The organism is Streptomyces sp. NPDC055400 (assembly GCF_053644375.1).
The window spans coordinates 340924-519020 of sequence record NZ_JBSHLM010000003.1; the positions used below are offsets into that span (position 1 = coordinate 340924).

Annotated in this window: 153 protein-coding genes, 3 tRNA genes and 1 pseudogene (1 of these 157 running past the window's edge); 76 read left to right on the forward strand and 81 right to left on the reverse strand. The window is 69.8% G+C overall.

Annotation, left to right across the window (positions count from 1 at the left end):
* On the forward strand, positions 1-119 hold the final stretch of the coding sequence (locus ACWIGU_RS09675) for an oligosaccharide flippase family protein (protein WP_454399156.1). Its footprint begins 1351 nt before the window's first position; the window shows 119 of its 1470 coding nt (coding positions 1352-1470); the start codon falls outside the window, past its left edge; it ends in the stop codon at positions 117-119.
* A 94-nt stretch (positions 120-213) separates the two neighbouring features.
* Here ACWIGU_RS09675 and ACWIGU_RS09680 read toward each other — a convergent pair whose 3' ends face one another.
* Positions 214-1689 (reverse strand): sugar transferase, encoded by a 1476-nt coding sequence (locus ACWIGU_RS09680; protein WP_454399158.1) that lies wholly within the window; start codon positions 1687-1689, stop codon positions 214-216.
* A gap of 355 nt (positions 1690-2044) precedes the next feature.
* Here ACWIGU_RS09680 and ACWIGU_RS09685 point away from each other — a divergent pair, with 355 nt between their 5' ends.
* From ACWIGU_RS09685 to ACWIGU_RS09700, 4 genes are read left to right on the forward strand one after another with little or no spacing between them, the layout of a single operon-like run.
* Entirely contained in the window at positions 2045-3202 is a 1158-nt protein-coding gene (locus ACWIGU_RS09685) for a glycosyltransferase (protein ID WP_454399160.1), read from the forward strand.
* Between the two features lie 47 nt (positions 3203-3249).
* Entirely contained in the window at positions 3250-4635 is a 1386-nt protein-coding gene (locus ACWIGU_RS09690; RefSeq protein ID WP_454399162.1) for an O-antigen ligase family protein, read from the forward strand.
* A complete protein-coding gene (locus ACWIGU_RS09695) occupies positions 4632-5705 on the forward strand; it encodes an NAD-dependent epimerase/dehydratase family protein (RefSeq protein WP_454399164.1) in 1074 nt (357 codons plus the stop codon). The genes ACWIGU_RS09690 and ACWIGU_RS09695 overlap by 4 nt, the downstream gene beginning before the upstream one ends.
* Before the next feature lie 29 nt (positions 5706-5734).
* The gene (locus ACWIGU_RS09700) at positions 5735-6496 is read left to right on the forward strand and encodes a WecB/TagA/CpsF family glycosyltransferase (protein ID WP_454399166.1); all 762 of its coding nucleotides are present in this window, start codon (positions 5735-5737) and stop codon (positions 6494-6496) included.
* A gap of 67 nt (positions 6497-6563) precedes the next feature.
* On the opposite strand, the gene pqqE is transcribed toward ACWIGU_RS09700, so the two are convergent.
* From pqqE to pqqA, 5 genes are read right to left on the reverse strand one after another with little or no spacing between them, the layout of a single operon-like run.
* A complete protein-coding gene (pqqE, locus tag ACWIGU_RS09705; protein ID WP_454399168.1) occupies positions 6564-7661 on the reverse strand; it encodes a pyrroloquinoline quinone biosynthesis protein PqqE in 1098 nt (365 codons plus the stop codon).
* The gene (gene pqqD, locus ACWIGU_RS09710; RefSeq protein ID WP_454399170.1) at positions 7658-7945 is read right to left on the reverse strand and encodes a pyrroloquinoline quinone biosynthesis peptide chaperone PqqD; all 288 of its coding nucleotides are present in this window, start codon (positions 7943-7945) and stop codon (positions 7658-7660) included. The genes pqqE and pqqD overlap by 4 nt, the downstream gene beginning before the upstream one ends.
* Positions 7942-8649 (reverse strand): pyrroloquinoline-quinone synthase PqqC, encoded by a 708-nt coding sequence (gene pqqC / locus ACWIGU_RS09715; protein ID WP_454399663.1) that lies wholly within the window; start codon positions 8647-8649, stop codon positions 7942-7944. Before pqqC ends, pqqD begins: the two co-directional genes overlap by 4 nt.
* A gap of 5 nt (positions 8650-8654) precedes the next feature.
* Positions 8655-9566, reverse strand: coding sequence for a pyrroloquinoline quinone biosynthesis protein PqqB (pqqB, locus tag ACWIGU_RS09720; RefSeq protein ID WP_454399172.1), 912 nt, complete (start codon positions 9564-9566; stop codon positions 8655-8657).
* A 13-nt stretch (positions 9567-9579) separates the two neighbouring features.
* Positions 9580-9735 (reverse strand): pyrroloquinoline quinone precursor peptide PqqA, encoded by a 156-nt coding sequence (gene pqqA, locus ACWIGU_RS09725; protein ID WP_454399174.1) that lies wholly within the window; start codon positions 9733-9735, stop codon positions 9580-9582.
* 235 nt (positions 9736-9970) lie between these two features.
* Here pqqA and ACWIGU_RS09730 point away from each other — a divergent pair, with 235 nt between their 5' ends.
* Positions 9971-11095 (forward strand): PQQ-dependent sugar dehydrogenase, encoded by a 1125-nt coding sequence (locus tag ACWIGU_RS09730; RefSeq protein WP_454399176.1) that lies wholly within the window; start codon positions 9971-9973, stop codon positions 11093-11095.
* A 365-nt stretch (positions 11096-11460) separates the two neighbouring features.
* Positions 11461-12402 (forward strand): SCO2400 family protein, encoded by a 942-nt coding sequence (locus ACWIGU_RS09735; RefSeq protein WP_454399178.1) that lies wholly within the window; start codon positions 11461-11463, stop codon positions 12400-12402.
* An 81-nt stretch (positions 12403-12483) separates the two neighbouring features.
* Here ACWIGU_RS09735 and ACWIGU_RS09740 read toward each other — a convergent pair whose 3' ends face one another.
* Positions 12484-13425: a LysR family transcriptional regulator gene (locus ACWIGU_RS09740; protein ID WP_454399180.1), complete on the reverse strand. Its 942-nt coding sequence runs from the start codon at positions 13423-13425 to the stop codon at positions 12484-12486.
* A 153-nt stretch (positions 13426-13578) separates the two neighbouring features.
* Between ACWIGU_RS09740 and ACWIGU_RS09745 the strand changes: the two genes are divergently transcribed.
* The 3 genes from ACWIGU_RS09745 (at position 13579) to ACWIGU_RS09755 (ending at position 18903) form a co-directional block, all read left to right on the forward strand.
* Entirely contained in the window at positions 13579-15051 is a 1473-nt protein-coding gene (locus ACWIGU_RS09745) for an MFS transporter (RefSeq protein ID WP_454399182.1), read from the forward strand.
* A 252-nt stretch (positions 15052-15303) separates the two neighbouring features.
* Positions 15304-16140, forward strand: a complete 837-nt coding sequence (locus ACWIGU_RS09750; protein WP_454399184.1) for an MBL fold metallo-hydrolase — start codon at positions 15304-15306, stop codon at positions 16138-16140.
* A gap of 180 nt (positions 16141-16320) precedes the next feature.
* Positions 16321-18903 (forward strand): polysaccharide lyase family 8 super-sandwich domain-containing protein, encoded by a 2583-nt coding sequence (locus ACWIGU_RS09755; protein ID WP_454399186.1) that lies wholly within the window; start codon positions 16321-16323, stop codon positions 18901-18903.
* 9 nt (positions 18904-18912) lie between these two features.
* Here ACWIGU_RS09755 and ACWIGU_RS09760 read toward each other — a convergent pair whose 3' ends face one another.
* On the reverse strand, positions 18913-19290 hold the full coding sequence (locus tag ACWIGU_RS09760) for a nuclear transport factor 2 family protein (protein WP_454399188.1): 378 nt from the start codon (positions 19288-19290) through the stop codon (positions 18913-18915).
* Positions 19291-19493: 203 nt separating this feature from the next.
* Between ACWIGU_RS09760 and ACWIGU_RS09765 the strand changes: the two genes are divergently transcribed.
* The 3 genes from ACWIGU_RS09765 to ACWIGU_RS09775 all read left to right on the forward strand — a co-directional run bounded on the left by ACWIGU_RS09765 (position 19494) and on the right by ACWIGU_RS09775 (position 22475).
* Positions 19494-21029 (forward strand): AMP-binding protein, encoded by a 1536-nt coding sequence (locus ACWIGU_RS09765; RefSeq protein WP_454399190.1) that lies wholly within the window; start codon positions 19494-19496, stop codon positions 21027-21029.
* Positions 21030-21292: 263 nt separating this feature from the next.
* On the forward strand, positions 21293-22090 hold the full coding sequence (locus ACWIGU_RS09770) for a DUF4389 domain-containing protein (protein ID WP_454399192.1): 798 nt from the start codon (positions 21293-21295) through the stop codon (positions 22088-22090).
* Between the two features lie 88 nt (positions 22091-22178).
* Positions 22179-22475, forward strand: coding sequence for a DUF6401 family natural product biosynthesis protein (locus ACWIGU_RS09775; RefSeq protein ID WP_227296263.1), 297 nt, complete (start codon positions 22179-22181; stop codon positions 22473-22475).
* A 6-nt stretch (positions 22476-22481) separates the two neighbouring features.
* Here ACWIGU_RS09775 and ACWIGU_RS09780 read toward each other — a convergent pair whose 3' ends face one another.
* Complete coding sequence (locus ACWIGU_RS09780) at positions 22482-23261, reverse strand: membrane protein (protein ID WP_454399194.1); 780 nt, start codon at positions 23259-23261, stop codon at positions 22482-22484.
* A gap of 382 nt (positions 23262-23643) precedes the next feature.
* On the opposite strand from ACWIGU_RS09780, the gene ACWIGU_RS09785 reads away from it, so the two are divergent.
* The 8 genes from ACWIGU_RS09785 to ACWIGU_RS09820 all read left to right on the forward strand — a co-directional run bounded on the left by ACWIGU_RS09785 (position 23644) and on the right by ACWIGU_RS09820 (position 32282).
* Positions 23644-24510 (forward strand): ParA family protein, encoded by an 867-nt coding sequence (locus ACWIGU_RS09785; RefSeq protein WP_454399196.1) that lies wholly within the window; start codon positions 23644-23646, stop codon positions 24508-24510.
* Complete coding sequence (locus ACWIGU_RS09790; protein WP_454399198.1) at positions 24510-25328, forward strand: ParB/RepB/Spo0J family partition protein; 819 nt, start codon at positions 24510-24512, stop codon at positions 25326-25328. Before ACWIGU_RS09785 ends, ACWIGU_RS09790 begins: the two co-directional genes overlap by 1 nt.
* 101 nt (positions 25329-25429) lie before the next feature.
* Positions 25430-27139 carry an IclR family transcriptional regulator domain-containing protein gene (locus tag ACWIGU_RS09795; RefSeq protein WP_454399200.1) on the forward strand — a complete coding sequence of 570 codons (1710 nt, stop codon included), beginning with the start codon at positions 25430-25432 and terminating at the stop codon, positions 27137-27139.
* Positions 27140-27255: 116 nt separating this feature from the next.
* Positions 27256-27660 (forward strand): hypothetical protein, encoded by a 405-nt coding sequence (locus tag ACWIGU_RS09800; protein WP_454399202.1) that lies wholly within the window; start codon positions 27256-27258, stop codon positions 27658-27660.
* Positions 27661-27761: 101 nt separating this feature from the next.
* Positions 27762-28673, forward strand: coding sequence for a hypothetical protein (locus tag ACWIGU_RS09805; protein ID WP_454399204.1), 912 nt, complete (start codon positions 27762-27764; stop codon positions 28671-28673).
* On the forward strand, positions 28674-29174 hold the full coding sequence (locus ACWIGU_RS09810) for a DUF7144 family membrane protein (protein ID WP_454399206.1): 501 nt from the start codon (positions 28674-28676) through the stop codon (positions 29172-29174). It abuts the gene before it with no gap.
* A 106-nt stretch (positions 29175-29280) separates the two neighbouring features.
* Positions 29281-30291 carry an endonuclease/exonuclease/phosphatase family protein gene (locus ACWIGU_RS09815; RefSeq protein ID WP_454399208.1) on the forward strand — a complete coding sequence of 337 codons (1011 nt, stop codon included), beginning with the start codon at positions 29281-29283 and terminating at the stop codon, positions 30289-30291.
* 32 nt (positions 30292-30323) lie between these two features.
* Positions 30324-32282 carry an FUSC family protein gene (locus ACWIGU_RS09820; RefSeq protein WP_454399210.1) on the forward strand — a complete coding sequence of 653 codons (1959 nt, stop codon included), beginning with the start codon at positions 30324-30326 and terminating at the stop codon, positions 32280-32282.
* A 104-nt stretch (positions 32283-32386) separates the two neighbouring features.
* Here the strand turns inward: ACWIGU_RS09820 and ACWIGU_RS09825 are convergent.
* The 3 genes and pseudogenes from ACWIGU_RS09825 to ACWIGU_RS09835 form a co-directional block, all read right to left on the reverse strand.
* A pseudogene (locus ACWIGU_RS09825) lies at positions 32387-32542 on the reverse strand (snapalysin family zinc-dependent metalloprotease); the annotation flags it as partial.
* 68 nt (positions 32543-32610) lie between these two features.
* The gene (locus ACWIGU_RS09830; protein ID WP_454399212.1) at positions 32611-33900 is read right to left on the reverse strand and encodes an RNA-guided endonuclease InsQ/TnpB family protein; all 1290 of its coding nucleotides are present in this window, start codon (positions 33898-33900) and stop codon (positions 32611-32613) included.
* A gap of 163 nt (positions 33901-34063) precedes the next feature.
* Entirely contained in the window at positions 34064-36154 is a 2091-nt protein-coding gene (locus ACWIGU_RS09835; protein ID WP_454399214.1) for a PhoX family protein, read from the reverse strand.
* A 227-nt stretch (positions 36155-36381) separates the two neighbouring features.
* Between ACWIGU_RS09835 and ACWIGU_RS09840 the strand changes: the two genes are divergently transcribed.
* From ACWIGU_RS09840 to ACWIGU_RS09855, 4 genes are all read left to right on the forward strand, one after another.
* Positions 36382-38055: a VWA domain-containing protein gene (locus tag ACWIGU_RS09840; RefSeq protein WP_454399216.1), complete on the forward strand. Its 1674-nt coding sequence runs from the start codon at positions 36382-36384 to the stop codon at positions 38053-38055.
* Between the two features lie 126 nt (positions 38056-38181).
* Positions 38182-39195 (forward strand): alcohol dehydrogenase AdhP, encoded by a 1014-nt coding sequence (adhP, locus tag ACWIGU_RS09845; RefSeq protein WP_454399218.1) that lies wholly within the window; start codon positions 38182-38184, stop codon positions 39193-39195.
* A 172-nt stretch (positions 39196-39367) separates the two neighbouring features.
* The gene (metG, locus tag ACWIGU_RS09850; protein WP_454399220.1) at positions 39368-41080 is read left to right on the forward strand and encodes a methionine--tRNA ligase; all 1713 of its coding nucleotides are present in this window, start codon (positions 39368-39370) and stop codon (positions 41078-41080) included.
* A 95-nt stretch (positions 41081-41175) separates the two neighbouring features.
* Positions 41176-41628: a hypothetical protein gene (locus ACWIGU_RS09855; RefSeq protein ID WP_454399222.1), complete on the forward strand. Its 453-nt coding sequence runs from the start codon at positions 41176-41178 to the stop codon at positions 41626-41628.
* Positions 41629-41650: 22 nt separating this feature from the next.
* Here ACWIGU_RS09855 and ACWIGU_RS09860 read toward each other — a convergent pair whose 3' ends face one another.
* Positions 41651-42577 (reverse strand): intradiol ring-cleavage dioxygenase, encoded by a 927-nt coding sequence (locus ACWIGU_RS09860; RefSeq protein ID WP_454399224.1) that lies wholly within the window; start codon positions 42575-42577, stop codon positions 41651-41653.
* A 115-nt stretch (positions 42578-42692) separates the two neighbouring features.
* Positions 42693-44462: an aspartate--tRNA ligase gene (gene aspS / locus ACWIGU_RS09865; RefSeq protein ID WP_454399226.1), complete on the reverse strand. Its 1770-nt coding sequence runs from the start codon at positions 44460-44462 to the stop codon at positions 42693-42695.
* A gap of 132 nt (positions 44463-44594) precedes the next feature.
* On the opposite strand from aspS, the gene ACWIGU_RS09870 reads away from it, so the two are divergent.
* Positions 44595-46796, forward strand: a complete 2202-nt coding sequence (locus ACWIGU_RS09870; RefSeq protein WP_454399228.1) for an ATP-binding SpoIIE family protein phosphatase — start codon at positions 44595-44597, stop codon at positions 46794-46796.
* On the opposite strand, the gene ACWIGU_RS09875 is transcribed toward ACWIGU_RS09870, so the two are convergent.
* From ACWIGU_RS09875 to ACWIGU_RS09885, 3 genes are all read right to left on the reverse strand, one after another.
* Complete coding sequence (locus tag ACWIGU_RS09875; RefSeq protein ID WP_454399230.1) at positions 46727-47833, reverse strand: AI-2E family transporter; 1107 nt, start codon at positions 47831-47833, stop codon at positions 46727-46729. The two genes, ACWIGU_RS09870 and ACWIGU_RS09875, sit on opposite strands and share 70 nt — an antisense overlap.
* A gap of 76 nt (positions 47834-47909) precedes the next feature.
* On the reverse strand, positions 47910-48872 hold the full coding sequence (locus ACWIGU_RS09880; protein WP_454399232.1) for a pirin family protein: 963 nt from the start codon (positions 48870-48872) through the stop codon (positions 47910-47912).
* Positions 48873-49012: 140 nt separating this feature from the next.
* On the reverse strand, positions 49013-49480 hold the full coding sequence (locus ACWIGU_RS09885) for an SseB family protein (protein WP_100596474.1): 468 nt from the start codon (positions 49478-49480) through the stop codon (positions 49013-49015).
* A 174-nt stretch (positions 49481-49654) separates the two neighbouring features.
* On the opposite strand from ACWIGU_RS09885, the gene ACWIGU_RS09890 reads away from it, so the two are divergent.
* From ACWIGU_RS09890 to ACWIGU_RS09900, 3 genes are all read left to right on the forward strand, one after another.
* Positions 49655-51481, forward strand: a complete 1827-nt coding sequence (locus ACWIGU_RS09890; RefSeq protein WP_454399234.1) for an acyl-CoA dehydrogenase — start codon at positions 49655-49657, stop codon at positions 51479-51481.
* A gap of 141 nt (positions 51482-51622) precedes the next feature.
* Positions 51623-52948, forward strand: coding sequence for a M18 family aminopeptidase (locus ACWIGU_RS09895; RefSeq protein ID WP_454399236.1), 1326 nt, complete (start codon positions 51623-51625; stop codon positions 52946-52948).
* 132 nt (positions 52949-53080) lie between these two features.
* Complete coding sequence (locus ACWIGU_RS09900; protein ID WP_454399238.1) at positions 53081-54763, forward strand: hypothetical protein; 1683 nt, start codon at positions 53081-53083, stop codon at positions 54761-54763.
* A 35-nt stretch (positions 54764-54798) separates the two neighbouring features.
* Here ACWIGU_RS09900 and ACWIGU_RS09905 read toward each other — a convergent pair whose 3' ends face one another.
* Entirely contained in the window at positions 54799-56634 is a 1836-nt protein-coding gene (locus ACWIGU_RS09905; RefSeq protein ID WP_454399240.1) for an NHL domain-containing thioredoxin family protein, read from the reverse strand.
* Between the two features lie 3 nt (positions 56635-56637).
* Positions 56638-57051, reverse strand: a complete 414-nt coding sequence (locus tag ACWIGU_RS09910) for a cupin domain-containing protein (RefSeq protein WP_454399242.1) — start codon at positions 57049-57051, stop codon at positions 56638-56640.
* Positions 57052-57102: 51 nt separating this feature from the next.
* Between ACWIGU_RS09910 and ACWIGU_RS09915 the strand changes: the two genes are divergently transcribed.
* The 3 genes from ACWIGU_RS09915 to ACWIGU_RS09925 all read left to right on the forward strand — a co-directional run bounded on the left by ACWIGU_RS09915 (position 57103) and on the right by ACWIGU_RS09925 (position 59641).
* Positions 57103-58161, forward strand: coding sequence for a GlxA family transcriptional regulator (locus ACWIGU_RS09915; RefSeq protein ID WP_454399244.1), 1059 nt, complete (start codon positions 57103-57105; stop codon positions 58159-58161).
* 67 nt (positions 58162-58228) lie between these two features.
* The gene (locus ACWIGU_RS09920; RefSeq protein ID WP_454399246.1) at positions 58229-59104 is read left to right on the forward strand and encodes a YhjD/YihY/BrkB family envelope integrity protein; all 876 of its coding nucleotides are present in this window, start codon (positions 58229-58231) and stop codon (positions 59102-59104) included.
* 42 nt (positions 59105-59146) lie between these two features.
* The gene (locus ACWIGU_RS09925) at positions 59147-59641 is read left to right on the forward strand and encodes an LURP-one-related/scramblase family protein (RefSeq protein WP_454399248.1); all 495 of its coding nucleotides are present in this window, start codon (positions 59147-59149) and stop codon (positions 59639-59641) included.
* 8 nt (positions 59642-59649) lie between these two features.
* On the opposite strand, the gene ACWIGU_RS09930 is transcribed toward ACWIGU_RS09925, so the two are convergent.
* The gene (locus ACWIGU_RS09930; protein WP_454399250.1) at positions 59650-60447 is read right to left on the reverse strand and encodes a carbon-nitrogen family hydrolase; all 798 of its coding nucleotides are present in this window, start codon (positions 60445-60447) and stop codon (positions 59650-59652) included.
* Positions 60448-60625: 178 nt separating this feature from the next.
* Here ACWIGU_RS09930 and ACWIGU_RS09935 point away from each other — a divergent pair, with 178 nt between their 5' ends.
* Positions 60626-61450 (forward strand): maleylpyruvate isomerase family mycothiol-dependent enzyme, encoded by an 825-nt coding sequence (locus ACWIGU_RS09935; RefSeq protein ID WP_454399252.1) that lies wholly within the window; start codon positions 60626-60628, stop codon positions 61448-61450.
* A 176-nt stretch (positions 61451-61626) separates the two neighbouring features.
* Here ACWIGU_RS09935 and ACWIGU_RS09940 read toward each other — a convergent pair whose 3' ends face one another.
* Positions 61627-62931, reverse strand: coding sequence for an MFS transporter (locus ACWIGU_RS09940; RefSeq protein ID WP_454399254.1), 1305 nt, complete (start codon positions 62929-62931; stop codon positions 61627-61629).
* Positions 62928-63596 carry a GntR family transcriptional regulator gene (locus tag ACWIGU_RS09945; protein WP_454399256.1) on the reverse strand — a complete coding sequence of 223 codons (669 nt, stop codon included), beginning with the start codon at positions 63594-63596 and terminating at the stop codon, positions 62928-62930. Before ACWIGU_RS09945 ends, ACWIGU_RS09940 begins: the two co-directional genes overlap by 4 nt.
* A 212-nt stretch (positions 63597-63808) precedes the next feature.
* On the opposite strand from ACWIGU_RS09945, the gene ACWIGU_RS09950 reads away from it, so the two are divergent.
* Positions 63809-64687: a D-alanyl-D-alanine carboxypeptidase family protein gene (locus ACWIGU_RS09950; protein WP_454399665.1), complete on the forward strand. Its 879-nt coding sequence runs from the start codon at positions 63809-63811 to the stop codon at positions 64685-64687.
* Positions 64688-64890: 203 nt separating this feature from the next.
* Here the strand turns inward: ACWIGU_RS09950 and ACWIGU_RS09955 are convergent, their stop codons facing one another.
* Genes ACWIGU_RS09955 through pdhA (ACWIGU_RS09965) form a run of 3 tightly spaced genes read right to left on the reverse strand, consistent with a single transcriptional unit; the run spans position 64891 to position 68484 of the window.
* Entirely contained in the window at positions 64891-66288 is a 1398-nt protein-coding gene (locus tag ACWIGU_RS09955; RefSeq protein WP_454399258.1) for a dihydrolipoamide acetyltransferase family protein, read from the reverse strand.
* 10 nt (positions 66289-66298) lie between these two features.
* Positions 66299-67279: an alpha-ketoacid dehydrogenase subunit beta gene (locus ACWIGU_RS09960; RefSeq protein WP_356277836.1), complete on the reverse strand. Its 981-nt coding sequence runs from the start codon at positions 67277-67279 to the stop codon at positions 66299-66301.
* Between the two features lie 2 nt (positions 67280-67281).
* On the reverse strand, positions 67282-68484 hold the full coding sequence (gene pdhA, locus ACWIGU_RS09965) for a pyruvate dehydrogenase (acetyl-transferring) E1 component subunit alpha (protein ID WP_454399260.1): 1203 nt from the start codon (positions 68482-68484) through the stop codon (positions 67282-67284).
* 389 nt (positions 68485-68873) lie between these two features.
* On the opposite strand from pdhA (ACWIGU_RS09965), the gene ACWIGU_RS09970 reads away from it, so the two are divergent.
* The 3 genes from ACWIGU_RS09970 (at position 68874) to ACWIGU_RS09980 (ending at position 71112) form a co-directional block, all read left to right on the forward strand.
* Positions 68874-69536 carry a response regulator gene (locus tag ACWIGU_RS09970; RefSeq protein WP_454399262.1) on the forward strand — a complete coding sequence of 221 codons (663 nt, stop codon included), beginning with the start codon at positions 68874-68876 and terminating at the stop codon, positions 69534-69536.
* A gap of 77 nt (positions 69537-69613) precedes the next feature.
* Positions 69614-70066 carry a pyridoxamine 5'-phosphate oxidase family protein gene (locus tag ACWIGU_RS09975; RefSeq protein ID WP_454399264.1) on the forward strand — a complete coding sequence of 151 codons (453 nt, stop codon included), beginning with the start codon at positions 69614-69616 and terminating at the stop codon, positions 70064-70066.
* A gap of 35 nt (positions 70067-70101) precedes the next feature.
* Positions 70102-71112, forward strand: coding sequence for a phosphotransferase (locus ACWIGU_RS09980; protein WP_454399266.1), 1011 nt, complete (start codon positions 70102-70104; stop codon positions 71110-71112).
* Positions 71113-71142: 30 nt separating this feature from the next.
* Here the strand turns inward: ACWIGU_RS09980 and ACWIGU_RS09985 are convergent, their stop codons facing one another.
* Positions 71143-72789, reverse strand: coding sequence for a protein kinase domain-containing protein (locus ACWIGU_RS09985; protein WP_454399267.1), 1647 nt, complete (start codon positions 72787-72789; stop codon positions 71143-71145).
* A gap of 312 nt (positions 72790-73101) precedes the next feature.
* Between ACWIGU_RS09985 and ACWIGU_RS09990 the strand changes: the two genes are divergently transcribed.
* Positions 73102-74682, forward strand: coding sequence for a protein kinase domain-containing protein (locus tag ACWIGU_RS09990; protein ID WP_454399269.1), 1581 nt, complete (start codon positions 73102-73104; stop codon positions 74680-74682).
* 144 nt (positions 74683-74826) lie between these two features.
* On the opposite strand, the gene ACWIGU_RS09995 is transcribed toward ACWIGU_RS09990, so the two are convergent.
* From ACWIGU_RS09995 to pdhA (ACWIGU_RS10035), 9 genes are all read right to left on the reverse strand, one after another.
* Positions 74827-75369 (reverse strand): bacterial proteasome activator family protein, encoded by a 543-nt coding sequence (locus tag ACWIGU_RS09995; protein WP_356277855.1) that lies wholly within the window; start codon positions 75367-75369, stop codon positions 74827-74829.
* Between the two features lie 484 nt (positions 75370-75853).
* On the reverse strand, positions 75854-76747 hold the full coding sequence (locus tag ACWIGU_RS10000; RefSeq protein WP_454399271.1) for a hypothetical protein: 894 nt from the start codon (positions 76745-76747) through the stop codon (positions 75854-75856).
* 130 nt (positions 76748-76877) lie between these two features.
* The gene (locus tag ACWIGU_RS10005) at positions 76878-77858 is read right to left on the reverse strand and encodes an NAD(P)H-quinone oxidoreductase (RefSeq protein ID WP_399969055.1); all 981 of its coding nucleotides are present in this window, start codon (positions 77856-77858) and stop codon (positions 76878-76880) included.
* A gap of 105 nt (positions 77859-77963) precedes the next feature.
* Complete coding sequence (locus ACWIGU_RS10010) at positions 77964-79070, reverse strand: potassium channel family protein (RefSeq protein ID WP_454399273.1); 1107 nt, start codon at positions 79068-79070, stop codon at positions 77964-77966.
* The gene (locus ACWIGU_RS10015; RefSeq protein WP_454399275.1) at positions 79058-80581 is read right to left on the reverse strand and encodes a molybdopterin molybdotransferase MoeA; all 1524 of its coding nucleotides are present in this window, start codon (positions 80579-80581) and stop codon (positions 79058-79060) included. Before ACWIGU_RS10015 ends, ACWIGU_RS10010 begins: the two co-directional genes overlap by 13 nt.
* Positions 80581-81582 carry an NTP transferase domain-containing protein gene (locus ACWIGU_RS10020; protein ID WP_454399277.1) on the reverse strand — a complete coding sequence of 334 codons (1002 nt, stop codon included), beginning with the start codon at positions 81580-81582 and terminating at the stop codon, positions 80581-80583. Before ACWIGU_RS10020 ends, ACWIGU_RS10015 begins: the two co-directional genes overlap by 1 nt.
* Positions 81583-81707: 125 nt before the next feature.
* The gene (locus tag ACWIGU_RS10025; RefSeq protein WP_454399279.1) at positions 81708-83030 is read right to left on the reverse strand and encodes a dihydrolipoamide acetyltransferase family protein; all 1323 of its coding nucleotides are present in this window, start codon (positions 83028-83030) and stop codon (positions 81708-81710) included.
* A complete protein-coding gene (locus ACWIGU_RS10030; RefSeq protein ID WP_454399281.1) occupies positions 83030-84034 on the reverse strand; it encodes an alpha-ketoacid dehydrogenase subunit beta in 1005 nt (334 codons plus the stop codon). Before ACWIGU_RS10030 ends, ACWIGU_RS10025 begins: the two co-directional genes overlap by 1 nt.
* On the reverse strand, positions 84031-85167 hold the full coding sequence (gene pdhA, locus ACWIGU_RS10035) for a pyruvate dehydrogenase (acetyl-transferring) E1 component subunit alpha (protein WP_454399283.1): 1137 nt from the start codon (positions 85165-85167) through the stop codon (positions 84031-84033). The genes ACWIGU_RS10030 and pdhA (ACWIGU_RS10035) overlap by 4 nt, the downstream gene beginning before the upstream one ends.
* 173 nt (positions 85168-85340) lie before the next feature.
* Between pdhA (ACWIGU_RS10035) and ACWIGU_RS10040 the strand changes: the two genes are divergently transcribed.
* On the forward strand, positions 85341-85931 hold the full coding sequence (locus tag ACWIGU_RS10040; RefSeq protein ID WP_454399285.1) for an Lrp/AsnC family transcriptional regulator: 591 nt from the start codon (positions 85341-85343) through the stop codon (positions 85929-85931).
* Between the two features lie 19 nt (positions 85932-85950).
* On the opposite strand, the gene ACWIGU_RS10045 is transcribed toward ACWIGU_RS10040, so the two are convergent.
* The gene (locus ACWIGU_RS10045; protein ID WP_100596504.1) at positions 85951-86541 is read right to left on the reverse strand and encodes a TetR/AcrR family transcriptional regulator; all 591 of its coding nucleotides are present in this window, start codon (positions 86539-86541) and stop codon (positions 85951-85953) included.
* Positions 86538-88061, reverse strand: a complete 1524-nt coding sequence (locus ACWIGU_RS10050; RefSeq protein ID WP_454399287.1) for a 3-hydroxyacyl-CoA dehydrogenase — start codon at positions 88059-88061, stop codon at positions 86538-86540. The genes ACWIGU_RS10045 and ACWIGU_RS10050 overlap by 4 nt, the downstream gene beginning before the upstream one ends.
* A 208-nt stretch (positions 88062-88269) precedes the next feature.
* Between ACWIGU_RS10050 and paaN the strand changes: the two genes are divergently transcribed.
* Positions 88270-89976, forward strand: a complete 1707-nt coding sequence (gene paaN / locus ACWIGU_RS10055; RefSeq protein ID WP_454399289.1) for a phenylacetic acid degradation protein PaaN — start codon at positions 88270-88272, stop codon at positions 89974-89976.
* 20 nt (positions 89977-89996) lie between these two features.
* On the opposite strand, the gene ACWIGU_RS10060 is transcribed toward paaN, so the two are convergent.
* The 3 genes from ACWIGU_RS10060 to ACWIGU_RS10070 are packed head-to-tail and all read right to left on the reverse strand — an operon-like array spanning position 89997 to position 92963.
* Positions 89997-90779, reverse strand: a complete 783-nt coding sequence (locus tag ACWIGU_RS10060) for a TrmH family RNA methyltransferase (protein WP_356277891.1) — start codon at positions 90777-90779, stop codon at positions 89997-89999.
* Between the two features lie 31 nt (positions 90780-90810).
* Positions 90811-92010, reverse strand: a complete 1200-nt coding sequence (locus ACWIGU_RS10065) for an HTTM domain-containing protein (RefSeq protein ID WP_454399291.1) — start codon at positions 92008-92010, stop codon at positions 90811-90813.
* Positions 92007-92963 carry a DUF5819 family protein gene (locus ACWIGU_RS10070; protein WP_454399293.1) on the reverse strand — a complete coding sequence of 319 codons (957 nt, stop codon included), beginning with the start codon at positions 92961-92963 and terminating at the stop codon, positions 92007-92009. Before ACWIGU_RS10070 ends, ACWIGU_RS10065 begins: the two co-directional genes overlap by 4 nt.
* 263 nt (positions 92964-93226) lie before the next feature.
* Here ACWIGU_RS10070 and paaA point away from each other — a divergent pair, with 263 nt between their 5' ends.
* The 6 genes from paaA to ACWIGU_RS10100 all read left to right on the forward strand — a co-directional run bounded on the left by paaA (position 93227) and on the right by ACWIGU_RS10100 (position 98330).
* Complete coding sequence (paaA, locus tag ACWIGU_RS10075) at positions 93227-94279, forward strand: 1,2-phenylacetyl-CoA epoxidase subunit PaaA (protein ID WP_454399295.1); 1053 nt, start codon at positions 93227-93229, stop codon at positions 94277-94279.
* Positions 94276-94566 (forward strand): 1,2-phenylacetyl-CoA epoxidase subunit PaaB, encoded by a 291-nt coding sequence (gene paaB / locus ACWIGU_RS10080; RefSeq protein ID WP_227296143.1) that lies wholly within the window; start codon positions 94276-94278, stop codon positions 94564-94566. Before paaA ends, paaB begins: the two co-directional genes overlap by 4 nt.
* Positions 94563-95309 (forward strand): 1,2-phenylacetyl-CoA epoxidase subunit PaaC, encoded by a 747-nt coding sequence (gene paaC / locus ACWIGU_RS10085; RefSeq protein ID WP_454399297.1) that lies wholly within the window; start codon positions 94563-94565, stop codon positions 95307-95309. Before paaB ends, paaC begins: the two co-directional genes overlap by 4 nt.
* On the forward strand, positions 95303-95929 hold the full coding sequence (gene paaD / locus ACWIGU_RS10090; RefSeq protein ID WP_454399299.1) for a 1,2-phenylacetyl-CoA epoxidase subunit PaaD: 627 nt from the start codon (positions 95303-95305) through the stop codon (positions 95927-95929). The genes paaC and paaD overlap by 7 nt, the downstream gene beginning before the upstream one ends.
* The gene (locus tag ACWIGU_RS10095; protein ID WP_454399301.1) at positions 95929-96987 is read left to right on the forward strand and encodes a 2Fe-2S iron-sulfur cluster-binding protein; all 1059 of its coding nucleotides are present in this window, start codon (positions 95929-95931) and stop codon (positions 96985-96987) included. The genes paaD and ACWIGU_RS10095 overlap by 1 nt, the downstream gene beginning before the upstream one ends.
* Before the next feature lie 209 nt (positions 96988-97196).
* Positions 97197-98330 (forward strand): acyl-CoA dehydrogenase family protein, encoded by a 1134-nt coding sequence (locus tag ACWIGU_RS10100; RefSeq protein WP_454399303.1) that lies wholly within the window; start codon positions 97197-97199, stop codon positions 98328-98330.
* A gap of 8 nt (positions 98331-98338) precedes the next feature.
* On the opposite strand, the gene ACWIGU_RS10105 is transcribed toward ACWIGU_RS10100, so the two are convergent.
* From ACWIGU_RS10105 to ACWIGU_RS10120, 4 genes are all read right to left on the reverse strand, one after another.
* Positions 98339-98668, reverse strand: a complete 330-nt coding sequence (locus ACWIGU_RS10105; protein ID WP_356278007.1) for a rhodanese-like domain-containing protein — start codon at positions 98666-98668, stop codon at positions 98339-98341.
* A 292-nt stretch (positions 98669-98960) separates the two neighbouring features.
* Positions 98961-99827 carry a hypothetical protein gene (locus ACWIGU_RS10110; protein ID WP_454399305.1) on the reverse strand — a complete coding sequence of 289 codons (867 nt, stop codon included), beginning with the start codon at positions 99825-99827 and terminating at the stop codon, positions 98961-98963.
* 278 nt (positions 99828-100105) lie between these two features.
* Complete coding sequence (locus ACWIGU_RS10115; protein WP_454399307.1) at positions 100106-101539, reverse strand: DUF2252 domain-containing protein; 1434 nt, start codon at positions 101537-101539, stop codon at positions 100106-100108.
* 167 nt (positions 101540-101706) lie between these two features.
* Positions 101707-102084 carry a winged helix-turn-helix transcriptional regulator gene (locus tag ACWIGU_RS10120; protein WP_356277920.1) on the reverse strand — a complete coding sequence of 126 codons (378 nt, stop codon included), beginning with the start codon at positions 102082-102084 and terminating at the stop codon, positions 101707-101709.
* A 134-nt stretch (positions 102085-102218) separates the two neighbouring features.
* On the opposite strand from ACWIGU_RS10120, the gene ACWIGU_RS10125 reads away from it, so the two are divergent.
* Positions 102219-102878, forward strand: coding sequence for an FMN-dependent NADH-azoreductase (locus ACWIGU_RS10125; RefSeq protein WP_454399309.1), 660 nt, complete (start codon positions 102219-102221; stop codon positions 102876-102878).
* Positions 102879-103491: 613 nt separating this feature from the next.
* On the opposite strand, the gene ACWIGU_RS10130 is transcribed toward ACWIGU_RS10125, so the two are convergent.
* On the reverse strand, positions 103492-103956 hold the full coding sequence (locus ACWIGU_RS10130; protein ID WP_454399668.1) for a hypothetical protein: 465 nt from the start codon (positions 103954-103956) through the stop codon (positions 103492-103494).
* A 1102-nt stretch (positions 103957-105058) separates the two neighbouring features.
* A tRNA-Leu gene (locus ACWIGU_RS10135) sits at positions 105059-105142 on the reverse strand.
* 546 nt (positions 105143-105688) lie between these two features.
* Between ACWIGU_RS10135 and ACWIGU_RS10140 the strand changes: the two genes are divergently transcribed.
* The 6 genes from ACWIGU_RS10140 (at position 105689) to pknB (ending at position 113894) form a co-directional block, all read left to right on the forward strand.
* Positions 105689-106585, forward strand: coding sequence for an FhaA domain-containing protein (locus tag ACWIGU_RS10140; protein ID WP_454399311.1), 897 nt, complete (start codon positions 105689-105691; stop codon positions 106583-106585).
* A gap of 10 nt (positions 106586-106595) precedes the next feature.
* Positions 106596-107126, forward strand: coding sequence for an FHA domain-containing protein FhaB/FipA (locus ACWIGU_RS10145; RefSeq protein WP_356277935.1), 531 nt, complete (start codon positions 106596-106598; stop codon positions 107124-107126).
* Positions 107127-107243: 117 nt separating this feature from the next.
* Positions 107244-108803 carry a Stp1/IreP family PP2C-type Ser/Thr phosphatase gene (locus ACWIGU_RS10150; RefSeq protein WP_454399313.1) on the forward strand — a complete coding sequence of 520 codons (1560 nt, stop codon included), beginning with the start codon at positions 107244-107246 and terminating at the stop codon, positions 108801-108803.
* Positions 108804-108829: 26 nt separating this feature from the next.
* A complete protein-coding gene (locus ACWIGU_RS10155; RefSeq protein ID WP_454399315.1) occupies positions 108830-110269 on the forward strand; it encodes an FtsW/RodA/SpoVE family cell cycle protein in 1440 nt (479 codons plus the stop codon).
* The gene (locus ACWIGU_RS10160) at positions 110266-111729 is read left to right on the forward strand and encodes a peptidoglycan D,D-transpeptidase FtsI family protein (RefSeq protein ID WP_454399317.1); all 1464 of its coding nucleotides are present in this window, start codon (positions 110266-110268) and stop codon (positions 111727-111729) included. Before ACWIGU_RS10155 ends, ACWIGU_RS10160 begins: the two co-directional genes overlap by 4 nt.
* A 170-nt stretch (positions 111730-111899) precedes the next feature.
* On the forward strand, positions 111900-113894 hold the full coding sequence (gene pknB / locus ACWIGU_RS10165) for a Stk1 family PASTA domain-containing Ser/Thr kinase (protein WP_454399319.1): 1995 nt from the start codon (positions 111900-111902) through the stop codon (positions 113892-113894).
* Between the two features lie 113 nt (positions 113895-114007).
* Here pknB and ACWIGU_RS10170 read toward each other — a convergent pair whose 3' ends face one another.
* From ACWIGU_RS10170 to ACWIGU_RS10195, 6 genes are read right to left on the reverse strand one after another with little or no spacing between them, the layout of a single operon-like run.
* The gene (locus ACWIGU_RS10170; protein WP_454399321.1) at positions 114008-114730 is read right to left on the reverse strand and encodes a class E sortase; all 723 of its coding nucleotides are present in this window, start codon (positions 114728-114730) and stop codon (positions 114008-114010) included.
* 54 nt (positions 114731-114784) lie between these two features.
* Complete coding sequence (locus tag ACWIGU_RS10175) at positions 114785-116158, reverse strand: class E sortase (protein ID WP_454399323.1); 1374 nt, start codon at positions 116156-116158, stop codon at positions 114785-114787.
* On the reverse strand, positions 116155-116799 hold the full coding sequence (locus tag ACWIGU_RS10180; protein WP_356277955.1) for an aminodeoxychorismate/anthranilate synthase component II: 645 nt from the start codon (positions 116797-116799) through the stop codon (positions 116155-116157). The genes ACWIGU_RS10175 and ACWIGU_RS10180 overlap by 4 nt, the downstream gene beginning before the upstream one ends.
* Entirely contained in the window at positions 116799-116957 is a 159-nt protein-coding gene (locus ACWIGU_RS10185; RefSeq protein ID WP_454399326.1) for a hypothetical protein, read from the reverse strand. Before ACWIGU_RS10185 ends, ACWIGU_RS10180 begins: the two co-directional genes overlap by 1 nt.
* Before the next feature lie 31 nt (positions 116958-116988).
* Positions 116989-117723, reverse strand: coding sequence for a class E sortase (locus ACWIGU_RS10190; RefSeq protein WP_454399327.1), 735 nt, complete (start codon positions 117721-117723; stop codon positions 116989-116991).
* Positions 117724-117739: 16 nt separating this feature from the next.
* A complete protein-coding gene (locus tag ACWIGU_RS10195) occupies positions 117740-118522 on the reverse strand; it encodes a DUF881 domain-containing protein (RefSeq protein WP_454399329.1) in 783 nt (260 codons plus the stop codon).
* 141 nt (positions 118523-118663) lie between these two features.
* On the opposite strand from ACWIGU_RS10195, the gene crgA reads away from it, so the two are divergent.
* Positions 118664-118921 carry a cell division protein CrgA gene (gene crgA / locus ACWIGU_RS10200; RefSeq protein WP_326774929.1) on the forward strand — a complete coding sequence of 86 codons (258 nt, stop codon included), beginning with the start codon at positions 118664-118666 and terminating at the stop codon, positions 118919-118921.
* Between the two features lie 243 nt (positions 118922-119164).
* Here crgA and ACWIGU_RS10205 read toward each other — a convergent pair whose 3' ends face one another.
* Together ACWIGU_RS10205 and ACWIGU_RS10210 are read right to left on the reverse strand one after the other, a co-directional pair.
* Positions 119165-120058, reverse strand: coding sequence for a rhomboid family intramembrane serine protease (locus ACWIGU_RS10205; protein WP_454399331.1), 894 nt, complete (start codon positions 120056-120058; stop codon positions 119165-119167).
* Between the two features lie 97 nt (positions 120059-120155).
* On the reverse strand, positions 120156-120683 hold the full coding sequence (locus ACWIGU_RS10210) for a peptidylprolyl isomerase (RefSeq protein ID WP_356277965.1): 528 nt from the start codon (positions 120681-120683) through the stop codon (positions 120156-120158).
* Between the two features lie 314 nt (positions 120684-120997).
* Between ACWIGU_RS10210 and ACWIGU_RS10215 the strand changes: the two genes are divergently transcribed.
* Positions 120998-121702 carry a DUF5324 family protein gene (locus tag ACWIGU_RS10215; RefSeq protein WP_454399333.1) on the forward strand — a complete coding sequence of 235 codons (705 nt, stop codon included), beginning with the start codon at positions 120998-121000 and terminating at the stop codon, positions 121700-121702.
* Positions 121703-121785: 83 nt separating this feature from the next.
* Here ACWIGU_RS10215 and ACWIGU_RS10220 read toward each other — a convergent pair.
* A tRNA-Ala gene (locus tag ACWIGU_RS10220) sits at positions 121786-121858 on the reverse strand.
* A gap of 181 nt (positions 121859-122039) precedes the next feature.
* On the opposite strand from ACWIGU_RS10220, the gene ACWIGU_RS10225 reads away from it, so the two are divergent.
* Together ACWIGU_RS10225 and ACWIGU_RS10230 are read left to right on the forward strand one after the other, a co-directional pair.
* Positions 122040-122588, forward strand: a complete 549-nt coding sequence (locus ACWIGU_RS10225; protein ID WP_100597242.1) for a helix-turn-helix domain-containing protein — start codon at positions 122040-122042, stop codon at positions 122586-122588.
* 119 nt (positions 122589-122707) lie between these two features.
* Entirely contained in the window at positions 122708-124519 is a 1812-nt protein-coding gene (locus ACWIGU_RS10230; RefSeq protein ID WP_454399335.1) for a protein kinase domain-containing protein, read from the forward strand.
* 20 nt (positions 124520-124539) lie between these two features.
* Here the strand turns inward: ACWIGU_RS10230 and ACWIGU_RS10235 are convergent, their stop codons facing one another.
* A complete protein-coding gene (locus ACWIGU_RS10235; protein WP_454399337.1) occupies positions 124540-125928 on the reverse strand; it encodes a hypothetical protein in 1389 nt (462 codons plus the stop codon).
* Between the two features lie 267 nt (positions 125929-126195).
* Complete coding sequence (locus ACWIGU_RS10240) at positions 126196-126324, reverse strand: DLW-39 family protein (RefSeq protein ID WP_003999697.1); 129 nt, start codon at positions 126322-126324, stop codon at positions 126196-126198.
* A gap of 315 nt (positions 126325-126639) precedes the next feature.
* Here ACWIGU_RS10240 and ACWIGU_RS10245 point away from each other — a divergent pair, with 315 nt between their 5' ends.
* Positions 126640-126978, forward strand: coding sequence for a DUF6344 domain-containing protein (locus ACWIGU_RS10245; RefSeq protein ID WP_454399338.1), 339 nt, complete (start codon positions 126640-126642; stop codon positions 126976-126978).
* Between the two features lie 853 nt (positions 126979-127831).
* On the opposite strand, the gene ACWIGU_RS10250 is transcribed toward ACWIGU_RS10245, so the two are convergent.
* The 9 genes from ACWIGU_RS10250 to dnaA form a co-directional block, all read right to left on the reverse strand.
* A tRNA-Ile gene (locus tag ACWIGU_RS10250) sits at positions 127832-127905 on the reverse strand.
* A 190-nt stretch (positions 127906-128095) separates the two neighbouring features.
* Positions 128096-128758 carry a DUF3566 domain-containing protein gene (locus ACWIGU_RS10255; RefSeq protein WP_454399339.1) on the reverse strand — a complete coding sequence of 221 codons (663 nt, stop codon included), beginning with the start codon at positions 128756-128758 and terminating at the stop codon, positions 128096-128098.
* An 18-nt stretch (positions 128759-128776) separates the two neighbouring features.
* Positions 128777-131404, reverse strand: coding sequence for a DNA gyrase subunit A (gyrA, locus tag ACWIGU_RS10260; RefSeq protein WP_454399341.1), 2628 nt, complete (start codon positions 131402-131404; stop codon positions 128777-128779).
* 42 nt (positions 131405-131446) lie between these two features.
* A complete protein-coding gene (gene gyrB, locus ACWIGU_RS10265; RefSeq protein ID WP_454399343.1) occupies positions 131447-133549 on the reverse strand; it encodes a DNA topoisomerase (ATP-hydrolyzing) subunit B in 2103 nt (700 codons plus the stop codon).
* A gap of 273 nt (positions 133550-133822) precedes the next feature.
* Entirely contained in the window at positions 133823-134365 is a 543-nt protein-coding gene (locus ACWIGU_RS10270; protein WP_454399344.1) for a DUF721 domain-containing protein, read from the reverse strand.
* Positions 134362-135486, reverse strand: a complete 1125-nt coding sequence (gene recF / locus ACWIGU_RS10275) for a DNA replication/repair protein RecF (RefSeq protein WP_454399346.1) — start codon at positions 135484-135486, stop codon at positions 134362-134364. The genes ACWIGU_RS10270 and recF overlap by 4 nt, the downstream gene beginning before the upstream one ends.
* A 91-nt stretch (positions 135487-135577) precedes the next feature.
* Positions 135578-136453 (reverse strand): phosphogluconate dehydrogenase (NAD(+)-dependent, decarboxylating), encoded by an 876-nt coding sequence (gene gnd, locus ACWIGU_RS10280; RefSeq protein ID WP_454399348.1) that lies wholly within the window; start codon positions 136451-136453, stop codon positions 135578-135580.
* A gap of 177 nt (positions 136454-136630) precedes the next feature.
* Positions 136631-137761 (reverse strand): DNA polymerase III subunit beta, encoded by a 1131-nt coding sequence (dnaN, locus tag ACWIGU_RS10285; protein ID WP_454399350.1) that lies wholly within the window; start codon positions 137759-137761, stop codon positions 136631-136633.
* Between the two features lie 892 nt (positions 137762-138653).
* Positions 138654-140702 carry a chromosomal replication initiator protein DnaA gene (gene dnaA / locus ACWIGU_RS10290; protein ID WP_454399352.1) on the reverse strand — a complete coding sequence of 683 codons (2049 nt, stop codon included), beginning with the start codon at positions 140700-140702 and terminating at the stop codon, positions 138654-138656.
* A gap of 375 nt (positions 140703-141077) precedes the next feature.
* Here dnaA and rpmH point away from each other — a divergent pair, with 375 nt between their 5' ends.
* The 9 genes from rpmH to ACWIGU_RS10335 all read left to right on the forward strand — a co-directional run bounded on the left by rpmH (position 141078) and on the right by ACWIGU_RS10335 (position 148237).
* Positions 141078-141215, forward strand: a complete 138-nt coding sequence (gene rpmH / locus ACWIGU_RS10295) for a 50S ribosomal protein L34 (RefSeq protein ID WP_006381191.1) — start codon at positions 141078-141080, stop codon at positions 141213-141215.
* 18 nt (positions 141216-141233) lie between these two features.
* Entirely contained in the window at positions 141234-141605 is a 372-nt protein-coding gene (gene rnpA, locus ACWIGU_RS10300) for a ribonuclease P protein component (protein ID WP_116512076.1), read from the forward strand.
* Positions 141602-141961 (forward strand): membrane protein insertion efficiency factor YidD, encoded by a 360-nt coding sequence (yidD, locus tag ACWIGU_RS10305; RefSeq protein WP_454399354.1) that lies wholly within the window; start codon positions 141602-141604, stop codon positions 141959-141961. Before rnpA ends, yidD begins: the two co-directional genes overlap by 4 nt.
* Positions 141962-141964: 3 nt before the next feature.
* On the forward strand, positions 141965-143254 hold the full coding sequence (gene yidC, locus ACWIGU_RS10310) for a membrane protein insertase YidC (protein ID WP_454399356.1): 1290 nt from the start codon (positions 141965-141967) through the stop codon (positions 143252-143254).
* 15 nt (positions 143255-143269) lie between these two features.
* Positions 143270-143782, forward strand: a complete 513-nt coding sequence (locus ACWIGU_RS10315) for a Jag family protein (protein ID WP_116512078.1) — start codon at positions 143270-143272, stop codon at positions 143780-143782.
* A 106-nt stretch (positions 143783-143888) separates the two neighbouring features.
* Positions 143889-144605 (forward strand): 16S rRNA (guanine(527)-N(7))-methyltransferase RsmG, encoded by a 717-nt coding sequence (gene rsmG, locus ACWIGU_RS10320; RefSeq protein ID WP_329572180.1) that lies wholly within the window; start codon positions 143889-143891, stop codon positions 144603-144605.
* A 516-nt stretch (positions 144606-145121) separates the two neighbouring features.
* Positions 145122-146198 (forward strand): AAA family ATPase, encoded by a 1077-nt coding sequence (locus ACWIGU_RS10325; protein ID WP_100597223.1) that lies wholly within the window; start codon positions 145122-145124, stop codon positions 146196-146198.
* A complete protein-coding gene (locus ACWIGU_RS10330) occupies positions 146195-147298 on the forward strand; it encodes a ParB/RepB/Spo0J family partition protein (RefSeq protein WP_454399359.1) in 1104 nt (367 codons plus the stop codon). Before ACWIGU_RS10325 ends, ACWIGU_RS10330 begins: the two co-directional genes overlap by 4 nt.
* A gap of 321 nt (positions 147299-147619) precedes the next feature.
* Positions 147620-148237, forward strand: a complete 618-nt coding sequence (locus tag ACWIGU_RS10335) for a GNAT family N-acetyltransferase (protein WP_356289203.1) — start codon at positions 147620-147622, stop codon at positions 148235-148237.
* Between the two features lie 110 nt (positions 148238-148347).
* Here ACWIGU_RS10335 and trxA read toward each other — a convergent pair whose 3' ends face one another.
* The 7 genes from trxA to ACWIGU_RS10370 form a co-directional block, all read right to left on the reverse strand.
* Positions 148348-148680 (reverse strand): thioredoxin, encoded by a 333-nt coding sequence (trxA, locus tag ACWIGU_RS10340; protein WP_100597220.1) that lies wholly within the window; start codon positions 148678-148680, stop codon positions 148348-148350.
* 49 nt (positions 148681-148729) lie between these two features.
* The gene (gene trxB / locus ACWIGU_RS10345; protein WP_375994326.1) at positions 148730-149692 is read right to left on the reverse strand and encodes a thioredoxin-disulfide reductase; all 963 of its coding nucleotides are present in this window, start codon (positions 149690-149692) and stop codon (positions 148730-148732) included.
* A 142-nt stretch (positions 149693-149834) separates the two neighbouring features.
* Positions 149835-150791, reverse strand: coding sequence for a hypothetical protein (locus tag ACWIGU_RS10350; RefSeq protein WP_454399362.1), 957 nt, complete (start codon positions 150789-150791; stop codon positions 149835-149837).
* Positions 150788-151513 carry an RNA polymerase sigma factor SigM gene (gene sigM / locus ACWIGU_RS10355; protein ID WP_454399364.1) on the reverse strand — a complete coding sequence of 242 codons (726 nt, stop codon included), beginning with the start codon at positions 151511-151513 and terminating at the stop codon, positions 150788-150790. Before sigM ends, ACWIGU_RS10350 begins: the two co-directional genes overlap by 4 nt.
* Before the next feature lie 28 nt (positions 151514-151541).
* A complete protein-coding gene (locus ACWIGU_RS10360) occupies positions 151542-153260 on the reverse strand; it encodes a protein kinase family protein (protein ID WP_454399366.1) in 1719 nt (572 codons plus the stop codon).
* Positions 153261-153379: 119 nt separating this feature from the next.
* Positions 153380-155617, reverse strand: a complete 2238-nt coding sequence (gene murJ, locus ACWIGU_RS10365; RefSeq protein ID WP_454399368.1) for a murein biosynthesis integral membrane protein MurJ — start codon at positions 155615-155617, stop codon at positions 153380-153382.
* A gap of 45 nt (positions 155618-155662) precedes the next feature.
* On the reverse strand, positions 155663-157999 hold the full coding sequence (locus ACWIGU_RS10370; protein ID WP_454399370.1) for a DUF6049 family protein: 2337 nt from the start codon (positions 157997-157999) through the stop codon (positions 155663-155665).
* A gap of 193 nt (positions 158000-158192) precedes the next feature.
* Here ACWIGU_RS10370 and ACWIGU_RS10375 point away from each other — a divergent pair, with 193 nt between their 5' ends.
* Positions 158193-159644 (forward strand): CCA tRNA nucleotidyltransferase, encoded by a 1452-nt coding sequence (locus tag ACWIGU_RS10375; protein WP_454399372.1) that lies wholly within the window; start codon positions 158193-158195, stop codon positions 159642-159644.
* Positions 159645-159746: 102 nt separating this feature from the next.
* On the opposite strand, the gene ACWIGU_RS10380 is transcribed toward ACWIGU_RS10375, so the two are convergent.
* The 4 genes from ACWIGU_RS10380 to ACWIGU_RS10395 all read right to left on the reverse strand — a co-directional run bounded on the left by ACWIGU_RS10380 (position 159747) and on the right by ACWIGU_RS10395 (position 163529).
* Entirely contained in the window at positions 159747-160235 is a 489-nt protein-coding gene (locus ACWIGU_RS10380) for an LppU/SCO3897 family protein (RefSeq protein ID WP_356289187.1), read from the reverse strand.
* A gap of 114 nt (positions 160236-160349) precedes the next feature.
* Positions 160350-161606, reverse strand: a complete 1257-nt coding sequence (locus ACWIGU_RS10385; protein WP_454399374.1) for an MFS transporter — start codon at positions 161604-161606, stop codon at positions 160350-160352.
* Between the two features lie 116 nt (positions 161607-161722).
* Positions 161723-162805, reverse strand: a complete 1083-nt coding sequence (locus tag ACWIGU_RS10390) for an inositol-3-phosphate synthase (protein WP_454399376.1) — start codon at positions 162803-162805, stop codon at positions 161723-161725.
* 43 nt (positions 162806-162848) lie between these two features.
* Positions 162849-163529 carry a helix-turn-helix transcriptional regulator gene (locus tag ACWIGU_RS10395; protein WP_454399378.1) on the reverse strand — a complete coding sequence of 227 codons (681 nt, stop codon included), beginning with the start codon at positions 163527-163529 and terminating at the stop codon, positions 162849-162851.
* Between the two features lie 386 nt (positions 163530-163915).
* On the opposite strand from ACWIGU_RS10395, the gene ACWIGU_RS10400 reads away from it, so the two are divergent.
* Entirely contained in the window at positions 163916-166669 is a 2754-nt protein-coding gene (locus tag ACWIGU_RS10400; protein ID WP_454399380.1) for a transglycosylase domain-containing protein, read from the forward strand.
* Between the two features lie 150 nt (positions 166670-166819).
* On the forward strand, positions 166820-168322 hold the full coding sequence (locus ACWIGU_RS10405; protein WP_454399382.1) for a glycosyltransferase family 87 protein: 1503 nt from the start codon (positions 166820-166822) through the stop codon (positions 168320-168322).
* Between the two features lie 84 nt (positions 168323-168406).
* Here the strand turns inward: ACWIGU_RS10405 and ACWIGU_RS10410 are convergent, their stop codons facing one another.
* From ACWIGU_RS10410 to ACWIGU_RS10420, 3 genes are all read right to left on the reverse strand, one after another.
* Positions 168407-169438, reverse strand: coding sequence for an alanine racemase (locus ACWIGU_RS10410; protein ID WP_326774958.1), 1032 nt, complete (start codon positions 169436-169438; stop codon positions 168407-168409).
* 110 nt (positions 169439-169548) lie between these two features.
* Entirely contained in the window at positions 169549-170670 is a 1122-nt protein-coding gene (gene femX, locus ACWIGU_RS10415; protein WP_329572206.1) for a peptidoglycan bridge formation glycyltransferase FemX, read from the reverse strand.
* A 116-nt stretch (positions 170671-170786) separates the two neighbouring features.
* The gene (locus ACWIGU_RS10420) at positions 170787-171101 is read right to left on the reverse strand and encodes a hypothetical protein (protein WP_356289174.1); all 315 of its coding nucleotides are present in this window, start codon (positions 171099-171101) and stop codon (positions 170787-170789) included.
* Between the two features lie 264 nt (positions 171102-171365).
* Here ACWIGU_RS10420 and rpsF point away from each other — a divergent pair, with 264 nt between their 5' ends.
* The 4 genes from rpsF (at position 171366) to rplI (ending at position 173090) form a co-directional block, all read left to right on the forward strand.
* The gene (rpsF, locus tag ACWIGU_RS10425) at positions 171366-171656 is read left to right on the forward strand and encodes a 30S ribosomal protein S6 (RefSeq protein ID WP_052578287.1); all 291 of its coding nucleotides are present in this window, start codon (positions 171366-171368) and stop codon (positions 171654-171656) included.
* A gap of 75 nt (positions 171657-171731) precedes the next feature.
* The gene (locus ACWIGU_RS10430; protein ID WP_454399385.1) at positions 171732-172331 is read left to right on the forward strand and encodes a single-stranded DNA-binding protein; all 600 of its coding nucleotides are present in this window, start codon (positions 171732-171734) and stop codon (positions 172329-172331) included.
* Positions 172332-172389: 58 nt separating this feature from the next.
* On the forward strand, positions 172390-172626 hold the full coding sequence (gene rpsR, locus ACWIGU_RS10435) for a 30S ribosomal protein S18 (protein WP_003949403.1): 237 nt from the start codon (positions 172390-172392) through the stop codon (positions 172624-172626).
* A gap of 17 nt (positions 172627-172643) precedes the next feature.
* On the forward strand, positions 172644-173090 hold the full coding sequence (gene rplI / locus ACWIGU_RS10440; protein WP_454399387.1) for a 50S ribosomal protein L9: 447 nt from the start codon (positions 172644-172646) through the stop codon (positions 173088-173090).
* Positions 173091-173184: 94 nt separating this feature from the next.
* Here the strand turns inward: rplI and ACWIGU_RS10445 are convergent, their stop codons facing one another.
* Positions 173185-174522 carry an MATE family efflux transporter gene (locus tag ACWIGU_RS10445; protein WP_454399389.1) on the reverse strand — a complete coding sequence of 446 codons (1338 nt, stop codon included), beginning with the start codon at positions 174520-174522 and terminating at the stop codon, positions 173185-173187.
* 458 nt (positions 174523-174980) lie between these two features.
* Between ACWIGU_RS10445 and dnaB the strand changes: the two genes are divergently transcribed.
* Positions 174981-176456, forward strand: a complete 1476-nt coding sequence (gene dnaB, locus ACWIGU_RS10450) for a replicative DNA helicase (protein WP_356289166.1) — start codon at positions 174981-174983, stop codon at positions 176454-176456.
* 112 nt (positions 176457-176568) lie between these two features.
* The gene (locus tag ACWIGU_RS10455) at positions 176569-177954 is read left to right on the forward strand and encodes a serine hydrolase domain-containing protein (protein ID WP_454399391.1); all 1386 of its coding nucleotides are present in this window, start codon (positions 176569-176571) and stop codon (positions 177952-177954) included.
* Positions 177955-178097: the final 143 nt, after the last annotated feature.

Sequence of the window (178097 nt, forward strand, 5' to 3'; positions counted from 1 at the left end):
CGGCCAAGCTGGCGGTCGCGGGCGCGCTGGTGCTGTGCTGTGTGCGGTACGGGGGACGACTGCACGGTGTGCGTGTCGCCCGGGAACGCAGCGTGCTGCCCGCCGCACTCCGGCGCTGATCACGGCCGCGTGGTCGCGTTCGACGCGACGCGGGGCCACGCGTGTGCCGGACCGGCCCCCGGCACGCCGGGCAGAGCCCGGCCCGGCGGGCCGTCAGTACGCGCCATTGCCCTCGACCACGGCCCGCAGCGTCCGGCACAGGATGCCGAGGTCGGCGGAGGGGGACCAGTTGTCGACGTAGCGCAGGTCCAGGGCGACGGTCTCGTCCCAGGAGAGGTCGGAGCGTCCGCTGACCTGCCACAGACCGGTGAGTCCCGGCTTGACGCTCAGCCGTCGCAGTTCCACCTCGTTGTACTTCGCCACCTCGTCGGGCAGCGGCGGCCTCGGACCCACCAGGGACATGTGCCCCTGCAGCACGTTGAACAGCTGGGGAAGTTCGTCCAGTGAGTAGCGGCGCAGCACACGGCCCACGCGCGTGATCCGGGGATCATGGCGGATCTTGAACATCAGTCCGTCCTGCTCGTTGGTCCCGGTGAGCTCCGGCCTCATCTGCTCGGCGTTGGCGACCATGGTGCGGAACTTCGCCAGGCTGAAGTGGCGGCCGCCCTGCCCGGCGCGGGTCTGGACGTGCAGGATCGTTCCTGGTGAATCCAGTCGTACGGCGATCGCCACGGCCGCGAACACGGGGGCGAGCAGCATCAGCAGCAACGCGGCGCCGATCCGGTCCGTCACGTTCTTCAGCAGCAGGGCGGCGCCGCGACGGACGGGCGGGATCACATGAAGCATCGTCAGACCGGCCACGGACGAGACGCTGACCCGGCGTTGCGCCACCTCGGTCAGGCCGGGCACGACGACGAGCGGACGGCCGTCCCCGTGAACGGCCCAGGACAGCCGTCGCAGTCGCTCACCGTCCATGCCCGGTCCGGACACGACGAGGACCAGGTCCACCTGCAGCCTCCGGGCCGCCGCCAGCACTGTTGCGGAGTCGTCGGACGGTCGCGGCGGGGTCTGCTTGCCCAGCCGTCCGGTGACCGGGGCCACCGGGTTGGGGTTGTCGTCGCCGATCGGGCACACCCCGACCGCGACGAATTCGTGGTCGGTGCGCCGCGCGAGGTGGTTCAGCAGACCATCGACGGCGACCGCCTCACCGATCACCAGAGCCCGGCTGATGGATCGTCCGGCACGGCGCCGGGCCAGCAGATGACGGAGCATCAGCTCTTGCCAGGCCGCGGTGACAGGGAGGCACCCGACCAGACCGGCCAGCACGAGAGGGAACGGGGAAGCCTCACCGGTCGCCGCTTTCAGCACGGTGAGCAGCCCCACCAGAATCAGCCAGTCCCGCGGCGTGGAGTGGGCGTTGCCGCTTTCTCCCATGTTGCGCCAGGCGTACCGCGAGCGCGAGGCCCGTACCAGGACCCAGGCCGCGGCCACTACCACCGCGTACCACCCCGCATGCGCCTCGCCGGCCAGCCGGAAGGCCGTGTACGTCCCCCCGGCAGCCCCCGCCGCGTCGACGGCCGGCGCTGTCGGCAGATACCAGGTGGGCTTGCTGTGCAGTCTTCGTCTGGTACGAGGCGGCTCACGGTCGGACTGCACCTGCGTACGCCCTGGCAGGGGTACATAAGGCACGTCTCCCTGAACAGTCACGGTCACCCTCTCCAACCGGCTTCAACGGATTTCCCTGGGTCCGTGCACCTGTCCACGGGATGAATCCGACGATGGTCGCGGTCATGACCGGGGCATCGTTCGAGGTGGGGCAGGCGTCGGACGCGATCGAGTGTGTCCGACGGGGGCACGCCGGGCCGGGTGGCGACGCTCGGTCGGGGAGAACGATCACCCGATGAGCAGCATCGGCACGGCGTCCGTGGCGCGTCGCTCCGCCAGGTGGGTGGACTCACCGCAGCGCCCTCCCCAAAGCCTCTGCAGGGATTACCGGTTAGGCGAGTTTGTCCCTCATGCCCGAAATGACAGAAGGCGCCCTGTGATGAAGATCGCCGTGGTCCACAGCTTCTACACCTCCGCAACGCCCAGCGGAGAGAACGCACTCGTACGCGACCAGGTGCGTGCGTTGCGTACGGCGGGCCACGAGGTCGAGCTGTTCGCGGCCCACACCGACGAACTGGCGAGTGATCCGCTCTACCCGCTGCGGGCAGCGGCGCGAGTGGCGTCCGGCCGAGGCCACAACCCGCTCGCCCGGCTTCGCGCGTACGCCCCCGACATGGTGCACGTCCACAACCTGTTCCCCAATTTCGGGCGTTCCTGGGTACGGCACTGGGACGGCCCGCTCGTGGCCACGTTGCACAACTACCGGCCGCTGTGCGCCGCAGCGACGCTCTACCGTGCGGGCGCCGCGTGTACGCGTTGCCCGGACGGCGAGCCCTGGGCAGCCCTGCGGTACGGCTGCTACCGCGAATCCCGGGCCGCGACGTTGCCGCTGGCCTGGGCCGGACGGCACGGTCATGCGCGGGACCCGCTGCTGGCCCGGGCGGACCGGATCGTCGTGAACTCCCGGCTGAGCGAGCGGACGTACCTGCGCGCTGGTGTGCCTGCCGAACGCCTGGTGCTCGTACCCAATTTCGTCGACGCACCGCAGTCCGCCGAGGCGCCGGGGGACGACAACGGCCGCTGGCTGGTCGCCGGGCGTCTCACGGCCGAGAAGGGCGTCCTGGAACTGCTGCGTCAGTGGCCGGCTCACGAACCGCTGGACGTCGTCGGCGACGGCGAACTCCTCGCCGACTGCCGCGCGGCGGCCCCCGCCTCCGTCCGCTTCGTCGGCCACCTCGACCGGTCCGAACTGTGCCGGCGGATGCCTTCTTATCGGGGCCTGGTCTTTCCCAGCCGCTGGTACGAAGTCGCGCCCTGCGTGCATGTCGAGGCTCTGGCGGCCGGGCTTCCGGTCCTGGCGTTCGAAGGCTCGTCGGTGGCCGAGGCGGTTCGTGAACACGGAACCGGCCTGGTCACACAGTGGGACAAGCCTCTCGCCCCGGTCCTGACGGAGGCGGCCACTCGCTTCCCGTCGCTGCGCCCCCGCTGCCGGCAGGTGTATGCCGGCCACTACACGGAGCCGGCCTGGATCACCCGCATCACCGAGGCGTACGAGGCCGCAGGCGTCGCCAACGGCCGCATCACGGCGCCCGCGTAGGAAGGTCCGCCAAGAAGGGCGAGTGACTCGTGGAAACGAGAGTGGACTTGGCGTACCCGAAGACCGTCCCGGCCGGACGTACCGGCACGGGCCGCCGTCCGTCCGAAAGTCAGTTGACCGACCGAAAGCCCACCGCTGACCACAAGACGATCGCCGGAGTCGTGGCGGTCGCCGTTCTGCTCACCGGAGGCCGTTGGGTTTCCCACATGCATGTGGGGCCGTTCTACATCGGCGATCTCCTGCTGTGTGCGGCGTTCCTGCAGGCCGCCTTGTCACGACTGCTTTCCGGGAAACGGCCCGATCGCATCTACGGGCCGGGAATCCTGGTCGGAATACTGCTAGTGGTGACAGCGTTCCGGCTGCTTGACGTGCAAGGTGATGTACAGACGGCCGCTCGTGACGCGGCGCCTTTCGCCTATGCCGCGATCGCCTACTTGTCCGCGGGCGCCTACCAAAGGGCGGACGACCGCGGCAGAGAGCGAACGGTCCGGGTGATCTACGGCGGACTTCTGCTGCACCTCGGGTGGATGGTGGTGGCGACGCTCGCACCGGAATTCGTCGCGACGTTGCCCGAGGTGGGCAGTACACGCGTCTTCGAGATCAGGACCGATTTCGACGTGGCGGTACTCGGTCTGCTGGCGGGCCTGTCGATCCTGCGGATGAGACAGGGACGGTTCTGGCTGCACATGTCGGTGGCGATCGCGGCGCTCGTCACAGGCCTGGCTCAGGTGAACAGAGCCGGACTTCTGTCGTGCGCCGCATGTGTGGCAGTGGCCGTCATGTTCAGAGCGAGCACGAACGGCCGTCTCACCCCCCGCGCGGTGTTCATCGGAGTGATCACGGTCCTTGCCGTCGCAGTGGCGCTTCCGATGTCTCCGGCCGGCCAACGCCTCCTCGCGCTGAACGAACGTGCCACTTCGTCTTCCCAGATCGTGGAGAACGCTCAAGGCACCAAACGCGCACGAGAGATCGCGTGGGAGCGGGTCGTGACATACACCCTGGCCGATACCGCACGGGCATCGGTCGGTGTGGGGTTCGGACCGGACTTTCTCCAGCAGTCCAACGGCGACCTCCCCATCGGCCGGGGAATCGGAGTGCGTTCCCCCCACAACTACTTGATCACCACCTTTGCCCGACTGGGCTTCGTCGGTCTCACCCTTGTCGTCGCTCTGCTGGCCGGTCTTCTGACCATTACCGTCAGAACCGTCCGCAGAGGGCCCCCTGACGAGCTGACGGCGTTGTGTGTGCTGTTGGTGATCTCTCTTCTCATCGTCGCCCTGCTGGGCGTCATCCTGGAAGCTCCTTTCGGCGCCGCCCCCTTCTTCTGGGCGGCCGGAATCCTGCTCGGCGGCGAACGGTCACGACGGGCCCGTCTCCGGCGGAATCCGGAACAGAACACCTTGGTCAGTGCTCCTCAGGAGGCGATTGAATGAGTGTCGCAGTGGTGACCGGCTCGGCCGGTCTGATCGGCTCGGAAGCGGTACGGCACTTCGCACGCTTGGGACTCGATGTCATCGGCATCGACAACGACATGCGTGCGCGGTTCTTCGGAAAAGAGGCGTCCACCGCATGGAACGTGGACCGTCTGTCCTTGGACCTCGGCACGTCCTATGAGCACTACGACGTGGACATTCGCGACCGGGACGGGCTCGCGTCCGTCTTCCGCAAGTTCGGCCGGGACATCGCCGTCGTCATCCACACCGCGGCGCAGCCGTCCCACGACTGGGCGGCACGCGACCCGTTCATGGATTTCGACATCAACGCCGGCGGCACACTCAACGTGCTGCAGAACGTTCGCGAACACTGCATCGACGCCCCGTTGATCCACTGCTCCACCAACAAGGTGTACGGCGACCGCCCCAATTCCCTGCCGCTGGTGGAGCAGGAGACGCGCTGGGAGGTCGCCCCAGGCCACCACTACGCGGACGGCATCAGCGAGGACATGTCCATCGACACCTGCCTGCACTCGGTCTTCGGTGCCTCGAAGGTGGCCGCGGACATCATGGTCCAGGAGTACGGCCGCTATTTCGGACTCAGGACCGCCTGCTTCCGTGGCGGCACCCTCACCGGTCCGGGCCACTCCGCCACTGAACTGCACGGCTTCCTCGCCTACGTGATGCGCTGCGCCATGGAAAGGCGCACCTACAAACTCATCGGGTACAAGGGCAAGCAGGTGCGGGACGCCATCCACAGCCATGACGTGGTCACCGCGTTCGAGGCGTTCTTCCGCAACCCGCGCAGCGGCGAGGTGTACAACCTGGGCGGCGGCCGGCACTCCAACGCTTCCAATCTCGAAGCGATCGCGCTGGCCGAGAAGATCTCGGGAAACCAGATGCTCATCGAGCACGTCGATACGCCCCGGGCCGGCGACCACATCTGGTGGATCAGCTCCAACGCGCGTTTCGAACAGCACTATCCGGAGTGGCGGTTGACGCACGACGTGCCCGTGATCATGAAGGAAACGTACGAGGCCAACGTGGACAGGTGGGTCCCAGCACGGTGAAAAGGAACGTTCTAGGCGTCCTCGTCGACGTGACACGCTACGACGAGGCGGTGGACACCGTGCTCGCCGCGGCCCGGAACAGTCGCCCGTTCGCAGTGACCGCGCTCGCCGTCCACGGTGTGATGACGGGCGTCCTTGACCGGGAGCACGGCGCCCGCCTCAACTCCTTCGACCTGGTGACCCCGGACGGTCAGCCCGTGCGCTGGGCACTGAACCTGCTGCATGGCACAGCCCTCACCGACCCGGTGTGCGGCCCGACCCTGACGCTGCACGTACTGCGCGCGGCGGCCGACGAGGGCATCCCGGTGTATCTGTACGGTTCCACGGACCAGACGCTGGACCGTCTGATGCTGAACCTGCAGAACACGCTTCCGGCCCTGAAGATCGCCGGTCATGAGGCGTCCAAGTTCCGCACGGCCGGCCCTGGTGAGGACGCGGAGATCGCGGCCCGGATCACCGAATCCGGAGCGCGGATCGTCCTGGTCGGGCTCGGGTGCCCACGGCAGGAAGCCTTCGTGCACGCCATGCGCCCGCTCCTTCAGATGCCGCTGCTCGCGGTCGGCGCCGCGTTCGACTTCCACGCGGGGAACCTGCGCAGGCCACCTCTGTGGATGCGCAGGCACGGACTGGAGTGGCTGTGGCGGCTCGGCCTCGAACCACGGCGGCTGTGGCGGCGGTACCTCCTTCTCAACCCGCACTACCTGCTTCTTCTCGCGGCACAGTGGGCCAAGCTGCGACCGGCCACACCGCCGCCACCTGCGACGGACCGGCCGGCCGCGTTCCCCGTGTGATCCGGCCTGCGCCTCTCGACGAGCGCACCGGCACCGGGCTCACGTCGCTCCCCAGGATGCGCCCACCTCACCGCACATCCGCACGCAGCGCACCAGGCTTGCGATACACATAGCCGGACGGCTCGGCGTCGCCCTCGGCCGCCGCGCGGATCAGGGCGTGGTCGGGCGACAGCCGGCACGCCGGGTCCGTTCGGGCCGCGTCGCCGGTGAGGGCATGGGCCTGGCAGCGGCAGCCGCCGTGGTCCTCTTCGCGGCGCGCACAGCTGCGGCACGGTTCCCGCATCCAGTCGGTGCCCCGGTACTGGTTGAAGGCAGGGGACTGCTCCCAGATCCATGCGAGCGTCCGGTCACCGACATTCGGCGCGTCCAGGCCGGGCAGCGTCGCGGCCGCCGGGCAGGGAAGCACGGTGCCGTCGGGAGTCACGGTGAGCGAGACCGCGCCCCAGCCCCCCATGCACGGTTTCGCGATGCCCTCGACATAGTCGGGGACGACCCACACCAGCTCGGTGCGGCCTGCCAGCCGCTCCCGCCATCGCGCCACCGCGTCCGAGGCGCGGGACAACTGGGCACGGCTCGGCATGAGCGCGCCGCGATTGCGCAGGGCCCAGCCGTAGAACTGGGCGTTGGCCAGCTCGATGCGATCCGCTCCCCAGGCCAGGCCCAGTTCCACCACGGCGTCGATGGCGTCGAGGTTGTCCCGGTGCAGAACGACATTGACCCCCAGCGGCAGACCCGCCTCCCGCACCAGTTCCGCAGCCCGCGCCTTGTCCGCGAACGACCGGCGCCCGGCGATCCGGTCGGAGGCCGACGGGTCGGCGTGCTGTACCGACAACTGGACGCTGCGCAGCCCGGACGCCACGAGTCCGTGCAGCCGGGCCGCGTCCAGCCCGGTTCCGCTGGTGACGAGCTGGGTGTGCACGCCACTCGATTCGGCGGCGGAGACGATCTCCTCCAGGTCCGGTCGCAGCAGCGGTTCCCCACCGGACAGATGGGTCTGCACCACTCCCAGCTCCCCGGCCTGCCGCATGACGTCCTGCCACTGCGCTGTGGACAGTTCACGAGAGCGGCGCGTCAGCTCCAAGGGATTCGAGCAGTACGGGCAGTGCAGCGGGCAGGCGTGGGTCAGCTCCGCGAGAAGCGCCCAGGGAGGCGGCACGAGGGTCATCGCAGCCAGCCCTCCGCGCGCAGCCGGTCCAGGAACGCCGGGACGTCAGCGGCCACCGGTGCGTCAGGGAAGCGCGCCGCCAGTTCGCCGACGATCCGGCTGACATCGCGCTCACCGTCGCAGAGACCGAGGACACCGCCGGCGTGCCCTTCCAGGACCACCACCCGTTCCGGCATGACCAGCAGGTCGGCGTCACGTACGCGGTCATGCCGCAGCGCGACCCCCCGGGCGAGCCTGGGGCGCCACCGCCGCTCCACGTCACAGGGCGAGGATGTCGTGGTCACCGTGGATCCTCTGGCCGGGCATGTTCCACGGCATCCAGCAACGACCACAGCACATCGCACTTGAACTCGAGCGCCGCCACCGCCCGCTCCTGCTCGGCCCTGCTGCCGGCCCACCGGAGAACCAGATCCATTGCTTCACCACTGTCCTTTCGGCCCTGCTGGACGCGCGCCCTGAAATAGGCCAGTCCGTCGCGCTCGACCCACGGGTAGTGCTTTTCGAAGGCGTCCACACGCCGCCGCATGAGATCCGGAGCGGACAGTTCGGTGAGCGATGCCGCGACGGCCTCCAGCTTCGGCCGCAGTCGGCAGAAGTTGACGTATCCCTCGACCGCGAGACGCACACCGGGCAGTACCCCCCGTCCGGAAAGGAGGTCGGACCGGTCCAGGCCGGCCGCCTCACCCAGCCGCAGCCACCGCTCGATTCCCCCCTCGTCGCCTTCACGGCCGTCGTGATCCTCGATCCGGCGAAGCCACATGCGCCGCAGGTCCGGCGAACCGAGTTTGGCGGCGATCAAGGCGTCCTTGACCGGGATGTGCTGCTGGTAGTCAAAGCGATTGGTGATCCAGCGCCGTACTTCCGACGGGCTCAGCGTGCCCTCGTGCATCCGCACGTTGAACGGGTGGAGATGGTGGTAGCGCTGCTCGGGGACCGCGCGCAGGCGTTCCTCGAACTCGGCCTGCTGCCAGGGCCGTTCCGTTTCCATGACGGTCACAGCGCGATCTCCATTCCGTCGGCCGCCACCTCGATGCCCAGCCGGGCCAGAGTCTTGTGCTGAGGCGCGGCGGGATCGACAAGAGGGTTCGTGTTGTTGAGATGCGTATACAGACAGCGCGCCGGCAAAGAGGCGACGCGCCGAGCCGTGCCCTGCGGCCCGTCGATCGACAGATGCCCCATGGCGGTCGCCGTCCGGGCCGAGAACCCTGAGCGCCGGGGCTCGTCGTCATCCCAGAAGGTGCCGTCGAGGATCACGCAATCGGCCTCGGCGACGGCCTCCTCAAAGGCGTCGGACCATACGCCGAGCGCAGGGGCGTAGACGGCGGTGCGTCCGGTGGACCGGTCGGTGAGCCGGAGCGCTGTCACCCAGTGGCCGTCATCACCGGGCGCTGCCCCGTCCTCCACGGCATAACGGGGCCGCTTGCCGGAGACAGGGATCGCACTGACGTGAACCGTGGACTGCGTGCCGAGTGGTTCGGCACGGCCGCCCGCGGGCAGCTCACGCCACGTCAGTTCGGTGTACGGGGCGAGCAGTGGCCCCAGGTGCTGCCGGTGCAGTACCGCATGCCGCACCGGCTCCGTGCCGAGCAACTCAAGTCGCCCGGCCTCCCGCAGCCGCGCGATGCCGAGTGTGTGGTCGAGTTCGGCGTCGGTCAGCACGACCCCGGCCACCGGTGTGCGGCGCTGCTCAGGTCCAGGGTGCAACTCGACGCACCCCTCGATCTGTTCGGCGATGTCAGGTGTCGCGTTGACCACGTACCAGCGGCCTTCGGCCGCTCTGACGGCGAGTGAGGCGTGCAGGCGGCGGCGCCGCGGATGTGCGCGCGCCCCGGAGCATTCCGGGCAGGCACAGTTCCATTGCGGTACACCGCCGCCGGCCGCGGTGCCCAAGACCTTGAGCAGCATGTCCGTGGCTCCGCTAGCGGGTGGCCAGGGCGTAGGCGGTGACTTCGAGCGCGGTTTCCACCACCACGTATCCGGGTGTCTGCCAGGCCTCGGCATGGGCGCTGCCGGTCCCTGCGGGGGGAAGAACCTGGGTCGGTTCCGCCATCAGTTCCGCGGGGTCAATCAGCATGATCTGTCCTGCCTTTCCGAGAAGGAATGGAACATTCCTCGCCCACCCTTGGCCACCCCTGACGCCCGCGCAACCGGACCCATCTCATCGGATCAGCGGCGCGTCTCACTTACCTTAAGTTAATAATTGCCTACGCTCCGTCACGACAACGCCAACGCCGAGCCCTCCTGGAGGGTGCAGAATGTTCAGTTTGACGATCCCCCGGAGAACGACCAGCGGACGCCGACTCCGTGCGGTGATCTCTGTCGGGGTCATGGTCGCCGCGCTGCTCGCAGGCTTCACCAGCCCGAGCAGCGGCGCGACCTCACTGCCCAGGAACCAGGAGCGTGCGGAACCCACCGAGGTCCGCACCCTGTCCACGGGCTGGACCGTCCCCTGGGGCCTGGACTGGCTGCCGGACGGCTCGGCGCTGATCGGCGAGCGCGACTCGGCCAAACTGTTCAGGCTCACCCAGGACGGTGAAAAGACATTCATCGGCCCCGTAGCGGAGGCCTCCAAGGAGGGCCTGACCGTCGATATCAACGGCGGCCTGCTGGGCATCGCCGTGTCTCCCCACTGGGAGCGGGACCACTACATCTACGTGATGCACACAGCCGCCGACGGCAACCGGATCGCGCGGATGACGTACGACGGCTCCGCCCTCGGGAACTACACCGTGCTGCTTGGCGGGATCCAGAAGGACGAAATGCACAATGGCGGGCGTCTGAGGTTCGGCCCCGACGGTTACCTCTACGCCACCACCGGGGACGCCCGGAACGGGGCCCTCGCACAGGACAAGCGCTCCCTCAACGGGAAGATCCTTCGGCTGACCACCAAGGGCCGACCGGCCCCCGGCAATCCGTTCGACTCGTACGTCTACTCCTACGGCCACCGCAACCCCCAGGGACTGGCGTGGGATCCGCAGGGCCGCCTGTGGGAGTCAGAGGTCGGCGAGAACACATACGACGAGCTCAACCTGATCGAGCCCGGAAAAAACTACGGCTGGCCTGAATGCGAAGGTTCCTGCACCAAGGAGGGGGTGGCCAACCCCAAGGCGGTCTTGTCCCCTTCGCAGGGCGTACCGAGCGGGATCACCTACGCCAACGGCGACCTGTACATGACGACCATGCGGGGCAAGAGCCTGTATCGCTTCCCCGTCGACGGTGCGGACGTGGGCACCCCGGTCGCGCACTACCAGGGCCAGTACGGTCGGCTGCGCGCCGTTGAGAAGGTCCCGGGCAAAAACGCACTCTGGGTATTGACCACCAACGCCGAAAACAACGGCGGGCAGCCCGCCGGTTCCGACCAGGTGCTCGAGGTGGAGCTGAGCGGCGGGCGACTCCCGCTGGACAATGTCTTCGGAGCCGGCTCCGTCTTCTGACCCACATGTCTCGTCACCCGGCATCGGGCCCGCACCTCGGGGAAGGAACGCGGGCCCGGCCCGAACCGACCGGCGTCAACAGAATCTGAGCGTCGGACAATCAAGGCCCAGGTCAATCGACCGGGGCCTCTTTGTTTCTCGCGGGGCATGTCCGTGCCAGGTGTGTCAGGTCCCACTGCTGTGCGCGGTCCGGGTCCCTTCCGTCACATCGGTCACAGCGGTTACACATCTTCGCAAGAGCATCACACCCTGTGCGCATCGCCTTCGGAAAGCGTCGATAGCGTTACTGGCCGCTCGATCTCGCGTGCGAACGTGACCACATGCCCGGCGTCCCGGCGGCGCAGTCAGCCACAGAAAGATCGAAGATGGACTACTGCTCCTCGTGCCGTCGGACCCTCAACGGAGCGCTGGTGTGCCCGGGTTGCGGCGCGTACGCCCCCGACATAGCCCCGCCCGCGACGACGACGTTCTCGTCGGCCTCGCCGCATCCGGCTTCCTCCGCCTCCTCGTCGTTCTTCGGGGTGTCCCCCTCCGACGACCAGGGTCACAGGAGCGGCTCCGCCGGTCCGGCCGACTCGTTCGACGACTTCGACGCCTTCTCCGCCGCCAAGGCCTTCGACCTGGACGACGCCGGCAGTGAGGCCGCCGCCGCGGCCGACGTCTCCGCGCCCGTGGCCGCCTCGCAGGGTGGTCGCGCCGCCCGGCGGCGGAAGCTGGCGCAGTGGAAGAAGAACAAGCGCCGCGCCGTCGCCGCGACCGCCGTCGCCATCGTCGGTGGCGGGCTCACCATCGCCGCGCTGCCGAACGACGCCTCCCCCGACCGCACCCACGCCTCCGCGGCCCCGGACCCGGTGGCCACCTCGCCGGCCCTGGCCAACACGGACTCCGCGACGGACACGCCGGACGACCGCGCCTCGCGGAGCGGCAGCGACCGCGCGGACAAGGCCACCGGCCCGCGCCACGCCCGCCCGTCGGGCGCGCCCGCGCCGTCCGCGACCGCCGCGCCGACCGGAGCCCCGCGCCACGCCGCCCCGGCCCGTAGCGCCGCGCCGCACACCGCCTCCGCGCCGGCCGCCGCCGCGCACACCGCCGCCCCTGCCCCGCAGACCTCCTCGCCCGCACCGGCCGACCAGTCCGGCAGCGGTACGAGCACGGGTTCCGGCTCGGGTACGGGGTCGGGGTCGGGGTCGGGTACAGGTCCGGGTTCGGGGTCGTCCGGCGGGGACCAGGCGACGACGCCCGCGCCCGCACACTCCACGGCGTCACCCGAGCCCATCTGCGTGCTCGGCCTTCTCTGCGTCGGCTGAGCGTCGCCGCAACGACCGAGGCCCGGCCCGGGGTTCTGACCCCCGGGCCGGGCCTTCGCGCGTACCGGCGTGAACGACTCCTCAGGCGCCGCCCTCGGACTCCCACAGGGTCTCCAGCGCCCTGGTGGGCCCGCCCAGCGAGCGCACATGCTCCAGCGCGGCACCCACGAACGCCCGCAGCCGGCCCGTCTCGTGGTCGGTGGGCCAGATGAACGCGTACTCGATGCGGGGAGCATCACTGAACGGCCGGAACGCCAGGCCGGGGCGTGCGTAGTACCGCACGCCCGCCGCAGCGACCGGCGTCACCCCCTTGCCCGCGAGGACCAGGGACAGCGCGTCCTCCCAGTGCGTGATCGCCTGGCCGTGCGGAATGGGCCGCCCCGACGGCGTCTGCCGCGGGAAATGATGGTCGAGCCAGTGGGCCGGCACCGGCCTCGTCACCGTCAGCAGCGTCGACTCCGCCAGATCCTCCACGCTCAGCGTCTCGCGCCGCGCGAACGGGTGCGCGGACGGCATGAGCAGCACCCGCGGCTGCGACAGCAGCACCGGCCCCGCCGTCAAGTCGGCCTCCGTCACCGGGAGTTCGGTGACCTGGAGGTCGATGTCCCCGGCGCGCAGCGGCCCGTACGGGTCGGATATCTGCACCTGGCGTATCTGCACGTCCACGCCCGGATGACGGCGCGCGAACACCGCGGCGACGCTGTGCAGCAGATGGCCGGTGAACGCCCCCGAGAAGCCGATCCGCAGCGTGCCGGTGATCCCCCGGCCGGCCGCTGTGGCCTTGGCGATCTCCTCCTCGATACGGCGCTGGGCCGGGCCGATGCCGTCCCTCAGCTGCTCCCCGATGGCCGTCATCGTCACGCGCCTGCTGCTGCGCTCGAACAGCTTCGCGCCGATGCGGCGCTCGACCCGGGCGATGGTCTGGCTGACACGGCTCTGCGAGACACCCACGCGTTCGGCGGTCCGGCCGAAGTGCAGTTCCTCCGCCAGCGTCAGAAAGATCTCGATCTCCTGGCGTTCCATGCCCTCCCCGTCCCCCGGCCTCGCGCCCCTCGCCGACCCGCTCACCTCGGACGATGAGCCCGGCGAATCGATCGTTGCACAGATCGTTCTTGTTGCGCAGGTGCCCCGATTCGATGCTGGTCAGGCCCGATCGCTGACGAAAGGTCCCCCCTGATGGCTGTCACCGAGTCCTCTCCGCCGACCGAGACCGACGTCCTCGCCCCGCCACCGCCGGCCGCCGACGCCGGCCCCGCGGACGGCTCGTTCAGCACGCGGGGGCTGCTGGCCCTGATCACGCTGTGCTGCGCGACGTTCATGTGCGGCCTGGACTTCTCCATCGTCACCGTGGCGCTGCCCGACATCGGCGGCAGCCTCGGCTTCTCCTCGCCCGGCACGCTCCAGTGGGTCGCCACCGCGAGCCTGCTGCCCTCCGCGAGCCTGCTGCCGCTGTTCGCCCGCGTCGCCGACCTGGTGGGCCGCAAGAAGCTCTTCACCTGCGGCGTCGCCCTGTTCACCCTGTTCTCGCTGGGCGCGGCCGTCGCGGGCAGCCCCGGCGTCCTGATCGCCACCCGCGCCGGCCAGGGCACGGCCGCCGCGATGATCGCCCCCGCCGCCATCGCCCTGATGACGGGCTACTTCCCCGAGGGCCCGCAGCGCGCCCGCGCCCTGGGCCTCAACGGCGCCGTCATGTCGCTCGGCTTCGTGCTCGGCGCGCTCGGCGGGGGCGTCATCACCAGCGGCTTCAGCTGGCGCTGGACGATGGTCGTGCTGTGCGTCATGGGCGCCGTCGCCCTGGCCGGCGCTCTCGCGCTGCCCGTGATGCGGGAGTCCGCCGCCGCCAGGCGCATGGACATCCCCGGCGCGGTCCTCGCCACGCTCGGCCTGTTCGGTCTCGTCTTCGGCATCTCCAACGGCGGCGACAAGGGCTGGGTCCGTCCCGACTCGCTCGGCTCCGTCGTCGGCGGCCTCGTCCTGCTCGGCGCGTTCCTCGTGGCCGAGCGGCGCCACCCCGAGCCGCTGATCCCGCTCGGCGTCCTGGCCCGCCCCACCGTCAAGTGGTCCGGCCTGTTCGGTGTCGTCACGTTCGGCATGTGCGCCGGCACGACCGTGCTGCTCAGCCTCTACATGCAGGACGTCCTGGGCTTCACCCCGCTCCAGGCCGGTCTGAGCTACCTCGGTGAGGGCGCGGCCGCGATGCTCGGCGGCCTGTACGTCTCGAAGCTGCTCGGCCGGTTCGGCGGCGAGCGGGTCCTCGCGGCCGGTCTGCTGATCCAGGGCGCCGGCACCGTCGCCATGTTCACCCTGCCGCAGAGCGGCAGCATCGCGCCGCTCGTCATCACGTCCTCGGTCATGGGCCTCGGCCACGTCTTCGGCGTCGTCTCCTTCATCACCGTCATGACCACGGGCGTCAGCGAGGAGGGCCAGGGCGTTGTCGGCGGCCTGTCGCAGCTCCCGCAGTACGTCGCCGCGATCGGCGTGGCCGGGCTCAGCGCGATCGCCGCTGCCCGCACGCATGCCCTCTCGGGCGGGGCCGGTTCTGATGCGGGCGCCACGCTCGGGGGGTTGCACGCCGGAATGGTCACCGCGGGTGTCATCGCCCTGGTGGGCGGGGGCCTCGCGACGGCTGTGCTGCGCAGGCGCGCCTAGCCGTTTTGTGGGGCGGGAATGTGGTCGGGGGGAGCGTGTGCGCCGTTTGGGCAGTTCCCCGCGCCCCTGATCAGGGGGCTCCCGTGCCTGGTTCTCTGCGGGCGCGCTGTGGCTTGTCGCGCCCACGCGGCGGAGCCGCACATCGATACAGCCCCGCGGCAATTGTCAGGGCGCTGCCGCCGTCGTGTGTCCGCGGGCCGAGCCCGTGCCCGTAAGCGCCGCCCCTTCTGAACATCACCAAGGAGACCTACCGTGAACGACCGGCGACTGCGGCGGCCTTCGGCCGTGTGTTCTCTGCAGGTGGGTGAGCTGAAGGTCAGTTACGTGCCGGACGGCGCCATGCTGTTCAAGCCGCCCGAGCCGCCTCGGGCGGGGGGCGGTGGCGCCTATCTCAATGACACCGCCCATCTCGTCGCCAACACCGGCGGGCTGCTCGTCCAGTCCGGCGGACGGGCGCTGCTCATCGACGCGGGGTTCGGCCCGCACTCCGTGCCGGAGGACCCCGAGCACCCGTACATCGGCGCGGTGCACGGCGGTTCGCTGCCCGGCAATCTGGCGCGGCTCGGGGCACGGCCCGACGAGATAGAGGTCGTGGCCTTCACCCATCTGCACCGGGACCACATCGGCTGGGCGTGCACGGATCCGCCGGTCTTCACCGCTGCCGCGTTCGCGGTGCCGAAGAGCGAGTGGGAGTACCGGCATCAGGTGCCGGGGCCGGCCGCCGGGGCGCCGGCCGCGCTGGAGCGGCGGCTGCGGCTTGTCGTCCCTGGTGAGGAGATCTTCCCGGGCGTGCGGGCGCTGGCGCTGCCCGGCCACACCCCGGGCCACACCGGCTTCACCATCACCTCGCGGGGCCACCGCCTGCTCGCGTTCGGGGACGCGCTGCATTCACCGCTCCAGGTGCGCCACCCCGAGTGGTTCACGGTGGCGGAGGGCGACCCGGCCCAGTCGGAGCGCCACCGGCGCCGGCTGATCAGCGAACTGCAGCGACCGGGCACCCTCGGCTTCGGCATCCACTTCGCGGACGTCGTCTTCGGCCGGGTCGTCCGGGACGGGGCGGGGGAGGGCGCCGACTGGCTACCCGTCTGACGCCGCGCCCGGACCCGTACGGGACAGGAGCCATACAGGACACGACCCCTACAGGACAGGGGCAGTACAGGACAGGGGCAGTACGCGCTTTCCCTCCGGGTCCGTGAACCTCTTGTCGCCCTCGGCGAGCATCTGCTTGACTCCGCGCGCCAGCACGCCAACTCACCGGCGGAGGAAGCCATGGAGATCACCCGCAGACGCCTGCTGTCCGTCCTGTCAGCCGCCGGTCTCCTGACGGTGGTCCCCACCGGCTGGGCGAGCGCCGCCGACGCGGCCGCGGACAGCGCGCGGCTCCTGGCCAACACCGTGGAGGTCTTCGCCGGGAGCGCCGAGTCCAACGCCCGGCCGGAGACGGCCGCGAAGCGCGCCGCGATCGACAAGGCCGCCCGCGCGAACCTGAAGTCGATGGACGCGGCGGGCCCCGGTGAACTCTTCGCCGGGCTCGTGCTCGGCACCGACGAGGGCAGACTCAACACGGCGTACAAGCAGTTGTACGAGATCGCCCTCGTCACGCGCGCGCCGGGCGCGGCCCCGGACCTGTACGGCAACGAGGCGGTGCAGCGCCGCGTCATCGACGGTCTCGCGTGGCTGCACGAGCGTTACTACGGCGACCAGTCCAAGGGCTATTACGGCAACTGGTTCTACTGGGAGATCGGCCTCTCCCAGTTCATCAGCAAGACCCTCGTCCTCCTCTCCGACGAGGTGAAGGCCTACCGTCCGGGCCTCCTGCGCACCTACGTCGCCTCGATGGACGCGTACCTGCGCAACGGCACCGACGGCGACGTGAACCTCGACTCCCGCTTCCACACGGGCGCCAACCTCGCCGACATCACCACGAACCGCATCCTCCAGGGCGCGCTCCTCATCGGGGACGGCGGCGGCGCCCCCGACGGCGAGGCCCGTATCCGCAAGGCCCTCACCGACCAGCTCACGGTCTTCGCGACGATCGACCCGTACGCACTCGACCACGGGGTCACGGACGGCTACTACGCCGACGGCTCCTTCATCCAGCACGCCTCCGTCGCCTACACCGGGTCGTACGGGAAGGGCCTGCTCACGCGGGTCGTGCAGACCCTCAAGATCCTCGACGGCACGGGCTTCGCGCACGGCGGGGAGCTGGTGCCGACCGTCGTGGGCTGGGTGCGCAACGGTTTCGCGCCGCTCATCTTCGAGGGCTGGATGATGGAGATCGTCAAGGGCCGGGCGGTGTCCCGCCCGGACACCGGGTACACCGACGTCGCGATCGTCGTCGAGGCGGTCGTGGATCTGGCGTCACTCGCCGACGCCACCGCGGGCGCCGACGCCATGGCCCTCAAGAGCTACGTCAAACACATCCGGGCCACCTCGCGCGCCGCCCTCGACCCGTCCTCGTTCGTCTCCCCCGTGAGCATCACGCGCTACGCCGACATCACCGGCGACGCGTCCGTCCCCGCCGAGGACCTCAACCCGGCGTCGCGCACGGTCGCGTTCAACTCCATGGACCGGACCGTGCACCGCAGGCCGGGTTACGCCTTCGCCCTCGCGCGCAGTTCGTCCCGCATCAGCAAGTACGAGTACATGAGCGGCGAGAACCTCATGCCGTGGTTCCAGGGCGACGGCGCGTACTACCTGTACCTGTCCGGCCAGGACCAGACGCAGGCATACGGCGTCGACTACTTCACGGCGGTCTCGCCGTACGCGCTGGCCGGCGTCACCGCGCCGGTCGAGGAGCGCCGCACGGTCCCCGAGCTCTATGGAAAGCCGTACTACGACAACCCGGGCCACCCCCTGAACTTCACGTCGTCGTCCGAGTCGCAGAACACGTACGTCTACTTCCCGTGCGGCACCGGCCCGCACTCGGGCGGCGCGGTGCTCGGCGCCTACGGCGCGGCCGCGATGGTGCAGTCGGACGACGTCCCCTACCGGGACAAGCAGAAGGGCGTCCTGCCCGACGACTTCGTGGTCTACCGCAACGCGACGGCGACGAAGTCGTGGTTCCTGTTCGACGACGAGATCGTGGTCCTCGCGGCCGACGTCGGCGACGCGGCGGGGCGGGCCGTGACGACGACCGTCGACTCCCGCACGGCCGCGCCGGACGACCTGACCGCGGTCACCGGAGCGCTGCGTGACGGCCGCCCGTGGTCCGGCGCGGGCACCGGGGACCTGCACTGGCTGCGCTACGCCAACACGACCCGCGGCACGTCGCTCGGCTATGTCTTCCTCGACACCCCGCGCGTGCGGGTCTCCCTCGACGAGGTCACCCGCAGCCGCCGCGTGGTCCGCACCTCGAACCCGGACACGGCGGTGACCCGCGAGGTCCTCGGCGTGACGGTCGACCATGCGGCGGGGGCCGAACCCGCTTGCCTGGCCTACGCGTTGGTGCCCAACGCGGCGGCGGCCGCCCTGCGCTCGTACACCCGCCACGACGGGCCCCTGACCGTCCACGCGAACACACCGCGCCTCCAGGCCGTCACCCACAAGGGCCTCGGTCTGACCGCCGCCAACACCTTCACGCCCGGCCGGCACGAGACGGCGGGCCTGCGCGTCGAGGGCCCGGCGTCGGTGCTCGTCCGGCGCGGGCGGCGCGACGGCGACCCGACCACCGTCGCGGTCGCGGACCCGACGACCCAGCGCGACACCGTGAGCGTCCTGCTCCACGGGCTCCCCCTGAGCAGGGTCACCGCGGACCCGCAGGTGCGGGTGACCCGCGTCCCCGGCGGCACCCGCCTGGATGTGGACACCCGCCACGCGTACGGGCGGAGCTTCACGGTGACGCTGCGCTAGCGGGAGTCGTCACGCTGCCGGGATCCGGTCCAGGAACCCCTGCACCGTACGGATCCGGCCGTCCTCGGCCAGCGAGATCACGTCGGAACCGGCGACGGGCGCGGAGCCGTCCGCCGCGGACACCAGCTCCCAGGTGAACCGGGCGATGTCGTGGTGCCCGTCGACCGTGCCGGTCTGCCTGAACACGAAGCCGGGGAACTGCTCGCGGGCCGCGGCGATCACGGCGGCGATGCCCTCGTGCCCGGCCACGTCGGCCAGGGGGTCGGTGTAGCTGCCGTCCTCGCTCCACGCGGCGGCGACGGCCTCGGCACGGGCGTCGGCGCCCTCGGCGTTCCATGCCTCGAAGTAGCGGGCGACTGCGGCTTCGGATACGGAGATGACGGACATACGAATCGGCCTCCAGCCAGGTCGGATCGGGGACCGGAGCCCGGGAGGAGTGCGCCGCCCGGGTTCCGGATGCCTTCAGCCTGCCGGGCGGGCGGACCGGGGTCGATTACGCCGGAGGTAATGCCGGGAGCGGCCCGGTTCACCCATGCTGTGGTCGGACAGAAGCACATGTGTTGTTCATCGTCAGTGCTCGGGAGGCCAGGATGTTCGTCCCGTTCGGGGCCCTTGATTTTCTGGAACGTGCCGCCACCGTCTACGGGGACCGGATCGGTGTGGTCGACGAGCCGGTCCAGCCGGCCGAACCCTGGGAGGACCTCACCTACCGCCGGGTGGCCGAGCTGGCGCGGGCCCAGGCCGCAGGGCTCGACGCCCTCGGGGTGCCGCTCGGCGCGCGCGTCGCGGTCGTGTCCCCGAACAGCGCGCGGCTGCTGACGTCGTTCTTCGGGGTGAGCGGCTACGGCCGCGTCCTCGTGCCGGTCAACTTCCGCCTCAGCGCGGAGGAGGTGAGCTACGTGGTCTCGCACTCGGGCGCGGACGTCCTCCTCGTGGACCCCGAACTCACCGACCGCCTCGCCGGCGTCCCCGCCAAGCACCGCTTCACGATCGGGGCGGCCGCCGACTCCGAGCTCTACCGCTTCGGCGCGGACCCCAGCCCCTGGACTCCTGACGAGAACGCCACCGCCACGATCAACTACACGAGCGGCACGACCGCCCGGCCCAAGGGCGTCCAGATCACCCACCGCAACATCTGGGTCAACGCCGTCACCTTCGCCCTGCATGCGGGCGTCACCGACCGGGATGTCTATCTGCACACCCTGCCGATGTTCCACGCCAACGGCTGGGGCATGCCGTTCGCCATGTCCGCGCTGGGCGTGCGCCAGATCGCGCTGCGCAAGGTCGACGGCGCCGAGATCCTGCGCCGCGTCGCCGAGCACGGCGTGAGCGTGATGTGCGCCGCGCCCGCCGTCGTCAACGCCGTCCTGGACGCCGCGCGCTCCTGGAAGGGCGCGATCCCGGGGCGCGACCGGGTCCGCATCATCGTCGCCGGGGCGCCGCCGCCCACGCGCACGGTGGCCCGCGTCGAGTCCGAACTCGGCTGGGAGTTCATCCAGATCTACGGCCTCACGGAGACGTCGCCGCTGCTCACGGTGAATCGCGGGCGCGCCGAGTGGGACGGTCTCGACGCCTCCGAGCGCGCCGGGAAGCTCGTACGGGCCGGTGCGCCCGCGCTCGGCGTGACGCTGCGCACCGACGAGGAGGGCGAGGTGCTCGCCCGGTCGAACGTGATCCTGGAGGGCTACTGGGAGCAGCCCGAGGAGAGCGCGAAGGCCCTCGCGGGCGGCTGGTTCCACACGGGCGACGGCGGTGCGGTCGGCGAGGACGGCTATCTGACGATCAGCGACCGCAAGAAGGACGTGATCATCACGGGTGGCGAGAACGTCTCGTCGATCGAGGTGGAGGACGCCCTCTTCAGCCACTCCGGCGTCGCGGAGGTCGCCGTCATCGGCGTCCCGGACGAGAAGTGGGGCGAGACGATCAAGGCCCTGGTCGTCCGGTCCCCCGACGCGACGGTCACAGAGGACGAACTGATCCGGCACTGCAAGGCCCGCCTGGCCGGCTTCAAGGCCCCCACATCGGTGGAATTCCGCGAAGAACTGGCCCGCACGGCAACCGGCAAACTCCAGAAGTACAAGCTGCGGGCGCCGTATTGGGAGGGCCGGGACCGGGGGGTGAACTGAGCCGCACCCCGGCACCGGACCCGGGCCGGCCCGCCCCGCGCGAATTCCCGTCATCCGCGCACCCGGCGGCGGCCTGTGCGTGCGATCGCAGGGCGCGGGGATGTCCGCGTACCGGCGGCTACCAGGGCATCCCGGCAACGCCGCATGGGGCCCCCTGCTCGAGCGAAGCCGAGAGCTTGGGGGAGTGCGTACCGGCCGCCGCCGTCCACCCGGGCGGACGACCCGGGGTGCCCGTACCCCTTCCCCTCGGCAGAGTTACCGGCATGGAACCCCACTACGGCACGGTCCCGCTGGTTCCGGGAGCCGAGGCCCTGCCCGAGTTGGACATCCCGCAGCCGGGGCGGCAGAACCGGCTCTTCGTACTGGTGCGGCTCCTGCTGCTCCTGCCGCATCTCGTCGTGCTCGCCGTGCTGTCGGTGGCGGCGTTCTTCGCGGTGGTCGCCGGCTGGTTCGCGGCGCTGCTCATCGGGCGGCTGCCCGATCCGGTCGAGCGGTATCTCACGGGGTTCCTCGGCTACGACACCCGCGTGAACGCCTGCGCGATGCTCCTCACCGGCCGCTACCCGCCCTTCGAGCTCGGCGAGCCGATGGGCTACCCGGTGCGGATGCGCGTGGTCCAGTCCGTGCACCTCAACCGGCTGGCCGTGCTCCTGCGGCTGCTCCTGGTGATCCCCGCGGCTCTCCTCGGGACGGTCGCCACCGCGGGTTGGTGGGCCGTCTCCGTGCTGTCGTGGCTCGTCGTGCTGCTCCTCGGCCGGATGCCGCTGCAGCTGTTCGAGGCGACGGCCGCGGTCCTGCGCTACCGGATGCGGCTCAGCGCGTACCTGCTGCTGCTGACCCCCGCCTACCCGAAGCGGCTCTTCGGCGACCAGTCGGCACCGGACGCCGTCGTCGGCACCGTCGCGGGCCCGTCCGCGACGCGGCCCCTGTTCCTGGGGGCGGGAGCGAAGATGCTGGTCGGAGCGTTCCTGGTGCTCGGTCTCGTCGGCGGCGCGGCCAACAGCTCCCGCTACGGCGCGGACGGCTCCGCCGCCGTACAGGCCTCGCTGCCCGGCTTCTGATCACTCCCCGGACGCGCCGGGGACCTGTGACCAATGGCATGCCAAAAGACCTGTTCCGGGACGCTATGCCCCCTTTACGGTGGAGCGCATGTCTCCCCTGGCCCGCATCAGCACCTCGTACACCCCGCGCTTCGCGGAGTTCGCGTTCGAGCCCGGCTTCACGGCCGCGGTCGACCAGCATGTCGCGGAACTGCGGGACAAGCTGGAGGCGGGCGGGGGCGCGCTTCAGCCGCAGGCCCCCGACCGTGAGGTCCTCTCGGACTACGCGCTCGGCTTCCTCGACGCCCTCGCGGAGAACGGCTGGCGCGAGCCCGTCGGGCACGACTACGCGGTGTGCCGCCTCACCGCCATCAGCTGGCTGGTGAGACGGCACGATCTCGCGTAGGACCGGTTACATGTCGTCGGTGCGCTCGCGCTCCTGGACCGGCTGGTTCGTCAGCGCGTCCTCGCGGCCCGCCTGGTAGGGGGAGATGCCGCGGGCCTTGGCCGTCTCCTGCTCGGCGCTGTTCAGCATGCGCTCCCAGCGCTGCCGCATCGGGACGATGAGACCGCCGCCCACCCCGACGACGACGATGCCGACGGCGGCGGCGAGCGCCGCGATCAGGACCGGCTGGGTGACCGCCGTGGCGATGCCCGCCTGGCCGAGCGCCGCGATCACACCGAGCGCGACGATGCAGGCCCAGACGATCGTGCCGATGGTCCTGCCGTACGAGACCGCCGACAGGGCGTTGGTGACGATGTCGCGCACGACGTTGGCGATGGCCATGGCGATGACGACCAGGACGATCGCGACGACGGCCCGCGGCAGCCAGGCCACGATGCCGTTGATCATGTTGCTGACGGGGTTCGGGCCGAAGACGCCGAGTGCGATCTGCAGGGTGATCAGCAGCAGCGCGTAGTACACGACCTTGCAGACGATCGCCGTCATGTCGTACTTGGAGCCCTCGAGCATGCGGTCCGTGCCGGAGCGCTCGGCGAGTTTCTCCGAGCCGACCTTGCGCAGGACCCGGTCGAGCACGCGGGCGATCATCTTCGAGATGAACCACCCGATGGCCAGAACGACCAGGAAGCCCACGAGCTTCGGCACGAACTGGGCGACCTTCGACCAGGCGTCGTTGAGGCCCCCCGTGAAGTCCACGGCGAGTGGGGCGGTGTCGGTGAGCTTGGGCATGAGTGGTCCTCCACTCGCTGGGGCCCGTACGCGCTGCCGCGCCGGGCGGTCAAGCCCCCCACAGATGCGGTGATGTGCTCCTTAGTGGATATCAGCACCCGAATGGACGCGGCCCGTGGGCCGCGCCCATTCGGGTGACAGGTGCGTCTCCCCCCACCTGCGCGTCGCCGACCGGGTCGTCGCCCTGCGCGCCGTGAGGCTGATGGGGCGGGCCGTGGGGTACGCGCAGGTGGATGTCCGGGCGTAACCACCCCCCGTCCACGGCGTGTTCGCGCCGTGCGCCCCTGCCCGCACTGCCACAGTGACCAGGTACAGAATCACCCGTTTCGCGCGTTTCATCAGATTCGTTCGTTACGCAGGTCTCTCAGGGAGTGTGGTGAGCATGGCCCACGTGCACGTGATCCTCAATCAGAAGGGCGGCGTGGGTAAGTCCACGCTCGCCGTCAACCTCGCCGCCGTGACCGCGGACGTGCTCGGCGCGGGAACCGAGGGCGGTCAGCCGCCCGTCGTCGCCGTCTCCATCGACCCTCAGGGCTCCGCCGTGTGGTGGTCGGAGCGCGTCGGCGGCGGCCTCCCCTTCGACTTCGTGCAGGCCCACGACGACCTGGCCGGGCTCGCCGCGCTCTCCCGCATCCCCTCCGCCCAGCACGTGTTCGTCGACACCCCGGGCTGGCTCGACCTCGCCGAGTCCGCCGGCGAGGACCCGCTCGGCAAGGGCGCCGCCGCGGACGCGCTGCGCGCCGTCCTGTCCAACGCCCACGACGTGATCGTGCCGATCGAGCCCGAGCCGCTCGGTTTCCAGCCCACGCAGCGCACCATCGAGCGCGTCGTGAAGCCGCGCGGCCTGCCCTACCGCGTGGTCATCAACAACTGGGACCCGCGCGACGGCAAGGCCGACCTGGAGCAGACGCGCGCCTTCGTCGAGGCCCAGGACTGGCCGCTGGCCCGTACGGTCGTACGGCACTACAAGCTGCACACGCGCGCCTCCGCGGACGGCCTCGTCGTCACCCAGTACGGCGCGAACCGCGTCGCGCTCCAGGCCCGCGAGGACTTCTTCCGTCTCGCCCTGGAGGTGGGCCTCGCCGCGATCCCGGCCCCCGCCAAGCGCTCCGCGAGCAGCACCCGTACGAGTACGAAGAAGAGCGCGCAGCCTGCGGCGGCCAAGGGCACGAAGGCCAACAGTGCCGGGAACACCAAGAACGACAAGAGTGCCAAGAGCGCCAAGAACGCCAAGAAGGTGAACGTCTGATGGGGCGCCGTACCGATCTGTCCTCCCTGCTGTCCTCCGGCGCCGCCGCCCCGGCCGCGGAGCCGTCGGAGCAAGGCGCCGAGCCCGTTGCCCGCGACACCGCGCACCCCGTCACCGTCGCGCTCGCCGACCTCGCCGAGAACCCCGACAACCCGCGCCACGAACTGCGCGACCTGGACGGGCTCGCCGAGACGGTGCGCGAGCGCGGGGTGCTCCAGGCGCTCGGGGTGGTCCCCCGTGCCGTGTTCGTCGCGGCGCACCCGCAGCACGAGGAGGCCGTGGGCCGGGCCCCGTACGTCGTCCTGCACGGCCACCGGCGGCTCGCCGCGGCCCGGATGGCGGGCCTGGACGAGGTGCCCGTACTGGTGCGCGAGGACGCGTCCCGCACCGACGAGGACGCCCTGATCGAGAACGTCCAGCGCGACGACCTCACCGAGCTGGAGCAGGCCCAGGCCATCCAGGGCCTGATCAGGAGCTACGGCTACTCGCAGCGCCAGGTCGCCGCCCGCATCGGCAAGACGCAGGGCTTCGTCTCGCAGCGGCTGTCCCTGATGAAGCTGCGCGAGGACCTCCAGGAGGCGCTGGCCGACGGACGTGTCTCGGTCGAGGACGCCCGCCGCATCGCCCGCCTCCCCCAGGAGGAACAGGCGCTCCCCGGCGACACCGGCGCACCCCCGCCGACCGTCCCGAAGGCCCGGCGTGATTACGGCGTAATCAAAATCGACAGCCGGGGCACCCCGGAAGACGTCGTCGAGTCCCTCCGCCGCCATCTCGCCCCCGCCGCGCTCGACCGGATCCTGGAACTCCTCGCCCGCTGAGCGCACCCACGACGGGCGCCCGCGCCCGGGCGGGGAGCCGGCCCGCGGGGGGATTCCTCTACCGTTGCCGGAGAATGCGCCACGGAGAGCAGTCATCGCACATGTCCACTGGACCGGTTCCCCCCCTCGACCCCGGCGTCGCGGTGCCCGCGGAGGCCGTCGCGCCGCTGATGCGCGGCATCGACGTGCTGCGGCGGCTCACCGACGCCGGCGGCACGCTGAGCCTCAGCGAGCTCGCGCGGGCGACCGGCCTCGCCCGGTCCACGGTCGACCGGATCTGCGCGACCCTCGCGCACATGGGCTGCCTGCGCCTCGACGGGCGTGACGCCACGCTGGCGCCGCCGCTGATGGCCGTGGGCAACGCCTATCTGGGCGCTCTGCGGGTGCCCGCGCTGCTCGGGCCGCGCGCCGAGCGGCTCGCGGACGAGCTGGACGAGTCGGTGTCCCTCGCGGTCCCGGACGGGGACGGGATCCGCTTCATCCACCAGGCGACGCGGCGTCGCGCCATGTCGCTGAGCTTCCGCATCGGCGACCTGCTGCCCGCCGAACGCACCGCGCCGGGACCGCTGTTCGCGGGCGCGTGGGACGAGGACATGTGGGCGCGGTGGCGGGCCCGGCGGGCCGCGGATCCCGAGGACCGCGCCTTCCCCGCGGTGCCGCCCCGTCAGGAGCCGGAGAAGGAACGGTTCGAGGAGCGCGTGGCGCGCGCCGGGGCCGCGGGCTGGGCTCTCGACGACCAGCTCATCGAGCCCGGCCTCGTCGCGCTCGCCGTCCCCGTACGGGGTCCCGGGGGTGCCGTCGCGTGCGTGGTCAGCGTCGTCAGCCACACCAGCCGCCACACCGCCGCGTCACTGCGCGAGGCGATGCTGGGGCGGCTGCGGGCCGCTGTCACGCAGATGGAGGAGGCCCTGCGCGAACCGGCGCCGGACTGCCCTGCGCCGGGCCCGGGACCCGACGCTTTCGCGCCGGCGGGAGCGCGGGCGAAGGGACCGGACGCCGCCTGGGCCGCCGAGGCCAAGCAGCGGCTCGGCCGGGACTTCGTCGAGTCGCTGGCGCGCGGGCTCGCCGTGCTGACCGTCTTCGGGGCCGGGCGGGCCGAGCTGAACCTCACCGAGATCGCCGCCGCGACGGGCCTGGCGCGGGCCACCGCGCGCCGCGCCCTGATCACGCTGGAGCACCTCGGATACGTGGCCTCGCGCGGCCGGGGCTTCCGGCTCACGCCCCGCGTCCTCGCCCTCGGCTTCCCGCCCCTGTCCCACCTGACGCTGGCCGAGATCGCCACGCCCCACATGCGGGCGCTCTCCGCCGAACTGCACGACTCGGTGTCCCTGACCGTGCTCGACGGCGACGACATCCGGTACACGGCGCGCGTCGCGACGAGCCGGGTGATGAGCGTGAACATCGCGGTCGGGACCCGCTTCCCCGCCTTCGCCACGTCCATGGGCCGGGTCCTGCTCGCGGGTCTGGCCCCGGACGCGCGCGCCGCGCTCCTCGCCCGCGCCGACCTGACTCCCCTCACCCCGCGCACCGTCACCGGCGCCGACCGGCTCGGCGCGCTCCTGGACGACGTACAGCGCCAGGGTCACGCGCTCGTGGACGGGGAGCTGGAGGAAGGGCTGCGCTCCGTCGCCGTACCGGTGCGCGACCTCGCCGGGCAGGTCGTCGCCGCGGTGAACGTCGCCACGCACAGCAGCCGCCGCGACCTGGCCCGGGTCACGGACGAGGTCCTGCCCGCGCTGCTCGCCACGGCCTCGCGCATCGAGGCCGATCTGCACGTCGCCGGGCGGTTCGCCCGTATCCCCGCGGCATAGAGAGGCACAGAGAGGTGCAGAGCAGAACAGAGCGGCACAGAGCCGGCCGCGATGTTGCGGATCGGAAGGCGACGGAGGTCAATGGAAGGCGGGGGGACAGGCAGAAAGGAGCCGTCATGGCTCACGCGGCACCCGCCTCAGGAACCTCCGGCCTGCGCTCCATGGCGGCCGGCTCCAGTCTCTCGATGAAGCTTTCTCTCCTGCTCGGCATCGTCTACGGCATCTGGGCCTCGGGCATCCGCCGCGACGCCGGTCCGAGCCCGATCACCACGGGCAACGTCCTGTTCGGCGTCCTCACGGGCGTCATCGTCGCCGTGGTCACCTTCGGGATGCACCGGGCCTCGTTCCGGCTTCCGCGCGAACTGCGCGCCGTCGCCTGGGCCGCGTGGGCCGGTATCGCGTTCGGCTATCTCTACAGCCTGACCGACGCCTCGGTCCTGCGGTCCACGATCATGGCCCTGACGGTCGCCGCCGGTGTGTTCGCGACCATGTTCTACCGCTACTACACCCGCGAGGGCTGACCGGCCGGTAAACACCCGTTCGGTCGAGCCCTCCACCGCGGAAGCCGCCATCTGCCCCGCCCCCGCTGGCGCCCCCTGCCGCCCTCCCGTTGCCTGGGAGGATGCGAAGAGCCCTGTCCGTCGTCCTGCTGGCCCTGGCCTGCCTGCTCGTGCCGCTCGGCACGCTCTCCGTCTGGGCGAAGTACGAGGTCGGGGACAGTGACCGGTACGTCGCGACGATGGCTCCGCTCGCCTCGGAACCGGCCGTGCGGGGCGCGGTCGCCGGCGCCGTCACGAACGCGATCGTGACGCAACTCGACGCGGGGCCGATCCAGTCGGCCGTGGACGCGTTCGTGCATGACGCCGTGGAGTCCTTCACCGGCACCGCCGCCTTCCAGAAGGCGTGGAACACGGCGAACCGGGCCGCGCACGACGCCGTGCAGCAGGCCGTCGACGACGGCACCGACGGCCCGGTCACCCTCGACCTCGCGCCCGTCACCGGGCAGGTCAAGCAGCAGCTCAGCGACGACGGCGTGCCCTTCGCCGACCGCATCCCCGTCACACACACCACCATCACCGTGATCAGCGCGCGCGACCTCGGCCGGCTGCGCCAGTCGCTGCACCTGCTCCAAGGGGCGGGCCTGTGGCTCCCGTTCGCCGCGGTCGCCTTCGCCGCCGCGGGCCTCGCGCTCGCCCGGCGCCCGCGCCCCGCCCTGACCGCGACCGCGCTCGGTGTCGCGGTGGCCGCGGGGGCGCTCCTCGTCGCGCTCGCCACGGGCCGCTCTCTCACCCTCGACAACCTGCCCTCGGACGTGGACCGCTCCGCGGCGGGCGCGGCCTACGACGCCCTCGGCTCGTCGGTGCGCACCGCGTCCCGGTGGACGGCCGGAACGGCCCTCACCGTGGCCGTCTGCGCCTGGCTGTCGGGGCGCCTGCGCCACAGGGCACCGCCGCACCCTCCGGCCCCTCCGGTTCCTCCCGAAATGCGGCCTGCCGCTTCCGGGGTGAGCATGCCAGTGACAGAGGAGGACTGAATGAGCGAGACCCCCACCACCCCGACACCGCCCCCCAGCCCCGACGCCGGCCACGGCGTCTGGTCGGACAAGCACCGCTCCGCAGGGCCAGACCCCACCATGGGCGACGGCGCGGGCAGCGGCTGGGTGTCCGGCGGCACGGTCTTCGCCGGCGTCCTGATGACGGTCGGCGGCGTCCTGGGCATCCTGAACGGCATCGCGGGCATCGCCAAGGACGACGTGTACGCCCGCCTCGGCACCTACACGTACGCCTTCAACCTCACCACGTGGGGCTGGATCCACCTGATCATCGGCGTCGTCGTCACGGTCACCGGCTTCGGCATCCTCAAGGACCAAGGCTGGGCGCGCGGCGTCGGCATCGCCCTCGCCTCCCTGTACATCATCGCGTACTTCATGTTCCTGCCCTACGAGCCCATCTGGTCGGTCATCGCGATCGCCATCGGCGTCTTCGTCATCTGGGCACTGGCCAGCGACAGTTCACACCACGCCGCCCGGGCCTGAAGCGGGCAACCGTTCCCCGCGCCGGTCCGTCTTTGAGGGAGGATTCCGGCATCCGGCGCCGGAGGGTGTCGGAACGAGCGGAAGGCGGGCCCGGGCCTTGGAGCATGTGACGCAAGCGCCCGGCCCACCGCCGGTCCTCCCCCACGACGACCGGGACCGCAGGCCGGGCCGCACCCTGGCCGCCTGGACCGCGGGCCTGCTCCTCGCCGGCGTCAGCGCGGTCGTGGGCTGCCGGATCGCGGACGTGGACGGGGTCACCCCCGTCCCGCAGCTCCTGGCGTTCCTGCCCTGGCTCCTCGCGCCGACGGGCGCCGCGCTGCTGCTCACGGCGCTCGCGCGCTGGCGTACCGGCATGGTGTGGGGCGTCGCTGCGCTCGGCGCCCTCGCCTGGTACATCGAGCCGTACGGCAAGGACGCCGACGCGAGCGGGCCGCCGGTCGCCGATGTGCGGGTCCTCTCCTCGAACGTCCAGTTCGGGCGCGGCACCGAGTCGCTGGTGGGCGCGGTGCGCCGCGAGCGGCCCGGCCTGGTGTTCGTCGAGGAGTGCGATGACGGGTGCCAGGACACCCTGCGCCGTGAGCTGCCGCGCGCCGACTTCCCGTACCGGCAGGCCGTGGAGGCGTCAGGCTCACGGGGGTCGGTCATTCTGAGCCGGTATCCCCTCAAGGCCGCCGCGGGCGTCCCGGGGACCATGGGCATGCCAGGCGCCGTCGCCGATGTGAAGGGCCACGACGTGCGGCTCCAGCTCGCGCACCCGATGCCGCCGTTGCCCCGGCAGGTCGGCCTGTGGCGCTCCGAGCTGGGCGAGCTGCGCGACTTCGCCGCCGCGGGCCGCTCCCAGCCGACCATCCTGGCCGGGGACTTCAACGCCACGCAGGACCACGCCGCGTTCCGCCGCATCCTCGACGCGGGCCTGCACGACAGCGCCCGCCTCGCCGGGAAGTCCCGCGCCCCGAGCTGGCCCTCGCGCGTCCGCCCGCCGCTCGGCACCCAGATCGACCACGTCCTCGTGAGCGAGGACTTCTCCGCGCACTCCGCCCGCTTCGTCGAGCTGGCCGACACCGACCACCGCGCCCTCCTGGTCGACCTGACGATGCACCGACCGGCGACGTCCTGAGCGCGGGGGCCCCGTAGCGTTCAATGGACGGCATGCGCCCAGAGTCCCCGGCCCGCCATCTCGCACCGCCCGACTGGCTGGTCAGGACCCTGCGCCCGCACCCCGCGCCGATCCCCTGGGCGGCCGTCGCGCGCGCCGGCCTCGCGCTGTCGCTGCCGCTCGCGATCGGGCTCGCCGCCGGGCAGCCCGCGTACGGGGCGCTCGCCTCCATGGGCGCCCTGTCCGGCGTCATCGGCGACACCGCCGACGCCTACCGGATGCGGATCCTCAACATCGCGGTGCCCCAGCTCTTCGGCGCGGTCGGCGTGACGGTCGGCGCGCTCGTGTACGGGCACGGCTGGGTCGCCGTCGCCACCGTCACGGGCGTGGCGCTGATCTCCGGGATGATCTCGACCATCGGCGCGGTCGCCTCGGTGTCCGGGCTGCTGCTCCTGCTCAACTGCGTGATCGGCGCCGGGCTGCCCCTGCCGGGCGCGTGGTGGCTCGCGCCGCTCCTGATGACGGGCGGCGGACTCCTCGTCCTCGCGCTCGCCCTGCTCGCCTGGCCGCTGCGGTCCGGGGTGCCGGAACGCGCGGCCGTCGCCGCCACGTACCGCTCCGTCGCGAACCTGCTCGCGTCGGCGGCCGACCCCGAGAACTACGTCGAGACCCGCTACGCCGTCACCCAGTCCCTCAACCAGGCCTACGACCTCGTCCTCGCCCGGCGCGCCCTCGCCCACGGCCGCAACCCCGAACTGGTGCGCCTGCTCGCCCTGTTGAACGCGCTCACCCCGATCGTGGAATCCGCGCCCGCCGCCCACCAGTGCGGGGTGCCGCTGCCGGCCGCCGTCCCCGACGCCGTACGCCGCCTCGCCGACGCGGTGGACACCGGCAGCACCGACGCGGGGCCCCTCGACCTGCCCGCGCCCGAAGGACCCGCCGCCCGCGCCGTCGACCACGCGGTGCGGCACGCCGCCGACCTCGTCACCAGCAAGAACACGGACCCCCACCGCGCCCTCGACGCCGACCGCCTCGGCCGGCCCGCCGCCCTGCGCGTGCGCGCCGTCCGCGCCGCGCGCAACGTCGTGCTGTCCGGCGCCTCCTGGCGCTACGGGCTGCGCCTGGCCGTGTGCATCGGCATCGCCCAGGTCCTCGTCTCGACGGTGCCGGTCCCGCGCTCCTACTGGGTGGCGCTGACCATCACGTTCGTCCTCAAGCCCGACTTCGGATCGGTGTTCTCGCGGGCCGTCCTGCGCGCGCTCGGCACGGCGGTCGGGCTCGTACTCGCCACGGTGATCCTCGCCGAGGTGCCCCGCGGGTGGTGGGACGTGCCCGTGCTGATGGCCCTCGCCGCGCTCATCCCGGCGCTCACCCCGCGCGGCTACGGCTACCAGACCGCCGCCATCACGCCGGCCATCCTGCTGCTGTCCGACACCCTCAACCAGCAGGGCATCGGACTGGTCCTGCCGCGGCTCCTGGACAGCCTCATGGGCTGCGCCATCGCGCTGGTCGCCGGGTATCTGCTGTGGCCCGAGAGCTGGCACACCCGCATCGGCGACCGGCTCGCCGACGCCGTCGCGGACACCGCGACGTACGTGGAGCACGCGTTCGGCGCGTCCGCGGACCCGGACGTCCCGGCCGCCCGCGCGCGGATGCGCCGCCGGCTCTACCGCGACCTGTCCGTCATCCGCTCCGAGTTCCAGCGCGCCCTGACCGAGCCTCCGCCCACCGGCCGCCTCGCCGCCGCCTGGTGGCCGCTCGTCGTCGCCGTGGAACGCATCGTGGACGCCACGACCGCGGCGCGGATCCGGGTCAAGGAGGGGGCGCCGGTGCCGGGGCCCGTCGAGGTGGCGCAGGCCGCGGAGCAACTGCGGGAGCTGGCACAGGGGCTGCGCGCCACCGACGTCCTCAAGGGGGTGCGCGCCGACTTCAGCGAGGCGGACCGCGACGGGGTGCTGGAACCCGTACGCCAGGAGGTCGCCGCCGCCCGCTCCATCGCCTCACCGCACTGAGAACGGCAGGACGCGGATGCGGGCCGCCCCGGGGAGGGGGCGGCCCGCATCGGTGTGGGGGGTGACTCCGGCTCGTTCAGCCGGTGCTGTCCGGCCGGTGACGGTCAGCCGGTCTTGGCGGACTGCTTCAGCGACTTCACGGCCTTGGCGAAGCCGTTGGCCCACAGCTGGTCGACGCGGGCCCTCTCGTTCGCGTCCGGGTTCGGGTTCGTGCAGGACGGGCCCGGGCCGCCGCCCGACATCAGCTCGCTGCACGGGCCGATCGTAGGTACTCCTGGTTCTGCGCTTGACGATGCTCCCCAACGAGATTGCAGGGGATTCCCTACAGCTACTGGAAAGCAGCTGGCCGGGCTTCACGCGTCCGCCTCTGCCGATGGGCAGGACTTGGCTTCCCAGTACTGCTGGGCGGCCTGCGCGTGCTGTTGATGACCGAGCCACCCGTCCGGCGGGCTCGAGCCTCGATTTCCATCGAGGCATTGCGGTCGGCGTCAACCTCATGCCCGCAGTGGACACAGGCGAACAGCCTGCCGCATCCCTTGCGGGATTCGGAGTCGACCTTGCCACAAGCAGCGCAGGTCTGTGATGTGTGGAACGCCGGGACCGCAATCAGTTCGGCGCCATACAGGTTCACCTTGTATTCGAGCTGCCGTCTGCGCTCGCCAGGCATGTTGTCCAGGATGCTGCGGTTGAGCCCAGCCTTCTGGCGCACGTTCCTGCCCGGTTTCACTGCGGTGCCCTTGGCACTTTTGGTCATCTTCGTCACGCGCAGGTCCTCCACACCGATCACGCCGTGGTTCTTGGCAAGGTCAGTGGTGAGCTTGTGCGTGAAGTCCAAACGCCGGTTTCTCTGCCGGGTCTTCAGCCTGGCGATGGCCGCAATCGTCGCAAGTAGTCGATTGCTGTACCTGCCCCCATTGTGCTTCTTGGCGTAGCCGAGCTGCCGCGCCTTCCTCTGCTCGAGGTGCCTGAGCCGTTTGGCTTCGCTCACCGTTAGGGTGGTCGGCATTCTGCGCGGCGCGGATTCAGTGGAGATGTAGGCCGATGCCGCCACCCCGAAGTCCACACCACACGCAGGCTTCCGATTCGGATCCGCAGATCTCACACCGGTGTGGACCCCGAATGAGACGTGCCAACCCGTGCCGTCTCGACTGACAGCGGCATTACGGATCACGCCGCCCAAACAGCGCGATAAGCGAATGCGCAGCCAGCCCAACTTGGGCAGTCGGACCTCAGCCCACTTGCGGTTGATTCTGCGGACCTCAACGGCCTGCCCTGGGAGCGGAACGCCCATCCGATGCTCGCGCTTCTTGAACGCGGGAAACTGTGCTGGGTGCTCGGGTTTCCAGTAGTTGCCATAAGCACGGTCGAGGTTGCGCAGGATCTGCTGCGCGGCCTGTGCTGGAAGGTCAGCGATCCAACCCAGCTCCGCGCGGGCCTGAGTGAGATGCCTGCATTGCTCGGACGATCGCAACGTGTGCCTGCGTTGCTCATAGACGTAAATGCGTTGGTGCAGAGCCGTGTTCCACACCGCACGAGCTGTATGACCCCACCGTGCGAGGACTTGCTCCTGCGCTTCGGTGGGGTACGCCCGGTATCTGCGCCCCATGTCTGCCTTCATGACATTCACATCAACGACGCCGGTCCATTCGAGTCACGCACATACGTTGCACACCTCTGCGGCCAGGGCGATCGCTTCCCACCGGGAAGCGGCTCGGCAGGCACCCGCGTATCGCGAGCGCCTGCCGGATGCCGCTGAGGCCTCTTCAGCCGTGTGACGCGGGTCAGACGCCGATGTCGCGGCCGTCCTCGCGCCACACGGAGACCACCGACGGGCGGACGATCTTCCCCGGCCCGTCGGGCCACGCGCTCGCCGGCTTCTCGACGGACGCGCCGTCGACCTCGCCCGGGTGCTGCACCGCGACGAGGACCCGGCGGCCCTGGACCAGCGGACCGCAGGTCTCGGCGCCGTTCGGCATCGTCAGGAACTGCTTGAGCTCACCGCGCCGCTCGCCGCGCGTCGCGACACCGAACAGGCCGTCGTGCGTGCCGAGCGCGTTGCCGTCCGTGGAGATCCACAGGTTGCCGTGCGGGTCGAACGCCACGTTGTCCGGGCAGGAGATCGGGCTGACCCGGTCCTTGGGGAAGCCGGCGAAGTACGTCGCCGGGTCGTTCGGGTCGCCCGCGACGAGGAAGAGCGACCAGCCGAAGGTGGTGGCCTCGGCGCGGCCCCGGTGCTCGGTCAGCTCCAGGATCTGCCCGTGCTTGTTGAGGTTGCGCGGGTTCGCCTCGTCGGCGGGCGCCTTGCCGGTCTTGCCGCGGTCCGAGTTGTTCGTCAGCGCGACGTAGACCTTGCCGGAGTGCGGGGACGGCTCGATGTCCTCGGGGCGGTCCATCTTCGTGGCGCCCACCTTGTCACCGGCGAACCGCGTGAAGAGGTAGACCTCCTCCGCCGTCATGCCGTCGACGTGCGAGACCGCGCCGTGCGGGCCCGCCGTGGCGAGCGGCAGCCACTCGCCGCCGCCGTCGAACTCGCCGTCCGCGGGCAGCTTGCCCGTGCCGTCGATCTCGGCGGCCGGGGAGTCGCCGGTCAGCCGGGCGACGTAGAGGGTGCCCTCGTCGAGGAGCGTCAGGTTGTGCTCGTGCGCGGCGCGCGAGCGGCCCTTGGCGACGCGCTTGCTGCTCACGAACTTGTAGAAGTAGTCGAACTTCTCGTCGTCGCCCATGTAGACGACCGGGCGGCCGTCGTCGGTCAGGCGCGGCTGCGCGGCCTCGTGCTTGAAGCGGCCCAGCGCGGTGCGCTTGCGGGGGGTCGACTCCGGGTCGTACGGGTCGAGTTCGACGACCCAGCCGAAGCGGTTCGCCTCGTTCGGCTCCTTGGCCAGGTCGAAGCGGTCGTCGAACCGCTCCCACTTGCGCTCGGAGGCCTCGCCGGTCACGCCGTAGCGCTTGAGGCGGGCGGCCGTGACCGGGTCGGTCACCTTCGCGGCATTCGCGAAGTACTGATTGAAGTTCTCCTCGCCGTGCAGCGTCGTGCCCCACGGGGTGGTGCCGCCCGAGCAGTTGTTGAGCGTGCCGAGGACGGTACGGCCGCGGGGGTCCGCCTTCGTCCGCACGAGCGCGCTGCCCGCGACCGGGCCCGAGAGGCGGAACTCGCTGGTGGCGGTGAGGCGGCGGTTGAGCTGGTGGCGCGTGACGGCCGACAGCCTGCCGCTGCTCCGGGACTCCTCCACGACGACGACCGACAGGCCGTGCGCCGCCCAGGCGGTCTCCACCTGCTCGCGCGTCGGGTTCTCGGGGTCGTACCCCTTGAACATCAGGATTTCGTCCGTGTACTCGTGGTTCGCGACCAGGACCTGACGGCCGTGCTCACCGCGCAGGGGGAGGAGGCTCAGAAAGTCGTTGTTGTAACCGAACTGTCCCGCCTGGGCCTTTGCGGACTGCTTGTCCGGGTCGAAGGCGGGTGCTCCCCGCAGGATGGGCTGGCCCCAGCTGATGACGACGTTCTGGGCGTGGCCCTCGGGGACCGTGACCCGGTCCGCCGTGTTCGGCGCTACGGGCGTGAACCGCAGTCCACGCGCCCCCTTCTCGCCCTTGTGCGCTACGCCTGTTGCCGCCCCCGACGGCGTGGCGGCGGCGGCCTGCGGGGCGCCCGATCCCACGACCGTTCCGGCCGTCGCGGCGGCCACGGTCACGACCGCGGCCGTGCGCAACATCGAACGGCGGCTCAGCGCACCGGCGATGACATCACCGACGTACTCGTTGGAACTGGTGTTGGGCACCTCCTGAAAACAGGCGTCCCCACAACGGAACCGGCAGGTCAACGCGGCACGGCCCCCGTTGTGCGAGCCGAGAAGCGGCAGCGTTTTACGCACTCTTTTCCTCCCCTTTACGGTCACTCCGGCGTGACGCTAGGGGCGTGGCCGAGCGAGGAGGGGGACGGTGGGTGAACGAGAGGTGAACCTGTGCCGGGCGTGCGGCAGTTGGACGCCCTTCGCCCGGGTGGGCGACCCTGCCCAAGATCACAGAACGCGGCGGCTAACCTTACGTGTCCGCCCTGGCCAGGGGTTACGGAAACCAACTCATGCGAAGGGTTGCGCACATGGGCATTCGGAATCTCCTGCGGAACGCGTTCGGAAGGCCGCGGAAGTCCTCGCGGGGTGACGAGACGGCGACCGCCGCACCCGAGGCGACGGTCCCGGCACCGTCCGGCGAGACCGCGCCGCCCGCCGAGGCAAAGGCGAAGGTGCCCGCACAGTCGACCGAGGCTACGCCCGCGCCCTCGACGCGCGAGACGGACGACCTGGTGGCCGCGGCCTTCGACAACGTAAAGGTCCCGAAGCCGTCTTCGCCGGCGGACGAGGAGGCGGCTTCGACTGCCGCCGAGCCGGTCACGGAGGCCGAGGCTGCCGCGGAGGCGGAGGCGGAACCGGTCGCGGAGCGCGCGGAGCCGGCGTCGGAGACGGAGCCTTCCGCTGCGCCCGCCGCCGAGACGGAGCCGGAAGCGGAGGCTGCCGCGGAGCCCGTCGCGGAGACCATTGCCGAGGCAGAGGTGAAGGCTGAGGCGGACACGACCCCCGAGGCCGCTGCAGAGACGGAGCCGGAAGCCGTCGCCGAGCCGGAGGCTGTCGCCGAGCCCGTCGCCGAGACGGAGCCGGAGCCGGAGGCCGAGGCTGTCTCGGAGCCCGAGGCCGTCGTCGAGCCGGAGCCCGAGGCCGTCGTCGAGCCGGAGCCCGAGGCGGTCGTCGAGACCGAAGCGGAACCGGCCGCCGCGAGCGCGGAGCCCGTGGTCGAGGCGGAGGCCGAGGCTGTCGCAGAGGCAGCGGCGGAGGCTGCCGCAGAGCCGGCCGCCGAGCCGAAGGCCGAGGCCGACGCGGCACCTGAGGCCGACGCCGAGACCAAGCCGCAGGCCGACACCAAGCCCGACACCGAGCCCGAGACCGTCACCGAGCCCGAACCGCAGGCCGAGGCCGAGCCCGTCGTCGAGCCGATCGCCGCAGCCGCGCCGGAGCCCGTCGCCGACCCCCAGCCGGACGCTGCCGCGGCCGAGCCCGTCGCCGAGCCCGAGCCGGAGGCCGTCGCCGCCCCCGAGCCGGAGGCCCCCGCTCTCCCCCTCACCCGGGTCAAGTCGCGGGCCCCCGGGCTCGCCGCTGCCTACAAGGCCGCCGGGAGTGCGCTCAAGAAGCAGGACCTCGCGGGGGTCCGGGCCACCGTCTATCTCGTGCTCGACCGGTCCGGGTCGATGCGTCCGTATTACAAGGACGGCTCCGCGCAGGCGCTCGGTGAACAGGTGCTCGCGCTGGCCGCGCACACCGACCCCGAGGCGACCGTGCACGTCGTCTTCTTCTCCACCGACATCGACGGCACCGGCGAGCTCACCCTCGAAGGGCACGAGGGCCGCGTGGACGAGCTGCACGCGTCGCTCGGCCACATGGGCCGTACCAGCTACCACCGCGCGATCGAAGAGGTCGTGGCGCACCACGAGAAGTCGCAGTCGCAGACGCCCGCCCTGGTCGTCTTCCAGACGGACGGCGCCCCGGACGCGAAGGGCCCGGCCAACCAGGCCCTCGCGGACGCGGCCCGGCACCCGCTGTTCTTCTCGTTCGTCGCGTTCGGCGAGCACGACGCCAAGGGCTTCGACTACCTGCGCAAGCTGAAGGCCCCCAACGCCGCGTTCTTCCACGCGGGCCCCACCCCGCGCGAGCTCACGGACACCGAGCTGTACGAAGGGCTGCTCGCGGACCTGCCGCAGTGGCTGGACTCGCAGCAGGCCTGACCCGCACCCCACCGCGCCCCCTGAACCGCCCCGGCGGGACAGGGGGCGCGGCCGTTCCCACGCGCCGTCCGCCCGGAATCGGGAGAAGCTGGATGAATTCCGGCACCTAGGGAAGGACCGTGCACCATGAAGGCCGCCGTAGTCACCGACTTCACCCGGCCCCTGGAGATCCAGCACCGCGTGATTCCGCGGCCGGCGGCGCACCAGGTCCTCGTCCGTATGGAGGCGAGCGGGCTGTGCCACACGGACATCCACGCCGCCGCCGGTGACTGGCCGGTCAAGCCGAACCCGCCGTTCGTCCCGGGCCACGAGGGCATCGGGATCGTGGAGGACCTGGGCGAGCGGGTCGGCCACATCAACGTCGGCGACCGGGTCGCCATCGCCTGGCTGGGCGAGGCATGCGGCCACTGCGACCACTGCGTGTCCGGTTGGGAGACGCTCTGCCTGAAGCAGCGCAACAGCGGCTACTCGGTCGACGGCTCCTTCTCGGAGTACGCGGTCGCGCACGGCGACTACGTCGTGAAGGTCCCCGACGGCCTCGACCCCCTGGACGCCGCCCCGCTGACCTGCGCGGGAGTGACGGCGTACAAGGCCGTGAAGGTGTCGGGCGCGGGCCCCGGCAAGCGCGTGCTGATCTCCGGGACCGGCGGCCTCGGCCACCTCGCGCTCCAGTACGCGCGGATCGCGGGCGCGGAGACCGTCGCCGTGGACGTCACCGAGGACAAGCTGCGCCTCGCGCACGAGCTGGGCGCCGACCATGTCATCGACGCCCGCGGCCAGGACGTCGCCGAGGCGGTGCGCAGGCTGGGCGGCGCCGATGTCGCGATCGGGCTCGCCGTCTCGAACGCGTCGCTCCGGGCGGCGTACGGCTCGCTGCGCAGGCACGGCACGCTCGTCCTGGTCGCGCTTCCGGCCGGCGGCACGCTGGAGCTGCCCGTCTTCGAGCACGTGCTCGAAGGCAAGAGCGTGATCGGTTCGATCGTCGGCACCCGGCAGGACCTCGCCGAGGTCTTCCAGCTGCACCGCCTCGGCCGTACCCGTGTCATCCGCGAGCAGCGCAGGCTCAAGGAGGTCAACGAGGCAATCGAGGACATCCTGGCGGGCCGGGTCACGGCCCGGCTGGTCTTCGACTTCCGCTAGACACCGCACAAGCGCCGTACCCGCACACGCGCCGCGCCCGTACGCGCGCCGCACCCCCAGGGCCGTCCACCCCGTAAATACCGGGAGGGGCGGCCCCTGGGTGTCGGCTAGGATTCTTTGATTCGACTGACGTACACCGTCACCGCACGCAGCGACTTGGGAGCAGCCCCCGATGGCTCGACACCTCATCACCAGCGCCCTTCCGTACATCAACGGAATCAAGCACCTGGGCAACATGGTGGGGTCCATGCTCCCGGCGGACGTGTACTCCCGGTACCTCCGCCAGCGCGGCCACGACGTCCTGTACATCTGCGCCACCGACGAGCACGGCACGCCCGCCGAGCTGGCCGCGAAGGAGCAGGGCCTGCCGGTCGCCGAGTTCTGCGGACAGGCGCACGACGTGCAGAAGGCCGTGTACGACGGCTTCGGCCTGGCCTTCGACCACTTCGGCCGCAGCTCGTCGGCACAGAACGCGGAGCTCACGCAGCACTTCGCGCGCAAGCTGAACGAGAACGGGTTCATCGAGGAGCGCGCGATCCGCCAGGTGTACTCGCCTGCCGACGGCCGCTTCCTGCCGGACCGCTACGTCGAGGGCACCTGCCCGCACTGCGGCTACGACAAGGCGCGCGGCGACCAGTGCGAGAACTGCACGCGCGTCCTCGACCCGACGGACCTGATCAACCCGCGCTCGGCGATCTCCGGCTCCACGGAGCTGGAGGTCCGCGAGACGAAGCACCTCTTCCTGCTCCAGTCGAAGCTGCAGGTCGAGGTCGAGGAGTGGATCGCGCAGACCGCGGGTGAGTGGCCGCAGCTGGCCTCCTCCATCGCCCGCAAGTGGCTGACCGAGGGCCTGCACGACCGCGCGATCACCCGTGACCTGGACTGGGGCGTCCCCGTCCCGGCCGACACGTGGCCGGAGCTGGCCGCCGAGGGCAAGGTCTTCTACGTCTGGTTCGACGCCCCGATCGAGTACATCGGCTCGACGAAGGAATGGTCCGACCAGAACCCGGCGGACCGCGACTGGAAGTCGTGGTGGTACAAGGCCGACGACGTGCGCTACACGCAGTTCATGGCCAAGGACAACGTCCCGTTCCACAGCGTCATGTTCCCCGCCACGGAGATGGGCGTGCGCGAGCCGTGGAAGAAGGTCGACTACCTCAAGTCCTTCAACTGGCTGACGTACTACGGCGGCAAGTTCTCCACGTCGCAGAAGCGCGGCATCTTCACGGACGCCGCCCTGGAGATCCTGCCGGCCGACTACTGGCGCTACTTCCTCATCGCCAACGCGCCGGAGTCCGACGACTCCTCCTTCACGTGGGAGCACTTCGCGGCCACGGTGAACAAGGACCTCGCCGACACTCTCGGCAACTTCGTGAACCGCGTCCTGTCCTTCTCCCGCAAGCGCTTCGGTGACGACGTGCCCGCGGGCAAGGAGGCCGGCGAGGCGGAGGCGAAGCTGGGTACGGAGATCGCCGCGCTGCTCGCCGAGTACGAGGCCCAGATGGAGGCCCTCCAGTTCCGCAAGGCCGCGTCCGCGCTGCGCGCCCTGTGGTCCGCGGGCAACTCCTACCTGGAGGAGAAGGCCCCCTGGCTGGAGATCAAGACCGACCCGGAGGCCGCGGCCCTCACGCTGCGCACGGCGATGAACCTCATCCACCTGTACGCGGTCGTGTCCGAGCCCTTCATCCCGGCCTCGTCGAAGGCGATGCGCGGCGCGTTCGCGCTGGCCGACGACACGGCCACGTGGGTCACCGCCGAGCAGGCCGCGGCCCTGGACACCGTCCCCGCGGGCACGGCCTTCACGGTCCCGCCGGTGCTCTTCGCGAAGATCACCGAGGAGGACCTGGAGTCCTACCGCGAGCGCTTCGGCGGCGCTCCGGAGTAAGACATTCCGCGGGAAAGGGGTGCGAGGGCTGGTCCTCGCACCCCTTTCCCGTACCCCGCTACTGGCATGTTCACGACCGCGATTAGGGTTTCGCCATGCCAGTTCCCGCAACCATCCCGATCGCCCACGAGCCGGACCACCGCACCGCCACCATCGGCCGGTACGCGGACGGCCAGTTCCTGGCCACGGTGACCTACGCCTTCCCCGAGGGCTACCGCCCCGACGACGGCTGGGAAGAGCACAAGCGGCTCTACGCGGTGCTCCACACGTTCGACGCCTCGGGCGGGTACCGCGACTCGGAGATCTGGTGCGCGGGGACCTGGGCCGAGGGGGCCGAACTCGCCCAGGCCCACGCCCACCTGGACAAACTCCTGGCAGCCCTGCCCGGCCGCACCTACGGCGACATCGCCGTCCGCCCGTTCCGGCTCGCCGTGGACCGCGTGCTGTTCGCCCTGATCGCCGAGGACGACGACGAGGGCGGCTGGGCCGAGCTCTACCCGGACCGCCTCGGCTTCGGCGAACCGTGGGACGGCCGGTACGACACCTGAGCGCGGCCCGCGGCGGCGCCCGTCAGGAAGCCGCCGACGCGGAAGCGCCCGGCTGCGTGTCCGTGCTGTCGTGCGTCTCGTCGGGTGCCACGGCCATCGTGATCGACCCGATGACGCCCCTCGCGATGCGCCCCTTGCCGTACGTCAGCTTCAGCAGGCCGCCCGTCGTGCCGCTCTGGTCGTAGATCGTGTCCTCGGTCAGCGTCGTGCGCTCGGTCGTGCTCGTCGAGTAAGGCGCGACCTTCCCGGAGGCGATGACCGCGGCCTCCTCGAAGAAGAACTGACCGGTGTGGCAGGTGTGGCCGCCCTCGTAGCCGGCGTCGGTCCACTTGCCGTCCACATGGACCTTGGTGTGGATGTGCACGGCACGGCCCCGGTACCAGCCGGGAAAGACCGTCCTGAACTCGACGCCGCCGTGCTGGTCCGTCTTCCAGGTGCCCCGCAGATAACGCTCGTCGTCGGTGGGCTCCTCGTGCCCGCCGCCACCGCCGCCCCCGGGCGGGGCGCCCGTCGGGGTGCCGGACGGCTGGTCGGTCGGGGCGCCGCTCGGGGGCGTGCCACCGCCACCGGTGGAGAGGGACTCGTACCCGGAGTAGATCCCGAGCGCGTCGCAGTGCCAGATGTCGACCGCCGCGTTCCGCAGGGGCTTGCAGGTCTCGGCGTCGATCACCTTGAGGCGGAGGACCAGCGGGATGCCCTCCTTGTCCTCCGTGATGTCGCGGCGGAGCTTGTCCGCGTCGATGTAGTACGGGCCCTCGGTGGTCTCCGAGGTGAGCCGGTAGCAGGACTCCGCCTCGGACTTCCTGTCGGCGGTGTCCGTCTCCCCGGCGAACGCGTTGGCGGCGAGGGAGCCCCCGACGCCGACGGCCGCCACGGCGGCTCCGCCCGCGAGGATGACCTTCCGGCGGGTCATGTCACGTTTGTGCGCTGGTCCCTGAGTCTCTGTCATGGGAAGCGAAGCTAGGACCGCTACCTGTCAGGGCCATGAGGATGCGCTGTGAGTCCGCACAGCGAAGGGGCCGGAACCGATCAACGGTTCCGGCCCCTTCGGAGACTGGCGGGCGTTACTTCTTCTCGGCCACCGGCTTGCGGAGCTGGATGTTCAGCTCGCGCAGGCGCGTCTCGTCGAGCTCCGTGGGCGCGCCCATCATCAGGTCCTGTGCGTTGCCGTTGAGCGGGAACGCGATGGTCTCGCGGATGTTCGGCTCGTCGGCGAGGAGCATGACGATGCGGTCGACGCCGGGGGCGATCCCGCCGTGCGGCGGGGCGCCGAAGCGGAACGCGCGGAGCATGCCCGCGAACTGCTCCTCGACGGTGTCACGGTCGTAGCCCGCGATCTCGAAGGCCTTGAGCATGATCTCGGGCTCGTGGTTCCGGATCGCGCCGGAGGACAGCTCCACGCCGTTGCAGACGATGTCGTACTGCCAGCCCAGGATGTCCAGCGGGTCCTTGGTCTCCAGGGCCTCGAGGCCGCCCTGCGGCATGGAGAACGGGTTGTGCGAGAAGTCGATCTTCCCGGTGTCCTCGTCCTTCTCGTACATCGGGAAGTCGACGATCCAGCAGAAGCGGAAGACGCCCTCCTCGAAGTGCCCGGCGCGCTTGGCGGCCTCGACACGGACGGCGCCCATGATCTTGGAGACCTCGTCGAACTCGCCCGCGCCGAAGAAGACGGCGTGGCCGGCCTTCAGGCCGAGGCGCTCGGTGAGGACCTTGACGTTCTCGTCCGTGAGGAACTTCGCGATCGGGCCCGTGAGGGACCCGTCCTCGGCGACGCGGACCCAGGCGAGGCCCTTCGCGCCCTGCTCGACCGCGTAGTCACCGAGGCCGTCGAAGAACTTGCGGGACTGCGAAGCGGTGTCCGGGACGGGCAGCGCGCGCACGTGCTTCCCGGCGAACGCCTTGAACTCGGAGCCCTCGAACACGTCCGAGATGTCGACCAGTTCGAGCTGGGCGCGCAGGTCCGGCTTGTCCGAGCCGTACTTGAGCATCGACTCGCGGAACGGGATCCGCGGGAACGGGGACGTGACGTGGCGGCCGCCGCCGAACTCCTCGAAGAGCTCGGTCATGAGCTTCTCGATCGGCTGGAAGACGTCCTCCTGCTCGACGAAGGACATCTCCACGTCGAGCTGGTAGAACTCGCCCGGCGAACGGTCGGCGCGGGCGTCCTCGTCGCGGAAGCAGGGCGCGATCTGGAAGTAGCGGTCGAAGCCCGAGATCATCAGCAGCTGCTTGAACTGCTGCGGGGCCTGCGGCAGCGCGTAGAACTTGCCGGGGTTCAGGCGCGAGGGGACGACGAAGTCGCGGGCGCCCTCCGGGGAGGTGGCGCTGAGGATCGGCGTCGCCAGCTCGTTGAAGCCGAGGGCCACCATCTTGGAGCGGATGGAGGCGATGACGGACGAGCGCAGCATGATGTTGCGGTGCATGCGCTCGCGGCGCAGGTCGAGGAAGCGGTACTCCAGGCGCCGCTCCTCGTTCACCCCGTCGTCCGCGTTGATCGTGAACGGGATCTGCTGGGCGGCACCGAGCACCTCGACCTCGGCGGCCTCGATCTCGATCTCGCCCGTGGGCAGCTCGGAGTTGACGTTGTCGGCGCCGCGCGAGACGACCTTGCCGTCGACGCGGACGACCGTCTCCTTGGTCAGCTTGTCGAGGACCTCGGCGGCGGCGGTGCCGGGGCGGGCGACGAGCTGCGTGATCCCGTAGTGGTCGCGCAGATCGATGAAGAGGATGCCGCCCAGGTCGCGCCGATTGTGCAGCCAGCCGCTCAGCCGGACGTCGGATCCGACGTCAGAGGCGCGGAGCTCGCCGCAGGTGTGGGACCTGTACCGATGCATCGTCGTTCATCCAGTCTTTGCGATTGGGGATTGGCCGGGCATGCCCGAAACCCCAGGGTACCGGCCGCCCCATGATCGCTCTGCGAATAGTCTCGGTGGCCGTCCTCGATCACCTCTTCCTAGAGTGGGGCCATGCGCACTGGTGACCCCCTGCCGCCCGTGGGGGACGTTCTCGCCGCCCTCGACACCGGTGTGTGGCGGTGGGACAACCGGGCCGGGCTGGTCACCTTCGACGCGGAGGCCGCCCGGCTGCTCGGCCTGCCCGAATGCCCGGTGACGCTGACGGAGGCCGCCGTACGGTCCCGCTTCCACCCCGTCGACTGGAACGAGATCGACGGCGTCGTCCAGCTCGCCGTCGCCGAGGGCACCCTCGCCGAGGCCCGGCTGAGGATCATGGACGATCAGGGCGTGGTCATCAGGACCGTACGCAGCCGTTCCAAGCCGATCGTGCACGGCGACCCGCACGCGTTCGAGCTGATCGGCACGCTCCAGGAGGTCAGCGAGCCCACGCCCGGGTCCGCCGCGCTCACCCCCGTGACCGGCGACTGGCGGCGCTCCCGTGAGGCGTTCCTGCTGGACGCCGGGCGGGCGCTCGCCGAGGCGGGGTCCACCGAGGAGGTCCTGCGGGTCGCGGCCGGGCTCTCCATGCCGGGGTTCTCGCCGGACGGACTCGCCGTCTTCGGCGTCGGCGGCGACCGGCTCACGGTCATCGGGCACCACGGGCAGGCGCCGGGCGAGGAGGAGCCCTTCACGGACATGCCCCTGGACACCGACTATCCGGCCGCCGAGGTGGTGCGCACCGGCCGCGCCGTCTATCTGTCGTCGCCCGAGCAGTACCGCCTGCGCTACCAGGCCGCCTGGCCGCTGGCCCAGCGCTTCCAGCGGCAGTCCTGGGCGTTCCTGCCGCTCATCGTCGCCGGCCGCACCATCGGCACCTGGATGGCGGCGTTCACCTACCCGGTGTCCTTCACGCCCGACGAGCGCTCCGTCCTGACGACGGTGGCGCGGATGCTGGCACAGGCCCTGTCGCGCGCCGGGATCACCGAGTCGGAGCGGGAGCTGACGGACGGGCTCCAGCGCTCGATGCTGCCGACGCTCGGCCCCGATATCCCGGGGATGAGCGTCGCCGCCCGCTATGTCCCGACCGGCGGCGGCCTCCAGGTCGGCGGCGACTGGTACGACATGATCCCGCTGCCGACCGGGCGCATCGCGCTCGTCATCGGCGATGTGCAGGGGCACGACGTGCGGGCCGCGGGCCTGATGGGGCAGCTGCGGATCGCGCTGCGTGCCTACGCGTCCGAGGGGCACCGCCCGGACGCCGTCCTCTCCCGCGCCTCGCGCTTCCTGTACGGGGTCACCGACTCCATCACGTACGGCTCCACGGGCGGTCCCGGCAAGGACGTCGAGAAGGGCTCGGAGGCGGGCGACCCGCGCTTCGCGACCTGTCTGTACGTGGAGGCCGACCCGAAGACGGGAAACCTGGAGATCGCCCGCGCGGGCCATCCCGACCCCGCGATACGCATGACCGACGGGACGGTCCTGGTGCGGCCCACCGCGGGCGGGCTGCCCCTCGGCGTCGACCCGGATGCCGACTACCCCACGACCCGGCTCACCCTCGAAGCCGGCGACACCCTGCTGATCTGCACCGACGGCCTCATCGAAACGGGCGGCCACGACCTCGAAACCGGCTGGGCGCGCATCCGCGGCATCCTCGAGGAGCACGGGGACCAGCCCACCGACCCCGACCGCCTGGAGGACCTCGCCGACGCGCTCGTACGGGCCGTGCACGGCCCCTCCTCGCACTACACGACGGGCCCGCTCGCCGACCGGCGCGAGGACGACATAGCCGTGCTGCTCCTCGCCAGGACGGGCCTGCCCGAGGCGCCCGTGCCCGCGCGCCGATCCGCGATGACCGTCGCCCAGGCCGAGCCGGAGCGGGTCGCCGCCGCCCGCCAGCAACTGCGCGAGCTGCTGCACGACTGGAGCGACGAGGACCAGGTCGACTCGGCGGTCCTGATGGTCTCGGAGATGCTCACCAACGTCCTCGTCCACACGGACGGCGACGCACTGCTGGTCGCCGAGGTCACCGGCGGGCCCGCGCGGCGGCTGCGCGCCGAGGTCGCCGACGCCAGCGACGACCTGCCGCACAAGCGCCACCCCGGCGAGCTCGCCTCGTCCGGGCGCGGCCTCGTCCTGATGGAGCTGCTCGCCGACCGCTGGGGCGTGGACCCGAGGGGCGAGGGCAAGAGCACCTGGTTCGAGCTCTACGAGCCCTCGGCCGGCGTTTCACGTGAACCCCCCGACGGCGCCGACGGCCCCTCGCCTGCGGAGTAGCGCTCGCGCAGCTCCCCGATCACCCCGAACGCGGCCGCCGTCACCGGCACCGCGAGCAGCATCCCGAGAATGCCCGCGACGGAGGCGCCCGCCGTGATCGCCAGCATCACCATCGCGGGATGCATCTGCACGGTGCGGGACTGGATCATCGGCTGAAGGATGTGGCCCTCCAGCTGCTGCACGGCCAGGATGACGCCGAGCGCCCACAGAGCGGTCACCCAGCCCCGGTCGGCGAGTGCCACCAGGACGGCCACCGCCCCGGAGATCGTCGCCCCGAGGTAAGGGATGTACGCGGTGACGAAGACCAGGGAACCGAGCCCGACCGCGCCGGGCACCCGCAGGATGAGCAGGCCGACGGTGATGCAGACCGAGTCGATGAGCGCGATCAGCGTGGTCCCGCGCATGAAGCCCTCGACTGCCTGGAAGGCGCGCCGCCCCATCGCCTCCAGGGTTTCCCCGGCACGGCCGGGCGCGAGGCTGTGCGCGAGGCCCGCGGCCCGGTCGGAGTCCTTGAGGAAGAAGAACGTGAGCAGGAGGGCGAGAACGCTGGTCGTGAGGAGCGAGCCGAGGACGGAGAGCCCGGCGATCACCCCGCTCGCGGCGCTGGCGCCCCACTTGGACAGCAGGTTCTTGAGGCTGCCGGCCGCGGACCCGAGGTCGTCGGCCGCGGTGATCCCGAAGTGGCTCTTGATCCAGCTGCCGGCCTCCCGCACCGAGTCGACGATCTGGTCGCCGGTGTCGATGAGGGTCTTGACGACGATGTAGCCGGCGCCGCCGACGACGGCGACGAGGGCGACGCAGGTGAGGGCGGCGGCGAGCGCCCGGTTGACCCTCCTGCGCATCAGCCAGCCGTGCACCGGCCCGAGCAGGGCCGTGCCGAGCAGGGCGAGCAGCAGGGGTGTGACGGCCGTCTTGAAGACGATGCACAGCCAGATGGCAACGGCCGCCACTCCGGTGACGAGCAGCGCCAGGGCGCACCAGGCGGCGGTGGTGCGGGCTGGTTCGGGAAGAAGCGGCTTACCTGTACCTGTGTGCACCCTCACAGGGCATCACGCGCGCGTGGCCCCGACCTTCCGGGCGGGGCCACGCGAGTGACGGACCATCAGATACCGCTTACGTGTGCGGGATCCGCTCTCCCGGGATGACCCCGAGGCGGCCCGCCTGGAAGTCCTCGAACGCCTGCTGGAGTTCGTCGCGGGTGTTCATGACGAACGGACCGTAGTGCGCCATCGGCTCCCGGATCGGGCGGCCGCCCAGGAGGACGACCTCGAGGTCCGGGGTGTGGGAGTCCTGCGTCTCGTCCGCGCGGACGGTCAGCGAGGAGCCCGCGCCGAAGACGGCGGTCTGGCCCATGCGGACCGGCCTGCGGTCGGCGCCGACGGTGCCGCGGCCGGCGAGGACGTACGCGAGGCCGTTGAACTCCTCGCGCCACGGCAGCGTCAGCTCGGCGCCGGGGCGGACGGTCGCGTGGACCATCGTGATCGGCGTGTGCGTGATGCCGGGGCCGTCGTGGCCGTCGAGCTCACCCGCGATGACGCGCAGCAGGGCGCCGCCGTCGGCGGTGGTGAGGAGCTTGACCTGGCCGCCGCGGATGTCCTGGTAGCGGGGGTCCTTCATCTTGTCGGCGGCCGGGAGGTTCACCCACAGCTGGAGGCCGTGGAAGAGCCCGCCGGACATGACGAGCGCCTCCGGCGGCGCCTCGATGTGCAGGAGGCCCGAGCCGGCCGTCATCCACTGGGTGTCGCCGTTGGTGATGGTGCCGCCACCACCGTTGGAGTCCTGGTGAATGAAGGTGCCGTCGATGATGTAGGTGACGGTCTCGAAGCCGCGGTGCGGGTGCCAGGGCGTGCCCTTGGGCTCTCCCGGCGCGTACTCCACCTCACCCATCTGGTCCATCATGATGAACGGGTCGAGGTACTTGTAGTTGATCCCGGCGAACGCTCGGCGCACCGGGAACCCCTCGCCCTCGAATCCGGTGGGCGCGGTCGTCACGGCCAGCACGGGGCGGGCCACGGCGTCGGCGGGCGCGGCCACACGGGGCAGGGTCAGCGGGTTTTCGACGGTCACTGCAGGCATGTCGGGACCTCCTTGTGCTCCGAGTTTAGTTGAACGTAGAACTTTCTGCCACCCGGAACGCCGAACGCCCGGAGGGAATTCCCTCCGGGCGTTCGGGTGCCTGCTCGTGCGACGGCGGCCGGCCGTACATGCGGCGGCGTCTAGCCATACATGCGGCGCATCGCGAAGTCGACCATCTGCTCGACCGCCTTGGCGTCGAAGACCATCCGGTGTTCGCCCTCCATGTCGAGGACGAAGCCGTACCCGGTCGGGAGCAGGTCGATCACCTCGGCGCCGGTGATCACGAAGTACTTGGACTCCTTGCCCGCGTACCTGCGCAGCTCCTTGAGGGAGGTGAACATCGGGATGACCGGCTGCTGGGTGTTGTGCAGCGCGAGGAAGCCGGGGTTGTCGCCACGCGGGCAGTAGACCTTCGACGTCGCGAAGATCTGCTGGAAGTCCTCGGCGGACATCGAGCCCGTGGTGAAGGCGCGGACCGCGTCCGCCAGCGACGGAGGCGACGGCTCCGGATACAGCGGCGGCGCCTGCTGGCCGTACCCGCCCTGCATGCCCTGCTGCGGCGGCGCGTACTGCTGCCCGGGTCCCGCGGTCTGGTCGTAGCCGTACATGGGGGCCAGACTACCGAGGCGGGGCCGGAGCGCGGGCGCCGTTAGACCCTGCTCACATTGGCGGATCAGGGGTTGCGTCTTATTACCGACGGGTAGCATCATCGTAGGCACTTGCTACTTGCGAGTAGTGCGTGTTTACGAATATCCCGCTTCCAGCCAAACGGAGCCGTCGCCATGGGGCACTACAAGTCGAATCTCCGCGACATCGAGTTCAACCTCTTCGAGGTGCTCGGGCGCGACAAGCTGTACGGCACCGGCCCGTTCGCGGAGATGGACGTCGACACCGCCAAGAGCATCCTCGACGAGGTCGCCCGCCTCGCCGAGAACGAGCTGGCCGAGTCCTTCACGGACGCCGACCGCAACCCGCCGGTCTTCGACCCGGAGACCAACACCGCCCCGGTACCGGCGAGCTTCAAGAAGTCGTACCAGGCCTTCATGGACTCCGAGTACTGGCGCCTCGGCCTGCCCGAGGAGATCGGCGGCACCACCTCGCCGCGCTCCCTGATCTGGGCCTACGCGGAGCTGCTGCTCGGCTCCAACCCCGCGATCTGGATGTACTCCTCCGGCCCGGCGTTCGCCGGCATCCTCTTCGAGGAGGGCAATGAGGCGCAGAAGAAGGTCGCCGAGATCGCCGTCGAGAAGCAGTGGGGCTCGACGATGGTCCTGACCGAGCCGGACGCCGGTTCGGACGTGGGCGCTGGCCGCACCAAGGCCGTCCAGCAGGAGGACGGCTCCTGGCACATCGAGGGCGTGAAGCGCTTCATCACCTCCGGTGAGCACGACATGTCGGAGAACATCCTCCACTACGTGCTCGCGCGCCCCGAGGGCCACGGCCCCGGCACCAAGGGCCTCTCCCTCTTCCTGGTCCCGAAGTTCCACTTCGACTGGGAGACCGGCGAGCTGGGCGAGCGCAACGGCGTCTACGCGACGAACGTCGAGCACAAGATGGGCCTCAAGGCGTCCAACACGTGCGAGATGACGTTCGGCGACCAGCACCCCGCCAAGGGCTGGCTCATCGGCGACAAGCACGACGGCATCCGCCAGATGTTCCGCATCATCGAGTTCGCCCGCATGATGGTCGGCACGAAGGCGATCTCCACGCTGTCGACGGGCTACCTGAACGCGCTCGAGTACGCCAAGGAGCGCGTCCAGGGCCCCGACCTGGCCCAGTTCATGGACAAGACGGCCCCCAAGGTCACCATCACGCACCACCCGGACGTGCGCCGCTCGCTCATGACGCAGAAGGCGTACGCGGAGGGCATGCGCGCGCTCGTGCTGCACACCGCCGCCGTCCAGGACGACATCGCGGTCAAGGAGGCCGCGGGCGAGGACGCGTCGCAGCTCCACGCCCTCAACGACCTCCTCCTGCCGATCGTGAAGGGCTACGGCTCGGAGAAGGCCTACGAGCAGCTGGCGCAGTCGCTCCAGACGTTCGGCGGCTCGGGTTACCTCCAGGAGTACCCGATCGAGCAGTACATCCGCGACGCCAAGATCGACACCCTCTACGAGGGCACCACCGCGATCCAGGGCCAGGACTTCTTCTTCCGGAAGATCGTCCGCAACCAGGGCGCCGCGCTGAACCAGCTGGCCGAGGAGATCAAGAAGTTCCTCGCGGTCGGCACCGGCGGCGAGGCCCTCGCCCCGGCCCGCGAGGCGCTCGCCAAGGCGGCCGTCGAGCTGGAGGCCATCGTCGGCGTCATGCTGACCGACCTCGCGGCCACCGAGCAGGACACCAAGAACATCTACAAGGTGGGCCTCAACACCACCCGCCTGCTGCTCGCCTCCGGCGACGTGGTCGTCGGCTTCCTGCTGCTGCGCGGCGCGGCCGTCGCCGCCGAGAAGCTGGAGACCGCCTCCGCCAAGGACGTGGCCTTCTACCAGGGCAAGATCGCCGCCGCGAAGTTCTTCGCCGCGAACGTCCTGCCGGGCGTCGGCCTCGAGCGCCACCTGGCCGAGAAGGTCGAGCTGGACCTGATGGAGCTGGACGAGGCGGCGTTCTAGCCTCCGGCCTGCCGGCAGTCATCGGCGCCGCCACCCGAACACTTCGGGTGGCGGCGCTGTCGTCCCGAGATCGGCCAGGCGCCCCACCGCACCCGTGCGGACCCCCGCGCGCCGGGACGGAGGCTCGTTAGGCTGGCCCGCATGAGCAACCCCTCCCGCTTCGACCGCGGTCACACCGACGACCTCATGTCCTTCCTCGCGGCCAGCCCCTCGCCGTACCACGCCGTCGCGAACGCCGCCGCGCGCCTGGAGAAGGCCGGATTCCGCCAGGTCGCGGAGACCGACGCGTGGGACGGGACGACGGGCGGCAAGTACGTGACGCGCGGCGGCGCGATCGTGGCCTGGTACGTGCCCGAAGGCGCCGCGCCGCACACCCCCTTCCGCATCGTCGGCGCGCACACCGACTCCCCGAACCTGCGCGTCAAGCCGCTGCCCGACATGGGCTCGCAGGGCTGGCGGCAGGTCGCCGTCGAGATCTACGGCGGACCGCTCCTCAACTCCTGGCTCGACCGCGACCTCGGCCTGGCCGGCCGGCTCACCCTGCGTGGGGGCACCTCCCAGGCTTTCGGCCCTGGGGGAGGCTCGACCCGGCTCGTGAACGTCGACCGCGCCCTCCTGCGCGTGCCGCAGCTCGCCATCCACATGGACCGCTCCGTCCACACCGACGGCCTCAAGCTCGACAAGCAGAAGCACATGCAGCCCATCTGGGGCCTCGGCAACGACGTCCACGAGGGAGACCTGATCCGGTTCCTGGAGGAGGAGCACGGGATCGCCGAGGGCGACGTCACCGGCTGGGACCTGATGACGCACCCCATCGAGGCGCCCTCCTACCTCGGCCGCGACAAGGAGCTCGTCGCCGGACCCCGCATGGACAACCTCCTGTCCGTGCACGCCGGAACGGCCGCACTCGCCGCCGCGTCGGCCTCGGACGACCTCCCCTTCATCCCGGTCCTCGCCGCGTTCGACCACGAGGAGAACGGCTCGCAGTCCGACACCGGCGCCGACGGCCCGCTGCTCGGCGGCGTCCTGGAGCGTTCGGTGTTCGCGCGCGGAGGATCGTACGAGGACAAGGCCCGCGCCTTCGCCGGGACGGTGTGCCTGTCGTCCGACACCGGGCACGCCGTGCACCCCAACTACGCCGAGCGCCACGACCCCACCCACCACCCGCGCGCCGGCGGCGGCCCCATCCTCAAGGTCAACGTCAACAACCGCTACGCCACCGACGGTTCGGGCCGCGCCGTGTTCGCCGCCGCGTGCGAGAAGGCCGGCGTGCCCTTCCAGTCGTTCGTCTCCAACAACGCCATGCCCTGCGGCACCACGATCGGCCCGATCACGGCGGCCCGCCACGGCATCAAGACCGTCGACATCGGCGTGGCCATCCTCTCCATGCACAGCGTCCGCGAACTGTGCGCCGCCGACGACCCGTTCCTCCTCGCCAACGCGCTGGTGGCGTTCCTGGAGGGCTGAGCGGGCGCCCCTCGGGACCAGCTTTTGAACCTGTCCATGGAGTACCTGTCCGGCGTACGATCGCCGCTGTACGCACGCCTCTTCAGGCGCAGCAGCGCCTGAGCCGTGCCTTCGGTCCTGTGGGGGGACTCCTTGAACAGTCTCAGCAACCGCTCGCGCCTGCCCGGAAAAAGAGCGCGGCTGGAAGTGCTGGCCTGCGCCTCCGTCATCGTCGGGGTGGCACTCGGACCCGTGCCGGCGGCACACGCCGACACGGGTGTCGCGCCCGAGCTCGTCTACGCGACCGACCACGGCCCGTCCAGCGGGATCGTCGCCGTGTCCGCGCAGTCGGACAGCGCCATCACCTCGATCACGGCACATCTGTACGCCGCCGACGCGCCCGCCGGCGCCCCGGAGGTCGCCACCATCGACTCCTTCCGGCAGGACTCCGGCACCGACCACCAGGGCGTCTGGCTCGCCTCCGAAGCCGTGCACCTCGCCGACCTCGGTACGTATCGCATCGTGGTCGACCTGACCGACGCCGACGGCGACACCTCGCACACGGAGAGCCGCAACCAGTTCTGGTACGTACGCACGATCGACCTGCAGGACTACCAGGTCTCGCCCATGCAGCCCGACTACAGCCACCAGAACGTCTCGGTCAGCGGCCGCTACACGGTCCTCGACCCGCGCACCGGCGAGACTACGGCAGCCGTGGACAAGCCCGTGGTGATCCACACTCCCGAGGCCTCCGAACTCACGGTGGCCACGGACTCCGAGGGGAAGTTCGCCGGTTCGTTCACGCTCACCCAGGAGTACGGCGGCCTCGTCAGCACCTGGCTCCAGAGGGTGGACAACGCCTACCAGGTCACCGACGACGGCGACAACGCGTACGTCACGCCCGCCACCGCGGACACCCGGATGACCCTCGACAGCACCGAACTGGGCGTCAAGGAAGGCCAGTCGGCGACGATTTCCGGCCGCGCCGAGGTATACACGCAGGGCAGTTGGCAACCGCTCACGGGCGCCAGGGTCGACGCGGTGTGGCAGAGCGACAACGGCAGCGCCGCCACTCGGCCGGTGACCGACGCCCAGGGCCACTTCTCCGGCAAGATCCTGATGCCGCGCACGGGAACGGTCGAGGTACAGACCGCGAGGGGCACCTACCTCAAGGCCAGCCCGACCGCGCAGGTCAAGGTGCACGTCGCCCGAAAGACGTCGATCAGCGACTTCTCCGCATCGCTGAACAAGTACTCCCAGCTCACAGCCAAGGGCCGCCTCCACACGAGCAGCAGCATCCCGGGCGACGCGGACAACCGGGTCCAGCTCCAGTACTCGGCCGACGGCACGACCGGCTGGACCACCCTGAAGACCGTCACACCCGGATCCGGCGACCCCGAGGCGGGCGCCCCCTTCAAGGGCACCTTCGACGCGCCCTACAAGGGCTACTACCGGGCCTACTTCAAGGGCAGCGCAGAATGGCAGCCCTCCTTCAGCCCCGTCCTCTACGTCAAGCGCACCAAGACCCGCATCATTGACGGCAACGCCTCACCGGAGCCGGTCGCCAAGGGGCGCACCATCACCGTAAAGGGCAAGCTCCAGAAGTACACGTCGTCCGCCTGGCACTCCTACGGCAGCCAGACGGTGAAGATCCTCTTCCGGCCCAAGGGGTCGACCACCTGGTACGACATGGGCAACACCACGACCCGCTCCGACGGCACCTTCAGCCGGGGCTACACCGCCCAGAGGGACGGCACATGGGTCGCGGAGCTGCTCTACCCGGACAGCACCCACCTGGCGAGCGCGGGCCGCGAGGACTACGTCGACGTGACGTGACCCCTCGGAAGGGCCACGTCACGTGCCCTGGGGCGCTACCCCTCGTCCATCCCCGCCAGCACCAGCGGCAGGCGCTGGGCGGCGCCCTCGACGAGACGGACCGGGACACCCCAGTCCTGCTGGTGGACGTGGCACGCGGGGTACTCGTTGGCGGGGTCGTCGTCGCAGGACGCGGCCATGGCCGAGACGTGCAGGACGCCCTCCGGGACCTCGGGGTTGAGGGTGAGGGTGCGGGCCAGGTCCGTGTCCGCGCCCTCGCCGGCCAGCAGCAGCTCCGGCGGGGTCGACGAGACCAGCAGGCGCGTCGAGGGCCCGTACCGGGTGTCGAGCTTCTGGCCCGCCGGCGCCTGGAAGATCACGTCCAACTGGAGCTTCCCCGCCGCGACTTCGGTCGCCGCGCGCTGCGTCCGGTGCGCGACCGACTCGACCCGCACGGCCTCCTCGGGAAGCCGAAGCCGCGTCAGCCGGTGCCGCGCCGACTCGACGACGACGATGTCCGCGGAGTCCCCGCCCACGAGCACCGCGTCGCTGGGCTCCCGCAGATCCGTCGCCAGCGTGGTCACCTCGCCGCTCGCCGGGTCGTAGCGGCGCAGGGCGTGGTTGTACGTGTCCGAGACGGCGACCGAACCGTCCGGCAGGGCGGTCACGCCCAACGGGTGCTGGAACAGCGCCTGTCCGGCGGCGCCGTCCCGGTGCCCGAAGTCGAAGAGACCCGTACCGACCGCCGTGTGCACGGTGCCGTCCAGGTCGACATACCGCAGCGCGGACGTCTCCGAGTCGGCGAGCCAGAGCCGGTCACCGGCGGCCGCGAGCCCCGACGGCTGCGCGAACCAGGCCTCGGCGCCTGGCCCGTCGACAAGGCCCTCGTTCGTCGTGCCCGCCGCGACCTCGACGGTCCCCGTCTCCGGGTCGTACGTCCACAGCTGGTGCAGACCCGCCATGGCGATCCACACCTTGCCGCCGAACAGCGCGACGTCCCACGGAGAGGACAGGGACACCTCGCGGGCCGGGCCCGAGGTCGGCGAGCCCTGCATCCATTGGCGTCCGGTCCCGGCGAGCGTCGTGACCTCACCGGTCGCCGGGTCGAGACGGCGCAGCGCGTGGTTCACCGTGTCGGCGACGACGACGGACCCGTCGTCGATGAGGGCGAGCCCCTGCGGCTCGCTGAACCGCGCGATGTCCGACGCCCCGTCGGCGAAACCGCGCTCACCGTCGCCGATCCGCCGTACGACGCTCTCGCCGTCCTCGGCCAGCTCGACGAGCTGATGCCGGGTCGTGTCGGAGACCAGGAAGTTCCCGGACGGCAGCACGAGCGCCTTGCCGGGGAAGCGCAGATCCGTCGCGACCGGCTCGGGGGCGACATACGGCCCGTCGCCGCGGCGCAGCGTCCCCTTCGCGCCGTGCTCCGCCTCCAGCTGCTCGACCAGCTTCTCGATGGCGTGGGCGTGCCCCTCACCGGCGTGCTGCGCGACGACGTACCCCTCGGGGTCGATCACCGCGAGCGTGGGCCAGGCCCGCACGGCGTACTGCTTCCAGGTCGCGAGCTCGGGGTCGTCGAGGACGGGGTGCTCGACGTTGTACCGCTCGACGGCGTCGACCACGGCGGAGTGCTCGGCCTCGTGCACGAACTTCGGGGAGTGCACCCCGACGATCACGACGGTGTCCCGGTGCTTCTCCTCGAGCTCACGCAGCTCGTCGAGGACATGCAGACAATTCACACAACAAAATGTCCAAAAATCAACAATTACGATGCGTCCCCGCAGGTCAGCCAGGGTGTATTGCTTACCGCCCGTATTGAGCCAGCCGCCCTTGCCGATGAGTTCGGGGGCACGGACACGGGCGCGACGGGGTGCGGGGTCGACATCGTTCATGGGTCAAGGGTGCCACTGAGCGAGCGCATGCCCCGTAGTGGCATCCACGTGATCGGGGACCTCGTCGTGGTGGTCCCCGACGGTGGGGGTGCCGGTGGGCTCCAGGAGGAGGATCGAGGCGCCCTTCGGGGAGCGCGGCTTGTGCCACGTACCGCGCGGGACCGTGAAGACCGAGCCCCGGGGCAGGACGACATCGCGCTCGCCCTGTGGCCCGCGCAGGGCGATGATCAGCTCGCCGTCCACCACCAGGAAGAACTCGTCCGTGTCGTCGTGCACGTGCCAGACGTGGTCCCCCTCGACCTTCGCGACGCGGACGTCGTAGTCATTGACGCGGGTGACGATGCGGGGGCTCCACAGGGCGTCGAAGGAGGCCAGGGCCTCGTCGAGGGCGATCGGCGTGTTCTCGCGAGTGGTCATACGCCGATCCTGCGCCCGGCGCCGATCCACGGCGAGTGCTAGAAATCGCATATGGCGAAAGAATCCTCGCAGCGTCCCTCGTCGCAGGACGCGCCCCACCGCCCTCCACATCACCCTCTACACCGCCCGCCGCACCGCGTCGTGGTGATCGTCGACGAGAACTCCAACCCCTTCGAGCTGTCCTGCGCCATCGAGGTCTTCGGCCTGCGCCGGCCCGAACTCGGCCGTGAGCTGTACGACTTCCAGCTGTGCTCGCCGCAGACGAGGACGGAGATGCGGGACGGGTTCTTCACGCTGACCGACGTGGCCGGACTGGACGCGGCCGAGTCCGCGGACACGCTGATCGTGCCCAACCGGCCCGACACCGACGTGCCCCGGCGGCCCGCCGTCCTCGACGCCGTGCGCCGGGCGCACGCGCGGGGCGCACGGCTCATCGGATTCTGCTCCGGCGCGTTCACCATCGCCGAGGCCGGGCTCCTCGACGGGCGGCGGGCGGCCTGCCACTGGATGTGGGCGGACTCCTTCCGCGCCCGCTTCCCCGCGGTGCGCCTCGAACCCGACGTGCTGTTCGTCGACGACGGCGACATCCTCACCGCGTCCGGCAGCGCGTCCGCGCTCGACCTCGGGCTGCACGTCGTACGGCGTGACCACGGCGCCGAGATCGCCAACGCGGTGTCGCGGCGGCTCGTGTTCGCCGCCCACCGGGACGGCGGCCAGCGGCAGTTCGTGGAACGGCCCGTGCCCGCGGTACCGGACGAGTCTCTGGCGCCGCTGCTCGCATGGGCACAGGAGCGCGTCGGTGAACCGCTGAGCGTGGCGGACCTCGCCGCACACGCCGCCGTCAGCCCCGCCACCCTGCACCGCCGCTTCCGCGCCGAACTCGGCACCACCCCACTGGCCTGGCTCACCGGCGAACGGGTCGCCCTCGCCTGCCGCCTCATCGAACGCGGCGAGGAACGCCTCGACGTGGTCGCCGCCCGCAGCGGCCTGGGCACCGCCGCGAACCTGCGCGCCCGTCTCCGCCGGGAAACGGGCCTGAGCCCGTCGTCGTACCGGAGGCGGTTCGGCCGGGGGCCCGCGCTGCCGCACCCCGGGACCGCATCCCGGTAGCCGCCGCGGGGCCCCGGCGGCGCGTCTGCGGGCGGAGCGGGTGGCGCGTGGCCGACGCTTGGCAGCTATGACGGACGACAGTGCACGAGGCGGCCCCACCGGCAAGCTGACCAGGGTCGTGCGGTGGGGCGCCGGGCGGGCGGCCGAACTGCGCGAACGGCTGCCGTTCATCACCAGCCTGACCCGGCAGATGGTCGACGTGAGCCTCCTGGACTCCTCGACCCGGCTCGCCGCACAGGCCTTTCTGACGGCGATCCCGGTGTTCATCGCCGTCGCCGCGTTCGCCCCGCCGTCCGTACGCAACCAGCTCATCGACTCGGCCACCTACGCGCTCGGGCTCTCCGGGGCGTCCCTCGACCAGGTCCGGCTGGCGTTCGGGACGACCGACGACCCCACGCGCGAGACCTCCGGGACCGTAGGCGTCCTCGTCACGCTGGTGTCGGCGACCGCGTGCAGCCGCGCCCTGCAACGCGTGTGCGAGCGCTCCTGGCACCTGCCCCCGGCGGGCCTGCGCCTCATCGCGTGGCGGTGGGTGGTGTGGCTCCTGGTGTGGCTGGCCGCCCTCGTGGTTCAAGGGCTGGTGCGCGACGGGTTCGGAGCGGGTGCCTGGCTCGGCCTGCCCCTGTCGTGCGTGTCGAGCATCCTGCTGTGGTGGTGGACGCAGCATCTGCTGCTCGGCAGCCGGGTGGCGTGGCTCCCCCTGCTGCCGGGCGCCGTCCTGACCGGCATCGGCGCGGTCGTCCTGGCCTGGGCGTCGCGCTTCTACATGCCGCGCACGCTGAACCGTTCCCTGGCCGCCTTCGGCCCTCTCGGCATGGTGTTCACCGTGCTGTCGTGGCTCATCGTGCTGTTCACGGTCGTCTGCGTGGGGATCGCCACCGGATACGTCCTCGCCCATGAACGGCCCCTCGCCCGCCGCCTCGGAACACCGCCGCCCGGGTGAGCGGGGAGAGTCCTTACGCGCGGGCCGGGCACCCTTCGACGTATGAGATACGAAGTTCGGGAGCGGCTCTTCGCGGTGGGCGAGGACTACTGGATCGAGGACGAGCAGGGCCACAAGGCCTTCCTCGTCGACGGCAAGGCGATGCGCCTGCGGGACACCTTCGAGCTGAAGGGGCCCGACGGGCGGGTGCTCATCGACATCCACGAGAAGATGTTCGCCCTGCGGGACACGATGGTCATCGAGCGCGGCGACGAAGCCCTCGCCAAGATCAGGCGCAAGCGCCTGTCGCTGCTACGGAACCACTACCGGGTCGAACTGATCGACGGCACCGAACTCGACGTCAGCGGAAAGATCCTGGACCGCGAGTTCGTCGTCGAGTACGACGGCGAGATGCTCGCCCACATCTCCCGCCGCTGGCTACGGGTCCGCGACACCTACGGCGTCGACGTCATCCGCGAGGACGCGGACCCGGCGCTGATCATCGCCGTCGCGGTGTGCGTGATCCACCTGGCGGAGAAGGAGCGTGGGGACGGCTGACGGCACCCTCACCGCCGGGGCGGCTCAAGCCCCAGCCTCCGGTCCTTGAGCGCCGGGAACCGCTCGCGGGTCCCGGCGACGGCCGCCCCGTCGAACTCGACCGTGAGGACCTCCTCGCCGGCGCCCGCCTCCCCGATGACCTGGCCCCAGGGGTCCACGACGACGCTGTGCCCGGCCTGCGGCACCCCCGCGTGCGTACCGGCGGTGCCGCAGGCCAGTACGTACGCCTGGTTCTCGACGGCGCGCGCCTGGGCGAGCAGCGTCCAGTGCGCGCGGCGCCGCTCGGGCCAGCCGGCGGAGACGAGGAGCGTTTCCGCGCCCCGGTCGACGAGGCCCCGGTACAGCTCGGGGAAGCGCAGGTCGTAGCACGTGGTGACGCCGAGGACGGTCTCCGGCAGGCGTACGGTGACCAGTTCTTCGCCCGCGCCCATCAGCACGGCCTCGCCCTTGTCGAAGCCGAAGCGGTGGATCTTGCGGTAGGCGGCGGCGAGTCCGCCGTCCGGGGAGAAGACGAGCGCGGTGTTGTAGAGCGGTCCGTCGGGGTCGCGCTCGGGGATCGTGCCCGCGTGCAGCCAGACGCCGGCGTCGCTCGCGGCCTTCGCCATCGCCTCGTACGTCGGGCCTTCCAGGGGCTCCGCCTCGGTCGCGAAGGCCTCGTAGGCGAAGGCGCCGGTGGTCCACAGCTCGGGGAGGACGACGAGGTCGGCGGACCCGGCTTGATCCCGCACCATCGAAGCGGCGCGCAGCCGACGGGAATTGGGCGATTCGTCATCATCTACGCGGATCTGGATGAGCGAGGCGCGCACACTACCACCGTCCTGGCATTCGAGCCGTCTACACGGGCCTACGATCGTCACACGAAAGCACTGCCGGGGTGCCTGCCAGCAGCGTACTGTGCATTTCCGGGGGTTCCCCCCGGACCCCCGCAGACGCGTTCCAAGACACCCACTGCCCGCGCCACAACCGCCCGAGGGGTCCCGTTCCGTGAGTCTCCACCCCAGTCTTCAGTCCTACGCCGATGCCTGGACGCATTCCATCGAAGCGATATCCGAGCTGGTGACGCCCCTGGTGGAGGGCGAATGGAGCCGCGCCACGCCATGCCCCGGCTGGTCGGTGCGGGACATCGTGTCCCACGTCATCGGCCTCGACTGCGAGATGCTCGGTGACCCGCGGCCCATCCACACGCTGCCGCGCGACCTGTACCACGTGCAGAACGAGCACCAGCGGTACATGGAGATGCAGGTCGACGTGCGGCGCCACCACACGGCGCCCGAGATGACCTCCGAGCTGGAGTACACGATCATCCGGCGCTCCCGGCAGCTGCGCAACGAGTCGCGCGAGCCGGGCGCGATGGTGCGCGGGCCGCTCGGCACGGAGGAGACCCTCGAATTCGCCATGCGCAAGCGGGCGTTCGACGTGTGGGTGCACGAGCAGGACCTACGCGTGGCCGTCGGCCGGCCGGGCAACCTCGACTCGCCGGGCGCGTACGTCACGCGCGACATGCTGCTCGCCGTCCTGCCGAAGGTCGTCGCGAAGGACGCGTCCGCGCCCGCGAACTCGGCGGTGGTCTTCGATGTGCACGGGCCGGTCGAGTTCCTGCGCACGGTCCGCGTCGACGCGGACGGGCGCGGCACGATCGACGGCGCCCCGTCGCTGGGCCCGGCCGCCACGCTCTCCCTCGACTGGGAGACCTTCGTCAAGCTGGCCTGCGGCCGTGTGACGCCCGACGCGGTGTCCGACCGGGTCAAGACGGAGGGTGACCTGGACCTCGCCCAGGCGATTCTGAACTCGCTGTCCATTACGCCGTAGCCCTTACGGGGGCCAGGGCGGCGGAGCGACGGGCAAGGCCCCGGTGCCGGAAACGGCAACCGGGGCCCGTCGCTTACGCGGGGAGGTCCTGGCGGAAAGGTCTCGGCGGAGAGATCTTGGACGGGGACGTCGTACGCGGGTACGCCTCAGCCGCGTATGCCTTACGCCGGGACCGCCTACGCCGGTACGTGCACCGTCTCCACCCGGCTGGCCACAAGCCGCTCCCGCTCGCGCCGGTGCGCGCGTCGGCGCAGTCGCAGGATCTGGCTCACCCCGAGCGCCTCGAGCACGAACACCGCGGAGAACGCGATCCGGTAGTTGTCGCCGGTCGCGTCCAGCAGGACCCCGATCGCGAACAGCGTCGTCATCGACGCGACGAACCCGCCCATGTTGACGATCCCGGACGCGGTTCCCTGCCGCTCCGGCGGGTTCGCCGGGCGCGCGAAGTCGAACCCGAGCATGGACGCGGGACCGCACGCCCCGAGCACGACGCAGAGCACCACCAGCAGCCACATCGGCGCGTGGTCCCCCGGGTAGGCGATCGTCACGGCCCACATCAGGGCCGTACCGGCGACCGTGCCGAGGGCGAGCGGCAGCCTGGCCATGTGGTGCCGGGCCACGATCTGCCCGTAGACGAGCCCGATCAGCATGTTGGACAGCACGACGAGGGTGAGCAGTTCACCGGCGGTCCCGCGCGAGAGCCCCTGCGCCTCGACCAGGAACGGCAGGCCCCACAGCAGCAGGAACACCATCGCCGGGAACTGCGTCGTGAAGTGCACCCACAGGCCGAGCCGTGTCCCCGGCTCGCGCCAGGACGCGAGGATCTGTCCGCGGACGAAGGCCCCGCCGGTGTGCCGCACGGGCTCCGGTTCGAAGCCTTCCGGGTGGTCCTTGAGGAAGAGCAGCATCAGGACGAGGACGACGACTCCGGCGAGCGCGCTGCCGGCGAACGCGGCCTCCCAGCCGACGCCGTGCAGCAGCCGTGCGATCACGAGGGTCGACACCAGGTTGCCGGCCATGCCGACGAGGCCGGCGAGCTGCGCGACCAGCGGCCCGCGCCGGGCGGGGAACCAGCGGGTGCCGAGCCGCAGCACGCTGATGAACGTCATCGCGTCGCCGCAGCCGAGCAGCGCGCGCGAGACGAGGGCCGTCCCGTACGAGGGCGAGAACGCGAAGCCGAGTTGGCCGACGGTGAAGAGGACGACGCCGATCGTCAGGACGCGCTTGGTGCCGAGCCGGTCGACCATCAGGCCGACCGGTATCTGCATGCCCGCGTACACGAGCAGCTGGAGGATCGAGAAGGTGGACAGCGCCGAGGCGTTGATGTGGAAGCGTTCGACGGCGTCGAGGCCCGCGACGCCCAGTGAGGTGCGGAAGATGACGGCGACGAAGTAGACGGCGACGCCGATGGCCCAGACGGCGATGGCCCTGCGGCCGCCGGGCGGGTCCCCGGGCAGCGTCGCGGTGCCTGCGGAGCTCATCGGACCTCGCCCCGCGCCAGGTTCGAGAACCAGCCGACGTGGCGGCGGACTACGGCGACGGCTGCCTCGGCGTCGCCCGCGCGCAGCGCGTCGAGGATCTCCGCGTGCTCGGTGAGTGTCTTGGCGATCCGGTCCGGGTGCGAGTGCATCACGGCGACGCCCATTCTCAGCTGACGGTCGCGCAGCTGGTCGTAGAGGCGGGAGAGGATCGCGTTGCCTCCGCTGCGGACGATCTCGGCGTGGAAGCAGCGGTCGGTGCTGGCCGCGTCGGTGAACTCGCCCGCGGCGGCCTGGGTCTGCTGGAGGGAGAGCAGCTCCTCCAGGCGGGCGATCAGGCTCGCGGGGGCGGGGACGGCCTTGCGTACGGAGTGCTCCTCGACGAGGAGGCGGGTCTCGACGACGTCCGCGATCTCCTGTGCGGAGACGGCGAGGACCAGGGCGCCCTTCTTCGGGTAGAGCTTGATCAGCCCCTCGACCTCCAGCTTGAGCAGCGCCTCGCGCACCGGGGTGCGGGAGACCCCGACGGCCTCGGCGAGCTCGCCCTCGGTGAGCAACGTCCCGCCCTCGTAACGGCGTTCGAGAACGCTGCGCTTGACGTGGTCGTAGACGCGGTCGGCCGCTGGCGGCCGCTTGATGGCGGTGGGGGACGGGGGCGCGGGAGGCATGCGCACATCATAGATACAACACGTACGCATCGTCGGCGGGCGTCCAGGATGCGGACGCGGCACCCCTGAACGGCTGAGGCCGCCCCCCTCGCGATAAATACTCCGTAATCCGGCACATCCATCCGCCGCGCTCATGAGTCTCTTCAGCGAGCGGCACCTCATGTGGCCGCATTCCAGGGGCATTTGGAGCGTTCAACTTGAAAACCCGTATTATGGGCATTCGCCGCGTAACCGCCGCTGCCACCGTGACCGCCGCTGCGGTCCTGACCAGCGGGGTCTTCGCCACCTCCGCGCAGGCGGCCACGCTGCCCACTCCCACGATCGTCGCCAAGGGCGGCTACGTGATGAACAACGGGACCGGTACGAGCCTGTTCACCAAGGCCGCCGACACCCGCCGTTCCACCGGCTCCACCACCAAGATCATGACCGCGAAGGTCGTCCTGGCGCAGTCGAACCTGAACCTGGACTCCAAGGTCACGATCCAGAAGGCGTACAGCGACTACATCGTCGCGAAGGACGCGTCGTCGGCCCGCCTGATCGTCGGCGACAAGGTCACCGTCCGCCAGCTCCTGTACGGGCTCATGCTCCCGTCCGGCTGCGACGCCGCGTACGCCCTGGCCGACAAGTTCGGCTCCGGCAGCACGCGCGCCGCCCGCGTGAAGTCCTTCATCGGCAAGATGAACAAGGCCGCCACGGACATGGGCCTGAAGAACACGCACTTCGACTCGTTCGACGGCATCGGCAGCGGGTCGAACTACTCGACGCCGCGCGACCTGACGAAGATCGCCTCGTCCGCGATGAAGAACTCCACGTTCCGCGCGGTCGTGAAGACGACGTCGACGAAGCAGAAGGTCACCACGAAGAGCGGCGGCTACCGCTACATGTCGTGGTCCAACACGAACAACCTGCTCGGCAGCTACTCCGGCACCATCGGCGTGAAGACCGGCTCGGGCCCCGAGGCCAAGTACTGCCTGGTCTTCGCCGCCACCCGCAACGGCAAAACGGTCATCGGCACGGTCCTCGCCTCTTCCTCCGTCGCGAACCGCACGGCGGACGCCAAGAAGCTCATGGACTACGGCTTCAAGAAGTAACCCTCGCAACTGAAGCGACGAAGGGCCTGCCGCATGCCACGGCGGGACCTTCGTCGCGCCGGCCTCCGTTGCGGAGCGCCGGCAGCAAGCTCGGCGGCAACAAGCTCGACGCGGCCGCGGTCAAGATCCTCCTGGCCGGCAGCACTGCGGCCTGAGTACGCCACACGGGGCCGGCCCCTCAGGGACGGCCCCGTGTCGTTCGCTCACGCCCAGGTGATCAGGCGCTTCGGCTGCTCAAGGATCGCCGCCACGTCCGCCAGTACCTTCGAGCCCAGCTCTCCGTCCACCAGGCGGTGGTCGAAGGAGAGGGCCAGAGTGGTGACCTGGCGGGGCTTCACCTTGCCCTTGTGGACCCAGGGCTGGAGCTTGATCGCACCCACAGCGAGGATCGCGGGCTCGCCCGGGTTCAGGATCGGGGTGCCCGTGTCGACGCCGAAGACGCCGACGTTCGTGATCGTCACCGTGCCGCCCTGCATGGCGCCCGGCGACGTCTTGCCCTCGCGGGCCGTCGACACCAACTCGCCCAGCGCCGTGGCCAGTTCGGGCAGGGTCTTGGCGTGCGCGTCCTTGATGTTCGGCACGATCAGACCGCGCGGTGTGGCGGCGGCGATGCCCAGATTCACGTAGTGCTTGCGGACGATCTCCTGGGCGGCCTCGTCCCAGGACGCGCTGATCTCGGGGTTCCGCTTGATCGCGACGAGCAGCGCCTTGGCGACGAGCAGCAGCGGATTGACCCGCAGCCCCTGCATCTCCTTGTCGGCCTTCAGCTCCTCGACGAGCTTCATCGTCCGCGTCACGTCGACCGTCACGAACTCCGTGACGTGCGGAGCGGTGAACGCGGAGCCGACCATCGCGGCCGCGGTCGCCTTGCGTACGCCCTTGACGGGGATACGGGTCTCGCGGACGCCGTCCTGGACGACGGCCGGCGCGGCGGCGCCCGGCTCCTGCGGCTGGGCCAGGACCTGCGCCTGCGTCACGACCGGCTCGGGAGCCGGGGCGACGGCCGCGTGCACGTCCTCGCGGGTGATGATGCCGTCAGGACCGGACGGGGAGACCTGCGAGAGGTCGACACCCAGATCCTTGGCCAGCTTGCGCACGGGGGGCTTGGCCAGCGGTCGTCCGTTCTCCTTCGCCGGAGCTTCCGGCTCGGGTGAGGGCGCCGGCTGCGTGACCGCCGCGGGGGCCGCCACCACGTCGCCCTTGCGCGGCCTGCGCTTGGTCGACGCCTCGGAGACCCCGTACCCCACAAGAACCGGCTGCCGCCCCTGCGGCTCTGCCTCGGGTTCGGGCGACGCGGGCTCCGGCACGGACACGGGAGCGGTGGCCGTGGAGCCGGATCCACCCGCGACGTCCACCGCGATGATCACCTGCCCCACATCCACCGTCGTCCCCTCGGGGAAGCGCAGCTCGCGCACCACCCCGTTGAACGGGATGGGCAGCTCGACGGCCGCCTTCGCCGTCTCCACCTCGCACACGACCTGCCCGTCGGTGACCGCGTCACCCGGCTGGACGTACCACTTGAGGATCTCGGCCTCGGTGAGCCCCTCGCCCACGTCGGGCATCTTGAACTCGGCCAGCGCAGCGTCTGTCATCGTCGTCACGGCCCTCTCCTCAGTACGCCAGCGAGCGGTCGACGGCATCGAGCACCCGGTCGAGGCCCGGCAGGTACTCATCCTCGAGGCGCGCCGGCGGGTACGGCACGTGATAGCCGCCGACCCGCAGCACGGGCGCCTCCAGATGGTAGAAGCAGCGCTCGGTGATCCGCGCGGCGATCTCCGCGCCCGTACCGAGGAAGACCGGGGCCTCGTGCACCACGACGAGCCGGCGGGTCTTCTCGACGGACTTCTGCACCGCGTCGAAGTCGATCGGCGACATGGAGCGCAGGTCGAGGACCTCCAGGGACTTGCCCTCCTCCTGGGCGGCCGCGGCCACCTCCAGGCAGACCTTCACCATCGGCCCGTACGCGACGAGCGTCAGATCCGTGCCCTCGCGCACCGTGCGCGCGCCGTGCAGCGGTCCGGGGATCGCCTCGGTGTCGAGCTCGCCCTTGTCCCAGTAGCGCCGCTTCGGTTCGAAGAAGATCACCGGGTCGTCGCTCTGGATGGCCTGCTGCATCATCCAGTACGCGTCCGACGAGTTCGACGGGGAGACCACCTTCAGGCCCGCCACGTGCGCGAACAGCGCCTCCGGCGACTCCGAGTGGTGCTCGACCGCGCCGATGCCGCCCCCGTAGGGGATCCGCACGACGACGGGCAGCTTGATCTTGCCGAGCGCGCGGGCGTGCATCTTCGCGAGCTGCGTGACGATCTGGTCGTACGCGGGGAAGACGAAACCGTCGAACTGGATCTCGACGACCGGACGGTACCCGCGCAGCGCGAGGCCGATGGCCGTGCCGACGATGCCGGACTCGGCGAGCGGGGTGTCGATGACCCGGTCCTCGCCGAAGTCCTTCTGCAGTCCGTCCGTGACGCGGAAGACGCCGCCGAGCTTGCCGACGTCCTCGCCCATGATCAGGACCTTGGGGTCGGTGTCGAGCGCCACGCGCAGCGACTCGTTGATCGCTTTCGCGAGCGGAAGCTTCTGTACCGCCATGATCAGTTGCCTCCCGAGCCCGCGACCGAGTCGCTATCGGATTCCGTGGAGAACGACGCCTGGTAGGCGGCGAACTGGGCACGCTCCTCGTCGACGAGCGAGTGCCCGTCCGCGTACGCGTTCTCGAAGATGGCCATCCGGTCCGGGTCCGGCATGGCCCGCACGACCTCGCGTACTCGAAGACCCAACGCTTCGCTCTCGGCCTCGAGTTCCGCGAAAAATCCCTCGTCCGTGTCAGTTTCGGACTCGAGATAGGTGCGCAGGCGCAGGATCGGGTCCTTCGCCTCCCACGCCTCACGCTCCTCGTCGGCCCGGTACTTCGACGGGTCGTCGGAGGTGGTGTGCGCGCCCATGCGGTACGTGAACGCCTCGACCAGCGTCGGCCCCTCGCCCCTGCGCGCCCGCTCGAGGGCCCACTTGGTGACGGCCAGGCAGGCGAGCACGTCGTTGCCGTCGACGCGGACGCCGGGGAAGCCGTAGCCCTGCGCGCGCTGGTAGAGCGGCACGCGGGTCTGCCTCTCGGTCGGCTCCGAGATCGCCCACTGGTTGTTCTGGCAGAAGAACACGACGGGCGCGTTGTAGACCGCGGAGAACGTGAACGACTCGGCGACGTCTCCCTGGCTGGAGGCGCCGTCACCGAAGTACGCGATCACGGCGCTGTCCGCGCCGTCCTTGGCGATGCCCATGGCGTAGCCGGTGGCGTGCAGCGTCTGCGAGCCGATGACGATCGTGTACAGGTGGAAGTTGTTGCTGTTCGGGTCCCAGCCGCCGTTGTTCACGCCGCGGAACATGCCGAGCAGGTTCGTCGGGTCGACGCCCCTGCACCAGGCGACGCCGTGCTCGCGGTAGGTGGGGAAGACGTAGTCGTCGTCGCGCGTGGCGCGGCCCGAGCCGATCTGCGCGGCCTCCTGGCCGAGCAGCGAGGCCCACAGGCCCAGCTCGCCCTGGCGCTGCAGCGACGTCGCCTCCGCGTCGAAGCGGCGGGTGAGGACCATGTCGCGGTACAGGCCGCGCAGCTCGTCGGCCGTGATGTCCTCGACGAACGCGGCGTACTCGGCGTGCGCGGGGTCCTCCACGCGCCGGCCCTCGGGGCTCAGCAGCTGGACGAGGTCGGGCGCTCCCACCCCCGGGGACTTCTTCGCAGACTTTTTCGCAGCGGTGCGCTTGCGCGGCGTACGCGCGGCGGCAGTGCTGTCCACGGTCACGTGTGCTCCTCCGTCGGTCCGGCCCCCGGGTTCGCCGGGAGGCCTGGGGGTCCCCCCAGCCCTTTGACAAGGGCCTCGGGGAGGCTCGCCTGGTCCGTCCCGCGCACGGGGTGGGTGCGACTCGGCCGGGTACAGGCGTGACAGGTGCCCCGGCGAGCGCCCTGCACGATGCACGTTACCCAGTGCCCCACATATCTGCGAAACCCCATCTGACCTGCGATTTTGCTTGGATATCCAAGTAAATCGAGCAACTGCGGAACAGTCGCTGGTCAGACGCGGTCAAAGCACCGTTCGGAGCACCGGTCACAAGCCTGGCAGGCAGCCGGAACACCGGCACGTTATCCCGGTCACCTCGGGCACGGGAAGAGCCAATATGTGAGACTGGCCGCGTGCCCGAAGACGGAAAAATTCGCGTATTTCTACTCGATGACCACGAAGTCGTACGCCGCGGGGTGCACGAGATGCTCTCCGTGGAAGAGGACATCGAAGTCGTCGGCGAGGCGGGTACGGCCGCCGACGCCCTTGTCCGTATCCCCGCCACGCGCCCCGACGTCGCGGTCCTGGACGTGCGGCTCCCGGACGGCAGCGGTGTCGAGGTGTGCCGCGAGATCCGTTCCCAGGACGACTCGGTCAAATGCCTGATGCTGACCTCGTTCGCCGACGACGAGGCACTCTTCGACGCGATCATGGCGGGCGCCTCCGGCTACGTACTGAAGGCCATCAGGGGCAACGAGCTCCTGAACGCGGTCCGTGACGTCGCCGCCGGGAAGTCCCTGCTCGACCCCGTCGCCACCGCCCGCGTCCTCGAAAGGCTCCGCGGCGGCGGCCACGGCGCGCAGGACGACCGGCTCGCGAACCTGACCGAGCAGGAGCGCAAGATCCTCGACCTGATCGGCGAGGGCCTGACCAACCGCGTCATCGGGGAACGCCTGCATCTCGCCGAGAAAACGATCAAGAATTACGTGTCCAGCCTGCTGTCCAAACTGGGCATGGAACGCCGCTCGCAGGCCGCCGCATATGTCGCGCGGCTGCAGGCCGAGAAGCGCCACTGAATTCGGGACCTACGTCCCTTGCAGCAGGGGGCCGAGGCCCCTTTTACTGCGCGCTTCCGGTGGCGCACTGTGGAAACATGCCCACCGAATTCCAGGAAGACCGCGCCCAGGAGCAGCGCGCCATCGAGCTGATCGGCAGCGTGGACTACGGCCGGGTGGCGACCAGCATGCGCGCGCTCCCCTTCCTCGCCTCGGCCCGCCACATCGTGGTGGACGGCCGGGTCGTCCTGCGCATGCACAAGGGCTACGGCTACCACCAGGCCTGCGCCGGCAGCGTCGTCGCGTACGGCGCCGACAATCTGAACAACGGCGACCCCGCCGACGGCCAGTGGTCGGTCCAGTTCGTCGGCACCTGCGTGGCCGTCGAACCGACCCCCGGCGAACTCGGCCTCTTCGGCCCCGCGCCCCGCTTCGCCGACGGTGAGCCGTTCGACCCCGTCTATCTGCGGATCGAGCCCCAGTTCGTCACCGTGCACGAACTGACGGGCGGCGCCCGTCATCCGAAGCGGGCCTTTCGCCACGTTCTGTAGCCACCGGCTACCCAGGGTGCCCTAACATCTGGCGCGTGCCGCGCTCATCTGCTCACTCCGCCCCACCGCTCCGCGCCCTGCTGCGGCAGTACGACGCCGGCTCACCGCTGGCCTGCGAACCCGTCGACCAGGGCCTGCTCAACCGCGGCTACCGGCTCGCCACCACGCGCGGCCGCTACTTCCTCAAGCACCACTTCGACCCCGAGACCGCCGACCCGGCCGCCATCGCCCGCCAGCACCGCGCCACCGAACGCCTGGCCGCACTCGGCGTCCCCGTCGCCCCGCCCCTGCCCGCCGCCGACGGCCGCACCGTCACCGTCATCGGTGGCGCCAGCTACGCCCTGCACCCCTGGGTCGAGGGCCGCCACCGCAGCGGCGCGCAGCTCACGGCGGCCCAGTGCCGCACGCTCGGGGCGCTCCTGGGACTCGTACACGCCTGTCTGGAGACGGTCATGGGGGCCGCGCCCGCGCGTGGGCGGGCCAGTGCCGATCCCGCGGACACCCTCGCGCTCATCGGCACCCTGCTGGAGCGGGTGCGCCGCCGCCGCCCGCACGACGCGTTCGACGAGCTGGCGCGGCACCGGCTCGTGGAGCGCCGCGAACTCCTGGAGTCCTGCGCGGGGCGCCGGCCCGAGCAGGCCTCGGCGACCGGCTGGGTGCACGGGGACTTCCACCCGTTCAACCTGCTCTACCAAGGCGGTGTACCGGCCGCGATCGTCGACTGGGACCGGCTCGGGGTGCAGCCGCGCGCCGAAGAGGCCGTACGCGCCGCCGTGATCTTCTTCGTGCGTCCCGTCGGCACCCTCGACCTGCCGAAGGTGCGGGCCTACGCGCGCGCGTACCGCCGCGCCTCGGGCTCCGGCGCGGACGAACTCGCGGCCGCCGTCCACCGTGTGTGGTGGGAGCGGCTCAACGACTTCTGGATACTGCGCTGGCGCTACGAACGCGGCGACACCCGCGCCGATCCCCAGTTCCCCGCGGCGTCTGCGCTCGCCGTGTGGTGGACGAAGGAGTACGGGGCGGTGCGCGACGCGTTCGCCGGGTGAGCGGCCGTCAGGGAGCCGGACCCGGCCGGGTCAGCCCGTCGCCGGGTCGCCCGTGGAGACCTGGAGCTGGATCGACTCGGGGTTCTTCGGGTCGATCTCCGTGCGCGCCTTGGGGTACTGCACGATGACCGTGCCCTCACCGAAGGTGTTCTCGTCGACGTCCCGGACGTCGAACTTCCAGCCGGCCGCCTGCATACAGGCCTTGACCGACTTGATGTTCTTGTAGGTGAAGTCCGGGAGCATGACCTTGTCCGGGTCGTTGTAACCCGTTTCAGGCTCCTTGCACTCGTCCTCTTCCATCGTCTTCGTCAGATCAGGACCCTTGTGACCGGCGACGACCGACGGCGACTTCGTCGCGTCGCCGCCACCGCCGCCCTTCTCGTCATTGCCGTTCAGCGTCAGGGCCGTGATCAGACCGCCGACCGCGAGCAGCGCGACGACGATCGAACCGACGATCACACCTGTGTTCCGCTTGCCGCCACCGCCGCCGGAGCCCGCCGGACTCGGCGTCGTCCGGGGCGAGATGGTGTACGGCGGAGGCGTCTGCTGGTGCTGGTGCTGCTGCTGAGGCGCGTACGGAGAGGTGGGCGGCGGGGTCTGGTAGCCCTGCTGCGGATATCCGTAGCCCGGAGTGGCCGGCGCCGGAGCGGGCGTCCCGTAGGGGCCCGGCTGGTACGGCGTCTGCACCGGGCCGGTCGGCGCCGCCGTCGACTGGTCGACCGGCGGGAACACCGCGGAACCGACACCCGCGCCGCTGGACGTCTGCGCACCCGGCACGATGCTGGGCGCCGCGGCGTGCAGCGACTGGGCGACCCGCAGGCACTCGTCCCGCATCGCCTCGGCGCTCGGGAAGCGCTCGTTCGGGTTCTTCCTCAGCGCGCGGGCGACCAGCGCGTCCACGGCCGGGGGCACCGACCGGTTGATCGACGAAGGAGCCACCGGCTCCTCCTGGACGTGCGCATACGCTATGGCCAGCGGCGAGTCCGCCTCGAACGGCAGCCGCCCGGTGACCAGTTGGAACAGCATGATGCCGACCGAGTACAGGTCGGACCGGGCGTCCACGCCACGGCCGAGGGCCTGCTCGGGCGAGAGGTACTGCGGGGTGCCGACGACCATGCCGGTCTGCGTCATCGACGTGACACCGGACTGCATGGCGCGGGCGATGCCGAAGTCCATGACCTTGACGACGTTCCGCTTCGTCATCATGACGTTGCCCGGCTTGATGTCTCGGTGGACCAGACCCATCTCGTGGCTGATCTCGAGCGCCGCGAGCACATCGGCCGTGATCTTCAGGGCCTTGTCGGTCGGCATCGCGCCGTGGTGCGCGACATCCGCGTCGAGCACGGAGCCGAGGGGCTGGCCCTCCACGTACTCCATGACGATGTACGGAGTGGTCATCCCGTCGAGGTCGTCCTCGCCGGTGTCGAAGACCGAGACGATGTTCGTGTGCGTGAGCTTCGCCACGGACTGGGCCTCGCGGCGGAAGCGCTCACGGAACGCCTGCTCACGCCCGAGCTCGGTGTGCAGCGTCTTGATCGCCACCTGGCGGTCGAGCACCGTGTCGTACGCGAGGTGGACCGAGGCCATGCCGCCCTCGCCGAGCAGATCACGCAGCTGGTAGCGACCGCCCGCGACAGCACGCCCTGCGTACCGGCCCTGTGCGCCGTCCTGGCTCATGTTTCTACGTCCCCCATCGGCGCGGCCGGTGATCGATTACCACTGATCCCGGCCAAGTCTGCCCCGTGGCACCGACACGTCAAGCTCGGTGCCCGTTCCGTGACCGTACGGGCAAGAAGCGTCGCGGAAGCGTTACAGGAATCGCCCAGACGATTTGCATCGCATTGCCCGCAGAAGGTTTGATGGCCGGTCCATCTCGGGACGGCGCGCCGGGCGAAGCCTGTAGCGTGGCCCGACGGAGACCGTAACGACCACCGCGCGTACATCCGAGAGTGCGGACACGGACGCGGACAGAAACGACGGCGAGGACTGATGGCACAGACGCAGCGCGCTCAGGGCCCGTCCGACCCCGAGGCGGCTGGCGGCGGTATGTCAGATGCGCCGGAGTTGTGGGGGAACGGCGGGCTGGTCGGCGACGGCCGGTACCGGCTGACCCACAGACTCGGCCGGGGCGGCATGGCGGAGGTTTTCGCAGCGGAGGACGTCCGGCTCGGACGCACCGTCGCGGTCAAGCTCCTGCGCTCCGACCTCGCCGAGGACCCGGTATCCAAGGCCCGTTTCACGCGCGAGGCCCAGTCGGTCGCGGGCCTCAACCACCACGCGGTCGTCGCCGTGTACGACTCCGGCGAGGACACCGTCGGCCGCTCGGTCGTCCCCTACATCGTGATGGAGATCGTCGAGGGCCGCACGATCCGCGACCTCCTCCTGAACGCCGAGGCGCCCGGACCCGAGCAGGCACTGATCATTGTCTCCGGTGTCCTTGAGGCCCTCGCCTACTCGCACCAGCACGGCATCGTGCACCGCGACATCAAGCCGGCGAACGTGATCATCACCAACACCGGTGCGGTGAAGGTGATGGACTTCGGCATCGCGCGCGCCCTGCACGGCGCGCAGTCGACCATGACACAGACCGGCATGGTCATGGGCACGCCCCAGTACCTGTCGCCCGAGCAGGCCCTCGGCAAGGCCGTCGACCACCGCTCCGACCTGTACGCGACCGGCTGCCTGCTCTACGAGCTCCTCGCGCTGCGGCCCCCGTTCACCGGCGAGACCCCGCTGTCCGTCGTCTACCAGCACGTCCAGGACGTGCCGGTGCCGCCCTCCGAGGTCTCGGACGTGGCGCCGCCGGAGCTCGACGGCCTCGTCATGCGCTCCCTGGCCAAGGACCCGGACGACCGGTTCCAGACCGCCGAGGAGATGCGCGGCCTCGTCCAGTACGGGCTGCAGATGCTGTACGACCAGGGCGGCCACACCAACACGTGGAACACCGGCCCGGTCGCCGCCGACATGCACAGCGGCGGCAACACCCCGGCCATGGGCGTCGCGGGCACGACGGCGCTGCCGCACCCGGCCGACGGCGGTACGGCGGCCCAGCCGATGCTGCGGCCCCCGGGCAGCGACGACGGCGGATTCGACGGCGGTCACCGCACAGGCGGCGGCAGCGGCCGCGGCAAGATGTGGATCCTCGCGGTCCTCGCTGTGATCGCCATCGCGGGCGGCGCGGCCTGGGCGATGACCCAGGGCGACGATCACAAGGGCGGCCCCGGCACCACCCAGTCGCCCACGCAGTCGCACTCCCAGAAGGAGAAGGAGCCCACCCAGGGCTCCGACGACCCGGCCACCGAGGACGCCACGACGGACCCGGGCGCCGGGACCGGCGGGGGGACCGACTACTCGCCGTCGGAGGAACCCAGCACGGGTGACGTCACGCCGTCCGACAGCGCGTCCGAGCCGACCGGTGAGCCGTCGAAGCCGACGCCGTCCAAGAGCCAGCCGACCTCGGCGGAGCCGCCTACGGACGACCCCAGCCTGCCCACGGAAAATCCGTCCACGGGTGGCACCATCGGCGACCCGGGCGGGAACGACCCGGGCGGCACCGACGGCGGGGCCTGAGCCGCCGTCCTAGGGCCTGTCTTCACGGCAGACGACATACGAAGGCGCCCGGCCGGTCATGGTGACCGGCCGGGCGCCTTCGCGTTGTGGCTTCGATTCGGGTTGCGACAGGCACCGGGGAGGGGCGCCTGTGTCTGTGTGTCTTTACAGGTACGGGCCCCCGGAGCGGCCGGCGATCCGCGGGTCGTCGCCCTCCTCGCCGCCGCCCACGCCGGGCGGAAGCGCACGGCGCATCTGCTCCAACTGGGCCCGCGCGGCCATCTGCTGGGCGAACAGCGTCGTCTGGATCCCGTGGAAGAGCCCCTCCAGCCAGCCCACCAACTGGGCCTGCGCGATCCGCAGTTCGGCGTCGCTCGGGATCACCTCGTCGGTGAACGGCAGGGAGAGTCGCTCCAGCTCCTCGACCAGCTCCGGCGCGAGACCGTCCTCGAGCTCCTTCACGGAGCTGGCGTGAATCTCCTTGAGCCGCACCCGGCTCGCCTCGTCCAGAGGAGCCGCCCGCACCTCCTCGAGCAGCTGCTTGATCATGCTGCCGATGCGCATCACCTTGGCGGGCTGTTCCACCATCTCCGTCACCGGAACCTCGTGGGAGTCGTCGTCTCCGCCGCCACCGAGCGCCATTCCGTCCTGGCCCACGACCAGGACCTGGGGGCTCTGCGGCGAGCTTTCGTTCCTCGGCATCTCCATGCCGCCATTCTCTCGTACCGCACCATCACACCTGGGTAGTGCCCCCATACGAGAGTGATCCACCGTGTTCGGGCGTGCTCCCACCGTGAGCGACGGCGTTCCCGACGCGTACGGGTCTGCGCGACGCGGGCGGCGGCTTGCGGGGCGGACGGGGCGTCGAGCGGGGGCCACGGGCCGGTCGGGACGGGAGGTCCCGGGACTGGGCGGAGCGGGAGGTGTCGGGCGTGGGGGGTGCTGCGCAGGCCGTGGATCGCGCGGGTTGTCGCGGCTGGGTCATGGGGAGCGCGTGGGCCATGGGCGGGACGTAGGTCATGGGCGGCGGAGTTTTCTCGTTCGGGGCAGATTTCTCGTTCGGGGCAGATTTCATGGGCGGCGGGATCTCAGGTGCGGCGGGATCTCAGGTGCGGTGCGGATCTCATGTGCGGCGCGGATCTCATGTGCGGTGCGGATCTTTGCGGTGCGGATCTCACGTGCGGTGCGGATCTCACGTGCGGCGCAGGCGCAGTGCCAGGAATCCGACGCCCAGGCCTACGAGGACCAGGCCGGAGCCCAGCGGCAGGACGCCCACGCCGGGGATCACGGGTTCGGCGACGGTCGGCCGCGCGGTGCGGCCGGCGGTGTCCACGGGGACGCCGGTGGGCCGGGCCGACGGCTGGACCTGCTGCTCGTCGGAGCCGTCCTCACGGATCTGCGGCTCTTCCGGGGGCCCGGGTATGGAGGGGTGGGCCGGGCGGGTGCGGGGCGAGTCCGCCGACGGGGGGTGGGACCGTTTCGGCGACGCGGCGGCGGACGCCGAGGCGGAGTGGCTCTTACCGGCGGAGTGGCCCTTGCGGGAGGGGTCCGCGGGGGTGGCCTTCGCGGAGGAGGCTTTACCGGGGGAGGCCTTCGCGGGGGTGGCCTTCCCGGGGGACGCCTTCGCGAGGGAGGGCTTCCCGGGAGAGGCCCCCGCGAGGGAGGCCTTCGGATTGGCGTGGGAAGCGCTGGGCCTTCTGGGGGAGGCACTCGCCGAGGGCTTCTCGGTGCCGGACGCGGAGTGTTCGGCCGCGGAGTGCTCGTTGCTGGGCCGGCCCGTAGGCGGCTTCTGTCCGGGGCTGCCGTGGGCCGACGGCGCCGACTCGGCTCGCCCCGACGGCGTACGGCCCTTGCCGGGCCGACTGCCGGCCTGTGCCCCGTCGGCAGAGGTGGAGGCAGGGGTAATGGCAGGGGTAGTGGCGGGGGCGGGGGCAGAGGTGGTGGCGCGCGTGGGCGCGGGTTCGGCGGCGTAGGCGTGAGTGCCTGAGGTGGCCGGTCCGAGGAGGATGGCCAGGAACAGCAGGCGCCGCAGTAGCGGCGGCAGCGGCAGCGGCGGGCGGCCGGTGGTGCGGAGGCGTGGAGTCATTCCGCGCGCCCCTCCCGGAATCGAGTCACCAAGATCGGAGGAATCCCGGAATCAGCGTCACATGACGCAACAATTCCGGCACCTTGGTGTCACTCCACTCGCTCCGGCCACACCCCGCCCGCCGATGGATCTACTCGACGGTGAGCAGCACCTTCCCGATGTGCCCGCTCTCCTCCAGGACCCGGTGCGCCTGCGCCGCGTCGCTCATCGGCAGCTTCCGGTCGACGATCGGCCGGACGCGGCCCGAGTCGATCAGCGGCCAGATGTGTTCCCGTACCGCGGCGACGATCGCGGCCTTCTCGGCCAGCGGGCGCGCGCGCAGCGAGGTCGCGGTGATGGCCCCGCGCTTGTTGAGGAGCATGGCGATGTTCAGCTCGCCCTGGATGCCGCCCTGCATGCCGATGATCGCGAGGCGGCCGTTGGTGGCCAGCGCCTGGACGTTGCGGTCCAGGTACTTGGCGCCCATGTTGTCGAGGATGACGTCCGCGCCCGCGCCGTCGGTGGCCCGCTTGATCTCCTCCACGAAGTCCTGCTCGCGGTAGTTGATGAGGATGTCGGCGCCGAGCTCGGCGCAGTAGTCGAGCTTCTCCTTGCTGCCCGCCGTCACCGCCACCTTGGCCCCGATGGCCTTGGCCAGCTGGATGGCCATCGTGCCGATGCCGCTGGAGCCGCCGTGGACCAGGAAGGTCTCGCCGGGCCGCAGGTGGGCGATCATGAAGACGTTCGACCAGACGGTCGAGGTCACCTCGGGCAGCGCGGCCGCCGTGACGAGGTCGGTGTTCTCGGGTACGGGCAGGAGCTGGCCGGCCGGGACGGCGACCTTCTGGGCGTAACCGCCGCCCGAGAGAAGCGCGCACACCTCGTCGCCGACGGACCAGCCGGACACTCCGGCGCCGAGGGCGACGATGCGTCCCGAGCACTCCAGACCGGGGATGTCGCTCGCGCCGGGCGGCGGGTTGTAGAAGCCCTGACGCTGAAGCAGATCGGCGCGGTTGACGGCCCCTGCCGCCACCTCGACCAGCACTTCGCCGTCACCGGGTACGGGATCGGGGACCTCCGCCCAGACGAGCGCCTCAGGTCCACCGGGTTCCGGAATCGTGATCGCATACATGCCGGCGAGGCTACTCCTCGGAGCTATCCGGGAGACGGGTCGGCGCGTGCCCCCGCTGCCAATCCTCCCGGGCCCTCAACGGGCCGTCCCCGCATGCCCCAACCGTCAGTCCCGCGGCAGCCGTCGCGTGTCCGGGACGGACTGGGTGCCGGGGGTGGCCCGGACGATCGTGATCAGGCGGTCCGTCAACTGGAGCGTGCCGATGGCCCGGTCGTCATAACCCAGCACCCGGTGCCCGCGCACCACGCTCACCACCAGGTCCTCGGTCTCGCGGACCTTCAGCCCCACCTCGGCCTTTATGACCGGCCGTTCCACGATGTCGAGGCCGCTGCCCTGCTGGATGAGGTCCTCCATGACCATGCCCGCGCTCGGGCTGAGCACGGAGAGTCCGAGCAGCCGGCCCGCCGCGCTGGCGCTCGTGATGACCGCGTCGGCGCCCGACTGCCGCAGCAGCGGGGCGTTCTCCTCCTCGCGGACAGCCGCCACGATCTTCGCCGCGCGGTTGAGCTGGCGGGCGGTGAGGGCCACCAGGACCGCGGTGTCGTCCCGCTGGGTGGCGATGATGATCTGCCGTGCCCTCTGCACCTCGGCCCGCAACAGCACATCACTGCGCGTGGCATCGCCGACGACCCCGGCGAACCCGTACGCCGTGGCCGCCTCGATGACCTTGCTACTGGGGTCGACGACCACGACCTGATCCGCCTTCAGGCCCGTCGCGCAGACGGTCTGGATCGCCGACCGGCCCTTCGTGCCGAATCCGACGACCACGGTGTGGTCACGCAAGTTGGACCTCCAGCGGTTCAGTCGCCACTCCTCCCGCGTGCGCTCGGTGAGCACTTCGAGAGTGGTGCCGACCAGGATGATCAGGAACAGCACACGCAGCGGCGTGATGACGAGGATGTTGACGATCCGGGCACCGTCACTGACGGGTGTGATGTCCCCGTACCCGGTCGTGGAGAGGGTGACGGTCGCGTAGTAGAACGCATCCAGCAGGTCGACGCTGCTGTCGGAGTTGTCGCTGTAGCCGGAGCGGTCGATCCAGACGATGAACGCTGTCGCGACCAGCACGGCGAGCGCCATTATCAGTCGCCGGGCGACCTGCCACAGGGGCCGCTCGACCACCCGCCTGGGCAGCTTCACCTGACGGGCGACGACCTTCTCGTCGTCATGGCGGGCCATCGCGTCATGGCCGGGAAGTTTCACGTGAAACACCTCTCGGCAGCGCCGTTGCCTCCGTCGCCACCTGTCGAGCTCCACGACCACGGCAGGTCGAGGATCTCCACTTCCCACCCGGCCTTCGCGCCGCCGGGCGGGACGACGGCGAGCCCGTCGGCCGCCGCGATCCCGCGCAGCATGGCCGGACCGTTGTAGCGCAGCGGCACGGCCACATCCCCCCGCACGACGACAGGGACGAGCCGCGTGTCATGCGGATGCCCCTGCACAGCCCCCTGGAGCGGCACGGTGTACGGCTCCTGCTCCGGCCGTCCCGCGAGAATCCCCAACAGGGGCTCGGCGAGCGTGAGGAGCCCGGAGACGGCCGCGAGAGGGTTGCCCGGCAGGCCGACGAGGTGCTGCCGTTCCTTGGTGCGGGCGAGCAGCATCGGGTGCCCCGGGCGCACCGCGACACCGTCGACGAGCAGCTCGGCATCGACCCGGCTCAGCGTCGGATGCACCTGGTCGACCGGGCCCGACGCGGTGCCACCGGTCGTCACGATGAGGTCGGCGTTCGACGCCCGTACGGCCTTGAGCAGCGACTTCGGATCGTCGCCCAGACGCCGTACGGAGGTGACCTCCGCGCCGAGCGCCCTCAGCCACGGCGGCAGCATGGGGCCGAGCGCGTCCCGGATGAGGCCCTCACGAGGGAGGCCCTCGGTCAGCAACTCGTCGCCCAGGATGAACACTTCGGCCTTGGGCCGCGCCACCGTCAGCAGTTCGTCGTAGCCGGCGGCCGCGGCCAGCCCGAGCACTGCGGGCGTCACCAGGGCTCCGGTGGGCAGGAGTTGGTCGCCGGAGCGGCACTCCTGGCCGCGGGGGCGGATGTCCTGGCCGTGGCCGACGTCGCGCAGGGCGAACAGCCGTCCCTTGTCGTCGGTGCGGCCGTGTTCGCTGCGGATGACGGCGGTCGCGTCTGTCGGGACCCGGGCGCCGGTCGCGATCTGGACGGCCTCACCGTCGGACAGCGGCTCGGGCCGGTCCTGCCCGGCGAGGATCCCCTCGGCCCGTACGTCCCAGGGGCCCGGCCCGGCAACGACCCAGCCGTCCATGGCGGACGTGTCGAAGGACGGGAGGTCGGAGAGAGCGGCGAGGGGCTCGGCCAGCGTCAGGCCCAGTGCCCGATCGAGCGGCACGCGGCGCTCCGCCGCACCTCCCCGGAGCGCGGCGGCCGCGCGTCCGGCCCGCCCGGCGACGGCCCGCGCAGCGGACCAGGGGGCGGCCTGGTGCCGGGAGTCGGTTCGCCGGCTGGAGGAAGTGCTGTCGCGCGCGGGGTCCTTGTGGTCCGGGTGGCCGGTGGGGGTGGCGGGTCCGGTGCGGCGGGCGCCCTCGGCCGAACCGTGTCCTGGGCGTCCCGTACCGGAACCTGCCCCGCCGGAGCGTCCCGCGCCGCCCGCGCCGCGGCCGTCTGCCGCCCGGGCCTCGTTGACCAGGGCGAGCGCCTCGTCGACGGCGCCGTCCTCGGCCGCGCGCGCCTGTGCGGCGAGCGACTCCGCGCTCTGACCGCTCATCACGCGTCCGGCCGCGCGCCCGCAGAGCCACCGGGTGAGTCGCCGCCGGACGCGGGGCTGTCGGGTGAGTCGCCGCCGGACGCGGGGCTGTCGGACGAGGCAGCCGGGCCGGCATCCGTCGTCCCGGGCGCCGGCGCTTCCTCGTCCGCGGCCTCCTTCGCCCAGCGGTCAGCGAGCGCGGCGGCCTTCGCGCAGGCCTCGGCGACGGCCTCGCGGCCTCCTCCGGCGTTCGCGGCCGCGTACCCGACGAGGAATGTCGTCAGGGGAGCGGCCGGCCTGGCCACACCGTGCGCGGCGTCGCGGGCGAGGTCGAGAAGGACGCCGGTGTCGACGTCGAGCTCGATGCCCAGTTCGTCCTTGGCTGCGGAGATCCATTCATCCAACACGTGCCCATGCTCCCTGATACGTGACCGGGCGGCGGCGATGTCGTCCCAGGTGTCGCAGTCGAAGGACGCGACGGGGTCGGTGATGCGGGTGAGTTCGAGTCGGCCGACGAGCAGCCGCAGGGGCAGCCCCCAGAGCCCGTCGTCGTGCGCGGCTGCGAGTTCGGCGAGGTGGTGGCGCAGGGGTGCGCTGCGGTAGGCCGCGACGAGCGGCTGGTCCCGGCCGTCGGCGTCGGTGAGCATGACCCCGTCCGCCGTTCCCGCGTCAAGGGCATCGAGGAGGCCCCGTACCGTCTGCTCGCTCAGGAAGGGCAGGTCGGCGGAGAGGACGAGGACCTGGTCGCCCGTGGTGGCGCGCAGGCCGGCGTCGAGTGCGGCCAGCGGTCCGCCGCCCGGCGGGTCCTCGCGGGTCCAGCGCACGGGGTGCGCGGTAGGTCGGGGTTCGGCGACGACGACCGTGGTGCCGGCCGTGGCGCAGGCGGCCAGTACCCGGTCGAGCAGCGGCCTGGCTCCGACGCGGACGGCGGGCTTGTCCGCGCCGCCGAGCCGTCTGGCGGCGCCGCCGGCGAGCACGACGGCGTCGTGGGCGGGGCGGCTCGGCGCGGGAGCAGCGTTCATCCCCCGAGTATGGGCGCACGAAGGATCATTGCCACCCCTGGAAACGGCCCGCACCCGCGAGGATTTACGTCACATCGAGGTGGCGGGGCGGGCCGTTCGTGCTCACAGGACGCGCAGGCTCGTCCTCACAGGGTGCGCAGGAGCACCGCCGGCTGTTCGACGCAGTCCGCGACGTAGCGCAGAAAGCCGCCTGCCGTGCCGCCGTCGCACACCCGGTGGTCGAAGGTGAGCGACAGCTGGACGACCTGGCGCACCGCCAACTCCCCCTGGTGGACCCAGGGTTTGGGGATGATCCGGCCCACGCCGAGCATCGCTGCCTCGGGGTGGTTGATGATCGGCGTCGAACCGTCGACGCCGAAGACGCCGTAGTTGTTCAGCGTGAACGTGCCGCCCGTGAGTTCCCCGGGCGTGAGCCGGCCGGCCCGGGCCGCGTCCGTGAGACGGGCGAACTCGGTACTCAAGGACTCGGCGTCGCGTACGTGCGCGTCCTTCACGACAGGGACGACGAGTCCGCGCTCGGTCTGGGCGGCGAACCCGAGGTGCACGGCGTCGAGCTGCACGACCTCCCGGGCCGCCATGTCGACCCGGGAGTTGAGCTCCGGGTAGCGGGCCAGGGCCGCGGTGCAGATGCGGGCGAGCAGGGCGAGTACGGAGATCTTCTCCCCGCCCGCCGCGTTCATGGCCACGCGCGCGTGCATGAACTCCGTGGCGTCGGCGTCCACCCAGCAGGTCGCGTCGGGGATCTCGCGGCGGCTGCGGGTGAGCTTGTCGGCCACCGCGCCTCGAAGGCCCCGCAAAGGGACACGGATGCCGTCGGCGGTCCCGGCCACTGGGGCCGGAGCCGGGGCCACGACCTCCGCGTCCGCCACGTGGGCCCGTACCTGCACCGTCTCCTTGATGGCGCTCTCGACATCGGCCCGCATGATGAGTCCTTCGGGCCCCGACCCTTGCAGCTCGCGCAGGTCGACCCCGTGTTCGCGGGCGAGCTTGCGCACGAGGGGGGAGATGACCGGCACGGGTCCGCTCCGCGGCGGCGCCTGCGGAACCGGGGCGGACGGGGCGTTCCGGGTGGGTGCCGCAGAAGCTGCCACGGGGAGGTCGTCCTGTCGGCGAACCCGGCGGCGGCGCGCGGGGGCGGCCGCGGTGCCGTAGCCCACCAGGACGTTCCCGGACCCCTCGCCGACATCCTCCCCCTCGGACGGTGTGCCCACAGCGACCGTCAGGAGGGGCGAGCCGACGGGCAGTTCTGTGCCCTCCTCGCCGAAGCGGGCGGTGACCACGCCCCCGTAGGGGCACGGGACCTCGACCATCGCCTTGGCGGTCTCCACCTCGACGACCGGCTGGTCCACCGCCACGACGTCGCCGACCTGGACGAGCCAGGTGACGATCGAAGCCTCGGTGAGGCCTTCGCCGAGGTCGGGCAGCTTGAATTCGAGGACCTGTGCCATCAGCTGCCCGCCTCCCACTGGAGCCGCGCGACCGCGTCCAGGACCCGGTCGACTCCCGGCAGATGGTGCCGCTCCAGCATCGGCGGCGGATACGGGATGTCGAACCCGGCCACGCGCAGGACCGGCGCCTCCAGGTGGTGGAAGCACCGTTCGGTGACGCGCGCGGCGATCTCACCGCCGGGGCCGCCGAAACCGCCCGACTCGTGTACGACGACCGCCCGCCCGGTGCGGCGCACGGACGCGCTGACCGTCTCGTCGTCGAACGGCACCAGGGAGCGCAGATCGACGACCTCCAGATCCCAGCCCTCGGCCCGCGCCGCCTCCGCCGCCTCCATGCAGACGGGCACCGACGGCCCGTACGTGATGAGGGTGGCGTTGCTGCCGGCCCGGCGGACCACGGCCCGTCCGATGGGTTCGACGTCCGTCGGGTGCTCGGGGTTCCAGGAGTCCTTCGACCAGTACAGCCGCTTGGGTTCGAGGACGACGACGGGGTCGTCGGAGGCGATGGCGGCGCGCATCAGGCCGTAGGCGTCGGCGACGGTGGCGGGCGTGACGACATGGAGGCCCGGGGTGGCCATGTAGTAGGCCTCGGAGGAGTCGCTGTGGTGCTCGACGCCGCCGATGCCGCCGCCGTAGGGCACGCGCACGGTGAGGGGCAGCGGCATGGCGCCCCTGGTGCGGTTGCGCATCTTCGCGACGTGCGAGATCAGCTGCTCGAGGCCTGGGTAGGCGAACGCGTCGAACTGCATCTCGACGACGGGCCGCAGGCCGTACATGGCCATGCCGACCGCGGTGCCGAGAATGCCCGCCTCGGCGAGCGGCGTGTCCGTGCAGCGGGTGTCACCGAACTCCTTGGCGAGTCCGTCGGTGACTCGGAAGACGCCGCCGAGCGTGCCGACGTCCTCGCCGAGGACGTGCACGGAGGGGTCGGCTGCCATGGCGTCGCGCAGGGCGCGGCCGAAGGCCTGTGCCATGGTGGCCGGCTTGGCGGCGACAGTGGTCATCGGCCCGCCCCGTCCGCCTCGGCGTCGAGTTCGGCGCGCAACTGGGCGGCCTGCTCGCGCAGTTGCGTCGTCTGCTCGGCGTAGACGTCGCGGAAGAGGTCCATGGGGTCGAGCACCGGATCCTGGTTCATGCGCTCGCGCAGGTCGGCGGCCATCTTCTCGGCGTCGTCGCGCACGGCCCGTATGCCTTCCTCGTCGAGGAGTCCGCGATCCGTCAACTCCCGCTCCAGGAGCAGGATCGGGTCGTGGTCGCGCCAGGCCTCGACCTCTGCGTCGGCGCGGTAGCGCGTGGCGTCGTCCGCGTTCGTGTGCGCCTCCATGCGGTAGGTGATCGCCTCGACGAGGGTCGGGCCGCCCCCTCCGCGCGCGTGGCGCACGGCTTCGGCGAGGACCTCGTGCACGGCCGCCGCGTCGTTCCCGTCGACGAGGCGGCCGGGCATCCCGTATCCGACAGCCTTGTGGGCCAGGGACGGGGCGGCGGTCTGCTTGTCGAGCGGTACGGAGATGGCGAAGCCGTTGTTCTGGACGAGGAAGACGACCGGGGCCTGCCACACGGCCGCGAAGTTCAGCGCCTCGTGGAAGTCGCCCTCACTGGTGCCTCCGTCGCCGACCATGGCGAGCGCGACCACGTCGTCACCCTTGAGGCGGGCGGCGTGCGCGAGGCCCACGGCGTGCGGAAGCTGCGTCGCGAGCGGCGTGCACAGGGGGGCGACGCGGTGCTCGCGCGGGTCGTACCCGGTGTGCCAGTCGCCCCGCAGCAGGGTCAGGGCCTGGACGGGGTCGAGGCCGCGGGCGACGGCGGCGAGGGTGTCCCGGTAGCTGGGGAAGAGCCAGTCGCGCTCCTCCAGGACGAGGGCGGCCGCGACCTCGCAGGCCTCCTGTCCGGTGCTGGAGGGGTAGACCGCGAGCCGGCCCTGCTTCGTCAGGGCGGTCGCCTGCGCGTTGTACCTGCGCCCGCGCACCACCTCCGCGTACAGCTGGTGCAGCAGCCGGGCGTCGGCCTTGGCCGCGGCGTCGGTGCCGAGAACCCGGAACGGCTCGGCGTCGGGCAGCAGCGGCGCGGGATCCGTGCGCGGCTGCCAGGCGGGCGGCGGGGTGGGCCGGTAGGCATCCCGCTGCTCCATGACCGTCATGACGGCACCTCCTCGTTGGAAGCGGCTGAGAGACGCGACGGTGTGATGCGCCCCACCTACCGATTGTTCGGTCGTCGGCACATTTTGGCTACAGGCACCTCCAGGCTGTGGACAAACGGTTCTCCACAGCCTGGGATGGACGCAGTACGTCCATGGTAGGGAGGCGGGGGGACATGGCATCTGAACGAATGGCCGACGGCCCGGGCGGCGACCGCCCCGAGACTGCGCCCCGCGCGCCCGACAGCGGCCCGGACAGCGGCCCCGACAGCCGCCCGGGCTCCCCGCCGCGCCCGCCCGAGGGCCGCCCCGAGTACCAGCCGCGCGCTCTGGACGCCATCGACCGCGACATCCTGCAGATGCTCCAGATGGACGGCCGGGCCTCGATACGCTCCGTCGCCGAGCGCGTCCATGTGTCACGGGCCAACGCCTACGCGCGCATCAACCGGCTCATCGACGACGGCGTCATCCGCGGGTTCGGCGCCCGCGTCAACCACGAGCGGGCCGGTCAGGGCGCCTCCGCGTACATCACGCTCAAGATCGTCCAGAACTCCTGGCGCACCGTGCGCGAGCAACTGCGCCGGCTCCCGGAGGCCTCGCACATCGCGCTGGTCAGCGGCGATTTCGACGTGCTCCTGATGGTGCACACGCAGGACAACAGGGCCCTGCGGGAGCTCGTACTCACCAAACTCCAGGCCATGCCGGAGGTGCTGAGCACGCGGACGCTGCTGGTGTTCGAGGAGGAGGACCTGGAGCCGGACGCCTGACGCGCCCGCGCCCGGGCCGTCAGTCCTCCTTGCGCAGCCCTCCGAAGATCAACTGCACGACGGCGTCGGCGACTTCGCGGTCGTCCATGCCCCGGCCACCCGGCCGGTACCACTCCACGATCGAGTTGATCATGCCGAACACGAGGCGGGTCGCGAGCCGCACCTCGATGTCGCCCCGCACGTCACCGTCGGCCGCGGCCGCCTTCAGGAGCTCGGCCACCTGGTGGTCGAACTCCCTGCGCCGCTCCATCGCCCAGCGCTCCGCGTCGGTGTTCCCGCGCACGCGCAGCAGCAGGGTCACGTACGGCAGCTCGGATATCAGGACCTGGACCATGCGCCGGGTGACGTACTCCAGGCGCTCGACGGCACGCCCCACGCACGCGTGCTCCTCGCCGAGGATGCCGAAGAGGCCGTCGAGCGCACGGCTGACGGCGCGGCGCAGCAGCTCCTCCTTGCCGGCGACGTGGTGGTAGATCGACGACTTGGAGATACCGGCCGCCTTGGAGAGGTGCTCCATCGAAGTGCCGTCGTAGCCTCGCTCGTTGAAGACCTGCACGGCGACCGACAGGAGGGTCTCGGGCGTGTAGGTGTCGCGCCTTGCGGTGGTCATGCGGAGCCCTCCCGCTTGTCGGAGGCGTACGAGTGGCGGTAGAGCGCGAGCGAGGGCGCGTAACGGCCGGACGGGTCGCGCAGGTGCAGATCGTCGAGGAGGGAGTACGCCCAGTTCTTGCCGAGCTTCCTGCTCCACTCGATGGGCCCCAGCGGGTAGTTGACGCCCAGGCGCATCGCCGTGTCGATGTCCTCCGGAGTGGCCACTCCCTTGGCGACGGCGTCGTGCGCCAGGTCGATGAGCCGCGCGACCGTGCGCGCGACGATCATGCCGGGCACGTCCCCGATGACGCTGACGTCCTTGCCGATGGCCTGGAAGAGCCCGGTGGCCTCGCGCAAGGTCTGCGGGGACGCTTCCTGCGAGGTCGCGAGCGCGATACGGGTCGCGGCGCGATAGTCGAACGCGAGATCGAAGTAGATGACGTCCCGGTACTCGACGGACGTCTGGCCGTCCGCGAGGGCGAGCTGGCCGCCGCCGGGAAGGACCAGGCGCGTGCCGTTGTCCTCGTCCTCCTCGCGCACCGGGATGCCCGCCTCGCGGATCAGCGCGAGAAGCTCGCCGGCAGGCCCCAGGTCGCCTTCGGCGACGACGTACGCGGGTGCCTGGGCGGGCTGCGCGGTGTGGGGCTCCGGGCGGTCCTCACCGTCCGTGTACGCGTACCAGCCGCGGCCCGTCTTGCGGCCGTGCATGCCGGCCTCGACCAAGCGCCGCTGGGCGAGGGCCGGCCGGAACTTCACGTCCTGGAAGAAGGCCTCCCACACGGAGCGGGTGACCGCTTCGTTGACGTCCTGCCCGATGAGGTCCGTCAGCTCGAAGGCGCCCATCTTGAAGCCGCCGCACTCGCGCAGGACAGCGTCGATGGTGGCGGGCTGGGCGCCCTGCTCCTCGTAGACCGCGAACGCCTCGGCGTAGAAGGGGCGGGCGATGCGGTTGACGATGAATCCGGGGGTGTCGGCGCAGACGACGGGAGTCTTGCCCCAGGCGCGGGCCGTCTCGTACGCGCGCGTGGCCGCCGTCACGTCGGTCGCCGCGCCGGAGACCACCTCGACCAGCGGCATCAGGGGCGCGGGGTTGAAGAAGTGCAGGCCGACGAGGCGGCCCGGCAGGCGCAGCGCGCCGCCGACGGCCGTGACGGACAGGGACGAGGTGTTGGTCGCGAGCAGACAGTCGTCCGCGACGATCTCCTCCAGCTCCGTGAACAGCTGCTGTTTCACGTCGAGCCGCTCCAGTACGGCCTCGACGACGAGCGCCGCCCCCGCGAACTCCTCGAGGGACCCGGCGGTGCCCAGACGCGCACGCGCGGCGTCGCGCTCGGCCGCGTCGAGCCTGCCCTTGTCGACCAGGCGGTCCAGGCGCGCGGCGATGGCGTCCGCGGCCTCCCGGGCACGGCCCGGTACGGCGTCGTAGAGCCGGACGGGGTGGCCGGCGGTCAGGGCGACCTGGGCGATGCCCTGGCCCATGGTGCCGGTGCCCACCACGCCCACAAGGCGTTCGGGGCTGCCGAGCTCGAGTGCTGTCATGGTCGCGATCCTCCCGCACGCAGCGACGACCGGGGTCCCGGGGGTCGGGGCGCTGAGGCGGGCTCGAAGTTTTCCACAGGTTCGACGGACCCCCTTGTCCCGACCGATCGTTCGGTTACTCTAACCGTGTCTGCCCGTTCCTGCCCAGCTGTTCCTGCCCAGCTCGCCGGCTCGACGAAGAGCCGCCTCGACGAGGAGTTGGTCCGTCATGGCCGCCGAAGTCACCGCGCACGACCTGATCGCCAAGCACCGGCCCACCCTTGACCAAGCGCTGGAAGCGATCCGCACGCGCGCGTACTGGTCACCGCACCCCGAGCACCCCAAGGCCTACGGAGAGAACGGAAGCCTGAGCATGCCCGAGGGCAAGGCCGCCTTCGACGCGCTCTCCGGCACCCGGATCGACCTCGGCCAGCCCGGCACGGACGACTGGGTGGGCGGCGAAATGTCGCCGTACGGCGTCGAGTTGGGCGTCACCTACCCGCACCCCGACCTGGACGTCCTGCTCCCCGCGATGCGCGCGGGCATGCGCGCGTGGCGCGAGGCGGGCGCCGAGGCGCGGGCCGCCGTGTGTCTGGAGATCCTGGCCCGGATCAGCGCGCGTACGCACGAGTTCGCGCACGCCGTCATGCACACCAGCGGCCAGGCCTTCATGATGGCGTTCCAGGCGGGCGGCCCCCACGCGCAGGACCGCGGGCTCGAAGCGGTGGCGTACGCGTACGTCGAGCAGGTGCGCACACCGGACGCGGCGGAGTGGACCAAGCCACAGGGCAAGCGCGACCCCCTCGTCCTCGGCAAGCAGTTCACGCCTGTCGGGCGCGGCATCGCGCTCCTCATCGGCTGCAACACCTTCCCCACGTGGAACGGATATCCGGGACTCTTCGCCTCCCTCGCCACCGGCAACCCCGTCCTGGTGAAGCCCCACCCGCGCGCGGTGCTGCCCCTCGCCCTGACCGTCCAGGTCGCCCGCGAGGTCCTCGCCGAGTCCGGCTTCGACCCGAATCTGGTCGCGCTGGCCGCCGAGAAGCCCGGCGAAGGCATCGCCAAGACCATCGCCCTGCGCCCCGAGATCAAGATCATCGACTACACGGGCTCGACGGCGTTCGGCGACTGGCTGGAGACGCACGCCCGGCAGGCCCAGGTCTACACGGAGAAGGCCGGCGTCAACACGGTCGTCATCGACTCGACCGACCGCTACAAGGGAATGCTGGCGAACCTCGCGTTCTCCCTGTCCCTGTACAGCGGCCAGATGTGCACCACCCCGCAGAACCTGCTCATCCCGCGCGACGGCATCACCACGGACGAGGGCCCCAAGACATACGACGAGGTGGTCACCGACATCGCGGCCGCGGTGGGCGGCCTCCTCGGGGACGACGCCCGGGCGAACGCGCTGCTCGGCGCCCTGGTCAACCCGGACGTGGAGTCCCGCCTGGAGGCGGCTTCAGGGCTCGGCGAAGTCGCCCTCGCCTCACGGGAGATCAGCAACCCGGAGTTCCCCGGTGCCGTCGTCCGTACGCCGATGATCGTCAAGCAGGACGGCGCACGGAAGTTCTGGGACGGCGCCGACTCCGACTCCGCCTACCTCAGCGAGTGCTTCGGCCCGGTCTCCTTCGCCGTCGCCGTCGACTCCACGACGGACGCGCTGGACCTGCTGCGGCGCACGGTGCGCGACAAGGGCGCGATGACCGTCGGCGCATACACGACCTCCGACGAGGTCGCCGAAGCCGTCGAAGAGGTCTGCCTCGAAGAGTGCGCCCAACTGTCCGTCAACCTCACGGGCGGGGTGTACGTGAACCAGACGGCGGCGTTCTCGGACTTCCACGGCTCCGGAGGCAACCCCGCGGCCAACGCGGCGCTGTGCGACGGAGCGTTCGTGGCGAACCGCTTCCGGGTCGTGGAGGTGCGCAAGGAGGCCTGAGGCTTCCGAGGGACGTCAGCTCAGGCGGCCGGGCGGCCCGCGGGACCGCCCGGCGTGCCGCAGGTGCTCCAGTGGAAGAGCGTCATGCCGACGCTCGTCGCCAGGTTGTAGCTGGAGACCTGCGCCCGCATCGGCAGCGACACCAAGTGGTCGGCGCGGGCGCGCAGTTCGGGCGACAGGCCGCTGCGCTCCGAGCCGAAGGCGAGCAGCGCGTCGTCCGGCAGCATGGTCCCCCGGATGTCCTCGCCCTCCGGATCGAGCGCGTACACGGGCCCCGGCGGCAGCTCCTCCACCGCCAGGCGCTCGACGGCCGTCGCGAAGTGCAGGCCGGCGCCCCCGCGGACGACGGTCGGGTGCCAGGGGTCGAGGCTGCCGGTCATGACGACGCCCGTCGCCCCGAAGCCCGCGGCGAGCCGGATGACGGCCCCCGCGTTGCCGAGGTTGCGGGGATTGTCGAGGACGACAACGGGTGCGGTCCTCGGCAGGTGTGCCACGGCCGCCAGGTTCTCCGCCCGGTCCGGCCGCACCGCCAGCGCGGCCACCCCCGTGGGATGCAGACGCGGCACCAGGGCGCGCAGCGTCTCCTCCGGCACCTCCACCAGGAGCCCGTCCAGGGCGTCCCGCACGTCCGGGGCGAGCTCCTCGGCCAAGGCGAGCGCGGCCGCCCGGCCGGTCGCCAGAGCCACGGGCACGCGCGCGCCGAAACGCAGGGCGTGCTTGAGCGCGTGGAACCCGTCGAGGAGCACGGACGCGTCCGCGCGGGCGCGCCATTCATCGACGCCGGCGATATCCACCCTGTTCATGCCGCTCGCCTGTCCACGCTGTTCACCCTGCTCATGCCGAGAAGCCTACGTGGGCCTGTTCGGGGCTCTCGGCCGCGCGAGGCCCCGGCACCGTGGGAGCACCGGCCGCACGGGAAAACAGGCCTCCACGCGCGCGTGCCACCCATCCGCCCAGCCGCTTCAGGAACGACGTCGGCAGGAATACGGCATCGGCGGCGATCATCGCGAGCGAGAAGAACGGCAGCCCGAGCAGGACGGCGATCGCCGCGTGCTCGCACATCATCGCGACCAGCAGGACGTTTTTGACGCGCCGGTTGAACAGCGTGAACGGGAAAGCGACCTGCACGGCGACCGTCCCGTACGACACGAGCATCACCATCAGCCCGTGCGAGGCGAGCAGGTCGCCCAGGGCCGGCCAGGGCGAGAAGTAGTCCAGGTGGAGCGGGTAGTAGACCGCCGTCCCGTCCTGCCAGCGACTGCCCTGGATCTTGTACCAGCCGGCGGTCGCGTAGATCAGACACGCCTCCGCCATGATCACGAGAAGAGCGGCGTTGTGCGCGAGGTTCGCGATCACGTCGAGCAGCAGTCGGGGCTCGCTGTACGGGACCCTCCGGTTCACCGCCCACCACAGGCCCTGCACGGCCCACAGCCCCCAGAACACGACCAGCCAGCCCCCGCTCATGACCCCCATGAACGTGATCACGGAGAGCCCGAGCCCCGCGAACCACCACACCACCGGCCCCACCCGGTCCGGCGGCCCGATGCCGCTCTCGCGCGCAGAGTGCTCACGCGCGCGTGCCGCTCGCCCCGCGTCCAGCGACCAGACCTGCCCGCACCGCGTGAACACCAAGTAGATCGACATCAGGTGGATGACGTTGTCGCCGCCGTCGCCCATGAAGATGCTGCGGTTCTGCAGCGAGAGCACGCCGATCATGAACAGGACGGACATGGCGCGGGTACGCCAGCCCAGCATCAGCAGCGCACTGGTCACGACCGCGGCGGCGTAGACGATCTCGAACCAGACACGGCCGTCCGACCACATCAGAGCGGTGAAAGCGCCGTTGCCGGCGATGAGCTGCTGCGCCATGTCCCAGCTCCACGGCCCGTCGGGCCCGTACAGCTCGTGGCGGTGGGGGAACTCACGCAGCAGGAAGAGCAGCCAGCTCGCGGAGAACCCGATCCGGATGACGGCGGTCTGGTAGGGGCCGAGGGCGGACCCGGTGACCCGGTCTATGCGGTCTGTGCGGTTCACCGGGCATCCGTCCCGTCAGTGGCGGCACGCGCGCGCGTGCCGGTGCCGTTACGGCTCTCGCTCTGGCTGTTGCTGTCGCTGTCGAGTGCCCTGTCCGCGGCCGTCACCGTCCACCAGGGAACCTCCCGGTAGAGAGGCTTGGAATCCACTTTCTCGTCGCTCCACGGGGGCGGCACCACATTGGTGGTCCGCGAGCGGACCTGGACGCGGGCGATGGTGGCCTTCTCGCCGGTGGCCGCCTTGCCGGCGGTCGTCAGCCCGTCCTCGTGGGACAGCCGCAGGACGACGATGCGGCGGATGTAGCGCTCGGAGAGCTGGCCGCGCAGACCGTTCGGGCGGTTCTCACTGTCGTGCGCGGACACATAGAAGTCCCAGGCCCGGCGCAACTCGTTCTGCTGCGTGTGGCTGGGCAGCAGATTCCCGTCGATGTCGGCGCCGTCCTGTGCCGACAGGTCGTACCAGCCGGTCGTACGCGTTCCGCCGTCGGCCGTACGGATCTCCGCGCGGGCCTGCACGGCGATGTTCTGCTGGAGCGGGTTGGGCGCGAACAGCTTCCAGTTCTGCTCGAACTCCGGATAGATCCATCCGTCGACGGCCCCGCCGTACTCCTTGGAGACGGTGTTGGGCGGCGCAACGTGCAGAAACACCATCGCGACGTGCACACACGCCCCGAGCACGATCACGACGAGCGCGCAGGCAGCGGCGATCTGGTAGCGGAGGGAGAGGGCCGACAGTCCGATACGGGGTGTGGCGGACGGGGGCGGGGACGCGAGGGGTGGAGGCTCGAGGGGCGAGGACGCGGGATCCGGATCAGGCACGTGGTTCGGCTCGGGCTCGCGGCTCGGCTCGGGTACCTGATCCGGCGCGGGACTGCGCGAAGGGCCCGGCTCCGGCCCCGGCTGCGGCTCCAGGTCGGAACGCCGGGCGGTCGAGCCCTTGTCGTACGCGTCCATGCCGCCCCGTCTCCCCGAGTTTCCCGATGTCTCCGGTCCGCGCCGGTGCCGAACCGATTCCTCGCCCCGCGGCCCGCTCCCGCCGCCGCACCGGCACGGTACTCAGCCGCGCTCGCGAGGCACAGAGCCATGGGACTGGCAGTGGGACTTATCCACAGGCCGGACCTCGCAGGGTTGACACCCTACGGCGCCACGTCCCACCATTGAACCCAACGAACCGAACGATCGGTCGGGAGATTCGCTCAAGGTCGAGGGAGACCGGGATGGCGACAGCAGCTGCGCACCAAGCGGCGCGGACGCAGGCGGCAAACGCCACGTCCGACGCCACCGGCACCGCCTCGGGCACCGCCGCGTATCAGACAGCGTTCGACACCGCCGTCGCGGCGGAGGAGCGCATCGAGCCCCGCGACTGGATGCCGGACGCCTATCGCGCGACGCTCGTGCGCCAGATCGCGCAGCACGCCCACTCCGAGATCATCGGCATGCAGCCGGAGGCCAACTGGATCACGCGCGCCCCCTCGCTGCGGCGCAAGGCGATCCTGATGGCCAAGGTCCAGGACGAGGCCGGCCACGGCCTGTACCTGTACAGCGCCGCCGAAACGCTCGGCACGGGCCGTGACGAGCTCCTCGACAAGCTGCACAGCGGCCGCCAGAAGTACTCGTCGATCTTCAACTACCCGACGCTGACCTGGGCGGACGTCGGCGCCATCGGCTGGCTCGTGGACGGCGCCGCGATCACGAATCAGGTCCCCCTGTGCCGCTGCTCGTACGGGCCGTACGCGCGCGCCATGGTGCGGATCTGCAAGGAGGAGTCCTTCCATCAGCGCCAGGGCTACGAGCTCCTCCTCGCCCTGAGCCGCGGCACCGAGGCCCAGCACGCGATGGCGCAGGACGCCGTCGACCGCTGGTGGTGGCCGTCCCTGATGATGTTCGGCCCTCCGGACGACGAGTCGTCGCACTCCGCGCAGTCGATGGAATGGAAGATCAAGCGCCATTCGAACGACGAGCTGCGCCAGCGGTTCGTCGACATCTGCGTCCCGCAGGCCGAGTCCCTCGGGCTCACCCTCCCCGACCCGGACCTCGTGTGGAACGAGGAGCGCGGGCACCACGACTTCGGAGCCATCGACTGGACGGAGTTCTGGGAGGTCCTGAAGGGCAACGGACCGTGCAACGAACAGCGGATAACCCAGCGCAGGCAGGCGCACGACGAGGGCGCCTGGGTCAGGGAAGCGGCCGCGGCCCACGCGGCGAAACACTCCGAGGCGAAGCACTCCGGGGCACAAGTCTCCGGGGCGAACGGGAAGGCGACGGCATGAGCGACGCGAAGGACTGGCCGCTGTGGGAGGTCTTCGTACGCTCCCGGCGCGGGCTGTCGCACACCCACGCGGGAAGCCTGCACGCGCCGGACGCCGAGCTCGCCCTGCGTAACGCCCGCGATCTGTACACCCGCCGCGGCGAAGGCGTCTCGATCTGGGTCGTCCCCTCCACCTCGATCACCGCCTCCTCGCCCGACGAGAAAGACCCCTTCTTCGAGCCCTCCGCCGACAAGCCGTACCGGCACCCGACGTTCTACGAGATCCCGGAAGGGGTGAAGCACCTGTGACCACGTCCCTGAACGCCGACTCGTCCGTCGACACCGTCACCGCTGCCGCGGCGCTCGCCCTGGGCGACGACGCGCTCGTGCTGTCGCACCGCCTGGGGGAGTGGGCCGGACACGCCCCGGTCCTCGAAGAAGAAGTCGCCCTGGCCAACATCGCGCTCGACCTCCTCGGCCAGGCCCGGGTCCTGCTCTCTCTCGTCGGCGACGAGGACGAGCTGGCCTACCTGCGCGAGGAACGCGCATTCCGTAACGTCCAGTTGGTCGAACAGCCCAACGGCGATTTCGCCCACACCATCGCCCGCCAGCTGTACTTCTCCACGTACCAGCGCCTCCTGTACGGCCGCCTCGCCGCGACCGACGCACCGCTCGCCGGCCTCGCCGCCAAGGCGGTCAAGGAGGTCGCGTACCACCAGGACCACGCCGAGCAGTGGACCGTACGCCTCGGGGACGGCACCGCCGAAAGCCACGACCGGATGCAGCAGGCCTGCGACGCACTCTGGCGTCACACCGGAGAGATGTTCCAGCCCGTCGACGGAATCGACATCGACTGGCCCGAGATGGAGGCCAGTTGGACCGCATCCGTCACTGCCGTCCTGGACCGGGCGACCCTGACCGTCCCCGAGGGACCGCGGGCCGGAGCCTGGAGCGCCGGAGCGGGACGCCAGGGCCTGCACACGGAACCGTTCGGACGGATGCTCGCCGAAATGCAGCACCTCCACCGCAGCCACCCGGGGGCGTCATGGTGACCAAAGCCCCCGAGGCCTCCCTCCAGGACACCGCCGACCGACCGGAGACGCCGCTCGAAGCCGAGCTGCGCCGCCTCGCCGGCTCCGTGCCCGACCCCGAACTGCCCGTGCTCACCCTGGAAGAGCTCGGCGTGCTCCGCGCCGTCCACTGCCTCACCCCGGGCCGCGTCGAGGTGGAGCTGACCCCCACCTACACCGGCTGCCCCGCCGTCGAGGCCATGTCCACGGACATCGAGCGCATCCTGCACGAGCGCGGGATACCGGATGTGACCGTCCGGCGGGTGCTCGCACCGGCGTGGACCACGGACGACATCACGGACGAGGGCCGCCGCAAGCTACGGGAGTTCGGCATAGCGCCACCCCGCGCCGTCCGGGAGGACCAGGGACCGGTGACCGTCACCCTCGGCCCCACACGCACCACCACACCCACGCGCTCGGCCGGCGACGCTGCCGCCGCCGCGCTCCTCGGCGCCCCCGAGGCCGGCGACTCCCCCCTGCGCTGCCCGCACTGCGGATCCACAGACACCGAACTGCTGAGCCGCTTCTCCTCCACCGCCTGCAAGGCCCTGCGGCGCTGCGTCGACTGCCGCGAACCCTTCGACCACTTCAAGGAGTTGTGATGGCCCGCTTCCACCAGCTCCGCGTAGCCGCGGTCGACCGGCTCACCGACGACTCCGTGGCCCTCACCTTCGCCGTGCCCGAAGCACTGCGCGAGGAATACCGCCACGCGCCCGGCCAGCATCTCGCCGTGCGGCGCCCCGCCGACGACAGCGAGATCCGACGCACCTATTCGATCTGCTCACCCGCCCCGGGCCCCGAAGGCCCCCTGACCCTCCGCGTCGGCGTCCGCCTCGTCGAAGGCGGAGCGTTCTCGACCTACGCCCTCAAGGAGATCGCCGTCGGCGACACCCTCGAGGTGATGATCCCCGCCGGCCGCTTCATCCTCGAACCCACCCCCGGGCTCTACGCCGCCGTGGTCGGCGGCAGCGGCATCACCCCGGTCCTGTCGATCGCGGCCACCCTGCTCGCCCGCGAACCACACGCCCGGTTCTGTCTCATCCGCAGCGATCGCACCGCCGCCTCGACGATGTTCCTGGACGAGGTGGCCGACCTGAAGGACCGCTACCCCGACCGGTTCCAGCTGGTCACGGTCCTCTCCCGGGAGGAGCAGCAGGCCGGCCTCGGCTCCGGCCGCCTCGACCAGGAGCGCCTGACGACCCTCCTGCCCGCGCTGCTCCCCGTGGACGACATAGCCGGCTGGTACCTGTGCGGCCCCTTCGGACTCGTACAGGAAGCAGAGCGCACACTGCGCGCCCTCGGCGTACGAAGAGCCCGCATCCACGAGGAGATCTTCCACGTCGACGACGGAGCGGCACCCGCGCGCCCCGCGCCGACCCTCGCGCACTCCACGGTCACCGCCCAGCTCGACGGCCGCTCCGGCACCTGGCCCGTCGACGACGGCGAATCACTCCTGGAGACCGTGCTGCGCAACCGCCCCGACGCTCCGTACGCCTGCAAGGGCGGCGTCTGCGGGACCTGCCGCGCGTTCCTCGTCTCGGGCGAGGTGCGCATGGACCGGAACTTCGCACTCGAACCCGAGGAGACCGACGCCGGCTACGTACTCGCCTGCCAGTCCCACCCAGCCACGGAGACGGTGGAACTGGACTTCGACCGCTGACGCTGATCTCTGACCTCTGATCTCTGACCGATCGAGCCGCGCCGCTGCCCTCGCATTCCCTCCACGCGTTCCCTCCGTGCGTTCCCTCCGCGTATTCCCTCCGTGCGTTCCCTCCGCGTATTCCCTTCTCGTAGAACTTGTTCTACCTTGACGCACCGTCAGATCCTGGCGGGTCGCCACGATGAAACGGTGCACGGAGGGACAGGGCAGTGGACTTCACCTTCACCGAAGAACAGCAGGCGGCCGTCGAGGCGGCCAAGGCCGTGTTCGGCCCGGTAGCGCCCGACAGCGTGCCGAGCCCGGCCCTCACCCCCGGCGCGGTCGCAGACGACTTCGACCGTGCCCTGTGGTCGAAACTCGCCGACGCCGACCTGCTCAGCCTCCTGCTCGCCCCCGAACACGGCGGCGCGGGCCTGGACGCCATCGCGCTCTGCCTGGTCCTACGGGAATCCGCCAAGGCACTCGCCCGGGTCCCGCTCCTGGAGCACACCGCGGCCGCCGTCGCCGTACAGACCCACGGCAGCGACGAGTTGAAGGAGCAGATCCTCCCACGGGCCGCCCGCGGCGAACTCGTCCTCACCGTCGCCTCCGCGGGCCGCACCGGCCACGACCCGGCCCAACTCGCCGTCAGCGCACGCCGCGACGCGGACACCTGGATCCTCGACGGCGCCCAAACCGGCGTGACGTGGGCGCACAACGCCGACCACATCGCCGTACCCGCCCACACCCCACAGGGACGCACCGTCATCGCCGTACTGCCGCATCCGCACGAAGGACTCACCCTCGCCGAACAGATCTCCACGACCGGCGAACGCCTCGGCGAACTCCACCTCGACTCCGTGCGCCTCGCACCCCACCAGATCATCGAGACCGACGAGGCCTGGGACCGGCTGCACCAGCTCCTCACCACCGGAACCTGCGCCCTGGCACTGGGCCTCGGCGAACGCGTCCTGCAGATGACCGGCGACTACACCAGTAAGCGTGAGCAGTTCGGCTACCCGGTGGCCACATTCCAAGCGGTCGCGGTCCAGGCCGCGGACCGTTACATCGACCTGCGCGCCATGGAGGCCGCCCTCTGGCAGGCCGCCTGGCGCATCAGCACGCAGGCAGGCGGAGCACTCCCCGCGGCAGGCGACATCGCGGTCGCCAAGATCTGGGCCTCGGAAGGCGTACGACGCGTCGTCCAGACCGCACAGCATCTGCACGGAGGATTCGGCGCCGACACCGACTACCCGCTGCACCGCTACCACGCCTGGGCCAAACAGCTCGAACTGTCCCTCGGCCCGGCAGCCGCGCACGAGGAGACACTCGGCGACCTGCTGGCGGCCCATCCCCTCGGCTGACCCAGGGGTCAGAGAACGAAGCCCGACTGCCCCTTGTCGTCCACGACAGGACGCCCGGCGGCGGCCCACACCTGCATGCCACCGTCTACGTTCACCGCGTCGATGCCCTGCTGCACGAGGTACATCGTCACCTGCGCGGAACGGCTGCCGGAGCGGCAGATCACGTTGACCCGACCGTCCTGGGGAGCCGCCTCGGTCAGCTCGCCGAAACGCGCCACGAACTCACTGATCGGAATGTGCAACGCACCCGCGGCGTGACCCGCCTGCCACTCATCGTCCTCGCGGACGTCGAGGAGAAAGTCCCCGTCCACGAGCTCGCCGACCTCAACCGTGGGCACACCAGATCCGAAATGCATACCCCCGACGCTACCCGACCCCGCCGAGGGCATGCCCCAGGCACTGGCGCGGTCAGCAGCTCGGACGACCGTCAAAAACGCGGAGTGGGAGCGACGACGCTCCGGCTGGGGCACCCTCCCAGCCACCGGCTGGCCTGCCAGCCCAGCTGCCCAGCTGCCCAGCTGCCCAGCTGCCCAGCTGCCCAGCTGCAGCAGCGTGGCTCGCTCAGCCGCTCACCGCCAGCAGCCTGCTCGCTCAACCGCTCAACCGCCAGCAGCGTGCTCGCCGACCCGCTCAGCTACCGGCAGCCTGCTCGCGCATCAGCCGCTCCAGCTCAGCCTCGCGCTCGGCGACCTGCGCGAGCAGCTGCTCCGCGATCTCCTCGAGCAGCCGGTCGGGGTCGTCCGGCGCCATCCGCAGCATCGCGCCGATCGCGCTCTCCTCCAGCTCCTGAGCAACGGCCGTCAGCAGCTCCTTGCGCTGCGCCAGCCACTCGAGCCGCTCGTACAGCTCCTCGCTCGGGCTGGGCTTGCGCGCCTCGGGCACAGGCCCCGCGGCCCACTCGTCGGACAGCTCCCGCAGCAAGCCCTCGTCACCGCGGCCGTATGCCGCGTTGACCCGCACGATGAACTCGTCGCGCCGCGCCCGGTCCTTCTCGTCCTGCGCCAGATCCGGGTGCGCCTTGCGGACGAGTTCCCGGTAGAGCTTGCGCGCCTCGTCGCTCGGCCGCACACGCTGCGGCGGCCGCACGGGCTGATCGGTGAGCATGGCGGAGGCCTCCGGCGAGAGGCCCTCCCCGTCCATCCACTGGTCGAACAGTTCCTCGACCGCGGGCATGGGCATCACACGCGCCCTGGCCTCGTCCGCCTTACGCCGGTCCTCCGGATCCCCGCTTCGCGCGGCGACCGCCTCGGCGATCTGCGCCTCGAGCTCGTCCAGGCGCGTATACATGGGGCCGAGTTTCTGGTGGTGCAGCCGAGAGAAGTTCTCCACCTCGACCCGGAACGTCTCCACCGCGATCTCGTACTCGATCAGAGCCTGCTCGGCGGCGAGCACAGCCCGCTCAAGCCGCTCCTCGGGCCGCCCCTCAGCAACAGGCTGCCCCTGCGGCTCAGCGGCAGGGGCCTCGGACGGGGTCGACTCGGCTTCCGGGGTCGTCACCCGTCCAGCCTAGGGCACGGTCCGGGCTGCAGCTCTCGACGCCTGATTTCAAAGGTTCTGGGGGGCTCCCCCTCCCCCCCACCCCCTCCCCCCCACCCCCTCCCACCCCACCCCAGATCAGCTCAATTCAGCCCACCCCAAAACCGGACCCAGCCCAAGCCGACCCCCCTCACCCCCTGAATCAGACCCAAGCCGACTCACCCCACCCCAACGGGCCCACACGGCCAACCCCAGCCGCCACCCCGCCCCCGAAGGCCAGCCCCCTTCACCGCCCCGCCTCAAACCCCCACCTCAGCCCCCACCCTCCCCTCCCGCACAGCCCTGACCAGGGCTGAGTGGTCCTGTTCTGTGCGGTCCGCGTAGGTGATCGCGAACTGCGCGATGGCCTCGTCCAGTTCCTCGTTCTTGCCGCAGTAGCCGGCGATCAGTCGGGGGTCGGCGCTGTGTGCGTGTGCGCGGGCGAGGAGCGCGCCCGTCATGCGGCCGTAGTCGTCCATCTGATCGGCGGCGAGAGCCGCGGGGTCGACACTTCCCTTGCGGTTTCTGAACTGCCTTACCTGGAAGGGCCGTCCGGCCACGGTCGTCCAGCCGAGCAGGATGTCGCTGACGACCTGCATCCGCTTCTGTCCGAGGACCACGCGCCGCCCCTCATGGGCGGCCGCCGGCGTATCGAATCCGACTGCGGGTAGGTGCGGCAGCAGCGCGGAGGGGCGGGCTTCCTTCACCTGGAGCACGAGCGCCTCTCCCCGGTGGTCGAGGAGCAGCACCACGTACGACCTCGTGCCCACGCTTCCGGTGCCGACGACGCGGAAGGCGACGTCCTGGATCGCGTAGCGGCCGAGCAGGGGCAGGCGGTCTTCGGAGAGTGTCTGCAGGTAGTGGCCTAGGGAGGCAGCGACCTCGGACGCCTCCTCGTCGGGTATGCGGCGCAGTACGGGTGGTGCGTCGACGAAGCGGCGGGTGCCGTCCTCGGCGAGTGCGGTGGACTTGGCGGCGAATCTTCCGCTGGTGTTGTTGCGCGCCTTCTCGGAGACGCGTTCCAGCGTGCCAACGAGGTCGTGGGCGTCGGTGTGGGAGACGAGTTCCTCGTCGGCGATGGCGTTCCACGCGTCGAGGGCGGGCAGTCGGGCCAGCAGGCGCATGGTGCGGCGGTACGCGCCCACCGCGTAGTGCGCGGCTTCCCGGCACGTGTCCTCGTCGGCTCCGGCTACGCGGCCCGCGAGGACGAGCGAGGTGGCGAGTCGCTTCACGTCCCATTCCCAGGGGCCGTGCACCGTTTCGTCGAAGTCGTTGAGGTCGATGACGAGGCCGCCGCGGGCGTCGGCGTAGAGGCCGAAGTTCGCCGCGTGGGCGTCTCCGCAGATCTGGGCGCCGATGCCGGTGACGGGCGTCTGTGCGAGGTCGTGGGCCATGAGGCCGGCAGATCCGCGCAGGAACGCGAACGGGGTCGCCGCCATCCTGCCGACGCGTATGGGCGTGAGCTCTTCGATCCGGCCGAGGTTGGACTCCTCGACCGCCCTGACGGCGTCGGGGCGAGCGGGGTGCAGGGTGAGGGCCGCGTGCGCGGAGCGCGGTACGCGGTCGCGCAGGGCCTTGCCCTCCTGTTTGGGTGATCCGGAGGAGGGGGGCGCCGCGAACCCCTTGACGTCAGGCAGCCGTCGAGCCGCCGGTTCCTCACGCTGTGCCGGCACCGCAGTGTCGAGCTCGGTCACGCGGACCGCCTCCCCCGTCTCTGAACATCAACTGGCAACGACCGTACCGCCGTCGGCCGAAGCCCGTCAGAGCCTGTGGATAACCCCGTGATTGTGGAAAACGAGCGCGGAACCGGAGCGCGGAACCCGAGCGCGACCGGCAGCCACCCCTCCCTCGCCCAGCCGCTCTATCCCTCAGGCAGATACGCCTCGGCCCACAGCCCGAGTTCCTTCAGCGCCGGTTCGAGGGCGGCGCCCGCTTCGGTCAGGCGGTACGCGACGCGGAGCGGGGGTCCTTCGTCGACCTCGCGTACGACGAGGCCGGCGGCGCCGAGTTCGGTGAGGCGGTCCGAGAGCATGCGCTCGCTGATGCCGGGGATGGCGCGGCGCAGGTCGGCGAAGTGAACGGGGTGCTGGAGGAGGACGGAGACCACGAGTCCCGTCCAGCGCTTGCCGAGCAGGCCGAAGACGCGGGTGATGCCGCCGTCGACCCGCTTGCACGCGTCGGGGTTGTGGATCCCCGCCTCGCGTCCGGAGCCGCTCTCGTGTTCCCCGTTGCCCGCCATGCCTTCAGAGTACTGCCCTCCCGTAGGGGACTAAATAAAAGTAAGTTACTATTCATACGGTAGCTCCGAACGGAACTACACCTACCTAGCCACCCACCTGCTTCCCGACCACCCCGCACCTTTGGAGACCCCCAATGCCCACCCTTCTTCACATCGACTCGTCCGTCTGGCCCGGCTCGGCCTCCGCTTCCCGCACTGTCGCCGACGCCTTCCGCAAGTCCTGGGAGGAGCAGCACCCCGACGGCACCGTGATCTACCGCGATCTGGCCGTGAACCCGGTCCCGCACCTGGACACGGTCGGCGCCTCCGCCGGTTTCGCCGATCCCGCCACCCACAGCCCGGAGCAGGCCGCGGCCTTCGCCGAGCGCCAAGAGCTCATCGGGGAGCTGGAGCAGGCGGACGCGGTGCTGATCGGCGCCCCTATGTACAACTTCTCGATCCCGTCGACCCTGAAGGCATGGCTGGACCAGGTGATCCTCATGGGGCGCACCGCCGGCGAGACGCCGTCCGCGAAGGGGACGCCGGTCACGGTCGTCGCCAGCCGTGGCGGCTCATACGCGCCGGGCACCCCGCGCGAGCCCTTCGAGTACGTGCAGAACTACCTGCGTGACCTTCTCGGCACGATGCTCGGCCTGGACGTGACCTTCATCGTTCCCGAGCTGACCCTGGCGCACTCGACTCCGGCGATGAGTGAACTCATCCCGCTCGCCGAGGCGTCCCGCGCCAAGGCCTTGGAAGACGCTGACACCCGGGCCAAGGAGCTCGCCGCGCGCTTCTCGGCCGACGCCGCCTGACGCTCCACACCGTCGCCAAGGCGCCAAGGGTCCCCCTGTCCCGTACGACTCCCGTACGACCCGTCCCGTACGAACGCCGGGGACCCTTCAACAACCAGTGTGATTGTCCTCACCACAGGACCGCTCACATCCGGAAACCGCAGAAGTCCCGCAGATCTGAGATCTGCGGGACTTCTGTCTTGCGGGCCACCGACGAAACGCAACGCTCAGGCCTCATGACCCCGACGCACGGATCGTTTCCCGGCCTGTTGGCGCAGATTTCCCACGGCGCAGGCCAAGGGTGTCAAGGCCTTGAGCGTCCATTACCCACAGCCCGCGGTCCGCGCTCAATAACCGCAGGCGTCTCTCTGCCGGCCCTCGTCGCTATACCTGAGCTCACTTGCTGTCTCTGCTCCTCTTTCCCACCCACGTCAGGCAGACCCATCGGGTGAGTGCTCCTACGAGAACGGCAACAACGATCGCCCCCCAATCAATGACGTGCGGAAGCCCAGGGAAGAAGGCGAAGAAGGCGAGTGCCACGACGAGACCCGCCAAGAACGCGGCGATCCCAGCGGGCCGCCGCCGCGCCTCCCACCCCTGGTCCCGCCCCTGCTGTCGATCAATCATGAACGGCTCACTTCGTGATGTGGTGACACTGGCTCATTCGGCGCACCCCGTTGACGTAGAGATGCGCACACGCCTTTCCATAACGAGGCAGCGTCTGGGGAGAGTTGTTCCGCATCGGATCGATCTTGCACTCGGGGTGTGTTCGCCCCCGGGAGGTCCTGTATGTCCTGTTGTTGGTGTTCGCGTACGTGAAGTCGATGCGCCAGTTGCAGAAGCCCGTGCCGAGCGCGGCGACAAAAGCACAATCGACGCCGGCGTTCTGGTAGGTGATCTTCTTCCCGCCGCCTCGGATGATGTGTGTGAACGCGCATCCGGTCGGAACTTTCATCGTCATGCCGCCAACGCTGTACTCGAAGGTTCGGACAGGAGTCGATCCGACAGCGCCTGCCTGCGCCACCGAAGAACTCGTCAGCACGACGGCGCATGCGGCGGCAAGGGCCACCAAAATCCTGGATCGACAAGGCGCGACCATGAGCAATCCCCTTTCGGCGGAGAATCTCTCCCGCCGAAAGAACTCCGGCGCCGCGATCATGTTTCTGGCCGATGGGATGGTTCACCGACTTGAGTGATCAAGAGCTAGTGTGCTGACCAGCTGATTCCTTTCTTCGATCCGGCTCATCGAACTGCCTGACCTTCATTCCATGGGCAGAGCCTCACCCGACAGCAACAGTCCTTACTGAGTGAGCCCATCAAGTGGCTACCGTGCAGATCCGCTCGCCATCCGCGATGAGACTCACGACGCAATCGCCTCGCCGGGGCATCTGATACGCCCCTCCTCACTCAAGCCACTCAGCAACCTGTACGCCAGGCTCAGGCGTGGCTCCACGGCCGAAGCACACACATCCCAGGCGAATCGGCGCAGCCGCGCCTGCTCGGCAGCGCTGCGGTGTTGCCGTACCTGATGTTGAGGTGGAGTCCAAGGCCCAAGACGGGCGCACGCCCCGCACCGCCGGCTTCAAAAGACCGCAGCCGCTGACAGGGCGTGGTTGCCGGTGGTCCAGGTGTCGTCGATGAGCAGGACGCTCTCGCACCAGAGCGCTGGGCATGTGCAGCGCTCAGCTGAGACGTTGCGGCTGAGGTCGGGCGCAACAGCGTCGAGGGGGTACAACGGTTACGCAAAAAGTCCCCTCGCCGAAGCCATCGAGGCCGCCGGCGGCTGGCTCCGGCCAGCAGATCCGCGGCATCGCCGTTCAGACCGTGCTGCTCGTCTTCCAACTGGCTCACGCCAACCAGCGGAAGATCAAGAACTGGGTCGACACTCTGGCGCTGAGCGGACAGGGTCCGCGCAGGCGCACCCGCCACGGCCGGACGGCCAAACCGCTCGGAGTCTGGACCCCGACCGGCCATCCATCACCGACAACGTAGGCATCCAGCGCTCATCCGAAGCCCGCCGGACAACAGCAGAGCCCTCGCCCCGACCGACCGGTCACAGGCGAGGGCTCTTGTGTGTTCAATGCCACTCTTACGAGCCAGCACTGGCCACCGAGTCGCAGCCAGGGGCCCGATCAACGAGAAACGGGCCCCCACCAGGACTTTCGTCACTGGTGAAGACCCGTTTCGTCGGTTCTTCGTTGTGCGCGAGGGGGGAGTTGAACCCCCACGCCCTTTCGGGCACTGGAACCTGAATCCAGCGCGTCTGCCTATTCCGCCACCCGCGCATTGGGTGTGCCTTCCGGCCCTCGCCCTTTCGGGGTGAGCGCCTTCCGACATGCAGAAGATTAGCACGCTGCCGAGGGTGGATTCACATCCGTTTTCGCGGGCACCTGCTGGGCAGGCCCACCCCTGCTGACCTCGCATCCGATGCAGTCGGCCAGCAGTCCGCCGACAGTCCGACAGCAGTCCACCGGTAGTCCGACAGCACTCCACCAGCAGTCCGAAGCCCTCGGAGAGATCCACTTCAACGCGGAGCTCCACCCCAGAACCCCTCCCCAAGGCCTCGCCCCGAAGCCCCGCCGCCGACGCAGCGAAAGGCACACATCCACACTCCCGAAGCCCCGGACCCGAGCGCCCCCTCCGTCTCACCTTCCCCGTCCCCTCCCGGCTCCGCCGCCGCGTGCGGGACACTGTCCAGGGACCCCCTCTACGATCCGGCTGTGAGGGTCGACACTCATCGACCGGGCTGACAGGGGGAACCAGCCGATTTCCCGGCGCGTGGATACGATCAGTAAGCAGTACCAGGACGAAAACGAAGGAGGAGGTGCCCCATGGGAGTCCTGAAGAAGTTCGAGCAGCGTCTCGAGGGTCTGGTCAACGGCACCTTCGCCAAGGTGTTCAAGTCCGAGGTCCAGCCCGTCGAGATCGCCGGCGCCCTCCAGCGCGAGTGCGACAACAACGCGACGATCTGGAACCGCGAGCGGACCGTCGTCCCCAACGACTTCATCGTGGAGCTGAGCGCGCCGGACTTCGAGCGCCTCAGCCCCTACTCGGGGCAGCTCGGCGACGAGCTGTCCGGCATGGTGCGCGACTACGCGAAGCAGCAGCGCTACACCTTCATGGGACCGATCAAGGTCCACCTGGAGAAGGCGGACGACCTGGACACGGGTCTGTACCGGGTACGCAGCCGCACGCTCGCGTCGAGCACCAACCAGCAGCAGTCCCAGCCCTCCCAGCAGCCGCCGCAGCCCGGCCGGGGTCCCGCTTCGGCGCCCCCGGCGGCGGGCGGAGGCTACGGCTATCCACCGGCGGCGAACGCTGCCCCGGGGTACGGCCAGCCGCCTGCCGGCGCACCGCCGATGCCCGCGGGGCCGCCTCCGGGCCGCCCTGCGCAGGCCCCGGCGGGAGCCCGGCCGCGTAACCAGGCAGGACCGCTGCCCGGCGCACAGGTGCGTCACTGGATCGAGATCAATGGCACACGCCATCAGATCTCGCGCCCCACGCTGGTCCTCGGCCGCAGCACCGAAGCCGATGTGCGGATCGACGACCCCGGCGTCTCTCGCCGGCACTGTGAGATTCGGACCGGAACGCCCTCGACGATCCAGGATCTCGGGTCCACCAACGGCATCGTGGTGGACGGGCAGCACACCACCCGCGCTACGCTCCGCGACGGCTCGCGGATCGTCGTGGGCAGTACCACCATCATTTACCGGCAAGCCGAAGGGTGAAGCGGGGGCAATGTCAGAGCTGACCCTGACGGTCATGCGGTTGGGTTTCCTGGCCGTTCTGTGGCTGTTCGTGATCGTGGCCGTCCAGGTCATCCGCAGCGACCTGTTCGGCACGCGCGTCACCCAGCGCGGGTCGCGTCGTGACAGCGGGCGCCAGCAGCAGGCCGCGGCCCGCCAGGCCGCGCCGCCGCAGCCGCGCGCCCAGCAGCAGAACAGCGGTGGAGGCGGCGGGCGGCAGCGCCGCGGCGCCCCCACGAAACTCGTCGTCTCCGAGGGCACCCTCACGGGCACCACGGTGGCGCTGCAGGGCCAGACCATCACGCTGGGCCGTGCGCACGATTCGACGATCGTCCTCGACGACGACTACGCGTCGAGCAAGCATGCCAGGATCTACCCGGACCGGGACGGACAGTGGATCGTGGAGGACCTCGGGTCCACCAACGGCACCTATCTCGACCGGGCCCGGCTGACCACCCCGCAACCGATTCCGCTGGGCGCGCCGATCCGCATCGGCAAGACCGTCATCGAGCTGCGGAAGTAGTACGACAATGAGCGAGCGGAGCGAGCGAGCCGACGCGGTCACCCAAGACCTGAGCGCGCTCCCGACCGGAGGGTGGGCACCGTGCGGATGTACCCGGAGCCGACGGGCGAGGTGCGCATGAGTCTGTCACTGCGCTTCGCCGCCGGATCGCACAAAGGCATGATCCGCGAGGGGAACGAGGATTCGGGCTACGCCGGTCCGCGTCTTCTCGCGATCGCCGACGGCATGGGCGGTCAGGCCGCCGGTGAGGTCGCCTCGTCGGAGGTGATCTCGACGATCGTCGCGCTCGACGACGACGTTCCCGGCTCCGACATCCTCACGTCGCTCGGCACGGCCGTGCAGCGGGCCAACGACCAGCTGCGGATGATGGTCGAGGAGGACCCCCAGCTGGAAGGCATGGGGACGACCCTGACCGCTCTGCTGTGGACGGGTCAGCGCCTCGGTCTCGTGCACGTCGGCGACTCGCGCGCCTATCTGCTGCGCGACGGTGTACTGACGCAGATCACGCAGGACCACACCTGGGTGCAGCGCCTCGTAGACGAGGGGCGGATCACCGAGGAGGAGGCCACCACTCACCCGCAGCGTTCGCTCCTGATGCGGGCGCTCGGCAGTGGTGACCATGTCGAGCCCGACCTCTCCATCCGCGAAGTGCGGGCCGGCGACCGGTACTTGATCTGCTCCGACGGCCTGTCCGGCGTCGTCTCCCACCAGACGATGGAGGAGACCCTCGCCAGCTACCAGGGCCCGCAGGAGACCGTGCAGGACCTGATCCAGCTGGCGCTGCGCGGCGGTGGTCCGGACAACATCACGGTGATCGTGGCGGACGTTCTGGACATCGACAGCGGTGACACGCTCGCCGGTCAGCTGTCCGACGCTCCGGTCATCGTGGGCGCGGTCGCCGAGAACCAGCAGCACCAGCTGCACGACGGCGGGGCGATGCAGACCCCCGCGGGCCGTGCGTCGGAGCTCGGCCGCGGGGCGGGCAGGCAAGTGCCCGGGCAGGGTGGCGGCGGCGAGTTCGGACCGCCCGGCAGCGGCGACGCGGCCGGTTACGCTCCCGAGGGAAGCTTCGGCTCGTACGGGGACGACGACTTCGTCAAGCCGCGGCGCGGCCGTAAGTGGCTCAAGAGATCCTTCTTCATCGCCCTGGCGCTGGCCGTCGTGGGCGGGGGCCTGTACGGCGGCTACCGCTGGACGCAGACGCAGTACTACGTCGGTTCGAACGAGTCGCATGTCGCGCTGTACCGCGGCATCAGCCAGGACCTGGCGTGGGTGAGTCTGTCGAAGGTCGAGACGGACCATCCCGAGATCGAACTCAAGTACCTGCCGCCCTACCAGCGCAAGCAGGTCGAGGCGACGATCACCGAGGGCAGCTTCGGTGACGCCAAGGACAAGATCGGCGAGCTGTCGCTGCAGGCCTCGGCCTGCAGGAAGGACGCCGAGCGCCGTCAGGCGGAGAACGAGCAGAACGCGAAGACCGGCGAGGGCGAGGCGGGTGGCACCACGGGCGCCACCAAGACGTCTTTCACCACGTCGCGCACCTCGGCGAAGACAGCGCCGAGTCCGACACCCACGCCGTCCGGAACGGCCAAGTCCAAGACCGCACCGACGCCCACACCTGGCCCCAGCCTCTCGGAGGATGAGCAGAAGCTGGTCCCGCTGTGCGGTAAGCAGTAAGCAGCCGTTGGGGGCCTTTGCACGCCATGAGCAGTAGCACTACACACACGTCGACCATCGGCGCGATCGGTGCGCCGAGCCGGCGCAACACCGAGCTCGCGCTCCTCGCGTTCGCCGTCGTCATCCCCGTTTTCGCGTACGCGAACGTGGGACTGGCGATCGACGGCTCGCTGCCCGCCGGGCTCCTGGGCTACGGCCTGGGCCTCGGCCTGCTCGCGGGCGTCGCGCACATCGTCGTACGCCGGTTCGCGCCGTACGCCGATCCGCTGCTCCTGCCGATCGCGACCCTGCTCAACGGCCTGGGCCTGGTCATCATCTGGCGCCTCGACCAGTCGGAACGCCTCCAGAATCTCGCCAAGGCGCAGTACGGGTCGTTCAGCCCGGACGCCCCGAAGCAGCTGATGTACTCCGCGATCGGCATCGCCCTGTTCGTGGGCGTGCTCATGCTGCTCAAGGACCACCGCATCCTGCAGCGCTACACCTACATCTCCATGGTGGGCGCCCTGATCCTGCTGCTCCTGCCGCTCGTGCCGGGTCTCGGTATGAACGTGTTCGGCGCGAAGATCTGGATCAGCATCGGCGGGTTCTCCATCCAGCCCGGTGAGTTCGCGAAGATCGTCATCGCGGTGTTCTTCGCGGGCTATCTGATGGTGAAGCGGGACGCGCTCGCGCTGGCCAGCCGCCGCTTCATGGGCCTGTACCTGCCGCGTGGCCGTGACCTCGGACCGATCATCGTCGTCTGGGTGATGTCGATCCTCATCCTGGTCTTCGAGACGGACCTCGGTACGTCGCTGCTGTTCTTCGGCATGTTCGTCGTGATGCTGTACGTCGCCACGGAGCGCACCAGCTGGATCGTGTTCGGTCTGCTGATGTCCGCCGTCGGCGCGGTCGGTGTCGCCTCGTTCGAGCCGCACGTGCAGAGCCGTGTCCAGGCGTGGCTCGACCCGATGCACGAGTACATGCTGAGCCGGCAGGGCATCGCCGGGCACTCCGAGCAGGCGATGCAGGCGCTGTGGGCGTTCGGCTCCGGCGGCGTGCTCGGCACGGGCCTCGGCCAGGGCCACTCCGACCTGATCAAGTTCGCCGCGAACTCCGACTTCGTCCTCGCCACGTTCGGCGAGGAGCTCGGCCTCGCGGGCATCATGGCGATCCTGCTGATGTACGGGCTGATCGCGGAGCGCGGTCTGCGTACGGCGCTCGCGGCCCGCGACCCGTTCGGCAAGCTGCTCGCGGCGGGTCTGTCCGGCGCGTTCGCGATCCAGGTGTTCGTCGTCGCCGGCGGTGTCATGGGTCTCATCCCGCTGACCGGTATGACCATGCCGTTCCTCGCGTACGGCGGTTCCTCCGTGATCGCGAACTGGGCACTGATCGGCATCCTGATCCGTATCAGCGATACCGCGCGCCGCCCGGCGCCGGCCCCCGCCCCCAGTCCCGACGCCGAGATGACCCAGGTGGTCCGACCGTGAACAAGCCCCTGCGCCGGATCGCGATCTTCTGCGGGCTCCTCGTCCTCGCCCTGCTGATCCGCGACAACTGGCTCCAGTACGCCCAGGCCGACAAGCTGCAGTCCGACAAGCAGAACCCGCGCGTCGCCATCGAGCGGTACGCACAGCCGCGCGGCGACATCATCGTCGACGGCAAGTCGATCACGGGTTCCGTGGCGACGGACGGCACCGACCTCAAGTACAAGCGGACCTGGAAGGACGGGCCCATGTGGTCGCCCGTCACCGGGTACGCCTCGCAGCTGGTCGGCGCGAGCCAGATCGAGTCCATCGAGGACGGCATCCTCACCGGCAACGACGACCGGCTGTTCTTCCGCCGCACCCTCGACATGATCACCGGCAAGAAGAAGGAGGGTGGCAACGTCGTCACCACCCTCAACGCCGACGCGCAGAAGGCCGCGTACGACGGTCTGAAGAACCGTGGCAAGGGTGCCGCCGTCGCGATCGACCCGAAGACCGGTGCGATCCTCGCGATGGCGTCGACGCCCTCGTACGACCCGTCGTCGTTCGCCGGCATCCTGCAGAAGGACGGCGACACGTTCGGCAAGCTCGACAAGAACAAGGACAAGCCGCTCACGAACCGCGCGCTGCGCGAGACGTACCCGCCCGGCTCGACCTTCAAGATCGTGACCGCCGCGGCCGCACTGGAGCACAACCTCTACACGGGCGCCGACGAGAAGACCGACACCCCGCTGCCGTGGATCATGCCCGGCACCACGACGCCGCTGAAGAACGAGGGCAACATCCCCTGCAAGGACGCGACGCTGCGCGTGGCGCTGCGCTACTCCTGCAACACCGTCTTCGGCAAGGTCGGCGCCGACCTCGGCAACGACAAGATGCTGGAGACGGCGGAGAAGTTCGGCTTCAACAAGGAGCAGTTCACCCCGGTCCGTTCGAACGCGTCCGTGTTCTCCGACGACATGAACAAGTCGCAGACGGCGCTGTCGTCGATCGGTCAGTACAACACCGCGGCGACGCCGCTGCAGATGGCCATGGTGGCCTCCGCGGTCGCCAATGACGGCAAGCTCATGGAGCCGTACATGGTCAGCGAGCTCCAGGCGCCGAACCTCGACACGATCGAGCACCACACGCCGAAGGAGATGAGCCGGCCGCTGTCGGAGAAGAACGCCCAGATCCTTCAGTCGATGATGGAGACGGTCGTCAGCCAGGGCACCGGTACGAATGCGCAGATCCCCGGCTATACGGTCGGCGGCAAGACGGGTACCGCCCAGCACGGCCTCAACAACAGCGAGAAGCCGTACGCGTGGTTCCTGTCGTACGCGAAGGCCAAGGACGGCAGCTCGCCGGTCGCCGTGGCCGTGGTCGTCGAGGACGGCAGCGCGAACCGTGACGACATCTCCGGTGGCGGTCTGGCGGCTCCGATCGCCAAGAGCGTGATGGAAGCGGTGCTCGCCAAAAAGTGACTCCGATCACGACTCCTTCACAACGGTGCACGTTGCGATACCGGTCCTGTATCGGGTGACAGTTCCAGGCAGGTCAGGCACGACAGGCCGGGTACGGTATGCCCGGACAGCACACCGCCCGACCCCGCACGGGTGACGGTCGGGACCGACGGAGAGGGCTGGTAGGAACCATGGAAGAGCCGCGTCGCCTCGGCGGCCGGTACGAGCTGGGCCAGGTGCTCGGCCGTGGTGGCATGGCGGAGGTCTATCTCGCCCATGACACCCGGCTCGGTCGCACCGTGGCGGTGAAGACGCTACGCGCGGACCTTGCGCGCGACCCGTCGTTCCAGGCCCGGTTCCGCCGGGAGGCCCAGTCGGCCGCCTCGCTCAACCATCCCGCGATCGTCGCCGTGTACGACACCGGTGAGGACTACATCGACGGGACCTCCATCCCGTACATCGTGATGGAGTACGTCGACGGGTCCACGCTGCGTGAGCTGCTGCACTCCGGGCGCAAGCTGCTGCCCGAGCGTGCCATGGAGATGACGATCGGCATCCTCCAGGCGCTCGAGTACTCGCACCGCGCGGGCATCGTCCACCGTGACATCAAGCCGGCCAACGTCATGCTGACGCGGACCGGCCAGGTCAAGGTGATGGACTTCGGCATCGCCCGCGCCATGGGCGACTCCGGCATGACGATGACGCAGACGTCGGCCGTGATCGGCACCGCCCAGTACCTCTCCCCGGAGCAGGCCAAGGGCGAGCAGGTCGACGCGCGGTCCGACCTTTATTCGACAGGCTGTCTCCTCTACGAGCTGCTGACGGTGCGGCCGCCCTTCGTGGGCGACTCCCCGGTCGCGGTCGCGTACCAGCACGTGCGCGAGGAGCCGCAGCCGCCGAGCGTCTTCGACTCCGAGATCACCCCCGAGATGGACGCGATCGTCCTCAAGGCCCTCACCAAGGACCCGGACTACCGCTACCAGTCCGCGGACGAGATGCGCGCCGACATCGAGGCGTGCCTCGACGGGCAGCCGGTCGCGGCCACCGCGGCGATGGGCGCGGTCGGCTACGGCGGCCACCCGGACGACCAGCAGACGGCGATGCTGCACCCGCAGAACGGCGGCGGCCAGACGTCGATGCTGCCGCCGGTCAGCCCGGACGACGGCGGCTACGGCTACGACGAGCGCCCCGACCGGCGCCGTCAGAACCAGGGCAAGAGCCGTACGTCGACGATCCTGCTCGTGCTCGCGGGCGTCCTCGTCCTCATCGGCGCGATCCTGATCGGCAAGTGGTTCAACAGCGGGAGCGGGAACGACGCAACGTTCGCGGCGCCCAAGTTCGTCGGCAAGACGGTCCCCGACGCCAGGCTCGCCGCCAAGAACACGCACCTCGAACTCGACGCCTCGAAGAAGGAGCCCTGCGACAAGTTCCCCAAGGGCCAGATCTGCACGCAGAGCCCGGCCGCGGGGACCAATGTCAAGAAGGGCGACACCATCACGGTGACGGTGTCGACCGGCGCGCCGAAGGTCGCGGTGCCGAACGTCATCGACGACAACGTCGACGAAGCGACGACGAAGCTCGAGGGCGACGACTACCAGTTCGTCGTCGAGACCAAGCAGAAGGAGTCCAGCGCGGATCCGGGCACGGTCCTCGACCAGGACCCGGTCTCCGGCAAGGAAGTGGAGAAGGGGAGCACCATCACCCTGACTGTCGCCAAGAAGAAGACGCTCTCCACCGTCCCGGACGTCTCCAACAAGACGTGCGACGAGGCGAAGGCACAGCTGGCCGCCAACAAGCTCAAGGGCACCTGCACCGAGGAGGAGAACACCACGGTCGAGGCCGGCAAGGTGTTCTCGCAGAGCTTCGCTGCCAACACTCAGATCGAGCCCGGATCCACAGTCCAGCTCAAGGTCGCCAAGGCGGCCGAGCAGATCACGGTGCCCGGTGACATCGCCGGCAAGAAGCTGAAGGACGTGCAGAAGCAGCTGACGGACCTCGGTCTCGTCCCCGCTCTGGCGCCCGGCTCTTCCAACGACCCGAACGCCACGGTCGTGACGAGCCAGCCCGGCCCCAACTCGCCGGTGAACAAGGGCGACACGGTCACCCTGCTCACCACCCCGCCCGGCCAGAACGGCGGCGGGGACAACGGCGGAGGCGGGCTCTTCGGAGGCGTCACCGGCCAGTAGAGCGCCCGCCAGTCATGAGAGAACCCCGGCACCGCAGACGCGGCGCCGGGGTTCTTTCGTGCGGTGGTTCGGGGCTTGCGTAGGTGGGGTTCCTACGTATGCCGGTGGCGTCGTCAGCGCAGCTCCGCCGGGGGCGTCCGGGCGCTGTCGACCTTGTCGATCCGCTCCAGCGCGCCCCACACCACGTAGCGGTACGTGGACGTGTAGACGGGCGTGCACGTCGTCAGTGTGATGTAGCGGCCGGGCTTCTTCACGCCCGACTCCTTGGGGACCGGGGCGAGGACCTTCACGTTGTACTTCGACGTCTCGGGGAGGATGTCGTACACCTTGTAGACGTACCACTTGTCCTTCGACTCGAAGACGATCGGGTCGCCCTTCTTGATCTTGTCGATGTTGTGGAACTTCGCGCCGTGCCCGTCCCGGTGCGCGGCGAGCGTGAAGTTGCCCTGCGCGTCCGTCGGCAGCGCGGACTTGACCGGGTCGGTGTAGTAGCCGGCGACACCGTCGTTGAGGATCTCCGACGAGGTGCCCTTCTCGACGAGCACCTCACCGTTCTTCATCGACGGCACATGCAGGAAGCCGATGCCGTTCTTGGTGTCGAGCGGGCCGGGGGCCGGGTCGGCCCACTGGCCGCGCACCTTGTCACCCTGCTTGTCCGCGGCGCGGTCCGCGACCACGTTCGTCCACCACAACGAGTAGGCGACGAACAGGCCGAGGACCAGGCCCGCCGTGATGAGGAGCTCACCGAAGAGACTGACGGCGCCGGCGACGCGGCCGCGTCGTGGCGCGGGCGGTGCCTCGCCGGCCCGCTCGTCGTAGTCGGTCGTCGCTGCCACTCTTGTGCCCGTCCTTGTCCCTGAACCTGCGCCTGTTACCTGCTGCTTGCCCCGCTACTGCACGAGTGCGTCCGGCTTCCCCTTGCTGCGCGGCCGTTCCTCGACCATCTTGCCCCAGACGATCATTCGATACGTGCTGGTGAATTCCGGCGTGCACGTGGTCAGCGTGATGTACCGGCCCGGAGCCGTGAACCCGGAGCCCTGCGGGATCGGATTGATGACCGTCGTGTTGCTCGGCGGGGTCTGCGGAAGGATGCTCGTCATCTTGTACACGTAGTACGTGTCCTGCGTCTCGACGACGATCGGGTCGCCCGGCTGGAGCCGGTTGATGTAGCGGAACGGTTCGCCGTGCGTATTGCGGTGCCCGGCGACCGCGAAGTTGCCGGTCTTGGCGCTCGGCATCGCCGTCTCGATGCTGTCCTTGCCGTAGTGGCCCACCATGCCGTGGTCCAGGACCTTCGTCTTGCTGATGCCCTCGGCGATCGGCACGACGACGTCCAGCTTCGGGATGTGCATGATCGCGAAGCCCTGGCCGGGCGCGAACTTGTCCGGCTCGCGTTTGCCGTTCGCCCAGTCGTCCTGGAGGTGGTGCGCCGCGCTGCCCGCCTGCTGGTGGGCCCGGATGTTCGACCACCACAGCTGGTACGTGACGAAGAGCAGCATCAGCACGCCGATGGTGATGAACGTTTCGCCGATCGCCCGGCTGGCGACCTCGCCCGTACTCGGCTTGCTCGCCCTCGCGGCCCTGCGCGCCTCCAGACGGCTGCGGGGCGGGGAAGCGGGCTCCGGAGTCTGCGCGGGCGCCGCCGAGTGCCTGCCGCCGTGCTTGGCGGCCTTCCTGCGCGCGGCCCGGCCACCGGTCACCACGGGGTCTGCGGCGCGCTCGCGCTCAGGGGCGCCGGAGCCTGACTCGGTGCCGGTCTCCGCGCCCGTGGAGGCGTCTGCGTCGGTGTATGCGTCGGTGTACGCGTCCGTATCGGGCTCGGCTCCCCGGGTGTCCGCGGTGCGCAGGGCCACGGTCTCGTCGTCCGGGACCGGCCGCGGCGGTCTCGCCTCGTACTCACGGGCGGGCGGCACGTACGCGGGCTGCCGCGCCTGCTGTACCTGCGGCGGATGCGGTGTCCGCGGAGCCTGCTGCTCGCCGCCGTACCAGTCCTGTACGTAGCCCTGAGGGTCGTACCACTCCTGCTCCGGCTGAGGCGACGGCTGGGCCTGGAGCGGCTGTCGAGCCTCCGGCTGCGACTGCGCGTACGGCTGGGGCTCCTGAGGCTCGTCCGTGGCGCGGAACCAGGGCGAGGGGTGCTGCCCGGGCAGTGGATCGTTCAGCGGGTCGTCCAGCCGCTGAACGGCCGCCTCGAACGCACCGGCAGCCTCGTACGGTTCCTGCCCGTACGAGGCTCCCTCGCGCTCGGGGCGCAGGGCGGTCACGCCGAGGCCCTGCCCACGACCGGGGCGAGCCCGGCCGATCGTGCCACCGCGGTCTTGTCGCCGCAGACGGTCAGCCAGTTGGCCAGCATCAGGTGACCGTGTTCCGTGAGGACGGACTCGGGGTGGAACTGCACGCCCTCGACGGGCAGTTCGCGGTGGCGCAGGCCCATGATGATGCCGTCTTCGGTGCGCGCGGTGACCTCGAGCTCGTCCGGGACGGTGTCCGGTTCGGCGGCGAGCGAGTGGTAGCGGGTCGCCGTGAACGGGTTCGGCAGCCCCGCGAAGACGCCCCTGCCCTCGTGCCGCACCAGCGACGTCTTGCCGTGCAGCAGTTCGGGCGCCCGGTCCACGACACCGCCGTACGCGACCTGCATGGACTGCATGCCGAGGCAGACGCCGAAGACGGGCACGCCGGTCTCCGCGCAGTGGCGCACCATCTCGACACAGACACCCGCCTGTTCGGGGGCGCCGGGGCCCGGGGACAGCAGTACGCCGTCGAAGCCGTCCTGCGCGTGCCGGGTCCCGACCTCGTCGTTGCGCAGCACTTCGCACTCGGCGCCCAGCTGGTACAGGTACTGGACGAGGTTGAAGACGAAGCTGTCGTAGTTGTCGACCACGAGAATGCGGCTGCTCGCGCCCACTAGTTGTTCACCGTCACATCGTTGAAGGGCAGCAGGGGCTCGGCCCACGGGAAGACGTACTGGAACAGTACGTAGACCACCACGAGGACGAGCAGAAGCGAGAGCAGTGCCCTGATCCACGTGTTTCCCGGCAGATGCCGCCAGATCCAGCCGTACATGCCGTCCCTTCCGTCGCCGTACGGCAACAGACTAACGGCGCAGGGCCTCCGGTTTCCCGGCCTCCGCGGGCTGGGTGGCATCAAGGTGCGCCCAGACGATCAGCCGGTGGCTGTGACCCCACTCCGGCTCGCACGTCGTCAGCGTCAGATAGCGGCCCGGCTCCGTGTATCCGGACTTGCGCGGCACCGGGTCGATGACGGCGACATCGCTGGGGAGCGTCTTGTAGGGCTTGGTGTCGATGCGGTACGTGAACCAGGTCGTACCGTCGGTGAGGACGACGGCGTCGCCGGGGCGCAGTTTGGGGAAGTCCTTGAACGGGTCGCCGTAGGTGCGGCGGTGGCCGGCGACGGAGAAGTTCCCCTTCTGCCCGAGCTGCGCCGTGCCCGCGTAGTGGCCGAGGCCCTTCTTGAGGATGTCCACGCCCGTCCCCTGGAGCACCGGTTTGTTCCACGTGAAACCGAGCCGCGGGATGTACATGACGGCGAACGGCTTGCCGTCCTGGTAAGCGGACGGGGACGGCGAGGGCGTCTGGGGCCGGCTCGGGTCCTGGGCAGGGCTCTGGCTCGGGGACGGGCCCGGGCGGGGCTGTTCGACCGCCACCGATCCCTTGGACCACTGGTCCTGAAGGGTGTCGATCTGGTGGTCCATGGCGCTGTCGGCCTTCACGCCGGTCCAGAACAGCACGTAGGCGACGAACAGCACGATCAGGGCGCCGACCGTGATGCACAGTTCGCTGAACGTCCTGACGACCACTCGGACCGACACAGGCTCCCCCAGGCGGCTACTCCACGGGCTTCGCGTAGTGGAGATCCACTGTGCCCGAGTAACCGGGAAGAGTCACCGCCCCGTCGTCCTCGACTTTCCAGCCGAGGCCGTAGGCGTTGACGTAGAGCATGTAGTTCTGGATCTGCGGCGAGACGGCGAGCGCCTGCTTCAGCTTCTCCGGGTCTCCGACCGCGGTGATCTTGTACGGGGGTGAGTAGACGCGGCCCTGGAGGATCAGGGTGTTGCCGACACAGCGCACGGCGCTGGTGGAGATGAGCCGCTGGTCCATGACCTTGATGCCCTGCGCGCCGCCGTTCCACAGGGCGTTGACGACGGCCTGGAGGTCCTGCTGGTGGATGACCAGGTCGTTCGGCTGGGGTTCGGGGTAGCCGGGGAGCTTGGCGGTGGCGTTCGGCGGGGCGTCCGCGAGCGTGACCGAGACGGCCTGTCCGCGCAGTTTCTTCGTGCCGGACGCCTTCTCCAGGGCGGACAGCTTGGCGTCCTCGGCCTTGGTGCCGGCGCCGCCGTGTTCGGTGAGGGCGTCGACGTCGTCGCGGATCGCGCTGTTGGACTCCTCGAGCTGGCCGTTCTTGTGGCTGCGCTCCTGGATGAGGTCCGAGAGCTTCAGCAGCGAGGTGTCCGTGCGGATGTTGGTGCCCTTGGCGGTGTTGAAGCTGGTGAAGAAGATCAGCCCGGCCAGGGCGAACACGGCCACGGTCAGCAGCCGCACGGGACGGAGGCGCACACGGGGGCGGCCCCCGCCGGGGGGCTCTTCCCGGGAGTCGGCAGAATTGCTCAACGTACCCTTATCTCCTTCAGCGCCGCGGAAGCACTACGCTAACGGACGCCCGGGGGAGCGCAGAGATTCCCCTTGTACGCTGCCCGGAGCCAGCCCACGTTCCCTGCGCGGCCACGCAGCGCATCGACAGGAGAGACCCTCGTGCCGAAGTCACGTATCCGCAAGAAGGCCGACTACACGCCGCCTCCGGCGTCCAAGCAGGCGGCGAATATCAAGCTGACCAATCGCGGCTGGGTAGCCCCGGTGATGCTCGCGATGTTCCTGATCGGGCTCGCCTGGATCGTCGTCTTCTACGTCACCGACGGCACCCTGCCGCTGGACGCGCTCGGCAACTGGAACATCGTCGTGGGCTTCGGCTTCATCGCGGCCGGGTTCGGCGTTTCCACGCAGTGGAAGTAGCTCTGCCCCTAGCTGTCCACTGAGTTATCCACAGCTGTTTCCACAGTGGGGAAAAGGTCGGAAGATCTGTGGATAACCCACCGGGCGTTGACGCCGGTGTGACTGACGCACCGCAGCTCGCCCACATGTTCGCCCCTTGTCCTGGCTGGGGAAACCCAGGTCAGCGACAAGGGGCACACCTGTTCCCCACCGAGTGCACAGGATCCGGCACCGTCTGTGGACAACGTGGGCCACAGGTCGAGCTCAAGTGAGCTGGGACGTCCTCACAAGCACAGTGACGACCACCACGGCGAGGACGAGCGCACAGGTCCCGTACTGCACCAGCGAGCGGCGCTCCCTGGGGGCGTGGACCATCGCGTACCCGACGACCACACCGGCGACGAGCCCGCCGACGTGGGCCTGCCAGGCGATGTTGCCCCACGTGAACGTGAAGAGCAGGTTCAGCGCGAGAAGGCCGATGACGGGGCGCATGTCGTAGTTGAGGCGCCGCACCAGCACCGCGGTCGCGCCCATGAGTCCGAAGACGGCCCCGGACGCACCGAGGGACTGTTCGCTCGGACCCGCGATCGCGTAGGTCAGCGCGCTGCCGGCCAGCCCCGAGACCATGTACAGCGCGATGTAGCGGGCCCGGCCGAGGGCCTCCTCCAGCGGGCCGCCGAGCCACCACAGGCCCAGCATGTTGAACGCGATGTGCCACACCTCCTGGTGCGTGAACATCGCCGTCACCAGGCGGTACCACTCGCCGCCTGCCACGCCCTGGTCCGGGACGAAGGGCGCGGGAGGCCAGGCCCCGATCAGAACGAAGTCGGAGAGCAGCCGTCCCCACACATGGACCGCGATGAACACCGCCACGTTGAGCCCGATAAGGATCTTCGTGACCAGGCGTGGATCGGCCGCGATCGTGCCGCCCGTGATCGTCCTCGGTCTGCTGGCTGCCGGGCCGTGCCCCGTACCGGAACCGCCCCGCACACAGTCCGGGCACTGGAAGCCCACCGAGGCGCTGACCATGCAGTCCGGGCAGATGGGCTTGTCGCAGCGGGCGCAGCGGATCCCGGTCTCGCGGTCAGGGTGCCGATAGCAGCGGGGCGTGCCCTGCGCGTCCTGAGGACCCTGCGGACTGCCTGGCACCTGATCCATCGGAATCCCCTCGTACGGAACGTGAGCGGTCAACACATGGCCCCGCCCATCCTTACGGATGAGCGGGGCGTATTGGTTCCCGTCGGCCCGGGTCGCGTCAGCGGGTCTCGACGACGACCGACTCGATGACCACGTCGTTGACCGGCCGGTCCGTACGCGGGTTGGTCTGCGCGGTCGCGATGCCGTCCACGACCTTCTGACTGGCCTCGTCGACGACCTCGCCGAAAATCGTGTGCTTACGGGTCAGCCAGGCCGTCGGCGACACCGTGATGAAGAACTGGGAGCCGTTAGTCCCCGGGCCGGCGTTCGCCATGGCCAGCAGGTACGGCCTGTCGAAGGCGAGGTCGGGGTGGAACTCGTCCTCGAACTGGTAGCCGGGACCGCCCGTGCCGTTGCCCAGCGGGTCACCGCCCTGAATCATGAAACCGCTGATCACCCGGTGGAAGACCGTGCCGTCGTAGAGCTTGTCAGTGGACTTCTCGCCCGTCTCCGGGTTCGTCCACTCCCGCTCGCCCTGAGCGAGCTCGACGAAGTTCTTGACCGTCTTGGGCGCGTGGTTCGGCAGCAGCCGGACCTCGATGTCGCCTTGGTTGGTCTTCAGGGTGGCGTAGAGCTGCTCAGCCACGATCTGCCTTCCGTTGCCTTCTGTGACGATCCGATCCTCGCACGCCCCCGTTGACCCGTCGCCCGGCGGCAGCCGCAGAATTTCCGGCCGAGTCGCCACCGAGGAGGCGCGTCGCAGGGCGATCCGTGGCATTGTCGTTCGCAAGCCCCTATTGCACCGTATTGATCAGCTATTTGCCTGGAGTACCTCGGTACGTCCAAAGGCATCTTGTGCCCCGAATGCCCGCCCTCGCATGCCGCACTGCCGCCGGGCAGGCATGATCCGATAAAGGGTGGAAAGGTGAAAACCTATACGCCACCGAGGAGGAGGATCCCGTGACCCGCATCGACAGCGTGCGCGCCGCGACCGGCTCGGCGAAGGACAGCGTGCTGCACGCCGCGGAAGTGGTGGCGCCCTACGCCGAGACGGCCAAGGACCGGGCCGCACTGTATGCGCAGGAAGCGCGCGTACGGCTTGCGCCCGTGATGTCGCAGGCTGCGCAGCAGACCCGCGACCAGTACGACACGTACCTCGCACCGCATCTTGAACAGGCCCGCAGCCATGTGCCGCCGAAGGTCGACCAGGCCGCGCAGGGGGCAGCCGTCCGCACCCGGAAGGCAGCCCGCCAGGCCGCCGTGTACGCCAGGCCGAAAATCGAGCAGGCCGTGGCCGCCGCCCAGCCCGTCCGCGAGGAGGCGACGGCCCGCAGCGTCGCGGCGATCGCCGCCCTGCGTGGGCAGGTGTCGCCGAAGGAGATCAAGAAGCTCGTCCGCAAGCACGAGCGGCGGGCGCGGGCGGGACGCGTCGCCAAGGGCTTCCTCGTCGTCGGCATCCTCGCCGGGGGCGCTTTCGCCGCCTGGAAGTGGTGGGACAAGCAGGCCAACCCGGACTGGCTGGTCGAACCGCCGGCCGCGACCGAGGTCGCGGACAGCACGCCCCTGTCGTCGGTGGACGGCAGCCAGGGCGCCCTCGACCCCGAGGTCCAGGCCAAGCAGGCCGAAGCGGAGGCGGACGCCGCCGACCGCGACGACCGCGGCTGAGCTTCGAACGAGCAGTAACGCCGTAGGGCGGGAGACCAGTGGCCTCCCGCCCTACGGCGTTCACGTGTTTCACGTGGAACCTGTGGAGCCTAGGAGATTCGAACTCCTGACATCTGCCTTGCAAAGGCAGCGCTCTACCAACTGAGCTAAGGCCCCGAAAACGACGCATCGAACCGAAGAAGTGCGATCCGGTGCGCATCGCAGACCAGAGTACCGGGTCACCCCCCCGATCTCGCAAAAGGATTGGGACTCCCGGTCCACGACCACTCTCCGTAAGATGCCCCACGTGGTTCGCGGCAGCGAACCGCCGTATTTGGGGAAGCGATGGGGAGACGCAATGGACGCCGCACAGCAGGAAGCTACCGCAAGAGCCCGGGAGCTCCAGCGAAACTGGTACGGAGAGCCACTGGGGGCGCTCTTCCGTCGACTCATCGATGATCTGGGCCTCAACCAGGCCAGGCTCGCGGGGGTTCTCGGTCTGTCCGCGCCCATGCTCTCCCAGCTGATGAGCGGTCAGCGCGCGAAGATAGGTAATCCGGCCGTCGTCCAGCGTGTCCAGTTGCTCCAGGACCTGGCGGGTCAGGTCGCCGACGGAAGCGTCAGCGCCGCCGAGGCCACCGAGCGCATGGACGAGATCAAGAAGTCACAGGGGGGCTCGGTGCTCACCAACACCGCGCAGACAACAACCAGTTCGGGCGCACCCACGGTCAAGCGCGTGGTCCGCGAGATCCAGTCGCTGCTGCGCTCCGTCTCCGCGGCCGGGGACATCATCGATGCGGCGGACACCCTCGCCCCGAGCCACCCGGAACTGGCAGAGTTCCTCCGGGTCTACGGCGCCGGGCGCACCTCCGACGCCGTAACCCACTACCAGGCGCACCAGAGCTGATCCCGGCCGAACGGTAGCGACATCGGGCCGGCCGCGAGTCCCGCGGCCGGTCCTGGGCCGCGGGACCATCCGAGAGGCCGGACGCGTCGTGACGGCCGAGGGGGGAGCGACGCACCACGATGGGTGAGGTCTTCGCCGGACGCTACGAACTGGCCGACCCGATCGGTCGCGGGGGAGCAGGCGCCGTATGGCGCGCCTGGGACCACCGGCGCCGCCGATATGTGGCCGCCAAGGTCCTGCTGCAGAGCGATGCCCACACCCTGCTGCGCTTCGTGCGCGAACAGGCGCTGCGGATCGACCACCCCCACGTCCTCGCCCCGGCCAGCTGGGCCGCGGACGACGACAAGGTCCTGTTCACCATGGACCTCGTCGCCGGAGGCTCGCTGGCACATCTGATCGGCGACTACGGGCCTCTGCCACCGTCCTTCGTGTGCCTCCTCCTGGATCAGCTCCTCGCCGGCCTCACCGCGGTGCACGCGGAGGGGGTCGTGCACCGCGACATCAAGCCCGCCAACATCCTCCTGGAGGCGACCGGCACCGCCCGGCCTCATCTGCGCCTCTCGGACTTCGGCATCGCGATGCGCAAGGGCGAGCCCCGGCTCACCGAGACCGACTATGTGGTGGGAACGCCCGGCTACTTCGCCCCCGAACAGGCGATGGGCGGTGAGCCGGACTTCCCCGCAGACCTGTTCGCCGTCGGTCTCGTCGCCCTGTATCTGCTCCAGGGCGCCCGGCCGGACTCCAGGGCACTGATCGAGCACTTCACCGATCACGGCACCCCCGGCGCGCCCCAAGGGATTCCCGGCCCGCTGTGGACCGTCGTGGCCGGTCTGCTGCAGCCTGACCCGGAAGCGCGCTTCCGTACCGCGACAGGCGCCCGCAAGGCCCTCCTGGCGGCCTCCGAGCTGCTTGACGAGCCCGGACCCGACGACGAACTGGTCGAGGTCTTCGACCAACTCGGCGCGCTCCCACCGGGGTTCGCCCCGACCGGGCCGACCACGACCTCCCGGGCGGTCGCCCCCGGCCTCGTACACGACCGGACCCAGAACCATGGCTCGACCGGCCGTACGACAGGCCGTTCCACGACGCGGAAGCCCGCTCCGGGCGAGTCCCGGCCGGCACTCCCGCCGGAGCCCCCGACACCGGCGCCACCGCCACCGCTGTATGCCCCCGCGGTGCCGGACGTCCCACTGGCGGGCTCGTCCGTCCAAGACCCCGCCACCGCTGCGCCCCAGGGGCCGGAGCCCTTCGTACCGCAGACCGGCGTGCGCAGGCCCAGCGTCACGCCCGGGCCCACTCGGTCCGGGCCCGTCCCGCCGGGGACCGGGGTCATCCCGTCGGCAGCCGGCAGGCCTGGGTCCCGCACGTCGGAAACGGTCACGCCCGGCACCAGCATGTCCGAGACCGGCAGCTTCCACCTGCCGCCGCCTCCTCCCGCGCACCCGCCCACACAGCCACGCGTGCAGCCCCCCGCACAGACCTTCGCGCAGACCTCTCCCGAACGTCAGCCAATCACCCCCGACACGGCGCCTCACCACGCTCCCGAGTACACCGCCCAGCCACACCCCCACCCCACGGCACCACACACCGCACCACAACCGGCACCACAACCAACTCCACCAACCCGCCCGCACCCCCACGAGACCTCCCCCCACACTCCGGCCACGACCCCGGCCACGCAGCGCACCAACGCCGCTCCAGCTCCCGCACCGGCGCCCTCTCAGCCCGCCTCTATCTCTACGTACACCGCCCAAAGCGTTCAGGTTCCACTCCTCGGCCACCCGAATCCCGGCGGCGCGTCCCAGAGCCCGACCCCTCATCGGCGGGTGCGGAAACGGCGGCCCGGACCGCCCGCGAAGGTGGCGATCCCGGTGCTGTTCGTTGCCTTGGTCAGTTTCGCGGTGGGCATCTGGGCGCTGAGCCAGGCCTGAGAGCCCCCGGCTCGCCCCACCTACCAGCCGGCAGACGCCCGCCGGCGAGCGACGTAGGTCCATACGCCGAGCCCCAGCACCAGCGCGGACCCCGTGCCGATCCCGGCGATCCCGACAACCGTCATGCGGTTCGCCCGACCGGACCCGCCCTGCGCCGCCTGCCCGCCGCCCTGCCCTCCCGCCGAGGGCAACGACGGGTCCCCGCCCTGCGCGGACCCGCTCTCAGCGGCGGCCCGGTCCGCGTCAGTGACCTGGAACACCCCCGGATCCCGCACATACGCGGGCGCCGAAGCCGCGTCCCCCTGGACCGTCAGACGGAGCGTCAGCCCGGACTCCTTGTTCCCGAAGGTCCCCTTCATCTCCGGCGTGAGGGAGACCTTCAGGTAGTACCAGCCGGCGAACCGCACGCCCGCTTCGTCCGCGCGCGACAGGTAGCGGTTCTCGTAGGCGACCGGAGGCAGGGAGTCCAGGGCCGCCACGGAGGGCTCCCCTCCGTACGAGGCGTCCTTCGAAGTGACCTGCGTGCGCGCCGGGTTGTACAGCGCCACGCTGAGGGCGCTCGGCACAAAGCCCGTACGGTGCGCGTCCCCCGCCGAAGTGCCCAGCTCGGCCTCGGTGAAGAGCTGCTGTCCCCAGTCCAGCGGCACCCGGTAGAAGAGCGTCTGACCCGGGCGGATCCGGTCCTCCCACACGCCTTGCCGCAAGCTCTGCGCGTCGTTGAAGCCCGTGCCGCCCCGGCGTTCGGAAGGGATTCCGGCGGGCGGCCGCGGCGATTCCGACGGCCAGGCCCCTGGCCCGGTGGTGGCGGGCGGCGACTTGAGCGCGGGCTCCGAGGAGACACTCAGCTCCAGGTCCCAGCGCTCCCGCGTGGAGTCAGGCGCGGTCTTGCGCGCGACGACCACGTCATACGTGCCCGCATCCTGGCAGCGCCCGCCGCTCTCCCGGACGACCCGCTCCGCGGTGGCGGCTATCGGCCTCGGGTACTCGGCGGAGCGGAACGCGCCGACCTCGGAGTCACAGCGATTGCCCTGTCGATCCTGCAGGGTCACGGAAATGCTGTCGTTGAACGCCACCTTCACGTCCGCCCCGACCTTCGGCACCGCCACCGCCGAGACATACGTATCGGAGGATCCGTCCAGGTCGACGCGGTAGTGACGCGTGCCGGCGGCCCCCTTCGCACCCGACCCACTGCCGAGCCCGGCGCCCCTCACCCCCGCCTCGATGGAGCTCCGGTAGGTCTCCCCGGCTTTGAGTTCCGCCGCATCCGTACTGGTCACCGCACCCTGGACGGTCTTCGCACCTGGTGCGAAGACATACGGAGCCGAGTCCCCAGCCGCCGCGGTCCCGGGCAGCGCCACCACCGCGACCGGAACGGCCACCGCGCACATCGCTGCCGTGAATGCCGACACCGGCCGTCCCCGCCCTCGCAGCACCACGCGCCGCCCTCCGCGCCGACTCATCACGCGCCCCTTCGTCGCCCCCGCCATCGCTTCATCGCCGGACGACCATCCTGCCGCCAGGGCCCCATACACCCCACCAGCATTCGCCAAAGCAAGCGAATAATTTACGTAGGCGAATAAGAAGCCCCGGGCGACCTCGCACCCAACGTCACCCCGGACAGCACAAAGCCCCGACCGCGCATGCGATCGGGGCCCTGAAGAGACTGTCGTCGATACTCACGAACCCGTGGGTACGGAGTCAGTCGCCTCCGTCCACAGATCCTGCTCGGCGCGATCCGCCTGGATCTGGCGGTACACGAGGAGCCCGCCGATGGCGGCCAGTGCGACCAGGAGAAGCTTCTTCACCGCGCGACCTCGTCTTTCTTTGACGTAGGGGACCTCTGGCGCCCGACTATACACACCGGCCGATACCGATCAGTGACCTGCACCCAGGCCCAACTCCCGCACCCCGTCGACCAGTCGAACCGGATCACGGAGCTCCGATCACACTTCGCAGAACATGACATTTGGTGTGATTGACGGCCTGACGGTGCGATTGCGCCCATCCGAGTGGTGTTGATCTGAACATCGACGCGCCACGGGCGTCGGTCCCCCACTACGGAGCCCACATACACATCATGAGGAAAGTACGCAAATCGCCCAACCCGAAAGTGAGGGATCATGGCCAGCAACAAGGTCATCAAGCTGTGGACCGTCCTCATCACCGCCTTCCTCGCGGTACTGAGCGCGATGGGTCTCACCTCTCCGGCCGCCGCGGCCACGCCCGTACAGCAGACGGAGGGCGCCCGCAACGCGGCGGTGAGCACCCCCGCCACTACCACCGTCCGAGCCCCCTGGGCCTTCAAACGGTCCCTGCCTCCCACGATGAAGCAGCGCATCTGCGCCGAGGCCCACGGTTCCTCCCCCAGCTGCCGCCACCGCCCGCCGGTCGACACGGAGTCCGAGAACGAGTTCGAAGAGACCGCGGCAGGAATCAGCGCCCTCCACGCGCAGCCGTAGCAGCAGCGGTACGTAAAGACGAAGCTCCACCAGCGGTATCAGCAGCAGTAACAGCAGCTGCAGCGAAAGCGGCAACGGCAAGAAGGCCGGCCCTGGAGCACCGCACCAGACCCTTCGCAGTAGACCCATCGCAGCAAAAGCTCCACCGTAAGAACAGCCGGCGAGGAAGACCGACAGGTACCACCGGCAGGGCACCACCGCAGAGAACGTCCGGCAGCACGGTTCATCGGCCCAAGCCGACAGCGCCGCTCAGCAGCCAGTACGAGCAAGAGCACGAGACCACAGACCAACGCACTACTCGCACCACAGCCACAAGCAGCGCGGCACCGCAGAACCACGGCGGCGGCACCAGGCAGCGCTTCACCAGCGCAGCCACGCCCCGGACCTGCCCACCGCACTCAAGATCCAGATCCAGATCCAGACGGCACCAAACGGCACCAAACGGCAAGCAAAGCGCCGACCGCGACACCACGCCATCGATGGACCGCGCTCCCGCGCTCTCGACCTTTCACGACCCCGGCCGCCACAGGCTGAGGGTCTTCTCGGCGTGTGCCCCCGGCCTATCGCCCCGCCCCGCCGCCTCGGGCGCCGGGCCCGGGCCATTGCTGCTGCTCACCGCACGGGGGTACCGGCGTCAGCCTGGTACGCGGCGAGCAGATCGAACTGGCCGCCACCGCCCTGAGCGGGCCGAGATCGGCTCAGAGCTGCCCAGGCATCGAGATCCCCGCCGCCGACGGCCGGTCCGTCACTCGCCGCGCCGAGTAGCGCCCGTCAGCGAGTCAAGAAGGACGCCAAAACGAAGAGAGGCCCTCCCCCACCAGGGGAGAGGGCCTCTCTTCATGTACTGCTTCTGTGGGGCTAACAGGATTTGAACCTGTGGCCTCATCCTTATCAGGGATGCGCTCTAACCAACTGAGCTATAGCCCCGCCGCGCTTTGCGGTGTGTGTCCCGCGCGCTGACCTCTGAAGATTAGCGCACGACCCGGCCAGTCCCAAAATCGATAGCTGGGACCCCGGCCCACCGGCCAAAAGGCCTGTGGAGCGCACCCCGTCAGGGAATGCGCTCCACAGGTGTCACGGCGACCGAAGCGGCCGCCGCTCGGCTGCCAAGCGGCAGCTACTCGTCCTCGGCGAGGGTCAGCTCGACGCCGCCCACGAAGCCCGCGGAGAGGTTGTAGATGAACGCGCCGAGCGTGGCCAGCGCCGTCGCGAGGACGACGTCGATGACCGCGATGATCGACGTGAAGATCAGGACGCGCGGCAGCGACAGGAACGACTGAAGGTCGAAGCCATTGGACTCGTTCGAGCCCGTGGCCTCGGAGATCGTGCCGCCGACGGTCGAGAAGACGCCCATGGCGTCCATGACCATCCACAGCACCGCGGCCGCGACGATGGTGCAGATACCCAGCGCGATGGAGAGCAGGAAGCTGACCTTCATCACCGACCACGGATCGGCCTTGGCGACCCTCAGACGCGCCTTGCGCGTACGAGGCGTCGTGCGGGCCCCCGTGCGCGGCCTGCGGACCGCTCCGGCCGGCGGAGCCGCCTGGTAGGCCTGCGGCGGGTGGTACGGCTGCGAGGACTGCGGGGGCTGCTGCCGCTCCCCGGGCAGCGCCCCGTCCGTGCCGGCCGCGTACTGCTGCGTCTGCGGACCTCGGGTGTCCGTCACAGTTCCCCCCTGGGATCCATGAGACTCGTGCGAGTCGTTCGAGTCAGTGGCGGGACCACGGCCGCCGTCCGTTTCCGTACCGGTCGACCCGGCGCCCGTGGCTCCGCTCACGATGACTCACTCCTCGCGCTACTCGGCCGTGGACTCCGTGCCCTCGTCCGTTTCGACAGCCGTCTCGACCTCGGCGGACTCGTCGACGATGACGTCACCGTCGACCTCCTCCGCCTCGCGACCGGCCTCGGCGTTACGAGCGATACCGACCACGGCATCGCGCTTGCCCAGGTTGATCAGTTGGACGCCCATGGTGTCACGGCCCGTCTCCCTGACCTCGTTGACTCGCGTACGAATCACACCGCCGGACAGCGTGATGGCGAGGATCTCGTCGGTCTCCTCGGTCACCAGCGCGCCGACGAGCGATCCGCGGTCCTCCACGATCTTGGCGGCCTTGATACCGAGGCCACCGCGACCCTGGACGCGGTACTCGTCGACGGCGGTCCGCTTCGCGTACCCGCCGTCGGTGGCGGTGAACACGAACGTACCCGGCCTGACGACATTCATCGAGAGCAGCTGGTCACCCTCGCGGAAACTCATCCCCTTCACACCGGATGTGGCGCGGCCCATCGGGCGCAGCGCGTCGTCCGTTGCAGTGAAGCGGATGGACTGCGCCTTCTTGCTGATGAGCAGCAGGTCGTCCTCGGCGGAGACCAGCTCGGCGCCGATCAGCTCGTCGTCGGAGCCGTCCTCCGTCTCGCGGAGGTTGATGGCGATGACGCCGCCCGATCGGGGCGAGTCGTAGTCCTTGAGCGGGGTCTTCTTTACGAGGCCGCCCTTTGTGGCGAGGACCAGGTAGGGGGCCGCCTCGTAGTCGCGGATCGCGAGGATCTCGGCGATCGCCTCGTCCGGCTGGAAGGCCAGCAGGTTGGCCACGTGCTGGCCGCGCGCGTCACGGCCGGCGTCCGGGAGCTCGTACGCCTTCGCGCGGTAGACGCGGCCCTTGTTCGTGAAGAACAGGAGCCAGTGGTGCGTCGTCGACACGAAGAAGTGGTCGACGATGTCGTCTTCCTTGAGCTTCGTGCCGCGTACGCCCTTGCCGCCGCGCTTCTGCGAGCGGTAGTCGACCGTCTTGGTGCGCTTGACGTAACCGCCGCGCGTGATGGTGACGACGATGTCCTCTTCGGCGATCAGGTCCTCAATGGACATGTCGCCGTCGAAGGGCACCAGCTTGGAGCGTCGGTCGTCGCCGAACTTCTCGACGATCGCCGTGAGTTCCTGACTGATGATCTGGCGCTGGCGCTCCGGCGAGGCCAGGATCGCGTTGTACTCGTCGATCTTGATCTGCAGTTCGTCGTGCTCGGCGACGATCTTCTGGCGCTCCAGGGCGGCCAGTCGGCGCAGCTGCATCTCGAGGATCGCGTTGGCCTGGATCTCGTCGATCTCCAGGAGGCCCATCAGGCCCTCGCGGGCGATCTCGACGGTGTCACTGCGCCGGATGAGCGCGATGACCTCGTCGATGGCGTCCAGGGCCTTCAGGAGGCCGCGCAGGATGTGGGCGCGCTCTTCGGCCTTGCGCAGGCGGAACTTCGTACGGCGGACGATGACCTCGACCTGGTGGCTCACCCAGTGACGGATGAAGGCGTCCAGGGAGAGGGTGCGCGGCACGCCGTCGACGAGCGCCAGCATGTTGGCGCCGAAGTTCGTCTGGAGGTCGGTGTGCTTGTAGAGGTTGTTCAGGACGACCTTGGCGACGGCGTCGCGCTTCAGGACGATGACGAGGCGCTGGCCGGTGCGCGACGAGGTCTCGTCGCGGACGTCGGCGATGCCGCCGACGCGGCCGTCCTTCACCAGGTCGGCGATCTTCTGCGCGAGGTTGTCCGGGTTGACCTGGTACGGGAGCTCGGTGACCACCAGGCACTGGCGGTTCTGGATCTCCTCGACCTCGACGACCGCGCGCATCGTGATGGAGCCACGTCCCGTGCGGTACGCCTCCTCGATGCCCTTGCGGCCCACGACCAGGGCGCCGGTCGGGAAGTCCGGGCCCTTGATGCGCTCGATGAGCGCGTCCAGGAGCTCCTCGTGCGAGGCCTCCGGGTTCTCCAGGTACCACTGGGCGCCGGAGGCGACCTCGCGCAGGTTGTGCGGCGGGATGTTGGTGGCCATGCCGACCGCGATGCCCGCGGAGCCGTTGATCAGCAGGTTCGGGAAGCGGGCCGGCAGGACGGTCGGCTCCTGGGAGCGGCCGTCGTAGTTGTCCGTGAAGTCGACGGTCTCCTCGTCGATGTCACGGACCATCTCCATGGACAGCGGCGCCATCTTGCACTCGGTGTAGCGCATGGCGGCGGCGGGGTCGTTGCCCGGGGAGCCGAAGTTTCCGTTCGAGTCCACCAGCGGCATACGCATCGACCACGGCTGGGCCAGGCGGACCAGGGCGTCGTAGATCGAGGAGTCGCCGTGCGGGTGGTAGTTGCCCATGACATCGCCGACGACGCGGGCGCACTTGTAGAAGCCCTTCTCGGGCCGGTAGCCGCCGTCGTACATCGCGTACAGGACGCGGCGGTGGACGGGCTTGAGGCCGTCGCGTACGTCGGGCAGGGCGCGCGACACGATGACGGACATCGCGTAGTCGAGGTACGAGCGCTGCATCTCGGTCTCGAGCCCGACGGGCTCGATGCGCTGGGCACCCTCCTCGGGCACCGTTTCGACGCTGACGCTGATCTCGACGCCTTCTTCAGGCGTGGGGGGAGTGTTCTCGTCGGTCATTGCTGGTGAAGATCCTTTCTGATGCGGTCAGCTGAGACCGACTCAGATGTCGAGGAAGCGGACGTCCTTGGCGTTGCGCTGGATGAACGAGCGGCGCGCCTCGACGTCCTCGCCCATCAGGACGGAGAACAGGTCGTCCGCCTGGGCGGCGTCGTCGAGGGTGACCTGGCCGAGCACGCGGTGCTCGACGTCCATCGTGGTGATGCGCAGCTCCTCGGCGTTCATCTCGCCGAGACCCTTGAAGCGCTGGATCGAGTCCTCGCGGATCCGCTTGCCCTGCTGGCGGCCGAGCTCCGTCAGGGCGTCGCGCTCACGGTCCGAGTACGCGTACTCGAAGTCCTCACGACCCCACTTGATCTTGTAGAGCGGCGGGCGCGAGAGGAACACGTAGCCGGCCTCGACGAGGGGCCGCATGAACCGGAACAGGAAGGTCAGCAGCAGGGTGTTGATGTGCTGGCCGTCGACGTCGGCGTCCGCCATCAGAATGATCTTGTGATAGCGGAGCTTCTCGATGTCGAAGTCCTCGTGGACTCCGGTGCCGAAGGCGGAGATCAGCGCCTGGATCTCCTGGTTCTGCAGGATCTTGTCGATCCGCGCCTTCTCGACATTCAGGATCTTGCCTCGGATGGGCAGGATGGCCTGGTACTGCGGGTTACGGCCGGACTTGGCCGAGCCGCCGGCGGAGTCACCCTCGACGATGAAGATCTCGCACTTGGTGGGATCGTTCGACTGGCAGTCGGAGAGCTTGCCCGGCAGGGACGCCGACTCCAGCAGGCCCTTGCGGCGGGTGAGGTCGCGGGCCTTGCGGGCCGCCACGCGCGCGGTGGCCGCCTGGATGCCCTTGCGGATGATGTCCGCGGCCTCGACCGGGTTGCGGTCCAGCCAGTCGTTCAGGTGCTCGTAGACCACCTTCTGGACGAAGGTCTTGACCTCGGTGTTGCCCAGCTTGGTCTTGGTCTGGCCCTCGAACTGCGGCTCGCTCAGCTTCACCGAGATGATCGCCGTCAGACCCTCGCGAATGTCGTCACCGGTGAGGTTGTCGTCCTTCTCCCGCAGCAGCTTCTTGTCGCGCGCGTACTTGTTGATCAGCGACGTCAGCGCGGCACGGAAGCCCTCTTCGTGGGTACCGCCCTCATGCGTGTGGATGATGTTGGCGAAGGAGTAGACGCCCTCGGTGTAGCTGCTGTTCCACTGCATCGCGACCTCGAGGGACAGGAGCTTGTCCTTGTCCTCCGCCTCCAGGTCGATGATGGTGGGGTGCACCGCCTCGCCCTTGCGGGAGTTGAGGTACTTCACGAAGTCGACGATGCCGCCCTCGTAGTGGTACTCGACCGCCTTGACCTCGGGCTTCTCATCGGCGCCCGCCTCGTCCGCACCGGCGACGGCCTTCGCCGACTCACGCTCGTCGGTGAGTTTGATCCTCAAACCCTTGTTGAGGAACGCCATCTCCTGGAAGCGCCGCGACAGCGTCTCGAAGGAGTACTCGGTGGTCTCGAAGATGTCCGGGTCGGCCCAGAAGGTGACCGACGTGCCGTGCTCGTCCGTGGCCTCGTGCTGCGCGAGCGGGGCCGTGGGGACGCCCAGCTTGTAGTCCTGGGTCCAGCGGTGGCCGTCGGTCTTGACCTCGACGGCGACCTTCATGGACAGCGCGTTGACGACAGAGACGCCCACGCCGTGCAAACCGCCGGAGACCGCGTAGCCGCCGCCGCCGAACTTGCCGCCCGCGTGCAGCACGGTCAGCACGACCTCGAGGGCGGGCTTGCCCTCGGACGGGACGATGCCCACGGGGATGCCGCGGCCGTTGTCCACGACGCGCACACCGCCGTCGTGCAGGATCGTCACGTCGATCGTGTCCGCGTGGCCGGCCAGCGCCTCGTCGACGGAGTTGTCGACGACCTCCTGCACCAAGTGGTGCAGGCCGCGCTCACCGGTCGAGCCGATGTACATGCCGGGCCGCTTGCGGACCGCGTCCAGACCCTCGAGGACTGTGATGGCGCTGGCGTCGTAGGCCGAGGTCACCTCGCCGGAGGACTCATTGGCCTCCGCCGGGGCCTGGCCGACGGCGTCGGCGTCGGCGGCAGTGGACGGGATGTTCTCGTTGGGGTTGCCGGAATCGGCCACGAAGCGCCCTTTCTGGCACAGCACAAGCCAAGCCCGGCGGTGGCCGGAGCGGCTGCGTCGTTCAGCGATAGTCAGCGTTGCTCGGTGTGTCCCACAAGTGGGGCGGGATTACGTCTCAGTCTACCGGTAGCGCCGACAGTGATGGGGGTTTGCCGGTACCTGAGTCCGCATGTGCCGCCCTGAACCGGCCTCTGCCGACTCCCCATATGCGTCCCGGGGCTCCAAGAGGCTCACAGCGGCACTCAGCGCTTCCGGGCGTCAACCGGGCGTCAACCCCCGGCCGGCAGCTCCCCCGACTCACCCGTAGGTGTCGCCGGGACCCTTGCTTCCCGGGGCGCGCAGGGGGCCGAAGCGGCGTGCGGGAGCGTTGGGCCCAAGGATCTTCAGAAGCCGTACGGTGCCGTGCCCGAGGTCCTCGTTGAGCCGCGCCACCAGCGTCGGAGCCAGGTAACGCAGCTGCATCGCCCAGGCCGTCGAGTCGCACTGGACGGTCAGGACACGCTCGTCCTCGTCGTACTTCAGGGGCTCGGAGTGCTTGGCGAGGTCCTCGCCCACGATCTCCGGCCAGCGGCCCATGACACCGCCGACAGCGGCCGGCGCCTCCCAGCCGCGCTCGGTGATCAGCCGGTTGATGGCCGCGCCGAACGCGACCGGGTCGCGGCCGTCGGCGCGCGCCCCGGACCTCAGTCCGCCGCCTCGCCGGGCCTGCTTCTTCTGCTGGTCGGCCACTCCACGCGCGCGTGCCTGTTCCTTCGCGGCGCGCAGGGCCACGCGCGCGAGGTCGACGCCTGACGGCTCGGGGGCCTTCCGGGGGGCGTCGCCGGATGTGTTCTCGGTCATATCCGCTCCACCGTTCCTTCGGACACCGCGTACCGCGTGCCCGCCAGGACGCCCGGCACGTCGTCGTCCACCGCGGCCGTCACCAGGACCTGCTCGCCGGGGGCGACCAGCTCGGCGAGACGCTCCCTGCGCCGCGCGTCGAGCTCCGCGAAGACGTCGTCGAGCACGAGCACCGGCTCGTTCCCCTCGGCCCGCAGCAGGTCGTACGAGGCCAGGCGCAGAGCCAGCGCGTACGACCAGGACTCGCCGTGGCTGGCGTACCCCTTCGCCGGCAGCTGGCCGAGCTTGAGGATCAGGTCGTCGCGGTGCGGTCCGACGAGGGTGACGCCCCGCTCGATCTCCTGTTTGCGGGCCGCTTCGAGGGCGGCCATCAGCTGCTCGTAGAGCTCTTCGCGCGCGTGGCCATCGATTTCGGGCGAGGACGGCTTGTAGTCGAGGGCGAGCGGGCCGCCGCCGGGCGCCAGCTGTTCGTACGCCTTGTCGGCGAGCGGCTGGAGCATGGCGATCAGGTCGAACCGCTGCGCGAGCAGCTCGGCGCCCACGCGCGCGAGGTGCTGGTCCCACACGTCGAGGGTCGACAGGTCCATCGACCGGCCGCCGTGCCTGCGGGCGAGCGCGGCCGACTTGAGGAGCGTGTTGCGCTGCTTGAGCACGCGGTCGTAGTCGGACCGCACGCCGGCCATGCGCGGGGAGCGGGCGGTGATCAGTTCGTCGAGGAAGCGGCGGCGCTCTCCGGGGTCGCCCTTGACGAGCGCGAGGTCCTCCGGCGCGAACAGGACGGTGCGCACGATGCCGAGCACGTCACGCGGTCTGACCTGCGAGGATCGGTTGATCCTGGCGCGGTTCGCCTTGCCCGGGTTGAGCTCGAGCTCGATGAGCTGCTGGCGCTCGCCCTGCCGGACCGCGGCCCGGATGACGGCGCGCTCGGCGCCCATGCGGACCAGCGGCGCGTCTGAGGAGACCCGGTGGCTGCCGAGGGTGGCGAGATAGCCGACGGCCTCGACGAGGTTGGTCTTGCCCTGTCCGTTCGGACCCACGAAGGCGGTGACGCCCGGATCGAGAGGGACCTCGACCCGGGCGTACGAGCGGAAGTCGGCCAGCGACAGATGCGTCACATGCATGGTCGTTCGCCGACCTCCCCCAAGGTGTGGAGCGGGTGTGGATTACTTCGTCGTGGAGCTTCGTGGACGCGTTGTGGGTTCGCTTTGTGGATTAACTCTTCTCGACTGCGTGGCCGCCGAACTGGTTACGCAGGGCGGCGATCATCTTCATCTGCGGCGAGTCGTCCTGGCGCGAGGCGAAGCGCGCGAAGAGGGAAGCGGTGATCGCGGGCAGCGGCACCGCGTTGTCGATGGCCGCCTCGACCGTCCAGCGGCCCTCACCGGAGTCGGCGGCGAAGCCGCGCAGCTTGTCGAGGTGCTCGTCGTCGTCCAGCGCGTTGACCGCCAGGTCGAGCAGCCAGGAACGGATGACCGTGCCCTCCTGCCAGGAGCGGAAGACCTCGCGGACGTTCTCCACGGAGTCGACCTTCTCCAGGAGCTCCCAGCCCTCGGCGTAGGCCTGCATCATGGCGTACTCGATGCCGTTGTGGACCATCTTCGCGAAGTGGCCCGCGCCGACCTTGCCCGCGTGGACGGCGCCGAACTCGCCCTCCGGCTTGAGTGCGTCGAAGACCGGCTGGACCTTGGCGACGTGCTCCTTGGTGCCGCCGTACATCAGCGCGTAGCCGTTCTCCAGGCCCCAGACGCCGCCGGAGACGCCGCAGTCGACGAAGCCGATGCCCTTGATGCCCAGCTCGACGGCGTGCTTCTCGTCGTCGGTCCAGCGCGAGTTGCCGCCGTCCACCACGACGTCGCCGGGCGAGAGGAGGTCGGCGAGCTCGTCGACGGTGGCCTGGGTCGGGCCGCCGGCGGGCACCATCACCCACACCACACGCGGGGCCTTGAGCTTGCCCACAAGCTCCCCGAGGCTGTGGACATCCGCGAGGTCGGGATTGCGGTCGTATCCGATGACGGTGTGGCCGGCGCGGCGGATGCGCTCGCGCATGTTGCCGCCCATCTTGCCGAGACCGACGAGACCGAGCTCCATCAGGTGGTTCCTTAAGTTGCGACGGGGCGTGAGGTGGTGCGTGAGGCACTCCCGCACCTGTGTTCCGAGCCTAAACCTGGGGGTACCACCCACGCCTTTCGGGCAGAGGGGGAGTTCACGCACACCTGTGGGCATAGCCGCTCAGGCGAACGCCCGGCGGCCATGCCCTGTGGAGCGTCAGCCCGACAGCCGCACCGGCATGATCAGGTACTTGTACGCGTCGTCCGCCTCGGCGTCCACGGCGGGCCTGCCGCTGAGCAGCGCCGGCTTCGTGGAGGTCGTGAAGGAGAGCTGGGCGACCGGGGAGTCGATCGCGCTCAGACCGTCCAGCAGGAACGTCGGGTTGAAGGCGATCGAGATGTCGTCGCCGTCGAGCTGGGCGTCGACCCTTTCCACAGCCTGTGCGTCGTCGCTGGAACCGGCCTCCAGGATCAGCACGCCCTGCTCGAAGCTGAGCCGCACCGGGGTGTTCCGCTCGGCGACGAGGGCCACACGCTTGACGGCCTCCACGAAGGGGGCGGTCTCGATGACGGCCACGGAGTTGAACTCCGTCGGGAACAGGGTGCGGTACTTCGGCAGGTCGCCCTCGAGCAGACGCGTCGTCGTACGGCGGCCGGCTCCCTCGAAGCCGATGAGACCCTCACCGGCGCCGGAGCCTGACAGAGCCAGGGTGACCGTGTCACCGCTCGTGAGCGCCTTGGCGGTGTCCAGGAGCGTCTTGGCGGGCACCAGGGCGACCGCGGACGCCTCGGGGTCCTCCGGCTTCCACAGGAACTCGCGAACCGCGAAGCGGTAGCGGTCGGTGGACGCCAGGGTGACCGTGTCACCCTCGATCTCGATGCGCACACCCGTGAGCACCGGCAGGGTGTCGTCACGGCCGGCGGCGATGGCCACCTGGGCCGCGGCGGAGGCGAAGACCTCACCGGGGACGGTGCCCGTCGCGGTCGGCATCTGCGGCAGTGCCGGGTACTCCTCCACAGGCAGGGTGTGGAGTGTGAATCGTGAGGAGCCGCAGACCACGGTCGCTCGTACACCGTCTGTGGAAATCTCCACCGGACGGTTCGGCAGGGCACGGCAGATGTCTGCCAGGAGCCGGCCGGAGACGAGGACGGTGCCCTCCTCGTCGATCTCCGCGTCGACCGAGACCCGCGCCGAGACCTCGTAGTCGAAGCTCGACAGGCTCAGCGCGCCGTCCTCGGCCTTCAGGAGAAGGCCCGCGAGGACCGGCGCAGGCGGTCGGGCCGGGAGGCTGCGCGCCGCCCAGGCCACTGCCTCCGCGAGTACATCGCGTTCCACCCGGATCTTCACCGTAAGCCGCCTCCTGCTGTTGCTGGCTGCTCTCGCCCTGCGTTGGTCTTCGGTCTTCGTCGTGTGACTCGGTGTCGCTCAGCCGCCACATGGGAAGGACACCGGGGAACAGTCTGACGTACGGCGCTGACAGTCGTTGCCGCTCGGGGTCAAGTCGTGCCGACCCGCTGTCGGGCACCGGACCCCGAGTTGTGCACAGCCCCCACTTCAATCCTGATTCCCAGCTCTCTCTAGTTGGGAGTAGTAGTAGGGGCTGTGGAAACCGTGGATAACTGCCTTTTCGCAGGTCAGAGTCGGTTTTTTGTCCACCGGGCCTGTGGGCGCGAGCGGTGGACAACCGGGGTTCTCTGTGGACGGGGAAAAGTTCTGCACACCCGATGCACAGGCCGGGGCGACTTCTCCCCAGGGCTGTCCCCAGCTTTACCCCGGTTCCCCACAGCCCAACCACACCCCTTGATGTGACGCCTTTCACTCGGCACGGTGATTTTGCGCGTTGCGTTGCCGAACAGTGGACAGCCGTGTGGAGAAGCCGCCCGCAGCTGTGCACAAGGGTCTCTGACCTGTGGGTCGACGGTGGACAACAAAACCCACACCCTGTGGAGGAAGATCTTGTCCACAGCCTGTGGAGATCTTTTGTCCACGAATCCACAGGCGTCTGACCTGGTCTGATGGTCATTCAGCACCGGGCCCTGTGGACACAGTCTGGACAACTTGGCAGTCCCCAGGGTGTGGACGCAAGAAAGTCCGCACATCTGTGGAGAACACCCGTAACCAGGGGCTGGAATCGAACAACGCGTCCGGCCGCGCCGTCCCGCAGTAACGAAGAAGGGCGCCCCAGAAGCTTGTCCCGGGGCGCCCTTCGACGGCGTACAGAGGGGTCTGACAGCTGCTGTCAGCCGTTCTTGATGCGGTTGGTGAGCTCGGTGACCTGGTTGTAGATGGACCGCCGCTCGGCCATCAGCGCACGGATCTTGCGGTCCGCGTGCATGACCGTTGTGTGGTCGCGGCCGCCGAACTGCGCCCCGATCTTCGGCAGGGACAGGTCGGTGAGCTCACGGCACAGGTACATCGCGATCTGGCGTGCCGTCACCAGGACGCGGCTGCGCGACGATCCGCACAGGTCCTCCACCGTCAGGCCGAAGTAGTCGGCCGTCGCCGCCATGATCGCCGTCGCCGTGATGTCGGGGGCCGAGTCCTCGCCGCCGGGGATCAGGTCCTTGAGGACGATCTCCGTCAGACCGAGGTCCACCGGCTGCCGGTTCAGCGACGCGAACGCCGTGACCCGGATCAGCGCCCCCTCCAGCTCGCGGATGTTGCGCGAGATGCGGGACGCGATGAACTCGAGGACCTCCGGCGGAGCGTTCAGCTGCTCCTGCACCGCCTTCTTACGAAGGATGGCGATACGGGTCTCCAGCTCGGGCGGCTGGACGTCGGTGATCAGGCCCCACTCGAAGCGGTTGCGCAGCCGGTCCTCCAGGGTCACCAGCTGCTTGGGGGGCCGGTCACTGGAGAGCACGATCTGCTTGTTCGCGTTGTGGAGCGTGTTGAAGGTGTGGAAGAACTCCTCCTGCGTCGACTCCTTGTCCGCGAGGAACTGGATGTCGTCGACAAGAAGGATGTCCATCTCGCGGTACCGCTTGCGGAAGCTGTCGCCCTTGCCGTCACGGATCGAGTTGATGAACTCGTTGGTGAACTCCTCGGAGCTCACATAACGCACGCGCGTGCCCGGGTACAGACTGCGCGCGTAGTGCCCGATCGCGTGCAGCAGGTGGGTCTTGCCGAGCCCCGACTCCCCATAGATGAAGAGGGGGTTGTACGCCTTCGCCGGCGCCTCGGCAACGGCGACCGCTGCCGCGTGGGCGAAACGGTTCGAGGCACCGATGACGAAGGTGTCGAACAGGTACTTGGGGTTCAGCCGCGCGGTCGGCTCCCCGGGACCCGTCGCCGGCGCGGGCTGCGCGGCGAGCGGTCCGGGGGCGCCACTGGGGACACCGCGTCCGCGGCCACCGTCCTGCCCGGGACGGCCGCCCATCGGACCGTCGTTGAGGTCGCGGCGCTCGTGCCGGCCGTGCCGCCCCTGACGCTCGGACATCTGCTCGTACGACGACCGCTCGGACTGCTGCTCGTATCCGGAGCGCTCGACCTGCTGCTCGTAACCATTGCGGTCCGACTGCTGGTCGTATCCCGTCCGGTCCGGCTGCTGGTCGTAGGGCGACCGCTCCTGCTGCTCATAGGGAGAGCGTTCCTGCTGCTGTTCGTATGGGGAGCGCTCGGACTGCTGGTCGTAGGGGGAGCGTTCCTGCTGCCGGTAGTCGTGCTGCGGCTGCTGGGGCGGGTTCGCGTACGGGTCGCGCTCGGGGAAGCCGAGCCGCGGCTGCTGCCAGCTGTACTCGTCCTGCGACCGCGGCCAGGCGCCCGGCTCCGGACGCTGATAGTCCGGGTACGCGGGGCGGGCGGTCGGCAGCTGGTCGGCGCGGGCGCCCTGGGGCTGATCACCGCGGGGGCCCTGCGCGTGGTCGTCCGCCCGGCGGCCGTACGGGTCGTACGGCTCATGGGCCTGGTTCTGGCCCTGGCTCTGGCTCTGGGCCGGCGGCAGCTCGGGCTCTTCGTAGCGGTGCTGCGGTACGGGAGGTGCGGGAGGTGCGGACGGGACGGGCTGTTCACCGACGGAGTCGTCGACCGTGATCGCGATCCGGATCGGGCGGCCGCACTCGCGGCTCAGCGTCTCGGCCACGACCGGCGCGAGCCGTCCTTCCAGTACGCCCTTCGCGAACTCGTTCGGAACGGCGAGCAGCGCAGTGTCGGCGACCAGCGCGAGAGGCTGGCAGCGCCGGATCCAGTGTTCGTCCTTCGTCTCGACGCCCTGCCCACGGCCCTCCCCGAGGAGCTGCTCCAGAACTCGTGGCCACACTGCGGCAAGATCGGCAGGTACGTCAGCCACAGGGCACGCTCTCTCGCAGGTCCCACGAAGGTGTGGTTCTGGGACGGGTCGGAAGAAAATCGGGGTGGGGCGGTGAGAAGGGAACGAATCGGAGTTCAGCCACGGTAGTCAGGGCAACCGGTGCGGTTCAAGTTGTTGTCCACAGGCTGTGCACAGTGTCCCTCACCCGATGGCGGTTTGACCGGATGGCTCAGCCGCGCGTACCGTGACCAGGTCGAGTTGTCGATGGCTGCTGCCGCCTGCCTCCGATGGGCAAAGATCACGATCTGTGATTGTGAAGCGGTGCACTCGGTGCGTATACGCGAGCTTCTCGTGGGCGCACGGTGACAGCCAGGCGATGTCCCGCCACCACACAATCATTTCTGGAGCCCCCGAGTGAGCAAGCGCACCTTCCAGCCGAACAACCGTCGTCGCGCCAAGACCCACGGCTTCCGCCTGCGGATGCGCACCCGTGCCGGCCGCGCGATTCTCGCGAACCGCCGTGGCAAGGGTCGCGCCAGCCTGTCCGCCTGATCGCGTACAGGTCATGACGTGCTGCCTACCGAGAATCGGCTGAGGCGGCGCGAAGACTTCGCGACCGCGGTACGCCGAGGACGCCGGGCTGGCCGCCCGCTCCTCGTCGTCCATCTACGTAGCGGTGCAACGGACCCGCACGCGCCTGGGGAGAGCGTTCCCCCGACGCGTGCGGGTTTCGTCGTGAGCAAGGCAGTCGGTGGAGCTGTCGTACGTAACGCGGTGAAGCGCAGACTTCGCCACCTCATGCGCGACCGACTCGCACTGTTGTCCCCCGGTAGCCTGGTAGTCGTACGTGCGTTGCCCGGCGCGGGTGACGCCGACCATGCACAGCTGGCCCGAGACCTGGATGCCGCCCTTCAGCGGCTGCTGGGAGGGGGCGCGCGATGAAATACCCGCTGCTTGCTCTGATCAAGCTCTACCAGTGGACCATCAGCCCACTGCTGGGGCCTGTGTGCAAGTACTACCCGTCGTGTTCCCACTACGGCTTCACAGCGATCGACCGCCATGGTGCGATCAAGGGAACAGCTCTCACCGCCTGGCGCATCCTCCGGTGCAATCCGTGGTCGCTCGGCGGTGTCGATCACGTTCCGCCGCGCAAGCGTCCGCGGTGGCACGAAATGCTGCGTAACGCCTGGCGCGAACGCAAGGGCGGGCCTTCCGCCGCCGGCGCGCCTTCAGAGTGTGGCCACACCAGCCCCTCGAGCCCCGTCGCCGAGACCCCGTCCCATGCTCAAGGAGCCTGATTAGTGGACACGATTGCCGGTTTTTTCAGTTTCATCACGACACCCGTTTCGTGGGTCATCGTCCAGTTCCACTCGTTGTACGGGGCGATCTTCGGCCCGGACACGGGCTGGGCCTGGGGCCTGTCCATCGTGTCCCTGGTGATCCTGATCCGTATCTGCCTGATCCCGCTCTTTGTGAAGCAGATCAAGGCCACTCGGGCGATGCAGACGCTGCAGCCCGAGATGAAGAAGATCCAGGAGCGCTACAAGAACGACAAGCAGCGCCAGTCCGAAGAGATGATGAAGCTGTACAAGGAGACGGGTACCAACCCGCTCTCCTCGTGCCTTCCCATCCTGGCGCAGTCCCCGTTCTTCTTTGCCCTGTACCACGTGCTCAACGGCATCGCGACGGGCACCACGATCGGTGTCATCGACGACAACCTGCTGGCGAGCGCGCGTAAGGCGCACATCTTCGGCGCCCCGCTCGCGGCCAAGTTCACCGACTCCGCGGACAAGGTCGCCTCGCTCGGCGCCACGCTGACCGACGTCCGAGTCGTCACCGCGATCATGATCGTCCTGATGTCGGCGTCGCAGTTCTACACGCAGCGCCAGCTGATGACGAAGAACGTCGACATGACGGTCAAGACGCCGTTCATGCAGCAGCAGAAGATGCTGATGTACGTCTTCCCGGTCATGTTCGCCGTCTTCGGCATCAACTTCCCGGTCGGTGTTCTCGTCTACTGGCTGACCACCAACGTGTGGACCATGGGCCAGCAGATGTACGTCATCCGCCAGAACCCGACCCCGGGCAGCAAGGCCCAGGCAGCCCATCTGGAGCGCCTGCTCAAGCACGTCACGCACGCCGAGAAGACCCGCAACCGTCGGGAGCGCGGCATCGTGAAGGCGATCGTCGCCAAGGGCCGCGACCGCAACGAGTTCGAGCGCAAGTTCATCAACGGCCTGACCAAGGTGAACCTCGCCGCCCAGGCCGACGGAACGGTCATCAAGAGCGCGGCCGGCACTCTGACCGAGGACGAGGACGGGACTCAGACGACGGGCGGTACGCCGAAGCGGCAGCAGCCCAAGCGCCAGTCCAAGTCGCAGCGCCAGCACGGCACCGCTCAGGGCGGGGCCAAGGGCGAGTCCGACGCGCCGGAGCCCACGTCCCTCGAGAAGAAGGACGAGGCGGAAGACGCCAAGCCCGAGGCCAAGCCGGCCGGTGGCAAGCCCGCTTCCGGCACCCCTGCCCGCAGCAAAGCCAAGTCCGGACAGCGCAAGGGCCCGCAGCGGCCCAAGTCCCCGTCCAAGAAGTAAGAAGGAGTCCATCCCGTGACGGAAGGCACCACCTCCGCCGCTCCTGAGGGCAGCGACACCCTGACTCGCCTTGAGCAGGAAGGCGAGATCGCGGCGGACTACCTCGAGGGTCTGCTGGACATCGCCGACCTCGACGGCGACATCGACATGGACGTCGAGGCCGACCGCGCCGCCGTCTCGATCGTCAGCGACGCGTCCACCCGCGACCTGCAGAAGCTGGTCGGCCGCGACGGTGAGGTCCTCGAGGCCCTCCAGGAGCTGACCCGCCTGGCGGTCCACCGGGAGACCGGGGACCGCAGCCGCCTCATGCTGGACATCGCCGGTTACCGCGCGAAGAAGCGTGCGGAGCTCTCCGAGCTGGGCGCCAAGGCCGCGGCCGAGGTGAAGAGCAACGGCGAGCCGGTCAAGCTCGACCCGATGACGCCCTTCGAGCGCAAGGTCGTCCACGACGCGGTCAAGGCCGCCGGCCTGCGCAGTGAGTCCGAGGGCGAGGAGCCGCAGCGCTTCGTCGTCGTGCTCCCTGCCTGAGCGGTACGTCGCTCTACGGCCCCGTCTGTTCGCAGGCGGGGCCGATCTTTGTCAGCCTGATAGTCAGCCACCCAACGCGGTAGCGCGGTACGGAAGGACGGTCCACGTGACGGAGGCAGCAGAGCTTCCCCCGGCTCCTGAACAGGCCCGAGCGGTATTCGGCGAGCGTTACACGGACGCGGTCCGGTACGCGGAGCTGCTGGCCGACGCGGGGGTGCAGCGTGGTCTCATCGGTCCCCGGGAAGTGCCCCGGCTGTGGGAGCGGCACATCCTGAACTGCGCCGTGCTGTCCGAGGTCGTACCGGAGGGCGTCACCGTGTGCGACGTGGGCTCCGGCGCCGGGCTGCCCGGTATCCCGCTGGCCCTGGTCAGGCCCGACCTGAAGATCACGCTCCTGGAGCCGCTGCTGCGGCGCACGACTTTCCTCACCGAGGTCGTCGAGCTCCTCGGCCTCGATCATGTGACCGTGGTCCGCGGCCGCGCCGAGGAGGTTCTCGGCAAGCTGACTCCCGTCCATGTGGTGACGGCGCGCGCTGTCGCTCCGCTGGACCGCCTCGCGGCGTGGGGCGTTCCGCTGCTGCGGCCGTACGGCGAGATGCTCGCCCTCAAGGGGGACACCGCCGAGGAAGAGGTCAAGAGCGCGGGGACCGCCCTGAGCAAGCTCGGTGCGGTGGCCACCTCGGTGCTGCACGTTGGTGAGGGCGTGGTGGATCCCCTCTCGACCGTGGTGCGCGTCGAGGTCGGAGAGAGCCCCGGCGGTGTGCGGTTCGCGGCGAAGCGCGCCAAGGCGGCTCGCGTCGGGCGGGTCCGGCGTCGACGCTGACGTCGTACCTCGTCGTCGAGGCGTCTGCTGTGTTCTAGGCGACAGTTCGCTTCTTGCGGTGATGGCCGCTCGGGTCCTTGGGACCTGAGCGGCCATTGCTTTTTGGGTGATGCTTGTCTCGTGCGTCCCCTGACGTCTGGTGCCGGAGGTGTGTGTCTCCTGCAGGCGGCTCGTGTGCCGGTCGGCTCTGAGGGGCGAGGTTGACTGACTCCGAGGGCGTCAGTGGACTGGCGCTGGTCCGTCCGCTCTGATCCGGCCTGACGACGACTCGCACTCCGTGAAACCTGCCAAACGTATGTATGTCGGGGTGTCGCACGGGTGCCGACCGGGCTGCGGTGCATCGTGTTTCACGTGAAACGTCGCTCACTGCTGCATGGCATCATCAGTCGCGGTCGCGCCGCGGCTGCCCCCCGCGACCGTAGGCCTCTCGGATCCCTCGAATCGGGCACGGAGTTGTCCACAGAGGCCGTTTCCTCCACAGAAGACAGGGCCTCGCTGGTTCACGACCCCGAAAGCATGGGAGGCTCTGTTCATTGCGAGCCTGAAGTCGAGGAGAGTGAATCCTTGCGGTCCGACGCCAACATCGCGGGACCGATGACCGATCCGGTCCCCGGTCCCCGTACCGAGTCGGTGGGGGAGGATGTTTCACGTGAAACACCGCCTCCGATGGACGACACCCCTATCGGTCGTGCTGCCCAGCTGGCGGTAGAAGCTCTTGGTCGCGCAGGCGAGGGCCTGCCGCGACCTGAGCAGACCCGCGTCATGGTGGTTGCCAACCAGAAGGGCGGGGTCGGCAAGACCACCACAACGGTCAACCTTGCCGCTTCGCTGGCACTGCACGGTGCCCGCGTCCTGGTGATCGACCTGGATCCACAGGGCAACGCCTCCACGGCTCTGGGAATCGACCATCACGCCGAAGTGCCTTCGATCTACGACGTGTTGGTCGAGAGCAAGCCGCTCTCCGAGGTCGTACAGCCCGTGGTCGATGTGGAGGGCCTCTTCTGCGCCCCCGCCACCATCGACCTCGCCGGTGCGGAGATCGAGCTGGTCTCGCTGGTGGCCCGCGAGAGCAGACTGCAGCGCGCGATCCAGGCGTATGAGCAGCCCTTGGACTACATCCTCATCGACTGCCCTCCATCGCTCGGCCTGCTGACGGTCAACGCTCTGGTCGCCGGCGCCGAGGTGCTGATCCCGATCCAGTGCGAGTACTACGCGCTGGAGGGCCTGGGGCAGCTCCTGCGCAACGTGGATCTCGTGCGCGGGCACCTGAACCCGGATCTGCATGTGTCGACGATCCTGCTCACGATGTACGACGGCCGCACCCGGCTGGCGTCGCAGGTCGCCGACGAGGTCCGCAGCCACTTCGGCGAAGAGGTCCTGCGGACGAGCATCCCGCGCTCCGTGCGGATCTCCGAGGCCCCGAGCTATGGGCAGACCGTGCTCACCTACGATCCGGGGTCGAGCGGTGCGCTCTCCTATCTCGAGGCGGCGCGGGAGATGGCGCTGCGCGGGGTCGGTATCCGCTACGACGCTCAGCACGCCCATACGGGCACTCAACTTGACCAGCACAGCACGGTGGAGGGTATCCAGTGAGCGAGCGACGGAGGGGACTGGGCCGTGGCCTCGGCGCACTGATCCCAGCAGCCCCCACCCCTGACAAGACGGCACCGGCCAGCGCGATGGGAGGTGCCTCCGGCTCGCCTTCCGCCGGGCCCGTCCTGACGGCGGAGCGCGGTGTGGCGGCGGCGAAGGTTGCCTCCCTTCCGCAGCCCCAGGTTTCACATGAAACAGGGGACGCGTTCGGCGGCTCTGTGGAAGCTCCGGAGGCGTCGGCGGGAGCGTACTTCGCTGAGCTTCCGATTGACGCCATCACGCCCAACCCGCGGCAGCCGCGCGAGGTTTTCGACGAGGACGCCCTCGCCGAGCTCGTCACCTCGATCAAGGAAGTCGGGCTTCTCCAGCCCGTCGTCGTACGGCAACTGAGCTCGTCGCGCTTCGAGCTCATCATGGGCGAGCGTCGCTGGCGCGCCTGCCGCGAGGCCGGTCTGGAGCGCATTCCGGCGATCGTCCGGGCGACGGACGACGAGAAGCTTCTCCTCGACGCGCTCCTGGAGAACCTGCACCGCGCTCAGCTGAACCCGCTGGAAGAGGCAGCCGCCTATGACCAGTTGCTGAAGGACTTCAACTGCACGCACGACCAGCTGGCTGACCGGATCGGCCGTTCGCGGCCGCAGGTCTCCAACACGCTGCGGCTCCTGAAGCTCTCTCCGGCCGTTCAGCGCCGGGTGGCCGCGGGCGTGCTTTCGGCCGGGCATGCGCGTGCCCTGCTCTCCGTGGAGGACTCGGAGGAGCAGGACCGTCTCGCTCACCGGATCGTCGCCGAGGGGCTCTCGGTGCGGGCCGTCGAGGAGATCGTGACCCTGATGGGCTCACACCCGACGAGCACAGTGCGCGCCAAGGGGCCGCGGGCCGGGGCTCGTCTCTCGCCGGCGCTCAGCGACCTGGCCACGCGGCTCTCCGACCGGTTCGAGACGCGGGTGAAGGTCGACCTCGGGCAGAAGAAGGGCAAGATCGTCGTCGAGTTCGCCTCGATGGACGATCTCGAGCGCATCCTCGGTCAGCTCGCTCCGGGTGAGGGGCCCGTCCTCCAGCATGGAGCGACGGAGGACGAGGACCAGGCGAACGAGGTCTAGGGGAACGGGGGTTGGTCCCGTTCGACGTAAGTCTCAGGAGAGCAGGCCGTGTCCGGTGTGTACCGGAACACGGCCTGCTCTTTGCTTTCTGTCGGTATCGATGGAATCGCTTCGTGGATACGATGCGATGGGGAAGAGCGCACCCCTCAAAGTCACCTCATGCGGGAGGCGGGTCATGCAATCGGTGAGTCGTGCCGGGCTGATGACCGCGGGTCTCGGGCTGGGCGCGGTCGGCGGGTTCGTCGGCAGCCTGCTCAGGGAACGGAGCGCTCTGACAGCTGCCCGTGACGCGGCGGGCGAAGGAAGTGAGGATCTGCCTTCATGGGGCGTCGGCTCGTACCGCTCACACTGGACAACCTTCCGGACCTTCCCAAGCGTTGCCGGTCGTGTGTCTTCTGGGAGCTGGATCCGGTCAGCGGCCAAGCCGCGATAGAGGCAGGCACTCCGGAGCTGGAGAAGGAGGCCTGGATCTCGGCTGTCCTGCTGGAATGGGGTTCCTGCGGACGGGTCGTCTACGTGGACGATGTTCCGGTCGGCTTCGTGCTCTACGCGCCGCCGGCGTACGTCCCCCGCTCGACCGCTTTCCCCACAAGCCCGGTCTCCCCCGATGCCGTGCAGCTGATGACGGCGTGGATCATGCCCGGCTATCAAGGGCAGGGGCTCGGCAGGGTGATCGTGCAGACCGTCGCCAAGGATCTGCTGCGCAGGGGGTTCAGGGCGATCGAGGCGTTCGGCGATGCGCAGTGGAAGGAACCGGCCTGCATACTGCCCGCGGACCATCTGCTGGCCGTGGGCTTCAAGACCGTGCGTCCTCACCCCTCTTATCCGCGACTCCGCCTTGAGCTGCGTACGACGCTCTCGTGGAAGGAGGACGTCGAGCTCGCCCTGGACCGGCTCCTCGGAGCGGTGCAGAAGGAACCGGCGCTCCGCCCCCTGTGAGTCTCGATCCATCTATTGCGGCGGTCACGCAAACGGGCCAACCCGGTTGGGTTGGCCCGTTCGTGTTTCACGTGAAACATCGCCGCTCCGCCGTGGAGCCGCATCGCCGATCAGTTGGCGATGAAGTCCTCGAGGTCGCGCACGATGGCGGCCTTCGGCTTGGCGCCGACGATGGTCTTGGCGACCTCGCCGCCCTGGTAGACGTTCAGGGTCGGGATCGACATGACGCCGTACTTCGCGGCGATGGCCGGGTTCTCGTCGATGTTGAGCTTGACGACCTCGATCTTGTCGCCGTACTCGGCGGCGATCGCCTCCAGGGACGGCGCGATCTGGCGGCACGGACCGCACCAGGCGGCCCAGAAGTCCACCAGTACGGGCTTGTCGCTCTTGAGGACGTCCTCGTCGAAGGAAGCGTCGGTCACGTTCTTGAGGTTGCCGGCCACGGCGGGCTCCTTAGCTACTTTGGTGATGCGGTGGGGCGGGTGTGAGTTCTCAGACGGTGGCGGCCGCGGCGGACTCGCTGTCGGTGAGAGAGGCGAGGAAGCGCTCGGCGTCCAGGGCGGCGGAGCAGCCGGTGCCGGCCGCGGTGATCGCCTGGCGGTAGGTGTGGTCGACGACGTCACCGGCACCGAAGACACCGGTCAGGTTCGTCCGGGTCGAGGGGGCCTCGACCTTGAGGTAGCCCTCGTCGTCCAGCTCGAGCTGGCCCTTGAAGAGCTCGGTGCGCGGGTCGTGACCGATCGCGATGAACAGGCCGGTGACCGGGAGCTCGGAGGTCTCACCCGTCTTGACGTTGCGCAGCGTCAGGTGCGAGAGCTTCTGGTCGCCGTGGACCTCGGCGATCTCGCTGTCCCAGGCGAACTTGATCTTCGGGTCGGCGAAGGCGCGATCCTGCATGGCCTTGGAGGCACGCAGGCTGTCACGGCGGTGCACGATCGTCACGGACTTGGCGAACCGGGAGAGGAAGGTCGCCTCCTCCATCGCGGTGTCACCGCCGCCGATCACGGCGATGTCCTGGTCCTTGAAGAAGAAGCCGTCGCACGTCGCGCACCAGGAAACGCCGCGACCGGAGAGCGCGTCCTCGTTCGGCAGGCCGAGCTTGCGGTGCTGGGAGCCGGTCGTGACGATGACGGCCTTCGCGCGGTGCACGGTGCCCGCCGTGTCGGTGACGGTCTTGATCTCGCCCGTCAGATCGACGGAGATGACGTCGTCCGGGACGAGCTCGGCGCCGAAACGCTCGGCCTGGGCGCGCATGTTGTCCATGAGCTCGGGGCCCATGATGCCGTCCTGGAAGCCGGGGAAGTTCTCCACCTCGGTGGTGTTCATCAGGGCACCGCCCGCGGTGACAGCGCCCTCGAACACCAGCGGCTTCAGCGACGCGCGCGCGGTGTACAGGGCCGCCGTGTAGCCGGCGGGCCCGGAGCCGATGATGATCACGTTACGGACGTCGCTCACGGCTTGATTCCTCGTCTCTGCGGGACTGCTGCGTACTGCCGGGGGAGTCCGTCTCCGGACTCTCACCCCACCCAACGGATCCTACGGGGCGCGCATTCCCACCGTGTCCGGGAGCACACGCGAAGTGTGCCCCTGTGTGGAGTCAGCGCCGCGCGTAGGAGCGGGTCAGCAGCAGTTTGCCGGGAGCCGAGGACGGCTGCTTCACGCAGGTCGCGTCGATGACGTAGGCCGAGACCTGGGCAGGATCCGACTGGTGAGGCAGCACGACGAGGTAGGCGGCGGTGCCCTTGTAGTCTCCCCGCTCGATGGCGAGGGCGGGCGTCTCACGGCCGGTGCCCCGCTGTATGCAGTCCGGCACCACGATGGTCTTCCCTCGCATCGGGGAGTTCGACCGGGGGGTCTTCGGACCGGACTGCTCGATGTCGAGGGACGGCTTGGACGTCGACGAGTCGGAAGGTGCGGAGGATTTCTCCGTCAGAAGGCTCTGCACCTGGTTCTCGAGCTTGTTCTCGGTGAAGGAGAGTGCGGAGCTCGCCTGGCGGGGCGTGCCGCTCTCGGGAGCGCCGGTAGGCGTGCTGCCCCCGTTCTGCAGGAGGAGGACTCCCAGGCCGATCGCAGCTGCCGTGAAGACGGCCCCGAGCGCGGCGCCCCGACGGCGCCGGGTGCGCGTCCGGCTGCCCCGCCCTGGACCTGTCGTGGCACGGGGATGACCAGAAGGGCGGTCCGCGGGGGCGGTCGGCGAGTCGGCCAGCGTCGTCTCAGGCGTTGTTTCACGTGAAACAGGCGACGCGGACTGTGCTTCGGCTTCCGGTTCGGCCTCGTGCTCGGTGTAGTCCGGTGCCTTCGTGTCGAGTAGTGCCTCCGCGGCGAGTGCGGCGTCGATGCGGCCCGCGATGTCGGCAGGCATGTGCGGCGGGCCGGGAAGCGTGCCGAGCGTGTCACGGATCTCTTCCAGGGAGGCGTAGACGTCGGCGCACAGCTCGCAGCCGTTCAGGTGCTCCCGTACCTCCTCTGTGCGGGAAGAGGAGAGGAGGCCCTCGGTGAGTTCGGAGATCTCGGCGATCTCGGGGTGCTCGGCCGTGTCGGTCGTGGATGTCACGCTCGCCCACCTCCGCCCTTCACGGCAGCTGAATCATCTGGTCCTGCCCCGTCCCGGGGCCCTGCTGCCGGTGGGACGGATGTCCCCTGCGTCCGGTTCCTTCCGGGCGCTTCCGGGAGCGGGTTCTTGTCACTCTCGCTCTCGCCGTTGTCGGTCCGCAGATGGGTGACCAACGGCAGGAGTCTGGCTCTGCCGCGCGCGCAGCGGCTTTTGACCGTGCCGGTGGGAACGCCGAGAACGCGGGCCGCCTCGGCCACCGGGTAGCCCTGCATGTCGACCAGGACGAGAGCGGCCCGCTGGTCGACGGGAAGAGTGCCCAGCGCTTCGAAGAGCTCGCGATGGAGGTCATTGCGTTCAGCGGGAGCGGCCGCGGACTCGTGAGGTTCGAGGAGCTGGTCCAGGCGCTCCGTGTCCTCGACCGGAGAGGTCTTCCGCGACGCGGCCTTGCGGGCCCGGTCGAGGCAGGCGTTCACGGTGATGCGGTGCAGCCAGGTCGTGACGGCGGACTGCCCTCGGAAGGTGTGCGCCGCCCGGTAGGCGGAGACCAGGGCGTCCTGGACGGCGTCGGCGGCTTCCTCCCGGTCTCCCAGGGTGCGCAGGGCCACGGCCCAGAGCCGGTCACGATGGCGGCGCACGAGTTCGCCGAAGGCGTCCTTGTCACCCGCGACATGGCGGGTGAGGAGGTCCTGATCGCTTACTTCGCCGTAGGCGGCGTCGTCCACTTTCGAACCCCCTCCCCCAGGTGAGCCTTCAGCCGGTGAACTTCACGTCGGTGAGAGCCTGCTTGTAACCCGCTCCGTAGTAACCGTCGGATCCGGACTTCGGCACGGCCGTCATCCACAGGAGCACGTACCGCGTCTTCACCGGCTTGTCGGCCTCGATCTTCGAGGTGGTGCCCGTAGTGGTGTCCGTACCGATGCTCTTCATGGAGTCGATCGATGTCGTGGGCGACAGCGAATCGGTCGCGTACAGGGAGACCGTCGTGTGGTCGCCGCCGTACTGAAGAGCTATCGACGCGGCCGATACGTCCTTGGCCGAGCCGAGGTCGTAGACGATACCGACGCCGGGCTTGTACGGCGCCAGCTTCGGACCGTCGTTGTAGGTCTTGGTACGCCAGAACGTCTTGCTGTCGCCGTCGTAGGTCTTCGCCACGTCACCCGGGGCCTGTGCCTCGCCCTTGGCGACGTACTCCCTGGCGTCCTCGATGGTCATCGGCTTCGTCGGCTTGTGCTCGTCGCCCTTGTCGTCGCCGTCGGTGTTGTGCGACGTGTTGGCGTCGCCCGACGTGCCGCGGTCCATCAGGGCTTCCGCGAGCTGCCAGCTACCGAGGCCGAGGGCCACGATGAGCAATGCCGACACGGCCCACTTGAGCGCCTTGCCCGTCCGGCTCTGCAGCGGCGGCGGAGGCGCGGCCGGCATGGGCTGGGCCACGCCGGGACGCGGGGCCGGACGGCCGTAGGTGCCCTGCTGGTAGGTCGTCCGCTGGTACTCCGCCGGGGCTGTGAAAACGGGCTCCGGGGGCCGGATGCGGGGCATCTCGCCGACGGCCTTCACGAGGTCCTCGGTCGTGGTGCACGGCGGATCCTGCCGCGACGCTGTTGCCCCCTCGTTGACGAGGGCACGCATGGCCAGCTCGGACAGCCCGCGGTGCACTCCGGCCCGCACCTGGTCGGGCGCGATGAGGCCGATGTCCTTGGGCAGACCGGACAGGCCGTACGCGTCGTCCTCGTAGGGCCAGCGCTGCGTCAGGGCGGCGTACAGGAGGGCACCGATCGCCTCGGTGTCCGTGCGCTGCGGTGTCTCCGAGGTGATGCCGCGCAGGGCAGCGTTGACGGCGAGGCCGCGGATGCGCCACTGGCCGGTCGAGGTGCGCAGCACCGCGCTCGGGGTGAGCCGCAGATGCGCGAGGCCCTCGCGGTGCGCGGCGGCCATCGCCTGGGAGGCCTGGTTCACGAGCTGGTACGCCTCGTGCACCTCGAGGGGGCCCGAGGCGAGCAGCGCGGTCAGCTCCGTGGCATCGGGCAGCCACTCGTGCACCACGTAAACAAGGTCGTTCTCCTCGACCGCGTCCAGGACCTGGACGAATCGAGGGTCACCCAGAAGCGCCGATGAGCGGGCCGCCGCGAGAACGGACCGTGCCCGCGGGTGGTCCGCGGGGAGCAGGTGCACCCCGACAGCCCGGCGGAGCTTCTCATCCACCGCGCGCCAGCTGCTGAATCCGTCCAGTCGGGTGACGCACTCCTCCAGGCGATAGCGTCTGGCGAGTTTGTGACCGCTGTGCAGCTCGGGGGCAGTGGACGAGCCGGGGCTCGTCGACCCGTCGGTGTCCTCCGCGTCCTCGTTCGCTGCCGTGTCCCGCTCCCGGGTCTGGGCCACCCCGTCGGCCGTGGTCTGCTCCGCTTTCGCGGTCAGTGGCTCGTCACCACTGTTGTCTGCCACGTCGACGGCAGCCGTACTCCGTTCCGCCACCGTCGTTCCTGCCTCCCCATCCGTTGCGCGCTCTGCGACGCCAAAGCCAATTGTGCCCACAGTCCGGCGATAAGCACGACACGCGGCAGCCCGCGATGGTTGTGCGGCCCGCCGGTCCGCTAGCGGCCGAGGCGCCCGCGGACCATTCCGACCATCGAGTTGAGCTCTTCGATCCGCATGCGCCGGGCAGCGACGTAGAAGACGCCCAGCAGCACGGCCCCGCCCACGACCAGCGCCGCGAGCGAACCCCCCGCGCCGCTGCCGAGTGCTCCGGTGATCAGGAAACCGACCACGCCACCGGCGACCGCCCCCGGGATCGCGGCCATGCCGAGGCGGGCATACGTACGGATGACCTGAGAGCCGTCCAGGTCGCCGCCGAGACGCTTGCGCAGGCGCTGCCAGGCGACGCCCACACCGATCGCGTACGCGAGACCGTACGAGGCGGCCATGCCGACCACGGCCCACTGCGCGGGCAGCAGGAGGTAGGCGATCCCCGAGGCTGCCGCGTTGACGGCGGCCACGATGACCGTGTTGTAGAAGGGCGTCCGGGTGTCCTCGTACGCATAGAAGCCGCGCAGCACGACGTACTGCACGGAGTACGGGATCAGGCCGAGGCCGAACGCCATGAGGATGTAGCCCATGGAGCGGGCGCCGTCGGCGCCGCTGGACCCGAAGAGCAAGGTGCACATCGGGACGCCGAGGGCGACGAACATGAAGGCGACCGGGACGATCGCGACCGCAGAGGTACGCAGGCCCTGCGAGATGTCGTCGCGGACCGCTCCGGGGTCGCCGTCGTGGGCCGCGCGCGAGATGCGCGGCAGCATCGCCGCCATGACGGAGACGGTGATGATCGCCTGCGGCATGCCCCAGATCAGCTGGGCGTTCGAGTAGCCCATGATGCCCGCGCCGGGCAGGTCGGACGCCTTGCCCGCGGCGGTGGCGAGCTGGGTGACGACGAGGACGCCCGCCTGGTTGGCGAGGACGAACAGCACGGTCCACTTGGCGAGCTTGACCGCCTTGCCGAGGCCGTGGCCCTTCCAGTCGAACCGCAGCCGGAACCGGAAGCCGGTCTCGCGCAGGTACGGGATCATCGCCAGCGCCTGCACCGTCAGACCGAGCAGGGTGCCGATGCCGAGCAGCCGGACCCCGTCTGCGGGGATCGTGTCGACGTGCAGCTGAGAGTCTGCCGCCGTGCCGTAGACGTAGATGAACATGCCGAACGTGAAGATCATGACGATGTTGTTCAGGACCGGGGTCCACATCATCGCGCCGAACTTCCCGCGGGCGTTCAGGATCTGGCCCATGACCACGTGCACGCCCATGAAGAAGATCGTGGGCAGGCAGTAGCGGGCGAAGGTGACGGCGACGTTGTTCGCGTCCGGACTGTTGGCGATGGAGGTCGACATCAGCCGGATCAGGAGCGGCGACGCGAAGACCGCCGCGGCGACGATCACGCCGAGCGCGACCATGACGAGCGTGAGCAGCCGGTTGGCATAGGCCTCGCCACCGTCCTCGTCCTCCTTCATGGACCGCACGAGCTGCGGCACGAACACCGAGTTGAGGCCGCCGCCGACGGTCAGGATGTAGATCATCGTCGGCAGGGTGTACGCCACCGTCCACGCGTCACCGAGCGTCGCGGAGCCGAGGGCCGCAGTGATGACCACGGTGCGTACGAAACCGGTGAGGCGTGAGACCAGGGTGCCCGCCGCCATGACGGCACTCGACTTCAGGAGGCTCGACGCGCGGCCCCCCTTCGCCGGGGCGGGGGCAGGTGCGGGCGTGTCGCCCTGGACGGGAGGCTGCGCCGGTCCGGCGGTGGGCGCCGGAACGCCGGGGGCATCGGCCGGCGGACGGCCGCCGCCGTTGCTCTGCTGGTCGCGGAAGAGATGCGCGAAGGCGTCGGGCTCGTGCTGCTCCTCGCTCGCCTGCGTCATCAGATCGTCGACGCCCAGGAACTGCGTGGTCCTGGCGTCGTCGCCGTAGGGAAGGAGCCGCGACGGGCCTTCCGGCTCGGGAGCAGGCGTCTGGGCCCACACGCGGGGGTCCGGGGGGTACTGAGCCGCGGGAGGCGGGTCGTAGAGCGGCTGAGGGGCCTCATAGGTGCCCGGAGGCGGCGGAGGGTGCGCGGCGCGGTCGTAGAGCGCCTCCGTCACCGGATCCTGGGCGGTGAGGTCCTGGGCCCGGTACGGATCCTGGTCGTAGGCGTCCTGGAAGTACGCGTCCTGCGGATACGCGTCCGGTGCGGGGTGGGACGGCGGGACCTGGCCGGGCGCTCCCTGATGACCAGGGGGCGGGCCCCCGGCCGAGGCTGAGCCGCCCGGGTCCTGGCCACGGTCACCGTCGTACGGCGCGTTCATGGTTACCCCACCTCATAGTCCCCGGGCCCACGGCCACGACATCGCTCAACGGTCCACTCTCTCACCCGTGCCGGACGGGTCCGTGCTTTCCGGAGCGGTGTCCGGTGTCGGGTCACTCGGCTGCTCGGGGTCGCCTTCCCCGGGCTCGGAGCCCGACTCCCCGTTCGTACCGTCGTCAGGCCCTTCCTCGGCGCGTTGCGCGGCGGCGCGCTTGCGCTGCGTGTACATGCGGAACCCGGCGAGGACGAGGAGCAGAACGCCGCCGGCCATGACGAGCATCACGGTAGGCGTGATCTCTGTGACGTTCACGTCGAACCGGACCTCAGGGCCGTAGGGCTGGCCGTCCTCCGTGTACAGCTGGGCGAAGACCGGGACCCTGCCGTTGGCGTTGGAGGTGGTCGTGAACTTCACCGACTGGCTGTGCCCGCCGGCGACCTTCACCGGCTGCTCGTTGTACGGTCCGTCGCCGATCTTGAGGCGGGTGCCGTTCGTTGACGTGAGGCGCAGGTGGAGGTGTTCGACGCCCTGCACCAGGTTGTTCTGGACCGTCACCGGGATCGTCGCGCTGCGCCCGGAGAGCTTCGCCTCGGACTTGTCGATGAGCCTGACCTGCTTGGTGAGCGCCGAGAGGTAATCGGCGACGCCGTCGCGGTACGCCCGCGCCTCGGCGGGGCGGCCCCGCCAGGACGTGGACATCTGGCGGTCCATCGCCCGTCCGAACGGCGTCACCACGCGGGACGGGTCGGAGAGGATCACCTGGAAATTGGTGAGCTTGGTCTGGGTGTCCTGGATCGCCTGGAAGGCCGACTGGGGCAGTTCCTGCTTGCGCAGGTACGAGGGGTAGGACCGGGAGGAGGGGACCCGGGTCGTCGCTTCGGGGTCGGGCTTCGCCTTCGCGGCGGCGGCCAGGTCCTCGGACTCCGACCAGCTGCTGCCCTGCTCGGCCTTGAGCGCCTGAGCCATGGACTGCGCCTGGCTGGCGGACGGCATGCGCTGCGGCGCGACCACGATGTTGCGCTCGTTGTCCGGCTCTTGAAGGTTGATCGTCAGACTCTGCGCGAGGAACTGCTGCACGGCGAGCGTCGAGTTCTCGGCCTTCGTCATATCGCCCTGGAAGGCCTCCGACAGCCGTGCGTCGGTCACCACGGCCGTCGTGCCGCTGCCGATGGGTCGGGCCGCCGACGGCGTGTACGGCAGGCTGTTCCGCTCCTGGAGGCTGTCGCTGCGAGCGATCACCGTGTCGGCGCCGGCGGACGTCGCGACCCTGACGATGCTCGGGTCGATCGCGCCGTCGGCGGGCCAGGCGTAGCTCGTGTCCGGCTTGACGTGCAGGACCGTCTCCACGGTCTTGGCGGCCACATCGGTGGCGTCCTTGAGGTGCCCGAGGGAACCGGTCACCTTCGTGCCGTTGTGGGCCAGCGACGCGAGATCCGGGTCGGCGAAGGGGAGGGCGACGACCTTCTGGTCGGCGACGGCGTTCTTCAGGTCGTTCAGCCACTGCTTGGCGACCGCCTGGTTCTTGCCGTTGATCTCGGTGCCGTTCGGCTCTTTGATCTTGTACGGCCGCGTCATGGCGTCGACCGAGGCCAGGAGGTCGGGGTCGACCACCCAGGTCACGTCGAGGGCGGTACCCAAGGACAGCATCTGCTGGAGGCGCCCGCCCGGAGCGATCTCCTTGGCGAGGCTGTCGTCGTGGAAGATGCGCGTCTGCTGCTCGTCGGATCCCGTCTCCGCCGTGAGGTGGGTCTGGGAGATGAGCGGCCACAGGAACGTCGTCTTCGTCTTCGTCTCCGAGGCCTCGGGCTGCCAGGGGAGGAAGGTCCGCTGGATGCCCAGCGTCTGCTGGTACGGCTGCGTCGCCGTCTGGCCGGTCAGCGCGACACCGAGTTGGTAGACGCCGTCGGCGCCGAGACCCATCTCCTTGACGGGGACGGAGAGGCTGAAGCCCTGCGTCGCGCCGGGGTCCAGCTTGGAGATCTTCTTGGCGTACTTGCCGCCGATCTCCCTGCCGTCCGGCACTCCCCCCGCCGCGTGCCGGGAGGCGTTGTCGATCGAGGCCCGCCCACCGAGGGCAGACCCGAGGCGGAGCGCCACGTGGGCGTTCGAGACGGTCTGCTTGCCGTCGTTCGTGAGCGTGCCGGTGACGGTGACCGTGTCGCCGTCCACCGGTGCGCTCGGAGTGAGCGAGTTCACGGCGACATCGACGGTGCTCGTGCCGATCGCGTCGGCCGCAGGCGCCTGCGGGGAGGCATATCCGGGGGAGCCGCCGAACAGGGTCAGGGCGGCCAGCAGAGGCGCTCCGGCGAGCAACGCCCCCGCGCGCCGCCACCTTCGACGGGCAGGTGAGGGAGTCATCCCTTGGAAGTCTGCCGCCTCGGCCACGCGCTCGCCCGTCCCTCGTCGTCGTCAGTGGTCGTCGGATAGTCCACGCATGGTAACGAGGTGCGCTGTGGCGAAGTGCCGCGGACTGCTCCACATGATCGGAAGACAGGGTAGGGGGCATCCGGCAGGCCTCGCGCACACCCAGGGAAAACGGGGCGGAACCCGGGGCTCGGGCCACGTACCCTTTTCTGTTGTGCCGAACGCCAATGAAGACAATCCCAGTGCCCTGAGCCAGGTGCAGCGCCGCGCGGTGAGCGAGCTGCTGCGGGTGGCCCCTGTCGCCGACGACCTCGCCCGTCGATTCCGGGAGGCGGGGTTCTCCCTCGCCCTGGTCGGCGGCTCGGTCAGGGATGCGCTCCTCGGCCGGCTCGGCAACGATCTGGACTTCACCACGGACGCGCGTCCCGAAGATGTGCTCAAGATCGTCAGGCCCTGGGCGGATGCCGTGTGGGAGGTCGGGATCGCCTTCGGGACGGTCGGCTGCCAGAAGGACGGCTACCAGATCGAGGTCACCACATACCGCTCCGAGGCGTACGACAGGACCTCCCGCAAGCCAGAGGTCTCGTACGGCGACTCCATCGAGGAAGACCTCGTGCGTCGCGACTTCACCGTGAACGCGATGGCCGTGGCCCTGCCGGAGAAGGAGTTCATCGACCCGCACGGCGGGCTCGACGACCTTGCCGAGCGCGTGCTGCGTACGCCCGGAACCCCCGAGGAGTCCTTCTCCGACGATCCGCTGCGGATGATGCGGGCCGCACGGTTCGCCGCGCAGCTGGACTTCGAGGTGGCCTCCGAGGTCGTCAAGGCCATGAAGGACATGGCCGACCGCATCGACATCGTCTCCGCGGAGCGGGTGCGGGACGAGCTGAACAAGCTGATCCTCTCCGCACACCCGCGCGAGGGCCTCACTCTCCTCGTGGACACGGGCCTCGCCGCCCATGTCCTGCCCGAGCTGCCCGAGCTGCGCCTTGAGCGGGACGAGCATCACCGGCACAAGGACGTCTACGACCACACCCTGATCGTCCTCGAGCAGGCGATGGCGCTGGAGTCGGACGGTCCGGATCTCGTGCTCCGTCTCGCGGCGCTGCTGCACGACATCGGCAAGCCGAAGACGCGGCGCTTCGAGGGCGACGGCCGGGTCTCCTTCCACCACCACGAGGTGGTGGGCGCCAAGATGACGAAGAAGCGCATGACGGCGCTGAAGTACTCCAACGAGCTCGTGAAGGATGTCTCGCGACTGGTCGAGCTGCACCTGCGCTTCCACGGATACGGCACCGGCGAGTGGACGGACTCCGCCGTCCGCCGCTACGTCCGTGACGCGGGTCCGCTGCTGGACCGCCTGCACAAGCTGACCCGCTCCGACTGCACGACGCGCAACAAGCGGAAGGCGAACGCGCTGGCGCGCGCGTACGACGGCCTGGAAGAGCGCATCGCGCGGCTCAAGGAGCAGGAGGAGCTGGACTCGATCCGCCCCGACCTCGACGGCAATCAGATCCAGGAGATCCTGGGCATCAAGCCGGGGCCGGCGATCGGGCAGGCGTACAAGTTCCTGCTGGAACTGCGGCTCGAGAACGGGCCGATGGAGCATGACGCGGCGGTGGCGGCGCTCAAGGAATGGTGGGCGACACAGCAGAACGCCGAGTGAGTGAACCGGGTCGATGTTTCACGTGAAACATCGACCGGTGCGGACATGCGAAGGGCGCTGTTTCACGTGAAACAGCGCCCTTCGGCGTGGTGATGCGAGGACTTACTTGGTTTCCTTCAGGCAGAGCACCACGTCGTGGCTGCCACCGCTCTGGTAGTAGGAGACCTCGGTGCCCTTGACCGAGTTGCACTTGTCGACGTCGCTGGTGCCGTCGAACTTCTCGATGACCTTGTACTCGGAGTCGCTCGAGGAGCAGTCGACGTCCTTCAGGTCCGGAGCGGACGTCGTGCCGTTGTTGTGCAGGCAACTGCCGACCGCGGTGGTCTCGGCGTCGCTCTGGCCGAGGTACCACTTCACGCCGTAGAGCGCGATGGCGACCACGATCAGCGCGACGATGCGCAGGGCCTTCTTCTTACCGCTGCCCGACGGGCGCCCGGGCGGGATGGGCGTACCCGGGGCGTGCGGCGGGTACGGCTGCTGAGGAACCCCGGGCTGGCCGGCGGCCGGAGCGTACGGACCGCCCTGCGGCGGGCCAGAGGGCTGCTGGCCCTGGGCGAACGGATTCTGGCCCTGCGGCGGCGGAGTGGTCACTTTGGGGGTCCCCCTCGAACTTAGGCGCGATGGCGCGGATAAGACGCCCGTAAGTTATCCGTACCGACTGACAACTCTGAAGTCGGGAGGGGCTCTGTGTCATTGATGTGACACTTACTGGGTGTCGAACCGGGCCATAGCGCCAGCAATCGCCGCGTAGATCAGGGCCACGGTGAGCACCAGCGGGACCGACTGTCCGTCAGGAGGCAGTATCAGCGCGGCCACTGCGGCCGCGCCGACGAACGCGACGTTGAACAGCACGTCGTAAACGGAGAAGATCCGGCCACGGAAGCCGTCGTTCACCGAGGACTGCACGACCGTGTCGGTGGCGATCTTCGCGCCCTGGGTCGTCAGGCCCAGGACGAAGGCGGCGGCCATCATGGGGGCCGGCGCGAACGGGAGCCCGAGGGCGGGTTCGAGGACGGCTGCCGCCCCCGCGCAGACGGTGATCCACCCGGAGGGGCCCAGCCGCCCCGCGGCCCAGGGCGTGACCACGGCGGCGGCGAAGAATCCCGCCCCCGAGATCGCCACGGCGACACCCAGCAGGGCCAGTCCGTCGGACTCCGTGGACGACCAGGAGTAGCGGCAGAGCATGAGGACCATGACCGTCAATGCCCCGTAGCAGAACCGCATCAGCGTTATGGCGGCCAGGGCGCGGGCGGCCCGGGGGCGGGCGGTCAGATGGCGCACGCCCGAGACCAGCCCCTGCGCCGTACCGCTGAGCGCTGCCCGCAAGCCTGGCCGCACCAACTCCGGGTCCGGACCGAGGAGTTCCGCGGACATGGGCAGGGAGGCGAGTGCCGCGCACAGGTAGAGGGCCGCCCCGACGAGCACCACGAGGGCGTCGGAGTCCGAGATGAGCAGCCGCACGGCGAAGGCGAGTCCGCCGCCCAGCGTGGCGGCGAGGGTGCCAGCCGTCGGCGAGAGGGAGTTCGCCATCACCAGGCGCTCGGCGTCGACCAGGCGTGGCATGGCGGCGGAGAGCCCGGAGAGGATGAACCGGTTGACGGCGGTGACGCACAGGGCGGAGGCGTAGAAGAGCCAGTCCGGCGCATTGCTGAGCATCAGGACGGCCGTCAAGGATGCCAGGACGGTCCGCAGGAGGTTGCCGTAGAGGAAGACCTGGCGGCGGCGCCAGCGGTCGAGGAGGACGCCCGCGAACGGGCCCACGACCGAGTACGGGAGAAGTAGCACGGCCATGGCCGAGGCGATGGCGCCGGCCGAGGTCTGTTTCTCCGGCGAGAACACCACATAGGTGGCCAGTGCGACCTGGTAGACGCCGTCCGCGCCCTGCGAGAGCAGCCGCAGCGCCAACAGGCGCCGGAAGTCTCTCAAGCGCAGGAGTACCCGCAGGTCACGGACGACAGCCATGGGGCACAGCCTCACATACGGGAAAGGTCCCCGGGTGCACGCCAGGTGCATCCGGGGACCTCAACAGCCCACAAGGAGAGGCGCGTTACCGCTGGTGCGCGCCGCACTGTGTGTGGTTAGCGCTCGACCTCGCCCTTGATGAACTTCTCGACGTTCGCGTAGGCCTCGTCGTCGAAGTACTGAACCGGCGGGGACTTCATGAAGTACGAGGACGCGGAGAGGATCGGGCCGCCGATGCCGCGGTCCTTGGCGATCTTCGCGGCGCGCAGGGCGTCGATGATGACACCCGCGGAGTTCGGGGAGTCCCAGACCTCGAGCTTGTACTCCAGGTTCAGCGGAACGTCACCGAAGGCGCGGCCCTCGAGGCGGACGTAGGCCCACTTGCGGTCGTCGAGCCACTGGACGTAGTCCGACGGGCCGATGTGGACGTTCTTCTCGCCCAGCTCGCGGTCGGGGATCTGCGAGGTGACGGCCTGCGTCTTCGAGATCTTCTTGGACTCCAGGCGCTCGCGCTCGAGCATGTTCTTGAAGTCCATGTTGCCGCCGACGTTCAGCTGCATGGTGCGCTCGAGACGGACACCGCGGTCCTCGAACAGCTTCGCCATGACGCGGTGCGTGATGGTGGCGCCGACCTGGGACTTGATGTCGTCACCGACGATCGGCACGCCCGCCTCGGTGAACTTGTCCGCCCACTCCTTGGTGCCGGCGATGAAGACCGGAAGGGCGTTGACGAAGGCGACCTTGGCGTCGATGGCGCACTGCGCGTAGAACTTCGCGGCGTCCTCGGAACCGACGGGCAGGTAGCAGATCAGAACGTCGACCTGCTTGTCCTTGAGGACCTGGACGATGTCGACCGGGGCCTCGGCGGACTCCTCGATGGTCTGGCGGTAGTACTTGCCCAGGCCGTCGTGGGTGTGGCCGCGCTGGACGGTCACGCCCGTGTTCGGCACGTCGCAGATCTTGATGGTGTTGTTCTCGCTGGCACCGATGGCGTCGGAGAGGTCGAGGCCGACCTTCTTCGCGTCGACGTCGAAGGCGGCGACGAACTCGACGTCACCGACGTGGTAGTCGCCGAACTGGACGTGCATCAGTCCCGGGACCTTGGTGTCCGGGTCGGCGTCCTTGTAGTACTCGACGCCCTGGACCAGCGAGGCGGCGCAGTTGCCCACGCCGACGATGGCTACGCGAACCGAACCCATTCCGGTTGCTCCCTGTGTGTATCGGTGAAACCCCGAGTGGGCCTCACGTGGCGGTGTCGTCGGACGGATCCGGCCGGGTGCTGTCCCGGTGCCGGGGCAGGCCGCCCGTCTCTCCAGATGTGTCCTGCTGAGCTGCGTCGGAGGGGTCGGATCGCCGCTGATCCCGCCCCGCCCGCTCGCTCTCGATGAGCTCGTTCAGCCAGCGCACTTCGCGCTCCACGGATTCCATTCCGTGCCGCTGGAGCTCAAGGGTGTAGTCGTCAAGGCGTTCCCGGGTGCGGGCGAAGGAGATGCGCATCTTTTCGAGGCGCTCCTCGAGACGGCTGCGACGGCCTTCGAGCACGCGCATGCGTACGTCACGCGAGGTCTGCCCGAAGAAGGCGAACCGCGCAGCGAAGTGCTCGTCCTCGTATGCGTCCGGGCCGGTCTGCGAGAGCAGCTCCTCGAAGTGCTCCTTACCTTCCGCCGTCAACCGGTAGACGATCTTGGCGCGACGCCCTGCGAGGGGTGCGGCGAGGGCGTCCTCGGGTGTGCTCCCCGGTTCCTCGATCAACCAGCCGCTTGCGACCAGCGTCTTGAGACAGGGGTAGAGGGACCCGTAGCTGAAGGCGCGGAAGACCCCCAGCGATGTATTGAGCCGTTTCCGCAGCTCGTAGCCGTGCATCGGGGACTCGCGGAGCAGCCCGAGGACGGCGAACTCGAGGATGCCGGAACGTCGGCTCATCGTCGCCTCCTCCTCTGCCGCGATCGGTGTCACGACCTCTTACGGACTCTTTATGCCGAGCTGATGTATCGACTCGATACATCACGACGATAGAACGGCCCCGTGGATGCGACAAGAGGGATCACGGTGAACGGCGTCACATCACCGATTCATACCAAGCGAGTTGCCTGATTTGGGGTGAACTTCCGCCCTAGGTGGGTTTTGACGGTGCGTAGTCTGTCCGCCATGCAGACCGCCGGGAACCAAGTGACGCCTGTGGGCGTCGTTGTCCCCGGTGCATTTGCGGGTGAGTGCCAGAACGGGCGCATCCGTATTTCGGGGGGACCGGAAACCAGCCGCCGTTTCCAGGCGCGTGTCACAGCGCCTGCCCGAGGAGTAGTCGTTCGATGAGCGAGCACCGTCGCAAACCGCCGCAGCCACAGGGCGGCGGACGTGCCGCGGCCCGTCGCGGCCCGTCCGGCGCATCGCCGGGCCGTCGCGCGGCACCGCGTGACGCCACCGGATCACCTTCTGATGCATATGGCACACCGGGGTCCACAGGATCGTCCGGCTCCACGGGCGACGACCGCCCGTACGGAGGCCGGGCGGAAGCGCGCCGAGCCGCGCAGCGCAGCGCCGGAGGGAGCCGCAGGAAGGCACCCGACGGCGGCGGTGGCCGCGGAGGCGGCGGCCGGCGCGGCGGAGGCGGCCCCGAGGGATCGGGCGGGCCGGGGCGCGGCAGGGGCCGCGGACCCTCACGGCCGCCACAGAAGAAGAGGTTCATCGACTACCCGCGCTCCGGCAAGTACGGGGTGCGCCGCTGGCTGCCGTCCTGGCGCCTGGTGATGGGTCTGTTCGTCGGCCTCTGCGGCAGCCTCATGGCCGCGGCGGGCATCGGGTACGCCCTGGTGGACGTCCCGAAAACGGCGGACACGGCCAAGGCCCAGAACAACGTCTACTACTGGGCCAACGGCAAGCAGATGGTCGCGACCGGTGGTGAGACGAACCGGCAGATCATCAAGTACGAAGAGATCCCCGAGGCCATGCGGTACGCCGTCATGTCCGCCGAGAACAAGACGTTCGAGACGGACAAGGGCGTCGACCCCATGGGCATCGCCCGCGCGTTCGTCAACATGGCCAAGGGCGGCGCGACGCAGGGCGGCTCGACCATCACCCAGCAGTACGTGAAGAACGCGATGCTCGACGACCAGTCGCAGACGATCTCGCGCAAGGTCAAAGAGCTGTTCGTCTCCATAAAGGTGGGCCGTACGGAGCCCAAGGAGAAGGTGATGGCCGGCTACCTGAACACCGCGTACTACGGACGCGGTGCCTACGGGATTCAGGCGGCCGCCCGGACGTACTTCGATGAGAAAGCGTCGGAGCTCGACCCGAGCCAGTGCGCCTTCCTGGCAGCTGTGCTCAAGGGCGCCACGTACTACGACCCCGCCGGTGCGCCGGAGATCGACCCGGTCCAGGCGACGCCCCAGAAGAACAAGATCCGGGCCGCGAAGCGCTGGAGCTGGATCCTCGACGAAGAGGTCAAGGACGGGCACCTGAGCGCCGCGAAGCGACGCGATTACGGCGAGTTCCCCCATCTGCAGAACCCGCGGTCCAACGCCCAGCTGGGCGGCCAGGTCGGCTACCTCGTGGACCTCGCCAAGGCCTACGTCATCAACAACAGCCACGGCAAGATCACCGCCCTCGACCTGCAGAAGGGCGGCTACGAGATCCACACCACCTTCGACGAGAAGAAGGTGGACAAGCTCGAAGCGGCCGTGAAGAAGGTGCGCAAGGAGAACATCAGCGAGAAGCTCCGCCCGAAGACGGACAAGTACGTCCAGTTCGGCGGCGCCTCGGTGAACCCCACGAGCGGCGCGATCGAGGCCATCTACGGCGGTGAGGACGCGACAACGCACTACACGAACAACGCCGACCAGACCGGTGCGCAGGTCGGCTCGACCTTCAAGCCGTTCGTGCTGGCTGCCGCGATGAGGGACGGGGTTCGCGACCCCAAGGGGGGCGAGGAGCAAGGTGGCGACACGCGCACCCCGGTCTCCCCGAAGAGCCTCTACAGCGGCAAGAACGAGCTGAAGATCAAGAAGTACGACGGCCAGGTCTGGACGGACAAGGACGGCAAGGAGTGGCTCCAGAAAAACGACGGCCACCAGTCCTACAACCCGCCGACCTACCAGATCGACCTTCGTGAGGCGATGCGGGAGTCCGTCAACTCCGCCTATGTCCAGCTGGGCATGGACGTGGGTCTGGACAAGGTCAAGCAGGCCGCAAGCGACGCGGGCATCAAGGACACCAGCTTCGCGAGCGCCAACTACCCCTCCTTCTCCCTGGGCACCTCCGACCCGAGCGCGATCCGTATGGCCGGCGCCTACGGCACCTTCGCGGCCAGCGGGCAGCGGAACGATCCGTACTCCGTGTCGTCGGTCGACCGTGGAGGCGAGCCGGTCTACCGGCACGAGAAGGCACCGGTCAGGGCCTTCCAGCCGGCGGTCGCCAACAACGTCACCGACGTCCTGAGGACCGTCGTCGACAAGGGAACGGGCACCAACGCGAAGCTGCCCGACCGCCAGGTCGCGGGCAAGACCGGTACGACCGACGGCAACAAGTCCGCCTGGTTCGTGGGGTACACCCCGCAGCTTTCGACGGCCATCACGATGTACCGGATGGACGACGACGAGAACAGCAAGAAGCGCGAGTTCTTGGAGATGTACGGCACGGGTAACCAGGAGAAGATCCACGGTGCCTCGTTCCCGTCCGAGATCTGGCACGACTACATGATGGAGGCCCTCAAGGGAGTGAAGCCGATGGCGTTCCCCACTCCCGAGCCCATCGGTGAGATCGTCGGCGCCACTCCGAGCCCGAGCATCACTCCCTCGGCGACTCCTTCTCCCTCGGATTCGGCAACGGTGAAACCGTCGCCCAGCCAGTCCTCCCCTGGCCCGTCGCCATCGACCAGCGAGTCCTGCAGCAGCTGGTCGTGGAACTGCAACAACAACGGCGGAACGTCGAACGGTGGCACCGGTGGGACACCCACGGGCGGCACCGACGGTGGCGTGACCAGCTCGCCGACGGACACGGGGGGCGGCGGCAACGGCGGCAGCAACGGAAACGGCAACGGAGGGCTCTTCGGAGGGCCGGCGGGCTAGCCGGAGCTGATCTCACGCCGCCTGTTTCACGTGAAACGCTGCGTGTTCCACGTGAAACAGCGCGTGATCCGCGCCAAGTGAGGGCCGCCGCACCCATCAGGTGCGGCGGCCCTCGCCCCGTTCTCAGGCGCGTACGGCAGGATGTGCGGCATGCCCAGTGCAGAGACGACGCGCACGCATGTGCAACAGCCGGACCCGGTACGGCCGACCAAGGAGGACGAGGTCGCCGCAGCGGGGAGCGAGCTGATCGGCGGCCCCATCGGACGATGGGCGCTGCTCGGGAGCTCCTGGTGGACCCCTGTACGCGTCATCGCGCTGGTGATGATCGGCATGTTCGCGCTGGGCATGGTGCAGAAGCTGCCCTGCTACGACGGCGCGTGGTTCTTCGGTGCCAGTTCGCAGTACACGCACGCCTGCTACTCGGACATCCCGCACCTCTACCAGGGGCGGGGCTTCGCCGACGGCCTGGTGCCGTACTTCGACAAGCTGCCCGGCGACATGGACTACCTCGAGTACCCGGTGCTGACCGGTGTGTTCATGGAGGTCGCGTCCTGGCTGACCCTGGGCGGCGGTTCCATCCAGCACCTGGAGAAGGTGTACTGGATGGTCAACGCCGGGATGCTGATGATCTGCGCGGTGGTGATCGCCATCTGCGTGACTCGCACCCACCGGCGACGCCCCTGGGACGGCCTCCTGGTCGCCCTGGCGCCCGCGTTCGCGCTGACCTCCACCATCAACTGGGATCTGCTCGCCGTGGCCCTCACAGCGGCCGCGATGCTGATGTGGTCGCGGGGCCGGTCCGTCGCCTTCGGTGTCCTGCTGGGCCTGGCCACGGCCGCGAAGTTCTATCCGTTCCTGGTGCTCGGCCCGCTGCTGTTGCTCTGCTGGCGCGCCGGACGCTGGCGCGACTTCGGGAAGGCCCTGGCCGGCTCGGTGGGCGCGTGGCTCGTCGTGAACCTGCCGGTGATGCTGCTCGCCCCCGAGGGCTGGTCGAAGTTCTACCGCTTCAGCCAGGAGCGCGGCGTCGACTTCGGGTCCATCTGGCTCATCATCCAGCAGCGGTGGGGCGCGCAGATCAGCCCTGACGACGCCAACACCTACGCGATGGTGCTGATGGTCCTGGCCTGTCTGGGCATCACCGCGCTCGCCCTGACGGCGCCACGCCGGCCCCGCCTCGCGCAGCTCGCCTTCCTGGTCATTGCCGCCTTCATCCTCACCAACAAGGTCTACTCGCCGCAGTACGTCCTGTGGCTGATCCCCTTCGCGGCCCTCGCCCGGCCGCGCTGGCGGGATCTGCTGATCTGGCAGGCGTGCGAGGTCGCGTACTTCCTAGGGATCTGGATGTACCTCGCGTACACCACGAGCGGCGACAAGCACCGGGGACTGCCCGCGGACGGCTACCACCTCGTCATCCTCATCCACCTGCTGGGCACGCTCTATCTGTGCGCGGTGATCGTGCGCGACATCCTGATGCCGGAACGGGACGTGGTCAGACGCTCCGGGGACGACGACCCGTCGGGCGGTGTCCTGGACGGAGCGCCCGACGTGTTCGTGCTCGGATACGCCGCCCACCCCCCACGGCACGCGGTGCACAACGAAGAGCGGCCACAAGTGAGTTGGGGCTGGGGCAAGGACGAAGAGCGTTCGCTCTGAGCGAACGCATGAGAAGGGCCGGACACCGTGATAGTGTCCGGCCCTTCCGTTTGTCCGTAGGACTCGGGGTGTACCAAGCCTCGGTCAGCGGTCGAGGATCCGGTCGAACTGCGTGGTGGTGTGCCGCAGATGGGCCACCAGTTCCTCGCCCACCCGGGGCTCGGGGGCATCGGACGGCACGAAGAGGATCGAGACCTGCATGTGCGGGGGCTCCGCGAACCAGCGCTGCTTGCCGCCCCAGACGAACGGCGACAGGTTCCGGTTGACGGTCGCGAGGCCCGCGCGGGCGACGCCCTTGGCGCGCGGCATGACGCCGTGCAGCGCCTTGGGAGCCTCCAGGCCCACGCCGTGCGACGTACCGCCGGCGACGACCACGAGCCAGCCGTCCGAGGCGACCTTCTGCTGGCGGTAACCGAAGCGGTCACCCTTGGCGACGCGGGTCACGTCCAGGATCGCGCCGCGGTACTCGGTGGCGTCGTGGTCGCCCAGCCAGAGCCTGGTGCCGATGCGCGCCCGGAACCGGGTCTGTGGGAACTGCTGCTGAAGGCGGGCGAGTTCCTGGGCCTTGAGGTGGCTGACGAACATCGTGTGCAGCGGCAGTCTGGCCGCGCGCAGTCGGTCCATCCAGCCGATGACCTCCTCGACGGCGTCGGAGCCGTCGGTGCGGTCCAGGGGCAGGTGGATCGCGAAGCCCTCGAGCCGGACGTCCTCTATGGCGCTGTGGAGCTGGGGCAGTTCCTGCTCGCTCACGCCGTGCCGCTTCATCGAGGACATCACCTCGACGACGACACGAGCGCCGACGAGGCCGTGCACGCCGTCGACGGAGGAGACGGAGCGGATCACACGGTCGGGCAGCGGCACGGGCTCCTCGCCCCGCCGGAACGGGGTCAGGACCAGCAGGTCACCGCTGAACCAGTCCTTGATCCGGGCGGCTTCGTAGGTCGTGCCGACGGCGAGGACGTCCGAGCCGAAGCGGGTGGCCTCGTCCGCGAGCCGTTCATGGCCGAAGCCGTAGCCGTTGCCCTTGCAGACGGGGACTATCCCCGGAAACTGCTCGAGCACGTGCTTGTGGTGTGCCCGCCAGCGCGCGGTGTCGACGTAGAGCGTGAGCGCCATGGCCGGTCCCGGAACCTTTCTCGTGGCTGCGGTGTATCAGAGGTATGAAGGAGCTTTGGAGCTACGTGAATTGTGCAGGGTCCGCCCGGGCCGTGTGGGCCGGGAGGGGCTCAGCGCCGCGACATGTAGATGTCGAGGGCCTTGTGCAGCAGCTTGTTGAGCGGGAAGTCCCACTCGCCGAGGTACTCGGCAGCCTGCCCACCGGTGCCCACCTTGAACTGGATCAGACCGAAGAGGTGGTCCGATTCGTCGAGCGAGTCGCTGATGCCGCGCAGGTCGTAGACCGTCGCGCCGAGCGCGTAGGCGTCGCGGAGCATCCGCCACTGCATCGCGTTCGAGGGCCTGACCTCACGGCCGATGTTGTCGGAGGCTCCGTAGGAGTACCAGACGTGCCCCCCGACCACCAGCATCGTCGCCGCCGACAGGTTCACCCCGTTGTGGCGGGCGAAGTACAGCCGCATGCGGTTGGGGTCCTCACTGTTGAGGGCCGTCCACATGCGCTGGAAGTACGACAGCGGGCGCGGCCGGAAGTGGTCGCGCACAGCCGTGATCTCGTAGAGACGCTGCCACTCGGCGAGGTCCTGGTAGCCGCCCTGGACGACCTCGACGCCGGCCTTCTCGGCCTTCTTGATGTTGCGGCGCCACAGCTGGTTGAAGGCCTTGTGCACGTCCTCGAGGGAGCGGTTGGCCAGCGGTACCTGGAAGACGTAGCGGGGCTGTACGTCGCCGAAGCCGGCGCCGCCGTCCTCGCCCTGCTGCCAGCCCATGCGGCGCAGCTTGTCGGCGACCTCGAAGGCGCGCGGCTCGATGAAGTCGGCCTCGATGTCGCGCAGGCGCTTGACGTCCGGGTCCTGGATGCCCTTCTTGATCGACGTGGCCTCCCAGCGCCGGATGATCACCGGCGGGCCCATCTTCACGGAGAAGGCGCCCTGCTGCTTGAGGTGCGCCAGCATCGGACGCATCCAGTCGTCGAGGTTCGGAGCGAACCAGTTGATGACCGGGCCCTCGGGGAGATAGGCGAGATAGCGCTTGATCTTGGGCAGCTGCCGGTACAGGACCAGGCCCGCGCCGACCATCTCGCCGTTCCGCTCGTCGAACCATCCCAGGCTCTCGGAGCGCCACTCCGCCTTCACATCGGCCCATGCCGGGACCTGCATGTGGCTAGCCGAGGGCAGGCTCTGGATGTATGCCAGATGCTGCTCTCGGCTGATGGTCCTCAGGGTCAGGCTCATTCGGGGCGCTCCTCGGGCTGGTGTGTCCCCATGGGTACAAGGGCTCCGGCTCTCGCGCCGAAGCCTACTGCGCCCTGGGAGCGCCCCGACTGGGCCTATGGGAGCTTCATGGGCCGTCAGCCGATGACACCGCCGAACAGACCTCCATGGGCCATGCCGATGAAGAGGCCGATCGCCGAGGCGCCGAGGCCCAGGATGAGACCGAAGCGCTCGCGCGTCGTCACCGAGATGAACTGGCCGTATGCGGCAGTCAGGACGCCGATCAGCCCCGCCCAGGAGCTGAGCAGGTGGAGGCTGCTGAAGAGCGAAGAGATGATGGCGATCGCCCCGAGGACCATCGCCAACGTGACCAGCGAGTCCTGGAGGGGATGGGGCTTCCCGTCCGTGGCGAGGAGAGATGTCGCGGTGTTGGGTCGCATTGCCTGTGCCATGTGGCACCTCCTGCGGAAGGCGGCGCATCGTAGCGCCATACACACCCGATGCGTACAGATTGTGCCCTCCCGCGGTCGGATTTCAACCGGAAGCCGTGGTGCGGGTAGTCTGTACCGTCTGCACCGGTGTCTGCTCACGCCCTGACCAGGGATCCCCGCCAGCGGGGCCCGATTGTCAGTGGTCGCCGATACCGTTGCTACGCATCACGACCCTCCTGCCACGGAACGACCGTGGCCGCTGAGTCCAAAGGAGGTGGGTTCCACATGCGTCACTACGAAGTGATGGTCATCCTCGACCCCGATCTCGAGGAGCGCGCTGTCTCCCCGCTGATCGAGAACTTCCTCTCCGTTGTCCGCGAGGCCAACGGAAAGGTTGAGAAGGTCGACACCTGGGGCCGTCGTCGTCTCTCGTACGAGATCAAGAAGAAGCCCGAGGGCATCTACTCGGTCATCGACCTGCAGGCCGAGCCTGCGGTCGTCAAGGAGCTCGACCGCCAGATGAACCTGAACGAGTCGGTCCTCCGGACCAAGGTCCTCCGTCCCGAAACCCACTGAGCTTCCTAGCTCAGCGGCACTCGGGTTTCGAGTAGCAGCAAGCAGCCAGCAGCAAACCCGCCGAGAGGTTCCCCCATGGCAGGCGAGACCGTCATCACGGTCGTCGGCAATCTTGTCGACGACCCCGAGCTGCGCTTCACCCCTTCCGGTGCGGCGGTCGCGAAGTTCCGTGTCGCGTCCACTCCCCGCACCTTCGACCGTCAGACGAACGAGTGGAAGGACGGCGAGAGCCTGTTCCTGACCTGCTCGGTCTGGCGTCAGGCGGCGGAGAACGTCGCGGAGTCGCTCCAGCGAGGCATGCGCGTCATCGTGCAGGGCCGGCTGAAGCAGCGGTCCTACGAGGACCGTGAGGGCGTCAAGCGCACGGTCTACGAGCTGGACGTCGAGGAAGTCGGCGCCAGCCTGAAGAACGCCACGGCCAAGGTCACCAAGACCACCGGTCGCGGTGGCCAGGGCGGATACGGCGGCGGTGGCGGCGGCCAGCAGGGCGGCGGCAACTGGGGCGGTGGCTCCGGTGGCGGTCAGCAGCAGGGCGGCGGCGGTGCTTCCGCCGACGACCCCTGGGCGACCGGTGCGCCGGCCGGCGGCGGCCAGCAGGGCGGCGGAGGCGGCTGGGGCGGAAGCTCCGGCGGGTCCTCCTCCGGCGGCGGCTACTCGGACGAGCCCCCCTTCTAGGCCTCAGGGCCAAGGGGTGGGCCGTACCCACACTTCTTGATCACACAGGAGAAACACCATGGCGAAGCCGCCTGTGCGCAAGCCTAAGAAGAAGGTCTGCGCTTTCTGCAAGGACAAGGTCACGTACGTGGACTACAAGGACACGAACATGCTGCGGAAGTTCATTTCCGACCGCGGCAAGATCCGTGCCCGCCGCGTGACCGGCAACTGCACGCAGCACCAGCGTGACGTCGCCACGGCCGTGAAGAACAGCCGTGAGATGGCGCTGCTGCCCTACACGTCCACCGCGCGATAAGGAAGGGTGACCGAACAATGAAGATCATCCTTACCCACGAGGTCTCTGGCCTCGGCACCGCCGGCGACGTCGTCGACGTCAAGGACGGGTACGCCCGCAACTACCTGGTCCCGCGTGGTTTCGCGATCCGCTGGACCAAGGGTGGCGAGCAGGACGTGGCGCAGATCCGCCGCGCCCGCAAGATCCACGAGATCGCGACCATCGAGCAGGCCAACGAGATCAAGGCCCGCCTCGAGGGTGTCAAGGTCCGTCTGGCCGTCCGCTCCGGCGACGCCGGTCGTCTCTTCGGTTCCGTCACCCAGGCTGACGTCGCTTCGGCGATCGAGACCGCTGGTGGCCCGAAGGTCGACAAGCGCCGCGTCGAGCTGGGCTCGCCGATCAAGACGCTGGGCGCCCACGAGGCGACCGTGCGTCTGCACCCCGAGGTTGCCGCCAAGGTCGCCGTCGAGGTCGTCTCCGCCTAAGCACTGCGCTCGGCAGAGCTGAAGCAAACGTTGGGCCGCACCCCTCGGGGTGCGGCCCAACGTGATTCACGGTCACCGTTTCACGTGAAACGGGTCAGCGCGTGGCGCCCGTGACGATCCAACGGCCCGAGCGCGAACGCAGCCACAGGGTCACCATCCGCACGGTCATCATCAAAGTCATCGCGCCCCACAGCGCGGTGAGCCCTCCGCCGAAGACCGGCACCAGCAGGGCGACCGGCGTGAAGACCGCCAGGGTCGCGAGCATCGCCCAGGCGAGATACGGACCGTCTCCCGCTCCCATCAGGACCCCGTCGAGAACGAAGACGATGCCGCAGATGGGCTGGGACAGCGCGACCATCAGGAGAGCGGGCAGTGCCACGCTCTGCACCACCTGATCATTCGTGAACAGTGGAATGAAGAGCGGTCGGGAGACGATCACCAGGAGTCCGAGGGCGACTCCCGCGGCGATGCCCCACTGCACCATGCGGCGGCAGGCATCGCGTGCGCCCTGGGCGTCGTTCGCTCCGAGGTAGCGCCCGATGATGGCCTGGCCCGCGATGGCGATGGCGTCGAGCGCGAAGGCCAGCAGGCTCCACAGGGAGATGATGATCTGGTGCGCGGCGATGTCCGCGTCGCCGAGCCGGGCCGCAACAGCGGTGGCGATCATGAGGATGGCGCGCAGCGAGAGGGTGCGGACAAGCAGCGGCGCGCCTGCCTGGGCGCAGGCTCGTATCCCGGCGGCGTCGGGACGCAGGGAAGCGCCGTGACGACGGGCCCCGCGTACGACGACGAAAAGATAGACGGCGGCCATGGCGACCTGGGCGATGACGGTACCCCAGGCTGAGCCTGCGATGCCCAGGCCGGCGCCGTAGACGAGCCCCGCGTTGAGCGCGCCGTTGGCGACGAAGCCTCCGACCGCGACATAGAGCGGGGTCTTGGTGTCCTGGAGGCCACGCAGGACTCCTGTCGCAGCGAGGACGACGAGCATCGCGGGGATGCCGAGCGAGGAGATCCGCAGATAGGTGATCGCGTAGGGCGCCGCGGTGTGCGAGGCACCGAACAGCTCGACGAGCGCGGGAGCGGTGGGAAGGACAATGGCGATGACCGCGGCACCGAGCAGGAGCGCGAGCCAGATCCCGTCCATGCCCTGACGGATCGCGGACTGCAGATCTCCGGCGCCGACGCGGCGGGCCACCGCGGCCGTGGTCGCGTAGGCGAGAAAGACGAAGACGCTGACGGCGGTCATCAGGAGGGACGAGGCGACAGCGAGACCGGCCAGCTGGGCGGTGCCCAGATGGCCGACGATGGCGCTGTCGGCCATCACGAAAAGAGGCTCGGCGACGAGCGCGCCGAAGGCGGGGACGGCCAGCGCGACGATCTCGCGGTCATGCCGACGCCGGGCGGCCTTGGTCGCCGCGGGAGCCTGTGTCATGAGCACCAATGTAATCTTCCACAGGTAAGAGATGCAACCGCATTTGAGTCCTTACTTCCGTGCCTCTCGGGCGTGGCGTCACGCACCGTTTACAGCGATCTTGGGCCGACCGGGAAAGTATTTTTCCTGCACAGCCGGTGGACGGGAAAGTCGCAGGTCAGGCACGTTTCTGCGCGCTTCCTGAGGGCTTGTTCACAGGGCTGTCCACCGGGTCGTGCACAGGTTTTGCGGAGTTCTCCACAGCGAGAGGCCCTTCATCCACACCGCCTGTGGATAACCAGATTGGCTGAAGGTGCCGAGGGGCCTACCGTGGTGCGGCGCCCGCCACGATTTCAGGCCTCGGAAACGTCATGAACCGACGCGTCAGAACCGGAGTCGGGTCCCCATATTTGTCAGTGTCGTGCCGTAAGAAAGAGGGCACGGCGAGGTCCGCCCGGCGGACTGGAGGAGGTGGCCCGGTGAGTATCTCCGAGCCTTTGGACGACCCCTGGGCCGACAGCGGTCCCAGTGACCGTCTGCCTGCCTCCCGCCAGCGTGGCAGTGGCGGGCGGGTGCGCGAGGAGCAGCACGACCGCGGTGGCGACGGCGGCTGGGACGACGGAGCTCCGTCCTTCGAGCGGGTACCGCCCCAGGACCTCGATGCCGAGCAATCGGTCCTCGGTGGCATGCTCCTGTCGAAGGACGCGATCGCCGACGTCGTCGAGGTGATCAAGGGCCACGACTTCTACCGCCCCGCGCACGAAACGATCTTCACCGCGGTTCTCGACCTGTATGCGAAGGGCGAGCCGGCCGACCCGATCACGGTCGCGGCCGAGCTCACCAAGCGTGGCGAGATCACCAAGGTCGGTGGCGCATCGTATCTGCACACCCTCGTCCAGACGGTTCCGACGGCGGCGAACGCCGAGTACTACGCCGAGATCGTCCACGAGCGTGCGGTCCTGCGTCGGCTCGTCGAAGCGGGCACGCGCATCACGCAGATGGGATACGCGGCCGACGGCGACGTCGACGAGATCGTGAACAGTGCGCAGGCCGAGATCTACGCGGTCACCGAGCAGCGCACCAGCGAGGACTACCTCCCGCTCGGCGACATCATGGAGGGCGCGCTCGACGAGATCGAGGCGATCGGCTCCCGCAGCGGCGAGATGACCGGTGTGCCCACCGGGTTCACCGACTTCGACTCCCTGACGAACGGCCTGCACCCCGGCCAGATGATCGTCATCGCCGCCCGACCCGCCATGGGTAAGTCCACGCTGGCGCTCGACTTCGCCCGGGCCGCCTCGATCAAGCACAACCTGCCCAGCGTCATCTTCTCCCTGGAAATGGGCCGGAACGAGATCGCGATGCGTCTGCTGTCCGCGGAGGCGCGGGTCGCGCTGCACCACATGCGCTCCGGCACCATGACGGACGAGGACTGGACCCGGCTCGCGCGCCGGATGCCCGAGGTCTCGGCGGCACCGCTCTACATCGACGACTCGCCGAACCTGTCGATGATGGAGATCCGTGCGAAGTGCCGTCGCCTCAAGCAGCGCAATGACATCAAGCTCGTGATCATCGACTATCTGCAGCTGATGCAGGCCGGTGGTTCGAAGCGCTCCGAGAGCCGTCAGCAGGAGGTCTCGGACATGTCGCGAAACCTGAAGCTGCTCGCCAAGGAGCTGGAAGTGCCGGTCATCGCGCTCTCCCAGCTGAACCGTGGCCCCGAGCAGCGCACGGACAAGAAGCCGATGGTGTCCGACCTGCGTGAATCCGGCTCGATCGAGCAGGACGCGGACATGGTGATCCTGCTGCACCGCGAGGACGCCTACGAGAAGGAGTCACCCCGCGCAGGCGAGGCGGACATCATCGTGGGCAAGCACCGTAACGGTCCGACGGCAACGATCACGGTCGCCTTCCAGGGTCACTACTCGCGCTTCGTGGACATGGCGCAGACCTGATCCCGTACGACCTGCTCCCGCACGACCGCAACCGCACGGCATGGACGTGCGACCTGGAAGTGTCGGCCTAAAAGCGGTCGACGGCTGGCGGCCGGCGGGGTGGACTTGGGGCATGACGACATCCCCTGAAGAGCTGCTGCCCACGACGCGCCGAGCCCTCTTGCACCACATTGCCACCGCTCAGGCGGAAGGCCGTTCCCCTTCGCTGGTGGCCGCGGTCGTTCGCGACGGTGAGCTGGTGTGGAGCGGTGGGCGTACCTGTGTGGACGGGCATGCTCCGGACGAGCACGTGCAGTACCGGATCGGCTCGATCACCAAGACGTTCACGGCCGTGCTGGTGCTGAGGCTGCGGGATGAGGGTGTGCTCGACCTCGGGGACCCGTTGGAGAAGCATCTGCCGGGCACCGGCGCCGGCCAGGTCACCATCGCCGAACTTCTGGCGCACACCAGTGGGTTGGCGGCCGAGACTCCTGGTCCTTGGTGGGAGCGTTCGTCGTGCTCGCTGCGTCCTGAGCTCGCCGATGTGCTGGGCGAGAAGCCGTTCAGGCATCCGGTCGGTAAGCAGCATCACTACTCCAACCCCGGCTACACGTTGCTGGGTTCGCTGGTCGAGGCGTTGCGCGGTGCTCCGTGGGAGGACGTCCTGCGTCGCGAGGTCCTGGAGCCGCTCGGTCTGGACCGGACGAGCGGGCAGCCGCAGGCCCCGCATGCCGGTGGCTGGGCCGTGCATCCCTGGGCCGATGTGATGATGCCGGAGCCCGCGGAGGATCTGGGTCTGATGGCCCCTGCTGGGCAACTCTGGTCGACGGCAGCGGACTTGGGTCGGTTCGCCGTGTTCCTGATGGAGGGCGACGACCGGGTTCTGAGTGCACAGTCCGTACGCGAGATGCGCACGCCCGCCGCGCCCACGCTGTCGGGGGACTGGGACTCCTCGTACGGCCTCGGTCTTCAGCTGGTACGGAGGAATGGCCGTGTGCTGGCCGGGCACGGTGGTTCGCTGCCCGGGTTTGTGGCGGGGCTGTGGCTGAGCGAGGAGGACGGTCTGGCCGCGGTCACGCTCGCCAACTGCACGTCGGGCGTGCCCGCGTCGACGGTCAGCACGGACCTTCTCCGTATCGTCGCCGAGGCCGAGCCGCGCATCCCCGAGCCGTGGCGGCCCCTGCCGGACGTCGATGCGACGGTGCTGGAGCTCGCCGGGCCCTGGTACTGGGGTACGCAGAGCACGGTGCTGCGGCTGACGGCCGACGGAGGAGTCTCGCTCGGACCGCTGACGGGCGGGGCGCGGGACTCGCGATTCCGCCCGAACGGCGACGGCACCTGGACCGGGCTGGACGGCTACTACGCGGGGGAACTCTTGCGTGTCGAGCGCCGGTCCGACGGGTCGGTGAGCCATCTCGATCTCGGATCGTTCGTCTTCACGCGTGAGCCGTACGAGAAGGGGGCGCCGGTTCCCGGCGGCGTGGACCAGGAGGGCTGGCGAGGTCTTCCTCGGACCTAGCCGGTCTGGTTTCCAGTCAGGATCGCTCCTGTCCGGTCTAGTTTCCGGTCTGGATGGTGAAGGGGCCGGGGGGGGGGGTGGGTGTAGGGGAAAAACACACCCACCCCCCCCCCCCCCGGGGGGGATGAGTGGAGTGTAAGACA

Bases quoted from the DNA above. Each gene is read 5' to 3' on its own strand.
- ACWIGU_RS10030 (WP_454399281.1), bottom strand. From the start codon at position 84,034: ATGACCACTGTCGCCGCCAAGCCGGCCACCATGGCACAGGCCTTCGGC.
- ACWIGU_RS10325 (WP_100597223.1), top strand. From the start codon at position 145,122: ATGGGAGGCTCTGTTCATTGCGAGCCTGAAGTCGAGGAGAGTGAATCC.
- gnd (WP_454399348.1), bottom strand. From the start codon at position 136,453: ATGGAGCTCGGTCTCGTCGGTCTCGGCAAGATGGGCGGCAACATGCGC.
- ACWIGU_RS09905 (WP_454399240.1), bottom strand. From the start codon at position 56,634: ATGAACGATGTCGACCCCGCACCCCGTCGCGCCCGTGTCCGTGCCCCC.
- pqqA (WP_454399174.1), bottom strand. From the start codon at position 9,735: ATGCTGATTGACCCCGCGGAACTGATGGCGGAACCGACCCAGGTTCTT.
- ACWIGU_RS10420 (WP_356289174.1), bottom strand. From the start codon at position 171,101: ATGGCACAGGCAATGCGACCCAACACCGCGACATCTCTCCTCGCCACG.
- ACWIGU_RS10120 (WP_356277920.1), bottom strand. From the start codon at position 102,084: ATGGCGGGCAACGGGGAACACGAGAGCGGCTCCGGACGCGAGGCGGGG.
- ACWIGU_RS09910 (WP_454399242.1), bottom strand. From the start codon at position 57,051: ATGACCACTCGCGAGAACACGCCGATCGCCCTCGACGAGGCCCTGGCC.
- ACWIGU_RS09890 (WP_454399234.1), top strand. From the start codon at position 49,655: ATGGGGCACTACAAGTCGAATCTCCGCGACATCGAGTTCAACCTCTTC.
- ACWIGU_RS09990 (WP_454399269.1), top strand. From the start codon at position 73,102: ATGGCACAGACGCAGCGCGCTCAGGGCCCGTCCGACCCCGAGGCGGCT.
- metG (WP_454399220.1), top strand. From the start codon at position 39,368: ATGGCTCGACACCTCATCACCAGCGCCCTTCCGTACATCAACGGAATC.
- aspS (WP_454399226.1), bottom strand. From the start codon at position 44,462: ATGCATCGGTACAGGTCCCACACCTGCGGCGAGCTCCGCGCCTCTGAC.
- ACWIGU_RS09925 (WP_454399248.1), top strand. From the start codon at position 59,147: ATGAGATACGAAGTTCGGGAGCGGCTCTTCGCGGTGGGCGAGGACTAC.
- ACWIGU_RS09940 (WP_454399254.1), bottom strand. From the start codon at position 62,931: ATGAGCTCCGCAGGCACCGCGACGCTGCCCGGGGACCCGCCCGGCGGC.
- ACWIGU_RS09805 (WP_454399204.1), top strand. From the start codon at position 27,762: ATGCGAAGAGCCCTGTCCGTCGTCCTGCTGGCCCTGGCCTGCCTGCTC.
- ACWIGU_RS10040 (WP_454399285.1), top strand. From the start codon at position 85,341: ATGGCATCTGAACGAATGGCCGACGGCCCGGGCGGCGACCGCCCCGAG.
- paaA (WP_454399295.1), top strand. From the start codon at position 93,227: ATGGCGACAGCAGCTGCGCACCAAGCGGCGCGGACGCAGGCGGCAAAC.
- ACWIGU_RS10410 (WP_326774958.1), bottom strand. From the start codon at position 169,438: ATGGCGCTCACGCTCTACGTCGACACCGCGCGCTGGCGGGCACACCAC.
- ACWIGU_RS09945 (WP_454399256.1), bottom strand. From the start codon at position 63,596: ATGCCTCCCGCGCCCCCGTCCCCCACCGCCATCAAGCGGCCGCCAGCG.
- ACWIGU_RS09880 (WP_454399232.1), bottom strand. From the start codon at position 48,872: ATGCCTGCAGTGACCGTCGAAAACCCGCTGACCCTGCCCCGTGTGGCC.
- ACWIGU_RS10150 (WP_454399313.1), top strand. From the start codon at position 107,244: ATGAGTCTGTCACTGCGCTTCGCCGCCGGATCGCACAAAGGCATGATC.
- murJ (WP_454399368.1), bottom strand. From the start codon at position 155,617: ATGAACGCGCCGTACGACGGTGACCGTGGCCAGGACCCGGGCGGCTCA.
- ACWIGU_RS10335 (WP_356289203.1), top strand. From the start codon at position 147,620: ATGGGGCGTCGGCTCGTACCGCTCACACTGGACAACCTTCCGGACCTT.
- ACWIGU_RS09745 (WP_454399182.1), top strand. From the start codon at position 13,579: ATGGCTGTCACCGAGTCCTCTCCGCCGACCGAGACCGACGTCCTCGCC.
- ACWIGU_RS09770 (WP_454399192.1), top strand. From the start codon at position 21,293: ATGGAACCCCACTACGGCACGGTCCCGCTGGTTCCGGGAGCCGAGGCC.
- ACWIGU_RS09920 (WP_454399246.1), top strand. From the start codon at position 58,229: ATGACGGACGACAGTGCACGAGGCGGCCCCACCGGCAAGCTGACCAGG.
- rplI (WP_454399387.1), top strand. From the start codon at position 172,644: ATGAAGATCATCCTTACCCACGAGGTCTCTGGCCTCGGCACCGCCGGC.
- ACWIGU_RS09790 (WP_454399198.1), top strand. From the start codon at position 24,510: ATGGGGCGCCGTACCGATCTGTCCTCCCTGCTGTCCTCCGGCGCCGCC.
- ACWIGU_RS09795 (WP_454399200.1), top strand. From the start codon at position 25,430: ATGTCCACTGGACCGGTTCCCCCCCTCGACCCCGGCGTCGCGGTGCCC.
- paaD (WP_454399299.1), top strand. From the start codon at position 95,303: ATGGTGACCAAAGCCCCCGAGGCCTCCCTCCAGGACACCGCCGACCGA.
- ACWIGU_RS09820 (WP_454399210.1), top strand. From the start codon at position 30,324: ATGCGCCCAGAGTCCCCGGCCCGCCATCTCGCACCGCCCGACTGGCTG.
- pdhA (WP_454399283.1), bottom strand. From the start codon at position 85,167: ATGACGGTCATGGAGCAGCGGGATGCCTACCGGCCCACCCCGCCGCCC.
- ACWIGU_RS09995 (WP_356277855.1), bottom strand. From the start codon at position 75,369: ATGGAGATGCCGAGGAACGAAAGCTCGCCGCAGAGCCCCCAGGTCCTG.
- ACWIGU_RS09855 (WP_454399222.1), top strand. From the start codon at position 41,176: ATGCCAGTTCCCGCAACCATCCCGATCGCCCACGAGCCGGACCACCGC.
- ACWIGU_RS09695 (WP_454399164.1), top strand. From the start codon at position 4,632: ATGAGTGTCGCAGTGGTGACCGGCTCGGCCGGTCTGATCGGCTCGGAA.
- rpsF (WP_052578287.1), top strand. From the start codon at position 171,366: ATGCGTCACTACGAAGTGATGGTCATCCTCGACCCCGATCTCGAGGAG.
- ACWIGU_RS09685 (WP_454399160.1), top strand. From the start codon at position 2,045: ATGAAGATCGCCGTGGTCCACAGCTTCTACACCTCCGCAACGCCCAGC.
- ACWIGU_RS09740 (WP_454399180.1), bottom strand. From the start codon at position 13,425: ATGGAACGCCAGGAGATCGAGATCTTTCTGACGCTGGCGGAGGAACTG.
- ACWIGU_RS10015 (WP_454399275.1), bottom strand. From the start codon at position 80,581: ATGAGCGGTCAGAGCGCGGAGTCGCTCGCCGCACAGGCGCGCGCGGCC.
- ACWIGU_RS10050 (WP_454399287.1), bottom strand. From the start codon at position 88,061: ATGACAGCACTCGAGCTCGGCAGCCCCGAACGCCTTGTGGGCGTGGTG.
- ACWIGU_RS10025 (WP_454399279.1), bottom strand. From the start codon at position 83,030: ATGGCACAGGTCCTCGAATTCAAGCTGCCCGACCTCGGCGAAGGCCTC.
- ACWIGU_RS10390 (WP_454399376.1), bottom strand. From the start codon at position 162,805: ATGGGTTCGGTTCGCGTAGCCATCGTCGGCGTGGGCAACTGCGCCGCC.
- ACWIGU_RS10385 (WP_454399374.1), bottom strand. From the start codon at position 161,606: ATGGCTGTCGTCCGTGACCTGCGGGTACTCCTGCGCTTGAGAGACTTC.
- yidD (WP_454399354.1), top strand. From the start codon at position 141,602: ATGAAATACCCGCTGCTTGCTCTGATCAAGCTCTACCAGTGGACCATC.
- ACWIGU_RS09885 (WP_100596474.1), bottom strand. From the start codon at position 49,480: ATGTACGGCTACGACCAGACCGCGGGACCCGGGCAGCAGTACGCGCCG.
- ACWIGU_RS09780 (WP_454399194.1), bottom strand. From the start codon at position 23,261: ATGCCCAAGCTCACCGACACCGCCCCACTCGCCGTGGACTTCACGGGG.
- ACWIGU_RS09755 (WP_454399186.1), top strand. From the start codon at position 16,321: ATGGAGATCACCCGCAGACGCCTGCTGTCCGTCCTGTCAGCCGCCGGT.
- ACWIGU_RS09760 (WP_454399188.1), bottom strand. From the start codon at position 19,290: ATGTCCGTCATCTCCGTATCCGAAGCCGCAGTCGCCCGCTACTTCGAG.
- ACWIGU_RS10125 (WP_454399309.1), top strand. From the start codon at position 102,219: ATGCCCACCCTTCTTCACATCGACTCGTCCGTCTGGCCCGGCTCGGCC.
- paaN (WP_454399289.1), top strand. From the start codon at position 88,270: ATGGCCGCCGAAGTCACCGCGCACGACCTGATCGCCAAGCACCGGCCC.
- ACWIGU_RS10145 (WP_356277935.1), top strand. From the start codon at position 106,596: ATGTCAGAGCTGACCCTGACGGTCATGCGGTTGGGTTTCCTGGCCGTT.
- ACWIGU_RS10000 (WP_454399271.1), bottom strand. From the start codon at position 76,747: ATGACTCCACGCCTCCGCACCACCGGCCGCCCGCCGCTGCCGCTGCCG.
- pqqC (WP_454399663.1), bottom strand. From the start codon at position 8,649: ATGGAAACGGAACGGCCCTGGCAGCAGGCCGAGTTCGAGGAACGCCTG.
- ACWIGU_RS10095 (WP_454399301.1), top strand. From the start codon at position 95,929: ATGGCCCGCTTCCACCAGCTCCGCGTAGCCGCGGTCGACCGGCTCACC.
- ACWIGU_RS10400 (WP_454399380.1), top strand. From the start codon at position 163,916: ATGAGCGAGCACCGTCGCAAACCGCCGCAGCCACAGGGCGGCGGACGT.
- ACWIGU_RS10020 (WP_454399277.1), bottom strand. From the start codon at position 81,582: ATGAACGCTGCTCCCGCGCCGAGCCGCCCCGCCCACGACGCCGTCGTG.
- ACWIGU_RS10155 (WP_454399315.1), top strand. From the start codon at position 108,830: ATGAGCAGTAGCACTACACACACGTCGACCATCGGCGCGATCGGTGCG.
- ACWIGU_RS09985 (WP_454399267.1), bottom strand. From the start codon at position 72,789: ATGAGCCAGGACGGCGCACAGGGCCGGTACGCAGGGCGTGCTGTCGCG.
- ACWIGU_RS10270 (WP_454399344.1), bottom strand. From the start codon at position 134,365: ATGACCGAGAACACATCCGGCGACGCCCCCCGGAAGGCCCCCGAGCCG.
- ACWIGU_RS09975 (WP_454399264.1), top strand. From the start codon at position 69,614: ATGCCCACCGAATTCCAGGAAGACCGCGCCCAGGAGCAGCGCGCCATC.
- ACWIGU_RS10045 (WP_100596504.1), bottom strand. From the start codon at position 86,541: ATGACCACCGCAAGGCGCGACACCTACACGCCCGAGACCCTCCTGTCG.
- ACWIGU_RS09810 (WP_454399206.1), top strand. From the start codon at position 28,674: ATGAGCGAGACCCCCACCACCCCGACACCGCCCCCCAGCCCCGACGCC.
- ACWIGU_RS09895 (WP_454399236.1), top strand. From the start codon at position 51,623: ATGAGCAACCCCTCCCGCTTCGACCGCGGTCACACCGACGACCTCATG.
- ACWIGU_RS10430 (WP_454399385.1), top strand. From the start codon at position 171,732: ATGGCAGGCGAGACCGTCATCACGGTCGTCGGCAATCTTGTCGACGAC.
- pqqE (WP_454399168.1), bottom strand. From the start codon at position 7,661: ATGACCCTCGTGCCGCCTCCCTGGGCGCTTCTCGCGGAGCTGACCCAC.
- ACWIGU_RS09915 (WP_454399244.1), top strand. From the start codon at position 57,103: ATGGCGAAAGAATCCTCGCAGCGTCCCTCGTCGCAGGACGCGCCCCAC.
- ACWIGU_RS10130 (WP_454399668.1), bottom strand. From the start codon at position 103,956: ATGGTCGCGCCTTGTCGATCCAGGATTTTGGTGGCCCTTGCCGCCGCA.
- ACWIGU_RS09775 (WP_227296263.1), top strand. From the start codon at position 22,179: ATGTCTCCCCTGGCCCGCATCAGCACCTCGTACACCCCGCGCTTCGCG.
- ACWIGU_RS09840 (WP_454399216.1), top strand. From the start codon at position 36,382: ATGGGCATTCGGAATCTCCTGCGGAACGCGTTCGGAAGGCCGCGGAAG.
- ACWIGU_RS10245 (WP_454399338.1), top strand. From the start codon at position 126,640: ATGGCCAGCAACAAGGTCATCAAGCTGTGGACCGTCCTCATCACCGCC.
- ACWIGU_RS09870 (WP_454399228.1), top strand. From the start codon at position 44,595: ATGCGCACTGGTGACCCCCTGCCGCCCGTGGGGGACGTTCTCGCCGCC.
- ACWIGU_RS10405 (WP_454399382.1), top strand. From the start codon at position 166,820: ATGCCCAGTGCAGAGACGACGCGCACGCATGTGCAACAGCCGGACCCG.
- ACWIGU_RS10230 (WP_454399335.1), top strand. From the start codon at position 122,708: ATGGGTGAGGTCTTCGCCGGACGCTACGAACTGGCCGACCCGATCGGT.
- ACWIGU_RS09800 (WP_454399202.1), top strand. From the start codon at position 27,256: ATGGCTCACGCGGCACCCGCCTCAGGAACCTCCGGCCTGCGCTCCATG.
- ACWIGU_RS10140 (WP_454399311.1), top strand. From the start codon at position 105,689: ATGGGAGTCCTGAAGAAGTTCGAGCAGCGTCTCGAGGGTCTGGTCAAC.
- gyrA (WP_454399341.1), bottom strand. From the start codon at position 131,404: ATGACCGACGAGAACACTCCCCCCACGCCTGAAGAAGGCGTCGAGATC.
- femX (WP_329572206.1), bottom strand. From the start codon at position 170,670: ATGAGCCTGACCCTGAGGACCATCAGCCGAGAGCAGCATCTGGCATAC.
- adhP (WP_454399218.1), top strand. From the start codon at position 38,182: ATGAAGGCCGCCGTAGTCACCGACTTCACCCGGCCCCTGGAGATCCAG.
- paaB (WP_227296143.1), top strand. From the start codon at position 94,276: ATGAGCGACGCGAAGGACTGGCCGCTGTGGGAGGTCTTCGTACGCTCC.
- ACWIGU_RS10005 (WP_399969055.1), bottom strand. From the start codon at position 77,858: ATGTATGCGATCACGATTCCGGAACCCGGTGGACCTGAGGCGCTCGTC.
- ACWIGU_RS09735 (WP_454399178.1), top strand. From the start codon at position 11,461: ATGGACTACTGCTCCTCGTGCCGTCGGACCCTCAACGGAGCGCTGGTG.
- ACWIGU_RS10395 (WP_454399378.1), bottom strand. From the start codon at position 163,529: ATGAGCCGACGTTCCGGCATCCTCGAGTTCGCCGTCCTCGGGCTGCTC.
- rpsR (WP_003949403.1), top strand. From the start codon at position 172,390: ATGGCGAAGCCGCCTGTGCGCAAGCCTAAGAAGAAGGTCTGCGCTTTC.
- pqqB (WP_454399172.1), bottom strand. From the start codon at position 9,566: ATGCTGCTCAAGGTCTTGGGCACCGCGGCCGGCGGCGGTGTACCGCAA.
- ACWIGU_RS09765 (WP_454399190.1), top strand. From the start codon at position 19,494: ATGTTCGTCCCGTTCGGGGCCCTTGATTTTCTGGAACGTGCCGCCACC.
- ACWIGU_RS10225 (WP_100597242.1), top strand. From the start codon at position 122,040: ATGGACGCCGCACAGCAGGAAGCTACCGCAAGAGCCCGGGAGCTCCAG.
- ACWIGU_RS09830 (WP_454399212.1), bottom strand. From the start codon at position 33,900: ATGAAGGCAGACATGGGGCGCAGATACCGGGCGTACCCCACCGAAGCG.
- pknB (WP_454399319.1), top strand. From the start codon at position 111,900: ATGGAAGAGCCGCGTCGCCTCGGCGGCCGGTACGAGCTGGGCCAGGTG.
- recF (WP_454399346.1), bottom strand. From the start codon at position 135,486: ATGCATGTGACGCATCTGTCGCTGGCCGACTTCCGCTCGTACGCCCGG.
- ACWIGU_RS09785 (WP_454399196.1), top strand. From the start codon at position 23,644: ATGGCCCACGTGCACGTGATCCTCAATCAGAAGGGCGGCGTGGGTAAG.
- ACWIGU_RS10060 (WP_356277891.1), bottom strand. From the start codon at position 90,779: ATGAACAGGGTGGATATCGCCGGCGTCGATGAATGGCGCGCCCGCGCG.
- ACWIGU_RS10205 (WP_454399331.1), bottom strand. From the start codon at position 120,058: ATGGATCAGGTGCCAGGCAGTCCGCAGGGTCCTCAGGACGCGCAGGGC.
- ACWIGU_RS09960 (WP_356277836.1), bottom strand. From the start codon at position 67,279: ATGGCGGTACAGAAGCTTCCGCTCGCGAAAGCGATCAACGAGTCGCTG.
- ACWIGU_RS09860 (WP_454399224.1), bottom strand. From the start codon at position 42,577: ATGACAGAGACTCAGGGACCAGCGCACAAACGTGACATGACCCGCCGG.
- ACWIGU_RS10070 (WP_454399293.1), bottom strand. From the start codon at position 92,963: ATGGACGCGTACGACAAGGGCTCGACCGCCCGGCGTTCCGACCTGGAG.
- ACWIGU_RS10445 (WP_454399389.1), bottom strand. From the start codon at position 174,522: ATGACACAGGCTCCCGCGGCGACCAAGGCCGCCCGGCGTCGGCATGAC.
- ACWIGU_RS10455 (WP_454399391.1), top strand. From the start codon at position 176,569: ATGACGACATCCCCTGAAGAGCTGCTGCCCACGACGCGCCGAGCCCTC.
- ACWIGU_RS09950 (WP_454399665.1), top strand. From the start codon at position 63,809: ATGGGCATTCGCCGCGTAACCGCCGCTGCCACCGTGACCGCCGCTGCG.
- ACWIGU_RS10185 (WP_454399326.1), bottom strand. From the start codon at position 116,957: ATGTACGGCTGGATCTGGCGGCATCTGCCGGGAAACACGTGGATCAGG.